This window comes from Pectobacterium sp. S5 (assembly GCF_051707265.1).
GTDB lineage: Bacteria > Pseudomonadota > Gammaproteobacteria > Enterobacterales > Enterobacteriaceae > Pectobacterium > Pectobacterium polare.
The window spans coordinates 806,841-1,037,526 of record NZ_JAULSZ010000001.1; the positions used below are offsets into that span (position 1 = coordinate 806,841).

At 51.8% G+C, this 230,686-nt stretch carries 201 protein-coding genes, 9 tRNA genes and 1 riboswitch (2 of these 211 only partly in view); of the genes, 95 read left to right on the plus strand and 115 right to left on the minus strand.

Annotated features, from left to right (window positions below; all coding sequences use genetic code 11):
• Window positions 1-116 carry the 3' end of a hypothetical protein gene (locus QWJ20_RS03680; protein ID WP_433991885.1) on the plus strand. The gene continues 691 nt to the left of window position 1, outside the view, so the window shows 116 of its 807 coding nt (coding positions 692-807); the start codon falls outside the window, past its left edge; it ends in the stop codon at window positions 114-116.
• A gap of 29 nt (window positions 117-145) precedes the next feature.
• Here QWJ20_RS03680 and QWJ20_RS03685 read toward each other — a convergent pair whose 3' ends face one another.
• Window positions 146-1,210, minus strand: a complete 1,065-nt coding sequence (locus QWJ20_RS03685) for a sensor domain-containing diguanylate cyclase (RefSeq protein WP_433991886.1) — start codon at window positions 1,208-1,210, stop codon at window positions 146-148.
• A 452-nt stretch (window positions 1,211-1,662) separates the two neighbouring features.
• Here QWJ20_RS03685 and QWJ20_RS03690 point away from each other — a divergent pair, with 452 nt between their 5' ends.
• The 6 genes from QWJ20_RS03690 to QWJ20_RS03715 all read left to right on the plus strand — a co-directional run bounded on the left by QWJ20_RS03690 (window position 1,663) and on the right by QWJ20_RS03715 (window position 9,582).
• Window positions 1,663-3,528 carry a beta-glucoside-specific PTS transporter subunit IIABC gene (locus tag QWJ20_RS03690; RefSeq protein ID WP_433991887.1) on the plus strand — a complete coding sequence of 622 codons (1,866 nt, stop codon included), beginning with the start codon at window positions 1,663-1,665 and terminating at the stop codon, window positions 3,526-3,528.
• On the plus strand, window positions 3,528-4,991 hold the full coding sequence (locus QWJ20_RS03695; RefSeq protein ID WP_433991888.1) for a glycoside hydrolase family 1 protein: 1,464 nt from the start codon (window positions 3,528-3,530) through the stop codon (window positions 4,989-4,991). Before QWJ20_RS03690 ends, QWJ20_RS03695 begins: the two co-directional genes overlap by 1 nt.
• Before the next feature lie 84 nt (window positions 4,992-5,075).
• Window positions 5,076-5,915: a PRD domain-containing protein gene (locus tag QWJ20_RS03700; RefSeq protein ID WP_433991889.1), complete on the plus strand. Its 840-nt coding sequence runs from the start codon at window positions 5,076-5,078 to the stop codon at window positions 5,913-5,915.
• 234 nt (window positions 5,916-6,149) lie between these two features.
• A complete protein-coding gene (locus tag QWJ20_RS03705) occupies window positions 6,150-7,199 on the plus strand; it encodes a Fe(3+) ABC transporter substrate-binding protein (protein ID WP_224072215.1) in 1,050 nt (349 codons plus the stop codon).
• Window positions 7,183-8,880: an ABC transporter permease gene (locus QWJ20_RS03710; protein WP_433991890.1), complete on the plus strand. Its 1,698-nt coding sequence runs from the start codon at window positions 7,183-7,185 to the stop codon at window positions 8,878-8,880. The genes QWJ20_RS03705 and QWJ20_RS03710 overlap by 17 nt, the downstream gene beginning before the upstream one ends.
• Before the next feature lie 21 nt (window positions 8,881-8,901).
• Window positions 8,902-9,582, plus strand: a complete 681-nt coding sequence (locus QWJ20_RS03715; protein WP_433991891.1) for an ABC transporter ATP-binding protein — start codon at window positions 8,902-8,904, stop codon at window positions 9,580-9,582.
• Window positions 9,583-9,659: 77 nt separating this feature from the next.
• Here QWJ20_RS03715 and QWJ20_RS03720 read toward each other — a convergent pair whose 3' ends face one another.
• From QWJ20_RS03720 to QWJ20_RS03775, 12 genes are all read right to left on the minus strand, one after another.
• On the minus strand, window positions 9,660-9,995 hold the full coding sequence (locus QWJ20_RS03720; protein WP_433991892.1) for a hypothetical protein: 336 nt from the start codon (window positions 9,993-9,995) through the stop codon (window positions 9,660-9,662).
• 26 nt (window positions 9,996-10,021) lie between these two features.
• Window positions 10,022-10,729 (minus strand): zeta toxin family protein, encoded by a 708-nt coding sequence (locus QWJ20_RS03725; RefSeq protein WP_433991893.1) that lies wholly within the window; start codon window positions 10,727-10,729, stop codon window positions 10,022-10,024.
• A 180-nt stretch (window positions 10,730-10,909) separates the two neighbouring features.
• A complete protein-coding gene (gene iolB, locus QWJ20_RS03730; protein ID WP_433991894.1) occupies window positions 10,910-11,740 on the minus strand; it encodes a 5-deoxy-glucuronate isomerase in 831 nt (276 codons plus the stop codon).
• An 85-nt stretch (window positions 11,741-11,825) separates the two neighbouring features.
• Window positions 11,826-12,716: a myo-inosose-2 dehydratase gene (gene iolE, locus QWJ20_RS03735; protein WP_433991895.1), complete on the minus strand. Its 891-nt coding sequence runs from the start codon at window positions 12,714-12,716 to the stop codon at window positions 11,826-11,828.
• A gap of 32 nt (window positions 12,717-12,748) precedes the next feature.
• Entirely contained in the window at window positions 12,749-14,653 is a 1,905-nt protein-coding gene (locus QWJ20_RS03740; RefSeq protein ID WP_095994098.1) for a bifunctional 5-dehydro-2-deoxygluconokinase/5-dehydro-2-deoxyphosphogluconate aldolase, read from the minus strand.
• Between the two features lie 57 nt (window positions 14,654-14,710).
• Complete coding sequence (locus QWJ20_RS03745) at window positions 14,711-15,844, minus strand: Gfo/Idh/MocA family protein (RefSeq protein ID WP_219678522.1); 1,134 nt, start codon at window positions 15,842-15,844, stop codon at window positions 14,711-14,713.
• 40 nt (window positions 15,845-15,884) lie between these two features.
• A complete protein-coding gene (locus QWJ20_RS03750) occupies window positions 15,885-16,916 on the minus strand; it encodes an ABC transporter permease (protein WP_010281439.1) in 1,032 nt (343 codons plus the stop codon).
• Window positions 16,917-16,928: 12 nt separating this feature from the next.
• Window positions 16,929-18,476, minus strand: a complete 1,548-nt coding sequence (locus QWJ20_RS03755) for a sugar ABC transporter ATP-binding protein (RefSeq protein WP_109413063.1) — start codon at window positions 18,474-18,476, stop codon at window positions 16,929-16,931.
• 72 nt (window positions 18,477-18,548) lie between these two features.
• Window positions 18,549-19,487: a substrate-binding domain-containing protein gene (locus tag QWJ20_RS03760; RefSeq protein ID WP_039487669.1), complete on the minus strand. Its 939-nt coding sequence runs from the start codon at window positions 19,485-19,487 to the stop codon at window positions 18,549-18,551.
• 77 nt (window positions 19,488-19,564) lie between these two features.
• Complete coding sequence (gene iolG / locus QWJ20_RS03765) at window positions 19,565-20,551, minus strand: inositol 2-dehydrogenase (RefSeq protein ID WP_433991896.1); 987 nt, start codon at window positions 20,549-20,551, stop codon at window positions 19,565-19,567.
• A 757-nt stretch (window positions 20,552-21,308) separates the two neighbouring features.
• Window positions 21,309-23,240 (minus strand): 3D-(3,5/4)-trihydroxycyclohexane-1,2-dione acylhydrolase (decyclizing), encoded by a 1,932-nt coding sequence (gene iolD / locus QWJ20_RS03770; protein WP_433991897.1) that lies wholly within the window; start codon window positions 23,238-23,240, stop codon window positions 21,309-21,311.
• A 407-nt stretch (window positions 23,241-23,647) separates the two neighbouring features.
• Entirely contained in the window at window positions 23,648-25,159 is a 1,512-nt protein-coding gene (locus QWJ20_RS03775; protein WP_433991898.1) for a CoA-acylating methylmalonate-semialdehyde dehydrogenase, read from the minus strand.
• Window positions 25,160-25,486: 327 nt separating this feature from the next.
• Here QWJ20_RS03775 and QWJ20_RS03780 point away from each other — a divergent pair, with 327 nt between their 5' ends.
• The 3 genes from QWJ20_RS03780 (at window position 25,487) to QWJ20_RS03790 (ending at window position 28,126) form a co-directional block, all read left to right on the plus strand.
• The gene (locus tag QWJ20_RS03780) at window positions 25,487-26,344 is read left to right on the plus strand and encodes a MurR/RpiR family transcriptional regulator (RefSeq protein ID WP_433991899.1); all 858 of its coding nucleotides are present in this window, start codon (window positions 25,487-25,489) and stop codon (window positions 26,342-26,344) included.
• 47 nt (window positions 26,345-26,391) lie between these two features.
• Complete coding sequence (locus QWJ20_RS03785; RefSeq protein WP_433991900.1) at window positions 26,392-26,697, plus strand: putative quinol monooxygenase; 306 nt, start codon at window positions 26,392-26,394, stop codon at window positions 26,695-26,697.
• A 325-nt stretch (window positions 26,698-27,022) separates the two neighbouring features.
• The gene (locus QWJ20_RS03790) at window positions 27,023-28,126 is read left to right on the plus strand and encodes an ABC transporter substrate-binding protein (RefSeq protein ID WP_433991901.1); all 1,104 of its coding nucleotides are present in this window, start codon (window positions 27,023-27,025) and stop codon (window positions 28,124-28,126) included.
• An 83-nt stretch (window positions 28,127-28,209) separates the two neighbouring features.
• On the opposite strand, the gene QWJ20_RS03795 is transcribed toward QWJ20_RS03790, so the two are convergent.
• The 18 genes from QWJ20_RS03795 to QWJ20_RS03880 form a co-directional block, all read right to left on the minus strand.
• Complete coding sequence (locus QWJ20_RS03795) at window positions 28,210-28,923, minus strand: phage tail protein (RefSeq protein WP_109413059.1); 714 nt, start codon at window positions 28,921-28,923, stop codon at window positions 28,210-28,212.
• 378 nt (window positions 28,924-29,301) lie between these two features.
• Window positions 29,302-31,404 carry an efflux RND transporter periplasmic adaptor subunit gene (locus QWJ20_RS03800; RefSeq protein WP_433991902.1) on the minus strand — a complete coding sequence of 701 codons (2,103 nt, stop codon included), beginning with the start codon at window positions 31,402-31,404 and terminating at the stop codon, window positions 29,302-29,304.
• Entirely contained in the window at window positions 31,404-32,723 is a 1,320-nt protein-coding gene (locus QWJ20_RS03805) for an efflux RND transporter periplasmic adaptor subunit (protein WP_433991903.1), read from the minus strand. Before QWJ20_RS03805 ends, QWJ20_RS03800 begins: the two co-directional genes overlap by 1 nt.
• Window positions 32,720-33,544 (minus strand): efflux RND transporter periplasmic adaptor subunit, encoded by an 825-nt coding sequence (locus QWJ20_RS03810; RefSeq protein WP_433992380.1) that lies wholly within the window; start codon window positions 33,542-33,544, stop codon window positions 32,720-32,722. Before QWJ20_RS03810 ends, QWJ20_RS03805 begins: the two co-directional genes overlap by 4 nt.
• Window positions 33,545-33,658: 114 nt before the next feature.
• Window positions 33,659-35,155, minus strand: coding sequence for a TolC family protein (locus QWJ20_RS03815; protein WP_433991904.1), 1,497 nt, complete (start codon window positions 35,153-35,155; stop codon window positions 33,659-33,661).
• Between the two features lie 56 nt (window positions 35,156-35,211).
• Window positions 35,212-37,161, minus strand: a complete 1,950-nt coding sequence (locus QWJ20_RS03820; RefSeq protein WP_433991905.1) for an Ig-like domain-containing protein — start codon at window positions 37,159-37,161, stop codon at window positions 35,212-35,214.
• On the minus strand, window positions 37,116-42,935 hold the full coding sequence (locus QWJ20_RS03825) for an Ig-like domain-containing protein (protein ID WP_433991906.1): 5,820 nt from the start codon (window positions 42,933-42,935) through the stop codon (window positions 37,116-37,118). The genes QWJ20_RS03820 and QWJ20_RS03825 overlap by 46 nt, the downstream gene beginning before the upstream one ends.
• Before the next feature lie 531 nt (window positions 42,936-43,466).
• Window positions 43,467-44,528: a diguanylate cyclase AdrA gene (adrA, locus tag QWJ20_RS03830; protein ID WP_433991907.1), complete on the minus strand. Its 1,062-nt coding sequence runs from the start codon at window positions 44,526-44,528 to the stop codon at window positions 43,467-43,469.
• 232 nt (window positions 44,529-44,760) lie between these two features.
• Window positions 44,761-45,597, minus strand: a complete 837-nt coding sequence (licT, locus tag QWJ20_RS03835; RefSeq protein ID WP_014914749.1) for a BglG family transcription antiterminator LicT — start codon at window positions 45,595-45,597, stop codon at window positions 44,761-44,763.
• Between the two features lie 90 nt (window positions 45,598-45,687).
• The gene (locus QWJ20_RS03840) at window positions 45,688-47,115 is read right to left on the minus strand and encodes a glycoside hydrolase family 1 protein (protein ID WP_039509309.1); all 1,428 of its coding nucleotides are present in this window, start codon (window positions 47,113-47,115) and stop codon (window positions 45,688-45,690) included.
• A gap of 343 nt (window positions 47,116-47,458) precedes the next feature.
• Window positions 47,459-49,087: a S53 family peptidase gene (locus QWJ20_RS03845; RefSeq protein WP_433991908.1), complete on the minus strand. Its 1,629-nt coding sequence runs from the start codon at window positions 49,085-49,087 to the stop codon at window positions 47,459-47,461.
• An 18-nt stretch (window positions 49,088-49,105) separates the two neighbouring features.
• Window positions 49,106-49,663 (minus strand): chorismate mutase, encoded by a 558-nt coding sequence (locus QWJ20_RS03850; protein ID WP_039287719.1) that lies wholly within the window; start codon window positions 49,661-49,663, stop codon window positions 49,106-49,108.
• Between the two features lie 387 nt (window positions 49,664-50,050).
• Window positions 50,051-52,192, minus strand: coding sequence for a YjbH domain-containing protein (locus tag QWJ20_RS03855; RefSeq protein ID WP_433991909.1), 2,142 nt, complete (start codon window positions 52,190-52,192; stop codon window positions 50,051-50,053).
• Complete coding sequence (locus QWJ20_RS03860; RefSeq protein WP_349913427.1) at window positions 52,189-52,971, minus strand: capsule biosynthesis GfcC D2 domain-containing protein; 783 nt, start codon at window positions 52,969-52,971, stop codon at window positions 52,189-52,191. The genes QWJ20_RS03855 and QWJ20_RS03860 overlap by 4 nt, the downstream gene beginning before the upstream one ends.
• A gap of 9 nt (window positions 52,972-52,980) precedes the next feature.
• Window positions 52,981-53,658 carry a YjbF family lipoprotein gene (locus QWJ20_RS03865; protein WP_433991910.1) on the minus strand — a complete coding sequence of 226 codons (678 nt, stop codon included), beginning with the start codon at window positions 53,656-53,658 and terminating at the stop codon, window positions 52,981-52,983.
• Between the two features lie 75 nt (window positions 53,659-53,733).
• Window positions 53,734-54,012, minus strand: a complete 279-nt coding sequence (locus tag QWJ20_RS03870) for a hypothetical protein (protein WP_039550997.1) — start codon at window positions 54,010-54,012, stop codon at window positions 53,734-53,736.
• Window positions 54,013-54,443: 431 nt separating this feature from the next.
• Window positions 54,444-55,850: an NADP-dependent phosphogluconate dehydrogenase gene (gndA, locus tag QWJ20_RS03875; protein ID WP_010281382.1), complete on the minus strand. Its 1,407-nt coding sequence runs from the start codon at window positions 55,848-55,850 to the stop codon at window positions 54,444-54,446.
• A gap of 230 nt (window positions 55,851-56,080) precedes the next feature.
• On the minus strand, window positions 56,081-56,977 hold the full coding sequence (locus tag QWJ20_RS03880; RefSeq protein WP_010296806.1) for a sugar phosphate nucleotidyltransferase: 897 nt from the start codon (window positions 56,975-56,977) through the stop codon (window positions 56,081-56,083).
• A gap of 244 nt (window positions 56,978-57,221) precedes the next feature.
• Between QWJ20_RS03880 and rfbA (QWJ20_RS03885) the strand changes: the two genes are divergently transcribed.
• From rfbA (QWJ20_RS03885) to rfbD, 3 genes are read left to right on the plus strand one after another with little or no spacing between them, the layout of a single operon-like run.
• Window positions 57,222-58,091: a glucose-1-phosphate thymidylyltransferase RfbA gene (gene rfbA / locus QWJ20_RS03885; protein WP_433991911.1), complete on the plus strand. Its 870-nt coding sequence runs from the start codon at window positions 57,222-57,224 to the stop codon at window positions 58,089-58,091.
• Window position 58,092: 1 nt separating this feature from the next.
• Window positions 58,093-58,629, plus strand: coding sequence for a dTDP-4-dehydrorhamnose 3,5-epimerase (gene rfbC / locus QWJ20_RS03890; RefSeq protein ID WP_104211716.1), 537 nt, complete (start codon window positions 58,093-58,095; stop codon window positions 58,627-58,629).
• Window positions 58,626-59,471, plus strand: a complete 846-nt coding sequence (gene rfbD, locus QWJ20_RS03895) for a dTDP-4-dehydrorhamnose reductase (protein WP_433991912.1) — start codon at window positions 58,626-58,628, stop codon at window positions 59,469-59,471. The genes rfbC and rfbD overlap by 4 nt, the downstream gene beginning before the upstream one ends.
• Before the next feature lie 59 nt (window positions 59,472-59,530).
• Here the strand turns inward: rfbD and QWJ20_RS03900 are convergent, their stop codons facing one another.
• The 15 genes from QWJ20_RS03900 to wecA form a co-directional block, all read right to left on the minus strand.
• Window positions 59,531-60,484 carry an NAD-dependent epimerase/dehydratase family protein gene (locus QWJ20_RS03900; protein ID WP_433992381.1) on the minus strand — a complete coding sequence of 318 codons (954 nt, stop codon included), beginning with the start codon at window positions 60,482-60,484 and terminating at the stop codon, window positions 59,531-59,533.
• A gap of 2 nt (window positions 60,485-60,486) precedes the next feature.
• Window positions 60,487-61,593, minus strand: a complete 1,107-nt coding sequence (locus QWJ20_RS03905; protein WP_205532353.1) for a glycosyltransferase family 4 protein — start codon at window positions 61,591-61,593, stop codon at window positions 60,487-60,489.
• 88 nt (window positions 61,594-61,681) lie between these two features.
• Window positions 61,682-62,458 (minus strand): glycosyltransferase family 2 protein, encoded by a 777-nt coding sequence (locus tag QWJ20_RS03910; RefSeq protein WP_433991913.1) that lies wholly within the window; start codon window positions 62,456-62,458, stop codon window positions 61,682-61,684.
• Window positions 62,459-62,480: 22 nt separating this feature from the next.
• Window positions 62,481-63,473, minus strand: a complete 993-nt coding sequence (locus QWJ20_RS03915) for an EpsG family protein (protein WP_433991914.1) — start codon at window positions 63,471-63,473, stop codon at window positions 62,481-62,483.
• 23 nt (window positions 63,474-63,496) lie between these two features.
• On the minus strand, window positions 63,497-64,585 hold the full coding sequence (locus QWJ20_RS03920) for a glycosyltransferase family 4 protein (RefSeq protein ID WP_433991915.1): 1,089 nt from the start codon (window positions 64,583-64,585) through the stop codon (window positions 63,497-63,499).
• A gap of 18 nt (window positions 64,586-64,603) precedes the next feature.
• Complete coding sequence (locus QWJ20_RS03925; RefSeq protein WP_433991916.1) at window positions 64,604-65,674, minus strand: glycosyltransferase; 1,071 nt, start codon at window positions 65,672-65,674, stop codon at window positions 64,604-64,606.
• 12 nt (window positions 65,675-65,686) lie between these two features.
• Complete coding sequence (locus QWJ20_RS03930; RefSeq protein WP_433991917.1) at window positions 65,687-66,937, minus strand: O-antigen translocase; 1,251 nt, start codon at window positions 66,935-66,937, stop codon at window positions 65,687-65,689.
• A complete protein-coding gene (locus QWJ20_RS03935; protein WP_433991918.1) occupies window positions 66,934-68,046 on the minus strand; it encodes a DegT/DnrJ/EryC1/StrS family aminotransferase in 1,113 nt (370 codons plus the stop codon). Before QWJ20_RS03935 ends, QWJ20_RS03930 begins: the two co-directional genes overlap by 4 nt.
• On the minus strand, window positions 68,039-68,509 hold the full coding sequence (locus tag QWJ20_RS03940) for an acyltransferase (protein ID WP_433991919.1): 471 nt from the start codon (window positions 68,507-68,509) through the stop codon (window positions 68,039-68,041). Before QWJ20_RS03940 ends, QWJ20_RS03935 begins: the two co-directional genes overlap by 8 nt.
• Entirely contained in the window at window positions 68,487-68,906 is a 420-nt protein-coding gene (locus QWJ20_RS03945; protein WP_433991920.1) for a sugar 3,4-ketoisomerase, read from the minus strand. The genes QWJ20_RS03940 and QWJ20_RS03945 overlap by 23 nt, the downstream gene beginning before the upstream one ends.
• A gap of 7 nt (window positions 68,907-68,913) precedes the next feature.
• The gene (gene rfbA, locus QWJ20_RS03950) at window positions 68,914-69,783 is read right to left on the minus strand and encodes a glucose-1-phosphate thymidylyltransferase RfbA (protein WP_433991921.1); all 870 of its coding nucleotides are present in this window, start codon (window positions 69,781-69,783) and stop codon (window positions 68,914-68,916) included.
• Window positions 69,784-69,924: 141 nt separating this feature from the next.
• Window positions 69,925-72,099, minus strand: coding sequence for a tyrosine-protein kinase Wzc (gene wzc, locus QWJ20_RS03955; protein ID WP_110162708.1), 2,175 nt, complete (start codon window positions 72,097-72,099; stop codon window positions 69,925-69,927).
• 16 nt (window positions 72,100-72,115) lie between these two features.
• Complete coding sequence (locus tag QWJ20_RS03960; protein ID WP_052903333.1) at window positions 72,116-72,550, minus strand: protein-tyrosine-phosphatase; 435 nt, start codon at window positions 72,548-72,550, stop codon at window positions 72,116-72,118.
• An 8-nt stretch (window positions 72,551-72,558) separates the two neighbouring features.
• On the minus strand, window positions 72,559-73,695 hold the full coding sequence (locus QWJ20_RS03965; RefSeq protein ID WP_433991922.1) for a polysaccharide export protein: 1,137 nt from the start codon (window positions 73,693-73,695) through the stop codon (window positions 72,559-72,561).
• A gap of 125 nt (window positions 73,696-73,820) precedes the next feature.
• Window positions 73,821-74,900, minus strand: coding sequence for a UDP-N-acetylglucosamine--undecaprenyl-phosphate N-acetylglucosaminephosphotransferase (gene wecA, locus QWJ20_RS03970; protein WP_433991923.1), 1,080 nt, complete (start codon window positions 74,898-74,900; stop codon window positions 73,821-73,823).
• Window positions 74,901-75,548: 648 nt separating this feature from the next.
• Here wecA and QWJ20_RS03975 point away from each other — a divergent pair.
• Window positions 75,549-77,135, plus strand: a complete 1,587-nt coding sequence (locus QWJ20_RS03975) for a TerC family protein (RefSeq protein WP_014914717.1) — start codon at window positions 75,549-75,551, stop codon at window positions 77,133-77,135.
• A gap of 82 nt (window positions 77,136-77,217) precedes the next feature.
• Here the strand turns inward: QWJ20_RS03975 and dcuC are convergent, their stop codons facing one another.
• The 5 genes from dcuC to apbC all read right to left on the minus strand — a co-directional run bounded on the left by dcuC (window position 77,218) and on the right by apbC (window position 83,361).
• Window positions 77,218-78,570 (minus strand): anaerobic C4-dicarboxylate transporter DcuC, encoded by a 1,353-nt coding sequence (dcuC, locus tag QWJ20_RS03980; protein ID WP_433991924.1) that lies wholly within the window; start codon window positions 78,568-78,570, stop codon window positions 77,218-77,220.
• A 263-nt stretch (window positions 78,571-78,833) separates the two neighbouring features.
• Window positions 78,834-80,669, minus strand: coding sequence for an outer membrane assembly protein AsmA (gene asmA / locus QWJ20_RS03985; protein ID WP_433991925.1), 1,836 nt, complete (start codon window positions 80,667-80,669; stop codon window positions 78,834-78,836).
• A 63-nt stretch (window positions 80,670-80,732) separates the two neighbouring features.
• Window positions 80,733-81,314 carry a dCTP deaminase gene (dcd, locus tag QWJ20_RS03990; RefSeq protein ID WP_039482649.1) on the minus strand — a complete coding sequence of 194 codons (582 nt, stop codon included), beginning with the start codon at window positions 81,312-81,314 and terminating at the stop codon, window positions 80,733-80,735.
• Between the two features lie 107 nt (window positions 81,315-81,421).
• Window positions 81,422-82,063 (minus strand): uridine kinase, encoded by a 642-nt coding sequence (udk, locus tag QWJ20_RS03995; protein WP_010281304.1) that lies wholly within the window; start codon window positions 82,061-82,063, stop codon window positions 81,422-81,424.
• Between the two features lie 188 nt (window positions 82,064-82,251).
• Complete coding sequence (apbC, locus tag QWJ20_RS04000) at window positions 82,252-83,361, minus strand: iron-sulfur cluster carrier protein ApbC (RefSeq protein ID WP_039482652.1); 1,110 nt, start codon at window positions 83,359-83,361, stop codon at window positions 82,252-82,254.
• A gap of 222 nt (window positions 83,362-83,583) precedes the next feature.
• Here apbC and metG point away from each other — a divergent pair, with 222 nt between their 5' ends.
• From metG to QWJ20_RS04030, 6 genes are all read left to right on the plus strand, one after another.
• The gene (gene metG / locus QWJ20_RS04005) at window positions 83,584-85,614 is read left to right on the plus strand and encodes a methionine--tRNA ligase (RefSeq protein ID WP_433991926.1); all 2,031 of its coding nucleotides are present in this window, start codon (window positions 83,584-83,586) and stop codon (window positions 85,612-85,614) included.
• 280 nt (window positions 85,615-85,894) lie between these two features.
• Window positions 85,895-88,942: a formate dehydrogenase-N subunit alpha gene (fdnG, locus tag QWJ20_RS04010; RefSeq protein ID WP_249680836.1), complete on the plus strand. Its 3,048-nt coding sequence runs from the start codon at window positions 85,895-85,897 to the stop codon at window positions 88,940-88,942.
• Between the two features lie 12 nt (window positions 88,943-88,954).
• A complete protein-coding gene (gene fdxH, locus QWJ20_RS04015; protein WP_433991927.1) occupies window positions 88,955-89,863 on the plus strand; it encodes a formate dehydrogenase subunit beta in 909 nt (302 codons plus the stop codon).
• Window positions 89,856-90,491 (plus strand): formate dehydrogenase-N subunit gamma, encoded by a 636-nt coding sequence (gene fdnI / locus QWJ20_RS04020; protein ID WP_249680832.1) that lies wholly within the window; start codon window positions 89,856-89,858, stop codon window positions 90,489-90,491. The genes fdxH and fdnI overlap by 8 nt, the downstream gene beginning before the upstream one ends.
• A 312-nt stretch (window positions 90,492-90,803) precedes the next feature.
• On the plus strand, window positions 90,804-91,880 hold the full coding sequence (locus tag QWJ20_RS04025) for a sugar ABC transporter substrate-binding protein (protein WP_095994062.1): 1,077 nt from the start codon (window positions 90,804-90,806) through the stop codon (window positions 91,878-91,880).
• Window positions 91,881-91,894: 14 nt separating this feature from the next.
• Entirely contained in the window at window positions 91,895-93,145 is a 1,251-nt protein-coding gene (locus QWJ20_RS04030) for an LVIVD repeat-containing protein (protein WP_433991928.1), read from the plus strand.
• Window positions 93,146-93,202: 57 nt separating this feature from the next.
• On the opposite strand, the gene pgl is transcribed toward QWJ20_RS04030, so the two are convergent.
• On the minus strand, window positions 93,203-94,201 hold the full coding sequence (gene pgl / locus QWJ20_RS04035) for a 6-phosphogluconolactonase (protein ID WP_433991929.1): 999 nt from the start codon (window positions 94,199-94,201) through the stop codon (window positions 93,203-93,205).
• A 301-nt stretch (window positions 94,202-94,502) separates the two neighbouring features.
• A tRNA-Ser gene (locus tag QWJ20_RS04040) sits at window positions 94,503-94,590 on the minus strand.
• A gap of 273 nt (window positions 94,591-94,863) precedes the next feature.
• On the opposite strand from QWJ20_RS04040, the gene QWJ20_RS04045 reads away from it, so the two are divergent.
• Window positions 94,864-95,685, plus strand: coding sequence for a pyridoxal phosphatase (locus QWJ20_RS04045; protein WP_039504427.1), 822 nt, complete (start codon window positions 94,864-94,866; stop codon window positions 95,683-95,685).
• Between the two features lie 69 nt (window positions 95,686-95,754).
• On the opposite strand, the gene glk is transcribed toward QWJ20_RS04045, so the two are convergent.
• Window positions 95,755-96,720 carry a glucokinase gene (glk, locus tag QWJ20_RS04050; RefSeq protein WP_174871109.1) on the minus strand — a complete coding sequence of 322 codons (966 nt, stop codon included), beginning with the start codon at window positions 96,718-96,720 and terminating at the stop codon, window positions 95,755-95,757.
• A gap of 187 nt (window positions 96,721-96,907) precedes the next feature.
• Between glk and QWJ20_RS04055 the strand changes: the two genes are divergently transcribed.
• The 4 genes from QWJ20_RS04055 to QWJ20_RS04070 all read left to right on the plus strand — a co-directional run bounded on the left by QWJ20_RS04055 (window position 96,908) and on the right by QWJ20_RS04070 (window position 101,606).
• On the plus strand, window positions 96,908-98,152 hold the full coding sequence (locus QWJ20_RS04055; RefSeq protein WP_433991930.1) for an MFS transporter: 1,245 nt from the start codon (window positions 96,908-96,910) through the stop codon (window positions 98,150-98,152).
• 130 nt (window positions 98,153-98,282) lie between these two features.
• Complete coding sequence (locus QWJ20_RS04060) at window positions 98,283-99,353, plus strand: sugar phosphate isomerase/epimerase family protein (protein ID WP_433991931.1); 1,071 nt, start codon at window positions 98,283-98,285, stop codon at window positions 99,351-99,353.
• A complete protein-coding gene (locus QWJ20_RS04065) occupies window positions 99,350-100,501 on the plus strand; it encodes a Gfo/Idh/MocA family protein (protein WP_226307452.1) in 1,152 nt (383 codons plus the stop codon). Before QWJ20_RS04060 ends, QWJ20_RS04065 begins: the two co-directional genes overlap by 4 nt.
• Window positions 100,502-100,625: 124 nt before the next feature.
• On the plus strand, window positions 100,626-101,606 hold the full coding sequence (locus QWJ20_RS04070) for a LacI family DNA-binding transcriptional regulator (RefSeq protein WP_249688064.1): 981 nt from the start codon (window positions 100,626-100,628) through the stop codon (window positions 101,604-101,606).
• Window positions 101,607-101,678: 72 nt separating this feature from the next.
• On the opposite strand, the gene QWJ20_RS04075 is transcribed toward QWJ20_RS04070, so the two are convergent.
• From QWJ20_RS04075 to QWJ20_RS04095, 5 genes are all read right to left on the minus strand, one after another.
• Entirely contained in the window at window positions 101,679-102,542 is an 864-nt protein-coding gene (locus QWJ20_RS04075) for a sugar phosphate isomerase/epimerase family protein (protein ID WP_174868916.1), read from the minus strand.
• A 237-nt stretch (window positions 102,543-102,779) separates the two neighbouring features.
• Complete coding sequence (modC, locus tag QWJ20_RS04080; protein WP_433991932.1) at window positions 102,780-103,838, minus strand: molybdenum ABC transporter ATP-binding protein ModC; 1,059 nt, start codon at window positions 103,836-103,838, stop codon at window positions 102,780-102,782.
• On the minus strand, window positions 103,838-104,527 hold the full coding sequence (gene modB, locus QWJ20_RS04085; RefSeq protein ID WP_039473842.1) for a molybdate ABC transporter permease subunit: 690 nt from the start codon (window positions 104,525-104,527) through the stop codon (window positions 103,838-103,840). The genes modC and modB overlap by 1 nt, the downstream gene beginning before the upstream one ends.
• The gene (gene modA / locus QWJ20_RS04090) at window positions 104,527-105,297 is read right to left on the minus strand and encodes a molybdate ABC transporter substrate-binding protein (protein WP_095698904.1); all 771 of its coding nucleotides are present in this window, start codon (window positions 105,295-105,297) and stop codon (window positions 104,527-104,529) included. The genes modB and modA overlap by 1 nt, the downstream gene beginning before the upstream one ends.
• A 145-nt stretch (window positions 105,298-105,442) precedes the next feature.
• The gene (locus QWJ20_RS04095) at window positions 105,443-105,598 is read right to left on the minus strand and encodes an AcrZ family multidrug efflux pump-associated protein (RefSeq protein WP_039482693.1); all 156 of its coding nucleotides are present in this window, start codon (window positions 105,596-105,598) and stop codon (window positions 105,443-105,445) included.
• Window positions 105,599-105,794: 196 nt separating this feature from the next.
• Between QWJ20_RS04095 and modE the strand changes: the two genes are divergently transcribed.
• The 10 genes from modE to gpmA all read left to right on the plus strand — a co-directional run bounded on the left by modE (window position 105,795) and on the right by gpmA (window position 118,307).
• A complete protein-coding gene (gene modE / locus QWJ20_RS04100) occupies window positions 105,795-106,586 on the plus strand; it encodes a molybdenum-dependent transcriptional regulator (protein WP_433991933.1) in 792 nt (263 codons plus the stop codon).
• 40 nt (window positions 106,587-106,626) lie between these two features.
• Window positions 106,627-108,102, plus strand: a complete 1,476-nt coding sequence (modF, locus tag QWJ20_RS04105) for a molybdate ABC transporter ATP-binding protein ModF (protein WP_433991934.1) — start codon at window positions 106,627-106,629, stop codon at window positions 108,100-108,102.
• Window positions 108,103-108,300: 198 nt separating this feature from the next.
• On the plus strand, window positions 108,301-109,320 hold the full coding sequence (galE, locus tag QWJ20_RS04110; protein WP_433991935.1) for a UDP-glucose 4-epimerase GalE: 1,020 nt from the start codon (window positions 108,301-108,303) through the stop codon (window positions 109,318-109,320).
• Window positions 109,321-109,445: 125 nt separating this feature from the next.
• Window positions 109,446-110,492: a galactose-1-epimerase gene (gene galM, locus QWJ20_RS04115; protein ID WP_095994048.1), complete on the plus strand. Its 1,047-nt coding sequence runs from the start codon at window positions 109,446-109,448 to the stop codon at window positions 110,490-110,492.
• 138 nt (window positions 110,493-110,630) lie between these two features.
• Window positions 110,631-111,083: a hypothetical protein gene (locus QWJ20_RS04120; RefSeq protein ID WP_433991936.1), complete on the plus strand. Its 453-nt coding sequence runs from the start codon at window positions 110,631-110,633 to the stop codon at window positions 111,081-111,083.
• A 75-nt stretch (window positions 111,084-111,158) separates the two neighbouring features.
• Window positions 111,159-111,512, plus strand: a complete 354-nt coding sequence (locus QWJ20_RS04125; RefSeq protein ID WP_226300668.1) for a copper-binding protein — start codon at window positions 111,159-111,161, stop codon at window positions 111,510-111,512.
• A gap of 12 nt (window positions 111,513-111,524) precedes the next feature.
• On the plus strand, window positions 111,525-112,784 hold the full coding sequence (locus QWJ20_RS04130) for a TolC family protein (protein ID WP_349964548.1): 1,260 nt from the start codon (window positions 111,525-111,527) through the stop codon (window positions 112,782-112,784).
• Entirely contained in the window at window positions 112,781-114,283 is a 1,503-nt protein-coding gene (locus QWJ20_RS04135; RefSeq protein ID WP_433991937.1) for an efflux RND transporter periplasmic adaptor subunit, read from the plus strand. The genes QWJ20_RS04130 and QWJ20_RS04135 overlap by 4 nt, the downstream gene beginning before the upstream one ends.
• Window positions 114,280-117,417 (plus strand): efflux RND transporter permease subunit, encoded by a 3,138-nt coding sequence (locus QWJ20_RS04140; RefSeq protein ID WP_433991938.1) that lies wholly within the window; start codon window positions 114,280-114,282, stop codon window positions 117,415-117,417. Before QWJ20_RS04135 ends, QWJ20_RS04140 begins: the two co-directional genes overlap by 4 nt.
• A 137-nt stretch (window positions 117,418-117,554) precedes the next feature.
• Complete coding sequence (gpmA, locus tag QWJ20_RS04145) at window positions 117,555-118,307, plus strand: 2,3-diphosphoglycerate-dependent phosphoglycerate mutase (protein ID WP_039482713.1); 753 nt, start codon at window positions 117,555-117,557, stop codon at window positions 118,305-118,307.
• Between the two features lie 62 nt (window positions 118,308-118,369).
• On the opposite strand, the gene aroG is transcribed toward gpmA, so the two are convergent.
• Entirely contained in the window at window positions 118,370-119,425 is a 1,056-nt protein-coding gene (aroG, locus tag QWJ20_RS04150) for a 3-deoxy-7-phosphoheptulonate synthase AroG (RefSeq protein WP_226300664.1), read from the minus strand.
• 296 nt (window positions 119,426-119,721) lie between these two features.
• Here aroG and zitB point away from each other — a divergent pair, with 296 nt between their 5' ends.
• Window positions 119,722-120,672 carry a CDF family zinc transporter ZitB gene (zitB, locus tag QWJ20_RS04155; protein ID WP_433991939.1) on the plus strand — a complete coding sequence of 317 codons (951 nt, stop codon included), beginning with the start codon at window positions 119,722-119,724 and terminating at the stop codon, window positions 120,670-120,672.
• 7 nt (window positions 120,673-120,679) lie between these two features.
• Here zitB and pnuC read toward each other — a convergent pair whose 3' ends face one another.
• Complete coding sequence (pnuC, locus tag QWJ20_RS04160) at window positions 120,680-121,405, minus strand: nicotinamide riboside transporter PnuC (protein WP_095698892.1); 726 nt, start codon at window positions 121,403-121,405, stop codon at window positions 120,680-120,682.
• Between the two features lie 58 nt (window positions 121,406-121,463).
• On the minus strand, window positions 121,464-122,525 hold the full coding sequence (gene nadA, locus QWJ20_RS04165; protein WP_014914683.1) for a quinolinate synthase NadA: 1,062 nt from the start codon (window positions 122,523-122,525) through the stop codon (window positions 121,464-121,466).
• A 222-nt stretch (window positions 122,526-122,747) separates the two neighbouring features.
• On the opposite strand from nadA, the gene QWJ20_RS04170 reads away from it, so the two are divergent.
• Window positions 122,748-123,146, plus strand: a complete 399-nt coding sequence (locus QWJ20_RS04170) for a YjaA family stress response protein (protein ID WP_109411943.1) — start codon at window positions 122,748-122,750, stop codon at window positions 123,144-123,146.
• Between the two features lie 14 nt (window positions 123,147-123,160).
• Here QWJ20_RS04170 and QWJ20_RS04175 read toward each other — a convergent pair whose 3' ends face one another.
• The 23 genes from QWJ20_RS04175 to sdhC form a co-directional block, all read right to left on the minus strand.
• Window positions 123,161-123,877, minus strand: a complete 717-nt coding sequence (locus QWJ20_RS04175) for a DUF554 domain-containing protein (protein ID WP_433991940.1) — start codon at window positions 123,875-123,877, stop codon at window positions 123,161-123,163.
• A gap of 363 nt (window positions 123,878-124,240) precedes the next feature.
• Window positions 124,241-124,316, minus strand: a tRNA-Lys gene (locus QWJ20_RS04180).
• Window positions 124,317-124,367: 51 nt separating this feature from the next.
• Window positions 124,368-124,443, minus strand: a tRNA-Lys gene (locus QWJ20_RS04185).
• A 175-nt stretch (window positions 124,444-124,618) separates the two neighbouring features.
• Window positions 124,619-125,395, minus strand: a complete 777-nt coding sequence (gene cpoB, locus QWJ20_RS04190; protein WP_433991941.1) for a cell division protein CpoB — start codon at window positions 125,393-125,395, stop codon at window positions 124,619-124,621.
• A 9-nt stretch (window positions 125,396-125,404) separates the two neighbouring features.
• Window positions 125,405-125,914 carry a peptidoglycan-associated lipoprotein Pal gene (gene pal / locus QWJ20_RS04195; RefSeq protein WP_010299226.1) on the minus strand — a complete coding sequence of 170 codons (510 nt, stop codon included), beginning with the start codon at window positions 125,912-125,914 and terminating at the stop codon, window positions 125,405-125,407.
• A 40-nt stretch (window positions 125,915-125,954) separates the two neighbouring features.
• Window positions 125,955-127,247 carry a Tol-Pal system beta propeller repeat protein TolB gene (tolB, locus tag QWJ20_RS04200; protein ID WP_433991942.1) on the minus strand — a complete coding sequence of 431 codons (1,293 nt, stop codon included), beginning with the start codon at window positions 127,245-127,247 and terminating at the stop codon, window positions 125,955-125,957.
• Window positions 127,248-127,385: 138 nt separating this feature from the next.
• Entirely contained in the window at window positions 127,386-128,561 is a 1,176-nt protein-coding gene (tolA, locus tag QWJ20_RS04205) for a cell envelope integrity protein TolA (protein WP_433991943.1), read from the minus strand.
• Window positions 128,562-128,625: 64 nt separating this feature from the next.
• On the minus strand, window positions 128,626-129,051 hold the full coding sequence (gene tolR / locus QWJ20_RS04210; RefSeq protein ID WP_010285025.1) for a colicin uptake protein TolR: 426 nt from the start codon (window positions 129,049-129,051) through the stop codon (window positions 128,626-128,628).
• A gap of 12 nt (window positions 129,052-129,063) precedes the next feature.
• Entirely contained in the window at window positions 129,064-129,750 is a 687-nt protein-coding gene (gene tolQ, locus QWJ20_RS04215; protein ID WP_039482731.1) for a Tol-Pal system protein TolQ, read from the minus strand.
• A complete protein-coding gene (gene ybgC, locus QWJ20_RS04220) occupies window positions 129,747-130,151 on the minus strand; it encodes a tol-pal system-associated acyl-CoA thioesterase (RefSeq protein ID WP_433991944.1) in 405 nt (134 codons plus the stop codon). Before ybgC ends, tolQ begins: the two co-directional genes overlap by 4 nt.
• 133 nt (window positions 130,152-130,284) lie before the next feature.
• Window positions 130,285-130,578, minus strand: coding sequence for a cyd operon protein YbgE (gene ybgE / locus QWJ20_RS04225; RefSeq protein WP_198997133.1), 294 nt, complete (start codon window positions 130,576-130,578; stop codon window positions 130,285-130,287).
• The gene (gene cydX, locus QWJ20_RS04230; protein WP_011092952.1) at window positions 130,575-130,691 is read right to left on the minus strand and encodes a cytochrome bd-I oxidase subunit CydX; all 117 of its coding nucleotides are present in this window, start codon (window positions 130,689-130,691) and stop codon (window positions 130,575-130,577) included. The genes ybgE and cydX overlap by 4 nt, the downstream gene beginning before the upstream one ends.
• A gap of 16 nt (window positions 130,692-130,707) precedes the next feature.
• Complete coding sequence (gene cydB, locus QWJ20_RS04235; protein ID WP_095698887.1) at window positions 130,708-131,847, minus strand: cytochrome d ubiquinol oxidase subunit II; 1,140 nt, start codon at window positions 131,845-131,847, stop codon at window positions 130,708-130,710.
• 13 nt (window positions 131,848-131,860) lie between these two features.
• The gene (gene cydA / locus QWJ20_RS04240) at window positions 131,861-133,429 is read right to left on the minus strand and encodes a cytochrome ubiquinol oxidase subunit I (RefSeq protein WP_095698886.1); all 1,569 of its coding nucleotides are present in this window, start codon (window positions 133,427-133,429) and stop codon (window positions 131,861-131,863) included.
• A 721-nt stretch (window positions 133,430-134,150) separates the two neighbouring features.
• The gene (locus QWJ20_RS04245; protein ID WP_397308606.1) at window positions 134,151-135,320 is read right to left on the minus strand and encodes a YfaP family protein; all 1,170 of its coding nucleotides are present in this window, start codon (window positions 135,318-135,320) and stop codon (window positions 134,151-134,153) included.
• A gap of 228 nt (window positions 135,321-135,548) precedes the next feature.
• On the minus strand, window positions 135,549-136,421 hold the full coding sequence (gene sucD / locus QWJ20_RS04250) for a succinate--CoA ligase subunit alpha (RefSeq protein ID WP_039482739.1): 873 nt from the start codon (window positions 136,419-136,421) through the stop codon (window positions 135,549-135,551).
• Window positions 136,421-137,587 (minus strand): ADP-forming succinate--CoA ligase subunit beta, encoded by a 1,167-nt coding sequence (gene sucC / locus QWJ20_RS04255; RefSeq protein WP_433991945.1) that lies wholly within the window; start codon window positions 137,585-137,587, stop codon window positions 136,421-136,423. Before sucC ends, sucD begins: the two co-directional genes overlap by 1 nt.
• A 202-nt stretch (window positions 137,588-137,789) precedes the next feature.
• On the minus strand, window positions 137,790-139,016 hold the full coding sequence (gene odhB / locus QWJ20_RS04260) for a 2-oxoglutarate dehydrogenase complex dihydrolipoyllysine-residue succinyltransferase (RefSeq protein WP_109411939.1): 1,227 nt from the start codon (window positions 139,014-139,016) through the stop codon (window positions 137,790-137,792).
• 15 nt (window positions 139,017-139,031) lie between these two features.
• Entirely contained in the window at window positions 139,032-141,839 is a 2,808-nt protein-coding gene (gene sucA / locus QWJ20_RS04265) for a 2-oxoglutarate dehydrogenase E1 component (protein WP_095698883.1), read from the minus strand.
• 275 nt (window positions 141,840-142,114) lie between these two features.
• Entirely contained in the window at window positions 142,115-142,831 is a 717-nt protein-coding gene (locus QWJ20_RS04270) for a succinate dehydrogenase iron-sulfur subunit (protein WP_095698882.1), read from the minus strand.
• A 16-nt stretch (window positions 142,832-142,847) separates the two neighbouring features.
• The gene (gene sdhA / locus QWJ20_RS04275; RefSeq protein ID WP_095698881.1) at window positions 142,848-144,614 is read right to left on the minus strand and encodes a succinate dehydrogenase flavoprotein subunit; all 1,767 of its coding nucleotides are present in this window, start codon (window positions 144,612-144,614) and stop codon (window positions 142,848-142,850) included.
• On the minus strand, window positions 144,614-144,961 hold the full coding sequence (gene sdhD / locus QWJ20_RS04280; RefSeq protein ID WP_010284997.1) for a succinate dehydrogenase membrane anchor subunit: 348 nt from the start codon (window positions 144,959-144,961) through the stop codon (window positions 144,614-144,616). Before sdhD ends, sdhA begins: the two co-directional genes overlap by 1 nt.
• The gene (gene sdhC, locus QWJ20_RS04285) at window positions 144,955-145,344 is read right to left on the minus strand and encodes a succinate dehydrogenase cytochrome b556 subunit (protein WP_039275597.1); all 390 of its coding nucleotides are present in this window, start codon (window positions 145,342-145,344) and stop codon (window positions 144,955-144,957) included. Before sdhC ends, sdhD begins: the two co-directional genes overlap by 7 nt.
• Before the next feature lie 652 nt (window positions 145,345-145,996).
• On the opposite strand from sdhC, the gene QWJ20_RS04290 reads away from it, so the two are divergent.
• Window positions 145,997-147,283 carry a citrate synthase gene (locus QWJ20_RS04290; protein WP_039482753.1) on the plus strand — a complete coding sequence of 429 codons (1,287 nt, stop codon included), beginning with the start codon at window positions 145,997-145,999 and terminating at the stop codon, window positions 147,281-147,283.
• A gap of 53 nt (window positions 147,284-147,336) precedes the next feature.
• Here the strand turns inward: QWJ20_RS04290 and QWJ20_RS04295 are convergent, their stop codons facing one another.
• The 9 genes from QWJ20_RS04295 to QWJ20_RS04335 all read right to left on the minus strand — a co-directional run bounded on the left by QWJ20_RS04295 (window position 147,337) and on the right by QWJ20_RS04335 (window position 154,952).
• Window positions 147,337-147,762, minus strand: coding sequence for a bleomycin resistance protein (locus tag QWJ20_RS04295; protein ID WP_349928486.1), 426 nt, complete (start codon window positions 147,760-147,762; stop codon window positions 147,337-147,339).
• A gap of 15 nt (window positions 147,763-147,777) precedes the next feature.
• Window positions 147,778-148,569, minus strand: coding sequence for an endonuclease VIII (gene nei / locus QWJ20_RS04300; protein ID WP_433991946.1), 792 nt, complete (start codon window positions 148,567-148,569; stop codon window positions 147,778-147,780).
• Window positions 148,570-148,612: 43 nt separating this feature from the next.
• Window positions 148,613-149,260, minus strand: coding sequence for a pyroglutamyl-peptidase I (gene pcp, locus QWJ20_RS04305; RefSeq protein ID WP_433991947.1), 648 nt, complete (start codon window positions 149,258-149,260; stop codon window positions 148,613-148,615).
• Window positions 149,261-149,289: 29 nt separating this feature from the next.
• The gene (gene pxpA, locus QWJ20_RS04310; RefSeq protein WP_107332558.1) at window positions 149,290-150,027 is read right to left on the minus strand and encodes a 5-oxoprolinase subunit PxpA; all 738 of its coding nucleotides are present in this window, start codon (window positions 150,025-150,027) and stop codon (window positions 149,290-149,292) included.
• Complete coding sequence (pxpC, locus tag QWJ20_RS04315; protein ID WP_433991948.1) at window positions 150,017-150,961, minus strand: 5-oxoprolinase subunit PxpC; 945 nt, start codon at window positions 150,959-150,961, stop codon at window positions 150,017-150,019. The genes pxpA and pxpC overlap by 11 nt, the downstream gene beginning before the upstream one ends.
• On the minus strand, window positions 150,955-151,611 hold the full coding sequence (pxpB, locus tag QWJ20_RS04320) for a 5-oxoprolinase subunit PxpB (RefSeq protein WP_095994030.1): 657 nt from the start codon (window positions 151,609-151,611) through the stop codon (window positions 150,955-150,957). Before pxpB ends, pxpC begins: the two co-directional genes overlap by 7 nt.
• Window positions 151,612-151,768: 157 nt before the next feature.
• The gene (locus QWJ20_RS04325; RefSeq protein ID WP_010284983.1) at window positions 151,769-152,512 is read right to left on the minus strand and encodes a type 2 GTP cyclohydrolase I; all 744 of its coding nucleotides are present in this window, start codon (window positions 152,510-152,512) and stop codon (window positions 151,769-151,771) included.
• Window positions 152,505-153,971: a deoxyribodipyrimidine photo-lyase gene (phrB, locus tag QWJ20_RS04330; protein ID WP_433991949.1), complete on the minus strand. Its 1,467-nt coding sequence runs from the start codon at window positions 153,969-153,971 to the stop codon at window positions 152,505-152,507. The genes QWJ20_RS04325 and phrB overlap by 8 nt, the downstream gene beginning before the upstream one ends.
• Before the next feature lie 21 nt (window positions 153,972-153,992).
• The gene (locus QWJ20_RS04335; RefSeq protein WP_249688045.1) at window positions 153,993-154,952 is read right to left on the minus strand and encodes a YbgA family protein; all 960 of its coding nucleotides are present in this window, start codon (window positions 154,950-154,952) and stop codon (window positions 153,993-153,995) included.
• Between the two features lie 373 nt (window positions 154,953-155,325).
• On the opposite strand from QWJ20_RS04335, the gene QWJ20_RS04340 reads away from it, so the two are divergent.
• The 3 genes from QWJ20_RS04340 to QWJ20_RS04350 all read left to right on the plus strand — a co-directional run bounded on the left by QWJ20_RS04340 (window position 155,326) and on the right by QWJ20_RS04350 (window position 158,802).
• On the plus strand, window positions 155,326-156,057 hold the full coding sequence (locus tag QWJ20_RS04340) for an ABC transporter ATP-binding protein (protein ID WP_433991950.1): 732 nt from the start codon (window positions 155,326-155,328) through the stop codon (window positions 156,055-156,057).
• A gap of 16 nt (window positions 156,058-156,073) precedes the next feature.
• Window positions 156,074-157,054, plus strand: a complete 981-nt coding sequence (locus tag QWJ20_RS04345) for an ABC transporter substrate-binding protein (RefSeq protein ID WP_433991951.1) — start codon at window positions 156,074-156,076, stop codon at window positions 157,052-157,054.
• Between the two features lie 92 nt (window positions 157,055-157,146).
• Window positions 157,147-158,802 (plus strand): ABC transporter permease, encoded by a 1,656-nt coding sequence (locus QWJ20_RS04350; RefSeq protein WP_433991952.1) that lies wholly within the window; start codon window positions 157,147-157,149, stop codon window positions 158,800-158,802.
• A 154-nt stretch (window positions 158,803-158,956) separates the two neighbouring features.
• Here QWJ20_RS04350 and QWJ20_RS04355 read toward each other — a convergent pair whose 3' ends face one another.
• On the minus strand, window positions 158,957-159,163 hold the full coding sequence (locus QWJ20_RS04355) for a YbfA family protein (protein WP_010299142.1): 207 nt from the start codon (window positions 159,161-159,163) through the stop codon (window positions 158,957-158,959).
• Window positions 159,164-159,584: 421 nt separating this feature from the next.
• On the opposite strand from QWJ20_RS04355, the gene kdpF reads away from it, so the two are divergent.
• The 7 genes from kdpF (at window position 159,585) to QWJ20_RS04390 (ending at window position 168,313) form a co-directional block, all read left to right on the plus strand.
• Complete coding sequence (kdpF, locus tag QWJ20_RS04360; protein ID WP_039290783.1) at window positions 159,585-159,674, plus strand: K(+)-transporting ATPase subunit F; 90 nt, start codon at window positions 159,585-159,587, stop codon at window positions 159,672-159,674.
• Window positions 159,674-161,362, plus strand: coding sequence for a potassium-transporting ATPase subunit KdpA (gene kdpA, locus QWJ20_RS04365; protein WP_433991953.1), 1,689 nt, complete (start codon window positions 159,674-159,676; stop codon window positions 161,360-161,362). Before kdpF ends, kdpA begins: the two co-directional genes overlap by 1 nt.
• Before the next feature lie 15 nt (window positions 161,363-161,377).
• The gene (kdpB, locus tag QWJ20_RS04370; protein WP_433991954.1) at window positions 161,378-163,522 is read left to right on the plus strand and encodes a potassium-transporting ATPase subunit KdpB; all 2,145 of its coding nucleotides are present in this window, start codon (window positions 161,378-161,380) and stop codon (window positions 163,520-163,522) included.
• A 12-nt stretch (window positions 163,523-163,534) separates the two neighbouring features.
• Window positions 163,535-164,110, plus strand: coding sequence for a potassium-transporting ATPase subunit KdpC (kdpC, locus tag QWJ20_RS04375; RefSeq protein ID WP_433991955.1), 576 nt, complete (start codon window positions 163,535-163,537; stop codon window positions 164,108-164,110).
• 243 nt (window positions 164,111-164,353) lie between these two features.
• Window positions 164,354-167,116 carry a two-component system sensor histidine kinase KdpD gene (gene kdpD, locus QWJ20_RS04380; RefSeq protein WP_433991956.1) on the plus strand — a complete coding sequence of 921 codons (2,763 nt, stop codon included), beginning with the start codon at window positions 164,354-164,356 and terminating at the stop codon, window positions 167,114-167,116.
• Window positions 167,117-167,121: 5 nt separating this feature from the next.
• The gene (kdpE, locus tag QWJ20_RS04385) at window positions 167,122-167,802 is read left to right on the plus strand and encodes a two-component system response regulator KdpE (RefSeq protein ID WP_010284964.1); all 681 of its coding nucleotides are present in this window, start codon (window positions 167,122-167,124) and stop codon (window positions 167,800-167,802) included.
• An 82-nt stretch (window positions 167,803-167,884) separates the two neighbouring features.
• Window positions 167,885-168,313, plus strand: a complete 429-nt coding sequence (locus tag QWJ20_RS04390) for an EamA family transporter (RefSeq protein WP_010309405.1) — start codon at window positions 167,885-167,887, stop codon at window positions 168,311-168,313.
• 63 nt (window positions 168,314-168,376) lie between these two features.
• On the opposite strand, the gene pgm is transcribed toward QWJ20_RS04390, so the two are convergent.
• Both pgm and seqA read right to left on the minus strand, forming a co-directional pair.
• On the minus strand, window positions 168,377-170,020 hold the full coding sequence (gene pgm, locus QWJ20_RS04395; RefSeq protein ID WP_039319251.1) for a phosphoglucomutase (alpha-D-glucose-1,6-bisphosphate-dependent): 1,644 nt from the start codon (window positions 170,018-170,020) through the stop codon (window positions 168,377-168,379).
• 47 nt (window positions 170,021-170,067) lie between these two features.
• Window positions 170,068-170,607: a replication initiation negative regulator SeqA gene (seqA, locus tag QWJ20_RS04400; RefSeq protein ID WP_039482782.1), complete on the minus strand. Its 540-nt coding sequence runs from the start codon at window positions 170,605-170,607 to the stop codon at window positions 170,068-170,070.
• A 273-nt stretch (window positions 170,608-170,880) separates the two neighbouring features.
• On the opposite strand from seqA, the gene ybfF reads away from it, so the two are divergent.
• Both ybfF and ybfE read left to right on the plus strand, forming a co-directional pair.
• Window positions 170,881-171,648, plus strand: coding sequence for an esterase (gene ybfF, locus QWJ20_RS04405; protein WP_174866051.1), 768 nt, complete (start codon window positions 170,881-170,883; stop codon window positions 171,646-171,648).
• A gap of 289 nt (window positions 171,649-171,937) precedes the next feature.
• Window positions 171,938-172,219 (plus strand): LexA regulated protein, encoded by a 282-nt coding sequence (gene ybfE / locus QWJ20_RS04410; protein WP_010285457.1) that lies wholly within the window; start codon window positions 171,938-171,940, stop codon window positions 172,217-172,219.
• A gap of 164 nt (window positions 172,220-172,383) precedes the next feature.
• On the opposite strand, the gene QWJ20_RS04415 is transcribed toward ybfE, so the two are convergent.
• On the minus strand, window positions 172,384-174,051 hold the full coding sequence (locus tag QWJ20_RS04415) for a methyl-accepting chemotaxis protein (protein ID WP_174870791.1): 1,668 nt from the start codon (window positions 174,049-174,051) through the stop codon (window positions 172,384-172,386).
• Window positions 174,052-174,938: 887 nt separating this feature from the next.
• On the opposite strand from QWJ20_RS04415, the gene fldA reads away from it, so the two are divergent.
• Together fldA and fur are read left to right on the plus strand one after the other, a co-directional pair.
• Complete coding sequence (fldA, locus tag QWJ20_RS04420) at window positions 174,939-175,466, plus strand: flavodoxin FldA (RefSeq protein ID WP_010285453.1); 528 nt, start codon at window positions 174,939-174,941, stop codon at window positions 175,464-175,466.
• Between the two features lie 329 nt (window positions 175,467-175,795).
• A complete protein-coding gene (fur, locus tag QWJ20_RS04425) occupies window positions 175,796-176,245 on the plus strand; it encodes a ferric iron uptake transcriptional regulator (RefSeq protein WP_010285452.1) in 450 nt (149 codons plus the stop codon).
• Between the two features lie 63 nt (window positions 176,246-176,308).
• On the opposite strand, the gene glnS is transcribed toward fur, so the two are convergent.
• Both glnS and nagE read right to left on the minus strand, forming a co-directional pair.
• A complete protein-coding gene (glnS, locus tag QWJ20_RS04430) occupies window positions 176,309-177,967 on the minus strand; it encodes a glutamine--tRNA ligase (RefSeq protein WP_174877625.1) in 1,659 nt (552 codons plus the stop codon).
• Between the two features lie 190 nt (window positions 177,968-178,157).
• A complete protein-coding gene (nagE, locus tag QWJ20_RS04435; RefSeq protein WP_433991957.1) occupies window positions 178,158-179,654 on the minus strand; it encodes an N-acetylglucosamine-specific PTS transporter subunit IIBC in 1,497 nt (498 codons plus the stop codon).
• 343 nt (window positions 179,655-179,997) lie between these two features.
• On the opposite strand from nagE, the gene nagB reads away from it, so the two are divergent.
• The 11 genes from nagB to QWJ20_RS04490 all read left to right on the plus strand — a co-directional run bounded on the left by nagB (window position 179,998) and on the right by QWJ20_RS04490 (window position 186,756).
• Window positions 179,998-180,798 carry a glucosamine-6-phosphate deaminase gene (gene nagB, locus QWJ20_RS04440; protein WP_433991958.1) on the plus strand — a complete coding sequence of 267 codons (801 nt, stop codon included), beginning with the start codon at window positions 179,998-180,000 and terminating at the stop codon, window positions 180,796-180,798.
• A gap of 18 nt (window positions 180,799-180,816) precedes the next feature.
• Window positions 180,817-181,962 (plus strand): N-acetylglucosamine-6-phosphate deacetylase, encoded by a 1,146-nt coding sequence (nagA, locus tag QWJ20_RS04445; RefSeq protein WP_095994016.1) that lies wholly within the window; start codon window positions 180,817-180,819, stop codon window positions 181,960-181,962.
• Between the two features lie 97 nt (window positions 181,963-182,059).
• Window positions 182,060-183,283 carry a DNA-binding transcriptional regulator NagC gene (nagC, locus tag QWJ20_RS04450; RefSeq protein WP_433991959.1) on the plus strand — a complete coding sequence of 408 codons (1,224 nt, stop codon included), beginning with the start codon at window positions 182,060-182,062 and terminating at the stop codon, window positions 183,281-183,283.
• A gap of 203 nt (window positions 183,284-183,486) precedes the next feature.
• Window positions 183,487-185,151, plus strand: coding sequence for an asparagine synthase B (gene asnB, locus QWJ20_RS04455; RefSeq protein ID WP_095698857.1), 1,665 nt, complete (start codon window positions 183,487-183,489; stop codon window positions 185,149-185,151).
• Window positions 185,152-185,370: 219 nt separating this feature from the next.
• A tRNA-Met gene (locus QWJ20_RS04460) sits at window positions 185,371-185,447 on the plus strand.
• A gap of 8 nt (window positions 185,448-185,455) precedes the next feature.
• Window positions 185,456-185,540 (plus strand) — tRNA-Leu (locus tag QWJ20_RS04465).
• A gap of 56 nt (window positions 185,541-185,596) precedes the next feature.
• Window positions 185,597-185,671, plus strand: a tRNA-Gln gene (locus tag QWJ20_RS04470).
• A 35-nt stretch (window positions 185,672-185,706) separates the two neighbouring features.
• A tRNA-Gln gene (locus QWJ20_RS04475) sits at window positions 185,707-185,781 on the plus strand.
• Between the two features lie 53 nt (window positions 185,782-185,834).
• A tRNA-Met gene (locus tag QWJ20_RS04480) sits at window positions 185,835-185,911 on the plus strand.
• Between the two features lie 6 nt (window positions 185,912-185,917).
• Window positions 185,918-185,992 (plus strand) — tRNA-Gln (locus QWJ20_RS04485).
• A gap of 134 nt (window positions 185,993-186,126) precedes the next feature.
• On the plus strand, window positions 186,127-186,756 hold the full coding sequence (locus QWJ20_RS04490) for a hypothetical protein (protein ID WP_433991960.1): 630 nt from the start codon (window positions 186,127-186,129) through the stop codon (window positions 186,754-186,756).
• A 22-nt stretch (window positions 186,757-186,778) separates the two neighbouring features.
• Here QWJ20_RS04490 and ubiF read toward each other — a convergent pair whose 3' ends face one another.
• Window positions 186,779-187,945 (minus strand): 3-demethoxyubiquinol 3-hydroxylase, encoded by a 1,167-nt coding sequence (gene ubiF, locus QWJ20_RS04495; RefSeq protein WP_433991961.1) that lies wholly within the window; start codon window positions 187,943-187,945, stop codon window positions 186,779-186,781.
• 227 nt (window positions 187,946-188,172) lie between these two features.
• Here ubiF and miaB point away from each other — a divergent pair, with 227 nt between their 5' ends.
• The 9 genes from miaB to QWJ20_RS04540 all read left to right on the plus strand — a co-directional run bounded on the left by miaB (window position 188,173) and on the right by QWJ20_RS04540 (window position 197,595).
• Window positions 188,173-189,597, plus strand: a complete 1,425-nt coding sequence (gene miaB / locus QWJ20_RS04500; protein WP_039482809.1) for a tRNA (N6-isopentenyl adenosine(37)-C2)-methylthiotransferase MiaB — start codon at window positions 188,173-188,175, stop codon at window positions 189,595-189,597.
• Between the two features lie 257 nt (window positions 189,598-189,854).
• On the plus strand, window positions 189,855-190,913 hold the full coding sequence (locus tag QWJ20_RS04505; protein WP_014914633.1) for a PhoH family protein: 1,059 nt from the start codon (window positions 189,855-189,857) through the stop codon (window positions 190,911-190,913).
• Complete coding sequence (gene ybeY, locus QWJ20_RS04510; RefSeq protein ID WP_039275337.1) at window positions 190,910-191,389, plus strand: rRNA maturation RNase YbeY; 480 nt, start codon at window positions 190,910-190,912, stop codon at window positions 191,387-191,389. Before QWJ20_RS04505 ends, ybeY begins: the two co-directional genes overlap by 4 nt.
• A 124-nt stretch (window positions 191,390-191,513) precedes the next feature.
• Window positions 191,514-192,392 carry a CNNM family magnesium/cobalt transport protein CorC gene (gene corC, locus QWJ20_RS04515; protein ID WP_010298789.1) on the plus strand — a complete coding sequence of 293 codons (879 nt, stop codon included), beginning with the start codon at window positions 191,514-191,516 and terminating at the stop codon, window positions 192,390-192,392.
• Window positions 192,393-192,399: 7 nt separating this feature from the next.
• Window positions 192,400-193,929 carry an apolipoprotein N-acyltransferase gene (gene lnt / locus QWJ20_RS04520; protein WP_433991962.1) on the plus strand — a complete coding sequence of 510 codons (1,530 nt, stop codon included), beginning with the start codon at window positions 192,400-192,402 and terminating at the stop codon, window positions 193,927-193,929.
• Between the two features lie 407 nt (window positions 193,930-194,336).
• Window positions 194,337-195,233, plus strand: coding sequence for an amino acid ABC transporter substrate-binding protein (locus QWJ20_RS04525; RefSeq protein WP_039482821.1), 897 nt, complete (start codon window positions 194,337-194,339; stop codon window positions 195,231-195,233).
• A gap of 218 nt (window positions 195,234-195,451) precedes the next feature.
• Window positions 195,452-196,192, plus strand: a complete 741-nt coding sequence (locus QWJ20_RS04530; protein ID WP_010285409.1) for an amino acid ABC transporter permease — start codon at window positions 195,452-195,454, stop codon at window positions 196,190-196,192.
• A 3-nt stretch (window positions 196,193-196,195) separates the two neighbouring features.
• The gene (gltK, locus tag QWJ20_RS04535; protein WP_039482823.1) at window positions 196,196-196,870 is read left to right on the plus strand and encodes a glutamate/aspartate ABC transporter permease GltK; all 675 of its coding nucleotides are present in this window, start codon (window positions 196,196-196,198) and stop codon (window positions 196,868-196,870) included.
• On the plus strand, window positions 196,870-197,595 hold the full coding sequence (locus QWJ20_RS04540) for an amino acid ABC transporter ATP-binding protein (protein WP_039482825.1): 726 nt from the start codon (window positions 196,870-196,872) through the stop codon (window positions 197,593-197,595). The genes gltK and QWJ20_RS04540 overlap by 1 nt, the downstream gene beginning before the upstream one ends.
• A gap of 50 nt (window positions 197,596-197,645) precedes the next feature.
• On the opposite strand, the gene QWJ20_RS04545 is transcribed toward QWJ20_RS04540, so the two are convergent.
• Window positions 197,646-198,128 carry a zinc ribbon-containing protein gene (locus QWJ20_RS04545; RefSeq protein ID WP_010298779.1) on the minus strand — a complete coding sequence of 161 codons (483 nt, stop codon included), beginning with the start codon at window positions 198,126-198,128 and terminating at the stop codon, window positions 197,646-197,648.
• Window positions 198,129-198,437: 309 nt separating this feature from the next.
• On the opposite strand from QWJ20_RS04545, the gene leuS reads away from it, so the two are divergent.
• From leuS to lipA, 13 genes are all read left to right on the plus strand, one after another.
• Complete coding sequence (gene leuS, locus QWJ20_RS04550; RefSeq protein ID WP_433991963.1) at window positions 198,438-201,020, plus strand: leucine--tRNA ligase; 2,583 nt, start codon at window positions 198,438-198,440, stop codon at window positions 201,018-201,020.
• 14 nt (window positions 201,021-201,034) lie between these two features.
• Window positions 201,035-201,589, plus strand: coding sequence for an LPS assembly lipoprotein LptE (gene lptE / locus QWJ20_RS04555; protein ID WP_095698849.1), 555 nt, complete (start codon window positions 201,035-201,037; stop codon window positions 201,587-201,589).
• Window positions 201,586-202,611: a DNA polymerase III subunit delta gene (gene holA, locus QWJ20_RS04560; protein ID WP_433991964.1), complete on the plus strand. Its 1,026-nt coding sequence runs from the start codon at window positions 201,586-201,588 to the stop codon at window positions 202,609-202,611. The genes lptE and holA overlap by 4 nt, the downstream gene beginning before the upstream one ends.
• Complete coding sequence (gene nadD / locus QWJ20_RS04565) at window positions 202,578-203,267, plus strand: nicotinate-nucleotide adenylyltransferase (RefSeq protein ID WP_039482834.1); 690 nt, start codon at window positions 202,578-202,580, stop codon at window positions 203,265-203,267. The genes holA and nadD overlap by 34 nt, the downstream gene beginning before the upstream one ends.
• Window positions 203,268-203,461: 194 nt before the next feature.
• Window positions 203,462-203,779 (plus strand): ribosome silencing factor, encoded by a 318-nt coding sequence (gene rsfS, locus QWJ20_RS04570; RefSeq protein WP_039482837.1) that lies wholly within the window; start codon window positions 203,462-203,464, stop codon window positions 203,777-203,779.
• Between the two features lies 1 nt (window position 203,780).
• The gene (gene rlmH / locus QWJ20_RS04575) at window positions 203,781-204,251 is read left to right on the plus strand and encodes a 23S rRNA (pseudouridine(1915)-N(3))-methyltransferase RlmH (protein WP_005976291.1); all 471 of its coding nucleotides are present in this window, start codon (window positions 203,781-203,783) and stop codon (window positions 204,249-204,251) included.
• A gap of 33 nt (window positions 204,252-204,284) precedes the next feature.
• Complete coding sequence (gene mrdA, locus QWJ20_RS04580; RefSeq protein ID WP_095698846.1) at window positions 204,285-206,189, plus strand: peptidoglycan DD-transpeptidase MrdA; 1,905 nt, start codon at window positions 204,285-204,287, stop codon at window positions 206,187-206,189.
• Between the two features lie 9 nt (window positions 206,190-206,198).
• Window positions 206,199-207,311, plus strand: coding sequence for a peptidoglycan glycosyltransferase MrdB (gene mrdB / locus QWJ20_RS04585; protein ID WP_039482841.1), 1,113 nt, complete (start codon window positions 206,199-206,201; stop codon window positions 207,309-207,311).
• A gap of 13 nt (window positions 207,312-207,324) precedes the next feature.
• Window positions 207,325-208,449, plus strand: coding sequence for an endolytic peptidoglycan transglycosylase RlpA (gene rlpA / locus QWJ20_RS04590; protein ID WP_433991965.1), 1,125 nt, complete (start codon window positions 207,325-207,327; stop codon window positions 208,447-208,449).
• Between the two features lie 166 nt (window positions 208,450-208,615).
• Entirely contained in the window at window positions 208,616-209,827 is a 1,212-nt protein-coding gene (dacA, locus tag QWJ20_RS04595) for a D-alanyl-D-alanine carboxypeptidase DacA (RefSeq protein WP_039482846.1), read from the plus strand.
• Window positions 209,828-209,961: 134 nt separating this feature from the next.
• Window positions 209,962-210,225: a DUF493 family protein YbeD gene (gene ybeD / locus QWJ20_RS04600; RefSeq protein WP_005976281.1), complete on the plus strand. Its 264-nt coding sequence runs from the start codon at window positions 209,962-209,964 to the stop codon at window positions 210,223-210,225.
• A gap of 147 nt (window positions 210,226-210,372) precedes the next feature.
• Window positions 210,373-211,056 (plus strand): lipoyl(octanoyl) transferase LipB, encoded by a 684-nt coding sequence (gene lipB, locus QWJ20_RS04605; protein WP_181892562.1) that lies wholly within the window; start codon window positions 210,373-210,375, stop codon window positions 211,054-211,056.
• Window positions 211,057-211,283: 227 nt separating this feature from the next.
• On the plus strand, window positions 211,284-212,249 hold the full coding sequence (gene lipA, locus QWJ20_RS04610; RefSeq protein WP_095698844.1) for a lipoyl synthase: 966 nt from the start codon (window positions 211,284-211,286) through the stop codon (window positions 212,247-212,249).
• 82 nt (window positions 212,250-212,331) lie between these two features.
• On the opposite strand, the gene tatA is transcribed toward lipA, so the two are convergent.
• Window positions 212,332-212,529, minus strand: coding sequence for a Sec-independent protein translocase subunit TatA (gene tatA, locus QWJ20_RS04615; protein WP_039482851.1), 198 nt, complete (start codon window positions 212,527-212,529; stop codon window positions 212,332-212,334).
• Window positions 212,530-212,775: 246 nt separating this feature from the next.
• Window positions 212,776-212,880, plus strand: a riboswitch (Fluoride riboswitch).
• Between the two features lie 85 nt (window positions 212,881-212,965).
• Here tatA and crcB point away from each other — a divergent pair.
• On the plus strand, window positions 212,966-213,349 hold the full coding sequence (gene crcB, locus QWJ20_RS04620; protein WP_433991966.1) for a fluoride efflux transporter CrcB: 384 nt from the start codon (window positions 212,966-212,968) through the stop codon (window positions 213,347-213,349).
• Window positions 213,350-213,430: 81 nt separating this feature from the next.
• Here the strand turns inward: crcB and cspE are convergent, their stop codons facing one another.
• A complete protein-coding gene (gene cspE / locus QWJ20_RS04625) occupies window positions 213,431-213,640 on the minus strand; it encodes a transcription antiterminator/RNA stability regulator CspE (RefSeq protein WP_005976270.1) in 210 nt (69 codons plus the stop codon).
• A 217-nt stretch (window positions 213,641-213,857) separates the two neighbouring features.
• Here cspE and QWJ20_RS04630 point away from each other — a divergent pair, with 217 nt between their 5' ends.
• Window positions 213,858-214,565 (plus strand): aspartate/glutamate racemase family protein, encoded by a 708-nt coding sequence (locus QWJ20_RS04630; protein ID WP_433991967.1) that lies wholly within the window; start codon window positions 213,858-213,860, stop codon window positions 214,563-214,565.
• Between the two features lie 173 nt (window positions 214,566-214,738).
• Here QWJ20_RS04630 and ypfM read toward each other — a convergent pair whose 3' ends face one another.
• Window positions 214,739-214,798 (minus strand): protein YpfM, encoded by a 60-nt coding sequence (ypfM, locus tag QWJ20_RS04635; protein WP_137739554.1) that lies wholly within the window; start codon window positions 214,796-214,798, stop codon window positions 214,739-214,741.
• 233 nt (window positions 214,799-215,031) lie between these two features.
• On the opposite strand from ypfM, the gene QWJ20_RS04640 reads away from it, so the two are divergent.
• The 4 genes from QWJ20_RS04640 to QWJ20_RS04655 are packed head-to-tail and all read left to right on the plus strand — an operon-like array spanning window position 215,032 to window position 217,406.
• The gene (locus QWJ20_RS04640; protein ID WP_433991968.1) at window positions 215,032-215,409 is read left to right on the plus strand and encodes an ArsC family reductase; all 378 of its coding nucleotides are present in this window, start codon (window positions 215,032-215,034) and stop codon (window positions 215,407-215,409) included.
• Window position 215,410: 1 nt separating this feature from the next.
• Entirely contained in the window at window positions 215,411-216,538 is a 1,128-nt protein-coding gene (gene dapE / locus QWJ20_RS04645; protein WP_095698835.1) for a succinyl-diaminopimelate desuccinylase, read from the plus strand.
• Window positions 216,535-217,209 (plus strand): M15 family metallopeptidase, encoded by a 675-nt coding sequence (locus tag QWJ20_RS04650; RefSeq protein ID WP_226307410.1) that lies wholly within the window; start codon window positions 216,535-216,537, stop codon window positions 217,207-217,209. The genes dapE and QWJ20_RS04650 overlap by 4 nt, the downstream gene beginning before the upstream one ends.
• Before the next feature lie 2 nt (window positions 217,210-217,211).
• Window positions 217,212-217,406, plus strand: a complete 195-nt coding sequence (locus QWJ20_RS04655; protein ID WP_095698833.1) for a YpfN family protein — start codon at window positions 217,212-217,214, stop codon at window positions 217,404-217,406.
• A gap of 110 nt (window positions 217,407-217,516) precedes the next feature.
• On the opposite strand, the gene QWJ20_RS04660 is transcribed toward QWJ20_RS04655, so the two are convergent.
• The 3 genes from QWJ20_RS04660 to QWJ20_RS04670 form a co-directional block, all read right to left on the minus strand.
• Complete coding sequence (locus QWJ20_RS04660; RefSeq protein WP_249688227.1) at window positions 217,517-219,187, minus strand: methyl-accepting chemotaxis protein; 1,671 nt, start codon at window positions 219,185-219,187, stop codon at window positions 217,517-217,519.
• A gap of 365 nt (window positions 219,188-219,552) precedes the next feature.
• Window positions 219,553-220,170 carry an esterase gene (ypfH, locus tag QWJ20_RS04665; RefSeq protein ID WP_226307408.1) on the minus strand — a complete coding sequence of 206 codons (618 nt, stop codon included), beginning with the start codon at window positions 220,168-220,170 and terminating at the stop codon, window positions 219,553-219,555.
• Between the two features lie 165 nt (window positions 220,171-220,335).
• Window positions 220,336-220,563, minus strand: a complete 228-nt coding sequence (locus QWJ20_RS04670) for a DUF1272 domain-containing protein (protein WP_095993998.1) — start codon at window positions 220,561-220,563, stop codon at window positions 220,336-220,338.
• A 196-nt stretch (window positions 220,564-220,759) separates the two neighbouring features.
• Here QWJ20_RS04670 and QWJ20_RS04675 point away from each other — a divergent pair, with 196 nt between their 5' ends.
• Window positions 220,760-221,131, plus strand: a complete 372-nt coding sequence (locus QWJ20_RS04675; RefSeq protein ID WP_433991969.1) for a hypothetical protein — start codon at window positions 220,760-220,762, stop codon at window positions 221,129-221,131.
• Window positions 221,132-221,193: 62 nt separating this feature from the next.
• Here the strand turns inward: QWJ20_RS04675 and QWJ20_RS04680 are convergent, their stop codons facing one another.
• The 7 genes from QWJ20_RS04680 to QWJ20_RS04710 all read right to left on the minus strand — a co-directional run bounded on the left by QWJ20_RS04680 (window position 221,194) and on the right by QWJ20_RS04710 (window position 228,196).
• Window positions 221,194-223,251 (minus strand): tRNA(Met) cytidine acetyltransferase TmcA, encoded by a 2,058-nt coding sequence (locus tag QWJ20_RS04680; RefSeq protein ID WP_433991970.1) that lies wholly within the window; start codon window positions 223,249-223,251, stop codon window positions 221,194-221,196.
• A gap of 17 nt (window positions 223,252-223,268) precedes the next feature.
• Window positions 223,269-223,721 (minus strand): DUF441 domain-containing protein, encoded by a 453-nt coding sequence (locus QWJ20_RS04685; protein WP_039482881.1) that lies wholly within the window; start codon window positions 223,719-223,721, stop codon window positions 223,269-223,271.
• 219 nt (window positions 223,722-223,940) lie between these two features.
• The gene (purC, locus tag QWJ20_RS04690) at window positions 223,941-224,654 is read right to left on the minus strand and encodes a phosphoribosylaminoimidazolesuccinocarboxamide synthase (protein WP_010286515.1); all 714 of its coding nucleotides are present in this window, start codon (window positions 224,652-224,654) and stop codon (window positions 223,941-223,943) included.
• Window positions 224,655-224,797: 143 nt separating this feature from the next.
• On the minus strand, window positions 224,798-225,835 hold the full coding sequence (gene bamC, locus QWJ20_RS04695) for an outer membrane protein assembly factor BamC (RefSeq protein ID WP_433991971.1): 1,038 nt from the start codon (window positions 225,833-225,835) through the stop codon (window positions 224,798-224,800).
• 16 nt (window positions 225,836-225,851) lie between these two features.
• Window positions 225,852-226,730 carry a 4-hydroxy-tetrahydrodipicolinate synthase gene (dapA, locus tag QWJ20_RS04700; protein WP_039482886.1) on the minus strand — a complete coding sequence of 293 codons (879 nt, stop codon included), beginning with the start codon at window positions 226,728-226,730 and terminating at the stop codon, window positions 225,852-225,854.
• A gap of 214 nt (window positions 226,731-226,944) precedes the next feature.
• Window positions 226,945-227,307 carry a cupin domain-containing protein gene (locus tag QWJ20_RS04705; RefSeq protein WP_039482888.1) on the minus strand — a complete coding sequence of 121 codons (363 nt, stop codon included), beginning with the start codon at window positions 227,305-227,307 and terminating at the stop codon, window positions 226,945-226,947.
• A 76-nt stretch (window positions 227,308-227,383) separates the two neighbouring features.
• Entirely contained in the window at window positions 227,384-228,196 is an 813-nt protein-coding gene (locus tag QWJ20_RS04710) for an AraC family ligand binding domain-containing protein (RefSeq protein ID WP_433991972.1), read from the minus strand.
• Window positions 228,197-228,426: 230 nt separating this feature from the next.
• Here QWJ20_RS04710 and QWJ20_RS04715 point away from each other — a divergent pair, with 230 nt between their 5' ends.
• The 3 genes from QWJ20_RS04715 to QWJ20_RS04725 form a co-directional block, all read left to right on the plus strand.
• The gene (locus QWJ20_RS04715) at window positions 228,427-228,978 is read left to right on the plus strand and encodes a glycine cleavage system transcriptional repressor (RefSeq protein WP_174866086.1); all 552 of its coding nucleotides are present in this window, start codon (window positions 228,427-228,429) and stop codon (window positions 228,976-228,978) included.
• A 75-nt stretch (window positions 228,979-229,053) separates the two neighbouring features.
• Window positions 229,054-229,521 carry a thioredoxin-dependent thiol peroxidase gene (gene bcp, locus QWJ20_RS04720; protein ID WP_039356343.1) on the plus strand — a complete coding sequence of 156 codons (468 nt, stop codon included), beginning with the start codon at window positions 229,054-229,056 and terminating at the stop codon, window positions 229,519-229,521.
• Between the two features lie 196 nt (window positions 229,522-229,717).
• Window positions 229,718-230,686, plus strand: the 5' portion of a protein-coding gene (locus tag QWJ20_RS04725) for a beta-barrel assembly-enhancing protease (RefSeq protein ID WP_397309756.1). 468 nt of this gene lie beyond the right edge of the window; only the first 969 of its 1,437 coding nucleotides appear in the window; it begins with the start codon at window positions 229,718-229,720; its stop codon lies off the right edge, out of view.

Consider the following 230,686-nt stretch of genomic DNA (forward strand, 5'->3'; position numbering starts at 1 on the left):
CTGGGGAATCAGGCAAAGACGCCGATCCGTTCAACCGTCTGTTTGAACTCCTTTCCCCCACCAAACTTCACTTAGAAGATGGCAAACTCACTCTGGATGCAACCAAAGATGCCTGATGAGCAGATGATTACACCCGTACAGGTATTTACGGTTGTGCGGTGATGACATCAAAAGCGTGGGTTTGATCTTTTTTTCGCATCACTTTATTGGCGTACATTGCGGCATCGGCTCGACGGATTACGCCATCAGGCTCATCGACCGAAGGGTCTGCCGTGACAATCCCGATGCTTGCGCCCAAATATTCAATATTGACCGTACCGAGCGAACTGGCCTTACCGAGAGAATAATTCCCCTGTAACAAAGGCGTAATGTCGTCTCTGAAGGAAGAAATCACGCGCTCGTTCTCTCCCGGCGCAACGTTGACCATACGGGCAAAGACAAATTCATCACCACCAAGACGCCCGACGACATCCCCCGGATTGCCCCACGCCAGCAAGCGTCGGCCGACCTCTTGCAAGAAGATATCACCCGCTTCGTGGCCGAACTGGTCGTTAATTTTTTTAAAGCCGTCGAGGTCAATGAACACAATCAACACCTGCTGGTGGTCATTCCCGGCCTGAGAAAACATCGCTTCTAGCGAGTAAAACACGCCCCGGCGATTAAGCAGTCCGGTCAGTGAATCGGTGTAAGAGTATTCATGTAATGCGGCATTGGCGGCCGTCAATTGCTGCACCAGCCACTCTTTCTGCACCTGTTGAGCAATAAGCTGCGCGAATAGACTCAGGATCTGTTCACCCTTGGTTGTCAGCGGCTTATGGTCGGAGCTTGCGGCACAGAGGGTGCCATATAACTGCCCGTCTTCCATGCGCACTGGTGTACTGGCATAGGTCATAATGCCCAGCGCTTGCGCCGCCTCAGAATCCCCCCAACACTCGGCCACGTTAGGCGTATAGCTTTGCCCTTCGTCCAGCGCACGCTTGCACAGCGTGTCATGCCACGGAACCGACGCCCCTTCAGGGATGTTGAGCGTTTTCGTGTTGTGAGCAAACAGAATATTTTGGAAACCCGCTTCGGTGTCAACCTGCGTCAGGTACGTCGATTCCAGATCGGTGACCAACTCCAGCATGACCAATAACTGGCGAACCAACCCCTCGAAGGTATCCTCTGAACGTAACGCGCTCGAAAGGTGAGAAAGCAAATCATCAGTCATAACAATAAATTCCAGAGATGAATATTATAAATAAAAACAATCAATTAACGTGACATTTGGCGTATTTAAAACCGCCATCTGTACAAACTACTTCTACCTACTATGACCTCTTCATGTTACAGAAATCATACGTGCTTTTCGCCTCTCACTTACCCATTTGCACTTGGCGAGTTTATCTCGTTCTGTTTTCTATAATCGGTTAAAAAGCGCCATGTTTTATGCAACATGCCTGAGATTCATCAGCGCCGTCAGGCTAATCCCTCCATTCTGCTATTGCCATCACACTTACCCATTAAGGCTGCACGATCTGTTTGACTTTCCCGCGTGCGAGGACTTACAACAGCAGCACAGGCGTGTAACTAGTTTTCTAGGCAAGACCTGAAGCTCTCCCACTCAACATCATGGGAAGTGCTTCAGGTCTTTTTTCGTTTCTGGATCAGGGGAATCGTCGTATGAGCCACACAGCAGCAGATAATAACGCGACAGCCTATGCCACTACCGCTGAAAAAATCATCACGTTAGTCGGTGGAATTGACAACATTGAGCATATTGAACACTGTTCTACACGGCTACGGCTAAGTCTTTATGACAACAGCCAAGTAAACCAGAACGAGCTGGAAAAGGTACCGGGCGTGCTGGGCGTTCGGGTTAACGTGCAGTGCCAGGTGATCATCGGCAGCGAAGTGATGCAGGTGTACGAAGCAGTGCAGAACCTCGCGGCAGGCCGTAAGCAAACAGATCGCGCCGTGCCAGCAAAAACCAATCGCACCGCTTTTGTTATCGATTTTATCATCAGCGTTTTTCAGCCGCTGGTGCCTGCGATTGCCGGTGGCGGCGTGCTCAAATCGCTGTTACTGCTGCTGGACCTTCTCGGCTGGCTCACCAAAGACAGCTCAACGTACAAAGTGCTGGATAATATCGGTTCCGCCCCGCTCTATTTTCTGCCGATTCTGGTGGGCATCACCACCGCGATGAAGCTGAAAGTGAATGTGCTGGTTGCCGTTTCCGCCGTCTCTGTCATGGTGCTGCCGGCCATGTCTAAACAGCTGGCAGAAGGCGCGGAATTTCTCTCCCTCGACTTGAAAAACGTCGCTTACGCGTCGCAGGTTTTCCCGGCGATTCTGTGCGTCATTTTTTATGCGCAAACCGAAAAGCTCTTCAATCGCTACTCGCCGAGCGCGCTGCGTATTTTCCTGTCACCGATGCTGTCGCTGTTGGTCACCGTTCCCGTCACGCTGTTGGTTCTTGGCCCGCTCGGTTATGAACTCGGTGCGGGTCTGGCTAGCGTGATCCTCTGGCTGTACAGCAAGCTGGGCTTTGTGGCAACGGGGTTGCTCGCCGCTGCGCTGCCCTTCATGGTGGCCTCGGGGATGCATAAGCCGATGCTGCCCTATGCCGTTTCCTCCTTGAGCCAGTTTGGCAAGGAAATGCTCTATCTGCCTGCGTCGCTTGCGCACAACATTGCCGAATCAGGTGCCTGTATGGCGATTGCGCTCAAGAGCAAAGACAAAACGCTAAAATCGACGGCAATTTCAGCCGGTATTTCTGCCCTGTTCGGCATCACCGAACCCGCGCTATACGGGATTACGCTGCTGAATAAAAAGGCGCTCTACAGCGTGATCGCGGGTAGCCTGGTCGGCGGTGCGTTTATCGGTTGGATGGCGATTGAAGCCTTTGCGCTGGTTGGCCCCGGTCTGGCTAGCATCTCCATGTTTATCTCACCGGAAAATAGCTGGAACATTGTCTACGCCATCGCCGGTGCCGCGCTCTCTTTTGTCATCGCCTTTCTCTCCGCCCTGTTCCTCTGGCGGGAAGAGAAGCCTGCCGTCGCCGTAGAAGAAAACCATCATGCGATGACCGAGTGCCAGTTCGCCAGCCCGATTGAAGGAAAAGTGATTGCGCTGGACAACGTGAATGATGAGATCTTCTCCAAACGTATTATGGGCGACGGCATCGCCATTATCCCCGAGAAAGGCGTGCTCTACGCGCCGGCAAGCGGCACGATTGAGAACGTGTTTGAAACCGGCCATGCCGTCAGCATGCTCACCGACAGCGGTGCCGAGCTGATTTTCCATATCGGTATCGATACCATCAAACTCAATGGTCAGGGCTTTCAGCCGAAAGTCACGACTGGCCAACAGGTTAATACTGGCGATGTCCTCGTTGAATTTGACCTCGATAGCCTCATCGCGGCGGGTTACGATCCCGTCGTCATGATGGTTATCACCAACAGCGAGCGCTTTCGCGTGATACCGGAAGCCACTGACGTCGTCATCCATCCCCACACCATCATCATGACCTTAAAGGAGTCTGTGTAATGGATAAAAACATCGCATTCCCGGAACACTTTTTATGGGGCGGCGCGATTGCCGCGAATCAGGCCGAAGGCGCATGGAATGAAGACGGCAAGGGGCCGTCAGTCGCGGACGCGATTACCTGGAAGCCGAACCTCGACCTGAAGAATTACCATGCCCACATGGCGCTGACGGATGAAAACATCGCCGATGCGCTCAACGGAAAAAATGACGCGTTCTATCCCAAGCGGCGCGGCATCGATTTTTACCACCGCTACCAAGGCGATCTGGCGCTGTTTGCCGAAATGGGCTTCAAGGTGCTGCGCGTCTCTATCGCCTGGTCGCGTATCTTTCCGACCGGAGAAGACAGCGCGCCGAATGAGGCCGGTTTACAGTTTTACGACGATCTGTTCCGCGAGATGCGCAAGCACGGCATCGAACCGCTGGTGACGCTTTCACACTACGAAATGCCGCTGGCGCTGAGTGAGAAATACAATGGCTGGGTGCACCGCAACGTACTGGATGCCTTCGTACGCTTCAGCAATGTCTGCTTCGATCGCTATAAGGATCTGGTGCGCTACTGGCTGACCTTTAACGAGATCGACAGTATCCATCGTCATCCGTTTACCACTGCCGGTATCCGTGAAGAGAAAAGCGCGCCGGGACAAGCCAAGCAGGATATTTATCAGGGGTTACATCATCAATTTGTTGCCTCGGCTATCGTCACCCGCGACTGCCATGAAAAAATCCCGAGCAGCCAGGTCGGTTGCATGCTGACCAAACTGACGACCTATCCGCACTCCTGCCGCCCGGAAGACGTCGAAGCCGCGCTGAAAAAGAATCTCGAAAACTACTTTTATGCCGATGTGCAGGTGTTCGGTGAATATCCGCCGCTCATCAAGCGCGACCTTGAACGACGCGGCATTCACATCACCATGCAGCCCGACGATCTGGCTGTTCTCAAACAGCACACCGTTGATTTTGTGTCGTTCAGCTATTACATGTCGCTCACCGAATCCACCCAGCCAGACGCCGAAAGAATCCCGGGTAATACCGTTCTGGGCGTGAAAAATCCGTACCTGCCAGCCTCAGACTGGGGATGGCAGATCGACCCCGTCGGGCTGAAAATTTCCCTGCTGGAGCTTTACGATCGCTACCAGAAACCGCTGTTTATTGTCGAAAATGGGCTGGGTGCGAAAGACGTTGTCGAAAACGGCAAAATCCACGATCCTTACCGCGTTGACTACTTCCGTTCACATTTCGAGCAAATGCGTGAAGCGATTGGCGAAGGCGTTGAACTAATGGGGTTCACCAGTTGGGGCGCGATTGACATCATCAGCGCGGGCACGTCACAAATGTCCAAACGCTATGGCTTTATCTATGTCGATCAGGATGATGAGGGCAACGGTTCTCTGGCGCGGCTGAGGAAGGATTCGTTCTACTGGTATCAGAAGGTCATCTCGACCAACGGTGCCGACCTCACCTGACAGACAGCGCTGCCGCAGGCTACGTGCGCAATGACAGTGATTGGAAAAGCGTAATGAGAAAACCAGCATGATTGGAAGAAAAACGTGATTAAAGTGAAAAAAGCGTTAAATAACAGCATGCTGTTAGTCGACCATGAACAGCAGGAGATGATCCTGTTGGGTAAAGGCATCGGATTTGGTGCCAAACCCGGTTCATTGATTGATGTGACGCACGTTAAGCAGGTTTTCATTCCGCTGGAAAACCTGAAATCACGGCATTTTCTTTCATTGACCGACACCATTCCTGCGGCTTTTTTTGACATCACGCATGAGATCGTCACGCTGGCGCAAAGTCAGTACGCCGAAAAACTTAATTCGGTGCTGTTCTTTACGCTGGCGGAACATCTCTATTTTGCCGTTGAACGTAGTAAAACAGGCAACCACTTCATCAATAAGCTCAGTTGGGAAGTGAAACGCTATTACCAAAAAGAGTACGCCCTCGGCGTGCAGGCAAAAGATCGCGTGTCGGCGCGCTTTAACGTTACGCTGCCCGATGACGAAGCCATCAATATCGCGTTCCACCTCATCAATGCCGCCGGCAGCGCCGAAATTGCCGATGCCCACCAGCAAGTTCAGTTGGTGAATCGTCTGGCGGAGATTGTCCGCTATAAGTTAAACAAGAATATTGATGTCAACGCCGTCGATTATCTCCGTTTTATCACCCATCTACGCTATTTCTCCGAACGAGTGATTGCCCGCAAAATCGCGCCGGGACGCACAGACGATTTCTATCAGGAACTGCTGAAACACTATCCTGACGCGATGGCGATTTCCTGGGCCATCAGGGATTACGTGCAGGAAAAATACCAAATGGCCCTGCCGAAAGAAGAACTTACGTGGCTGACCATGCATATCAGCAGGCTGGCCGAAAGCCAGACGCCATAGCACTCACCTCACGCAACCTAATCAATCGCTGCTATGTTTATCAACATGCTGAAAAATAAAGCAGCGGTTCTCTCCCGATGAGTCCGTATGTTGACCCCCATCACGATCGAGGATCGTGTAGCGCAATGAGATTGAAAACAAGAGTGATTATCATATATAGTTTTTGTCACCTGCAGAAAATATCTCCTTATTTTATTAATTTAGCCCCACATTCACTCTGGAGAAGATAATAACATGTCAAAAACGCTGTCTGTTCTGCGCAAAAAAGCGCGCCTGCTGACGCTGGCTTCATCGCTAATGGTTGCCTACGCCCTGCCTGCTGTCGCAGCAGATGACTCTCTGACGCTCTACACCACGCGTGAGCCCGGCCTGATTCAGCCGCTGCTGGATGCGTTCACCAAAGAGACGTCGGTTAAAGTCAATACCGTGTTCATCAAGGACGGCATGCTGGAGCGTGTGAAGGCGGAAGGCCAAAACTCACCGGCTGACCTGCTGATGACCGTTGATGCCGGTAACCTGATCGATCTGGTAGAAGCGGGGGTTACACAGCCTATTCAGTCCAGTGCATTAACCGACGCTATCCCGGCGGCGCTGCGTGACAAAGATAACCAATGGTTTGGTCTGTCAATGCGCTCTCGCGTGCTCTATGCAGAAAAATCACTGCCGCTGACCGGCATCACTTACGAAGATCTGGCCGATCCGAAATGGAAAGGCAAAGTGTGTATCCGTGCGGGTCAACACCCTTACAATACCGCACTGGTTGCTGCGATGATTGCCCACCACGGCGAAGCCAAAACTGAAACCTGGCTGCGCGGTGTGAAAGACAATCTGGCGCGTAAAGCGACTGGCGGCGACCGCGACGTGGCGCGCGATATCCTCGGCGGCATCTGCGATGTAGGTCTGGCGAACTCGTATTATGTCGGCCATATGAAGAACGCCAAAGAAGGCACCGATGCCCGTAAATGGGGCGATGCCATCAAAGTTGTTCAGCCTACCTTTGAAAATGGCGGCACACACGTCAATATCAGCGGTGCAGCGGTTGCACGTCATGCTCCGCATAAAGATCAAGCCGTGAAATTGATGGAATATCTGGTCTCCGCTCCGGCTCAGCAGATCTACGCACAGGCAAACTACGAATACCCAGTTCGCAAAGGCGTCACGCTGGATTCCACCATTGGCAGCACGATTGGTGAAGTTAATGTGGATAGCACTCCGCTGACCGACATCGTTAAATTCCGTAAACAGGCCAGTCAGTTGGTAGATAAAGTTGGATTCGATCAATAAGACCGGTTCGTCAACCATGCGCGGCGCCTTCGGGCGGCCGCGCCTCTTTTTTTCTCCGCTTCGCATCGCTGCCGTCATCATTGCACTCGGCGTACTGGCTCCGCTGGTTTCCCTGCTTTGGCTAGCGGCTGGCGCGGGTGTTGGCCATTGGGATCACCTGATGCGCTACGTGCTGCCCGATGCCGCACTCAACACGCTCATTCTGCTCGTCGGCGTCGGCGCACTCGTCATGGTGATTGGCGCAGGCTGCGCCTGGCTGGTGACCGCGTTTGATTTCCCCGGCAGACAGTTCGTTAGCTGGGCGCTGCTGCTACCGCTGGCGATGCCAACCTACATTGTCGCTTTTGCCTGGCTCGATCTGCTGCATCCTATAGGGCCGATTCAGGAAGCGATCCGCAGTGTGCTGGGCTACGACAGTCCGCGTCAGTTCCGCCTGCCGGATCTGCGCTCCATGACGGGCGCGATTCTGCTACTCGGGCTGGTGCTCTATCCATACGTTTATCTGACTATGCGCGCGATGTTTATCAGCCAGCCTGCACACTTGCTGGAAGCCGCTCGCACGCTGGGTTTGAGCGCCACGGGCACCTTCCTGCACGTCGCCCTGCCGATGGCGCGCCCTGCGTTGGCCGTCGGCACCAGTCTGGCCTTGCTGGAAACGCTGAATGACATTGGTGCCTCCGAGTTTCTTGGGGTCAATACACTCACCGTAACGGTTTACACCACCTGGGTCACCCGTTCGGATTTACCTGCCGCTGCACAGATTGCCTGCACGATGCTGACGGTGGTCATCCTGCTGCTGACACTGGAATATTACGGCCGGAAAAACCAGCGCTACGGCACTAGCCGACAGATGCGCGGCATCATGCCCGCACCGCTGAAAGGTGTACGCGCCTGGTTGGCGACCTGTGCGACCGCGTTACCTATCCTGCTCGGCTTCATCGCCCCTGCCCTCTTTTTGGCATGGGAAAGCGCCAAACGGCTGGGCGATAGCGTGACGATCTCCGCTGGCCTGATACAGTCGTTGCAGAACTCGCTTCTGCTGGCCGTTGGCGTCACGCTGGTCGTCACGTTCGTTAGCTTGATTATTGCGTGGTATGCCCGTCATTCAGCTATCAATGATCGCTCACCGGAACGCCGCCGCACCATACTGAGAATTGCCTCGCTGGGCTATGCCGTGCCCGGTACGGTACTGGCAATTGGCATGCTGACGCCCGGCATGGAGACGGATAATTTCCTCGCTGACTTGATAGGCTATAAGGGATTGCCGCTGCTTTCCGCCGGTGTCCTGCTGGTGGTCTGCTGCGCCATTCGCTTTATGGCGATTGGGATTGGTGCACTTGATGCCGGGCTGACGCGCATTCCCCCCGTGATGGAACAGGCATCGCGTCTGCTGGGCGAAAGTGAATTCGTCACCTTTTTCCGCGTGCACCTTCCCCTGCTGCGCCCCGCGCTGGTGACCAGTGCGCTGCTGGTATTTGCCGACGCGATGAAAGAGCTCCCCGCCACGCTGCTGCTGCGGCCGGTCAATTTCGAAACGCTAGCGACCGTTCTGTATGCCGAAGCTGCCAGAGGCACCTACGAAGAAGGCGCAATTGCCGCACTGCTGATCGTGCTGGCGGGTACGCTGCCCGTTGTGCTGCTGGCTCGCAGTCAGCTAAAAACGTCGGTTGAGAAAGAATGAAAATCATGAGGAAGAGTCAAGGTGTCTGAGGCTACACTCGTTCTGAATAATGTCCACGTCGCCTACGGGCACAAGCATAATGTTCATCACGTGCTGAACGGTTTTTCTATGGAAGTTACCGCTGGTGAATTGGCCTGTCTGCTGGGCGCATCAGGATGCGGTAAAACCACGGCTTTACGCGCGATTGCGGGTTTTGAGCACCTGACTCAGGGAACGATTCACGTCGGCGGACGCTGTGTGGCTGGCCCAAACGTGCATCTGCCACCGGAACAGCGCAACGTCGGGATGGTGTTTCAGGACTACGCGCTGTTTCCCCATCTGACCGCCGAGCAGAATATTGCCTTTGGCCTGAGAAAACAGCCGAAGGATCTTCAGCAGTCCCGCGTCCGCTCCATGCTTGAGCTGGTCGATCTTGTCTCGCTGGCACAACGCTACCCGCATGAGATGTCCGGCGGACAACAGCAGCGTATTGCACTCGCACGGGCGCTGGCTCCGCAGCCTGCTGTTCTGCTGCTCGACGAACCCCTATCCAGCCTCGATCCCGACAGCCGCAAACGACTGGGACAGGAAGTGCGCGACATCCTGCGCGATGCCGGACAAACCGCGCTCTTAGTCACACACAGCGAACAAGAAGCCGAACTGATGGCCAGCCACATTGGCTATTTGAAAGAAGGTACGTTGGAATGGCGGGAACGACGCTAGAAGTAGAGTAACCGATTAAAGAGAATGGTAATGCGGTTCGATGAATTGAAATCGGCTTCTGATGTGAAGCCGATTTATTACTTACTTTTGAATCTGGAAGAGAATACCGGTTTATTCCGTCGACGCCTTGTTTCACTATCCCTGTGCATTTCTGAACTTTCTACCAAAACAATATGTTCCACTAAGGCAGTCTCATCAGTTTTAGCTGCAACGGCACGTTTTTTTCTCAGCGGATCGGTGGAGAGCTCCGTTTTCTCTGCATTAGCGGAAAGTAATGCAGGGAGCATATCATCCATAGAGCGTTCGAAAGCAACCATGTCGGCATCTGCGGCATCAGGGGAAATGTCTTCGCCATAGAGATCGGCAAGAGAAAACGCATTTCTCTCCCGTATGGCTTCGGATTTTGATGACATAATCGCTCCTTAAATCTGGGTATTTATTATACAGCGATGACATTAAGGTGGGCAAGTTTAGTGTAGGGACAGCGATGCGAGTTCAAAAACTCCGCCTCTGTTTTAATATTTCTGATACGAGTAACGTTAAATTTATTGGGCTGCGTAAAGTCTTTTTCACGGTAATACACCGTCACCTGTACCCTTCCTATAAATCGTTCATCCTTCAACACCTTCTTAATCGTCGAGCGACACGTCATGAAGTTATTCTTTAGTACACTCAACGGTACCTTGCGCTTTCGCTGTCTGGCATACGCCCAAGCGAGTGCAGGATCCAAATAGACATAATCAATAGCCGTTAAATAACCACGACCTAGAGCCAGAGAGAGATTGAACTCAGCGTTCTTAAAACTCGCAAAATTTGAATCCATGATGATGTCTAAACCCTCAGCTGTCGCTTTCATGTAGACATATTCAACAAGATTCGATGCCGCACGTTGAAAGAGTAGCGCATTGGTTTCTTCGTAGTAAGGCAATAGCCGACGAAATTCATCAGCATCAATTACCAGAATATTAGAAAAAACGCGGAGCCTTTGGTTAATCAACTCAGACTTACCAGCACCGGGAGATCCTGCCGTAAAAAATACTGCTGGGGTCACCGATTTCATCAGGCCATCAGTTATCGCGTTATAAACAATATCCTTTATCGCCTCAGCAACAGCCTCCGCTAACGCAGAGATTTTTATGTCATCCATGAATCCCTTACCGTCATTCCTTATGATGCTTGCGAGGCAATATAACGAGTAGTCCAAAAGAAACGGTAGGTTTAAATGAGAAAATGCACTGACCAAACGTAAAACTGGCATACGCCCCGCAAAACAGAGAGGTGCTATGCCAGATACGTTCACTATCGCCTTACGGCAATACGATTATTGCTATCCCTTCCTATGCTTATCCGCATATTCGGGGCTGTTGATCCACTGGTGATCGGCTTCCCAGGTGAAACGCCACTGGCGCGTCGGGCCAGCCATTACATTCAGATAGTAGCTGTCATAGCCTGCAATCGTGGCGACCGGATGATAGCCGCGCGGCACCTGCACCACATCCCTATTGTAGACCGCCATGCACTCATCTAATGAACGGTCATCGGTATAGACGCGTTGCAGGCAGAATCCCTGCTCTGGATTCAAACGATGGTAGTAGGTTTCTTCCAGATAGGTTTCCTGCGGCGGACTATCGACATCGTGCTTGTGGCTGGGATAAGAGCTGGTGCAGCCTTCATCGGTGTAGACTTCGACCACCAGCAGGCTGTCGGCCGCTTTGTCCTCCGGCAAAATATTATGCACATAGCGCTGGTTATTGCCGACGCCACGCTGCTCGGCGTCGATATCCTGCGGGGCGATCAGTCGGGTCGGATGCGTGCCGAACCCCGGTGCGGCGCAAACTGCCAGTTCCAGCGCCGTGTGCGCCGTCACCGTAATCGTCTCGCCAGTTGTAACATAAACCGCATAGGGTTTTCTGCGCTCAAACGGGCTCATTCTGTCGCCAATCTGCTCGAAGCGCTCACTCGGCGTGACCACCGTTGCCTTGCCGCTGACCAGCACCAGACAGCGCTCGTTATCGCTGGCAGGCAGCGATAGCACCTGCTCAGGTGCCAATTGATAGACCTCGAACCCCACGTATCGCCAGCCCGCCGTTTCCGGCGTGATGTGCTGCGTACGGCCATGTTCGTCAGGGGCACGATGGCGTGATAACAGTCGGGACATCTTTTGCCTCCTTATCTCCCCCTACTTCAAGCTGCCTGCACGTTGGTCGGCTGGCAGCTTGAATATGCGGGGATATCACCACGAATCAGATCAATTCCGCCTGCTGGGCGAAACGTTGCAAGTTATTGTAGCCTAGCGTCGCGTACGTCAGCGGATGCGCAACGGCCGGATCCTGTTCCGCTTCGACCACCAGCCATCCACTGTAATTATGGGCTTTCAGGATGCTGAACACCGCCGGATAATCGACGCAACCATCGCCCGGTACGGTAAAGACGCCGCTCAGCACCGCGTCCAGAAAACTGGTCTTGCGGTTTTTCACGTCTTTCAGCACATCTGGACGAATGTCTTTGCAGTGAACGTGATTGATGCGGTTAATCCAGCGCTTCGCCACTGCAACCGGATCGGCACCCGCGAACGTAAAGTGTCCTGTATCCAGCAGCAGCCCGACTTCCGGCCCGGTATGTTCCATCAGATTGTCCACGTCCTGCGCGCTTTCAATCACCGTGCCCATATGGTGATGATAGGCAATCTGCACACCCTGGCTTTGCGTATAACGCGCAAACTCGGTCAGTTTTTTGCCGTATTCCGACCAGTGCTCTTCGGGGAAACGCGGGCGCAGATGGACCGGTTTCTGTTGGTCGCCGTGAATCGCGCCCGTCACTTCGGCAAACACCAGCACCGTCGCACCGAGGTCGCGCAGCAACGCCAGATGCCCCTGCACCGCTTCAATCTCTTCTTCTACTGAGCGGGTGAGCAGTTCGCCGGAGTACCAGCCGGAGACTAAGCGCAGATCGTGCGCTTGCAAGATCGGCCCCAGCACGCTGGCCTGACGCGGGAATTTATTACCTAATTCAAAACCGGCGAAACCCGCCTGCCGCCCTTCGCTCAGACAGGTTTCCAGCGGGGTGTCCGCGCCCAGAGAAGGCAGATCGTCATTGGTCCAGGTGAGTGGATTAATACCAAGTTGAACGGTCATGTTATGTCCTTTATTCAAACACATAGAATGGGTTAACCGCGCTGACGCCAGACGGCGATCAGTTGCAGGTAGTTATGTTTAACTTGCTCAATCAATTCGGCGTCATCGATCTCGTTACGCAGCCACTTTTGTGCTGGCTGGGCAAACAGGGTGCGACCGACAGCAAAGCCTTTCACAATCGGGAAGCCTACGGCGGCGCTGAAACCCTGCTGCAACGTTTCCAGCGGCGCATCCAGCCCCAGAATCACCACGCCCCGACAGTAAGGATCGCGCTGCGCCAGCAGCGGCGTAAGCTGTGCCCAACCTTCGGAGGACAGCGGCGGCAGTTTCCACCAGTCTGGCCGCACGCCAAGGTTGTAGAAGCGTTGAATCGCGCGCAGATAAAGCGTATCGCTATGCGGCATCCCCGCAGGCAGAATAACTTCAAGCAGCAGTTCATGGCCGGACTGGCGACAGGCCTGATAGACCTCCATCACCTTCATTTCCTGCTCGCGCCGCAGCGCGTGGGCATCTTCCGGGTGGAAGAACACCAGACATTTCACTACGTGCTCTAGCGGCCAGCTCACCAACTGTGAGCCAATATTGCCGCGCTCCATCATTAACGGGCGCGATCCCGGCAGCTCAATCGGCCGGCCAATCCACCAGCCTTTTCCGGTGATGTCATTCAGCGCATCCTGTCCGAACGTGCCATCGCACAGCAGACCCGCTTTGCCGTCAAGCCCTGCCTGCTGCGCCGCGTCATAGCTGGCACGCAGAATCAGCTTTTTCAGTGCCGGAATACGGCTGATTTCTGTGCCGCAGTTCAGCGCCATGTCTTCCAACTGGCTGCGGTGATCGAACGCGATCACACACAGCTCATGCCACTGTTTACGACGTGTCGTAACACGATGCAGATGGTTAAGTTCTTCGTCCAAATCGGGACGCGGGACGCTTGCCGCGCGGGCTAAATAGTTATCCAGTTCGATCTTACTTGGCATAGCTGGCGCGCAGCCGTGGCGTGACACCACCAGTGCGCCGCAGGCATTGGCGTACGCACAGGCTTTTTCCCAGCCTTCTCCGTTGAGGTAGCCGCGCAGCAGACCGGACATAAACGCATCGCCTGCCCCCAGCACGTTCAGTACATCCACGCGCACGCCTTTGATCGTGATGCCTTTATCCAGATGGTCAGGAATCGCATCGCTAAACACCGAGCAGCCCAGCGCCCCGCGTTTGCACACCAGTTCCGCCTGCGTGTGCTGCCGCACCGTGCGTAGCGCTTGCAAGGTATCCGTACTGCCGCCCGCAATGTGGAACTCCTCCTCAGTGCCGACAATCACATCGAACAGCGACAGCACCTGCTGTAACTGCTCCGTGACCGCCTGCGCTTCAACAAAACGGGTTTCGCCATCGCCCAGCGATGTCAGCCCCCAGAGCACAGGACGGTAGTCGATATCCAACGCCGTCTTCACCCCGTTGCGCCGCGCGTATTGCAGCGCCGTCAGCACCGCTTCGCGCGTGTTAGGGTGAGAGAGATGCGTGCCGGTAATTGCCAGGCAGCGCGACGACGCGATGTAATCCTCGGTGAAATCCTCTGGCGAGATCGCCATATCGGCGCAGTTGTCGCGGTAGAAAATCAGCGGAAAGGTATCGCGATCTTTGATGCCCAACAGCACCAGCGCCGTCAGACGTTCCTTATCGGTAATCAAATGGCTGGTATCGCAGCCGACCTGATTCAGCTCTTCACGCAGGAAGCGCCCCATATGCTCGTCGCCCACCCGCGCCAGCATAGAAGAACGTAGTCCCTGCCGCGCCGTGCCGTAAGCCACGTTGCCGGACGACCCGCCCAGATACTTGGCAAAGCTGCCCATATCTTCCAGACGCGCGCCGATTTGCTGCCCGTACAGATCGACAGCGACGCGCCCCATGCAAATCACATCAAACGTCTTTTCCTTATTCATAGCGGCCAATCCTGTAAAAAATCCTGCAAAAAAGAAGAAATCACGTCAGCTGGCGTATTAGCCCACCTCATCCACATTCACCCAGCGCGCCGTTTCGTGTGACTGCACGATCGCATCCAGAACTCGCGAAACTTTCCAGCCCTCTTCGAAATCCGGCCACATAGGGACGTCAGCCGCAATACCGTCGATCAGGTCGCGCACCTCTACCGTTTTCTGATCGTTAAAGCCAATACCGTGCCCGGCGCTGGCGCAAAAAGCCGCATAGTCAGGATGCTGTGGCCCGGTCAGCAGCGTTTTAAATCCCTGCCGGTTCTCTGGTTCGTCATGCCGATAGAGCTTCAGCTCCGCCATGCGTTCCTGCGTGAAACTCAGCGTGCCTTTCGTACCGGTTACCACGTAGGTCAGACCCATTTTGCGGCCGCAGGCAATACGTGAGGTTTCAATCACGCCGCGAGCACCGTTGGCAAACCGCACCATCGCATGCGCCTGATCTTCATTTTCCACCTGCACGAATTCGCTGCTGCCTAGTGCCGTCGGACGCTGCGCAATCACCGTTTGCAGGTCACCGCAGACGCTGGCGATATCGCCCACCAGATACTGCGCCATGTTGACGATATGCGCCGCCAGATCCCCCAGCGCGCCCAGCCCAGCCGTCTCTTTGAAACAGTGCCAGTCGGCCGGTTTGTTCGGATCGGCCAGATAATCTTCGTTATGCGTGCCGTAAAAATGCACCACGTCGCCAATCTCGCCGCTGGCGATAATCTCTTTGGCCAGCTGTGAGGTCGGGTTCTTCATGTAGTTGAAGCCCACCAGCGTTTTCACACCGGCCTGCTGCGCGGCGTCGACCATTTCTCGGGCATCACGCGCGTTCAGCGCCAGCGGTTTTTCCGAGTAAACATGCTTACCGTGCTGGATGGCCGCCATCGCCATCGTCTTATGCAGAAAATTCGGCGCACAGATATCCACCACGTCAATGTCTGGGTCTGCCACCAGCGTACGCCAGTCCCCTGTTGAGCGCAGGAAACCAAACTCCTGCGCCTTTCGGGCTGCCAGCTCCGGTGACACTTCTGCCAGCATCGCCTTCACCAGATTGCCTTTCAGCGGGAAGACCGTCGGCGCCTGCGCGTAGGCGATGGCATGCGCACGACCGATATAGCCGGTGCCGATTAACCCAATGCGTACATCCTTCATATCCACCTCGGTGCGAAAAGAGAGTCGGTACGGGTGCGGCTCAGATAGCGCCGCGACGGCTCTTGGCGTAGGTGTCGAACGCCACGGCCAGCACGATAATTAATCCGGTGATAATCTGCTGGTAGTAGGCCGATACGTTCATCAACACCAATCCGTTAATCAGGATCCCCATGATAATCGAGCCGATAATCGTGCCGCTGATCCGGCCGTAGCCGCCCATCAGCGAGGTACCGCCGATGACCACCGAGGCGATGACGCGCAGCTCGAAGGTGATCCCCGCGACCGCTTCTGCGCTGCCTAGACGGGCGCTGAGAATGAAGCCCGCCAGCCCAGCCAGACAGCCAATCACGACGTAGACGCTGACTAATACACGCTGCACGTTCACCCCAGCCAGCCGTGCGGCTTCGGTGTTGCCGCCGATGGCGTACACGAAGCGACCCCAGCGGGTTTTATGCAGCGCCAGATAACCCAGCAAGGCGACCAGCGCGAAGATCCAGATCGGCACCGAAATACCCAGGATCTCGCCTCGTCCCCACCAGCGATAGCCGGGGTCAAAGCCGGCAATCGGCGCACCGTCGTTCATTACCAGCGTTAACCCGCGCCAAATTGTCATCCCGCCCAGCGTGACGATGAACGGCGGCAGACGCAGTTTGGTGACACCCAACCCATGCAGGAAACCAATGAAGGTGCCCATCGCCAGACAGACGCCCAATGCAACCAGCCAGCTCAAGCCGTACCAGGCATCCGGATCGACGGTGGTGAAGTTGTCGCCTTTAATCACCGAGGCAGCGGTGATGGCGCACACTGCCAGAATCGAGCCGACGGACAGGTCGATCCCGGCGGTCAGAATGACGAACGTCATCCCCACGGCCATAATGCCGTAGATGGAAACTTCGGTCAGGATGTTGGTGATGTTGCGCTCGGACAGAAAATTGCTGTTCTGCGACTGAAAGAAGATCAGCAGCAGAATCATGAAAATAAACACGCCAAAGCGTTCAAAAAAGGCAATCGGATCAAAACGTCCACGCGGATTGGACGGCGTAATACTCTTAGAAAGCGGCTGCTGGGACATGCGTCACCTCCGTTATGCTGCGTGTAATGCGTCGTGGCAAATGGCCATCATCGTCATCAGTTTTTCTTCTGTGGCGTCATCGCCATGAATTTCCCCGCTAATCCGCCCTTCGCTGAGCGTGATAATGCGGTCGGAAATCGCCATGATTTCCGGCAGGTCGGAGGAAATCACAATCACGGCGACGCCCCGTTTCGCCATATCGAACAGCACCTGATGCACCTCGGACTTGGTGCCGACATCGATGCCGCGCGTGGGCTCATCCACAATCAATACTTTGGGGTTCAGCGCCATACAGCGGGCAAGAATCACCTTTTGCTGGTTACCGCCCGACAGTTTGCGCACCTCCTGATCGCTGTTCACCATCTTGATGTGCAGCGCCTGACGGTAGGCCTCAATCAGGTCGTCCTCCTTACGGGTGTCGACAAACCAGCGCCAGCGCATCAGCGACGAGAGATTGGAAAGCGAGATATTTTCCCTGATCGACAACCCCAGTACCGCGCCCTCTTTCTTGCGGTCTTCCGGCACCAGCGCAATGCCTTGCGACAGCGCATGCAGCGGCGTAGAAGGATGATAGGGAGCGTCATCCAGCACAAATTCACCGGTAGAGAATGCGTCTGCACCAAACAGGCAGCGCGCGATTTCCGTACGTCCTGCGCCCACCAGCCCGGCAATACCGAGCACTTCGCCCGCATGCACCTGGAAGTTGATGTCCTTCAGCGCGATGCCGTGCGCATCCAGCGGTGGTTTTTCCCGGCTTAAGCCCTTCACTGCCAGCCGTACCGGCTTATCCTGATGGTGCGTTTCCGAAGGCGGGCGGCGGTTAAACACCACGTCACGGCCGACCATCAGGCGAATAATCTCCTGCACATTCGTGCTGGCGACGTCGCCAGAACCGGTGTAGCGGCCATCCTGAAACACGGTAAATCGGTCACACAGCTGGAAGACTTCATGCAGCCGATGCGTGACATACACCACGCTCACGCCACGCCCTTTCAGCTCTCGCACCACACGGTGCAGGCTGTCGACTTCACTGTCGCTCAGCGCCGCCGACGGTTCGTCCATCACAATCAGTTTGGCGTTCAGCGTCAGCGCTCTGGCAATCTCCACCATCTGCTGCTGTGCCACGCTCAAACGCGCCACCTGCGTCGTCGGCGCAATGTTCAATTTCAGATAATCCAGTACCGCTTTCGCCTCGCGATTCACCGCCAGCGCGTCCACGAATACACCGCGGCTCTGCGGCTCGCGTCCCAGAAACATGTTCTCCGCCACGCTCATATTGGGCAGCAGATTAAACTCCTGATAAATGGTGATAATCCCCCGCTTTTGGCGCTCAACGGGCGATTCGAGCGGCAACAGCGTCTCACCACCAAACCAGATGTCGCCGCTGGTCTGCGGCTGCGCCCCTGCCAGCGCCTTCAACAGCGTCGATTTACCCGCGCCGTTTTCTCCCAATAGCGCATGAATCTCTCCCGGCTGTACGGTCAGTTGCGCGTTGCTCAACGCCCAAACGCCGGAGAAGCTCTTTGCCAGATTGGTAATGTTCAGTAGGGGTTCCGTCATGTTTACCTTCCTCCCGCAAGGCCGCGCGGACGCGGCCTGCTGAATACCTTTATTGATTACGTAGAAAACGACTTATTTACCCGCTTCGCCAATACGTTCAGCATCGTTCAGGTTATCTTTGGTAATCATGGTCGGTTGGTAGTCTGCCCCGGTGATAGGCGCTTTACTGCGGATGTTATTGGTCAACTGCGTCAATGCGGTGGTCACCGCGTAGCCCGGACGTTGATCGGCAGTCACGGCCAGCCAACCGTCGCGTACGCGAGCCAGCGCTTCCGGCACGGCGTCAAAGCCGGTCACCATCACGTCGCCGGGTTTCAGACCTTGCCCTTGTAACGCTTCAATCGCGCCCAGCGCCATGTCGTCATTCGCAGAGAGGATCACCTGCGGGCGTTTAGGTAGCGAAGGAAAAACGCTTTCCACGATGCGCATCCCTTCGGAACGCATCCAGTTCCCCGTCTGGTCAGCGACGATGTGGTATTTGCTGCCGCCTGCTTTCAGGCTGTCGCGAATCCCCTGCGTACGCTCGATGTTAGAAGACGAACCCGGTTGACCGGTCAGCAGAATGATCGCTGCACCATCTGGGAATTTGGTTTTGACATAGTCGGCAATCGCCTGACCGCCTTTATAGTTATTGGCACCAAAGTGCGGCACCGCTTTTTCCGTTTTTACCGAACGATCCAGCGTCACCACGGGCAGCTTGGCATCCTGAATGTCGGTAACGGCGCTGGACACGGCGTTGACGTCATTCGGCGATACAACAAAGCCCTGTGCCCCACGCGTAATGGCATTTTCCAAGTCGGCGGCCTGCTTCGGTGAGCTACCCTGCCCATCCAGCACCTGCAAATTCACGCCCAGTTCTTTGGCGGCTTTAACGGCGGTGCGCTGCATATGTACTTCAAACGGCATAGCGAGATTCGGCGTACTGAAAACGATTTGTTCATTTTGGGCCTGAGCAAAACCAGACAGACCCAGTGCGATGGCGATTGCGGAAACGCTGATGATCTTTTTCATATGTCTTTTCTCTGCTTCTGTTATGAGTATGGGTGTAGGGTTGAAAGCAGGTAAAACGTGTGCCGATGCCGATACGGTTACACGGCGACCTCCTTGCCTTGAGCCAGTGATTCAAAGGCTTTATCCGCCAGATTCAGCGCACGCTCACCGTCCAGCCCGGAGCATTCCGGCTGCGTGCGGCCATTCAGTACATCGACAAAGTGCTGCCACTCTGCCGCGTAGGCGGCGTGATAGCGTTGCAGGAAGAAGTATTCGGGTTTCGCCGCCAGACAACCGTCGTCAGTCCACTGCTCGACCACGTTTTCGCGGATGTTCCCCGCGCTGAGCACGCCCTTCGCGCCATGTAATTCGAGGCGCTGATCGTAGCCGTAGCCAGAACGGCGGCTGTTGACGATGGTCGCCATCGCGCCAGAGGCGAATTTCAGCACGATAAACGCGGTATCGATGTCGCCCGCCTCACCAATCGCCGGATCGACCAGGTTGCTGCCTTGCGCAAAGACCGACACCGGCTCTTCGCCCATAATGAAGCGCGCCATATCAAAATCATGGATTGTCATGTCGCGGAACATACCGCCGGAAACGCGGACGTACTCAGCAGGCGGCGGCGACGGATCGCGAGAGATAATCAGGAGAGATTCCGGTTTGCCGATGCGGCCTTCACCAGCCAGCGTTTTGACGCGGCGGAATTGCGGGTCGTAACGGCGGTTGAAGCCCACAAACAACGGCACGTTCTGCTGTTTGACGACGGTCAGGCAGTCGCGAACGCGGGCAATATCCAGATGCACCGGTTTTTCACAGAAAATGGCTTTGCCATGTTTAGCGGCCAACTCAATCAGGTCAGCATGCGTGTCGGTCGCGGAGGCAATCAGGACGGCGTGTACCGCCGGATCGTTCATGACCTCATCCACGGTTTGTATTTTGGTGTGGTAGCGTTCGGCCAGCGCCGTAGCATTGGCTGGGCTGGGATCGACCACCGCGTACAGGTTGGTTTCTTTGTGTGCCGCGATGTTCACTGCATGGACCTGACCGATGCGGCCCGCGCCCAGTAAAGCGATGTTAAACATAGGTGCTCCCTTGCTGCCTGAGTGGCGTTTAATGCCAGACTGAAAAAGTGACGGATAACAGCTAGTCGCATTCCCCCCCAGCCCCATCATCACCCGCTCTTTACCGCGAATCCCGATAGATAAAATAAAACATTTATTTCAGTTTTGTATAAATTGAAAATTATATTTTTGCGTGTCAGTTAACATTTTCATGACATCTTCGCTGTTTTCTGCAACCCCAATCACACATCGAATAAGTACGTTTATGGCGGTATACCGGAATGTCAGAGGATCGGTCAGGCGCTGGCACACAACGGGAAGGAAAATGAAACCGTGGTTTGAAAATGAAATGAATGTTTCAATTAGATTCGGGAGTATAGGGAAAGGATTAGGCAGCACTAAAGATCGCAAACCTCATCTGCACAGGCTGTCTCTTCGTCAAATTTTATGCAGATTCAGAGACCGTTTCGTGCGCTACAATACTGCCATTCCATGCCACTTCGTAGCACGCGCCCGACACAGGGCGTCTCAGTCGCCGTCGCCCTGTGAACCCTGGCTTTTGGCTAAATTATGTCGCTACGCGATGCCTTCGTCGGTATCAGGCTTAACGGACCGCTTGCGACACGTTCCATACGTGGCGCAAGCTTTCGCCGCGTCCATGCGGCTCATCCTAAGCCAGCTATCTCCTCAGCATAATTTTTTACGCCGGATTGCAGCTAACCCCACCTGCATCCCTGCGTTATTTGCAGATAAGAGGCAGCGCCAAAGTAGAGATCACCTAATACTGCCGTGCGCGGGAAAGCGCAGCTTTCACACTATTAGCCGCAGACTCAATCTCTGGGTTGTCGGCAACCTGCGCCGTGCCGGTGCGCCACCAGGATTCGTAGCCGTGCGTCATCGTCTTCGGCAGTACCTTGATATCGAGCAGCACGGGCCCAGAATGCTGGCGTGATTCCGTCAGCGCCAGCCTGAGCGAGGCTTCGTCATTCACCCGCCACGCTTTGCAGCCATAGCTTTCCGCGTTCTTGGCGAAATCCACCGGAATCAGTGCGCCGCGCAGCTGCCCCGATTCCGCATCGCGGTAGCGATTTTCCGTACAGAAGCTGCCCATTCCCTGACTCATTTGCAGATTGTTGATACAGCCAAAGCCCGCGTTATCGAATAGAAGCACGGTGATTTTGATGCCCTCTTGCACCGCCGTTTGCAGTTCGGTATGCAGCATCAAATACGAACCGTCACCGACCATCGCGTAGACGGGCTGTTGTGGTGCCGCAAGGCGCGCACCAATCGCCGCCGCAATTTCGTATCCCATGCAGGAATAGCCGTACTCCAGATGATAGCTGTCCGGCGTTTTCACCTGCCACACGCGCTGTAGATCGCCCGGCAACGAGCCCGCCGCGCCCACCACAACCGCGTTGTCTTCCAGCTCTTCATTCAGTATGCCCAGCACGCGCGTTTGCGTCAGATGGGTATTCAACATCTGGCGGTATTCATCCAGCTTGTCTTCCAGACCGTCCACCACTTCCGGTACCAGCTCGCCCTTATCCTGCACGGTAAACAGCCGCTGTAGCTCGAGTTCCCATTCCGCACGAGCCTGTTCGACGGCCTGCTGCCAGCCGCTACGATACGATGCCGTCGCCAGCCGTTCAGACAGCGCTTCCAGCCCGACGCGCGCATCGGCGATCAGGGGTAGCGCATCCAGTTTTAACGCATCGAACTCGGCAACGTTGAGCAGTAAAAATTCGACGTTCGGGTTCTGAAACAGCGATTTGGAGCCAGTGGTAAAGTCGGTTAAACGCGTCCCGATGCCGATAATCAGATCCGCCTCGTGCGCCAGTCGATTCGCCGCTAGCCCGCCCGTCACGCCAATGCCGCCGCAGTTCAGCGGATGTGAGGATACAATCGCGCCTTTGCCCGCCTGCGTTTCGCCAAACGGAATCGCAAACTGCTCGGCAAACTGCGCCAGCGCCTCATGTGCGCCTGAGTAACGTACGCCGCCGCCGCAAATCAGCATCGGACGACGCTTTTTCGCAATCAGCGCTACCGCCTCATCCAGCCGTGCCGCATCCGGCGGACGGCGTTCGAGATGATGGACGCGCTTACGGAAAAACGATGCCGGATAGTCCCAGACTTCCGCCTGCACATCCTGCGGCAAGCACAGCGTCACCGCACCGGTATCTGCCGGATCGGTCAGCACGCGCATCGCATTAATCAGCGCGCTCATCAGCTGTTCAGGGCGATTAATGCGATCCCAATAGCGAGAAACGGGTTTGAAGCAGTCATTGGTGCTGATCGACAGATCGTGATATTGCTCGACCTGCTGCAACACCGGATCTGGCTGTCGGCAGGCGAAGAGGTCACCCGGCAACAGCAGCACCGGAATGCGGTTGGCGGTGGCGGTCGCCGCAGCAGTCACCATATTTGCCGCCCCCGGCCCCACCGACGACGTCACCGCATAGATTTTCCGCCGCTTGTGCTGTTTAGCGAACCCAACGGCGATCTGTGCCATTCCCTGTTCGTTGCACCCCTGATGCACGGTGAGACGATTCGCCTCCTGTTCCAGTGCCTGGCCGATGCCCAGCACATTGCCGTGACCGAAAATGGTCATGACGCCCTGCACAAAGGGGGATTCTTCACCGTCTACGCTGAGGTATTGCTGGTTGAGAAACCTGACCAGCGCCTGCGCCATGGTGATGCGACACGTATCCATTGATCTACTCCTACCTGTTTTATCCAGACGGCTAGCCACCGTGTTGGCCATAGAAACGATTTCTATGTCAGTCGGCATAAAGTTTCGTGCGTGTTACGCAAGTTACTTCTTTTCCACACTGCTGCACACGCCCGACATGGGGCAGCTCAATCGCCGCTGCCCCATGACCCCAGGCTTTTCCACGGGAAATTGCGTCGCTACGCGATACCTTCGGCGTGCGTGCCCGTGGCCGGGCCACCAGTGACGCGCTCCCGACGCGGCACTGGCTTTCGCGACATCCTTGTCGCTCACCCGACGGTCACGCTACCTCAGCGCAATTTTTTACGTGAAAGGAAAAACAATAAAAATCCGCACAACTATTTATCGTAATAAGCCAGCCGGAGGTTTAGTTCTTTCATGACATGTCCTCACTCCAGTGTGGGCATGACGAAGCTGCTGGTGTGGTGTTCCAGACGGACGCTGGCGGGCCAGCGGCTGGTGACAGTTTTCATACGGGTGTAGAAGCGTACGCCGTCGTTGCCGTGGACATTCAGCGGCCCAAAAATGGAGCGCTTCCAGCCGCCGAAGCTGTGGAACGCCATCGGCACCGGAATCGGTACGTTCACGCCGACCATACCGACCTGCACTTCTTCGCAGAACTGACGTGCCGTCTCACCGTCGCGGGTAAAAATAGCGGTGCCGTTACCGTATTCATGGTTGTTAATCAGCGTCACCGCCGTCTGGTAATCCGGAACGCGCACCACGGACAGCACCGGACCAAAAATTTCTTCCTGATAAATCTTCATCTCCGGCGTGACGTTATCGAACAGCGTTGGTCCGATAAAGTAGCCCTGCGGGTGCCCCTGTACGGACAGCGTACGTCCATCGATGCGCAGCGTCGCGCCCTGATCGACACCGCTTTGAATATAGTCGGCAATCTTCGCCCGGTGCGGTGCGCTGATCACCGGTCCCATTTCATTTTCCTGCCCGTCAACCAGACCTGGCCCGACGCGCATTGCTTTGATCTGTGCGCTCAGGCGCTGATGCAGCGCTTCCGCTGTCTCATCACCAACGGCCACCACTACCGACAGCGCCATGCAGCGCTCGCCCGCCGCACCAAACGCCGCGCCCATAATCGCGCTGGCAGCCATGTCCATGTCAGCATCCGGCATCAGGATGCAGTGGTTTTTCGCCCCGCCCAGCGCCTGACAGCGTTTACCGTGTGCCGACGCTGTCTGATAAATGTATTCCGCCACCGGTGTCGATCCCACAAAGCTCACCGCCTGCACGCGCGGATCGGTCAGCAGGATGTCCACCGCTTCTTTGTCGCCCTGCACGACGTTAAACACGCCATCCGGCAGACCCGCATCTTTCAGCAGTTGCGCTAACAGCAGCGAGAACGAAGGATCTTTTTCCGACGGTTTCAACACAAAGGTATTGCCGGTCGCCAGCGCGATCGGGAACATCCACATTGGCACCATCGCCGGAAAGTTGAACGGCGTAATCCCGACACACACGCCGAGCGGCTGCATGAGTGAATGGCTATCCACACCGGTACCGACATTCGCCGAGTGTTCGCCTTTTTGCAAATGGGGAATACCACAGGCAAATTCAACGACTTCCAGACCGCGCGTCACCTCCCCCACGGCATCGGAATAGACCTTGCCATGCTCCTGTGAAATCAGCCGGGCCAGCGTATCCATGCGTTCTTCCAGTAGCGCTTTGAAGCGAAACAACACGCGCGCACGGCGTAGCGGAGAGTGTTTTGACCACGCAGGGAATGCCGCTGCCGCGCTGGCAATAGCCTGCTCGACTTCCGCCTTATCAGACATCACAACCTGGCGAATCTGCTCGCCCGTCGCTGGGTTATACACCGCGGCGTAGCGTTGGCTGTTGCTGGAGGCAATCGCCCCCTGAATGAAGTTAGATACGGTTTCCATGTTTACACCTTTGTGGGTTTTGAGGAGACAAACGGCTGACATCGGATTACAGTATATGAAATGAATATTCCATTTAACGTAAAAATAAAATAAATGTTGATTATTGTGATCCGCTGCGAATTTTTATGTAAACTTGAAGACAGCTGTCCATAAAGACAGGCGAGCAGCCTCTGAAAATAGCGTTATCGATAAAAGGTGTGCCGCCGGAAATGTCGTACAGATAAAACAACCGTATCCAGAAATGAATTTTCTGTTCCGTTTCAGGCGCCAGTCATGAAATCGCCCTAATGGGATAGGTTCTTATACGTCTTTGGGAGATAACCCGATATGCCCATGGCAACCAGCCTGAGAGAATTACAGGAACAGATCCGCGAGCGTTATGATTCGCTCAGCAAGCGGTTACAGCAGGTGGCGCACTATGTGCTGGATAATACCAACAGCATCGCTTTCGATACCGTTGCGGTGATCGCCGAACGCGCGGACGTTCCTCCCTCAACCCTGATTCGCTTCGCCAACGCCTTTGATTTCAGCGGTTTCAACGAAATGAAACAGCTGTTCCGTATGAATCTGGTGGAAGAAACCGCCAGCTATACTGACCGGGCGCGGCTGTTTCGAGCGATGGAGGCGGATGCGGTGCCTGAAACGCCGCTGGATATTCTGCATGAGTTTGCCCGTTCAAACGCGCAGGCGATGCAGCAGCTAGCGGCACGTACTCCGCAAGAGGATCTGCAAAAAGCCGTCGATCTGCTGGCTCAGGCGGAAACAATCTATATCGTCGGGCTGCGGCGCTCGTTCAGCGTCGCCACTTACCTGACCTATGCGCTTAGTCATTTGGAAAGCAGCCCCATTTTGGTCAACGGGTTGGGAGGCATGTTTCGCGAACAGCTCAGCCGTGTCAGCTCACGCGATGTGGTAGTTTCCATCAGCTTCTCGCCCTATTCACAGGAAACTGTGATGGTCAGCGAGATGGCCGCGAAAGCCGGAGCACGGCAAATCGTGATTACCGACAGTCAGATCAGCCCGCTGGCGACGCTCAGCGACGTTTGCTTTGTCGTGAAGGAAGCGCAGGTTGATGCGTTCCGTTCACAGTCCGCCACGCTGTGTCTGGTGCAGTCGCTGATGGTATCGCTGGCCTACCGGCAGGGAAACGGCGCAGCTCAGAGTGAAAAACAGCAGCGCGGCTAGCCGGAACCGTTTAATCAGCAGGATTCACAGAGAGGAAGAGCCGTTTTATGCTTAAAGTGATCGCACAGGATTTTATTAAGCCGGAATACATTGAGGCAGTCATGCCGCTGTACCGCGAATTAGTGGAGAAAACCCGACAGGAGCCGCTGTGCATCTCCTATGAGCTGTTTATCAATCAGAAAGATCCGGGGCATTTCACTTTTATCGAAACCTGGCCGGATAGAGCCGCGCTGGATATTCACTGCCAGACTGAGCACTTCCAGCGGCTGGTTCCGCTGATCAATAGCCACCAGCGCGCCGAGTGTACTTTCCTGTTAATGGATCCGTTCGACAGTACTTTCCCCACCGTTTGAAGTAATCCGACTTTAGGTCGCAGGGCGGCCTAAATATCGCCGTAGTTCCCTGTTATTGTGCTTCCTTTCACGCCAAATTTTAATTCATTTTTTTTGAATTAAAATCTCAATTTTTTCTCATTTAACATTATTCACAACTGGATAACATACACAAACCCGCTGATAGCAGCCAGATTAACCGTTATCTCAGCAGGGTAATGAATATCAAGAAAATTAAATAATTTGATAATCATTCAATGATTCTGCTTATGCACGCTTATCCTGACCAACAGCTACAAGGATAAAAAGTGCGTCGGTAGAAACGGCTCTCATTCAGGAGGAATCGATGTTTAAACTAAAACAGGTGGTCGCATTTACGGCGCTGATGGCGACGGCAGCAGCCAGCTATGCGGCAGTAGAGGCCGATAAACGCCCGATTAACGAGCTTTATCAAAATGCGTTACGGGAAGGCGGTATCGTGACCGTCTATGCCGGCGGTGACACGCCAAGTCAGCAGGATGGTATCAAGCAGGCGTTTGAAAAACGCTTTCCGGGCATGACACTCAACGTCATTGTGGACTACAGCAAATTCCACGATGCTCGTATTGATAACCAGCTGGCGACGAATACGCTGGTGCCGGATGTTGTACAGCTACAAACCTTGCAGGATTACCCGCGCTGGAAAAAAGAAGGCGTGCTGCTGAACTACAAACCTATCGGCTGGGACAAAGTGTATCCTGCATTTAAAGATAAAGACGGCAGTTGGACCGGTGTCTTTGTCGATGCGTTCAGCAACGTGGTCAATACCAAGCTGATTGCCGAAAATGCTTGGCCAACAGAAGCCAATGACTATTTACGTCCCGATCTGAAAGGCAGCATTGTCTTAACCTACCCGAACGATGACGACGCTGTGCTGTTCTGGTTTAAGCAGGTCGTAGATAAATACGGCTGGGAGTATGTCGCTAAATTCAAAGAACAGAACCCAGTTTATGTTCGCGGTACGCAGGCTCCCGCAGACGATGTTGAAAGCGGTAAATCAGCGGCGACATTCTCAACCGACGGCGCGCTTTCTCCCGATCAAAACGCGAATTCCCGTTTCGTTCTGCCTAAAAGCGATCCGTTTGTTTCCTGGGCACAGCGTGCCGCTATTTTCAAGCAGGCTAAACACCCAGAAAGCGCCAAGCTATATCTGAGCTGGCTGCTGGATAAAGAAACGCAGAGCAATGTCTGGTATATGTGGTCGGTGCGTACTGACGTTACGCCACCCGCTGGCTATAAGCCTATCTGGGAATATAAGAACACCAGCCCGCAGGCTTTTGCCGATTTCATGAGCGACCGTGCGGCGGTAGAGTCATTCCGTGCCCAGATCGGTTTGTACCTCGGCGAAGTGAAAGGTGAGCCGTCTCCGGGTCACTTAGGGCTGCATCCTAAAGAAGCCTTGCCTCATTAATACGTTATTCGCGTATTGATTACGTTGAAATAACCCCGTATCAAGACGGGGTTATTTTTTGCATCGCTTTTGCAGAGCAGTAATTATGGGCGAGGCGGGTAGTAACCGTTCGCCACGATACAGGCTCGCAACGCCGTTTGTGGCGGGATGATGCTCACAGGCTGCGAACCGCCGTTGTTGCCCACCGCAACCGTCCCACCGCCACCTGAACTGCCGCCGCTCACACCCGCTAACGGCACCTGCGTGCTGGCGGCGCCCTCTGCCGCATAAATGAGCGCTCCTGGCTTATCAGGCATCGCTAGTTGGTTAGCTGCCGCAGTGGGTGTCGCTGATGTGCCCTTATTCGTCGTCGCATTAACGACCACCGGCCCACCCGAACCCGCCGTTGGCGTGAACGTAGCCAAATGGCTATGCACCGGCATCTGGGCGACCGTCAGCGTCGCCGTTTCTGCCCCACGCAAACTGGAGGCTTGAGGCAATCCCTGAGGAACATTCTGCAGCCCTGGTCCTTGCCCTTGCCCTACCGGGCTTCTTCCGCGCAAGTCGGGTATCCCAAAGGTAGTGCGACCATCGCCACCGTATTGTATGCCCACCACACTGAAGAGCGCCTGATAATCACGAACCTGCAGAGTTTGTCCATTCGCTTCCAAGAAGCCATTAGGACAATAGGTTGCGGCCGTAAAACACACTGAGCCAGTGAAATCTTCAGTTGAACAGGCTTGAGCCACCTGAGAAATGGAGAACAGAGAAAGCCCCGTTGCCGCCATGCATAAATACGTTTTCAGACTTTTTTTCATGTGAATCTTCCTTATCCCATCCCATTGATAATCGCGACAGGGTTTCCCCTCTCACCTAAAAAAGCAGCGGTAATAACATTGCCGTTAAGCTATTTCGGTAACGTTAATCATTAATTAATTAGTCTGATTATTTATGTATAGATGTAAATTTCATTTCGTCAATGCGCACAGAAAGAAATAAAAACCACAGAAAAAACAAAGGAATTAAAGTAATAAATAAAAAAACAAAACACACAAAATGATCGCGATAATTATTTCATTAGCATGAATACCAGTAGCGATCTTAAAATAAAACTCTCATGGGATTATTTTTAAGCAGCATACCGTGATGGTGGCGGAATGCTATCCGCCTTATGACCGAGGGAATACGCTATTTACCTAGAAGCCGCTTTCTCTCACACCTAAAGCCGCAACCTGCCGCCATACCCCGGTGAACAGCGACTCCGCTTCGCCGTTTATCACCACCAGCCCACGCAGTGGCTGTGCGGGTAACGTCAAATCGGCGGCAACATCAAGGTTCACACCATACCAACCCTGGACCGGGCGCAGCTGTTTTTGCTCATCCCGCCTTACTGCTATCGGCCCGCCGTGTTCGGAGGCCAGCATGCTATGCTCAATGAAGGCAATGCCTGTCGGATCAATGTCTTTTAATATTACAGGCACCGCAGCACGTGCCGGGTCATCCGCAATGAACTGACCAGACATCCCCACGGTAATACGATTAAGCTTGTCTTCACGTAGATAGCCACGCAGGCGGCCTCCTTCGCTGTCCACAATGCGCAGCAGCGGCAGATCGGCATCCAGCCACCGTCCCGGCGTTAAATCAACGGCGATGTCCCTCACCACACCGGACTGCGGTGCACGGATCTGCAACCGTTCCTGCTGTGCTTTCAGGCCACGGTATTGTGCCAGCGCTGCCGCCAGTTCCTGTTCCAGAATCAGCGAATCGCCCACCGTGTCACGATTCGCCGCCTGACGACGCATTTGTAATTGCAGGATGCCAATACGCTGACGAATAATCGCCAGCCGGAAATCGAGATCGCCGGAGGTCAGCGTCAACAGCACATCGCCCACCTCAACCCGCTGTCCATCCTTCACCTGTAGCTGTTTCACCTGTGCCGCAACGGGTGAATACAGCGTATTGACGCGAGACGCTTCCAGCACCGCCGGTATTTCAACCTGACTGCGCCAGGGGAAAAACAGCACCATGAGCAGTAGCAATAAACACAGCGCGGTACGCCAGACAGCGCGAAACTGCGAGCGTTTACGCTGATGCCACCACTGTGCGCACTCTTGCACAATAGGCAGAACGATGAACCAGCCAACCTCAACCAGCATCAGGAAGATGCCCAGAACTTTGAAAAAATAGTGATAGACCGCCAGCGCAATACCGAAGAACAGGAAGAAACGCCACACCCAAGAGGCATATCCCCACAGCAGCAGCCTTTTCACCATCGGAGGCGACCAGCGCTCCGGCGGCACGTCTCCATAGCCAAACAGCTTTTCTCGCAGGTGCCAGCGGCACAGAGCATAGGCGCGCCCTTGCAAATTATCGATACGCCAGGCGTCGCTCAGCATAAAGTAGCCATCAAAACGCATCAGCGGGTTAACGTTGATGATCAGCGTGGTAATCCAGGTCGCGCTGGAAAGAAGGAATGCAGCCGAATGCAGCGGCCCCTCCGGCAACAGCGACCAGGCCAGCAGCGCCAGCGTCGCCAAGAGCAACTCCGCCAGAATTCCCCCCGCGCCAATCAGCACACGCGCACGATGATCGCCGACCCGCCAGGCATCGCTAACATCGGTATACAGCATCGGAAACATCACGATGAACGCCACACCCATACTCTGAACCCGGCAGCCCGCCTTTTTTGCCATGTAGGCATGGCCCAGCTCATGAATAAATTTTGCGAAAATCAGGGCGCAGCCAAACGCCATCATCCCTTCAAAGCTGAAGAGATGCGGAAACGAACTGCGATAGCGCGGCCAGTCTCGGCTGACCAGAAATATACCCAGCAGTAAAACCAGCGGAAAAACCACGCGCAGCAGCGTAACGCCATAGCGCTGTAGCCACGGCCACGTTTTATTCAGAAAAGGATCTGGACGCCACAGCGGAATGCGGAAAAATAGATACTGATGTAACACCTGTTTAATCAGGCTACGGCGGCGGCTGGCCGCTTTAGCCTCGTAGCTGCTTCGTTGTTCTTTATCGCTGCCCGCGATCAAATCGTGTGCGCGTAAAAAGCGCAGGAACTGCTCCAGATCGTCATTCCCAAGCGGTATACCGGGCTCTTGATTCACCGCGGCCATCACCTGTTCCGACTCACGTAGGGGCCAGTGACGCAGCAGTCGGATTGCCGTGTTGTTCAGTTTAAAATAGCGGCCAGAAATCGTATCCGCTAACGTCCACTGCGGGGAACCATCTCGCGCAGGCGCTGCCGGGGAAAGGTGTAGATCGTCACGTAGCGGAGGTAAAACAGCCATCAGAATCCAACCGTTTTGCGCAACGCCGCGACAGGACGGCGGAACAGATAGACGCCCATCGGCACATATTCACCATAAATCTTCGCCGTGCCGCGTAAACCGATACGCGGTGCGTCGGCGATAAAACGGGCATCGAGTCGATAAGCCAACGTGCTGCGATCGGTTAGCGCCGCTTCATAGGCGATACGTTGCAGCGTGGCTTCATGACGTTTCAGCGGATCGCTGTCAAGGAAGAGCGCAACATCAGCTTGAACCGGAAACTGGATCGCATCGCCCACATCCAGTTCAATCTTCAGTTCTGCCTGCTGCGGACTGGCCAGCTCCATCAAGCGCTCACCCGTTCTGACGGGCTTCCCGCGCAATCGGTCGCCGTCAGCAAACACGGCAATACCATCGCGCTCCGCCCTCACCTCACTGCGCGACAGCAGATCGTTGGCATACATCAGCTCGGCACGTTTTTGCTCGACCTGTGCCGACAGCAAATCGAGTTTCGATTTGGAATCTGCATCCTGAAAAGCGCGCTGCGACCCCGAACGCCACTCGGCTTCGGCTACGCCCAGCGCCCGCTCTGCCACATCGGCCTGAGCTTTCAGCGTGGTGTTATCAAACCGCACCAGCACGTCATCTTTCTTCACGGCCTGATTCGGCTTCACCGTGATTTCAGCGATCACACCGTCCAGCGGTGCCGTCACAATCCGCCCATCCAGCGGCACAACTTCGGCCGGTGCCAGTACCGACTGACGAACCGGTATCAGCAGCGCCCCAATGAGTACCGCAACGGCAATCAATACCTTGGCTTTCGGAATCCCAGGTCGCCACGCTTTGCGCGGCTCCAGCGCCAACCAGGCATGCGCATAGGCATCAGACAGCTGTTCCATCAGCGTCTGATCGGTTTCCTGCCACGGTAAATCTCGCGCATACCACAATCCGCCAATCAGCTGTTCCTGCCGATCTTTTAACGGTACCCAGAGCGCTTCTTGTGCAGACAGCGTTTGCCAGTCATTCTGCGTTTGCGTATCAAACCAGTCGGCTCGCACCGTTGTAACGTGCTCAGCGGCTTTTTGGGTAACCAGTTGCTTGCCTGCGCGTTCGATAAACGCGACAAACGGCGCATGCGGATCGGGAACGGAAACCCCGGTGACGGCACGTACACGCCCATTGATCACCAGCGCGACGTGACGAAAACCGAACAGCCTCTGGCTGTCATTCACCATCGAGTAGGCAAGCGTCTCGCTATTTTTGGCGCTACGCGCCAGGCGCTCCAGATGAATAAACTCGGCAAATGCCCGCTCAAGCGTGAAGGAATGCGATTCGCTCACGGCTGCCCCGTAAAGCGTGCGCTGCCGCTCATTCCGGCGAGCAAGCTGTTATCGGGTTTGAGCACTCGACCAATCAGCGTCAAGGTCTGGCTGCTTTCATCAATGCGCGCGCCGATGCGCAGCACTTCCGCCTGTAGCGGCACGCCGGTTTCATCGGGAACGAAGGTAAATGTCTGCTTTGGTTTAAGTGAAGCGAGCCAGCGGGACGGCACCAGAACGTTGATCTCCAGATGGCGGTTATCCACGATTTCCAACAGTGGCATCCCCTGACCCACATATTCCGAAACCTGAATTTTACGCGACACAACCTGACCAGAGAACGGGGCAACAACGCGGCAGCGGTTAGTCTGGATCTGATAAACCTGACTTTCCGCCGTGGCCTGCGCCAGACGCGCTTCCGCCACCGCGACCGCATTGCGGCCAACGGATTTCATCTCTGCCAACTGTCTGTTCTGACTCAGTTCCTGCTGTGCCGCTCTCATAGCGGCCTGCGAGGCAGCAAACTGTGCCTGATAAGCCGAGCAGTCAAAACGCACCAGCAAATCACCCTTCTGGAACGCTTCACCGTCGCGAAACGGCATCTCAACCACTTTCGCATTCAGTTCACCGGATAGCGTCGCCTGATCCACCGCCCTTAGAACCCCTCTGGCCTCTCTCGCCGAGGTTTCTGTCACCGCATTGCTTACCGGGGCAAGCTGTAGCTCATCCTCTATCTTTTCTGCCATAGCGGAATAAGGCACACCGGAGAGTAACGCGATTAGCACGAGAGAAAGCGTCGTTTTCTTTGGCAGAATGTTATGCAGCGTCCTGCGATGACACATCATGTTCAGCGGTATCGTTTTCCGAAATAGGGTTTTCTTATTCAACGTCGTCATCCAACACGCAGTGTGTTATGAGGCGGTCTGAAGAGGAATATCCAGACCGCACACCGTTCCTTACAGCGAAAGGTTACCGGTCGCCCAGCGCTTCTCCGTTTGATCGAGCGCTTTCCCTACAGACGGGATATCATTCAAGGTCTGCGTTGCTGGCAGAGGATCCAAGCCCGCGGTAACAAAGACCTGGCCATATGCATTACGTAATTCAGCATAGGCCAAATCATTGCGCAAAGAAGTATTCACCGCGTTCAACTCACCCTGAATCAGCTGTAATTCACCGATGTTGCCAGCCTTGTAGCGGTTATTCAGCTGTTCAAGAATATCCACATCCAGTTTCTGCAACTCTTTACCGGTGCGGTATTGGCGCTGCGCTTCATTGAAATTGGCGCGGGCCACATAAAGCTGCGCCAGTACCGCCATCGACATCGCCTGACGACGCATTTCGGAGACGGTTTCGCCCGCTTTCGCCACATCGATAGCGGCCGGACCAGAGAACAGATTGAACAGGTTCCAGGTCACTTTCACCCCGGCATCAGCCCAATGTTGGTTAACCAGAAACGAGTTACTGTCGTAGTTGCCCCCGACCGACATTTCAATCCCCGGCAGCATACGAAGCAGCGATTTACGCGTTTCTGCCGCGCTGATACGTACCTGATAATCCTGTTCGCGCAGTTCAGGGCGGCTCACTAACGCGGCCTGCTCCAGATCGCTAAAGGCCACTTTCAGCTCTGGCTCGACGAGTTCATTCTCCTCCGGCAACACCAGTTTATAATCTGTCCCCAGCGGCAAATTCATCAGTGTTGCCAGCTCGGTTTTTGCCAGAGAGAGCGCACGACGCTGCTCTTCCAACTGGCGCGTCGCATCCAGCAGCGCACGCTGGTAGCTGTAGGCTTCAATAATGTCACCGACTTTTTGCGCCGACATTTTTTGGCTGTTCTCACGCGCCATGTTAACGCGCTCGATTAAGGCATCAATACGATACAGCAAACGTTCAGCCGCTACCGCACGCCAGTATGCCGACTGCACATCCTGCACGATGGTGTGCGTCACTTTACGGCGACGCTCTTCGGCAATCCAACGTTTATCCGACTGTTGATGCGCCGTAACATAGCTGACGCCAAAGTCGAGGATATTCCACACCATATTCAGATCCGCGACGCGGCGGGTTTGATCCTGCGAGGTCGACGGCTCCAGTGAGGTGACGCCCCTTTCTATACTACGGCTACTGGAAGCACTCACGTTACTGCGCGTCACATAGCCCGCATTCGCTGCCATTCTTGGCAACATATCAAAACGCGCCAGATCTACCTGCTCCTGCGCCAGCGCCTGTTCCATCACTTTTAAACGCGCTTCGAGGTTATATTTCAGCGCCCTTGCCATCGCATCATGTAACGTAATGGGTGCCGTCACAGGTTCTTGATTGCTGAACATCACACGCAGATCGGTATCCGCACGTCGGGTACTTTCTGCTTTATCGATCGGCTGAGTTGATACCGCACATCCACTGACTAACAGCGCCAGCAGTGTGACGCTGAAAATTTTCGGGCATCTTTGCATAGTCGATTCCTTACCCCTGTTTTTTATTGTATTCATCACACCCTGCCACCGCCGTTTCAGGCTGGTTTGCTCATGTTTTGCAATGCGCCTTCGAGAGAGGCGATTTGCAGACGTTCATAGTCATCTAATGCTTTTAGCTGCTGGCTAAATACGGGCGCGCCAAAGACGGAGACGGGCGACATAACGGATGTCGAATTGCCCTCCGACACGGACTGCCAACTGCCGCCGCTGAACACCTCAAGCGCGGTATTACCGGGAATGATATTGTTCGCAAACATCCCTGCCAGAGTGGACTTCCCACCCATTGACTGGTTGAAATCAGAGACGTTGCTTCGTGGTATACCGGGTTCGTAACGGTTTACGCCATTGTTGGCAAAGGCCACGGCCACAGCAGAACCGCCAGCAACACCACTGCCTTGTGCCGCTGCGCTAAACACGCTGGCGGTTCCCGGCGTAGAGCCTTCCGCTGTACCGGCATTGAAGAGTGAAGACGGTGCTCCCAACAGGCCATCGCCACTGGTCGACGCCGCTCCAACTGTCAACAGCGAAAGTTGGCTTTGGACCGCAGCGTTATTACCGACGATCGCCACCGCTGGTCTACCAGCATTCGTTTTGAATTCGGGATCGCCATCCGATTGCGTAGAAGGCAGGACGCGTAAAACAAATGTGGTGCTCACGCTCACGCCCGCTGCATCCGTCGCGGTAACCAGAATTGACAGATCGCCGCTATTCGCGCGCCCCGGCGATCCGCTAAAGGTGCCGGTTGCAGGATCGAAACTCACCCAGGCTGGCAGCGCAGAGCCATCCGCCCGCGTTGCACTGAGGCGCAGCGTATCGCCCACATCAATATCAGAGAAGGTATTAGCAGGAACTTGGAAGCTAAACGCCCCATCGCCATTCACCGTTTGGTTGCTAATACCTGTGGTGGTTGGCGCATCGTTAACGTTATTCACGACAACCGTAAAATCGCTGGACACCGAGACGCTGTTTTTATCGGTTGCGGTAATACGAATCGCTAACGATCCCACATCAGCGTTTTGCGGCGTACCTGAGAAGGTCTGCGTCTGAGGGTTGAACACCAGCCAGGACGGCAGAGCCGAGCCATCGGACAACGAAGCACGGTAAGTCAGACTGTCGCCCGCATCGTTATCGATAAACGCGCTAGCGGGTAGCGTGAAGGTAAACGCACTCCCTTGGCTAGCGGACTGATTGCCAATACCGTTGGCAACCGGTGCAGTATTGCTATGAACGTCGCCGCTGATCCCCTGACCGTTCAGGTCATTGCCAGCCAGATCCGTCACCCCACCGTGATTGCCGGTAAAGACCAACTGAACTGCACCCGCCCCTGTCACATTGGTTAAATCAATTCGATAGGTTGTCGGACTCAGTGCTGTCACCGCACCAATTGTCGCCGTGGTGCCGTTAGCGTTAAGCAGAGAGAAGTCACGAACATCTAATCCTGTCACCGCTTCTGAAAAGACCAGCGTGTAGCTCAGTGCCTGCGAACCTGACGTTTCCGTCAGTGTCAGGCTGACCGGCACAGGGCGAGCGGTATCGATGCTGATATTCCCGGACGTCTCGCTGCCCACGCCCGCGTTACCCGCCGCGTCGGTGACGCCGCTGTAGTTCAGGCCGATTGCCATGCCCGCATTGGTCACGTTAGCATTCGGGGTAAAGGTCGCCATCCACGTCACGCCGCCGTCGCTGCTGGTTACATTGCTCAGCGTGCCGTCTGCCACGGTCAAATCGGCGTTGCTAAATCCGCTCACCGCTTCGGAGAAGGTGATGGTGACTTCAGCACTTTCGCCCGCTTTCAGGGCGTTGTCGCTCACCGCTATCGTCGCTGTCGGCAGCGCCGTATCGATACTGATATTCCCGGAGGTCTCGCTGCCCACGCCCGCGTTACCCGCCGCGTCGGTGACGCCGCTGTAGTTCAGGCCGATTGCCATGCCCGCATTGGTCACGTTAGCATTCGGGGTAAAGGTGGGGTAAAGGTTGCTGTCCACGTTACGCCGCCGTCGCTGCTAGTCACGTTACTCAGCGTACCATCCGCCACTGACAGGTTGGCGTTGCTGAAGCCACTGACCGCTTCGGAGAAGGTGATGGTGACGACGGCGCTTTCACCCGCTTTCAGGGCGTTGTCGCTCACCGCTATCGTCGCCGTCGGCAATGCCGTATCGATGCTGATATTACCGGACGTCTCGCTGCCCACRCCCGCGTTACCCGCCGCATCGGTGACGCCGCTGTAGTTCAGGCCTATTGCCATGCCCGCATTGGTCACGTTGGCATTTGGGGTAAAGGTCGCCGTCCACGTTACGCCGCCGTCGCTGCTGGTCACGTTACTCAGCGTGCCGTCTGCCACCGACAGGTTAGTATTGCTAAATCCGCTCACCGCTTCGGAGAAGGTGATGGTGACCTCAGTAGTTTCGCCCGCTTTCAGGGCGTTGTCGCTCACCGCTATTGTCGCCGTCGGCAATGCCGTATCGATACTGATATTACCGGACGTCTCTGTACCCACGCCCGCGTTGCCCGCCACGTCGGTGACACCGCTGTAGTTCAAGCCGATTGCCATGCCCGCATTGGTCACGTTGGTGTTCGGCGTGAAGGTCACTGTCCACGTCACGCCGCCGTCGGTGCTGGTTACATTGCTCAGCGTGCCGTCCGCCACCGACAGGTTGGCGTTGCTAAAACCGCTCACCGCTTCGGAGAAGGTGATGGTGACGACGGCGCTTTCACCCGCTTTCAGGGCATTGTCGCTGACGGCTATCGTCGCCGTCGGCAGCGCCGTATCGATGCTGATATTCCCGGAGGTCTCACTGCCCACGCCCGCGTTGCCCGCCGCATCGGTGACACCGGTGTAGTTCAGGCCAATCGCCGTGCCCGCATTGGTCACGTTGGCGTTCGGGGTAAAGGTCGCTGTCCACGTCACGCCGCCGTCGGTGCTGGTTACATTGCTCAGCGTGCCGTCGGTCACCGACAGGTTGGCATTGCTGAAACCACTGACCGCTTCCGAGAAGGTGATGGTGACTTCAGCACTTTCACCCGCTTTCAGGGCGCTGTCGCTCACCGCTATCGTCGCTGTCGGCAGCGCCGTATCGATGCTGATATTCCCGGAGGTCTCGCTGCCCACGCCCGCGTTGCCCGCCGCATCGGTGACACCGGTGTAGGTCAGGCCAATCGCCGTGCCCGCATTGGTCACGTTGGTGTCTGGGGTCAGGGTCGCTGTCCACGTCACGCCGCCGTCGCTGCTGGTTACATTGCTCAGCGTGCCGTCGGTCACCGACAGGTTGGCGTTGCTGAAGCCACTGACCGCTTCGGAGAAGGTAATGGTGACGACGGCGCTTTCACCCGCTTTCAGGGCGTTGTCGCTCACCGCTATCGTCGCCGTCGGCAGCGCCGTATCGATGCTGATATTACCGGAAGTCTCGCTGCCCACACCTGCGTTACCCGCCGCATCGGTGATGCCGCTGTAGGTCAAGCCAACCGCCGTACCCGCATTGGTCACGTTGGTATTCGGGGTCAGGGTCGCTGTCCACGTCACGCCGCCGTCGGTGCTGATCACGTTACTTAGCGTGCCGTCCGCCACCGACAGGTTGGCATTGCTAAATCCGCTCACCGCTTCGGAGAAGGTGATGGTGACTTCAGTAGTTTCGCCCGCTTTCAGGGCGTTATCGCTGACGGCTATCGTCGCTGTCGGTAGCACGCCATCAACAACAATGGCTTTCTGTGCCGCCAGTGAATTAAGGCTATTGAGCCCTGGCAGAGTCAGCACCGCCGTGCGATTAGCATTGTCCTGAATCGTCGCGCCATTAAGCGACAGTGCAGACGTGCTGGCGTAGTTCAGATCGGCGCTCAGATCGCCACTTTGCACGATATATTCGAAGGTCAGCGTGTTAGATCCAGAGCCTGCCACATACGTCGCCACGCGATCGATCGCGCCCGTTTCGAGTAATAGGGTTGGCACACCACCAGTGGTATCTACAACGACATTGGAATCAAACGCTACCGTAACCTGAATGGCTTGCCCTATTTTATAGGCTCCATCGGCGCTACTCGCACTGACGCTGGTAATCGTGGGGTTATTCGGATTCACCGTAATCGCGATGGTATCGGTGTCCGTTTGTGCCCCACCGGAGCCTGAGCTGCCTAAATCATTACTGACAATTTGGATCGACGCGCTGCCGTTATAACCGCTGGTTGGGGTAAACGTCAGGCCATTTAACGCATTGTTAATATTGGTCAGGCTGCCCTGGAAGGTCATCGTGCTGTCGTCTGCGCCCGATCCCACGCTGAAAATCAGCCCAGAGAATGGCGACAAGGTCAGTAATCCATTCGACGCAGTTAGCGTCACCTCCATGGTGTTACCACCGATGTCGACGTCACTGACGGAAATCAGGTTGCCGTTAGCAGTATTAAATACCAGCGAGCCATCCTGCTGTACCGCCTGTGCCACAGGTACGCCGTTGACTGGCGCATCGTTAACCGCATCAATGCTCAGTGTCACGGTGCTCGACGCAGTTTTGGCACCGCCACTCCCCGTGTTACCGCCGTCATCAATGCCGACCGTCAGCGTCACATTTCCTGTTGCGTTGCTGGCCGGGTTGAATAGCACATTACCGTCTGCGATATAGGCATTGATATTGGTGATTGAGCCCGTCAACGTCAGGCTACTCGTGCCACTACCCACAACGGTAACGCCAGCATTGCTTGCATTAAGCACGCCGCTGCCTACGGATAACGTCACCGTAACGTCATTACTATTAGCATCGACATCCGCGAAACTGATGCCGGTAATGGCCTTAGCCAGATCTTCCGTTACCGTGATCGAAGTGGGCGCGCTGATAGTCGGTGAGTCGTTCACCGCCACTATAGTTACCGTGGCAGCAATCGACAGCGTTGTGGTTTCTACACCACCATTACTCGTCCCGCCATTATCAGAAATACTCATCAACGTCACAGTACGGGTTGGCCCCGTAGGGTTTTCGCTGGTATTGCGATAGGTGATACCGTCGATCGCCGTGGCCGCCGCTGAGGCGCTGATGCCACCCGCTTTACTCAACGTTAGCGTGGCGGTGCCCGCAGCCACGCTAACGGAATAAGACAAACCGTTTGTGGTCGTAGTACCGCTATTACCGTTGATTAGCACAATGGTGGTTCCATCGACTTGCAGTTGTTCGCTGCTGCCATTCGACACATTGCTAACGACAAGAGAGAACCGGGTAATGCTCTGCCCGGCTTCAACCGTGCTGACTGAGACATTACTGAAGAGATCGACGGCGCTACCGTTTTCGGTATAGGTCACATTATTACCGGTGGCAGACAGCGTAGGCGCGTCGTTCACTCCAGTCACGCCAACGGCCACCATGGCGGAAGCACTCCCGCCGTCGCCATCATTGACGGTAATGCTCACGAAACGCGTCGTGATAGCGGGATCGGCCGTATTGCTGTTTTGATAAGAAAGTGCGCGAACTAATGCCTGAACGGCGGTTGGAGTCGCACTGGCGTTTAAGGACACCACCAGATCGTTCGTACCGGTGCCACCAGTGAAAGTGCCAATCACCACGCCACCATAGGTGACATTCGCGCCAGACACGCCGATTTGCCCGATACCAGTTCCCAGATTGATAATGCCTAACACATCTTCACTACTATTACCGTTAGTGGTGATCGCTACCCGCACGCTGCCGCCGTTGAAATCGGCTGAATCCGCATCCGTAACCGTAGCATTACCGCCCGCGTCTAAACTAATCGGGGATGCCCCCTCGGTAAAGTTAACGCCATCACCGTTCAAATTAGCGATGACTGGCGCAGCATTGACTCCCGTTACCGTAATCCCGTTGCCAGTCAGGTCCGCAATATTCCCGCCCGTAATTGGCCCGTTCCAGTCGTCGGCGGCAGCCAGATTATAGGTTGTACCGCCCAATGAAGACGCACCGTTCTGGTTAATTATCCCGCTGAGCCCGGTTCTATCGCTGGCACTTAATACCACCACAAAGGAGGTCGCGTTGATGATTTCAACATTGCTGGTAGCGCTGAGCGTGTAGGTACTACCGCCTTGGCCGGTGAAGGTGAGCTTAGAGACGTCAATATCGTTATTTAACCCACTCTGCTTAACCAGATTGGTGCCCGTCACCGTTAATGTGCCGGTCGCGTTATCGTAAGTCGAAGAGGTAATGGTTGGCGTTTGCACATTGCTAACGGTGACGCCATTGCCCGTCAAATCGGCAGGCGTTGAGGACTGTGTCGCATTCCATCCCGCAGCAGCAGCCAGATTAAAGGTCGTCCCACTGGCCGCAGAGGTTGTCCCGTTTTTGTTCAGCAGTCCTTCAACATTGAGTTGGTCAATCGTGTTCAGGTTGATGGTAAACGTAGTGCTACTGCTGGCAGTGACATTACTGCTAGTTAACGTATACGCATTGCCGTTTTCACCCACCAACGTCAGTTTGGATACGTCAATGGTGTCACCCGTTGCCAGGTTGACACCCGTTACGGTCAACACGTTAGTGCCGGCGTTGTAGGCGGCAGACGTTATCGCTGGGGAGGGTACATTCAGTTTGATATCGGAAATGACGATATCCTGAAAGGCAGAGTAGTTATCAGAAGAGATGACGACCTGTGTGACATCATTCATTGCCGAGGGAAAACTCGTTATGGTCGAAAAACTGTCAGTAACGGTCACATCGAATGACGAAATACTCCCGTTGCTATCGGTCACAGTAAAGGTCAGTACGCCTGTCGTCGCGCCAGCTCTGATTCCCGTGATATCGAAAGTATAGCCAGAGGGGGGCGTTATCGTGAGTGCGGTGCCAATACTCTCTGCATCAAGCGCATACAGACCACCATTTTGCGGCCCGCCATAGCTAGGATCTACCGCCAACCCGCCATTTCCCTCACCACCTGAAAAGGTTATCAAATGGCCATCAACGGTACGGGTGATAGTTGTCTCGCTATACTGCAAATCAGGATCGTAGTCATTAAACACTACTACTCCCAGCACATCACTATAGGCCTCGATAGCCATGGCTTCGGTGTCAATGCCGCCCGTCGTTTTTTCTAAGATCCAATCCCCACCGATCAGGCTGCTGCCTGTTGCATCCACGGACGCGGCAACATCCGCTCCGGTGGCCTGTGCCAGATTCGCTAAGAACACATCCCCGTTTGCGCCACCGGCAATATCACACCCGTAGAGCAGTAAATCGCCTTCGGTGGTTAATGCTGCGCCTAAGGCCGCAAGCTGTGCCTGCACGTCGCTCGATTTCAGCGATGAATCTGTCAGCACCTGCGTGCCCAGATTCACCTTGCCTTCAGAGCCGTGGGAAAAGACATGAATAGCGTCATAACCGGTATGCGTCGCCGCCCAGTCGGCCATTTGCTGCAAGCCATCCTTCGAGCCGTCGATCAGTACAACCTCAACGCCGGGCTTGATTCCCGCCACCAGCGTTTGGTAATCCTTCACTGACGTGTCGACAAAGGCGACTTCCTTACGTGAAGAAACCGCGCCGTCAGCTACGGCAGCAATATCAATATCCTGCGTCGCGGCAGATTGTGAGTCATAGGCGGTTTGATCTGCCGTGGAGGCATGGGTGCCAGATGCGGTGGTCGGTTCCGATGTGTTTGCCGCCGTGTCATTCACCGTTGCAGCAATCGCACCATCAAAAAGTATACGCGGCTCCAAAACATAAGCCGGTAGTGAAGAAGCCTGCATCGGATTTGTCGCCGCCGGCTTAATGACCGCATTTGCTGACTGAGGATGCCGAGTAAACCAATTACGCCATGCCATAGCGGGACTCCTTTAAGCGGCGCTGTTCCTTGCCCGATGTTTAATTTAAATGATGTTTTTTGGTGACCTGACATCACACATTCACGCCATTCCCGCCGATAGAGGGTATCGGATAAGAAAGGAAAAGACTGGAGAGATAAGACCTTGCTGACATATTTTCATAAAAACACATCTATTAACAATAGCTTTTAAAAAGAAATATCCTCCCAAAAATCTTAACAAAGACTAATGATAGAAATATGTTATAAATATCAAAAAAATAGCGTTTCTTTGCAGTATTTCTCCACTTAAACGTAAATTTTCCCTGCATGAATCCCTACCTGTTTTATGTAAAGATAAAACGGGAATTACGCGTATGATTTCCCCCTATTTCTAAAAAATTAGCAGGGACAGTTCGGTATCGTTTGAGAGTGGTATGGGATTACTGAAAGTATAAAGAAGGCGAAACCCCAATCACCACCTCGATAGCGATAAGGGCTTATTGCTCATTATCAGACAGGATAAAAGAAATCAGGCTGTAGTTTGGTGTATTCAGGCAACTTCGGTTCGGCGACGGCCTTTGTTTTTTGCCCGATAAAGTGCTATATCGGCGGCCTTTAACCAGTCAACATATTGACTCATTTCCGGAGAAATCTCCGCAATGCCGACGCTGACAAACACCGCCAGCTGCGGGGTCTGGTTCAGGAACTTCAGCGACAAACTCTCCCGAATGCGGTTTACAGCATCTAACGCCTCTCCCGCACTGGTCTGCGGTAAAATAACGGCAAACTCATCTCCGCCGAATCGCCCAATGACATCCGTTTCCCGAAAGCCGGATGTCAGTTCACGCGCCAGCAGCAAGATCGCCTGATCGCCGACGTTATGCCCAAAGTTATCGTTAAAGGCTTTAAAATGGTCGATATCAAACAGGACTAACGTCGCCGTACGCTTATAACGCTGGCAAATATCATACTCATGCTTCAGCAGACGTTCCCAGTGGTGACGGTTATAGAGGCTGGTCATGCCGTCATGAATACTGACTTCCATCAGCATACGTTTGTGTTCCGCCAGTTTTAGCGCGGTGGCATAGGTCACGTAGCCCAGAGAAATCGGGTAGATCAGCAACATCGGCAGACAGGCATAAATCTGTATGGGTGTCGTATCCAGCGAAACAGGCACGGCAAACAGCACAAGAGTCAGCGCACAGCTCACACACAACAATACGATACCCTGCACAAACAGCTTTATCCCACCGCCAGCCGTACAGTTCATCCCAACCATCGCGACAATCAGGGTGCTGGGCAGAAGATTCACGCCCATAAATCCTATCCAGATGCCGCCAAATGCCACATCCAGCAATAGATTACGCTTCTCGCACCGCATAGGGTCGCGTGACCGCAGGGATAACAGGTAAGCAATGTGAGGCCAGATGAAGGTGTTAAGAAAGAGCAGCACCCACAGTAGCGTCGGGATAGGCCGGGTCATCAGGACCGAGGATATAAAGAGAGCGCAGAGGATCGTACCGACAATCCGTGGAATATAGACTCGCTGGGAAAAGCGTAGCCCTGAGCGACGTACATCTACCGTCAAAAACGTCGGCGGCGAGGCTGACATAACGACCCCCATGCGGTTCACGAACAAATAGCGAGAAAAAAGAACATTATGGCTGAAAGCCTGTCAGCAACAGTGAGCAATTTTTGAATTTATTTTGTTACATAACGAAACGAACTGATGTCGTAAGGGTTGGAGAGAGTAGCACGGATGTTAATGATAGCTGGTCTTACCCGTGACTTTCGCCCCATTCCGATTATTGCCGTAGGCGTATCCGTCATGATAGCCCATGTTATTAAGCTGGAGAGGGCTGCAATCGGTTAATGTGAATGGTTAAAAACATGATCTCATCGGTGGTGAGATGGCAGGCGTAATTTTTTTCCACATAGTCATACACCTTCATCGCACAGGCATAGGCCCGCGGCATCAATTCAGTAATCCCCTGATAGATAGAGTCATCACCGTGGTTCACCGTTTCTCGATTTAACAAACGCAGAGCAAAAAATTTCAGATGCGTCACCAAACGCTGATAATTGAGAGAGTGCTCGTCAAACGTGATGTGGAGATCGTATTTCAGAATGGTCAAAATATCTTTAATGATACCTGCACTTTGCATCGTGCTCTGCATGTCGCTGTTATTTGTCGCATTCGCCAAATGCAGCGCAATAAACCCCGCTTCATCTTCCGGCAAATCGATATCCAATCTCGCGCGAATCAGTTCCAGCGCCTCTAACCCAACGGCAAATTCACTGCGATAAAACTGGCGAATATCCCACAGCATCAGGTTCTTGATCGTCTGCCCTTTCTTATGGCGTTGAAGCGCAAAGTTGATGTGATCGCTTAAGGCCAGAAACAGCGTGTCCTGCACATCAAGTCGCAGCGTTTTTTGCGCCAGAGTAATGATCTGCTGCGTGACCGCCAGACAGTCAGGCGGAATGTCCGCCAGCAGTTGTGACAGCACATCCGCTATGCCGTCGCTTTTTTTCACGAACTGGCTTTCAATGCGCTGCGGGTCGATAGGATCACCCACTTTCTTGCCAAAGCCGACGCCTTTGCCAATCGCCACAATTTCCCGTTGGTCATCTGCCAGCACCAGAACGGCGTTATTGCTCAGTATTTTTTCAATGATCATCGCATCAGCCGTCCTGTCTGACGGGAAGGCACGCTGGCCTTCCCTACCGTTTAGCGCCTCAACGTGATATCGACGAGGCGTCTTTTTTCATTATTTAGCTTCTGGGCTATCCAGCCCATTGTTTTTAATCACATCAGCATACCAGTATGCGCTTTTTTTACGGATACGCCGCAGATCTTTCAGATCGAACTCTTCACGGTTAACGTAAATAAAGCCATAGCGCTTCGAGCATCCCTGATGGGTGGAAATGAGATCTAACGCCGACCATGGCGTATAGCCGAAGACATCCACACCGTCGGTGATCGCAAGCTGGATTTGCTCAATGTGGCGTTGCAGATAGTCGATACGATAATCATCGTGAATCTCACCGTTTTCATCCAGCGTATCAAACGCACCCAGCCCATTTTCCGTAATGATCAGCGGTAAATGGTAGCGATCGTGCAGCTCACGCAGCGTATTGCGGAAACCTATCGGATCGATCTCCCAGCCAAAGGCATTTTTCTGCAACCACGGATTACTTGCTCCGCGATGTACGCCTTCTTCACCTGATTTCAGGTGCTGGTCGCCGCCGCGCGCCGTTTCATCCTGCCCGTCATTTTTACTGGCTTCCACCGTTTGCGAGGTGTAGTAGTTAAAGGCGATGAAATCGGGCTTGGCCGATGCCAGAATATCCATATCGCCGGGCAGAATCTCCGGCGTATAGCCTTTTTCTTCCATATAGCGCCAGGCCGCAGTGTTGTAGCGCCCGTATACTGCCATATCCAGATACAGCCAGTTGCGGATCGCGTTATAGTTGAACGCCGCCATCACATCTTCAGGCTTCGGTGAGGCCGGATAAATCAACGCAATGTTGGGTGCCGGACCAATTTTCGCACCGGGCACTTTTGCATGCAGCGCATTCATCGCTTTTGCCTGCGCCACCAGCATGTTGTGGTTCTGCTGATAGAGATTCTGCTTCGGATTTTCCAGCGTAGGATCGAGCGTGCCCAATGCAGAACCGTGCAAAATCATCATGTTTTGTTCATTGATGGTCAGCCAGTACTTCACCTTGTCGCCGTATTCATCAAACAGCACGTTGGCAAAACGCTCAAACGCATCCACCGTTTCCCGGTTATACCAACCGCCTTTTTCCTGTAACGCCTGCGGCAGATCGAAATGGTACATCGTAACAATCGGCACAATACCGTAATGCAGCAATTCATCGATAAGATTGTGGTAAAACGCAATGCCCGCGGGGTTTACCTCGCCGCTACCATCGGGAATGATGCGGCTCCAGGCGATGGAAAAACGGTAGGTTTTAAAGCCGATATCAGCAAACAGTGCGACATCTTCCTTGTAACGGTGATAATGGTCGCTGGCGACTTTAAAATCCGTTGTGCCCTCAGGATAGGACGTTCTGGCATCAATCACCGACGGCCCTTTACCGTCTTCATTCCATGCCCCTTCAACCTGATAAGCCGATGTCGCCGCACCCCATAAAAACCCCTCAGGGAAACGTTTCAGATGACGGTATTTCACGGTTTTTCTCCTTTTCTCAACGAGATAATTTCTCAACAAGACAGTTTCTTAACAAGACAATTTATTAACAAGACAATGTCAGCGAGGCATCACTGATGTTATGGATAGCGCGCGATCGGGCTGGATTCAGGCAAAAAAAAACCTGATACGAACATGTCTGAATAACATGCGTCGTATCAGGTTTCGCTCGGGCCTTCGCCCGATCACGTCCTTCTTATCGGGTTATATCTGCTAACCGCCCCAGACTCAAACCGAGGTCGGGCGATCTGTGATGAATATCACCGATAATTTCCTCATCTGAGCAAGGTGTGTCCCCTTCGCCAGCCCTCTCAGGTCTGCAGACTCACCGCTCGTGCCCATCATCGCGGTCGTGCACGCCATTACCATTGAGCCTCACGAGACGTTTCAACAGCCTTAGCAGCTTTATTCCATCCGGCGACCCTAGGCCGGTGCAGGCGTCCCATCCTTCAGAGGCGACAAATGCCCCATTATTTCCCCGCACGATATCCTTGCAGCTATTACGATTACGGTACAACAAGGGAGGGATAAACAGCGATGCCGAGTGGGTCAACGCCAGCATACGCGCCAATAATCCCGCCCACAGCGGTGCGACAGCGCTGGTTCCCCCAACAACCCCTTCCCGTCCGTTAACTTCAACCAGATAGCCGGTTTCAGGATCGGCATTGCCACTGACGTCAGGTACGCCGCGGTGTTGCAAGGGATGATGGCCGCCATATTTGTCGACCAGCGACATCCCTAGCTGCCAACCGGGCAACGCAAAATGCTGGCTAACGCCACCGCCCGTCGCGCCGCCGTCTCGGCTATGCCAGGTGGTTTCTTCCATTGATTTTTGCAAGCGAGTGCCGCCACAGGCTAAAACGTAGGGGCTGGATGCCGGGAAATCGACGTGCAAACCATGGGGTTCACCATCCTGTGATCCATGATCCCCAGACGCCACACACACCGTAATCCCCAGCGCCGCGGCGGTCTGAAAGGCCTGGTTGTACACCTGTAATGATTGCGCGGTCCATTCTGACTCGCTGGCTCCCCAGCTAATCGAAATCACCGACGGTGCATTTTTCTCATCATAAATCGCCGCGTTAATCGCCTCTAAAAACCCGGCATCGGTATTCGGCGCAAAATACACCACCACTTTAGCGGCAGGTGCCAGCGTACCCGCGATCTCGATATCCATCTGCACTTCGATATCAATTGGGTTCACTTCTTTGTCGTCATCTGACGAAGCAAGGGCATTCTTAGCACCACCCACACAAACATCGACGATCTGCGGCGGATTGACGCCCATTCGCTTAAAATAGCGCTCCAACTGCGGTAAGCGATACCCGCCCCCCAGTTCAATAATGCCGATGCACTGCCCCGCACCGTCATGTTCTGGGAAGTGATATTGCTCCGCCAACTCAAGCGGTGTATAGCCCGACAGACGCTTTGCCGTAGCAGAGAACGCGTCATTCATGCGCAGGTAACAGTTCGACGCCAGACGCTCATCAAGGCCTAATACGGCGATAACCACGCCCTGTAGGTATCCCGGCAGATAAATTCCTCCCGCTCTGCCACGAAATGCCCCGTGTTTGTGGTCATACCGGGCTAAGCTCACGCGAAACGCCTGCTCCATTTGCTCCACCGTCCCCGTCAAGAAGACGGTACGGCTGGCCGCATGTTCACGCTCGACAGATAGCTTATAATGCCGCGCAAACGCACGGACATGCTCTATATCGGCCTCATCTGCGCTGAATTTTCTGGCGTAGCTGGCTCTCGATAGCGGCTTATTGGCGCTGATACCGCCAAATTGTGGATCGATGCTATCGTGCAGTTCGGCGTAATACTCATCATCTGGCGTCGTAAAACGCAACACCAGCATGACTCTAACGTTTTCATTAACATCGCAGCGTTCGCGGTACACAGCGTCAGCGATATTTCCGCGTTCACTCCCTTTCAATAATTGGTAAGTCATCGTCTTCTCTCCACTCAGCTATTTGCCGTCTGGTTCAATTTGACTCAATGCCGCATAAATCTGGCGCTTGTCGTTCTGTGACAGATGCTCAACATTAATAGAAGAAAGAAATGTAGCCTCTTGCTGGGGCGCAAAACGCCCGCCATTCGCAAGATAACGTTTAATACTCACCAAGAGCTGGTCATCAATCGTGAGTAGCGTGGGTCTAATGGTGTCGTTCAGCGAAAGCGGCGTCCAGTCGCTCTCTGGTGTCGCAAGCCAGTCAGCCATGTAACGATACTGAATTGCTTTGCTGGCATTCATTAATGAAGTCACGAACAGCTGGGTACTCTGAGGGGATAAACCAACGGCAGCGGATTGCTCCCGCGCCTTGCTCAAAATACGTTCCTCTTGTTTTAGATCCTCAACGGGCAGGTGTTGACGAGCCTTATACCCCGCAACATCTTTCATCAACACCATCCGCTCCTGAATCAGTTGATAGATACCAAGAGGATTATCCTGCGCTGTGGCATAGAGAGGAACAGACCAAACAGCGCTCATCATTAACGAGATAACAGCGGAAATAGGCAAATTCATCGGGTTGCACTCTCCTGTTAGCACTACCATGAAGATCTATGGCTATGTTTTATTTCGCCATTGCGGCAGGAGATAATAGGTTTCGCTATATGAATCTTCCATGACGAAACTATTTCAATCATTACCCTCAGGACACACTTCGTCTTAACAATGCCCCAGCTCGTCACGACGAACGTGGTTAACTCATTAAATTATCATCAATTTATGGCTAAAGACTCAGAAGCATCATCCTCAGTACGACATGATTAAGATACAAACGATAACCAAATGAAATAGTTCATTTTAGTTATCAAACAACTTTGCTCTGCAAAGCCAACACGCACAAAAAAGCCCGTCGTGGCACTTGACCATGACGGGCTTGATTAAGCCTAAACGGATCGGGATCGATTAATGATCGGTGAGACCATACAGCGAGCTACGGCGCTGTAGCATTTGACCACCGTCACGCGTCAGCGGTACCCAACCGACGGCCCCACGTTTCACCGTCGGTTCAGTGAACAGCAGATCAAACGGTATGGAGACGTAGAAGCCTTTGGTGAAACTTCCTTCACCATATTCAGCGGCGCTGACGTTGGTTTTGGTCGCAAAGGCACCCGCAACAATTCCGCTGTCAAAGCGGCGAGACAGATCGAGGGTGACCCCTTTGTCCCCTGCCAGATAACGACCCACACTCACTTTCGCCACCGCACCTTCCACAAACGGCAGTTCCCAGTACGCGGTCAGATGGCCTGTTACCACATCGTAATCAGCCATTCTCATGATGTCGTTCCAGTCACGCTGTTTGACGTAGTTAACATCCATCCCCAGCGCCCAGCTTTTACCAAACGGCCGATACAGCACCTCAGACCCGACACCCGCGTACATCATTTCCAGATAGCCGCCGTAGACCTGGGTATACCAGTCCTGAGCGGGATTATCCCTACGAGTTAATTGCAGATTGGTCAGCAGCAGATCCGAAGAAGTGACGTATTCACGCACCCAGGTTCTGACGCGTGGCAGCGCTGCGCCATCCGCTGGAGGCGTTTTGTAATTGAACTTGTCGTAGTTATCCAACAGGTTCAGCGTCGCGGTTCCCCCTACGCTCCAGTGATCGCTGATCCGATAGTCAACGTTACCTTTCAAGGCGACCTGATACATGTAGAAGGATTCAGGTCCACCGAAAGACTGCGTCAGCGTCGGATCTAATGAATACGTCAGGCGATCGGGTTGCGCAAGCAACACCTGCTGACCACGAACATCGGATACCGGCTCTTTACGATGCGTTTCAGGTTCTGGTTGACCAAGCGGAACAGCGGCCTGCTTAACCTGATGGAAAGCTTTGGCATCCACTTCCGTGCTGGCAATCGGTAAGCGCTGGCTGCGCTGAACAATGTGATATTCATCAATACCGTTCGGTACATGGTTTGCCAATACCGTCGCCGCGCGCTGTGTTGCCTGATCGCTGTCGCGATACTTGGTTTGATCGGCAACAATGGTGACCTGTTTTTGGTCCGCGTAGATATCGGCATCCTTAAAGCCGGCCTTATCATTCAGCTCTTTCGAAACGAGCTGCCAGTTTGTGCCTTTGCCATCCTGCACCGGCGCATAGACGGGTGGTGCATCGTCTAAATAGTTCGGCTTCAGATCGTTGAAATTAGTGCGCAGGGTAAAGCCCCACATCAGGGTATTACCGCGCTGCCACGACAAGGTGGTATCTAACACATCGCCGACGCGATAAACCGCACCGATGTTGAAAGGAGAATCATGTTTGAGCTGCTGTGACCGAGCAGTAGCCGAAGTACGCTCTGCACTGTAATCGTTACCGTCATATTCCAGTTTTAAGCGCAGAGGATCCCAGGGGGTCTGGTACTCAATACCACCAAACAGTGCAGCCGGTCCATGGAAGAAATTACCAACCTCAAACTCTCCACCGGTACCTGAAAAGCCTTCACTACGCTGGCAGAAACTCGCTTTCAACGAGCAGGCGGGGTTTTTAATATTGCCGCTCTGGGCCATATTGCCCCACCCCATACCCAGCGTAAAATCAAATGGCCCCATACGCTTACTCGCCACCAGATATTCGCTATCAAACAGGCCTGTACCAGCAATGTCACGCAATCCTACAGAAACATCCGGCATCCAGTAGCTTTCCTGCCACAAGCGGGCTTTGACATCGAATGACTTATCTTTATAGGTTTGGCTACCGCTGAAAGAGGGATCATTACTATAAGGGCGAGTACGGATGTCGGTATAACGCACCGTGGTTTCCAGCCAGTCAAAGAGCTGGAGCGAGATGGAGTAGCGTCGGTATTCTTCGTTATCACGGTAATTAAGGCTAAACTCGCCCGTTTCCGCCATACGCGCCGTAGGCATCTGTAACAGACCAGTGCCGCCGAAATCAGACTGCGATACCCCCGCAGGCTGAAAGCGCAGATTCGGGTTCGTCGCAGTACGGGAGCTTTCTGTTTCAGCCGCCATCGCCTGTGCACTCAAGATGCTGCCAATCGCCAACGACAGACAGCCTAGTTTAATGTTTCTGTTTTTTGTCATTCGAGTGGGATCCGGTTAGCCAGGTAGTCAGCAAGCTGCTCGTTGAGTGATGACATCTCTTGGGGTAAGACCGCAGGGTTAAAACCGATAAAGAGCGTTTCACCCGCGGCGGGCTCAATATGCTGACGATTCCACAGTGCCAGCGGGACTTTGCGCCACTTGCCATTTCCCGCGATCAGATAACCATAGCTGTTATCCGCCCCCGCAAGGAGTCGCCGTCCAGAGAGATAATTTTCGACCGACCATCCGGCACGCAGCGCCACTTTCCCCGAGGTCTCCAGTTCACCCACGTCAGCGGAGGTATTCACCAGACCGATCAGGGACAGCTTGTCATCATGAGGTGCCACATACAGTGCATATTCCCCCACCAGAGGGCGATTATTTTCTATATAGACACGCACGCGGTCAGGATCCAGATCGGTATGGATACGTCCAGCCACATTAATCGGACTAATGGTCTTTCTCAGCAGCCAAGCGGAGATCGCCAGATCGCCATCGCCTGAATTGCGCCAGCGCGTTTCCAATTCAGCAAGCTTTTGCAGTAAGACATCGCCCTGTACACGAACTTTCTGCGTTGTCGCAAAATCAGAAATAAGCGCGGTTCGCCAGTTGATGTTCTGTGGCCAGGGAACCTGTTCATAAAATTTTTCAAGACGTGTACCGTCATCCTGTTTCACGACGGCGATCGTCTCTTGAGGCGATTTCACCGTCAGTTGCGCAGACGTCGCAACGCCGGAAACCAGCAGCAACAAGGTAGCGATACGATTGAGTGCCAACATTGCAGCCCCTTATTGTGCGTAGGGTTTTAATACGGTGAATGTAACCAATGCCATACCCGGCCCCATATACTGCTGACTTTGAACCACACTTCCGTTAGCCGGATCAAGCCAGTAACTATTGGTGTAAGATTCATTCAAAGCGGGAACAGTCACCTGTTCATCAAAGCGCAGCAGCTCACGTGAGATATCCAGAATTTTTACGGTTTCTTTGCCACGAGCCTGAAAAACGGACCGGGTATCGTAACCACCGCGGAAGACCTTAGCCCATTCAACCCGGCTTTGCCATGCCATTGGCGTTGATGTCTTCAATAGACCTAACGTCAGGGGATCCTGTTGCAGGTTATCCACATAGGTAATGTCTTCGCCGAAGCCCTGCGTTTTCACCAGGCGACCATGTTGGGTCGATACCATATTTTTATCGGCCCCGATCCATTTCAGTTGGTTCTGTTCGGCAAAAGCGAGCACGACAAACGCTTGCGGTGCCTTACCCACTTTCAGATAAGCTGATGCATAGGGCGTATTGGCAACCTGTTTGGCCGTCACATGAGTATCACCCTGCCCGAAAAATGCCAGTTTAAACGTTTTCCCCACCTGCTCCATATTTTGGGAGCAACCGGTTAATAAAATTGAGAAAAGGGGGATAGCAATCAGCGCTTTCATTTCTGCTATTCGCTTTATTCTTGTCATACGATGAAGTTCTCGTTGAACAGCGTAGCCCGGAAAAAGAAAGGCCACCGAAGTGGCCTTGGGATTAGCGAGACATCAGGTCCCTGTGGTCGTTGTCGCAGTATTGCTATCGTCATTGCTGGCAACAGCAACAGCCACACCAACAGCGACAGCGGCAGCAACACCCACTGCAATCAGTGCAGTGGTACCCGCAGCAGCACCGGCACCAGCAGCACCAGCAGCAACACCAACGCTTGCGCTGGTCGTCGTGGTGGTCGTGGTACCCGCAGCCGTTGCGCTGGAGACGCCATCAACAGCAAACGCGTTTGACGACATGGCCAGAACTGCGGCCAGCGTGATTAACGTTTTCTTCATTACGATTTCCTTTTTAACATGAAGTACTTCAGGGTGGGGTACCGTCGAAAAGACCATACCCCGTCCTTCATTCCAGCCAGCACAACGGCAAAACTATCTATTTTTGCGTCGTTACCGACCGTTACTGGGATCCTCCCAGTAATGAGTTACAGTTCAATGGCTATCAAACCACCTCTGATAAGCAACACCAGAAAGCAAAACTACAACTCGATTTTTGCAACACTGTTAAAAATAGCAAGATCCCGATGTAATAAACAGCAATGATCTCGGTAAAAAAGCAGATTTCTTTAATGAAATTTACAGTATTGCAGAAAAAAAGTCATAGATATCTTAACGATATCAATCCACTGATTCAGCAATATAAAAAACGCCAGATATTTCCTAATCTGGCGTTTTATTAACAAACAGCACTATCTAAGCATAAGAAACGATTATTCCAGCCATTCGGTATGGAATACGCCTTCTTTATCTGTACGCTTATAAGTATGTGCACCGAAATAGTCACGCTGAGCCTGAATCAGGTTAGCAGGCAATACGGCTGAACGGTAGCTGTCGTAATAAGCAATGGCCGCGGAGAAGGTTGGCGTCGGGATACCTTGCTGAACAGCGTAAGAGACAACGTCGCGCAGAGCTTGCTGGTATTCGTCAGCCACTTTCTTGAAGTAAGGCGCCAGCAGCAAGTTAGCGATATCTGCTTTCTGCTCATACGCATCGGTGATTTTCTGCAGGAACTGTGCACGGATGATGCAGCCAGCGCGGAAAATCTTGGCGATTTCACCGTAGTTCAGATCCCAGTTGTTCTCGTCTGATGCCGCTTTCAGCTGTGAGAAGCCCTGAGCATAAGAAACGATTTTCCCCAGATACAGTGCACGGCGCACTTTCTCAACAAACTCGGCTTTGTCACCACCGAATGGCTGAGCCGTCGGGCCAGTCAGCACTTTAGAAGCAGCAACACGCTGATCTTTCAGTGAAGACAGGTAACGGGCAAAAACGGACTCCGTGATCAGAGACAGCGGCTCACCCAGATCCAGAGAGCTTTGGCTGGTCCATTTACCCGTGCCTTTGTTAGCGGCTTCATCCAGAATCACGTCAACCAGGTATTTGCCTTCTTCATCTTTTTTCTTGAAGATATCGGCAGTGATTTCAATCAGGTAACTACTTAACTCGCCTTTGTTCCACTCAGAGAACGTCGTAGCAAGCTCGTCGTTGTTCAGATTCAGTGCCTGCTTGAGCAATGCATAGGCTTCAGCAATCAGCTGCATGTCGCCGTATTCAATGCCGTTATGCACCATCTTGACATAGTGGCCTGCGCCATCAGCACCAATGTAGGTCACACAGGCTTCACCATCAGCACGTGCGGCAATCTGTTCCAGAATCGGAGCAACCAGTTCATACGCTTCTTTCTGGCCACCCGGCATGATGGAAGGCCCTTTCAGCGCGCCCTCTTCCCCACCAGATACGCCTGTACCGATGAAGTTAAACCCTTCAGCGGACAGTTCGCGGTTACGGCGAATCGTATCTTTATAGAAGGTGTTACCGCCATCGATCAGAATATCGCCCTTTTCCAGGTAAGGTTTCAGCGATTCAATCGTTTTATCGGTTGCTTCACCGGCCTTCACCATCAGCAGAATACGGCGGGGTTTTTCCAGGGATTCGACAAACTCTTCAACGGTGTAAGAAGGCACCAGTTTTTTACCCGGATTTTCCGCGATAACTTCATCGGTTTTATCGGAAGAACGGTTAAAGATGGAAACGCTATAGCCACGGCTCTCAATGTTCAGCGCCAGATTGCGCCCCATCACCGCCATACCAACAACGCCAATTTGCTGTTTGGACATTAAAGCAACTCCTGTCTGAAGGATAACCTGCCTGCAACGGCGACAACGCCTCGCATTGCGACCTCGCAAGCAATTTAAAAACAGGCCGACATGGTAACTCAGCTTTGCGTGAGTGGGTAGTGATTGGTTTGATAGCGGAAGCTCACCCAATCGGAACGTATGGCGGGAAAAAGAAAAAACCGCAGAACGATTCAACGATCTGCGGTTTTACAGCGAGTTATCACGCAATATTACTTTTTCAGCAGCGCCTTAATACTTTCTTTAAATTCGGCACCAAACTCAGGATTGCGCAATCCATAGGACACAAATGCCTGCGCATAACCCAATTTACGGCCGCAGTTAAAGTTCTTGCCTGACATTTGCACAGCATCAACCTGCTGAGTCGCAATCATATCGGCAATGACATCCGTTAACTGAATACGTCCCCAGGCGCCGGGGAGCGCTTTTTCCAGCAGTGGCCAGGCATCAGCAGTTAATACATAACGCCCGACCGCAGAAAGATCAGACCCCGTTTCAGAGGGTGCCTCAGGCTTTTCAATCATAGACGTAATCGCTGCAGCATCGCCTGGGTTCACCAGCGGTTTATCACAATCGACGACAGAATACTCAGGCAACACCTCATAAGGACGATGCTTCACCAGCACCTGACTACGCCCTGTTTCTTCAAAGCGAGAAATCAGCAGCGCCAGGTTTTCCTTCGTCTGATCGGCCGTGCTTTCATCCAGCACCACATCGGGCAACACCACCACAAATGGACTATCGCCAATGATTGGGCGAGCACAGGAGACCGCATGCCCTAACCCCAGCGTTTCTCCCTGACGAACGTTCATGATCGTCACGCCTTTCGGGCAGATGGACTGTACTTCAGCCAGCAGTTGACGTTTGGCGCGTTCTTCCAGCAGAGATTCAAGCTCAAACGAGGTATCGAAGTGGTTTTCAATTGCGTTTTTCGACGCATGCGTCACCAGAACAATTTCTTTAATCCCCGCCCTCACACACTCGTTGACGATTTTCTCAATCACCGGGCGGTCAACCAACGGCAACATTTCCTTAGGAATGGCCTTGGTCACTGGTAACAAATTCATCCCTAAACCTGCTACAGGGATAATAGCTTTCAATGATGTCATGGATTGACTCTCTTCAATCTGATGGTTTTTATCTGGAGAACGATTGTGTTTTATCGAACACTTTTCACTTAGCAGCGTAATCCCACAACGCCATGCATGACACTAAGATTACACCCAATCTGTGACAAAGCGATCTCAGCTATCTGACTTTTTCTGATACGTCAGACAATTCTGGTGAGGTAGAGTGATATACTAGAACCACTATTTAAAGATAATTTTTAACGAAATAAAGGCGGAGTTATTGATGAAAGGGATCGTGCTTGCAGGGGGAAGTGGTACTCGGCTATATCCGATTACTCGCGGCGTTTCTAAGCAGCTACTGCCGATTTACGATAAACCCATGGTTTATTATCCGATTTCCGTTCTTATGCTCGCCGGTATTTGTGACATCTTGATTATCACCACACCTGAAGATATGCCAGCATTTCAGCGCCTCTTGGGTGATGGTAGTCGTTTTGGTATCAAGCTTAGCTACGCGATTCAACCCAGCCCTGATGGACTTGCCCAAGCTTTTATCATCGGTGAAGAATTTATCAATGGGGAACGCTGTGCGCTGGTACTCGGTGATAATATTTATTTCGGCCAGAGCTTTGGTAAGAAACTTGAATCCGTAGCGGCAAAAGAAGAAGGCGCAACGATCTTCGGCTATCAGGTCACCGATGCCGAACGTTTTGGCGTTGTCGAGTTTGATCAGGATTTCAGAGCGCTGTCGATAGAAGAAAAGCCGGTAAAACCGAAATCGAACTGGGCTGTCACTGGGCTCTATTTCTACGATAAGAATATTGTAGAAATGGCGAAGCAGGTCAAACCGTCACACCGCGGCGAGTTAGAAATCACCACGCTTAATCAGATGTATCTAGAGCAAGGCAATCTAAACGTTGAACTATTAGGACGTGGTTTCGCTTGGTTGGATACAGGCACGCATGACAGCCTGATTGAAGCGTCACAATTTATCCATACCATCGAGAAGCGCCAGGGGTTTAAGGTCGCCTGCCTTGAGGAAATCGCCTTTAAAAAAGGCTGGATAACAGCCCAGCAAGTTGCCGAGGAAGCCGCTGTCATGGCGAAGACTCCTTACGGACTTTATCTCTCACGATTGATTGCAGAAAGATAAGATGCAGATTACCGATTCAAAAATTCATGGGGCAAAAATCATTCAGCCCAAAGTATTTGGCGACGCTCGTGGTTTTTTTCTGGAGACCTTCGAGAAAAAGCGTTATCAGCAGATGCTGAATATTGATGTAGACTTTGTCCAGGATAATCATTCTCGGTCAAGTAAAGGTGTTTTACGTGGCCTGCATTTTCAGAAAGCCAAACCACAAGGGAAGCTGGTACATGTGGTTCGCGGAGAGGTATTTGATGTCGCCGTGGATATTCGTCCGGGCTCCCCAACATACGGAGTATGGGAAGGCGTTATCCTTTCGGAAGAAAACAAAACCCAATTTTGGTTACCACCAGGGCTAGCACACGGCTTTGCAGTGCTTTCTGACATCGCTGATTTTGAATATAAATGCACGGATTATTATGATCCCAGCGATGAGGGCTGCTTGTTGTGGAACGATCCTGAGGTGGGTATTGAATGGCCAATATCAGCCCCGCTGTTATCCGAGAAAGATAAGTTAGGTAAACTATTCAAGGATCTAGCAAAATGAAAATATTACTGACAGGTGCGAATGGGCAATTGGGTCGCTGTTTTCAGGATCGTTTACCTGCAGAATGGGAGATTTTGGCAACCGATTCTAATGAACTGGATATCACAGATTTAGAACGTGTTGCAGAGGTAGTAAAAAGTTTTCAACCAGATGCTATCGTTAATGCCGCGGCCTACACAACCGTGGATAAAGCAGAATCAGAGCCTGAGATTGCAAAAAGCATCAACGTGCACGGCCCCCAGAACCTAGCAATTGTAGCGACTAAATACAATGTGCGGCTCGTTCATGTCTCTACAGACTACGTCTTTGATGGTAGTGCAACAGAACCTTACAACGAAGATAGTGCAACAAATCCGCTAAGCGTTTACGGCAACACCAAGCTGGCAGGTGAACAGGCGGTAACAAAAATCTCCCCCGAAGCAATTATTGTGCGCACCGCATGGGTCTTTAGCGAATACGGCAATAATTTCGTTAAGACAATGCTCCGGTTAGCTAAAGAACGAGACTCGTTGAGTATAGTTAACGACCAGCGCGGCTGCCCAACCTATGCAGGAGATTTAGCACAGGCGATTATTTCTCTGCTTGAAAAAAATGTAGACGGTGGGGTTTATCACTACTGTGGAGATAAGGAAGTAAGTTGGTATGAATTTGCTGAGGGGATTTTTAAGGTTGCCAGTAAAAAAAATGCCATTTCTTGTATACCAACCTTAGCGGCAATAAGCGGCGAGGAATACCCTACGCCAGCGAAGCGACCAAAGTATTCGGTATTGAGCTGTTTGAAAATCAACAGCCTTAATATTCACCAATCAAACTGGTTAAAAAGAATCAACGATATGATTTAAAAACGGCCTGCCTTCGTAATCAAGGCAGGTTTACAGTATAACAATCCAGCTCAGTCAAATCAGTTCGAAAATTCGTTTCGAACTGTTCTTGCAATCCCTTCAGACAAAGGAACTGGCGCAACAAAATCAAAATCATCAATAAAATTAGACTTAAATTGGGTTCTTGCACAAAATTTCTTGATGCGAATACTACTAACAGGAAATTCTTTACCTGTAATTTTACTTAATACATCAAAACAGTAACCACCGAGCAAACCAAAAGAATATGGGACTCTAATATTACTTTCTTTTTTTCCTAAGGCTTTAGTTATTATCCCCGTTAACTCATTCATAGTAAAATCAGGCTTATCAATATAATTAAATACATATTTCCCATCAGATAAACTGGTGACGTAATGAATGAATGCGGCAATATTTTCGACGTATGCCATTGATTTTTGGTTATTACCTGAACCAATCATCAAGAATTTACCAGATGCAATCTGCCGAAATAAGTTATATACATTACCGCGATTGTTTTCACCAAAAACAACGGTTGGCCTTATCGTCACTAATTTTTTATCTGAACTTTCAGCAAACCATGCATCATACACATATTCAGCTTCTAGCTTTGATTTTCCATAGTCATTAAACGGATGATATTCACCATCTTCTCCAGTTTCTTTTTCTACAAAACCATATACAGCAACTGAAGAAGTAAAAATAATATTTTTGATAGAATTTATTTTTGCAGCTTCACAAATATTTTTAGCGCCTGTGACATTTACATCATAATACAGACTTATAGGGTTCACATTATCCTTATGTTCAGCGGCAAGATTAATAATCGTATGAACATTGTTTAACACAGGGATAAGCGTATCAAGATTAGTAACGTCAGCATACTCCCACTTATCGGGAAAACTCTCAGATTTGTTTTTATCGACTATTTTAAATTCAATATTTTTTTCTGTAAAAAACCGTGAAAGTACAGTCCCAATAAATCCAGAACCGCCAATAATTGCAATATTCATCATTACGCCTTAATTACATTTTGATAAACGGAAATTGTTTTTTTATACATAGCGTCGAAAACAAAATTTTTCTCAAACACTTCACGCCCATGCTTCCCCATATCCTCTCTTATTCCTGCATTATCAAGTAACATACAAATTTTTTGGGCAACATCCTCCGTATCGCCTTTTCTCACCAAAAAACCACTTTTACCGTCTGCTACACACTCCTTAACACCACCAACATCAGAAGCTATAGTAGGTAACCCAGAACGCATGGCTTCTAGCAGGCTTAACGGAAGACCTTCCCAATTGGAGATTAGAATAAAAATATCACTTTTCGACAAAAATTCTACAATGTCCCTTCTTTCACCTAAAAATGAAACTTTATCACGCAGACCGTAAGCATCAACCATTTTTTTCATATCTTCGCACAACGGACCCGTGCCCAATAAATCCACATGGTAATCATTTCTATTTATTTTCTTCAGGGCATTAAATAGGGTAATGTGATCTTTCTGATTCGAGAATCTAGCAATTGAAACAAGCCTTATTACATCATTTTTATTAACACAAGAGGAATTATTTTCACATTTTAAATCGGGAATCCCATTATGTATAACTACTTGTTTATCCTCACTCGCAACTTTATACTTTAATGCAAGGGTCTTATCCTGATTCGAAACAGTAATTATTTTATTAGCAAGTCGGGAAAATATTTTCTCTATAATTATATATTTTCTTTTATCTTTTTCATTTACCCCATCAGCAAAAGCCCAACCATGGGCGGTAAATACAACAGGAATTTTAGTCCATAAAAGTGCAAGCCTGCCAACAATGCCGGCTTTAGAAGAATGTAATGCAACCAAATCGGGCTTTATTTTTTTTATCAATCGTCTTAATTCAATAACACATAAAATATCTTTTGCAGGAGATATCTCCCTGACTAAATTTTTAACAATATGGACTTTAGCATTAATATTTAAAAGCTCATCAACTAATATTCCATTCTCGCCAACGATCACCTCAACAGAATGACCATCCTTGATTAATCTTTCAGATAGGTCTTTAACATGAACTTGTGCCCCACCGATTTCAGAAGCCTTGGTTATAATATACACCACCTTCATCTTTCCACCTCAAAAAAATATCAATAGAAATCTCATAATTAAATATTGGGCTCTAAATAAGAATAAATTGACATAACTTAAGAAAACATTAAAAAAGCTTAGATAAATATACTTTAACTACTCTTCGAATAAATTTTAAAAAAGAAAATAAAACAAAAAACACCGTCAAAAAAAAGTTTTTCTTACTTACATTTTTAATGATGGCTTTTATTTCACCCTTTTCCATCTTTATTAAATTAGCACTTAAACCTGAGTATCCATAACTTGGCTTACCTAACATAATCAGAGGCTGAACGACATATCCAATTACTTTATTATCAATAGAAAATCGCAACCACAAATCATAATCCTCAGCGTATTTCATTGATTCATCAAAAATATAACCATTCTTTTTAATTATAACCGAAGGAGTAGGTAAAGAATTTTTCATTAACAACTGTGTTAAATTTAATAAATTCAATTGGTATTCATTCTCATGGTTAAATGGCATATCTCCATCAATCAAGAATGATGAACCAACACAATCCATGTTATATTGCAATATAAATTTCATCTGAACTTCTGTTTTATTAGGCAACCAAAAATCATCAGCATCTAAAAAAGCAATATAGTCACCTGTCGCAGCCATTATACCGGTATTACGAGATAATGAAGGACCAGAATTAACATTATTACATAATACTTTTACTGACAGTTCAGTTTTTTTTATAAAATTTAAAATAACATCATAAGTTTTATCAGAAGAACAGTCATCCACTACGATTATTTCGTGAATCGGATATGTTTGTTCTTTAACAGAGTTAAGAGCCCTTTCTATAGTATCTTCCGAGTTATAACAAGGTATTACAACACTTACTTTTTCCATTTTTTAACGTCCTTCATGGCATCTAGAACATACTAGATATAGTAAACGTCAAGCTATTATTAGATAGAGATGAGCTCAAGATATAAACATTAACAACTATGAAAAATATAAGGTATAAACACTCTATAAGCTTAAGTCTTATTATGGAAGAAAGAAAAATAAAAGGTACAAACGACAAAATAAATCTACCAGAAAACGGCAATGTAAAATACATACTTAAGTAGACAACCAGGCCTAAAATGGCTATATCGTTAACTGGCTCCTCTATTGTGTTTTTGGGCTTACTAAAAAGAATAAGACACAACATCGAAAGCCACATTAAGAATGCAAGTCCACTAACGTCAGTTTGTTCCAAAAGATGTTCTTGAGTTACTTGCCTTAGTCCCAAAAAATTCCCAATAACAATGTATGCGCCAGATATAAAAAAGGTAACAAGGCAAAGAACGGCTAATCTTATTTTTCTTTTAGCTCCCGATAAAAACAAAATATAATTTATAAAAAGGAAAAAAGTAATTAAAAAAAACGAAGAATGAATAAAACCGAGAAAAAAAGAAGTGGCTAATATTTTTTTCTTATCACATGTTAAAATACATACTAGTAATAATATTGCACTACAAATGCCTTGTCTTATCACGACTAACTGCAAGTGGAGAAAAGTAGGAGTTAATAAAAAAAGACACAGAGCAAAAAAACCTTCCAAAAAATTACGACATCTTATAAAAAAACAATAAAAAAAAGTCGCAGATAAAACAAAAATAAAAACATTAGGAACAATTGAAGGAGAAAAGAAAAATGATAATATAGTGTTTAACTTTAAAAAAACAGGTTCGTTCGACAGTAAGGGAAGAATACCCTTGCTTAAATAATCCCCAAATATATCATCAGAGTAGTTCGCATAAAATATATAACTTTCTCTATCCCGAAAATATTCACTAGGAAATGATGATATCATCGCCCCATACACTACTGAAAATATCGCAATAATAACTGAACGATTTATTTTCAATTTACTCATAAATTTCTCATTATAATTTTAAGTTAAATGATCTCTATCCACTTATCAAGTAGTGATTCAATCAGAAATTTTTGAATATTTTTCTCGCTATTGCGAGAAAAACACACTCTTTGTTCTTCATTATTCATCAAAAAATTTAAATATTTAGCCAAATCATTGATATTTCCATTCTCACAAAGAAAACCAGTCTCGTTATGAGATATAATTTCAGCAGGCCCAGTGTCACAATCGAAAGATACAATAGGGAGACGATAAAAAGATGCCTCCAAAAGAACCATTGGCAAACCTTCATAACGAGAACTCATACAATATATATCAGCATTTTTATAAAGAGTGCTGACATTTTTTGTTGTAGGTAAAATTCTTACAGAATCAGCTAATTTTTTCTGTTCAATTAAATCCATAAGTTTTACTCTATCTTCACCATCTCCTACTATTTTTAACTTCCACTCGTCATTACTGTCATTCTTCTTAATTAGTTCCCACGCACATATTAATAAATCAAAACCTTTTTGATAGGTAAGCCTCCCTATAGATAATACTGTCTTAACATTCACAGGATAAGAAGAATGAACAACATCATCTTCTAAAGAAAAAGGGACGATTGGATTGTTTATCGTAACTATTTCTGCTCTACATCTACAGTTTTCAATCCACAAGTTCCTATCGCGCTCAGTTAAGGTGACGACAGTGTCTGAAAAAAATGCTGCAAGTTTTCTAGACATTATTCTTTTAGTATTTTCTATATTGGCTTTATAATTAAAATGTTCCCATGTAATATGCTTAACATCCAGACCACAAAGAGCAGGGACTGATACTAAAGACAGGATAGAGTCAACATCTATAAGAGAGTCTATTTTATTCTTTTTAACAAATGCTCTTAATCTAGCAATAGTGGGTATATATTTTCTTGTTATTACCACTTCACTCTCGTACAAAGAATACAATTTCACCTCATTAGAAAAAGGGAAAAATGCTTCCTTACCTTCAAATACACTTAAAACATTAACATTATATTTTTTATCTACAAGAGAGTTTGCAATAATATTTGTCATCCTCTCTGTACCACCGGAAAATTTCACACTAGCAATAAAAAAACAAATTCTCTTCATCTGAACTCACTTAAATATTTATCTTATACCCCACGTAGAGATATATTGTTCAGCAACATCAATGTAAGAATGGTTCTCTTCCACGAAACGTCGACTATTTACACCTAAACTATAAAAATCTTTTCTCCGAGTTAATAATTCACTTATCCTACTAACAATTGATTGAACAGTTGGTTCAATATTTATAACTGGAGAATCCTTTAATCGAAGAGCATCTAGTGATTCAGGCTCTGCCCCTCCCAAAACAACCTTCCCCATAGCTAACGCATAGATAGCATTCATACCACAAGAATGGGAATAAACTTGATCAATGACAACGTTTGTTCTATTCATTACATCAAGATAATTATCTATTGGCATATTACCTTTTATTAATAACTCCAAGTCATTAGGGTATTTTTTTTGTAATATACTAAAAGCATCCTCAACAATACGAGTTCCCTTAAAACCATATCTATTTAAGCCGTGAAATACAACTAACTTATTCTTTACCACATTATCCTGATATTTTATCTTTTTTATATTCATAGGTATTGGTATACAAGCTCTTAAATTCTCATATCCTTCATAACCTATTTGATACTCATACATTATAGGAATTATATGATCGACTCTTTTTGCTAATCGAGAATTCCACTTCAAGGCTGCTATACTGTCATAGTAAGGGTTTTTGTCTGATTTGTAGTCATATTTTAAATTATCATCAAAAGGACCATACTTTAACTTATAACGTGCCTTCTGCCAAAAAAAAGCATCACAGCCAGCCCCAAGTAGACTAACTCTATCATTATTTTTAATAATGAATTCTAATAATAGATTATTAATCCCTAACTTAGGATTAAAAACTATTGGATTAACTAACTGAACCATATCATAGCCAGTCATTTTTTTTAAATTTGAAAGGTATTTCAGATGTCGTTCAACTTTTCCTGAAAAGCCTTTTCTTTCGCTATCAAAACTAATATCAGCTGGGAATTTTTTAAACCCATCTCCAGATGCCGCTAAAGTCACATCATGACCCAATTCCTGCAATCCACTTTTCAAATTATTATGCAGGCCGCTGTACTCGCCTAACAATAATATTTTCATAATCAATCCATCTTATCGAGAATAGCGACCAAAAAAAACAAAAGTAAAAACAAGGTAGAGGAGATAGTTTATAGCATAAGCAAAATTCGCACCCTGCGTTGAATATAAAGGAACTAGAGTATAGGTTAGAGCAATTAAGGACAGTGAAAAAATGACTTCAGTTGACACAAACCATTTAGTCGCTCCTCGAGACAACATCGGGTATGCATACAACCAACTGGCAATTTTTATTACATCACCAATTAATTGAATTGCAAATAACTCCCTAGCCGAACGGAATGCTTCAGTAAAAAGTAAACTAATTGCAAAGTCTCTAAAGAGGTAGACACCAAGAGCCATAATCGCAGCAATAGGAATTATTATTTTTGCAGTTTGATTAATTTCAGCTCGAATATTTTCAACCCCTTTAAGCGTCGATAGCTTAGGTAGGTAATACGTACTTAAAGCAATGGTGATAACCCCTAAATAAACCTCAGAGATTTTCCAAACTGCCTGCCATTGCCCGGCTTCCTCCCAGCCGACATGGCTAATCAGAACATTTCTAACCCCGATTAATGCGATGGGCGCGGTTAAGGCCGTGGTCGTCGCCATGAGTATATAACCACCAATCCTTTTTTTATTCGATGTGTCTGTTTCCCCCCACCAATAGCTTAATTTAGCCCATGGCTGCCGTAATACGCTAGAAATAAGAATTAATCCAATCAGTCCTGATTGGATAGCCGCAGCTAACAGAGCACCCTTGATACCAAAATTAATGATTAACGTAATCATTAACGTACATGAAAAAGCTGTAGATATTGCTCCCAATATAACAAAACGTCTATATTGCTGGTATCCATTAATTACTGAATTAACCAGCGTACCAAGCGCGGCAACAGGTAATGAAGCAACTGTAATCCAAATGATCCATGCATAATTAGGGTCATTAAGTAAAAAATCTGATAAGGAACGAGCGAAAAAAAAACCGATAGGCATTAAAATGGAAAGTATAATCGCCAACCACCATAGGCTGGCTTTCCACCATGGCGCACACCCTTCCACACCTTCTTTTTCAAACTCGGCAGTATAACGTACGATACCACTACCAACAGGAGCATTTACAATACCATTAAGGCTGGCCACTATGCTTTGAATCTGCCCCAGCATAGCCATACCTGACGGGCCAGTATAAATAGCAACTATCTTGGCAATTACAAACCCACTTCCCATTTTTGCTAATGTCAGTAGCCCGCTAAAAAAGGTCACCGAGAGTAATTTTTTCATCCCCGGTACTCGTTTAGCGCCGTAATAACATCTTGAACCTCTGTATCAGATAACGTTGGTCCCATTGGTAAACTCAATACCTTTTTATGAATAGATTCAGTAACAGGAAAAGAGCCTTCACCAAAGCCTAATTCCTGATAAGCATGCTGAAGGTGTGGAGGAGTCGGATAATGAATTAACGTTTGAATATCTTTTTCCGAGAGGAATCTTTGCAACTTATCTCTGTCATCACACTGTATTACAAACAAATGCCACACATGTTCAAAAATATGTTCAGGAAGATGAGGTAATGAAATCAATTCATTAATGATACCAGAACAATAAGCTTTAGCGATTTCCTGTCTTCTGCGATTTGTCTCATCTAAATATTTTAATTTTACCGCCAGCAACGCAGCCTGAAGTTCATCGAGTCTGCTATTTACGCCTTGATAAAGGTTTTCGTATTTTTTATGTGATCCATAGTTTCTTAGTGCTTTTAATGCATCAGCCAATTCATCATCATTGGTCGTAATGGCACCAGCATCACCTAATGCACCAAGATTCTTCCCTGGATAAAAACTAAACCCAGCGGCATCTCCCCATGCTCCCGCTTTCTTCCCATTAAGTAGTGCACCATGGGACTGAGCACAATCTTCAAGAACTAGGAGTTTATGTGTTTTAGCAATCTCCATAATCTCATTCATGGGACTAATCTGCCCGTAAAGATGGACAGGTAAAATAGCCTTAGTCTTCGAGGTAATTGCGGACTTTATAGATTCAGGTGATAGATTATAAGTTACAGGGTCTGGCTCAACTAATACTGGTGTTAAACCATTTTCGGTTATAGCGAGTACCGAAGCAATATAGGTATTAGCTTGAACAATAATCTCATCACCATTTTTTAATTTCCCGAGAACTTTCCATGCTCGGAGGGTAAGAATCAGAGCGTCCAGTCCATTAGCCACACCAATTGCATGCCTAGTTCCACAATAAATTGAAAATCGTTTTTCGAATTCAGAAAGCTCATTTCCAGCGATATACCAGCCAGATTCTAACACTCTCGAAAAAGCATCTTTTAACTCATTTTTATAACTTGCATTAACTTCTTTAAGATCGAGAAAATCAATCATTTTTATTTCCAATATATTTAATAACTCGCGCCGGATTACCAAAAACAACGGCATTATCAGGAACATCTTTAGTTACAACAGCACCAGCTCCAATCATACTATTTTCACCAATCACAATACCTGGAAGTATCGTTGCATTTGCTCCAATAGAAGCATTGTTTTTTACAGTTGTTCTTAAAAAATTGTCAGGATAAACTTTTGAACGAGGTTTTTTATCATTAGTAAAAGCGACACAGGGGCCTATAAAAACATTATTCCCAATGGTGATACCATCCCATAAATAAACACCAGATTTTATGGTCACATTATCACCAACAATAACATCATTTTCTATTAATGTGTGAGCACATATATTACAATTCCGGCCGATCACTGCATCTTTTAATATTACAACAAATTGCCATATTCGAGTTTCACTTCCAATTTTTTTTGATTGGACATCACTTAACGGATGAATACGCATTAGACTTTACCCTATCCAAGAAAATATCATAGTCGCGAATATAGTCTGACTCATCATAAGGCTGATCGGCTAATACCATTAAAACGCAGTCTTCGGAAAAATCATACATTTCATGCCAAAAATGGGGTTCAATAACAACGCCTTGTGCCGGATTATCTAATACTAATTCAACTTTTTCATTCCCATCATCTAATAAAAATCGACATGAACCACGCACAGCAATAGCGACTTGTTTTAATGTTTTATGAGCATGAAATCCTCTTCGAACGCCCTCTTTAGTTTTAAACAAGTAATACACGCGCTTAATATCAAATGGAATATTTTTTTCTTGTTCTAGTGCAACTAATGCACCACGGTCGTCACCGTGTGTTTGCAGTTGTATAATTTTTACTTGCATAATTTATCTACCGTTCTCTGAGCAGTTGTTTTAGATATTGACCATATTGATTTTTAATCAGTCTATTTGCTGAATCCAGAAACTGTGAATTAGTTAGCCATCCGTTACGCCAGGCAATTTCCTCCAAACACGCGATCTTCATTCCTTGCCTTTTCTCTACCGTTTCAACAAATGTAGAGGCTTCAATTAAGCTATCATGCGTACCTGTATCTAACCAGGCAAAACCACGCCCTAAGAACTCCACTTCCAGTTGCCCACGCTCCAGATACATTTCATTAAGCGTCGTAATCTCCAACTCACCTCTTTTCGAAGGTTTTACCTGTTTGGCTAATTCGACGACTTGCTCATCATAGAAATATAATCCTGTCACAGCCCAATTCGATTTGGCTCTTTTAGGTTTTTCCTCAATGGACAAAACCCTCTTATTCTCATCAAATTCAACGACGCCAAATCGTTCTGGATCCATAACCTGATAGCCAAATACTGTCGCGCCCGTTTTCTTAGCGGCGGCGCGTTTTAACACGGGGCTAAATCCCTGCCCGAAAAAAATATTATCGCCTAATACCAGGCTGCAGCTATCACCAGCCAGGAATTCTTCACCGATAATAAATGCCTGTGCCAATCCCTCAGGTTTAGGTTGGACAGCATAAGAGAGTCGCACACCAAAAGCATCACCAGTGCCCAGCAACCGCTGAAATGCATTCAGATCTTCCGGCGTAGTAATGATTAGAATATCCCGGATTCCAGCCAGCATGAGGACAGATAGCGGATAATAGATCATCGGCTTATCGTAAATAGGCAGCAGCTGTTTGGAAACACCTAGTGTAATAGGATAAAGACGTGTTCCTGAACCGCCAGCGAGGATTATACCTTTCACGGTTGACTCCAATAAAAAATCACTTTTGGGATATAATTTTTGATAGAAAAGTTATGACAGATAATTTATGAGTGAGGTATAAGGAAGGCCGGATGCGAACACCCGGCTATCGCAAGATAAAATTTAATTCAGAGAGACATATTAACTATTTTTTTCTGACTTATAGTCATACGTATAGTAGTTATAATTTCCATATCCATAATAGCTTGCAGCACGTTTTACAATCGCATTCAGAATAACCCCTTTAATTTCGGTACCATTCTGTTCGAAACGGCGAATACTTACTTCAATTTCTTTCAGAGTATTCACCTCAAAACGCGCAACTAAGAGAGAAGTCCCCGCATTACGGCTGATAATCGCGGCATCCGTTACAGCCAAAATTGGTGGAGTATCTAATAGAACAATATCATAATGTTCAGAAGCCCAGTCAATGAACTGAGAAAAACGACTATGCATTAAGAGTTCAGAAGGATTGGGTGGAATTTGTCCACGGGCGATAAAGTCCATATTTTCTATAGCAGTTTTGCGAATACTTTTTTCTGTCGTTATTTGCCCAGACAAAATATCAGAGAGACCATTTATCCCTTGTACTCCCATCAATTCATGCGCATACCCTTTACGCATGTCACAGTCAACAATCAATACACGCTGTCCTGACTGTGCGATAACAGCACCAAGGTTTGCACTGACAAACGTTTTACCAATTGCCGGACTAGCGCCCGAGATCATTAATACATTATTTTTAGCCTCCATCATCGCGAAATGCAGACTAGTGCGCAGGCTTCTAATCGCTTCAATGGCGAGATCAGCAGGATTCCCCACAGCCAGGAGCTCAGTCGAGCGCGTATTACCTTTCTTTCCTTTTCCTAATAGCGCCCTGTCTTTCTTCTGTTGCCACTCTGATAAAGGAACGCTGGCGTACACGTTAATGCCCAGTTCTTCCAGTTGTTCAGGGCTTTCAATCCCTTTATGCAACATAGTTTTTAATACAACAAATGCCGTTGATATCACAGCACCAATGATCAACGCTAGTAACACAACAATGAGTTTTTTAGGTTTTACAGGTTTAAGCTGGAGTGCTGCCGCATCAATAATACGAACATTACCAACCGTACTCGCTTTGTTAATACTCAGTTCCTGCTGCTTATTCAACAGCTGCATGTAGACTTCTTGCCCTACGTTCACATCACGCGTTAAACGTAAAATTTCCTGCTGGGTTTTTGGCATCCCTCCTACCCGTTTGTTGATTTTTTCTCGCTCCTCTTCCAGCGTTTTTCGTTTTTCCATCAACGCACGATAAGCAGGGTGTTCTTTGGTATATAGTTTTGATATTTCAGCTTCTTTAAATGTTAATTCGTTAAGCTGAGATTCCACGGACACCATCGTATCCAAAACCGCTTTAGCCTCTAGTGATAAATCAACCGATTCATTCTTTTGCCGATAGTTGTTTAATTTATTATCCGCTTCATCAAGCGTCAGCCGTACGTTTGGAAGTTGCTCTTTAAGAAACTCTAGGCTTTTCCCAGCTTCTTCAGATTTACGCTCAACGTTTTGCTGAAGATAATTTTGACTGATACTATTGAGTATTTTATTGGTCAACTCAGGATCTTCACCTTCATAGCTCAGCGAAAGTACTCCAGTATCTTTTCCTTTATCTGCAACGGATAAATTTTCTAATACATTATTAATAGCCGTAATAGTATTTAATTTTTTAAGGCGAAAAGCAGTACCCTTTTCGGCTTTAATATCACTAACCAATATAGAAAGACCATTATGCTTTTCTATATTCCCAACTTTTCCATTAAACGTTAGAGCATCACCTGCTTCTATCGCATAGTTTTGTTCATCAATAATTACAAGACTGATGGTCTCATCTTCCCAGGATTTAGGCACTTCCAGTCTTGATACTGCGATTTTTCCAGCCTCTTCGCCCATCAAACGAGCAAAGCCCTTACCAAAGACAGGAAAATATTTTTGCTGCGCGATAATATCTAAAGAGAGATCGTTAACTGTCTTACCGACTACCATACGCGATTTGATCAACTCAATTTCAGCAGCCGATTCTGGTTTAGCATCGGGTAACACGCTGGAAATATCTTTTAGCAAAGAGTTACCGGAACTTTGTTCCACCTGAATGAGTGCATCTGCTTTATAAATCGGCGTGGCAAAGGTCGCATAAAGAATACCAAGAATTGTGAAAACTGCAGTAACACCAATAATTAACCAACGATTATCCAGCAATGTTCCCAACAAACGTCCTAAATCAATCTCATCCGTATTGGTTTCGGATGCTTTTACTGAAATTTTCTCTGCCATGGGTTTCCCTGACTTGTTAACGGCTTAATGCCTGCACCCATTTCTGGGCAGACTGCTCAAGTTGCAAGTAAACGAATTCAAATGCTTCACGACTTTTGCGATATGGATCAGCAATCTCTTGCTGGTTAAGCCAACGGCCAAATAGCATTGTCTTGCCTCGGACTTCTGGCGCAATACGACATACGCCATCAATATGCCCTTTCTCCATAACCAAAATGAGATCATATTGACGACATAGTACTGACGTTAATTGCTGTGCTTCATGGCCATCAAGAGAGAGATTATGCTGGCTCGCCACGTCTGCAGCTGTCGCGTCTGCAGGTTTTCCAACCAAAGCACCTAACCCCGCGGATGAAATTTTTTTGGTAGGCAATGCCTGTTTTAATAACCGCTCCCCCGTAGGGGAACGACAGATGTTACCGACACAAACAACCAATATAGAATCAAACATAATTATCTCTATGGCCAGGTGCGAACTCGCAGGCTACCCTCACTCAAATCATTAAACGCAGAGATCGTCGGTGCAAGCTGTGAAATCAAACGATTCCAACGGGCAACTGGTGCAGTAGTAACATAAACCACATCGTAAGGCTGGAGCTGGAATTCAGCACCCATCACAAGCGAAGTGGCGTCAGCAGCATTCAGTTGATAGATATCAGCCAGTTTCGGTCCCTGTGCTCCTCTTAACGGACGAATGACAAACACGCCTGTTGCATCCGCCAACGTTTGATCCATGCCCTCGGCATTGCCCAACGCCTCGGTCAAGGTCATGCCACTACGATCCATTTTGAGCGTGCTTTGCTTCTTAACTTCGCCCATGACGAAAACTTTCAAGTCGTCATTACGGGGAATGTAGAGAATATCACCAGGATACAGCAGAGTATTTTGGGATAGGTCGCCATTTTGCATTAACGCCTGAAGAGAGATGCGTTTTTCTTGACCATTATGCGTCAACACGATATTACGCCAGTCGGCATCTTCGCTTAACCCACCGGCTTTATTAATCGCATCAAGTATAGTGAGTGGCACGTTGGTAATAGGTTGCTCACCAGAGGTTTTCACCTCACCCGTTACATAGGCCTTTTGAGAGCGGAATGCCGCAATGTTGACATCAACCTGTGGAGATTCGATATACGTAGCTAGCCGGGATGAAATCTCACTGCGCACTTCCATTACCGTTTTACCAGCAACTTTCACCTTACCGATATAGGGATAGAAGATGGTGCCATCAGAATGCACCCAGTTACCCGTATCCGCGGCAGTGCGATATGTACCAGCAGGTGTCGTCAGTTCAGGATGATCCCACACGGTGACCATGATGACATCGCCAATACCAATACGGTATTCATATTGCTGTAGCTCACGTTCTAACGCAGGGTTAGTTTGCGCAATCAACGGCTTCGGCCGCATCTTATCCACTAAATACGGCGTTAATGGATAAACATTTACTAATTTATCAATATTAAAATCAGCATCTTGCTGTTCGATAACTTCTTTGCCACTTGTAGAAAGGTGGCTACCGGGGATTATGGTACAGCCGCTCAGTAAAGCCAGTGACACCACCATCGGCATCAATTTCAATTTATGCTTTATCATCCTGTTTATGCCATCGTATTCTGATTAAAAATCGTGCAAATCCCTACAAAATATCAAATAATTATAGAGGACGTTTAGTGAAATAAACCTACAGTCTGAAGCGTAAAAAACCGTTAATTTGTCTGTTAGCGACGCTGCCCCGCTTTATCCGGAACAACAGCAGCCCCATGATTGGTTCGTCTTATCCATGTCAGCAAGCGCCACACTCGCGTAATTGCCCAAAAATAGCCAACAAAAACAATCAGGAACGCACATAACATAACTGAGTCAGTTATACCACTTAACTCACAAGTAATACCAATAGCAGCCAAAGTCATTGCTGCAGCAACAATCGCTAATAGTGACTGCCTCGGGGTCAGCCCTGCTCGCATCAGGATATGGTGCAAATGCTCACGATCGGGTTTGAATGGACTATCGCCTCGACGAATTCTACGTACCATAATCGTTACCATATCCATCAAGGGAATAGCAATCAACCACAGTGCAGTTACAGGACGAATGACAGCTTCACTACCTTGCGTTGCCAAAATCAATAGCCAGATAACCGTAAAACCAATAAGTGTGCTACCCGCATCCCCCATAAACACTTTAAATTTTGTTCCCCATAGCACACCAAGGTTCAGCAAAATATAAGGTAGCGTCGCAGCCAACAAGCACAAGCTCCACAGTGCAAGTTCGTGTCGCCCATCAAGATAAAAAACTACTGCCAGAGCACCAAATGTCACACAGGAAAGTGTGCCCAGTAAGCCATCAATGCCGTCAACCATATTAAAAGCATTGATAGCTCCCCATACCGCAAACAGCGTAACCGTATAACCGAAAATCCCTAAAAACAGCTCATAACCGAATAACACCTTGCCTAAGGACGAAAGATATAGCCCCGCGTACATCATCAGGCCTGCCACGAACGCCTGTAGGCCAACACGAGGAAGAACGGGAAGATCAAATCGGTCATCCAGCACACCAACTACCAGTAGTGCCGTCGCGCAAACCATATAGAGAGAGAAGTTAGGGAGCCATGTAGGATCAAATGCATACATAACCCAGAGGGCCATATAGATAGAAACACCGCCGACAAGTGGAATATGCCCACGATGTCTCTTGCGTTCGTTAGGTTTATCCACCAGCCCGACCTTTATTGCGACTTTTCTTGCCAGAAACAACGCAATAAAGGCGCTCAGGAAAACCACCATGAATTCTTGCATTTTTGCACCATCATCAACCCGTTATGTGAATGTTTTGCATCAGACACGCTACCGCCCTTGGCTCATAGCTACCAATGCGCTGTCAAACAACGTACGGAACACCATCCTGTGGCTACACCCTGGATCCGTATACCATCTGTTTGTGTGTAAAGATTCCATTTCCTTGCTAGCCAACTGAACCCGCTAACAAAATATGACTAATCAATATATTTATTTATAAAAATATAGCTAAATCGACAAAGCCAAATTGCACCCCATAGTATTGACGATGACGTAAAGAGCACAAGGGTAAGATGGCTTAAAAGGAGCTTTTCAGAATAAGACTACGCGCATCCTTGTCGTAAAAATCTTGTTAAATCGGCACGCTATTCTATGCGTTGTATGCTCGTACTATCAAATACTAACGTGCAATACCTTATGCAGCATTCCTAAAACTTTGCCTATTGTCGATTTTTCAACCGACCTCACCAACAAGCTACACACCGGTCTGTGTCAAAAAAATGACAATGCCTATCAGGGCACCTATCGGCTCAGAATTTGCTTATAGATTGTGCTTCTCATAAAGAATATCCCTGCAAATTCTGGTTCATCTGTGCATGCCCTGATACGCTATCGAGGTTATGTTCATTTAAAGGTGAAAAAAGAGATATGGAGTGGATCGCTGATCCAACGATATGGGCCGGGTTGACCACGCTGGTTGTCCTGGAACTGGTTCTGGGCATTGATAATCTTATCTTCATTGCCATTCTGGCTGAGAAACTCCCAAAAGAACAACGCGATAAAGCCAGAGTCGTCGGTTTGTTACTTGCCCTGATTATGCGCCTGGGTCTGCTGGCGTCCATTTCATGGCTGGTGTCTTTGACTACCCCCCTCTTCACATTCCTTGGGCACACATTCAGCGCTCGCGATGTCATCATGCTGGTTGGAGGACTGTTTCTACTCTTTAAAGCCACCATGGAACTCAACGAACGTCTCGAAGGAAAAGATGAGGAGCAGCAAGCCCAGCGTAAAGGTGCACGTTTCTGGCCGGTAGTGGCACAGATCGTGGTACTGGACGCCATATTCTCGCTGGACTCCGTGATTACCGCCGTCGGCATGACCGATCACTTGCTGGTCATGATGTCCGCCGTGACCATCGCTATTTTCCTCATGCTGCTGGCCAGCAAGCCGCTGACCCGTTTTGTCGCTGAACACCCAACCATCGTTATCCTGTGTCTCAGTTTCCTGCTGATGATTGGTTTCAGTCTGGTCGCAGACGCCTTTGGTTATCACATCCCTAAAGGTTATCTCTACGCCGCGATAGGTTTCTCGGTGATGATTGAGATGTTGAATCAGGTCTCCTTGTTCAACCGCCGGCGCTTTCTTTCTTCCTCGGTTCCACTACGCCAGCGCACCGCGGAAGTGGTTTTGCGTATCTTGCGTGGTAATCATGAAGAAGCTGAACTGGACAATCAAACTTCATCGATGATTGCAGACAACACCCGGGCAGGTCAGGAAGTCTTCAATATTCAGGAACGCCGGATGATAAAGCGGGTATTGGGGCTGGCGCAGCGAACCATCAGCAGCATTATGACGTCGCGGCATGATATCGACTCGGTTGAGCTGGATATTACACAGGATGCGCTCGCTAAACTGTTAACGACCAACCAGCATTCCCGACTGGTGGTAACCGACAGCAATACCTCCGACGAACCGTTGGGTATCGTACATGTTGCCGATTTACTCCAGCAGCAGCTAAACCGCGAGCCGTTCAATCCACGTATTCTGATTCGTCAGCCGCTGGTCTTTCCTGAACAGCTTTCACTGTTACAGGCTTTGGAACAGTTTAGAGAAGCGCGAACGCACTTTGCGTTTGTCGTTGATGAATTTGGTTCGATGGAAGGGATAGTCACATTAAGCGACGTGATGGAAACCATTGCCGGCAACCTGCCGCGCGAAGGCGAAGATCGTGATGCGCGCCATAGCATTCAGCAGAATGACGACGGCAGTTGGACCGTAAATGGCTATATTCCGCTGGAAGACTTAACGATGTATGTTCCGCTGACGCTGGATGAAAAGCGCGAATACTACACGTTAGCAGGGCTATTGATGGAGCACGCGCAGCGGGTTCCGCAGGTGGGCGATACACTGTCAATCGATAGCTATCAGTTCACTATTCTGGCGGTGGAAAGCCACCGTATCATTGAGGTCCGCATCACACCAAACGACGAACCACAGACTGATTTTGAAGTGTGATAGCGGCGCTGTCGCTATGCTCAACGCCGCATTTATCTCTACAGCCCCTTTCCGTTCAATAGGGGCTGTTTCCTGTGATCTATCAGGCAGGCACCATAATTTCGGTAGCAACCACCACCACAATCAGCCCAACCAGAACCGGAACTGATGTGCGTTTCACCACCTCGAACGGCGATATTTTCGCCATCCCGGCAACGGCAACCACGACGCCGGATACTGGAGAAATGGTACGGCCCAAGTTGGAAGCCTGAAGCATAGGAATAGCCAGATAGGCAGGGTTGATACCCATTTGCGACGCCAGCTTTGGAATCAGCTCAACAAACGCATAGAACGGCGCATTGCCCGAGCCCGTTGTCATCGCAGCCAACATCGTGATCGCGACCAGTACCAGCATAATCACCAACCCGCCGCTGCCGAATGACTGCGCAAGACCAATCAGGCCGCTGATAAAGCCAATAGTGCCAAGACCCTGGGCAAAGACACCGGCTGCAACCAACAGGATGACGACGCTAGAGAAGGCATCGGCCATCCCACGGTAAGCCACATCCAACCCATCAAACACTTTTTTCGCACTGAACGAACGGACAAATTCCAGCACTGCGGCCAGCACCATACAGATAACCAGTACGGTGATAATGTGGAGTTCCGGCCCCCATTTACCATCAAACACGAGTACACCCATGATCGGCGTAAACGGCAGAATGGCATAAAAACGCGGGGCATCCGTCGTGATCTCGCTGACGTCCAGCATCTCATGGCTGACATTCGCTTTGTTATCCAGATAGCGCTGCCAGAAGAAATGCGCGACGGCCATGCACACGATCGCCATGATAGAAATAGGCAGCGTGGCTTTAAAGGCAAAATCCACTAATTTCATCTGCGATGCCTGTGCAGCAAGCACCACGTCGCCTGAGGTCGGCGACAGGATCAGCGCTACAGGGGAGGCGCAGATTGCAGCAGCGGCACCGCGACTAATACCAACATTCACCATGACGGGGAACAGCGTTGCCATCAACAGCACACCTAATCCCGTAGCCGATGATACCGCCAACGACATCAGACAGGCGACAAAATAGGCCGCGATCATCAGTAAGTAAGGCGAGTTAATCATTTTCAGCGGGCGAGAAACCAGCTTCACGACGACATCATTGGCACCGATATGCGTCATATAAGCCGCAAATCCACACAGCACCATAATCATCATGCCGAGATCGCCACCACGGCTCATCAGCAAAATTTTTACGTATTCAACAATATCCGTTGCGCTCCAGCCCGTCGCCTTCGCGCTGGCTGGTAATACGTTTTTCCCCAGCATGGCACTGACTGCCAAAAGTAAGAGGCCTCCTACCAGCAACACGCCCGTTGCGGAGTACCCTTTTATAATGTAACGACCAACCAGAATCGTTACAGCAACACCAATCAAAAGTTCGAGCATAGTGGGTTTCGATACCTGAGTAATAAATTATCTGACAGAAATTCCCCGGCAGCGGAATAGTCCCGCCCCGAAAACAGGGAGCGAAGTTTACTGCTTTAGAAAATAAAAAAAGAGAAAAATATTAACATTCGGCGTTAAAAAAGAGACACCGAGCACATAGCCAGCCTAGAGAATGATGACAAACAGAGGAAAATGTTAGCGAGAAGCTGCCGGTTTGCTGACAGGAATCAGCAAACCGGCTAAAAGCGCAGTATTTTAGAAAATTAAAGGCGATCGAGGAGTTGCTTCAGGTCCTTACCCTTCTGACTTTGCTGATTTTGGCTGGCCCAGTCATTCAGGCGTTTCTTCAGCTCGTCCTGCAGGCGTTTACGCAGCAGTTGATCCACCTGTAATTGGTAATTCAATTTATCCCACTCGCCATAGACGCGTAACGGGATTGCCGTGTTTTTCAACACGCTGACCAGTTGCTCATCCCCCTGCCACCCTTGCGTGATAGAGACATTCAAATTGACGTCACACGTCTGGGCTGGCAAATCGAATTGTCCAACACCACTTAGCGACAGCAGCTCTGAGCGGCCAGTGAGATCGGTAAGACGTAACTTACCCGCATTCAGTTGTACTTTCCCGGTCAGCTGTTGCAGCTCAGTGTAACGCTCGTAGTGCTCTTGTCCTCGCACGTTTCCATTGCTACGCGCCACGGCCATCTGAACCATTTGCTGGATATTCAAACCCTGCACGCGGACATTATTGGCTTGCAGCGTCGCCGTTCCCTGCCACTGCTGGAGCAACGCAGGTAGCGCAAAGCTATTGCCGCTGAACTGTCCTGCCATCGACAATTTCCCACTGACCGTCTCGGCGGGCAGCGCAAATGCGGACATCAACTGAGATAACTCAACATCCTTGAGGTCTGGTCGTAATGTGATGTTGGTTGATGACTTCGTCACAACTTTACCGGGCAATGAGAAATGTCCACCACCCAGTTCACCACTCAAGGTCGCCACATCCAGCAGCCCTGGCTGATTGTCTGCCCGTAGCATAAATTGGCGGACATCAAGCCCACGGTAGATCAGCGTCGCGGCCTGTAGCGACAGACGCGCAGTGAATGTCTGTAAGCTGTCTTCTGGCTTGGCTAACCCGCTTTCATTTGAAATCACAGGGGCTGATGATTTAGCTGGCACGACAGCGGCATTGTTCTCTTTTACCGACGCGATCCCCAGTAGGGAATCCAAATCCAACTTCTCAGATAACAGATCCAATTCGTAATGGGGGATATCCCCCAGCGTGACACTACCGGCACCCGACAGTTGGCTGTTATTGGTATTGAGTGAAAGCTGGCTAAACGTGATTTTTTCAGGCTGCTGTTGATAACTTGCCTGGACACTCCCCGTTCCACTGATACCGTTTGCCGGTATTCCTGCCCCCTGAAGCTGGTAATCCAGTTTGGTAATATTGGCATTGACCTGCTGTGGGAAATGCAGCAAATCGACATCTGCAGCAAGAGAGAAGGCAATATCGCGCTGATCGCGATTGATGCGGCTTGATAATTCGATGCTAACCTGACGGTCGCCGTTCTGCTCCATCGCAAGATTAATATCGCGCACATTAATCTGTTCATTATTGCTGCGTTGCAGAATCAACAGGCTATCGGCGACTTTTATCTTATCAATATCCAGCCGCCAGTGCCGTTCTTCAGATGGGGCTTGCGATCCCGTCGGGGCGATGGGCGCATTGTTGGCCTGTTTGGCTTCACTTTCCGGCGTCAGTCGAATAATGGCACCTTTCAGCATCACCTGTTTGACCGCCAGTTTGTGAGACAGCAGCGGCCACAGTTGCACATCAAGACGCATGTTCTCAGCGCTGACGATAGGCGCGCTGGAACCCGGTGCGCTTAACGACATCCCACCGGATAATATGCTCAGCTGCGGCCACACATGCCAGCGCAGATCGCCATCCAATTGAAGGCGATAGCCGCTGCGTTCCTCAACCTGCTTCACCATGTAGGCGCGGAAGTCATTGGGATTAACCAGGACGACCAAGGCCGTCATTCCTGCCACAACCACCACAAGCAGAATTGCCAGCGTCGTCAGAAATCTTCTCATGCCATCCTCATTGCGAAACGCACGGCCACCTGCTTTTTACCTTACAGGCCTGTCGCCAGGCGCTTAGTCTTTATCGATCCGGCTCGCGACCGCACCCTGTTGGTCTTTATATTTGGCATCCTGACGGCGGTTGTAAGGACGAGCAGCCGGCCCGGAAAGCGGTTCAAAACTCAGAGCGCCAATCATCATGCCGGGGCGTAACGCCAACGGCAACTTACCTGAATTATAGAACTCCAGCACAATTCTTCCTTGCCAACCTGGATCGATGCGGTGTGCGGTGACGTGAACCATCAATCCTAGACGCGCGAGCGAAGAACGGCCATCCAACCAGCCAACTAAATTATCCGGTAGCGTGACTGACTCCAGCGTCACTGCCAACGCTAATTCTCCCGGATGCAGGAAAAATGCCTCTCCTTCCGGCAAATTGATTTCATCACTCATGACGCGATCCAACGCCGCGCTGACTTCATCTTTCGGGCCGCTTAAGTCAATGAAAGCCGCAGTGTGTCCGCGGAAGACGCGAAACTGATTTCCCAAACGAACATCAACAGTCGCACCACTGATTCTCTCAGTAGGCGGACGGGGCGTAATCACCAGTCGGCCATCATCCAGCCAGGCTTCAATGTCACGGTCACACAGTCTCATCTTATTCTCCATTCGACGCCGGTATCTATCAGATAAACCTCATCTACCCGTCATGCTGCACGTTGCCTCCGCGTTAGCTCTGCAACGCGAATTATTTAGAGTATCGACTACTCAAAAAACTGGCTTATCTTGGCTTTCAAAATATCAATCGCAATACGGTTTTTCCCGCCGCGCGGCACAATAATGTCGGCATACTGCTTAGAGGGCTCGATAAATTGCAGGAACATCGGGCGCACGGTCTTCTGATACTGTTCCATCACGGAATCCATTGAACGCCCGCGCTCATTAACGTCACGGCGCATACGGCGCAGCAGGCAAATATCCAGCGGTGTATCGACAAAGATAGAGAAATTCATCTCACTGCGCAGGCGCGCATCCGTCAGCAGCAGGATGCCTTCCAGGATAATGACCTTTTTCAGCTCGATATGCACGGTTTCCTGCTTGCGGGTGTGCTCGACATAGCTGTACTGCGGGACTTCGATCGCCTGACCGGCTTTCAGCATCTGCAAATGCTTGAGCAGCAGACTATGATCCATCGAGCTCGGGTGGTCGTAGTTAGTTTTTACCCGCTCTTCCATTGTCAGGTGGCTTTGATCTTTATAATAACTGTCTTCAGATATCACCCCGATATGCTGATCACCAACCTGATCGCGCAATTCTCGATACAAGGTGCTGGAAATAAGACTTTTACCCGAAGCGGATGCTCCTGAGATCCCGATGATGACGCACTGGTGAGACTGATCAGTCATGGTATTAACGACCTGATTAACATAAATAAAAGAGAGGGGAATGCGCCAACGGGCGCTTTGACGCGGCAATTATAGGGAGTTACCCCCCTTCACGCCACCCTTTCCGCGTATTGCGCACGAGGGAAATCGCATGCTGGCGTAGGATTAAGCCGGGAAAGAGCCCGGCTTATTACTCTCTGGCGGAAGCGTTACAGCGCTCGGAAAGAAATTTCGCTGGGAATCGTGTCACCCTGCCAGTAGAGCTGAGCGGCAACCTGCCCCGCCAGTTCGCGGTACAGAGAAGTGAATTCGCTGTCCGGCTGGCTGACTACCGTCGGTTCGCCACGGTCAAGGTCTTCACGCAGGGAGATGTGCAGTGGAAGCTGACCTAATAGGGAACAGTGGTACTTTTCCGCCAGCTTCTGCGCACCACCCGTGCCGAAAATCGGCTCCAGATGACCACAGTTGCTACAGATGTGTACGCTCATATTCTCTACGATGCCCAGTACTGGCACGCTGACTTTTTCAAACATCGCAATGCCCTTCATGGCATCCATTAGCGCGATATCCTGTGGTGTCGTCACGACGACCGCACCAGTGACAGGAATACTCTGCGCAAGCGTCAGTTGAATATCACCCGTACCCGGCGGCATATCTAATACCAGATAGTCCAGATCCGGCCAGAGTGTATCCTGCAGCAGCTGCAATAACGCTTTGCTGGCCATCGGCCCACGCCACACCATGGCGTTATCGTCCGTCACCAGATAACCAATCGAGTTGGTTGCCAGGCCGTGCGCGATAATCGGTGCCATATGTTGACCGTCCGGCGAGGTTGGACGCTCACTGGCCGAGCCCAGCATGGTCGGAATGGAAGGACCGTAGATGTCGGCATCCAGAATGCCCACATTCGCACCTTCAGCCGCCAGCGCTAGCGCCATATTGACTGCCGTACTGGATTTGCCGACTCCGCCTTTGCCGGAACTGACGGCAATGATGTTTTTCACGCCCTTCACGCCGGCCTGATCGTTAACCCGACGCAGCGTCGCGATATCGTGCGTTAAACGCCACTCGACCGCCTTTGCGCCTGATAAACGTAATAACTCATCGCTAACCGTTTCCTTTAATACAGCCAAACCGCTCAGCCAGACAAACGGCATCGTCAGGTCGATATGCAACACGTTGTCCAGCAGCGCACAGTGGCGCAGCGCATTCAATGTCGTCAGGTTATTTTTCAGTGTCGGGTGCTGAAAAGTAGATAAAACCCCGGTGACCATCGCACGCAGTGCTTCAGGACGTTGTTCGGGGACTGTCGCGTTCATTCCGGCTCCTTGAAATTCTCATATTTGACCGTTGAGACCGTGTACAGCATACCAGAGCCATAACCGTCTGACGCCCTTCGGCGTCAAAAACGTGGAAACGCCACGCAAATTAAAATCTACCATGTGGTTTCCTGCCGTTTTACTCACGCCAGCGGTTTACGCAGCAAGGCGCTATCGGTTAACATCGATTTCCCTCTATTCACAAAAGAAAGCAAGTTCCTCATGACTCAAGTCGCAAAGAAAATCCTGGTAACGTGCGCGCTGCCTTACGCTAATGGTTCGATCCACCTCGGTCATATGCTTGAACACGTTCAGGCCGATATTTGGGTTCGTTACCAGCGAATGCGCGGCAACCAGGTTCACTTTATCTGTGCGGACGACGCCCACGGCACGCCAATCATGCTGAAAGCACAGCAGATGGGGATTGCGCCAGAACAGATGATTGCGGCAATGAGTCAGGAACATCAGCAGGACTTTGCCGGTTTCAATATCAGCTATGACAACTACCACTCCACGCATAGCGAAGAGAACCGCGAGCTGTCAGGCCTGATTTATGGTCGTCTGAAAGAGAACGGTTTTATTAAAAATCGCACCATTTCTCAGCTGTACGACCCAGAGAAAGGCATGTTCCTGCCGGACCGTTTCGTCAAAGGCACCTGCCCGAAATGTAAGGCTGCCGATCAATACGGCGATAACTGCGAAGTCTGTGGCGCGACCTACAGCCCAACAGAGCTGATCGAACCCAAATCAGTGGTGTCAGGTGCCACGCCAGAAATGCGTGAAACAGAACACTTCTTCTTCGATCTGCCTGCGTTCAGCGAGATGCTGCAAGCCTGGACGCGTTCCGGCGCATTGCAGGAGCAAGTCGCTAACAAGATGCAGGAGTGGTTCGATTCTGGCCTGCAACAGTGGGACATTACCCGCGACGCACCGTATTTCGGTTTTGAAATCCCCGATGCGCCGGGCAAATATTTTTACGTCTGGCTGGATGCGCCAATCGGCTACATGGGTTCGTTCAAGAATCTGTGCGACAAGCGTGGCGATCTGAATTTTGATGATTTCTGGAAGAAAGACTCCGACGCGGATTTGTACCACTTCATCGGTAAAGACATCGTTTATTTCCACAGCCTGTTCTGGCCAGCCATGCTGGAAGGCAGCGGTTTCCGTAAACCGACAAACCTGTTCGTGCACGGCTATGTCACGGTCAACGGCGCCAAGATGTCTAAATCACGCGGCACCTTCATTAAAGCGGGCACGTACCTGCAACATCTGGATGCCGATTGCCTGCGTTATTACTACGCGGCAAAACTGTCTTCTCGCATTGATGACATCGACCTCAATCTGGAAGATTTCGTTCAGCGCGTGAATGCTGACATCGTTAACAAAGTCGTGAATCTGGCATCACGTAACGCCGGTTTCATTAACAAGCGCTTTGACGGCAAGCTGGCGGACAAGCTGGCCGACGCCGAGCTGTACAAAACCTTCACCGATGCCGCCACCAGCATTGCCGAAGCCTATAGCAGCCGTGAATCCGGGCGTGCCATTCGTGAGATCATGGCGCTGGCAGATATCGCCAACCGCTATGTTGACGAACAAGCACCGTGGGTTGTGGCGAAAGCAGAAGGTCGGGATGAAGATCTGCAAGCCATTTGCTCAATGGGCATCAACCTGTTCCGCGTACTGATGACATACCTGAAACCGGTTCTGCCTTCGCTGTCCCAGCGCACAGAAGCGTTTTTGAACACGGAACTGAGCTGGGATGCGATTGCCACGCCGCTGCTGAGCCATCAGGTTAATCCATTCAAAGCGCTGTTCAACCGCATCGATCTGGATAAAGTTAACGCAATGGTTGACGCATCGAAAGAAGACATGGTCGCCGCACAAAAAGTCGTGTCTGGCCCGTTGGCAGACAACCCGGTGCAGGACACCATTAACTTTGACGATTTTGCCAAAGTCGATATGCGTATCGCACTGATTAAGCAGGCTGAACTGGTTGACGGTTCTGACAAGCTCTTACGTCTGACGCTGGATCTGGGCGGCGAAACCCGTCAGGTCTTCTCCGGCATTCGTGAAGCTTATCCCGACCCGGCTACGCTGGAAGGCCGTTTAACCGTGATGGTTGCCAATCTGGCACCGCGTAAAATGCGCTTCGGCATATCAGAAGGTATGGTGATGGCAGCCGGTCCCGGCGGGAAAGATATCTTCCTGCTGAGCCCAGACAGCGGCGCCCAGCCGGGTATGCAGGTCAAATAATCATCAAACCAAGCCGGATTTTTATCCGGCTTTTTTTTGCAACAATTCCTCCACAAACTCCCGCTTATTCCACTTTGACTGACTCGTCACGTCACATTATTTGTAACCATGAAATAACAAAATCGTTATGCATTACAATATACAACGAATAAAAAATATACCTCTTTATAGGTGTTATGGGGGTTTAAATACTTAAATTTTGATTTTGCGCAAAGCCCACAACTTGTGTGTTGTTAAATTGCTCGCAACAAAAATGACACATAATTACACAGGGAAACTAATGCAACTGAATAGAAGAGGTTTCTTTAAAGTTTGCGCGGGGGGGATGGCTGGAACCACTCTCGCGGTATTGGGCTTTACACCCACGGAAGCAATGGCATCAGTACGTCAATATAAGCTGTTACGGGCAAAAGAGACGCGTAACAACTGCACCTACTGTTCAGTTGGTTGTGGTGTGCTCATGTATAGCCTGGGCGATGGAGCCAAAAATGCGAAGCCTTCTGTTTTTCATATCGAAGGTGATGCGGATCACCCAGTCAGCCGCGGCTCCCTTTGCCCGAAAGGTGCGGGCCTGGTTGACTACATCCACAGCGAAAACCGCCTGCTCTACCCTGAATACCGCGCACCTGGCTCAGACAAATGGCAACGAATCAGCTGGGACGACGCGATTGAACGCATCGCGCGCCTGATGAAAGCTGACCGTGATGCCAACTTCGAACGCACCAACGCCAAAGGCGAAACCGTCAACCGCTGGCTGACTACCGGTATGCTGTGCTCTTCAGCCGCCAGCAACGAAACCGGTATTCTCGATCAGAAATTTGCCCGCGCACTCGGCATGGTTGCCATCGACTGTCAGGCGCGTTTGTGTCACGGGCCAACCGTTGCCGCGCTGGCACCGACATTCGGCCGTGGCGCGATGACTAACAACTGGGTTGATATCAAAAACGCCAACGTCATCATCGTGATGGGCGGAAACCCAGCAGAAGCGCACCCGGTCGGTTTCAAATGGGCCGTTGAAGCGAAAACGCACAACAAGGCGAAGCTGATTGTTGTCGATCCGCGTTTTAACCGCTCCGCGGCCGTTGCCGATCTCTACGCACCTATTCGCGCAGGTTCAGATGCCGCCTTCCTGTTAGGTATCGTTAACTACCTTATTACGAACGATAAAATTCATCGCGAGTACGTGGTGTCTTACACCAATGCCAGCCTGATCGTACGTGATGACTTTAGCTTCGACGAAGGCTTATTCAGCGGCTACGACGAACAAAAACGCCAATATGACAAATCCAGCTGGCAATATGAGTTAGATGAGTCCGGTTTCGCCAAACGCGATAACACGCTGTCCCACCCGCGCTGCGTCTGGAATCTGCTGAAAAAACACGTCTCCCGCTATACGCTGGAAATGGTGACATCCCTGTGCGGCACCTCAGCCAAAGATTATGAAGAGATTTGCCGTACGCTGGCTGAAACCTGTGTACCGAATAAAACCGCAACCTTCATGTATGCACTGGGTTGGACGCACCACACCAACGGCGCGCAAATTATCCGCTCCGCTGGCATGATCCAGCTTCTGCTGGGGAATATTGGTATGGCAGGCGGCGGCATCAACGCCCTGCGCGGTCACTCCAACATTCAGGGGTATACCGACCTAGGTCTGCTGTCGTTAAATCTGCCGGGCTATATGCCACTGCCGTCAGAAAAACAGCCGGATCTGAATACCTATCTGGGCCAAATCACACCAACCGCCGTGTTGCCCGATCAGGTTAACTATTGGAAAAATACGCCAAAATTCTTTATCAGCATGATGAAAAGCTTCTACGGCGATCACGCACAGGCCGCGAATAACTGGGGTTATGACTGGTTGCCGAAGTGGGATCGTAGCTACGACGTTATGGTGCAAACCGAGCTGATGGTGGAAGGCAAAATGAACGGCTACATCGTTCAGGGCTTTAACCCTGTTGCGGCATTCTCCAACAAGAATAAAGCGACCGAAGCGCTCTCCAAACTCAAGTACATGGTCATCATCGATCCGCTGGTCACAGAAACCTCCACGTTCTGGCAGAACTACGGTGAATTCAACGACGTGGATACGAAGTCCATTCAGACTGAAGTCTTCCGTCTGCCGTCTTCCTGCTTTGCCGAAGAGAATGGCTCTATCGCCAACTCTGGTCGCTGGTTGCAATGGCACTGGGCGGCGGCCGAGCCACCAGGAGAAGCCCGTCACGACGGTAAAATCCTCGGTAAGCTACTGATGCGTCTGCGTGAGTTGTATAACGAAGAAGGCGGTACTTATCCTGATCCAGTGATGAATATCAACTGGAACTACAAAGACCCAGAAGATCCGCATCCAGAAGAAATCGCCCGCGAAGCCAACGGCATGGCGCTGGTTGATATCTACGACGACAGCGGCAAACTGATTCTGAAGAAAGGCCAGCAGCTCGCCGATTTCTCACAGTTGCGTGATGACGGTACCACGTCCAGTTTCTGCTGGATTTACGCCGGGAGCTGGACAGAAGCCGGTAACCAGATGGATAAACGCGACAACGCCGATGCTGGTCTGGGCTGTACGCCGAACTGGTCATGGTGCTGGCCGCAAAACCGCCGCATTCTCTACAACCGCGCCTCCGCCGACCTGCAAGGGAAACCGTGGGACAGCAAGCGTAAATTGCTGGAATGGACCGGCCAGAAGTGGCAAGGCATTGATGTGCCCGACTTCGCCGCAACCGTACCACCAGGCAAAGACACCGGGCCGTTCATCATGCTGCCGGAAGGTCTGGCACGTCTGTTCTCCGTGGACAAACTGGTAGACGGACCGTTCCCTGAACACTACGAACCGATCGAATCGCCTATTGGCACTAACCCACTGCACCCGTCGGTGATTTCCAGCCCGGTCGTGCGTTTGTTTGCGCGTGATGCGAAAACCATGGGCACCGCGAAAGATTTCCCTTACGTGGCAACGACATACTCGATTACCGAATTGTTCCGTCACTGGACAAAACACGCGCGTCTGAACGCGATTGTGCAGCCAGAACAGTTTGTTGAGATCGGTGAAAATCTGGCGAAGAGCAAAGGCATTAAGGCGGGCGATGAAGTCAAAGTCTCCTGCCAACGTGGCTACATCAAAGCCAAAGCGGTGGTCACCAAGCGAATCAAAACGCTGGAAATTGCCGGACGCAGCGTGGAAACCATTGGTATCCCCTGCCACTGGGGCTTTGAGGGAACCACGCGTAAAGGGTTCCTGGCTAATACACTCACCCCGAGCGTCGGCGACGCTAATTCACAAACGCCTGAGTACAAAGCGTTTTTGGTTAATGTAGAGAAGGTGTAAGGGTAGCCAACTATGTCAATGCAATCACAAGATATTATTAAACGTTCGGCCACCAACGGCTTTACACCGCCTCCGCATGTGCGTAACGACAAAAGCGAAGTGGCAAAACTGATCGATGTCACCACCTGTATCGGCTGTAAAGGCTGTCAGGTGGCTTGTTCAGAGTGGAACGACATTCGTGACGACGTCGGCCATAACCTCGGGGTTTATGATAACCCGGCGGATCTGAGCGCCAAATCCTGGACGCTGATGCGCTTTTCCGAAGTGGAAGAGAACGATCGTCTGGAATGGCTGATCCGTAAAGATGGCTGCATGCACTGTAGCGATCCGGGTTGTCTGAAAGCCTGTCCTTCCGCTGGTGCGGTTATTCAGTATGCCAACGGTATCGTCGATTTTCAGTCTGAGCATTGTATCGGTTGCGGCTATTGCATCGCCGGCTGCCCGTTCAATATTCCACGACTGAATAAAGAAGATAACCGCGTCTATAAATGTACGCTGTGCGTCGACAGAGTCAGCGTTGGGCAAGAACCTGCCTGCGTGAAAACCTGTCCGACGGGTGCCATTCGTTTCGGTACGAAAGAAGAGATGAAGCATCTGGCAGAAGAACGTATCGCCGATCTGAAAAGCCGTGGTTACGAGAACGCAGGCCTCTACGATCCGCAGGGCGTAGGCGGCACACACGTGATGTATGTTCTGCACCACGCAGACAGACCATCGCTCTATAACAATCTGCCGAATGACCCGCAGATTTCTACGCCGGTCAACCTGTGGAAGGGCATTCTGAAGCCACTATCTGCGTTAGGGTTTGTCGCCACGTTCGCTGGGTTAATGTTCCACTACATCGGTGTGGGTCCAAACACAGAAGAAACGGACCATGACCACGAGGGAGAAGACAAAGAAGGGGGAGACAAACATGAGTAAGCCACAAATGATTTTGCGCACCAAGTTTATCGATCGCATCTGTCACTGGATTGTGGTGATTAGCTTTTTCCTGGTCGCGCTCTCAGGTATTGCTTTGTTTTTCCCAACCCTGCAATGGCTGACGCAGACGTTTGGTACGCCACAGATGGGGCGTATTCTGCACCCGTTTTTTGGCGTGCTGATCGTCATCTGTCTGATCCCGATGTTCTTCCGCTTTGTTAGCCATAACATTCCGAAGAAGCGCGATCTACCGTGGTTCCTCAACATTATTGAAGTGTTGAAAGGCAATGAGCATGAAGTCGCTGAAGTGGGTAAATACAACCCAGGCCAGAAAATGATGTTCTGGAGCATCATGGGGCTGACGCTGGTACTACTGATCACTGGGGTAATCATGTGGCGTCCTTATTTTGCCCACCTGTTCCCGATTGATGTCGTGCGCTACGCCATTCTGATTCATGCCGTTGCGGCTATCGTCCTCATCCATGCCATCCTGATCCATATGTACATGGCGTTCTGGGTTAAAGGCTCGATCAAGGGCATGATTGAAGGCAAAGTCTCCAAGCGCTGGGCACGTAAACACCACCCACGGTGGGCGCGTGAAATGGAAGAGAAAGAAACGAAGAAATAATTCGCTCTCTTTTCATCTCACCGTCTTCATTCGACAAATAAGTTTGTCAACGGCCTTAAATGCCCGCCTCGCGGGCATTTTTCTTTTTATCCGCAGTCAGCACAAATCGTTATAACTTAAACCCAAAAGTCATAATGTTCCCCTCTTCCTCGTCTATCGCTCAACGGCTATGATGCAGTATCATTTTTAAATAGACATCCAGACATAAAGACAGCTATAAAGTAGTGACGCAGAAAACATAACAATACTGCCATCGACACGACACACTTTCATCAACACAAGATCCCTTTATAAAACGCCATGGAGCTGATAATGAAGAAATTTACGCCCGCCCTGCTTGCACTGAGCTTACTGACTGCATTACCGGCACTGGCTAATCAGAATGCCACCATTGCTCCCGTTCCGGCCGCTATCGCCAACCATGACGGTCCGGTTCGCATCGCCGTTATCCGCAATCTGGGTTCGGACGACAACACCACGCAGTTTGTTTCCGGCGTGCTTGAAGAAGGTAAAAAGCTGGGCTTTAAGGTCAGTACCTTTCTGAGCAACGGCGATGATGCCCGTTTTCAGGACTTTGTGAATCAGGCGATTAGCCAGAAATATGATGGCATCATCCTGTCACAGGGCCGCGATCCCTACTCTACCGATTTAATTAAACGCATTGTCGACAGCGGCATTGCCGTTTCCGTGTTTGACACCGCCGTGAATGGCGAGATTCCGGGCGTGACTGTCACCCAGCAGGATGACGCCTCCCTGACTAACGAATCACTCGGCCAACTGGTGAAGGATTTCAACGGTAAAGCCAACATCATCAAACTGTGGGTTGCCGGCTTCCCGCCGATGGAACGTCGCCAGCTCGCTTATCAACAGATCCTGAAAGCTAACCCCGGCATCAAGGAACTCGAATCGATTGGTGCCGTGTCCTCTGACGTTCAGGGCGATACCGCTAACAAAGTCGGCGCGGTGCTGGCGAAATACCCGAAAGGCAAAATCGATGCGATCTGGGGATCGTGGGATGCCTTCAGTCAGGGCGCTTATAAGGCGTTGAAAGAAAACGGCCGGACCGAAATCAAACTGTACAGCATCGACATCTCCAATCAGGATTTACAACTGATGCGCGAAGCGAGCAGCCCGTGGAAAGTCAGCGTAGCTGTTGATCCTAAACTAATCGGTAAAGTTAACCTGCGTCTGGTTGCCAACAAGATTGCCGGTGAACCAACGCCTGCAACCTATGAGTTCCGCGCTGCCGCGATTCCACAGGCGCTGTTAGCCAGCCAGCCGGGTGCAGTCAACGTCGCCGGATTGGCGAAAATCATCCCAGGCTGGGGCCACACAGATGATTTTATCGCACCGTGGTTTGCTACACTGGAAGCCAAACAGGCGAAATAACACGGAGATAACTCATGGCATCGACTCCTCTGCCCACCCCCGATTACAGCCGTAACATGCGGCTGATTGGGCACAGCGATCAGGGTGGCAGACCCGACGGCGTGCAGGTGATGGTTCATCGCGGCTACGCTTATATCGGGCATATGGTTTCACAAGGCGTGTCGATTGTGGATGTGCGCGATGCCAAGAATCCAAAACCGGCGGGGTTTATTGCTGCCCCGCCCGGCACCTGGAATATCCACCTGCAAACGCACGATGACCTGCTGCTTGTCGTCAACGCGCGCGATTTGTTTGCCGACGCCAACTTCGCCGAGGAAAAGGTCTATTACACCCGCTCCGTCGCCGACACGGTCAGTACCAAGCAGCAGGGTAAAAGCTGGAGCGCTGGATTACGGATTTTCGATATCTCAACGCCGGATAAACCGCGCGAAATCAGCTTCCTGCCGCTGGACGGCATTGGTATTCACCGCATCTGGTACGTGGGCGGGCGTTGGGCTTATGTCTCCGCGCTACTCGATGGCTACAGCGACTATATCTTTCTGACTATCGATCTGGCCGATCCGCAGCGCCCGGAAGTTGCTGGCCGCTACTGGCTACCCGGCATGCATACCGCTGGCGGAGAAACTGCAAGCTGGCCGGAAGGCAAGCGTTACGCCCTGCACCATGCCATCATCAGCGGCGACACCGCCTATGGCAGCTGGCGCGATGGCGGATTGACGCTGCTGGACGTGAGCGATCGCACCAATCCACAGCTCATTAGCCACCGTAACTGGAGCCCACCGTTTGGCGGCGGTACACACACGGCGCTGCCGTTGCCGGATCGCGATCTGCTGATCGTGTTGGATGAGGCGGTATTGGATAATCAGGAAGATGGCGAGAAATTGATTTGGGTGTTCGATATTCGTGAGCCGAGCAATCCGGTGAGCATCGCCACCTTTCCGCAGCCGAAAGAGGCGGACTATGTGAAGAAAGGCGCACACTTTGGCCCACATAATCTGCATGAAAACCGGCCCGGCAGCTTCATCAGTTCGTCACTGATTTTCGCCACGTATCAAAACGCAGGGGTACGAGCTTACGACATCAGTAACCCGTATCAGCCGAAGGAAACCGGTGCGCTGGTGCCTGCCGCGCCAGACCGAATGGTCGACAAACGCCCCGGCAGACCGCAGATTATTCAGTCTTGCGATGTGTTTGTTGATGCCGACGGCATCATCTACAGCACGGATTACAACGCGGGTTTATCGATTATCGAATACCGCGGTTAATCAAAAAAAAAGCCCTGCGGATAATAAACGCAGGGCTTAATGTTGTGCTTAGCTAACTTAGTCCAGCGCCAGCACCGACACCCACATTGGCCCCTGGCCGACGGCGTAACGCGCCAGCGGTTGCAGATCGCCCGTGTTCTGGTCGATGTGATACACCTCAATGTGCTGCGATTTCTGCCCTGCTGAAATCAGGAACTCACCGGTGTTGTCGATATTGAAACCGCGCGGCTGCGTTTCGGTCGGCTGATGTCCGGTCAGCGTTAACGTGCTGCCGTCTTCAGACACCTGAAAAACACTCAGCAGGCTGGCGGTACGATCGCTGATGTACAGGAAGCGGCCATTCGGCGTAATGTGAATATCTGCCGCCCAGCACGTGTCGCTAAAGCCAGCTGGCATAGCACCCAACGTTTGCACTTTCTGCAATTCCCCGCTGGCGGCATCCAACTGATACACATCCACCGAGCTGTCCAATTCATTCACGCAATAGGCAAAGCGTTGATTCGGGTGGAAAGCCATATGGCGTGGACCCGCACCCGCTACCGTCGTCATTTCGGCCTGACGGTGTACGCTCAATTCGCCAGCCGCACCCAGATCGTACAGGCGGATGCGGTCTTCTTTCAGGCATGGTGCCCATACGACAGAATTGGTTGGATCGATATTGGTAGAGTGACACCCTTCCAGCCCGTCCAGTTGCTGGATCGGCTCGCCGACGATGCCATCAGCACCAATCGGGCTAACGCTAACGCAGGCACCGCTGTAAGACGCGCTGAACAGGAAACGTCCGTCGTTATCGGTCGACAGGTGCGTCGGGCTGCCCGGTAAAGACGCGACACCCGCTTCCGTCAATTTACCCTGTTCATCAATACGATAGCTCAGAACCCTGAAATCAGGACGAACCCCGACATACAGGTGACGCTTGTTCGGTGCGATCACCATCGGCTGAACCTGTCCTGGAACGTCAACGGTTTGCAATAATGTCAGATTTCCCTGAGCACCGAGTTGCCAAACATGAATCTGCTGGCTTTCTGGGCTGGCGACATAAACCACTTGCTGCATCGTATTCTCCTTATTTTTCACGCGAATGTGGCGGCACAGGAAGGCTCAAAAGAAGTTCATCCGAAGGATAACGAACCAGCTCAACCTGACACACGGCATACCATAAATGACCAATCACTCTATTCTACAGAGACATCGCAAGGCTACTATTGATTTAAGTAATGGATGATTAAAGTAATGAGTGATGTAGCTAACAGGCGCTGATGGGGGACAATAACGAATAGGCGATAAAAAGTGATGGTTCAGACTATCAGGGGAAGATAAGAGAGTAATAACAAGGTACACAGGGGAAGACTTGAAGTGGCGGAGGAGTAGAGATTCGAACTCTAGAACGCTTTCGCGTCGCCGGTTTTCAAGACCGGTGCCTTCAACCACTCGGCCACTCCTCCGCAATGACGCGCACTATAAACAGTACGCCGCACATTGTAAAGCAGCGTTGTGGTCAACTGCTTAAAAAATAGATGATAAACCGTTGAAAGCATAGAAAATCAGCAATGGTGCTGTAAAACCGTCCGTTTAGCCTTATTTCCCACCGCCGCGCTGAATCCTTCGTCATCAAATGAACCCCAGACAATTTTATCTCGCTGTTGTCTGTCTATTTTTCGCCGCGTCCTTTATCGTAAGACGCATTGGATACCCACATTTTTATTTGCGAGATAACGATGACCTACCGAGTAATTGCACTTGATCTTGATGGTACGCTACTGAATCAACAGAAAAAAATCCTGCCCGAATCCCTTAGTGCACTCGCGCTAGCCCGTCAGCAAGGCATCAAAGTGATGATCGTCACCGGACGTCACCACTCGGCAATCCACCCTTTTTATCAGGGGTTGCAGTTGGATACGCCTGCCATCTGCTGTAACGGTACCTACGTCTATGATTACCAGCAGGGCCAAGCGTCGCACACCAATCCGCTCTCTGTCGAACAGGCAAAAAACGTCATCACGCTGCTAGAGGAATTTGATATTCATGGGCTGATGTATGCCGATGACGACATGTATTACCAGTATCCTACCGGGCACGTAGTCCGCACGCTGGCATGGGCTGCTAACCTGCCGGAACAGCAGCGTCCTCGTTTCGCTCAGGTGGAAAATCTGGTGCGTCAGACGGAAGCGTCCCACGCTATCTGGAAATTCGCGACCACGCACGCCGATGTTCCCACGCTGAACCATTTCGCCGCAGAAGTGGAAAAGCAACTCGGACTGGCCTGCGAGTGGTCATGGCAGGATCAGGTTGATATCGCCCAAACCGGCAACAGCAAAGGCAAGCTGCTCCAGCAATGGCTTGGCGAACAGGGTATCAGCATGAAAGACGTCGTGGCATTCGGCGATAATTTTAACGATATCAGTATGCTGGAAGGCGTAGGATTGGGTGTCGCGATGGGCAACAGCGCCGATGAGATCAAAGCGAGAGCTGATCTGGTGATTGGCAGCAATGAAGAACCCAGCATCGCCGATGTCATCCGCACCCGCATTCTGGCATAACCGACGATGACGCAATCAGGAAAAGCGACCGTTCTCGCTTGCCTGATTGCGTTCAACGAGCAAACAGACTTATAACGCGCTACCCAGCACCTGCCGCAAGTACGCCCCCGCCCCCATTAATCCCGGCTGCTCATGGGTAATCAGGTACACAGGGATATCCTGCATATAGCCTTTAAACCGCCCTTTGTCTTCAAAAGCCGCCCGAAAACCGGAGGCTTTAAAGAACTCAAGAAAGCGCGGAACGATGCCGCCAGCAATATACACACCACCAAATGTGCCTAAATTTAATGCCAGATTGCCGCCGAAGCGTCCCATAATGACGCAGAAGAGCGACAGTGCGCGACGACAGTCCACATCCGTGTTGTTGACAGCACGTTCGGTAATATCTTTCGGCTCCAGCGCCTCCGGCGTGCGGTCATCAGACAGCACTACGGCACGGTAGATATTTACCAGCCCCTGCCCGGAGAGTATGCGTTCAGCAGAAACATGCCCAAGCGACTGGCGCAAAACAGAGAGAATTTTGTCTTCCTCATCGCTATTCGGTGCGAAATCCACATGCCCGCCCTCACCCGGCAGGCTAATCCATTGATTGGCGGCATGCACCAGATGAGCGACGCCTAACCCCGTGCCAGCACCATACACCGCGATCGGTTTACCTGGCACAGGCTCCCCGCCGCCAAATTGGAGTAAATCCGTGTTAGTCATCACCGGCACCGCCATGGAAACGGCGGTAAAATCGTTGATGACCTCAAAATGGCGCAGACCCAGACTCGCTTTCATTTCTGCGATGGAAAACGCCCAGGTGTGGTTCGTCATTGCCACCCAGTCACCGGTAATCGGGCAGGCAATCGCGATACAGGCATCCTGTACCGTGACCTGTCGCGAATCGAGATAATCACGAATGGCCGCTTCCAGAGAAGGGAAATCCAGCCCGGAATAGGTTTCGATTTGCGACAATTCGCCCGTTGTAGCATCACATAGCGCCAAACGCGTATTGGTGCCACCGACATCGCCCACTAAAACAAAGTGCGTCATTCTTCTTTTCCCCTCAAGCAAAGCAGATACCCGATCATTGCGCGAAAATAGCCAGCTACGCTATGGCTATATAACTTTCTAGTGATAAGGATCTCATTTATGGCTAAAAGCTGCGGTTAAGTTAAAAGTAATCGATTACATTTAGAAAACACAAATTGTAATCGATTACTTTTAAGAGGGATACCACATGGTTTCTTCATCTGAAAACACAGCTACCAAATCGTTACAGCCGGCCTTCGTGGTTCCCAGACTGTCACTCATGATGTTTTTAGAATTCTTCATCTGGGGTTCATGGTCTGTCACCCTTGGCCTGGTTATGACACAGCACAATTTGGCCGCCATGATTGGCGACGCCTTCTCTGCCGGGCCAATCGCCTCAATCCTATCGCCGTTCGTACTGGGGATGGTGGTTGACCGCTTCTTCCCATCACAAAAAGTCATGGCGCTACTGCACCTGCTCGGCGCGGTCATCCTGTGGTTTGTGCCTACCGCGTTAATCAACGAAGACGGTTCACAGCTGCTGATCCTGCTGTTCGCCTACACGCTGTGCTTTATGCCAACGCTGGCGTTAACCAACAACATCGCGTTCCATAACCTGAGCAACAGCGAGAAGAGCTTCCCGGTTGTGCGCGTCTTCGGCACCATCGGTTGGATCGTCGCCGGTGTCTGCATCGGGACGGCGGGCATCTCCGCAAGCGTCAATATCTTCTACGTCGCTGCCGCTTGCTCTGCCATTCTGGCTGCCTACAGCCTGACGCTGCCGCATACTCCAGCCCCGGCAAAAGGCTTGCCGCTGGCAGTGCGCGATCTGTTCTGTGCTGATGCGTTTGCGCTGCTGAAGAAAGGCCACTTTCTGGTCTTTGCCATCTGCGCCATGCTGATCTCTATTCCACTGGGCACCTACTACGCTTACACCGCATCCTTCCTGAGCAACGCAGGTATCAGCGACGTCAGCACCGCCATGTCGTTTGGTCAGATGTCCGAAATCGTCTTCATGCTGATCATTCCGCTGCTGTTTAGAAAGCTGGGTGTGAAATACATGCTGTTCATCGGCATGCTGGCGTGGTTCGTACGCTATGCCCTCTTCGCGATGGGCGTGAATGAAGAAACACGCTGGTTGCTCTACATCGGTATCCTGCTGCACGGTATCTGCTATGACTTCTTCTTCGTCATTGGCTTCATCTATACCGACCGCATCGCGGGAGAGAAAATCAAAGGTCAGGCACAAAGTATGGTGGTCCTGTTCACCTACGGTATCGGTATGCTGCTGGGCTCGCAGGTTTCCGGTGCACTCTATAACCGTCTCTTCAACAACGGTACGTTAAACGCGCCTGAAATCTGGGCGACCTTCTGGTGGATCCCTGCGGTTGCCGCAGCCATCATCGCCGTCATTTTCCTCTTCTCCTTCAAATATAAAGAAGAGCGGGCTTAAGCATCTGAGACGGATTAGTTAACGAGAAAATGGGATGAGGTCGCCTATGGCACCTCATCCCACTGCATTCTCCGCTATCGCAATCGTGCAACGGTATTCATGACCACACCCGTTGCCAAAGGAGGTAATAATGAAGACGTTAAAAGGACCGGGTATTTTTCTCGCCCAGTATATTGGCGATCAGGCTCCCTTTAACACGCTGGAAAATCTGGCGCAATGGGCAGCCGGATTAGGCTTTAAAGCGCTACAAATCCCCTGCAATCACCCGCACATTTTCGATCTGGCCACGGCCGCCGACAGCCAAACTTACTGTGATGATGTGAAAGGTCTGTTAGCGCAGCATGGGCTGACCATCAGCGAACTGTCGACCCATCTGGAAGGCCAACTCGTTGCCGTCCACCCTGCCTATGACGATGCTTTTGACGATTTTGCACCACCAGCTTACCGCCGCAATCCGCAGGCTCGTCAAGAGTGGGCGATTGCGGCAATCAAGCAGGCAGCAAAGGCCTCTTCACGCTTAGGACTAAACGCCCACGCTACGTTTTCCGGTGCGCTGGCCTGGCCCTATTTTTACCCCTGGCCACCGCGTAAAGAAGTCCTGATTCAGGAAGCTTTTAAAGAACTCGGTCGCCTGTGGACGCCGATCCTCGACTGTTTTGACGAGCACGGCGTGGATGTGTGCTACGAGCTGCATCCGGGAGAAGATTTACACGACGGCGTGACCTTCGAACGCTTCCTTGATGTCGTCAATCATCACCCGCGCGCCAACATTCTTTACGATCCTAGCCATATGCATTTGCAGCAGATGGACTATCTCGGCTTTATCGATCGCTACCATGCACGAATCAAAGCGTTCCATGTGAAAGATGCAGAATTTAACACGTCGAGCACAAGCGGCGTCTACGGCGGCTATCAGTCATGGGCTGAACGTGCCGGGCGCTTCCGTTCACCAGGAGATGGTCAGATCGATTTTGGCGGCATCTTCAGCAAGCTGGCCCAATACAACTATGACGGCTGGGCAGTGCTGGAGTGGGAATGCTGTCTGAAAGACAGCAACTGCGGTGCGAAAGAAGGGGCGGCGTTCATCAACCGCCACATTATCCCCGTTGCGGGACGCGCTTTTGACGACTTCGCTGCGACCAGCGACGATCGTCCGTTAGTCAGAAAAATGTTGGGATTAAAAGAGGAGAACGCAGAATGATTCGCGTTGGCATTATTGGTTCCGGTTTTATTGGCCCAGCACATATTGAGGCAATTCGTCGCCTTGGCTTCGTTGAGGTGGTGGCGCTGGCGGAAAATTCACTCGATCTGGCGCAGCAGAAAGCTCGTCAGCTCAACATTCCCCATGCCTACGGCAGCGTCGCTGATTTACTCAATCATCCCGGTATCGATGCGATCCATAACTGCACGCCGAACCATCTCCATGCGGCGATCAATAAGCAGATTATTCAGGCAGGCAAGCACGTCTTTTCGGAAAAGCCGCTGTGTATGACCAGCGAGGAAGCACGTGAGCTGGTGGCGCTGGCGGAAGAAAAAGGCGTCGTCCACGGCGTCAGCTTTGTCTATCGCCAGTTTGGCATGGTGCAGCAGGCTGCCAGCATGATTAAGCGTCAGGAAATCGGGCGTGTCTTTGCCGTACACGGCGGTTACCTGCAAGACTGGATGCTGCGCGACACCGACTATAACTGGCGTGTGGAACCGGAGTTCGGCGGCGTTTCCCGCGCGGTGGCCGACATCGGTTCGCACTGGTGCGACACGGTGCAATTTATTTCCGGCCGAAAAATTGTCGAAGTCTTTGCCGATTTAGCCATCGTCCATCCGATCCGCAAATCCAATCGGAATGGCACGGCCACATTCTCATCATCTGATGCTCCACCAGAGTACGACGACAAACCGGTCAAAACCGAAGACTACGCGACCGTTTTACTGCGCTTTGAAGACGGTAGCCGCGGATCCTTTACCGTTTCTCAGGTCAGCGCTGGCCGGAAAAATCGCCTGACGTTTGAAGTGAATGGCAGTGAACAGTCGCTGGCGTGGGATCAGGAAACCCCGCAGCAGCTCTGGATCGGTCATCGCGATAAAGCGAATCAGGTGTTGTCGGACGATCCTGGACTGCTGAACCCAGAAGCCGCCGCCGCCGTCCACTTCCCCGGTGGACATATCGAAGGCTGGCCGGATGCGTTCAAGAACATGATGGCGAACTTTTATACCTATCTGCGCGACGGCAAACAGCCGGGCGTCGATCCGTTCAACTTCGCCACCTTCTACGACGGTGCGAACATCATGTTCATCATTGACGCCATCGTGCAAAGCCATCAGCAACAAACGTGGGTGAAGGTCGCCAATTAAGGCATCGGACCGTTCATTCTCTCACGGTATTCATCCCGCAGGTGCGACGCCTGCGGGATGCAGCCAGAGATATTTATGGTAATCTGCTCAGCCAAGCATAAGTAGCGTGAGTGCCTTCTGAATTATGTCGATTCAAAAAATAGCACGGATAGCTGGAGTCTCGGTTGCCACCGTTTCGCGGGTGTTGAACAACATTGATACCGTGAAGCCGCAAAACCGGGAACGTGTTCTCAATGCGATAAAAAGCAGCAATTATCAGCCGAACTTACTGGCCCGGCAGCTACGCACCGCGCGCAGCCAGATGCTATTGGTCATGGTTTCCAACATTGCCAACCCCTTCTGCGCCGATGTCGTGAAAGGCATTGAGGCGGAAGCGGAGGAAAACGGCTATCGCATTCTTCTGTGCAATTCCGGTGCCGATATCGTTCGCGCCCACTCCAGCCTGCAACTGCTATCCGGTAAAATGGTCGATGGCGTGATCACCATGGACGCCATTTCAACGCTGTCTGCACTTCAGGACATGATTGGTACGGCACCTTGGGTGCAGTGCGCCGAGCATGACGATACATCTGCCATTTCATCCGTGGGTATTGATAACGCCGAAGCATCCCGCTTCGTGATTAATCACTTTATTGGCAAAGGCCATCGCCGTATCGCCATGATTAACCACGACATGAATTACCTCTACGCCCAGCAGCGAGAGAAAGGCTATCGCGACGTTATCGCGGAGAATGGGTTTGATTACGGCAAAGTCGAATACGCCAGCACGCTGAGCTACGCAGGCGGAAAGGCCGCAATGAACGCGCTGCTTAACGATCCAGAGCGGCCAGATGCCGTCTTTGTGGTGTCCGATACGTTGGCCGCAGGCGCGCTATCGGCAATCTGTGAGGCGGGATTGAGTGCGCCGCAGGATATTGCGGTGATCGGTTTCGACGGCTCGGAGCTGGGTTACATCACGTCACCTCAGCTCAGCACGATTCAGCAGCCGTCCGCACATATCGGCAGAGAGGCCGTGAAGTTGCTATTACAGCAGATCGACCAGCCTGCCAGCGAAACAGAAAAGCGCTTACTGGAATGGACGTTTGTCGAACGGGCATCCAGCTAACCCAGATACAATAAAACCAATCCTTTTTCATCTCTGACAACCTGCGGTCCGCTGACCGCAGGTTGATAGCTATTACTTACTTTTTATCTTACTCAGTTTTTCATACAGCGATTGGTAAGCCGCAGAAACAATGGCCTGTGGATCTTTCGGCAAGTCATGTTCAGCAACAAACCACTGCGCACCCGCCTTAGACGCAGCAGGAAGAATCTCTTCCCACGCCAAAATGCCCTCACCCGGTGGGGCAAAGTTCATTTCATCATCGCGGATGCCGATTGATGTATTGTCTTTCGCATGAATTGAGTAAATACGCCCTTTGTACTGGCGCAGGAGACGCACAGGATCCTGACCTCCGCGAGATACCCAGGCAACATCCATTTCCAGCATCAGATTCTCTGGCTCTGCAGCATCCATCATGATTTCCAACGCTGTTTTACCGCGATACTTCTTCATCTCGAAATTATGGTTGTGATAAGCCAGCTTCATGCCCTGCTTCTTCAACTCACGGCCAAGATCGTTCATTTCCACACCAAAGCGCTTCCAACCTTCTGCGCTATCAGGCCGGTCTTCAACATTTAGCCACGGCACGATAATCATGCTGTTGCCGATGGCTTTGTTAAAGGCTACAACCTCAGCCATATTGCTTTTCAGTTCACCAAACTGGACATGCGCAGCAATGGCTTTCAACTGATACTTTCCTAATAACCCCTTCATTTCTGACGCACTAATGTCATGCGTCCCTACCAGCTCAACCGCCTTAAATCCGGCGTCTCGCGCCATGGAAAATTGCTCGTCGAGCGTATTCAGGCTGCGCAGCGTATACATCTGCAACGCTATTTTTTGGTTTTCTGCTGGACGCTCGGCAAGCGCCAAACCCGATGAAACCATCAACAATAGCGGTATAGCAAACGCACGGCGCAATAACGTCATACAAGGCATGTCCTTCTCCTATTTTTATCCCGTTGCACAGGTGAAAACAAAAAGTAATCGATTACTTTTTATGATGAAAAAATAATAACGCGGGGATAATTTATCTGACTACGTTGCTCACGCGGTAGAAAAAACGAATTGAAAATCACTCTCAATACTCGTTTTGTTATCTTAGTCACAGAATATCGACTGATTCACGAGATAGACCGAGCGATATGAACGGCTGTTCCATCGCTCGGTCTGTGCTTACGCCGTAATCGACACGCTCTTAATCTGCGCGTAGATCGTTTGACCGGGATGAAGCGCGAGATCGTCCCGAGCCCACGGCGTGATACGGGACCACAGTGTCTGCTGGCCGACCGCAAGCTTCACTTCAACCTGTTCGTCGACATCAATGCACTCCTCCACGCTGGCACGCAGCACATTACGGATGCTGCTTTTTTCCGGTGGCTGTAGCACCAGAGAGACATCGGCAGCATTCACGCGAATGCGTAACGCGGCGTCCGGCGGGAGTTCGACTTTTCCGACCCACACCTGCTGGTCGCCTAATGCCAGTGCCGTCATCGCGTAATGCTCATGCTGAGCCAACACGCGCGCACTCAGAATACTGCTCTGTTCGTCTTTCGGTAACCACGGGCGTAGCGCGCTGCTGGCCCACACCTCTTCCAGCAACCCCTGCGCTTTCACTTTGCCTTTATCGAGCACCACGACATGATCGGCTAACCGGACAATCTCTTCCAGGCTGTGGCTGACATACAGGATCGGAATATTGACCTCTTTCGCCAAACGTTCCAAATACGGCAACAGCTCGCGCTTTCTGGGTAAATCCAGCGACGCCAGCGGTTCATCCATAAGCAGCAGTTCCGGTGCGGTCAGCAATGCCCGACCAATCGCAACACGCTGTTTTTCGCCACCGGACAGCGTCCGTGGATAGCGATTTAGCAACGGCTCAATGCCCAGTAATTGGACTATGTCATCGAACTGCGATTCCATTGTCTCCGCCATGCCATAGCGCAGATTACCGAGTACGCGATAGTGCGGAAACAGGCGAGCATCCTGAAACACATAGCCGATTCGCCGCTTTTCCGGTGGAAGAAAAACACGCTGCTGCGTATCCACCAGTACATGATCATTGAGCACAATCCGCCCGCCATCTGGGCGCGTCAGGCCAACAACGGCGTTGATCAGCGAGGTTTTCCCGGCTCCGGATACGCCGAAAATCGCGGTAATGCCGTTCGCAGGCAGTTCAGACTGAACGCGAAGTTCGAGACTACCCAGCTGTTGATGAAAATCGAGTTGCAGCATTATCCCCCCAACCGCTTGCGGCTCCAGTTTGTTAGCCATTCCGATGCTAACAGCGCAGCCAGCGACAAGACGATGGCAATAATACACAGCCTTGCTGCATCAGCCTCCGCGCCGGGCGTTTCAATCAGGGTATACATCGCCAGTGGAATGGTTCGGGTTTCGCCAGGGATATTAGAAACAAACGTAATGGTCGCGCCAAATTCGCCAAGCGAACGGGCAAACGCCAATACGGTTCCAACAACAATCCCAGGAAAAGAGAGAGGTAATGTGATGGTGAAAAACACGCGCCACGGCGAGGCACCCAGTGTTCGAGCAGCCTGTTCCAGATGCTTGTCGACAGCATCCAGCGACAGCCGGATCGCCCGAACCATTAGTGGAAATGCGACAATCGCCGACGCTAATGCGGCACCGCGCCAGCTAAAACTAAAGCTGAAGCCGAACCAGTCATAGAGCCAGGAACCGATTACGCCGCGTCTTCCCATTGCCACCAGCAGCAGATAACCAATAACCACTGGTGGCAACACCAGTGGTAAATGGATAATGCTATCCAGCAGTGATTTGCCGGGGAACCGACAGCGCACTAAAATCCACGCCATCAGTATCCCAAACGGCAAGCTGCACGCCACAGCCACAACGGAAACTTTGAGGCTCAGCTCAACCGCCTGCCATTCGTAATCACTCAGCATCATTAACGCGGCGCGAAGCCATAGCGTTTAAATACGGCTGCTGCTTCTGGCGTTTTCAGGTAGTCATAAAAACCGGTAACCGCCGCGTTTTTATGCTCTTTAACTATCGCCATCGGATATTCGACAGGCTTGTGGCTCGTCGCTGGGAATGTACCGATGACCTTAACTTTGTCGCTGGCAACCGCGTCAGAACCGTAAACGATACCCAACGGGGCTTCTTCACGTTCCACCAGCGCCATGGCTGCACGTACGTTGTTGGCGCGCGCCATCAGTGGAGAGAGTTCATCCCAGGCTTTCAGATTCTGTAAGGCTTCTTTGGCATAGATCCCAGCAGGCACGTGATCCGGGTCGCCAACGGCCAGACGTCCGCCTTTCAGCAGGCTTTTCCAGTCGGTTTTATCGTCAATCTTAATTTCTTTCTGCGCACTCGCCTTCGGCGCAATCACTACCAATTCATTGCCCAGCAGCGTGTGACGCGTAGCGGTATCCATCAGGTTTTTATCCTGCGCGTAGTCCATCCACTGTTGGTCAGCGGAAATGAACAAATCGGCAGGCGCACCTTGCTCAATCTGGCGCGCCAGCGTTGAGGATGATGCGTAAGACGCCACGACAGCAACATTTTTCTCTTTCTGATATTGCGTAGCGATTTCCTGCAACGCATTCGTCAGTGATGCCGCGGCGAACACGGTAACTTTATCTTCTGCCACTGCGGGCAACGCCATTCCTGCACTGAGGGTCAGTGCGGCAAACCATTTTAACCATTGCTGCTTCATTCTTGTCTCCTGACAATTATCGTTGTGTAAATAATAATATAACGAATTATGAAGCAGTGTCATGCGCTTTAAAGAGGTAGATGTGGGAGGTAGAAAAGAAATGTCCGGCCAGAAGCCGGACATCAAAATAGGAAAGGATCGTGAATCAGTGCTGATTCTTTGCGCGCTGGCCGTCGGAATGACCGATGCGGGACAACACGTTAAACACTTCGCCAAGGCAATAAATCGAACCCATGATAACCACCATCATCACAGGAACCATGGCAACTGCAAACAGCAGGCTCTTCAACAACTCCAACATGCTTACCTCACTTATTGCAACGGCTACCGCTACTTTAGCCCGTCTACTGCGCTATTTCACTGTAAGCCGAGATCGTCATAATTGCCACGTAGTCTACCGCAGTAATAGAAATTAGTGCGTCTATTTGTGCGATTTGCCCCTGATGAAGAAAATAGCGACAATACAGAGAATTAAACTCACCGACGGTGCCCTCACTATGCAGGCTGAAATTCTTCTCACCCTGAAACTCCAACAGCGTTTATTCGCCGATCCGCGGCGCATTGAATTGCTCAAGCAAATTCGTCATACCGGTTCAATCAGTCAGGGAGCCAAGCTGGCGGGGATTAGCTATAAAAGCGCATGGGATGCCATCAATGAGATGAACCAGTTGGCCGAGCAGACCATTGTCGAACGCATGACCGGCGGCAAAGGCGGTGGTGGTGCTCAGCTCACCCGCTACGGCGAACGCCTTCTCCAACTGTACGATTTGCTCGCGCAGATTCAGCAAAAAGCCTTTGATGTCTTGCAGGAAGACGGTCTGCCGTTGGATAGCCTGCTGGCAGCCATCGCGCGTTTCTCGCTGCAAACCAGCGCCCGTAATCAGTTTTTTGGAACCGTACTCGCACGCAGCGAAGAACAGGTGCAACAACATCTGGATATTTTACTCGCCGATGGTAAAACAACGATCAGCGCCCTGATTACGCAACAAAGCGCCGAGCGCCTGCAATTACAAAAAGGGAAAGAGGTGTTGGCACTGATTAAAGCACCGTGGATCGATGTGTACGCCGCCACGTCCAACGCACCCGCCGTCGATAACGTCCTGCCTGGGCAAATTCAGGCCATTCAGCACGGTGTAGAAAACAGCGAAATTCTGATTACGCTGACCGGGGGAGAAACCCTGTGTGCCATGGTGCCGAATACCTTGCTTGAGCAGCAAAAGCTGCAACAGGGATCGGATGTAAAGGCCTGCTTCAATGCCGACCGGGTTATCATCGCCACGCTTTGTTAATGTTGATTTAGCGCTATCGCCGTTTGACGAAGGATAGAAAATGTCATTGTTAAAAATCACTCAGGGGTTGTTTCGTCTCAGCGACACCCGCATGCTGCGTCTGGACGAACTGACGCTCGAACACAACCAGTGCTGGGCCTTTGTCGGGGCCAACGGAAGTGGTAAATCTGCACTGGCGCGGGCGCTATCCGGCGAACTGCCAATATTGAGTGGCGAACGAACAACAGGATTTCAACGCCCCGTCCGACTGTCGTTTGAACAATTACAAAAACTGGTTTCCGACGAATGGCAGCGCAATAACACCGATCTACTCAGTGAAGGTGAAGACGACACTGGCCGCACCACGGCAGAAGTGATTCAGGATAGCCTCAACGATCCTGCACGTTGCCAACAGCTGGCACATCAGTTTGGTATTGCGCATTTGCTGGAGCGTCGCTTCAAGTACCTCTCTACGGGGGAAACCCGTAAGGCGATGCTGTGTCAGGCGCTGATGTCTCAGCCCGACCTGCTGATTCTTGATGAACCTTTCGATGGGTTGGACGTTGCCTCCCGCCAGCAGCTTGCCGATGAGCTGAGGAAACTGGCAGGCACCGGTTATACGCTGGTGCTTATTTTGAATCGCTTTGATGACATCCCTGACTTTATCAACCATGTCGGTGTGCTGGCAGACTGTACGCTGACCCGCGTCGGCGAACGTGAAACGATCCTCTCTGAAGCGCTGGTGGCTCAGCTCGCGTTTAGCGAAAAACTGTCGGGAAGTTCGCTGCCAGAACCGGAAGATCCGCAGCGGTATATGACGCTCCCCGTTGACGAGGCGCGCATTCGGCTGCGTAACGGCGTGGTGCAATACAACGATCGCCCTATTCTGCATGAGCTGACGTGGGAAGTGTTGCCGAGTCAGCATTGGCAGATTGTCGGGCCAAATGGCGCGGGGAAATCGACACTACTCAGCCTGATTACGGGCGATCATCCGCAAGGCTACAGTAACGACCTCACGCTGTTTGGCCGTAAACGCGGCAGCGGTGAAACCATCTGGGACATCAAGCGCCACATCGGCTATGTCAGCAGCAGCTTCCATCTGGATTACCGCGTCAGCACCAGCGTGCGCAACGTCATCCTGTCAGGCTTTTTTGACTCGATCGGGATTTATCAGGCCGTTTCCGACCGTCAGCGTCACCTGACCGAACAATGGCTCACTCTGCTTGGGCTCAATGGCGCTATCGCCGACACCCCGTTTCAGTCGCTCTCCTGGGGCCAGCAGCGTCTAACGCTGATTGCCCGCGCGTTAGTCAAACACCCCGCCCTACTCATTCTTGATGAACCGCTACAGGGGCTTGATCCGCTCAATCGCCAACTGGTACGCCGCTGGCTGGATATCCTGATTGGCGAGGGCGAAACACAGCTGCTCTTTGTCTCGCATCACGCGGAAGATGCGCCCGAGTGCATTACACATCGGCTCACTTTCGTCCCGCACAACGACATCTACCGCTACCAGATTGACGCGTTATGTAGATAACGCCTAAAAACAGGGATGATAACGCTACCACAAAATAAAATGTAGGGTAGAAAGCCAGGCTCATTTACACTGTAGCCTATGCTTCACTCAGTTTACTCGTAAAGAAACCATCGATAACAGAGGCAGATTCTCGCTGTAGATCACCTTTTTCAGCATCTAGCCATGTTATTTTGCAGTATTGCGATAATAGAGGTCATTATGAACGTTCTTGTTACAGGTGGTAGCGGTTACATAGGAAGTCATACTTGCGTACAATTGCTGGCTGCCGGGCACACTCCCATCATTCTCGATAACTTGTGCAACAGCAAGGCTAGCGTCGTTAAAACCATTACACGCTTAACCGATAAAACACCCGTTTTTTATCAGGGCGATATCCGCGACAGCGCGCTGCTGGACGATATTTTCGCTAAGCATTCCATTGATTCCGTCATCCACTTTGCCGGCTTAAAAGCCGTGGGCGAATCAGTACGTGAACCGCTGAGCTACTATGACAATAACGTCTACGGTACGCTCGTGCTGGTAGAGGCGATGAAGAAAGCAGGTGTGAAAAACCTGATTTTTAGCTCCTCCGCCACCGTCTATGGCGATCAGCCGCGCACACCCTATCAGGAAAATTTCCCCACAGGGCACCCTGCCAGCCCTTATGGCCGTAGCAAGCTGATGGTCGAGCAAATCCTGCAAGACTTACAGCACGCAGAACCAGAATGGAGTATTACGCTGTTGCGGTATTTCAACCCAGTTGGCGCCCATCCATCGGGTGAGATGGGTGAAGACCCGCAAGGTGTGCCCAATAACCTGATGCCTTACATTGCTCAGGTTGCTGTCGGGCGTCGCGATTCGCTGGCGATTTTCGGTAATGACTACCCTACCGCTGACGGCACTGGCGTGCGAGATTACATCCACGTCGTCGATCTGGCTGACGGTCATATCGCCGCAATGAACACCCTGCAAAATCGCGCTGGCGTGCATATTTATAATCTGGGCGCAGGTGTAGGCTACAGTGTATTGCAGGTCGTCGAAGCCTTTAGTCAGGCCTGTGGCAAACCGCTGGCTTACCATTTTGCCCCGCGTCGTCAGGGCGATCTGCCTGCTTATTGGGCCGATGCCGAGCGTGCAGCGAAAGATCTTAACTGGCGAGTCACACGTTCGCTGCAAGAAATGGCGCAGGACACCTGGCGCTGGCAGTCCAACCACCCCAATGGGTTCGACGAAGAATGACGGCGCTTTTTCACGCCGAGTGACAAATTAGGGGAAGAAAGCAGAGCTGATTTCTGCAACCTTCCCCAACATTGTAACCATCGGCCAACCCTCTCGATCTTCTCGGGCCTCTACAGGAGCAAGTCATGTTGAATGAAAGTCTTAGCACGCTGGCACCAGATGGTCAGCCGTTTCAATTAACGACCTTGCAGAATCAGGCAGGCATGCGCGTGTGCCTGATGGACTGGGGTGCAACCTGGCTTTCCTGTGAGCTGCCGCTACCAGAGGGTGAGGTGAGAGAAGTCTTATTGGGCTGTGCCTCGCCCGAGCAGTATCCACGACAAAGCGCTTATCTCGGTGCATCGATTGGCCGTTATGCCAACCGCATAGCCAAGGCCACATTCAGTCGAGAAACCGAAACGTTCCATCTGGTTCCAAACCAAAACGAGCACCAGTTGCACGGTGGCCCGGAAGGCTTTCATGCCCGCCGCTGGCGAATTGCCAGTCAGGACGCAACGCAGGTGACGTACCAGTTGCACTCACCGGATGGCGACCAAGGATATCCAGGACATCTCAACGTACAGGTGACATACGCGTTGACCGAACATAACTCGCTGGAAATCTCGTATCAGGCGACCGTAGAGAAAGCCTGTCCCGTTTGTCTGACTAACCACGCGTATTTCAACCTTGATGGCGATCTGACTGACGTCCGTAAGCACCAGTTGCAGCTGTTTGCCGACTATTATTTGCCGGTTAATAGCTCGGGTATTCCCAACGCCGATCTGACACCGGTAAACGCGACTGGAATGGATTTCCGCCAGCCAAAAACGCTGGAAGAAGATTTCCTGCGCGACAGCGATCAAATGGCCGTCGGCGGCTACGATCACGCATATTTATTGCATCGCACCTGCGGTTCCAGCGAAAGTCCGGCTGCCAATTTATGGTCATCCGATGGCCGCGTGCTGATGAGCGTTTTCACCAGCGCTCCCGCCTTACAGCTCTACAGCGGCAACTTTCTGGCCGGAACGCCCTCGCGAGACGGCGGCCAATATGAAAACTATGCCGGTGTCGCACTGGAAAGTGAATTCCTGCCAGACAGCCCGAATCACCCCGACTGGCCGCAGCCCGACTGCTGGCTAAAACCGGGAAAAGTCTATCGCTCGGATACCACGTACCAGTTTCTCGTACAGTAACCGAACGGTAAAACATAATTAACTCATTGATAACATTGGCAGATAACTTTCTGCCAATTTACAAAACTATGCTATTCCCCGCTTGCCCCCTTCCTGTTCAGACGCATACACTGCCAAAACGTCCAAAAAGGAAACGCCATGTCCGCATCATCACGGTCTCCATTATTCATTCATCATCTGCGCCATAAAGGCAGGTGGGGATGGCTATTGGCGCTGTGCTGGTTTTTCCTGAATGCACAACTGGCTATCGCAGGTCATCAATGCGATATGACGATCAGCCAGACATCCCCCGCACTCCAGCATCAAGCACATCTGCAACAGGCTGACGTTCAGTCGTTATCGTCTCATGCTCAGCATGCAGCTAAAGCGTCTTACGTTGCCGATCAGCAAACGCCGCTGTGCGAAAAACACTGCGTGCCGGATAGCGTGAAACAGGATAATGGCTCGCTGGCATTATTAGCGTTGCCGGTCAGCGGTGAGCTGGTCTTAGCGGATAATCCTGTCCCCCTTAGCCCGGCATCTGATGTCTGGCTCTCGCCTCCTGCGGTCGGCCCTCCGGCTGAAATCCGCTTCTGCCGATTCAGAGAATAACCCAAGCGATTGATAACCCCTGCGCCAGTGGGCGCAACGTCTTGTTTATCAATTATTTTTATTGGGATTATTTTTATGCGTATCACTTATATCGCTATGATCAGCGGCCTGATTTTTTCTGTTTCTTCCTTCATCTTCCCCGTGTGGGCAAACGACCACCAGCATCACGCGATGCCGCCGACCACGCCCCCAGCGGCCACGACAGCCGTTTATCAGACTACCGGGATTGTTAAGCAGTGGAATGCCGATAGCGTCACGCTCTCTCACGCGCCGATTGCCGACCTCAAATGGCCTGCCATGACGATGGCCTTCACGCTACCATCCAGCAGCGAAATAGCGCCATTGCCGGCCAACACCCCGGTCACGTTCAGCTTTATCCAGAACGATAGCGGCTACATCCTGACCGCGATTACACCACAGCAGCCTTAACCGGAGCACAACATGAACTTATCCAAACACGACGCCGCGCGCGCGTGTCTGGCGATGTTGCTGTGGCTGCCTGCCGCCGTCTTTGCGGCAGATCTGAGTCTTGAACAGGCTTTACAGGCGGCGGAGCGTTACTCCGCTGACCTGTCAGCCAATCAACACCAGATTAACGCGCTCCAGAACATGGCCGACTCTGCCACGCAGCTTCCCGATCCAAAGTTGAAATTTGGCGTCGAAAATTTGCCATTGGGCGGCAACAACGGTAGCCGACTCACGCGCGAAGGGATGACGATGCAGCGTATCGGCGTCATGCAAACCTACGTCAGCAGCCGTAAGCGCGATAGCAAGGCTCAGGCCATTCGAGTTGAAGCCGATGCGTTGCAAAGTAATAGCGAAAGTATTCGTGCTCGCCTGCAACGGGAAACGGCACAGGCATGGCTGGATCTGGCACTCTCGCAGAAAGCATTGGCCGAAGTGACCGCGCTGGTCAACGAAAGCCAACGGCAGATTGCATCGCAAAAAGCGAGTGTGGCAGCAGGCAGTGAAGCCAGTAGTGTTCTGGATGCCCGTCTGACGCTGGCAGCCATGCAAGACAGACTGGCTGATGCCGAGCGGGATACCCGTATCGCGCACGCCCGACTGGTGCAACTTACCGGCATGGCGGATATCAATGTGAACGGCGAACTGCCTCGCTTTGAACGACTGCCCGCCTCACCGGAGGTGCTGGGTAATGCCATTCATCAGCATCCAGAAATGCAACAGGCGCAGCGTGAAGCCGAGCTGGCTCAGGCTCGCTCCGCACAGTCAGCCGTTGCCGCCATCCCCAATGTCGATGTTGAAGTCTATTACGCGAAGCGCGGAGATGACTACGACGACATGGCGGGCATGATGGTAACGGTCGACCTGCCGCTGTTCACATCCAAACGTCAGGATAAGGACTACGCCGCAGACGTCTCACGCAGCATGGAAGCACGCGACAGAGTCTTGCTCACCGAACGAGAACATCAGGCGCAGCTCGATACGCTGATTGCTCAATATCAAGCTGCACAGTCACGTTGGCAGCGTCAGAGCAACGAGGTTCTTCCGCTGCAACAACAGCGCATCAAACTGATTCAGGCTCAGTACCAATCCGGCAGCAGTAACCTCTCTGCCGTACTGGATGCCCGCCGAGCGCTGCTCGAAAGCCGGATCGCCGTTCAGGATACGGCACGGGAGATGGCTCAATATTGGGCCGCCATCCGCTATCTGACGCCACAAGGAAGCCCTACGCGATGAGCAAACTAGCCACAAAAAAATCACTAATGCTTAGCCTGATGACGCTGGCTATCCTCAGTGCGGGCGGTGTGGGCTATCTGGCGGGTAAACAGCAAACGCCGCTTTCCCCCTCTGCCGCAGAGCCAGAACGTACCGTTCTCTATTGGTATGACCCGATGGTGCCGGATAAACGCTTCGATAAACCGGGGAAATCGCCCTTTATGGATATGGAGCTGGTGCCCCGCTACGCCGATGAAGCGCAGGATGACGGCGGTATTACGGTCAGTGCTCGCCAGCAGCAAAACCTCGGCGTTCGCACGGCACGCGCGGAAATGCGCGAACTTGCCGACCGCAGCACGAGTTATGGCACCGTCACGCTCAACGAACGCGGATTACACACGCTGGTGGCACCCAGCGGCGGCATTGTCGAGAAACTCACGGTCAGTGCACTGCAACAGCAGGTGAAGAAAGGCGAAACGCTGGCGACGTTGTGGAACCCGACCTGGGCAGCGGCGCAGCGCGAATATCTGGCGGTACGGCAGTTGGGCGACGACATGCTGACGCAATCGGCTCGCCAGCGGCTGGCGCTGCTCTTCATGCCGGAAGTGATTATTCGGCAGGTCGAGCGTAGCGGAAAACCGCAGGACAGAATCACGATTACCGCACCGGAAGACGGCTACGTGAATAAGCTTGAAGTACGGCAAGGCATGCAGTTAAGCCCTGCTCAACCGTTATTCGAGCTTGCCAGTCTGAATCCGGTTTGGGTAGATGTGGATTATCCCGAAGCGCAGGCGGCGCAGCTAACGATTGGCAGCAACATCAGCGCCGCCAGCAGCGCCTGGCCGGGTAAAACGTTCCACGGCAAAGTCAGCGAACTGCTGCCCGTGCTGGATAGCACTACGCGCACGCTAAAAGCACGCGTGGTACTGGATAACCCACAACAGCAGCTTAAACCCGGTATGTACCTGACCGTGCAGCTTTCGCACTCTCAGGCACAGCCGCGTCTGGCGATCCCACAAGAAGCATTATTGGTCAGCGGTAGCCAAAACCGGGTCTTACTGAGCGATGGCAGCGGTCATTTTACCCCACGTAATGTCACGGCAGGCGCGTCGCTGGGTGACTGGGTCGAAATCATCGATGGGCTGAAGGCAGGTGACAACGTGGTCACTTCCGGTCAGTTCCTGATCGATTCCGAAGCCAGCCTGCGCAGCGCCCTACCGCAGTTTGATGCAGAAACATTGGCAATCCCAGCAACGTCGGCTGCGCCCGTTGGCTATCACACTCAGGGAGTCATCAGAGCGATAAACGGCAATCAGGCCACCATCGAACACGAAGCGGTTCCGGCACTCAACTGGTCACCGATGACGATGGACTTCACGCTGCCATCATCAGGGCTACCTCAGGGCGTGGGAATTGGCAGTACTGTGCGTTTCCAGTTCAACATGGACGACAGCGGGATTCACGTCCTGAATTTTTCCACCACTGACGATCCGCATGCCGGGCACGGAGGCCATCCATGATTGCCTACGTGATTCGCTGGTCGCTCAAAAATCGCCTGCTGGTTTTACTGGCGGCGCTGTTCATGGCGGCGTGGGGCCTGCTGTCGCTACAAAAAACGCCGCTGGATGCACTCCCCGATTTGTCGGACGTACAGGTCATCATTCGCGTCAGCTATCCGGGGAAAGCGCCACAGGTGGTGGAAAATCAGGTGACCTATCCGCTGACGACCACCATGCTTTCCGTTCCGGGTGCCAAAACGGTACGGGGCTTTTCCATGTTCGGCGATGCCTACGTTTATGTGCTGTTTGAAGACGGAACCGATCCTTACTGGGCGCGTTCTCGCGTGCTGGAGTACCTCAGTCAGGTGCAATCCAGCCTGCCAGCGGACGCCAAAACCTCGCTTGGCCCGGATGCCACCGGCGTCGGCTGGATTTACGAATACGCGCTGGTCGATCGTAGCGGCAAATACAGTCTGGCCGAGCTGCGCGGCTTTCAGGACTGGCTGCTGAAATATGAGTTGAAAACGGTTCCTGATGTGGCGGAAGTCGCCAGCGTGGGCGGCATGGTCAAACAGTATCAAATCGTCGTCGATCCAGAACGTATGCGGACGCAGGGCATCACCCACCAGCAGATCGTGAGTGCCGTGCAGGCAGCCAATCAGGAAAACGGCGGTTCCGTGCTGGAACTGGGCGAAGCAGAGTACATGGTGCGCACCACGGGTTACCTGAAAAGCACGCAGGATTTTAACCACGTGGTGATTACCACCCGCAACGGCATTCCGGTGCTGTTGCAGGATGTGGCTACGCTCAGAGAAGGGCCGGAGATGCGGCGCGGCATCGCCGAGTTGAATGGCGAAGGCGAAGTGGCGGGCGGCATCATCGTCCTGCGCTATGGCAAGAATGCGCTGAATACGCTGCATGCCGTTAAAGCGCGGTTACAGGAAATACAGAAAAGCCTGCCCGCAGGTGTAGAAATTGTCCCAACCTACGATCGTTCGCAGTTGATTGAGCATGCTATCGATACACTCAGCTTCAAGCTGCTGGAAGAGTTTGTCGTCGTCGCGATCATCTGCGCCCTGTTTCTGTTTCACTTCCGCTCGGCGCTGGTGGCGATCATCAGCCTGCCGCTGGGGATTCTGGGCGCGTTTATCATCATGCGTTATCAGGGGGTAAACGCCAATATCATGTCGCTAGGCGGCATTGCGATTGCCATCGGCGCGATGGTGGATGCCGCGATTGTGATGATAGAAAACATGCATAAAGTCATTGAGCAGTGGCGGCATGAGAATCCCGGAAAACAGCCGCAGAATAACGAGTGGTGGCAGTTAGCGGAACGGGCTGCGGTGGAGGTAGGGCCCGCGCTGTTTTGCAGCCTGCTGATCATTACGCTGTCGTTTGTCCCCGTATTCTCACTGGAAGCACAGGAAGGCCGCATGTTTTCACCGCTGGCCTTCACCAAAACCTATGCCATGGCCGTCGCCGCCGGATTAGGGATTACGCTGGTGCCGGTATTAATGGGGTATTTCGTTCGCGGCAAGATACCGGACGAGCAGGCGAACCCGATTAACCGCTGGCTGATTGCAGCCTATCACCCGGTGCTGCAAAAGGTGTTGAGCTACCCGAAAACCACGCTGCTGATCTCCGGCCTGCTGTTGCTACTGACGCTCTTTCCGCTCAGCCGTCTGGGAAGCGAATTCATGCCGCCACTGGATGAAGGCGATCTGCTGTATATGCCTTCCACCCTGCCCGGTATCTCCGCACGAGAAGCGGGTCGTCTGCTGCAACAAACGGACCGGCTGATTAAAACCGTGCCCGAAGTCGAATCGGTTTTCGGCAAAGCAGGCCGTGCCGAAACGGCGACTGACCCCGCTCCGCTCACTATGCTGGAAAGCACAATCAGGCTGAAACCGCGCGACCAGTGGCGCGAGGGTATGACCATGGACAAACTGGTGGCCGAGTTGGACAGCACCGTCAGCCTGCCGGGTATCGCCAACGTGTGGGTGCCGCCGATTCGCAACCGGCTGGACATGCTGGCCACCGGTATCAAAAGCCCGGTGGGCATCAAGGTTAACGGCAATAATCTGGCTGACATCGAACGTACCGCCGCACAAATCGAGCAGGTGGTGAAGCAAGTTCCGGGCGTGACATCGGCACTGGCGGAACGACTGGCGGGTGGGCGCTATATCGATATTGATATCGACCGTCAACGCGCTGCGCGCTACGGCGTGTCCGTCGAGGAACTTCAGTCGGTGGTTTCCACACTCATCGGCGGGCAAAACATCGGCGAAACCATTGAAGGTCGCCAACGTTATCCCATCAATATCCGCTACCCGCGTGAATTACGCGATTCGCTGCAAAAGTTGCGTGACCTGCCTATCGTGACGGCCAATGGCAGCAGAGTGATGCTGGCAGAGCTGGCTGATATTCGCGTCAATGAAGGGCCACCGATGCTGAAAAGTGAAAACAGCCGCCTGTCGGACTGGATTTATGTCGATCTGCGCGGCCGCGATCTGAAGTCTGCCGTTGAAGACATGCAGCAGGCCGTTGCCCAACAGGTCACGCTGCCGGAAGGTGTTTCACTGAGCTGGTCCGGTCAGTTTGAGTATCTGGAACGCGCCACGGAGAAAATGAAAGTCGTCGTGCCCTTTACGCTGCTGATCATTTTTGTGCTGCTGTATATCACCTTCAACCGCATCAAAGATGCATTGCTGATCATGGCAACCTTACCTTTCGCGATGATTGGCGGCGTCTGGTTGCTTTATATCCTTGGCTATAATCTTTCTGTAGCCGGTGCGGTGGGCTTTATTGCACTGGCGGGCGTGTCGGCGGAATTCGGCGTCATCATGCTGCTCTACCTCAATCATGCGGTGGAGAAACACCGCGTGGCAGGTCAGGTTCTGTCACGCCAGCAGTTGATGGATGCCATCCACGAAGGGGCGGTTCTGCGCGTACGGCCAAAAATGATGACCGTCGCGACGATTATGGCAGGGCTGCTTCCTATTATGTGGGGGGGCGGCAGCGGATCCGAAATCATGCAGCGAATTGCCGCGCCGATGATCGGCGGGATGGTGAGTGCCCCTCTGCTGTCGATGCTGGTGATCCCTGCGGTCTATCTGTTATTGCACAAGGGGGATTCCGGTTTGCTGAAACGGTAAAGCCAGAGCGTGATTTTACGCAAATAACCTGCGGATAAATCACGCTTGCCATCGACTATCGATTGCCGATAACCGTTCTCCACCCCTATAATGAAATCAGTTATCACAGAAATCTTAGGATAGGAAGGAGTTTAGCTATGGCTGTAACTAAGCTGGTACTGGTAAGACACGGTGAGAGCCAGTGGAACAACGAAAACCGCTTCACAGGCTGGTACGATGTCGATCTATCCGACAAAGGCCGTTCAGAAGCTAAAGCCGCAGGTCAGCTGCTGAAAGACGAAGGTTTTGCCTTTGATTTCGCTTATACCTCCGTGCTGAAACGTGCCATTCACACACTGTGGAATATACTGGACGAGCTGGATCAAGCCTGGTTGCCAGTTGAAAAATGCTGGAAACTGAATGAGCGTCACTACGGTGCGTTGCAGGGCCTGAACAAAGCCGAAACCGCTGAGAAATACGGTGACGAGCAAGTTAAACAATGGCGTCGTGGTTTTGCGATTACGCCTCCAGAGTTAACGCGTGATGACGAACGTTTCCCGGGCAAAGATCCGCGTTACGCTTCTCTGAGCGAGAAAGAGCTGCCACTGACTGAAAGCCTGGCGCTGACCATCGACCGTGTTGTGCCTTACTGGAACGAAACTATCCTGCCACGCGTCAAAAGCGGTGAGCGTGTGATCGTTGCGGCTCACGGTAACTCACTGCGTGCGCTGGTGAAATACCTGGACAACCTGGGCGAAGACGAAATTCTGGAACTGAATATCCCAACTGGCGTGCCGTTGGTTTATGAGTTCGACGAGAACTTCAAGCCTATCAAACGTTACTACCTGGGCAACGCAGACGAAATCGCTGCAAAAGCTGCCGCAGTAGCGAATCAGGGTAAAGCGAAGTAATTTACCCCTGAATGAGAAAAACCCGGCCTGTGCCGGGTTTTTTTATAGCACGCTATTCGATATTACTTGCTACGGCGTTCACGTACAGCTGATGCTAGCTGGCGCAGCAGGGATTCAGTGTCTTCCCAGCCAATGCAGGCATCGGTCACACTGCGACCATAAACCAGCGGTTCACCGCTTTCCAGATTCTGGTTGCCTTCGACCAGATGGCTTTCCACCATCACGCCCATAATCGCTTTTTCGCCCTGTGTGATCTGCCCACAGACATCAGTACAGACATCCATCTGCTTTTTGAACTGCTTGCTGCTGTTCGCGTGGCTAAAATCGATCATGACCTGCGGTGTCAGACCTGCTTTTTCCAGACCGATCTTCACGTCTTTCACATGCTCAGCGCTGTAGTTCGGCGTTTTACCGCCACGCAGAATGATGTGGCAATCGTTGTTACCGCTGGTGTTCACGATAGCCGAATGGCCCCATTTGGTCACAGACAGGAAGCAGTGTGGCGCGCTGGCGGCGTTGATCGCATCAATCGCGACCTTGATCGTACCGTCGGTGCCGTTTTTAAAGCCGACAGGGCATGACAGGCCGGATGCCAGTTCACGGTGTACCTGAGATTCCGTTGTACGTGCGCCGATAGCGCCCCAGCTCATCAAATCCGCCATGTATTGCGGCGTGATCATGTCCAGAAACTCACCCGCAGCCGGTAAACCGATGTCGTTAATTTCCAGCAGCAGCTGGCGTGCAATGCGCAAGCCGTCATTGATCTGGAAGCTGTTGTCCATGTGCGGATCGTTGATCAGCCCTTTCCAGCCAATCGTAGTACGGGGTTTTTCAAAATAAACCCGCATCACCACTTCCAGATCGTCGCTCAGCTCGTTACGCAGCGTCAGCAGACGCGCGGCATACTCTTTTGCTGCTTTCGTGTCGTGGATCGAGCAAGGACCAATCACCACCAGCAGGCGATCGTCATTGCCGTTAAGAATTTTATGGATGGCAGTACGCGCGAACGATACCGTTTCCGCTGCCTTCTCCGTGGCTGGAAACTTTTCTAGCAAAGCAACCGGCGGCAAAAGTTCATTAATCTCTTTAATTCTTAAATCATCATTTTGGTAATTCATAAATAAATCCATCGGTTCCGAAACGGTATGTTAGCCCCATCCAATACGCGCCATCCCGTCTATACGGGTCGCCTGAGAAACGGGATGTTTCATATTGAAGATTGATTATTATATGTCAAGCTGGTGTTGTCAGGGCGCTGAAATCAGCGGGATTTACGCGATCAAATGCTCTCAGATCCCGTATCCGTCCTATTTTCATCAGAAAATAGCTCAGCCGACAGATCGGGTGAATCACAGAATAGGTTTTCTCTGTGGGTTTCAGTAAAGTGGGATAAAACCGCAACTCAGGGTGATCTATGGCACATAACCACAGCCACACGGAATCCGGCAACAGTAAACGTCTGCTGGCCGCGTTTATCATTACCGCCACGTTTATGGTGGCAGAAGTCATTGGCGGCCTGCTGTCCGGCTCCCTCGCCCTGCTTGCGGATGCAGGCCATATGTTGACGGACGCCGCCGCGCTGTTCGTCGCGCTTGTCGCCGTACGTTTCGCACAGCGTAAACCCAATGCGCGCCATACCTTTGGCTATTTGCGGCTCACGACCCTCGCCGCCTTTGTGAACGCACTGACGCTGATGCTGATTACCGCCTTCATCTTCTGGGAAGCCATCCAACGCTTCTATGATCCCCAGCCTGTTGCTGGCGTGGCTATGCTGCTTGTCGCCGTTGCCGGGTTGCTAGCAAATATCGTGGCATTTTGGCTGCTACATCATGGCAGCGAAGAGAAAAATATTAACGTCCGCGCGGCGGCTCTGCATGTGCTGGGCGATCTACTCGGCTCCGTTGGCGCGATTGCTGCTGCCATTATCATTCTTTATACCAACTGGACACCCATAGACCCGATTCTCTCTATTTTGGTGTCGTGTCTGGTACTACGTAGTGCGTGGGCGCTATTGAAAGAGAGTCTTCACGAGTTGCTGGAAGGTACGCCCGGACAGCTTAGCGTTGAGGTTCTACAGAAAGATCTGACGCTGAATATTCCCGAAGTCAGGAACATTCACCATGTTCATTTATGGCAGGTGGGCGAAAAACCGATGATGACGCTGCATGCGCAGGTGATTCCCCCTCACGATCACGATGCGTTGTTAAGACGTATTCAGGAATATTTATTGAAGCATTACCAGATTGAACACGCGACGGTGCAAATGGAATATCAACGCTGTGATGATGACCACTGCACTTTCCACTATCAGGAAAGTCATCATCATGAAAGCCATGATGCAGAAGGCCACCACCACAAGCATTAAGTTTGGATTACACGCCGTGTGAAACCGTGCTGACGCGATTTTCCTGCGCGCTCTTAATCCACAGCCAAGAGCCGTTCAGGGCAATCAGCGTCAGGATGGCGTACTCTACCGCCATCGCATACACGCCCTGATAAGCAAAAATCACTACGCTTATCACATCAATCACCACCCACAGCAACCAGTTCTCGACGTATTTACGCGTCATCAGAATCATCGCCACGATCGACAATACCATCATGGTGGAATCCCAGAATGGGAACGCATCTGGCTGAAGATTCGGCATCTGCACCGACAACCCTAGTCCCTGCATACCGGAAACGGCAATGCGCGTCAGCACAGCAAACACCGCGTCAATGTAGAACGTCATCAAGCCAATCGCGACAATACTCGCCACCGACCAGCCAATCAGTTTCTGCACGGGCAGCCAGCGGATACGCAATTCCACTTCCTGCGAATCCGTCTTGCGCGTCCAGGCATACCAGCCATAAATATTGGCGGCAAAGAAGAAAATTTGCAGCAACAGGCTGGCGTAAAGCTGAATCTGGAAAAAGATCACGGCAAACAACGTGACGTTAATCAACCCAAACAGATAGTTGATGGTTTTTTCCTGACTCGCGAACCAGATACACAGCAGGCCAAACAGCGTGCCAATCGCCTCAATCCAGGAAAGATCGTATCCCCCATCCCCCAAAGGAATATGAATTAAAATATTGCTGGTACTAAAAAAATCCATCTCACCACCCTGTCTCAATTATTGTAAAAAATACCTATCAAGATGCCCAAGATCTCCGTCAAGCATTCCCTTTCACACGCAATTTTAGCGAAGCCGCAAAATCCAGCATGCGATTCAGCGGGATTAATGCGCCTTCTCGCAGGGCTGCATCAACATGAATCTCATGTGCGTCGCCACCTTGTTCCAGGCCGTTAGCAATCGCCTCCAGCCCATTCATCGCCATCCATGGGCAGTGGGCGCAGCTACGGCAGGTCGCGCCTTCACCCGCGGTCGGCGCTTCCAGCAATGTCTTCTCTGGGCAAGCCTGCTGCATCTTGTAGAAAATGCCGCGATCGGTCGCCACAATCAGTTCGCGCTGTGGCAGCGTTTTAGCCGCCTGAATCAGTTGGCTGGTTGACCCAACGGCGTCAGCCATCTCTACCACACTCTGTGGCGATTCGGGATGGACCAAAATTGCCGCGTCGGGGTACAGAATCTTCATGCGCTGCAGCGCCTGCGTTTTAAATTCGTCGTGCACAATGCACGCGCCCTGCCAACACAGTACATCCGCCCCTGTCTGCTTTTGTACATAGCTGCCCAGGTGACGGTCCGGTGCCCAGATAATCTTTTCTCCCAAGCTATCCAGATGCTCGATCAACTCCACCGCAATGCTGGATGTCACCACCCAATCCGCACGTGCTTTCACTGCCGCGGAGGTATTGGCATACACCACCACCGTTCGGTCCGGGTGCGCATCGCAAAAACGGCTGAACTCATCGACGGGGCAACCAAGATCGAGCGAGCATTCTGCTTCCAGCGTGGGCATCAGAATCGTCTTTTCCGGGTTGAGTATCTTGGCGGTCTCTCCCATAAAGCGGACACCCGCCACCAGCAGCGTTGATGCCGAATGGGTGCTGCCGAAGCGCGCCATTTCCAGCGAGTCCGCTACACAGCCGCCAGTTTCTTCCGCCAGCGCCTGAATTTCAGGATCGGTATAATAGTGCGCGACCATGACAGCATTTCTTTCCCGCAGCAGCGTTTTTATCCTGCTACGATAGTGCTGTTTTGCATCAGCCGATAAGGGTCTGGGCTTCGGCGGAAAGGGATAGATGGTCTCATTGCTATCAAAAAGGATACTCATTATAAATTTCCACGATGACAACTCGGGTTGTAACACCAGATACTAATTCATCACTAGCACCGACGTTTTTTATCCTAAACAAAATACCGAAAATCCGCCCTAAAGTCGCGGTGTATTTTCCATAATACCGGCCATTTTGTTTAATATGCTTAAAATCGTGAGATGGAATGCGTAAGTGGCATGACTCGTAGAAAGTAGAAAAGAGACAAGGAGAGAAACGGCATGGCCAGCCTCTATATCAGAATCTATCGCGATACCCTGATCGTCAGAAACGTGGACACGAAACAAGAGGTGACAGAGCAATCAGACGCGCCTTTTACCACCACGCGTTTACTACTCGGGCAGATGATCCCGGCGATGAAGTTATTGGCTCGACTCACACGTAAAGTGGCGTCCAAACGATTAATCGATCTGTTCGCCTCGCACAAGGTCATCATCCATGCCATGGAGATGAATGAAGGCGGGCACAGCCAGGTCGAGTTTGCCAGCTACATAGAGCTAGCCAAGAGCATCAGCCCGCAAGGAAAGCAGATTTATGTTTGTAGCAAAAGCGTGCCGCTTACCGATCAGGAAGTGACACAAATCTTTAGCGGCGACATGCCTTCGATCGTCAGCCGCTAATCAGATGCTGCGCTTTAGGCGAAGAAGCGATGCCAGTACAGAGAGATAGGAATAACCAGAACCAATGCAGGCAGGAAATTAACCACCGCAAATGATTTGATCTGCGCGATCCTCAGCCCTACTGCAATCATGATAATCCCGCCACAGGCAGAAAAATCGCCCATCGTGATGTCTGTCATAAAGGGCATAATCAATTTGGCGGAGAAGAACAACAGTGTCTGGACAAGAATCTGCGGTATCGCAATCGACATCACGGCAAGGCCAAGCGTGATGGAGAAAATCAGCGCGGTGAAAATATCCAAAGCAGATTTGATGATCAGCAGTTGATAATCGCCGGTTAGCCCTTCCGTTAACGCCCCAACCACACCGGTCCCGCTGGCACAAAACAGGACGATTAACGCGGTAAAGTTCTGAGTGTAGACATCCTGCGGCAAGCGGTGCTCCTGTGCAGGCAGCACGCGGTTTAATCCTTTCTGAATCATCATGCCAGCCCACTGCACGCCGGACTCCATGCGTAGCAGCTCGCCTAACGCCACGCCAATCACAATAGCCAGCGCCACCGCAGGCAACTGCTGGACTTTAACAACCAGTGTGATCCCCATTGCAATCGACACCATCGCAAATGCCGGCGGAAGACCATCTTGCAAACGCTGAGGGATAAAACGACGTAAAGCAATGCCCAGACCACTACCAATCAAGATAGCGGCACCATTAATCAACGGACCAATCATATATCTTCCTAAACAGGGCTACACGCGCTTCCCTGTGGCAATGACTCCATCCCTGCTCGATAGGATTAGAAAACAGTTCCTGACGGGTTATATAGTCCATAGAGAGGGGTAAAAACCTAATATACCGCAAAGCCTTAACGAGTAGGGAGTGATGATGGGTTTTATCTCATTGATACGGTGTACACGATCGTTGTCTTAACGTCGATTTATGCAAGGAAGGAATGCTACTGCTGAAGTGGTGGATAGTGCAGGATGAATCGGCCTTTTGGGTCAACGCTAACGCGTTGCTGTCTCGCTTCGTTCGGCTCGTGCGATATGTAATTTAATATGAATTTATTCGAGGAAGGAAATTTACTACCGAAGTGGTGGGTCGTGCAGGATTCGAACCTGCGACCAATTGATTAAAAGTCAACTGCTCTACCGACTGAGCTAACGACCCGCAATGCGGAACTACTTTGATACTGACTAAAACTACAACTGCATTTGAAATTGGTGGGTCGTGCAGGATTCGAACCTGCGACCAATTGATTAAAAGTCAACTGCTCTACCGACTGAGCTAACGACCCAATTTCATGCTGCTTTAGCGTTTTGCTATTTGCCTTGGCAACGGCGGCACATATTACTGATTTAAATTTTCGGCGCAACCTATTTTCTTAAAAAACTGTTTGATTGCTTACTCTTAAGACGTTTAGGCACAAAAACCGCTCATGATGCGCAATTTTTGTGCCAATTAAGACGGGATTACGATGCAGATAAACGTTTTTGAGCCTGCTTTGCACTTTCCGTATTGGGGTACATTTTTACAACTTGCTGGTAAACGGCCTTGGCTTTATCAGCCTGACCTTTTTCCTGCATGATCACCCCAACCTTCAGCAACGCCTCGGCACTTTTTGGTGACTTGGGATAATTTTTGACTACATTGGCGAAATAGTACGCCGCATCGTCCTTTTTCCCCTTGTTGTAATTCAACTGACCAAGCCAATAGTTAGCATTAGGTTGATACGTTGAATCTGGGTACTTCTTGACGAATGCCTGAAATGCGGTAATAGCCTGATCGTACTGTTTTTTCTCCAGCACGAGCGCGACTGCGGCATTGTAATCAGTATTCGCATCACCCGTACTGGCTGGTGCCGCCGTATTGGCAGCACCAGTATCAGTCCCCGCCGCAGCGGCAGGTGTGCCCTCTGTCGTCGGTGTAGAGGATGATTGCGAACTTAATCCATCAATCTGCTGATAGATCTGTTTCTGCCGTTCAACAACCTGATTCAACTGATACTGACTTTCCTGAATCTGCCCACGGAGGCTGTCAATATCGCGCTGATTATCAGAGAGCTGCTGTTGAAGTTGAGTTAAAAGCTGACTGTGAGCGTTAGAAATACGCTCCAATTGAGTGACACGGTCTTCGACCGAGCCTGAGCCGACATTACTGATTGGCGCTTGGGCAGTAGCGGCCCAAGGGACCGCTACGCCAACCAGTAACGACAGACCCAACAGGTGACGTCTGAAGTTACTGCTCATGCGATTCTCTTAATATACCAGAACGGCACGACGGTTTTTGGCATAAGCCGCTTCGTCATGACCGAGAACAGCTGGTTTCTCTTTACCGTAAGAAACGATAGAGATCTGATCGGAAGAAACGCCTTTACCTTGCAGGTACATTTGTACCGCGTTGGCACGACGCTCACCCAGAGCGATGTTGTATTCTGGCGTACCGCGTTCGTCCGCGTGACCTTCGATAGTCACTTTGTAAGACGGGTTGCTACGCAGGAATGCAGCGTGTGCGTCCAGCATCTGAGCGAATTCAGAGCTCACATCGTACTTGTCCAGACCGAAGTAAACGATGTTGTTGCGCTGTAATTCTTGCATCTGCAAACGAGCTTGCTCAGAAGAAGACATGTTGCCGCCGTCCATCATGCCGTTGTTGCCAGCACCCATGGAAGATTGGTCATTGTCCGCGTTCTTGTTGGAGCTACAAGCGGCCACTGCCAGTACCGGCAGAGCCAACATCAGGCCTTTCAGCACTTTATTGAATTGCATTTCTTATGTCCTTTGACGAGTTTATTGTACATATCTGTACTTATAGATACGGCGACCAGGCAGGGAATTTAACCTGTCCATCAGTAGCCGGAAGACGCGCTTTGAAACGCCCATCTGTCGAAACCAACTGTAGCACTGAACCCAGCCCTTGTTTGGAACTGTAGATCACCATCGTGCCATTCGGTGCGATACTTGGCGTTTCGTCCAGGAACGTGTCCGTCAATACTTGTACGGCACCCGTTACCAGATCCAGTTTGGAAATATGCTGAGCTCCACCATTCGAGCTCACCGTTACCAAAAATTTCCCGTCGGCGCTCACATCGGAGTCCTGATTCTGAGAACCTTCCCAAGTCAGACGCTGTGGCGCGCCGCCGTTAGCATTCACTTTATAAACCTGCGGACGACCAGCCTGGTCTGAAGTATAGGCCAAGGTCTGGCTGTCTGGGAACCAGGTTGGCTCCGTGTTATTGCTGCGACCATCAGTCACCTGGCTGATTTGCCCGGATCCCAGATTCATCACATACAGATTCAGGCTACCGCTCTTAGACAGTGCGAACGCCAACTTGCTGCCATCAGGAGAGAAAGAAGGCGCACCGTTGTGACGCGGGAAGGAAGCAACCTGACGGATTGCACCATTTGCCAGCGTCTGAATAACCAACGCAGAACGGCCGCTTTCAAACGTTACATAGGCGAGTTTGCTGCCGTCTGCGGACCAGGCCGGAGACATCAGCGGCTGTGGTGAGCGGTGAACCACAAATTGGTTGTAACCGTCATAGTCGGCAACGCGCAGTTCATAAGGGAACTGACCACCGTTGGTCTGAACAACGTAAGCGATACGGGTACGGAACGCACCTTTAATACCACTCAGTTTTTCAAACACTTCGTCACTGGCGGTGTGTGCAGCGTAGCGCAACCACTGTTTGGTCACTTTGAACTGGTTCTGCGCCAATACGCTGCCTGGGTTACCGGAGGTATCAACGAGCTGGTAAGAAACCAGATAGCTGCCATCAGCACTCGGTTGAACCTGACCAACAACAACCGCATCGATGCCCAACGCCGTCCATGCAGCAGGCGTCACTTCAGAGGCCGTTGCAGGTTGCTGAGGCATACGGTTTGCGTCGATCGGGTTGAATTTGCCACTGTTACGCAAGTCAGCACCGACGATGCCGCCGACGTCTTCAGGCGCAGCGCCCGGACCTGCCCATTTGAACGGAACCACGCCGATAGGACGTGCAGAGTCTACCCCTTGGGTAATCTCTATACGTACTTCCGCGTGAACAACCGCAGTCCACAGCATTAAAAAGCTTAATGCAACTCTCAGTACTTGCTTCATCTCATCTCCCTTATCCAGACGCGAAGTCTGCGATAAATTAGCAGAATTTTAACAAAAACAAACCAATGTCAACAAAACAACATAACCTGGTTTATTTACCATCGTAATAATCTTAAATCTATTGGGTAAACAGCCCGGTTACTGCGGTTTAAAGTCTATCGGCGCATTTTTGAAAGCCTCATAAACTTCTGAACTTGGTGGCTTCGGCATTCTTGCCTGTTTGGCAGCCGCAATGGCCGCCTGGCATAACGCCGGATCGCCGCCTTCAGCAGTGACGTCAATCAGCAGACCATCTGGCGCCAGCTTAATTCGTAACGTACAGGTACGCCCTTTATAGAGCTGCCAGTCATAAAATTTGCTCTGAATGGCTGAGCGCACCTGACTACCATAGCTATCAAGCGCCGCACCTGATGCACCGCTCTTTTTATTGTTACCTGTGCCCGCAGGCGCGCCACCGCCAGACTTCGGCGCATTTTTTGATGAGGCCAACCCGCCCAGTAAGTCATCGACGGCGTTTTCCTGCTTAGCGGCCTCTGCTGCTGCTTTCTTTTTATCATCAGCGGCTTTCTTAGCCGCTGCAGCTGCTTCTGCTTTCTTCGTTGCTTCAGCTTCAGCCTTTTGTTTCGCTGCCTCAGCGGCTGCTTTTTGTTTAGCTTGCTCAGCGTCTGCGGCTGCCTTTGCGGCTTCTGCTTTAGCCGTTTCTGCTGCCTTCTGCTTAGCGGCTTCAGCGGCTTTTTCTTTAGCCTCTTCTTCCGCCTGTTTCTTAGCAGCAGCGGCCGCAGCAGCTTGTTTCTTCGCTTCGTCTTCTGCTTTCTTCTTAGCGTCTGCCGCCGCTTTCGCCTGTTGTTCAGCTTCAGCTTTCGCTTTTGCCGCTGCAGCTTCGGCCTGCTTCTGCTGTTCTTTTGCCTGCTGAGCCGCCGCTTCAGACTGCTTACGCTGTTCAGCCTGTTCCTGAGCCTGCTTTTTCGCTTCTTCTTGCGCTCGCAGACGCTCTTTTTCCAGCTCTTTCAGCCGCTGCTGTTCAGCCGCTTGCTTCTGCTGAAGCTCTTCGGCCTGCTGTTCAGCCTGCTTTTGACGCAATTGTTCAGAACGTTTCGCATCGGTCTGCTGCTGCTGTTGCCGGTTATACTGCTCCACCACCGCGCTCGGATCGACCATTACAGCATCAATTGACGAGCCTCCGCCGCCCCCGCTGGCATCCATCGTTTGCGTCGACGAACTCCAAAGCAGCAAAGCAATCAGTATGATGTGCAAAACAGCCGAAATAATAACGGCGCGTTTTAGCTTATCGTTTTGTTCGTTTGCCTTTAGCACAAGCGATTCCCAAAAACAGTGTTGCCAGAAATAGGCTTAACGATCATTACCGTGATGCGCTCATTTAAATCGGTTGTGTCATCAAACCAACGGATTTTACGCCAGCCTGATGCAACAAATTCAACGCTTTAATGATCTCATCATAAGGAACATCCTTCGCGCCACCAATCAAAAAGACCGTCTTGGGATTGGTTGACAGCCGTGATTGCGCTTCAGCAACCACCTGCTCTGCCGGAAGCTGCTCCATACGGTTTTGTTCAACAACCAGGCTATATTGCCCTATGCCTGAAACCTCGACGATCACAGGCGGATTGTCATTGCTGGAGACCGTTTTTGAATCGGTCGCATCAGGCAAGTCCACCTCAACGCTCTGCGTAATAATCGGGGCTGTCGCCATAAAAATCAGCAACAGCACCAGCAACACGTCCAGTAACGGGACAATGTTGATCTCGGATTTCAGCTCACGACGGCCTCTGCGTACTCGTGCCATGATGCCCCCTGATTACTTGCTGTTGTCGCTGGAGAACGCCTGACGGTGCAGGATAGCGATGAACTCTTCCGTAAAGTTGTCGTAGTTCTGCTCCAGTTTGCCGACCCGCTGGCTAAGACGGTTATACGCCATGACCGCAGGGATCGCCGCAAACAGGCCGATTGCCGTTGCAATCAAGGCTTCGGCAATACCAGGGGCAACCATTTGTAAGGTCGCCTGCTTCACTGCGCCCAGCGCGATGAAGGCATGCATGATTCCCCAAACGGTACCGAACAGGCCGATATACGGGCTGATAGAACCCACGGTTCCCAAAAAGGGAATGTGCGTTTCCAGCGTTTCCAACTCACGATTCATTGAAATACGCATTGCACGGGACGCCCCTTCCACTACAGCTTCCGGCGCATGGCTGTTGACACGATGCAACCGTGCAAATTCTTTGAAACCTGAATGGAAGATTTGTTCAGTGCCCGTCAGGCTATCGCGACGAGTCTGACTTTCCTGATAGAGGCGCGACAGTTCGATGCCTGACCAAAATTTGTCCTCGAACGCCTCAGCCTCACGCGTCGCCGAGTTCAGAATTCGGGTACGTTGAATAATGATCGCCCAGGAAGCGATAGAAAAACAGATTAAAATCAGCATGATTAGTTTGACCAGAAGGCTTGCCTTCAGGAACAAATCAAAAACGTTCATGTCAGTCACTGCTTGAACTCCGCGACAATAGACTTAGGAAGCGCAATTGGCTTCATTTGATGTGGATCGATGCATGCGATCAAAACTTCAGCATGGCTTAGCAGGGTGCCATGAGCATTGAGAATACGCTGTGCGAAAGTCATAGAAGCACCACGCAGCAAGATAACCTCGCTTTGCACTTCCAGCATGTCGTCGAGGCGCGCAGGAGCAAGATACTCCACCGTCATCCGACGAACAGCAAACGCGACATGCTCACTTAGCAAGGCTTGCTGATGAAAGTTGCGCTCACGTAACGCCTCGGTTCTTGCCCTTTCATAAAAGGCAATATAGCGAGCGTGATAGACAACGCCACCTGCATCAGTGTCTTCAAAGTAGACTCGAACTGGCCAGCGAAACAACGAATTACTCACTCTACATCCCAGTAATGCATTAAACCTCGCTACTATACGCAAGAGAAATGAGGTTTGGAATGGATTGTGACAACGGAAAGAAAATAATTATGGGCTGCAAGCAACCCATAACTAAATGGAATAGGAGGCTATTTTAGCCGAAGAAATAGTACAATCCTGCGCACAGGATCACAAAGGCGGGAAGTGGTGCGAAAAACGCGCGCCAGAGCAGGCGATATGGACGAAAACCAACGCCATGAACAACGCCAGCGCAAACGGCCCAAATCAACAGCAGCCCCTGCCAAACCGCGAGTTCACTGGTCCGCGCCGCAAAGCGTGTTGGATCCCAGAACACACAACCAGCCAGCAGCAACGCCATGATAAGGGAAAGAGCCCTTAACGGGCTCTTATCCATCAGGCGATAGAGTTTATCGACCAGATCACTCATTGCTTATCTTCTTCAGCCGCTTTGCTTGCCTCACTCTGCTCAATAGCCAGGGCCGTAATGATCCCCAGTGAGCAAGCAAGAAGCGTTCCGAGTATCCAGGCAAAATACCACATAAATTAAGCTCCTTACTTAGTACATAGAGTGAGTGTTTTGCTCAATCTGCTCTTTGGTAATGCGACCGAACATCTTGTAGTAACACCATGCGGTATAAGACAGCACGATAGGAACGAAAATCATCGCAACCACTGTCATGACTTTCAACGTCAGCAGGCTTGATGTCGCGTCCCATACCGTCAAGCTGACGTTAGGCACAGTCACTGATGGCATGATGAACGGGAACATCGCGATCCCTGCGGTCAGAATCACACAAGCGATAGTCAGAGAGGAGAACAGGAATGCCCATGCTCCTTTCTCTGCGCGCGCCATAAGGGTAGTCAGCACTGGCAGCACTACGCCCAGAGCAGGGATAGCCCACAATACCGGATGGTTATTGAAGTTGATCAGCCAGGCACCTGCCTGTTGAACGACTTCTTTACGCAGCGGGTTAGATTCAGCCGCGGTGTTAATCGCAGACGTCACCACGTAGCCATCAATACCGTAAACGACCCATACGCCAGCCAGAGCAAACGTCACCATCATCACCAGCGCGGCAATCTGCGCAGCGGATTTGGAACGCACGTGCAGGTCGCCCGTGGTCCGCATCATCAGGTAGGTTGCACCCTGAGTCAGGATCATCGTCAGACTAACCACACCAGCCAACAAGCCAAACGGGTTCAGCAGTTGGAAGAAGTTTCCGGTGTAGTACAGACGCAGATATTCATCGACGTGGAACGGTACACCCTGCAACAGGTTGCCAAACGCCACACCAATCACTACCGGTGGAACAAAGCTACCGATGAAGATGCCCCAGTCCCACATGCCACGCCAGCGCGGATCTTCGATTTTTGAACGGTAATCGAAGCCGACAGGACGGAAGAACAGTGAGGCCAGCACCAGAATCATGGCAATGTAGAAACCGGAGAACGCGGCAGCGTAAACCATCGGCCAGGCAGCAAACAGCGCACCACCGGCGGTGATCAGCCAAACCTGGTTACCGTCCCAGTGCGGCGCAATACTGTTAATCATGACGCGACGCTCGGTATCGCCACGTCCCATCAGACGCACCAGAATGCCCACGCCCATGTCAAAACCATCAGTGATAGCGAAGCCAATCAGCAAAATACCGATCAACAGCCACCAGATAAAACGTAAGACTTCATATTCAAACATAGTGGACTCCTGTTTACCGTGCTTCCTGCGCAGCCGCTATAGGTTGTTCAAAATGGTAGCGCCCTGTTCTCAGGCTGCTTGGCCCCAGACGTGCGAATTTGAACATCAGATACATTTCTGCAACCAGGAAGAGCGTATACAGACCACAGATCAGCCCCATGGAGAACAGAATATCCCCTGCAGTCAGTGATGACGTCGCAACGGCTGTCGGCAGAATCTCACCGATAGCCCAAGGCTGACGGCCGTATTCAGCCACAAACCAGCCGGCTTCGATAGCAATCCACGGCAGCGGAATACCGTACAACGCCGTACGGAGCAGCCAACGTTTTTGACCAATTTTGTTGCGCAGAACGGTCCAGAAAGACAGGCCGATGATCAACAGCATCAGAATACCGCAGCCCACCATGATACGGAAAGAGAAGTACAGCGGCGCAACACGTGGGATAGAATCTTTAACCGCCTGTTGAATCTGCGTTTCTGTCGCATCAGAGACTTTCGGCGTATAGCGTTTCAGCAACATGCCATAGCCCAGATCTTGCTTAGACTTTTCGAACGCTTCTTTTACCGCCGGGTCAGTATTGCCCGCGCGTAATTCTTCCAGCAACTGGTAAGCCTTCATACCATTGCGGATACGCACTTCATGCATCACCAGCAATTCTTTCAGACCGGTAACTTCTTTGTCTGTAGAACGCGTGGCAATTAACCCCAGAGCATAAGGAATCTTGATGGCATAGTTATTTTCCATCGTATCCTGGTTCGGGATGCCGATCAGCGTAAAGGATGCTGGAGCAGGCTGTGTTTCCCATTCGGCTTCAATCGCTGCCAGCTTGGTTTTCTGTACGTCACCCATTTCATAACCAGATTCATCACCCAGTACAATAACGGACAGGACAGCAGCCATACCGAAACTTGCTGCGATAGCGAATGAACGCTTGGCAAACGCAATGTCGCGGCCTTTCAGCAGATAGTAAGAACTGACACCCAGAATGAACATCGCGCCCGTACAGTAACCTGCCGCTACCGTGTGAACGAATTTCACCTGAGCAACCGGGTTCAGTACCAGATCGGCGAAGCTCACCATTTCCATACGCATGGTTTCGAAGTTGAAATCCGATGCGATGGGGTTCTGCATCCAGCCATTGGCAACCAGAATCCACAGTGCGGAGAAGTTAGAGCCCAGCGCGACCAGCCAGGTCACGGCCATATGCTGCACTTTTCCTAAACGGTCCCAGCCGAAGAAGAACAAGCCAACAAAGGTCGATTCCAGGAAGAATGCCATCAGGCCTTCAATCGCTAGCGGCGCGCCGAAAATATCCCCGACGTAGTGAGAGAAGTATGACCAGTTGGTCCCGAATTGAAACTCCATGGTCAATCCGGTCGCGACCCCCAGAGCGAAGTTAATTGCAAATAACTTGCCCCAGAACTTGGTCATATCTTTATAGATTTGTTTGCCAGACAGCACATATACCGTTTCCATAATCGCCAGCAAAAACGCCATCCCCAGCGTTAATGGTACGAATAGAAAATGGTACATTGCGGTTAAGGCAAACTGTAAACGTGACAGTTCGACTACATCAAACATTTTGACTCCTTGCTCCTCGCAGGAAGGGATTAGCTTGCAAACGCTGACAAGCTGCCAAAAATCCGGCCATTACACCCAAAAGAACACAACAAGAATTGCTTTAATACACGCTGTAATGAACGCTAGAAATACCGTTCATCAGGGCAGTCACACCGCAATACCCCGACAGCAAGTTCAAGATAAATCACAAGTATTACAAATTGCGTACCCCATAGGGAGGTAGCCGTATATTACGCCTGTAATCCCCTACAATAAATAGGTTTTTACGTGACCCAGACTAGGTTTTTGGCTTCAAATCAACTTTTCCACTAAACGGCGTGAAAGACGATAATTGACCTCGCGCAATTTAAGCCTATTTCAGAAATTATATCCAGAGGCGTTTTTTGATCTAAAACAATTTAACGCTTTTCTCGTGATTATCGCGTTGCATTAATTTCCTCATTACACTTATTGTTAATGCAATGTGACTTTTAGGTTTAATTAAAATTAATTCAGCAATATAATTTTTACTTTCCGTTATCGATTATTCACATGCATTTTTTATCTTCTATTTTATGTCAAATTTCTATTTTTTCTTGCTGACAACCGCGCTGTATTTTCGCCATGAATTCCCCTGCCCTTCCCCCATGTACCACCTGTTTGTAACGCGCCATGCCACTACGGAAACCAAAAGGTCTCCGTAGTGGTTACTGGTTAGGTGATACGTAGCAAAATTCTGCGATTACCTCTTCGCTTTCATCCGTTCAATGGCTTTATCGTAAACCGTGTTACTTTTCTCGCTTCTTGCCAGCTCATAATGCTGGAGTGCATCGCTGAACTGACCCGCGTTCTCGTAGATTTTTGCAATATTGTAGTACGAGCTGGCACGTGTGGTTGCCGCGTTGCTACCATTTGCCAGCGCAATCGCTTTACGGTTAGCCCAAATGGCTTCGGCAATGTTGCCCCGCTTTTGATAAGTCAAGCCCAGGTTGCTATATGCCTGACCAAACGCGCTATCCTGATCGATCGCAGCCAGGAACAGTGTCGTGGCCTGCTCTAACTCACCGCGTCCGTAGGCGGCTTCACCGTCACGATTGAGGTTTTTGGCCAGCGCAGCATTTCCAGTAACGGAAACTGTCGTCTGCGCAGGGTTAAGCACCATTGGCAGCACATCGCTGTCCTTCACTTTTGAGAAATCTGCCTCACCAACGGCATTAATATCTTCAAAATCACCGTTAGGGTTAAGACGGAAAACCGTCCAGATATTCCCAGTCTTATTCAGTGGGACAGAATATGACCGTACCTGCGAGCTTCCAACATAGACAAATACTTTTGCACTACTTGCGGAAAGCGCCAATGAATTAGCCTTATCACCATTTGAATAATCATGGACGGCATAAATATAACTTTCGCCTAAACGCTTTTTATCAATCGTGATCGTTTCTGGGCCGAAGCTATCGGTATCATCTACATCAAGATTAGCATCGCGTCCCTTTTTGTGGCTAAAATAAATATGATTACCCGGATAAATAAGGTGGGAATCTAAATCGGCAGGTTTTTCGCCCCAGGTTAATACAATTCGCATGCCATCCAGGCTTTTCATTACCGGACTCACTGCATAGGTCATACCGTCACACGGACATTTAACCACCAAATCTGAATAGCCCGCTTTTTTAATGATCAGCAGACTGTCTTGATCGACGTCGAATGGCGCGTTGAGCGCCGCACGGCCTGCGACATCAGAGCGTGCGGTCACTGACTGCGCACCATTCTTCTGTAGAATAACCGTTGCATCATCAATCTTTTTATCTTTAATCGTCGCGCTTAGCACTTCAATATTAATAGACTGTGCGTTGGCCACACAGGTAAATGCGGATAATGCAAAAATCAGTGCTTTTATATTTCCTTTCACACAACATCCCCTTAAGGAAAATTAATTAACCATTCCCTGCTTATACGGAACCAATGAAATCATCATCATTTCTGTTCATCGCTAACCATGCCTTTTCAGGCGCGCGAATTATCCAATAAAATTTCGAAGAAGTCATGCGTAATTCAATTACGTCAATTAACCTCGGAAGCCAAATTGGAATAAAAAAAGCCACCCGAAGGTGGCTAGAATATTTAATCGAATAATCGATTAACGCGATAAGATCGCTTTTACTGCATCGCCGATATCCGCCAGGCTGCGAACGGTTTTAACACCCGCCGCTTCTAACGCTGCGAATTTATCGTCAGCGGTACCTTTACCGCCTGCGATGATGGCGCCAGCGTGGCCCATGCGCTTACCTTTCGGTGCCGTCACACCCGCGATGTAGCCGACAACCGGCTTCGTCACGTGCTCTTTAATGTACGCCGCCGCTTCTTCTTCTGCCGTACCGCCGATTTCACCGATCATCACGATGGCTTCCGTCTGCGGATCCTGCTCAAACAGCTTCAGGATATCGATGAAGTTAGAACCTGGGATCGGGTCGCCGCCGATACCTACACAGCTGGATTGACCCAGACCAGCATCGGTCGTTTGCTTCACGGCTTCATACGTCAGGGTTCCAGAACGAGAAACGATACCCACTTTACCCGGCAGGTGAATATGGCCCGGCATAATACCGATCTTACATTCGCCCGGCGTGATCACACCTGGGCAGTTCGGACCGATCATCCGCGCGCCGCTCTGGTCGAGTTTCACTTTCACTGTCAGCATATCCAGCGTCGGGATACCTTCGGTGATACAAATGATTAGCTCGATACCTGCGTCAATCGCTTCCAGAATGGAGTCTTTACAGAACGGAGCGGGAACGTAGATAACGGATGCCGTTGCGCCCGTCGCGTCTACCGCTTCACGTACTGTATTAAATACGGGCAGACCCAGATGTTCCGTGCCGCCTTTACCTGGCGTCACACCGCCAACCATTTGCGTACCGTAAGCAAGTGCTTGCTCAGAGTGGAATGTCCCCTGACTACCGGTAAAACCCTGACAGATAACTTTGGTATTTTTATTAATCAGAATGGACATTATTTATCCCCCACTGCTGCAACAACCTGCAGAGCTGCACCCGTCAGGCTGGTCGCGGCAATAATATTCAGGCCGCTATCCGCCAGTTTCTTGGCACCCAGTTCCGCATTGTTCCCTTCAAGACGTACAACAACCGGTACGTTAACGCCCACTTCGGCTACGGCACCGATGATACCGTCAGCGATCAAATCGCAACGTACGATGCCACCAAAGATGTTAACAAAGACGGCTTTTACCTTGTCGTCAGACAGGATGATTTTGAACGCTTCAGTCACACGTTCTTTCGTCGCGCCACCGCCTACATCGAGGAAGTTAGCAGGAGCACCGCCGTGCAGCTTCACGATGTCCATCGTGCCCATCGCCAGACCAGCACCGTTGACCATACAGCCAATGTTGCCATCCAGCGCGACATAGTTCAGTTCCCACTGTGCTGCATGCGCTTCACGGGAATCTTCCTGGCTTGGGTCGCGCATTTCACGCAGCTCAGGCTGACGGAACAGGGCATTGCCGTCCGCACCCAGCTTGCCATCCAGACAGATCAGATCGCCCTGCTTGGTGATAACCAGCGGGTTGATTTCTACCAGAGCCAGATCGCGCTCCAGGAACAGCGTCGCCAGACCCATAAAGATTTTGGTGAACTGAGCAACTTGCTTACCGCTTAAGCCCAGTTTGAAGGCCAATTCACGACCTTGATAAGGCTGTGGGCCTACCAGTGGATCGATCGCCGCTTTATGAATCAGCTCTGGCGTTTCTTCCGCCACTTTTTCAATTTCTACGCCACCTTCGGTGGACGCCATGAACACCACGCGACGCGTGCCACGGTCAACCACCGCGCCCAGATAAAGCTCTTTGTCGATATCTGTTGCAGCTTCAACCAGAATCTGATGAACCGGCTGACCCTGTGCGTCAGTTTGATACGTAACGAGTTTTTTACCCAGCCAGTTTTCAGCAAAGGCGCGGATATCTTCTTTATTGCTGACGACTTTAACGCCGCCCGCTTTACCGCGACCGCCAGCGTGAACCTGACATTTTACGACCCACGGACCCGCACCAATTTTAGACGCGGCTTCTTCCGCTTCACGCGGTGTGGTACAGGCATAGCCGGTCGGTGCCGGTAAACCATATCGAGCAAAGAGTTGTTTTGCCTGATACTCGTGTAAATTCATGATGTTCTATCCATTTAGGTTTGGAGATAAGTCGGCAGACGGTTTTTCATCACCGAGTCTTTCGGTAGAGAAAATCGCCATTAACTCTCTGATATATTTGGATAACGCCGTTGAGAAAAAACGGCCTGCATAGCACATAATCTGGTATATCGTTTCGGGCGGAAACCGTCAGGGTTACCCGCCCGAGAGCCTATCTGTCGGACTAAACGTCTAACAGCAGACGCGCTGGATCTTCCAGCATCTCTTTCACTGTCACCAGGAAGCCAACGGACTCACGGCCGTCGACCAAACGGTGATCGTAAGACAGCGCCAGATACATCATCGGCAGAATAACGACCTGACCATCAACCGCCATCGGGCGATCTTTAATGGCGTGCATGCCCAGAATCGCACTCTGCGGTGGGTTGATGATCGGGGTAGACATCAGAGAACCAAAGACACCTCCGTTGGTAATCGTGAAGTTACCGCCCAGCAGTTCTTCAACCGTCAGTTTGCCGTCACGGCCTTTCACAGCCAGTTCTTTGATTCGCTTCTCGATGTCGGCCATGCCCAGCGCATCCACATCACGCAGCACTGGCGTAACCAGACCACGCGGGGTAGACACCGCGATGCTGACATCGAAATAGTTGTGGTAAACCACATCTTCGCCATCAATAGACGCATTCACTTCTGGATAACGCTTCAGCGCTTCGACCACGGCTTTGATGTAGAAGGACATGAAGCCCAGACGCACACCGTGACGCTTCTCAAATGCATCGCCGTACTGCTTGCGCAGATCCATGATTGGCTGCATGTTGATTTCGTTGAACGTCGTCAGCATTGCCGTACTGTTTTTCGCTTCCAGCAGACGTTCTGCAACACGCTTACGCAGACGCGTCATCGGTACGCGTTTTTCGCTGCGCGCGCCCAGAGCAGGTGCCGGAGCAGCAGCAGGCGCTTCGGACTTAGGCGCTTTACCCGACTCTTTCTTCTGGGCAGCCAAATGCTTATCCACGTCTTCACGGGTAATTCGACCGCCTACGCCGCTGCCTTTGATAGCAGAGGCATCGAGATCGTGCTCTGCAATCAGACGACGAATCGCCGGGCTGAGCGCATCACTGTTCTCTTCTTCCAGACCAGCCGTATGGCGCTGTGACGGTGTTGATTCTTTGCTCTGTGACTTCTCGCTGGTTTCTTTACCAGAGCTGTCGCCACGACGAATGCGGCCAAGCAGTTGGCGAGACGTTACCGTAGCACCTTCCTCTTCCAGTATGGCATCCAGGATGCCCGCTTCAGTGGCAGGAACTTCCAGCACAACTTTGTCAGTTTCAATTTCAACCAGTACTTCATCGCGCTGAACGCTATCGCCTGGTTTTTTATGCCAGGTAGCAACAGTGGCGTCAGCGACGGATTCAGGCAGGTCGGGTACATGAATATCTACGCTACTCATTATCTATCCTTTTATTTAATTAACGTTCAGCGCGTCATCGACCAGATCTTGCTGTTGTTTCTGGTGTACGGACATATAGCCAACGGCGGGTGATGCAGACGCCGGGCGTCCTGCGTAACGTAAAGAAGCCCCAAACGGAATCACTTCACGGAAATGGTGCTGACTGCAATACCAGGCTCCCTGATTCAGCGGCTCTTCCTGACACCACACGAAATCGTGAACATGGGCAAACGATTCCAGTGCAGCTTGAACGGCCTGATGCGGGAACGGATAAAGCTGTTCGATACGGACGATCGCGACATCTTTTTGCTCGTTCTTGCGACGCTTTTCCAGCAAATCATAGTAGACCTTACCGGAACAAAGCACGACACGCTTCACGGCTGCCGGATCTAATTCCTCTACTTCACCAATCGCCGGCTGGAAGGAACCATTTGCCAGTTCATCCAGTGAAGATATCGCCAGCGGATGGCGCAGCAGAGATTTTGGTGACATGACCACCAGCGGACGGCGCATACCGCGCAGCGCCTGACGGCGAAGCATGTGATAAACCTGTGCTGGCGTTGACGGAATACAAACCTGCATATTTTGCTCAGCGCACAATTGCAGATAACGCTCCAGTCTAGCAGACGAGTGCTCTGGGCCCTGGCCTTCGTAACCGTGCGGCAGCAGCATGACCAGACCACACATACGGCCCCACTTCTGCTCACCGGAGCTGATGAACTGGTCGATAACGACCTGCGCACCGTTGGCGAAGTCACCAAACTGCGCTTCCCAGATGGTCAGGGTGCGCGGTTCTGCGGTCGCATAGCCGTATTCAAACGCCAGAATCGCCTCTTCAGACAATACGGAGTCCCAAACATTGAACTCGCCCTGCCCGTTATGCACATGGTTCAGCGGCGTATAGCTGGAACCATTTATCTGGTTATGCACCACAGCATGGCGATGGAAGAACGTACCGCGACCGCTGTCTTCACCAGACAGGCGAATCGGAATACCCTCATCGACCAACGTGGCGTAAGCCAGCGTTTCTGCCCCACCCCAGTCAAATGGTTTGTTGCCCGCAGCCATTTCGGCACGGTCGGTATAGACTTTGGCAACACGAGGATGGATTTCAATCCCTTCTGGCACTTCGCTGATACGCTTCGCCAGTTCCTGCAAACGTTTCATTTCCGTTGCATGCGGATAAGGCTCATCCCACTCATGGTTCAGATACGGCGTCCAGGTAAAGGACTGCATATCCATCTGACGCCATTCTTCCACCACGCATTCACCGGCATCCAGCGCATCGCGGTACAGGTTGACCATTTCGGTGGCATCTTCCAGCGTAATGGATTTTTCCTGCTCCAGACGATCGGCATAGACCTTACGCGGCGTCGGGTGTTTCTTGATCTTCTGATACATCATCGGCTGCGTTGCACTTGGCTCGTCAGCTTCGTTATGACCATGACGGCGATAACAAATCAGATCGATGAACACATCACGTTTGAAGGTATTACGGAAATCCAGCGCCAGACGCGTAACAAACGCCACCGCTTCCGGGTCGTCTGCGTTAACGTGGAAAATCGGTGCCTGTACCATTTTACCGATATCGGTACAGTACTCGGTGGAACGGATATCCAGCGGGTTAGACGTGGTGAAGCCAATACGGTTGTTGATAACAATACGCAGCGTGCCGCCAACTTCGTAGCCACGCACCGTCGACATATTCAACAGTTCCTGAACCACACCCTGACCACTGACTGCCGCATCGCCGTGAATGGTGATTGGCAGAACACGTGGACCACTCTGGCTATTCAGACGATCGAGACGCGCACGTACCGAGCCCGTCACTACCGGACTGACAATCTCCAGATGCGATGGGTTGAACGCCAGCGCCAAATGCACCAGACCGCCAGCAGTCTCGAATTCAGACGAGAAGCCCTGGTGATATTTCACGTCACCGGTGCCCAAGTGTTCTTTATGCTTACCGGCAAACTCGTCGAACAGATCCTGAGATTTTTTGCCCAATACGTTGATCAGCACGTTGAGGCGGCCACGGTGTGCCATCCCCAATACCACTTCGCGAGTATCGTTTGCACCCGCATGGCGAATCAGCTCTTTCAGCATCGGAACCAGTGCATCACCGCCTTCCAGCGAGAAACGCTTGGCGCCAGGATATTTAGCACCCAGATACCGCTCCAGCCCTTCAGCTGCGGTTAACTCTTTCAGGAAACGACGTTTCTCTTCCAGAGAGAAAGACGGCTGCCCCATGACGGATTCGATACGCTGCTGGATCCAACGTTTCTCTTCCGTACTGGTCATATGCATATATTCCGCACCGATAGAACCGCAATAGGTGCGTTTCAGCGCGTCATACAGATCTTCCAGCTTCATGGTGTCTTTGCCGATGGCAAAAGACCCCACGTTGAAGGATTCCTGTAGGTCATCCTGCGTCAGATTGTGGTAATCCAGATCCAATTCTGCAACGGGTTCCTGCGGACGCAGGAAGATCGGGTCCAGGTTAGCTTGCTGATGTCCACGGAAGCGGAACGCATTGATCAGCTGCAACACCTTGACCTGCTTAGCATCAATATCGGGATCGGTGACTGACGAGGTAAAGCGCGAAGAGTCTTTCGCCAGACGGCGGAAATATTCACGCGTTTTGGAATGGAGTTGATCCGGTTTGACCCCACTCGTAGGCAATTGCTGGAAGATCGAGCGCCAGCTATGTTCGATCGAGTCAGGATCGGTTAAAAAATCTTCATAGAGTTGCTCTATGTAGGACTGATTCGCACCCGCCAAATAGGAGGAATCCAGCCAGGCCTTCATCGCGCCGTTCTGCATCATGATCCCTTAAGCTAATAAGCTTCAGTTTTCGCCGTGGTTAACATGTAATTAGTATCCGTATATCGTTCGCCGTACAAACGGTTCACTTGTCGTACTTCGGTACGCGCTTAGGGTATCCATCCCCCCTAAGGAACCTTTAAAAACCGGTTCGGGCGCGTAAGCCGGTTTTTAAAGGTTTCCTGCGCTCCCTCTGAAGAATAGCAACTTCAGAGGGAGATACATGTTTTACTACTTAATCTTTATGCAATAACACGTTACGTACTGATTATCCGTTACGCGCTGCGGTGCAACAGCATCGACTTAATATGACCAATGGCCTTGGTCGGGTTCAGCCCTTTCGGACACACGTTGACGCAGTTCATGATGCCGTGGCAGCGGAAGACGCTGAATGCATCGTCCAGATCGTCCAGTCGTGGCTGACTTTCCGTATCACGACTGTCAATCAGGAAACGATACGCCGCCAGCAGCCCCGCAGGCCCAACAAACTTGTCTGGGTTCCACCAGAACGATGGGCAAGACGTTGAACAGCAGGCACACATGATGCATTCATACAACCCATCCAGTTTGGCACGTTGTTCTGGCGATTGCAGATGTTCGCGCGCCGGCGGATTTTTCCCATTATTCAACAGGTAAGGCTTTATTTTCTCATATTGAGCATAGAACTGCCCCATGTCCACTACCAAATCACGCACAACCGGTAATCCCGGTAAAGGACGGATAACAATTTTGCTTTTTCCACGCTGTAACGCGGAAACAGGCGTAATACAGGCCAGCCCGTTTTTACCGTTCATGTTAACGCCGTCAGAACCACAGACGCCTTCACGGCAGGAACGACGAAATGAGAGCGTCGGATCCTGTTCTTTCAGCAGCATCAGCGCATCCAGCAGCATCATGTCGCGGCCTTCTTCTGCCTCCAACTGATAATCCTGCATCCGCGGAGCATCATCAACATCCGGGTTGTAACGATAAATAGAAAATTCGAGTTTCATCGTTTGATCTCCGCAATTAATAAGTACGTATTTTCGGCGGGAACGCCGGACGCAGTTTAGGCTGCATGTTCACCTCACGGCGCGTCATGCTGTCGGTTTGCGGCAGATACAACGAATGGCACAGCCAATTTTCATCGTCGCGTTCTGGGTAGTCGAAGCGACTGTGTGCGCCACGGCTTTCGGTACGGAAGTTAGCCGATACCGCTGTCGCGTACGCAGTTTCCATCAGGTTATCCAGCTCCAGACACTCGATACGCTGGGTGTTGAACTCGCTGGATGTGTCATCCAAACGCGCATTTTTCAGGCGTTCACGAATCACTTTCAGCTCTTCCAACCCTTTCGCCATCGCATCGCCTTCGCGGAAGACCGAGAAGTTGTTCTGCATGCAGGATTGCAGCGCCTTGCGGATTTCAACCGGATCTTCTCCTGAACGGGTATTGTTCCAGCGGTTCATACGGTCAAGCGAGGCTTCAATATCGGATTCGCTGGCATCACGGCTTTCGCCCTGCTCTTCCAACGATTCTTGCAAATGAATACCCGCTGAGCGACCGAATACCACCAGATCGAGCAGCGAGTTACCGCCCAGACGGTTGGCACCATGAACCGAGACGCAGGCAATTTCACCCACGGCAAACAGTCCTGGAATCACCACATCTTCGCCTTTCTCATTCACCGTCAACGCCTGACCGCTCACTTTGGTCGGAATACCGCCCATCATGTAGTGGCAGGTTGGGATAACAGGAATCGGCTCTTTCACCGGATCAACGTGAGCAAATGTGCGAGACAGCTCCAGAATGCCCGGCAGACGGGATTCCAGAACATCTTTACCCAGATGGTCCAGTTTCAGCTTGGCGTGTGGTCCCCACGGACCTTCACAGCCGCGGCCTTCACGAATTTCGATCATGATGGAACGGGCAACAACGTCACGGCCAGCCAGATCTTTCGCGTTTGGCGCATAACGTTCCATGAAGCGTTCACCGTGCTTGTTCAGCAAGTAACCGCCTTCACCACGGCAGCCTTCTGTCACTAGAACACCCGCGCCTGCAATACCAGTTGGGTGGAACTGCCACATTTCCATGTCCTGCAACGGAACGCCCGCACGCAGTGCCATGCCCACGCCGTCACCCGTATTAATGTGTGCGTTGGTCGTGGACTGGTAAATACGGCCTGCGCCGCCAGTTGCCAGCACGGTCGCTTTCGCTTTGAAATAGACGACTTCACCGGTTTCGATACAGATCGCCGTACAGCCGACAACCGCACCATCCTGATTCTTCACCAGATCGAGGGCGTACCATTCGGAGAAGATAGTGGTGTGATTTTTCAGGTTCTGCTGATACAGCGTATGCAACAGTGCATGACCGGTACGGTCAGCCGCAGCTGCGGTACGCGCAGCCTGCTCGCCGCCAAAATTCTTGGATTGACCACCGAACGGACGCTGATAAATGCTGCCATCATCCAGACGGGAGAACGGTAACCCCATGTGTTCCAGTTCCAGAATCGCTTCCGGGCCGGTTTTACACATATATTCAATCGCGTCCTGATCGCCAATGTAGTCCGACCCTTTTACGGTGTCGTACATGTGCCATTCCCAGTTGTCCTCATGGGTGTTGCCCAGCGCAACGGTAATACCGCCCTGCGCAGACACAGTATGGGAACGGGTTGGGAACACTTTCGATAACAGGGCACAGGACAGGCCCATTTGGGAAATTTGCAGCGCGGCGCGCATACCTGCGCCACCCGCACCAACAACAACTGCATCAAATTCTCTGACTGGCAAATTCATCACGCACCCCACACCACAATAGTTCCATAAATGACGTACACCAACAGCGCTACGACAATCGCCAACTGTAAAGTCAGGCGTAAGGCCAGCGGTTTAATGTAGTCGGTCAGCACTTGCCACATCCCTATCCAGGCATGAACCAGAATGGAAAATAACGTTAGCAGTGTGAATACTTTGGTGAGAGCCATCGCGAAGAAACCACGCCAGATTTCATACGTGATGTCGCCAGCCGTAGCAATAAAACCAATAATATAAATTACATACAGAACAATGACGATGGCGGAAGCGCGAATCAGTAACCAATCGTGTACGCCATTGCGTCCTAACGCAGAAGCATTGCTTACCATACGAGGACTCCAGCCAGAATTGAAAGCACGACAGTAATAATAAAGGAGATATTTGCAGAACGCTTACCTGCGGCAAGGTCTTCTTCTATATAACCAAAATCCATCAACAGGTGACGTATACCACCAACAATGTGATAAGCCAACGCGACGAGGATGCCCCAAACGATAAACTTGACGATGAAGCTATCCATAATTTCCGCAGCGCGCAGGAACCCTTCCTCTGAAGAAAGAGAAGTGCCTAACAGCCACAGTAAAATACCGACAGCGACAAAGGTGATAACGCCGGAGACGCGGTGAAGAATAGATGCTATCGCAGTAACGGGAAACTGGATCGTCTGCAATTCCAGATTGACAGGTCTTTGTTTTTTCACGGATTTGCCCACACAGCTTTTATTATTGTTTCTTCCTCCGGGCCTGATGTGAGGTCAGACAGCATGAAAGTTACAGCCCTGGAAAGTGGGTTTATGATACGCGCTCAAACATCGACATTCCGGTGTCTAAACAGCGCATGATCCTTTCATACTGGGTGCTCCTACTGCAGGGTGATTCCGGAGACCTGTCGGCAGTATAGGTACTTCACATTCCCATTACAATTCCCATACAAACTGTTTGGTGACATTTGCCCCGAACAGTGATTTAGATCACGAATTTCACAATTTATATAAAATTAATTATCTGATTTGACAAAACTTCAACATTTCAATTACAACTAGGGGATTGAATTCCTTATGATGTGTTAAAGCACGACGGCGACACTTCCACACTGGCGTAACTTATGTAACAGTGAAGAGAGTCCACGTAAAAGTCATAGGTAATGACTACAATCTATTCAGAGCACCACTCATTTATCTGAATATCGTTAATTACCTGGAGAACGAATTTTTCATCCTGAATGCGGCTATCCGCCTTACTCTGTATCCTATTTGACGACTGTGTCACGACAGAGTTTCACCGGTCATTATCTGCCCGGTGCACAGGCATGACGGTATTTCTTCAGTGAAAATATTTAAAATTAAAGCGCTAAGGAGACTGTAAATGGCTGATAAGAAAGCAACTCTTACTCTAGAGGGTAAAGATCCAATTGAGCTAAATGTCCTATCAGGTACATTGGGGTATGATGAGATTGATATTCGTCCCCTCGGTTCTAAAGGTTACTTCACATTTGACCCCGGCTTTACCTCTACCGCATCTTGCGAATCCAAGATTACCTATATCGACGGCGACGAAGGCATCTTGCTACACCGTGGCTTCCCGATTGCCCAACTGGCTGAAAAATCGAATTATCTTGAAGTTTGTTACATCCTGCTGTTCGGTGAAGTCCCGACGGTAGAACAGTATGAAACCTTCAAGACCACCGTGACGCGTCATACCATGATCCACGAGCAGATTACTCGTCTGTTCCACGGCTTCCGTCGCGATTCACATCCAATGGCCGTATTGTGCGGCGTCACCGGTGCACTGGCGGCGTTCTATCACGATTCACTGGACATTAACATTGAGCGCCACCGCGAAATCGCGGCTTACCGCCTGCTGTCCAAAATGCCGACCGTTGCAGCGATGTGCTACAAATACTCACTGGGCCAGCCGTTTGTTTATCCGAAAAACAACCTGTCCTACGCGGGTAACTTCCTGCACATGATGTTCTCTACGCCTTGCGAAGAATACGTCGTGAATCCAGTGCTGGAACGTGCCATGGACCGTATTCTGATCCTGCATGCCGATCACGAACAAAACGCCTCGACGTCTACCGTGCGTACTGCTGGTTCGTCTGGTGCGAATCCATTTGCCTGTATCGCCGCGGGGATCGCCTCGCTGTGGGGACCGGCACACGGCGGCGCGAACGAAGCCTGCCTGCGTATGCTGGAAGAAATCAGCAGCGTGGAGCATATTCCTGCGTTTATCGAACGTGCAAAAGACAAGAACGACTCCTTCCGCCTGATGGGCTTCGGTCACCGTGTGTACAAAAACCACGACCCGCGCGCTACCGTCATGCGTGAAACCTGCCATGAAGTGCTGAAAGAATTGGGCAGAAAAGACGACCTGCTGGAAGTGGCGATGGAGCTGGAACATATCGCGCTGAACGACCCGTACTTCATTGAGAAGAAACTGTACCCGAACGTGGACTTCTACTCAGGCATCATCCTGAAAGCGATGGGTATTCCGTCTTCCATGTTTACCGTTATCTTTGCGATGGCGCGTACCGTGGGCTGGATTGCGCATTGGAGCGAAATGCACGCCGACGGCATCAAGATTGCCCGTCCACGTCAGCTGTATACCGGCTACGACAAACGTGACTTTGCATCCAATCTGAAACACGATTAATCCATTCAGCACGCATCAAAAAGGCCGGGATTCCGGCCTTTGTTATAACTGCACTAAAGGGATGACTTACAGCCTAAACTTTGCGTGAATCGCAATAAATAGCCATCCGGATCCTGTACCAGAAAATTACTTTCCCCGTGATACACCTCATGATCGCGATACCAGCACGTTTCCACCGGTCTGCGTAGCGTATAGCCCGCATGTTCAATCGCCGCCGCCAGCGCCTGAGCATCCGGGCACTCAATCGATAAATTCATACCGCGGCCAAACGGCAGTTCTAACGGTTCCACACGCCAGGGCGATTCGGTTAAGTAATCCTGTTCCAGCATCAGTTGGCTCCCATGAAATGAAAGGAATGCGAACTTATCTTCAGGCCTGTCGTACTCAATCTGAAATCCCAAAACGTGGCAATAAAACGCCAGACTCTTTTGTAAGTCAGAGACAATCATTTCTGGAATTAACGTATTCATCTTGCGCATAAATTACTCACATTATTACTTCTGACAGTCCGGACACCAATAGAACGGGCGTGATGACAGCATCGTTCTTTCGATGATCCCGCCGCAGCGCTCGCAGCGTTCCCCTTCTCGATGGAAAACCTTGAACGAGAAAATTGCCCCGTGATGTCGATTCTCATCAACGGTGCCGCGCGTGTTGTAGGACAAACGGGGAATCTCCAGCAGCGCTCGACTTAACGTCTGCAACTGTTCCTCGTTCAACTGTGCTGCCGTGTGTTGCGGCGCCAACTGTGCCTGCCAGAGAATCTCGACGCGCAGGTAATTCCCTAGCCCGGCGAGAAAAGCCTGATCCAGCAGCAGCCCACTGAACTGGCGACGGCGAAAGCGCGGTAATAACAGACGCTCACACACCTGTTCCGGCGTCAGTGAAAGATCCAAGACATCAGGGCCAATACGTTGCAGGAAAGGATGCGTCGAGAGCGTCTCTGGCGTCAGCATTTCAATATCGGACGCGCTGTAAAGCAGAATGGCTCGCTCCTGCGTTTCCAGCCGGACGCGCAAATCCCGCTTCGTTTCCGGCGATTCGCCGGCATTCACCACTCGCCACACGCCATACAGTTGGTTGTGGCTATACAACACCCGATCGTTGCTAAAATAGGTCAGCAGCGCCTTTCCGCGCGTTTCGATCTGCCTGACCTGCTGCCCGACTAATTCTGCCTCGTATGGCTTCAGTTCTGGAAACGCAAACCAGACACGCGTCAGCGTTTTTCCCACAACGGCTTCAACCAACTTATCGGCCGCCCGGCGAATTTCCGGTCCTTCCGGCATACCTTACTCCCTGAAAATCAGACGTATTGCGCGATTAATTCAACTAGTGCAGCGCGCCGCCAGTCACCGCCACATCAACCTGCTGCACCAGCGACTGCTTAATCATCACTTCCAGCGCCGCCGTGACTAACGGCGTGGGCATGCTCGGCTCACCGGGGTGTCGTGCGGCCTGTTCAGGCGAATAAGGAATATGAACAAATCCGCCGCGCACCACATCGCCCTGTTGATGTAACTGGTGTAACAGCCCGTACATCACGTGGTTGCAGACAAACGTCCCTGCGGTTTGCGATACCGAGGCAGGAATGCCCGCTGCACGCAATGCCTGCACCAGCGCTTTCACTGGCAGCGTCGAGAAATACGCCACCGGTCCCTTTTCCACCACTGGCGTATCAATCGGCTGGTTGCCTCGGTTATCCGCAATGCGGGCGTCATTAATATTAATCGCCACGCGTTCGACAGAAATATCAGCACGGCCGCCCGCCTGCCCTACCGCGATCACCACTTCCGGCTGCCATTCGGCTATCGCGCGGTAAAGCTGTTCCAGTGACAGATCGAAGACGCAAGATAAACGGCAGGCCACCACGCGCGCACCGCCAATTTCTCGCTGATGAAGTCCTTTTACCGCTTCCCATGAGGGATTAATCGCTTCACCCTCAAAAGGTTCAAACGCCGTGATCAAAACGGTTTTCATCGGTTATCTCCGTCATACAAAAATAATGATTATGCCGCAGCAACAGCGATCTGATGCTGGCTAAAACAGTTACGCAATTTGCGGGCAAACAACAGCGCGTGTTGTCCATCACCGTGAATACACACGGTATCCGCCTGCACATTCACCCAGGAACCGTCAATCGCTCTGACCCGCTGACGTTGAATCATCTCCAGCGTCTGCGCCAGCGCCAGTTCATCGCTGTTAATCAAGGCCCCCGCCTGAGTACGCGGCACCAGCGATCCGTCAGGCAGATAGCAGCGGTCGGCGAACACTTCCTGACGCGTCTCCAGTCCCAGCCGCTGCCCGGCGCGAATTAACTCGCTTCCCGCCAGACCGACCAAGCGCAACGCCGGATTCACCACCTTCACCGCCTTGGCTATCGCATCGGCCAGCGCCGGTTCGCATGCCGCCTGATTGTAAAGCATACCGTGAGGCTTAACGTGCGACAGCGTGCCCCCTTCAGCAGCGACAATCGCACTGAGCGCGCCAAGCTGATACACCATCTGGGCAAAGACAATTTCCGCAGGCACATTCATTGCCTTGCGGCCAAAATTTTCACGATCGGGAAAGCTCGGGTGTGCGCCAAGCGCGACCCTATAACCGATTCCCCAACGCACTGACTGACGCATGGTTTGCGCATCACCGGCATGAAACCCGCAGGCAATATTGGCTGACGTCACCAGCTTCAGCAGCGCTTCGTCATGCTCGCCCCCCTCACCCAGATCGGCATTCAGATCAATAATCATGCAGCCTCCACGCCAGTTGTTCGAGGTAGCGCCGCTGTTCTTCAGCCGCTTTTTGCGCCTGTGCCTGCGTACAGTGAATAAAATGTATCGGTTCACCGAGCCGGATTTGCGCTAAATGGAATAAATCGGCTTCGATCACCGTCGCAATACGCGGGTAACCGCCGGTTGTCTGGGCATCCGCCAGCAGTACGATAGGGTGACCATTGTGCGGAACCTGCACGACGCCCGGCAGCAGCCCATGCGATGGCAGCTCGCGCGGTTTGCTACCCGGCAATGCGGCGCGCTGTAGTTCAGCACCCAGCAAACGGTAACCCATGCGGTTACTTTGCGGGCTCAGTTGCCAGGAAGTTCGCCAGAACAGCTCCTGCATCTCTTCGCTGAATTCCTGATACTCCGGCCCCGGCAAGGCCCGCACGCGGTTGCCGAACAACAGCTGCTTGATACCGACTTCTCGCGTCAGTTCACGAGTCGGCGTTCCCAGCGGGAGTTCATCGCCATCCATCAGCAAGCGTCCGTCAAAACCCCCAAAACCGGCTTTCAAATCGGTACTGCGCGACCCGAGCGTTTCCGGCACATCCACACCGCCGGACAGGGCCAGATAGCTGCGCATTCCATTACGCGGCATGCGCATTTTCAACGTTTGTCCCGGCTTCACGGCGAAACGCCAGCCTGTCCAGAGCGGTTTGCCATCCAAGTCGGCATGGCAGTCCGCACCGGTCAGCGCCACCCAGCAAGCGGTGGTGAATGTTGCGGTAAACTTGCCCAGCGTAATTTCCAGCGCGGCAGCATTCTCCGCGTTGCCAACCAGCAGGTTCGCCATTGTCAGAGCAGGCAGATCGAGCGCGCCTGACTGGCTGATACCCAAACGACGAAAGCCGACGCGACCGCCGTCCTGCACCGAAGTATACAATCCAGCATGGATAACCTTCAGCATACGCCCTCCTTCTGCGGCAGAAACCGAACGTTATCGCCAGGACGCAATAGCGTTGGCGGCATCGTTTTTGGATTAAACAGCTTCAGCGAGGTGTGACCAATCAGCTGCCAGCCACCCGGCGTCGCCAGCGGATAAATCCCTGTCTGCGCGCCACCAATCCCGACCGATCCCGCCGGCACGCGCAGGCGTGGTTCGGCGCGACGCGGCATATGCAGTTTCTCGTTTAATCCGCCAAGGTAGGCAAAGCCCGGCTGGAAGCCCAAAAAGTAGACAACATACTGTGCGGCCGCATGTGCTTCCACAACCTGACTCACTGTCAGGCCACTGTGAGCGGCAACTTCCGCCAGATCTGGCCCCGCCTCACCGCCATATACAACGGGAATATCGATATCGCGTGGGTCAAACACCAGCGATTCACTCTCTTCCCACCAGCGCTGCAAGCGTTCAATCGCATCCAGCGCCACCTGCTGCGGATGCGCCAACAGCACCGTTAGATTGTTCATGCCCGGAATCGCTTCCAGCACTTCTTCATGATGATTCAGGCGCTCAGCAAGCCCCCATATCCGCTGCTGGCTCTCCAGCGACATTGGCGGTTCCAGTTCCAGAACAACAGCCCTCTCGCCCAGAAGATAACACCGTGCTCGTTGCAATCTTTCCTCCTGAATCGCGTTTTATCCGTTATGGTGAACATGGCTAAATGATTAGCGTTACTTACCGATATATTTTCTTCTCAGCAACGAAGCAACAACGATGCCAATATCCAAAATGTGACATCATTCCTGTGCGATAAAGGGACTTTCAGCCCCCTCACGCAGGGTTAGGAATATCAATAAATGTCACATCAAAACCATGCTGTGCCGCCAGCCATTCGCCCAACGCTTTGATGCCGCCGCGTTCGGTGGCATGGTGCCCGGCAGCAAAGAAGTGCAGCCCCATTTCGCGTGCGATATGAATCGTTTGCTCAGACACTTCACCGGTAATAAACGCATCGACCCCGAAGCGGGCCGCTTGTTCAATAAAGCCCTGACCGCCGCCGGTACACCAGGCCACGCGCTGTATCTGTTGCGGTGCATTATCCCCACAATGCAGCACGCTACGCCCCAGCCGTTTTTCTACACGGCGGCAAAAAGCGTCTGCCGTCATAGGCTGCGCCAGTTCGCCATACGGCACCAGCGGCTCGATCGCGCCCTGAACCTGAATCTCCAGCAGCGCCGCCAGTTGGGCGTTATTCCCCAGTTCCGGGTGTGCATCCAACGGCAAGTGATAGCCGTACAGGTTGATATCATTGAGCAACAGCGTTTTCAGTCGATTACGCTTCATACCACAGACAATCTGCGGTTCGTTTTTCCAGAAGTAGCCGTGATGAACCAGAATCGCATCGGCCTGCTTTTCTACCGCCGCATCCAGCAGCGCCTGTGAGGCCGTTACGCCCGTCACAATGCGTTTTACGTCCGCACGCCCCTCAACCTGTAAACCGTTCGGTGCATAGTCCTGAAACGTCGCCGTGCTCAATTTCTCGTTAATGATTCTTTCCAATTCCACATTACGCATACTTACTGTTCTCTTTTCGATCGTTATCCGCCATACCGATATTTTTAGCCGCCTCAAACGCCGCCAGCGTATTCTGACGCGCGGTTTTATGGTCGACGATTGGCAGCGGATAGTTCAGCTGATGGTGGTGTTTGTCAGCCCAGCGATGGGGCTGATGAATATCTTTATCCGGCACGGCGGCCAGTTCGGGCAGCCAGTGACGAATAAACCGACCTTCAGGGTCGAAGCGCTCGCCCTGCGTTGTCGGATTGAAAATACGAAAATAAGGTGCCGCATCGGTGCCGGTCGACGCCGCCCACTGCCAGCCGCCGTTATTCGCCGCCAGATCGCCATCCAGCAGTTGCGACATAAAGTAGCGTTCGCCTTCGCGCCAGTCGATCAGTAAATCTTTGACGAGAAAACTGGCGCAAATCATACGCAGGCGATTGTGCATCCATCCCGTTTCATTCAGTTGGCGCATCGCTGCATCCACGATCGGGTAGCCCGTTTTCCCCTGCTGCCAGGCGGCTAGATCCTCCGGTGATTCCCGCCATTTCACCCACTGCGTCCACGCGGTGAACGGTCGGTGTTTACACAGCTGCGGCCAGGACACAATCAGGTGGCGGTAAAACTCACGCCAGACCAGCTCGTTAAACCAGGTAAACGCTCCGCCTTCACGCCGTTCCAGCATCTCCGGGCATTCGGCACGCAGACGGTTAAAGCATTGGCGCGGCGATACGATCCCAAGCGCCAGATACGGAGACAGTTTGCTGGTGCCGGGCAGCGACGGAAAATCCCGCTGCTGGTCATAATCCTGCACCTGCTCGCGGCAAAAACGGCGCAGTTGCTGTAATGCCGCACGTTCGCCGCTGGGGAAATCGTCGCTATCCACCTCGCGCTGCGGGTAGCTAAACGGTGCCAGTTCCACCGTGTTATTGATCGGCTCACCGCGCGCGTCTGGTGCCGGTACGCAGGTCGTATCCGACTCCAGCAGGCGTTTGATAAAGGCCTGACGAAAGGGCGTAAACACTTTGTACATCTCACCATTACCCGTCAATACGCTACCCGGCGGGAGCAACAGGCTGTCATGATAACCGTGACAAACCACGCTATCGGCCAGCCGATCTTTCACCTGCTTATCACGCAGGCGCTCGTTGATTTCATACTGATAATGGTAGAAAAGATCGGTAGCCTGCTGCTGCGCACAAAACTGTACCAGCCAGTCAACCGACGCCGCAAAGTCAGCACATTCGTGGTAATGCAGTGGGATGCCTTTCTCGGCCAGCGCATGCTGCACCAGCGTCAGGTTCTCCAGCAGAAAGGCCGCCTGACGCGGTGCCATATCGTGCTTTTCCCACTGCGCAGGCGTGGCAATAAAGACGGCCAGCACGGTGGCGTTCGGATCCTGACAGGCCGCGTACAGCGCCAGATTATCGGTAACGCGCAGGTCGTTGCGTAGCCAGACTACATGGGTGCTCATAACATTCCTCGGGCGGTCAAACTAGTGTCCGTAACGCAGGCGTAATGCTTCCGGGTACGGCTCAAAATAACGCTGCTGAGCCAGATACGCATCGGGGTATTCCGCCATGTAATGTTTTAGCAACGTGATAGGTGCCAGTAGCGGCTGCAAGCCCTGTCGATAGCGATCGATGAGCTGCGCCAGTTCCTGTCGCTGCTGAGAATTGAGCTGGCGTCGGAAGTAGCCCTGTACGTGCATCAGCACATTGGTGTGATTGCGACGCGTCGCAGGCTTCGACAACAGCTTCATTAGCCGCTTCCGGTATTCAACGATGTAGTCTTCCAGCGATTCCCACTTATCGATCCCCGCAACAAACGGCCCCAGCTCGCGGTATTCCGGCTGAGAATGCGCCAGCAGCAGGAGTTTATAGCGGCTATGAAAGGCAATCAGCGCGCCACGGCTCAGCCCGTTTTGCCATAGCTGATTCAGCTCGTGTAACGCATAAACGCGCTCAATGAAATTCTCCCGCAAGCCGGGATCTTGCAGGCGTCCGTCTTCCTCAACCGGTAGCCAGGGCATTTGCCGCATCAGCTCCTGCGTAAACAGGCCGATACCACTTTTACGCGCATCCTTTTGCGCTTCATCGTAAACCTTCACGCGTTCCATACCGCAGCTCGGCGATTTGGCACAAACGATATAACCGCATAAGTGCTGAAGCTGGCTGACTTTGTCAGCGGAAAACATCGTCATCTGCTGGGTAACATCCAGCGGCGAACCATTGCTGGCACGCATCGTGATATGGCTTTCCCCTTCTCGCACCAGCCTGAGTGCCGGACGCGGCACCGGTAAACCAATCGCCATTTCCGGGCAGACCGGTTCAAAACGAAAATAGGGAGCCAGTTGTTCAGCGGCAAACGTCAAACGCTTGTGTCCGCCATCAAATCGCACGGGATTACCGAGCAAACAGGCGCTGATACCAACAGGGATGAGTTCGAGCGTCATGATTTATCCTTACGCTTGTCATATATGGTTTGCCTTGATGGCATTCTGCAAACCCTCTGACCAGCATAGCGGATTTCACCACGATTCTGTGCAGTCGCAGCGAAGAATCAAGTAATAAATCATGAGATTGATGGATTATGTCGATCAAATAAGACGGTTTTCTCTGAGAGCGGTATTGATATCCAAAACGTGCATCGCGGATATCGTTTCGTCTGTCATCAAATAGCCTTATTCCCCCACTACAATCCCCATTCCGATATAGAGTCCCAAAGAGGATACCCCATGTTTTTTCCCCTGCTTTACTGGCGGGACGCTTTGCTATGGCCTTTAACCAGGCAACCCCAAAGCGCTCGCCCGCTCCACCGATATCAAAATGGATATCGCCTCCCGTTATGGCACGGAGGTGATGATGACCACCACGGCTGAACTCACTACGCCTGCCGCGATTGCGATCGACAAATTGTCCCACGCTTTTGCAGGCAAAACGGTTCTCGATTCCATCAGCCTCGATGTGCCAAAAGGCACCATTCTGGCCCTGCTGGGGCCTTCCGGCTGCGGCAAAAGCACGTTGCTAAAGCTGCTGGCCGGTTTGTTACAGCCGGACGCGGGCACCATTCATTTTGGCGATCGTCAGGTTGCCGGCCACCAGCTATCCCTGCCGCCAGAGCAGCGCAATCTGGGCATGGTCTTTCAAGACTACGCGCTTTGGCCACATATGACCGTTGCACAAAACGTCGGGTTCCCGCTGCTGATGAGAAAGGTTCCGCGCGATCTCTGCCGCCAACGCGTTGACGTCACGCTAGCGCGCGTCGGTCTGGCTGAGTTTGCCGATCGCAAACCGGCCGATTTATCCGGCGGTCAGCAGCAGCGAGTCGCACTGGCGCGCGCCATTATCGCGGAGCCGAACATCCTGCTCTTCGATGAACCGCTATCCAATCTTGACCGGGATCTACGTGAATCGCTTTGTCAGGAGATGGCATCGCTCTTGCGCCATCTTGGTACCACCGCCGTGTATGTCACCCACGACAGAGGCGAAGCCAACATACTGGCGCACCGTATTGTTCACATGTCGCAAGGCCACATTACTGATATCACCACTCTTTAACTTTGGGGAAAATGCAATGAAAAACACACTGTTTACCATGAATCAACGAGGCATCATTATGGGTATAGCTCTCTCATTAGCAGCGGTAACAGGCAGCGCACAGGCCCTGACGCTGTACACCGCCGGACCGGGAGCACTGGCAAAGAAACTGGCAGCAGGTTATGAAAAGCAGACTGGCGTGAAAGTCGATGTTTTTCAGGCAACAACCGGTAAAGTCATGGCCAGACTGGAAGCCGAGCAGGCCAACCCACGTGCCGATGTCCTGATTTCTGCCTCCTGGGATACGGCGACAGATTTGCAGCAACGCGGCTGGCTGCTGGAATTTGATAGCCCGAATGCGGCCACCGTGCCTGCACAGTTCAAAACGCCTTTCTATGTGGCACAAGGCATTTCCGCGTTGGGCATTGTGTGGAACAGCAAGAGCGGCACGCCAGAACCCAAAGACTGGAACGACCTCACCAAGCCTGAATTTAAAGATAAAGTCACCACGCCAGATCCCGCGCTGTCCGGTGCCTCACTCGATCTGCTGATTGGTTTGCAAAATGCGGAGAAAGATAAAGCCTGGGAAATGTTCGATCGCCTAAAAGCCAACGGTATGATCATCGCCGGCCCGAACGCCCAGGCATTAACGCCGGTGCTGCAAGGCGCGAAAGCCGCCGTTTTTGGTGCCGTGGATTACGTTTCTTACGGCAGCATGGAGTCTGGCGAATCCATTAAAGTCATTTTCCCTTCCAGCGGCACCGTCATTGCTCCTCGCCCGATGATGATCCTGAAAAGCAGCAAAAACCAACAGCAGGCAAAAGACTTCATCAACTACATGTTGTCGCCTGAAGGCCAAAAAGCAGTAGCTGAAGCCTGGTTGATGCCCGCGCGTCAGGATATTGATGCCAAGCGCCCTCTGTTTAAGAGCCTGACATTGCTGCCAGAAGGCGATAGCGCGTCAGCGTCCCGTGCAGCAATTCTCGATCGCTTTGCCACCTTATTTGGTCAGCGCTAAGCCTGTTCAGTCATGACAGCCCTCGGATAGTTCGAGTGGTATGACACTAGATAATGCCTTGCTGACGACCGTCAGCAAGGCTGGAGTATCAGATGAACAAGTTTGCTTTACTGCCACTGTTTACGGTGGCGGTACTTTTTACGCTGGTTGGCATTCCCGTATTGTTCGTTGCGCTACAGGCGATCTTCCCGAATTTGGGTTCAGGTTCCTTTGCGAACCCGTTCTCGGCCTTCGCGGACGTCTTCGCGCAGGCGCGCTTGTTCGCGCTGTTGAAAAATACGCTGCTGCTTGGGCTGGGTGTTGCTCTGTGCTGTGCGGTCATTGCTATTCCACTCGGTGCGTTACGCGGGCTCTTTGCGCTCCCGCTGGCAAGATTTTGGGATTTACTGTTTCTCATCCCCTTCCTGATCCCGCCTTATATCGCCGGGCTGTCGTGGATGCTGGCGCTACAGCCTCGAGGCTATGCGGAACAGCTATTGCCCATTCAACTCGGTGAGGTTCTGTTTTCACTGCCCGGCATGATTGGCGTTATGACGCTGAATATTTTCCCAGTCGTCTACTTCGCCGTTTCACGCAGTATGGCCGCGAGCGGAAACCGTCTGGCGGATGTCGCTCGCGTTCACGGTGCCAGCGGCTGGCAGGCATTTCTGCGGGTCACGCTGCCATTGTCGCTACCTGCGACAGCGGCCAGTCTGCTGCTCGCCTTTACGCTGGCGATCGAAGAATACGGCATACCCGCCGCACTGGGATCGCGTGCCGGTGTTCAGGTCCTGACGACAAATATCGAGCAACGTCTGGCAGACTGGCCTATCGACCTTTCCGGTTCAGCAGTGCTGTCTTTGCTATTAGTTGCAATCGCGCTCTGCGCATTTACCCTACAGCGAGCGATTGTCGCCGGTAGCAATGTGGAAACGACCACCGGCAAACCCGCCGCCATTGTCACTCGTCCCTTAGGAATATGGCGCTGGCCGGTATTAGTGCTGTTTAGCACCGTCGGGCTGCTGGCCGTCGGGATTCCACTGGCGTCCATGCTGATTACGGCGTTTTCTGCCACCATCTCCAGCGCGATTTCCTGGCAAAATTTAACCTGGCAGCACTTCACCATGTTGGTTGATTACGAAAACGAAGCGTTACCCGCCTTGACGACCAGTCTGGGACTGGCTGTCGGCAGCGCGTTGCTGACGGGTACGGTCGGCTTTTTGGCATCGTGGTTTGTGGTCGCCAAGCGTATTCGGGGAGCGGCCGTGTTGGATGGGCTATCGATGCTACCCGCCGCGCTGCCGGGCATTGTTGTCGGAGTAGGGTTGATACTCGCCTGGAACCAAAGCTTTTGGCCGATCACGCCCTATAACACCTGGGTGATTTTGCTGCTGTCATACAGTTGCCTGCTGCTGCCCTACCCTGTCCGCTATAGCAGTGCGGCATTGGCGCAAATCGGTAGTAATCTAGAATCCGCGGCGCGCGTTCACGGCGCTAGCGCAATGGCGGCATTACGGCTGATTGTGTTCCCGCTGGTCTTCCCCAGCCTGCTGGCAGCGATGATGCTGGTTTTTGCTGTCGCGTCGCGCGAGCTGGTGACGTCACTCTTGCTATCACCTGCGGGCGTGCAAACGGTGTCCATTTTCGTTTGGCGTCAGTTCGAGCAAGGTTCCGTCGGGGATGGTATGGCGATGGCAAGCGTTGCGGTGTTTATCAGTCTATCGGTGATGTTGCTGGCGTTACGATTTCATGCGCTGAAAACAAAATAAGCGCCAGATCCGCTAGTGGAAATGACGCTTAATCAGTGCCGTTGAATGTTTCAAACTCGTGGCGTCAGTATGCACAACGTACTGGCGTCACTATTCACTACTACATTCACTACTACTCGCGCAGAGCAGTCAACGGTAACCTAGCGCGGTACTCTTAATAAAAATCGCAGGCGGCGGCTTCAGACTGCGCCATCCAGACCGGCTTATCGCTGGTTTTCAGCCAGACGCGGTGTAAATAGCTGTAAAAACGCGCCCGATCGCGGCGGAACAGCATCACCGGTAACGCCAGCACGCCGATGGCAACCACGGCAGCGCGACGCAGGAGAATACGGTGCAAGGGATAAGTAGTATAAAGCGACATAACGATCCTCCTCTGGGATAAGCACCCTTGTTCAGCGGCGCTTTTCATAACGATAAAATAAGAACTGTGACATTGGTTAAAATTTTACCGCCTTTTCTGAAAGTTTACTACTCATCTGACCAGTAAAAGATGAAATAATCGCCAACTTTTTCGCCATCACGTCATTAAGTTACAAAAACGTTAAAAATAAACTTACCATTAGTTAATTTATGGTTTTAGATTGGATCACTTTATTCCCTTTCCTCAGAACCCGCTTCGCGCCACCTACCGCTTTACTGACGCCATAACGCCCTCATCGCTTCCACCGCCTATTTTTCATCCCATTTTTATACTTTTTTTACGCCCGCAGACGGGAAATTTGCACCTTCTTTTCCTGCGTTTTCCTACTCTGACGCTGTCTATTTTGTTCTGGAGGTGTGTTGTGACGCTTAGCATCGTCTTAGGCGGCCTACTTGTGCTGCTGTTACTGGCCTATCTGGTTTATGCCTTGTTGAAGGCGGAGGAATTCTGATGGCCGCTGACGCTTTTTTACTGATCTTTGGTCTGCTGCTTACCGTGCTGATCGTCGCTCAGCCGCTGGGCAGCGGACTGGCCCGTCTGATTGAGGGCGAAACGGGTGCGTTCCTGCAAAAGTTTGAAGCGGGAACGGCGCGCCTTTTCGCTTTCGATACGACGGAGATGCGCTGGCAGCAGTATGCGGCGGCTATTCTGACGCTTAACCTGATCGGCATTGTCGTCTTGTTTATCCTGTTAATGGCGCAGGGGGTTCTGCCGCTTAACCCAGAAAATATGCCGGGGCTGTCGTGGCATTTGGCGTTGAACACGGCAATCAGCTTTGTCACCAACACCAACTGGCAGGCTTACAGCGGTGAAAACACGCTGAGCTACCTGAGCCAGATGGTTGGCCTAACGGTACAAAACTTCCTGTCCGCCGCCAGCGGCATTGCGGTGGCTTTCGCGTTAATCCGCGCCTTCTCCCGTCGCTGCGTCGACACGCTGGGCAACGCGTGGCTCGATCTGTTTCGTATCACGCTGTATGTGCTGCTGCCGCTGTCTCTGCTGCTGGCGCTGTTTTTTGTCAGTCAGGGCGTGTTGCAGAACCTGCTGCCTTACCAACATCTGACCACGCTGGACGGCGTAGCCCAAACGCTGCCGATGGGGCCGGTTGCCTCACAGGAAGCGATTAAGCTGCTGGGCACCAACGGTGGCGGCTTCTTTGGTGCCAACTCGGCACACCCGTTTGAAAACCCGACCGCGCTGAGCAACATCGTGCAAATGCTGGCGATTCTGTTGATCCCTATCGCGCTGTGCTTCGCCTTTGGTAAAGCCGTCAGCGACAAGCGTCAGGGCCACGCGCTGCTGTGGGCGATGGCGCTGATCTTTATCGTCGCCGCTGCCGTGGTGATGAAAATGGAGGTCAACGGTAACCCGCATCTGCTGGCATTAGGCGCGGACAGCGCCGCAAACCTGGAAGGTAAAGAGACGCGTTTTGGCGTTCTGACGTCCAGCCTGTATGCGGTTGTCACCACGGCCACCTCGACGGGCGCGGTAAACGCGATGCACGACTCCTTCACCGCCCTCGGCGGCATGGTTCCCATGTGGTTGATGCAGATTGGCGAAGTGGTGTTCGGCGGTGTCGGTTCTGGCCTGTACGGCATGCTGCTGTTCGTCCTTCTGACCGTCTTTATTGCTGGCCTGATGATTGGTCGCTCGCCGGAATATCTGGGCAAAAAGATCGAAGTCTATGAGATGAAGATGACGGCGCTGGCGATTCTGATTCCGCCCACACTGGTGCTGCTCGGCACGGCGCTGGCACTGAGTACGGAAGCCGGACGCAGCGGCATTCTGAATCCCGGCGCACACGGCTTTAGCGAAGTGCTCTATGCCTTGTCCTCCGCCGCGAACAACAACGGCAGCGCGTTTGCTGGCCTGAGCGTCAACACGCCGTTCTATAACGTCCTGCTCGCTGTCGCCATGCTGCTGGGCCGCTTTGCCGTCATGATCCCCGTGCTGGCTATCGCCGGTTCGCTGGTCGTGAAAAAGCGCCAGCCGGAAAGCAAAGGCTCACTGTCTACCCGCAGTCCGCTGTTTATCGGCATGCTCATCGCCATTGTTCTGCTGATTGGCGCACTGACGTTTATCCCTGCACTGGCGTTAGGGCCAGTCGCTGAACATTTACAGTTCGGCCTGACTCACTAAGGCTGGAGACTTTTTATGACTCGTCACACGATGAATCATCAGGCAACACAGGAACCGACCTCTGCCCAGCAGAACGAGGCTTCCCGCCACGTTGGCAAACGTAAACAGCAAGCGCTGTTTGATAGAACGTTAATCCGCTCGGCGCTGAAAGATGCGCTGAAGAAACTCGACCCGCGCATACAGTGGCGTAATCCGGTCATGTTCGTGGTGTATCTCGGCAGTATGCTGACCACCCTCGTCTGGCTGGCTATTCTGGCGGGTAAGACGGAAGGGAACGCCATGTTTACCGGGCTGGTATCACTCTGGCTGTGGTTTACCGTCCTGTTCGCCAACATGGCCGAAGCGCTGGCGGAAGGTCGCAGCAAAGCGCAGGCAAACGCGCTGAAAGGCGTCAAAAAAACCAGTTGGGCTAACAAGCTCGCTGCGCCGCATCACGATGCCAGCTCGGAATCAGTGCCAGCCGACAGCCTGCGCAAGGGCGATATCGTGCTGGTGAGCGCGGGTGAGACCATTCCGTGCGACGGTGAGGTGCTGGAAGGCGGCGCGTCCGTCGATGAAAGCGCCATCACCGGGGAATCCGCACCGGTGATCCGCGAGTCCGGCGGCGATTTCGCCTCCGTCACCGGCGGCACACGCGTGTTGTCCGACTGGCTGGTGATTCAGTGCAGCGTCAATCCCGGCGAAACCTTCCTCGACCGGATGATTGCCATGGTCGAAGGCGCACAGCGTCGGAAAACGCCGAACGAAATCGCGCTGACCATTCTGCTGATCGAGCTGACACTTATCTTCCTGCTGGTAACGGCCACGCTCTACCCGTTCTCCTGGTTCGGCGTACAGGCAAATAACAGCGGCGATGTTGTCGGCGTGACCGTACTTGTCGCCCTGCTGGTCTGCCTGATCCCCACCACCATCGGCGGCCTGCTGTCGGCTATCGGCGTGGCTGGGATGAGCCGGATGCTGGGGGCTAACGTGATTGCCACCAGCGGACGCGCCGTCGAAGCGGCGGGCGATATTGACGTTCTGCTGCTGGATAAAACCGGCACCATTACGCTGGGCAACCGCCAGGCTTCCGCTTTCCTGCCCGCGCCGGGTGTGACCGAACAGGCACTGGCTGACGCCGCGCGTCTCGCGTCTCTGGCGGATGAAACGCCCGAAGGCCGCAGTATCGTGGTGCTGGCGAAGCAGCGCTTTAATCTGGCAGATCAGGATCTCAGCTCGCTGGACGCCACCTTTGTTCCTTTTACTGCTCAGACACGCATGAGCGGCGTCAATTTTGGTCAGCGTACCATTCGTAAAGGTGCCGTCGATGCCCTACGCCGCTACATTGAAGCGAACAACGGTGACTTCCCGCATCAGGTTGAAGAAGCGGTCTCCAACGTCGCACGCAGCGGAGGAACGCCGCTGGTCGTCGCAGAAGGCAAGCGCGTGCTTGGCGTGGTGGAACTGAAAGATATCGTGAAAAGCGGTATCAAAGAACGCTTTGCCGAGCTGCGCAGTATGGGGATCAAAACCGTGATGATTACAGGCGACAACCCGCTCACGGCAGCGGCAATTGCCGCAGAAGCCGGCGTCGATGATTTTCTGGCGGAAGCAACGCCGGAAACCAAGCTGGCGCTGATCCGCCAGTATCAGGCCGAAGGTCGACTGGTAGCGATGACGGGCGACGGCACGAACGATGCTCCCGCGCTGGCGCAGGCCGATGTCGCGGTTGCAATGAACTCCGGTACGCAGGCAGCAAAAGAAGCGGGCAACATGGTTGATTTGGACTCCAATCCAACCAAGCTGATCGAAGTCGTTCACATCGGTAAGCAGATGCTGATGACGCGCGGCTCGCTGACGACGTTCAGTATCGCCAACGACGTGGCGAAGTATTTCGCCATTATCCCGGCCGCTTTTGCTGCCACCTATCCGCAGCTCAATGCGCTCAACGTGATGCAGTTGCATTCCCCCACCTCAGCCATGCTGTCGGCGGTGATCTTCAATGCGCTGATTATCGTGTTTCTGATCCCGCTGGCGCTTAAAGGGATTCGCTATCAACCCATGAGCGCGGCGGCGCAGTTAAGCCGCAATCTGTGGATTTATGGTCTTGGCGGGCTGCTGGTGCCGTTCCTCGGTATCAAGCTGATTGATATGTTGCTGACTGGGCTGAATCTGGCTTAAGGACTAACGGGTATGCGCTATTTACGTTCTTCATTGTTTTTATTCTTGTTATTGCTGCTGTTGACCGGTCTGGCCTACCCGCTGCTGACAACGGTGCTGGCACAGTGGCTGTTCCCGGCACAGGCAAACGGCTCGCTGATTTATCGCGAGAATACCGCCGTGGGGTCGTCCCTGATCGGGCAGGCGTTCAGTCGGGCGGGCTATTTTCAGGGGCGTCCGTCCGCCACGTCAGATGCGCCTTATAACGCATTGGCGTCCGGCGGTAGCAATCTGGCCGCCAGCAACCCAGCGTTGGACAAACAGATCGGTGAACGCGCCGCTCGCTGGCATCAGCTAGTTGGCAATCAGCAGCCGGTGCCTGCTGAACTGTTGACGGCATCCGGCAGCGGGCTGGATCCGCAGATTTCCCCAGAAGCCGCACGCTATCAGGCGCTCTACATCGCGCAGGCCAGAGGGATGTCGCTCCAACAGGTACAGCAACTGATCGATCGCTTTACTGAGACGAGTAAGCCTGCGTTCATTGGGCAGCCAGCGGTCAATGTCCTGCTGCTGAATCTGGCGCTGGATAAGGAAAAACCGCTGCCTTAACCAACAGTGCGTTACTATTAATTATCATACGGAATAATCATCATACGGAACCCCGCTGAGGCTGCAGAACGGTGGTAATGGGATAGAAGAGTAAAGCGTTTGCGCCAGGGATGGCGCAAGCCGAGCGTACAGGGACGTATTCACAGCGTCTTTACGATCTACCCATTACCACCGCTTTCGTTCCACAAATCGCTTTATCTGCGGTCTGATCACGGTTCAGGCCGCGCCAATAAGGGATAGAACATGATTGACGGTGAAGATCGTCGCCCGGATCCCGATAGCCTGCTGGCTCAGGTCGGTGCGCCACTGCGCGGCAAGCTGAAAATCTTTTTTGGTGCCTGCGCGGGCGTCGGGAAAACCTATGCCATGTTGCAGGAAGCCCAACGGCTGCGGGCGCAGGGGCTGGATATTCTTGTCGGTGTGGTCGAAACCCACGGCCGTAGCGAAACCGCCGCCCTGCTGGAGGGTTTGCCGCTGCTGCCGCTCAAGCATTTTCGCCATCATGGTCGCCATACTGTCGAATTCGATTTGGATGCGGCGCTGGCGCGCTGTCCGGCGCTGATTCTGATCGACGAACTGGCGCACAGTAACGTAAATGGCTCTCGCCACCCAAAACGCTGGCAGGACGTGCAGGAACTGCTCGATGCCGGTATCGATGTCTTTACCACGGTAAACGTTCAGCATCTGGAAAGCCTGAATGACGTGGTCGGCGGCGTCACCGGGATTCGGGTACGGGAAACCGTACCGGACCCGATATTCGATCAAGCCAGCGAAGTTATTCTGGTGGACCTGCCGCCGGACGATCTGCGCCAGCGCCTGAATGAAGGCAAAGTGTATCTGCCGCTTCAGGCCGAGCGTGCCGTCGAGAATTTTTTCCGTAAAGGCAATTTGATCGCCCTGCGCGAGCTGGCGCTGCGGCGCATGGCGGATCGGGTTGACGATCAAATGCGCGCTATGCGTGCAGGAAAAGGACGTGAACAGGTCTGGCATACGCGCGATGCCATTCTGTTATGCATCGGCCACGGCACGGGCAATGAAAAGCTGGTGCGAACGGCGGCACGACTGGCGGCACGGTTGGGCAGCGCCTGGCACGCCGTTTATGTCGAAACGCCGCGTCTGCACCGCTTGCCCGAACCGCAGCGGCGCGCCATCTTACGGGCGCTCAAGCTGGCACAGGATTTAGGGGCAGAAACGGTTACGCTATCTGAACCCGACGAAGAGCTTGCCGTCCTGCGCTATGCGCGTGAGCATAACCTCGGCAAAATCGTTATTGGTCGCCATGTGGAACAGCGCTTCGGTTGGTGGTGGCGCACGCGTTTTGCCGAACGGCTCGGCAGGCTGGGGCCGGATCTCGATCTGGTCGTCGTGGCCGTGCAGGATGATGCGCCAGCCGCACCGATTAAAACGCCTGATGCCCGTGGGCTGGTAGAGAAATGGCGTATGCAGCTGTTTGGCTGCGGGCTCGCCACGCTGCTGTGTGCCTTCATCACCCTGCTCGCCTCGTGGTCGCCGTTTGCCATGCTGGAGCCGGTCAATCTGGTGATGATTTATCTGCTGGCCGTGGTGATCGTCGCGCTCTTCTTTGGCCGCTGGCCGTCGGTGTTCGCCGCCGTCATCAACGTCGCCAGTTTCGATCTCTTCTTTATTCTGCCGCGCGGCACGTTTGCCGTATCGGATGCCCAATATCTAGTCACGTTTGCCGTGATGCTCGGCGTCGGCCTGCTGGTCGGTAATCTAACCGCAGGCGTGCGCTATCAGGCCAGAGTTGCCCGCTATCGCGAGCAGCGCGTCCGCCATCTGTATGAGATGTCCAAGGCGCTGAACCGCAGCCTGTCCAGCGCCGATATTGTCGAAGCCAGCCAGCATTTTCTCAGCACAACGTTTCAGGCCAGAATCGCGGTTCTACTCGCCGATAGCCTGCATCATACGTCGCCCGAACTTGCGCAGCCTGCACGAGACAGCCAGCAGCTGATTGTCGATCATGCTATTGCCCGTTGGAGTTTCGATCATCGCGCACCGGCCGGAGCGGGAACATCCACCCTGCCCGGCGTGTCGTATCAGATCCTGCCGCTCGCCACCACGCAGCAAATCTTCGGTGTGTTGGCGATCGAACCCAATAACGCTCGGCAGTTGATGATCCCCGAACAGCAGCGCCTGCTGGAAACCTTTACCGTGCTGATCGCCAACGCGCTGGAGCGTCTGCATCTGATGCAAAGTACGGAAAATGCCCGACTGGATGCCGAGCGCGAACAGTTGCGTAACTCGCTGCTTGCCGCGCTTTCACACGATCTCCGCACGCCGCTGACCGTCCTTTTTGGTCAGGCCGAGATTCTGACGTTAAATCTGGCAAGCGAGGGGTCGCCTTATGCTCAGCAGGCCAACCAGATTCGCCAACACATTTTAAACACCACGCGGCTGGTGAATAACCTGCTCGATATGGCGCGCATTCAGTCGGACGGCTTTAACCTGCGCAAAGAGTGGCAAACGCCGGAGGAACTCATCGGCAGTGCTCTGCAACAGTTGGAAAGCGCACTGGCGAAAAACACCATTCAGGTTAATCTACCTGATGAGATGGTTCTGGTTTATTGTGATGCGGGGCTGATGGAACGCGTGTTCATTAACCTGCTGGAGAATGCGCTGAAGTACGCCGGAGAGCACGCCACCATTGAGATTTCGGCGAGCGTGATTCCCACAAGCCTTATTGCAGAGAACACAACCTCTCAGCCCGCTACGCAGGAAAATGCTTTGGAAATCATCGTGCAGGACAATGGTCCGGGGATTGGGCACGGCCAGGAAAGCATGATTTTTGATAAATTTTCCCGTGGTCACAAAGAGTCATCCATTCCCGGCGTAGGTCTGGGGCTGGCGATCTGTCGAGCAATTGTGGAAATTCACAGCGGCCGTATCTGGGCAACGAATGCGGAAAGCGGCGGTGCAGCTTTCCACTTCACGCTACCGCTGTCAGCACCGCCAGATCTCGAACCGGAAGATATTGAGGAGCACTGAATCCATTGCAGGCCACTATTTTAATCGTTGAAGATGAAAAAGAGATCCGTCGTTTTGTTCGTCAGGCGCTGGAAGGCGAAGGCTGTCGCGTGTTTGACGCCGAAACGATGCAGCGCGGCTTGCTGGAAGCAGCCACGCGTAAACCCGATCTGATTATTCTCGATTTAGGCCTGCCGGACGGCAACGGTATCGACTACATCCGCGATTTACGTCAATGGAGCAGCCTGCCCGTGATTGTGCTGTCTGCCCGCACCGACGAGCAGGATAAAATAGACGCACTGGATGCCGGTGCCGATGATTACCTGACGAAACCGTTCGGCATCGGCGAGCTGCTGGCACGGTTACGTGTCGCGTTGCGTCGCCACAGCAATACACAGCAGGAAACGCCGCTGGTGAGCTTCGGTAACATTACTGTCGATTTACTTAATCGGCAGGTGAATCGCGACGGTCAGGAACTGCACCTGACACCCATCGAATTTCGTCTGTTAGCCACACTCCTAGCCAACCCCGGCAAAGTGCTGACGCAACGTCAACTCCTGACACAGGTATGGGGACCAAACGCCGTCGAGCACAGCCACTATCTGCGCATTTATATGGGCCACCTGCGCCAGAAGCTGGAAAGCGATCCAGCAAGACCGCGCCATCTCTTGACTGAAACCGCTATCGGCTACCGTTTTATGCCGTAAAATCATCTTCCTGTATCAGGCAATATCCGTGGAGAATCTCTCCCGCGGTACGCACCTGTCTTTTCTTCAGGAATACGCCGTCATGAGTAGTTGGTTAATTTACGCCTTGCTGTCTGCCGTGTGCGCCGCGATGGTCGCAATATTTGGCAAGATCGGTCTGCAAAATTTGGACGCCAATACGGCGACCGCGATTCGTGCCGTCATCATGGCACTTTTTCTGGTGGGAGTGGTGGTCGCACAGGGCAAGCTGGCACTGGTCGGTGAGGTTGTCGCCAATAAGAAAGCGCTGTTATTCATTGTGCTCAGCGGCGTCGCAGGTGCGCTGTCGTGGCTATTTTACTTTGTGGCGTTGAAGAACGGTAACGTCGCACAGGTCGCGCCGATCGATAAGCTCAGCGTGGTCTTCGCTGTCGTGCTGGCAGTCATACTGCTGGGAGAAAAAATTTCACTAATGGCGGGAGCTGGCGTGGCGCTGATTTCCGTCGGAGCGCTGCTGGTCGCATTGGGATAAAGGCGTTCTGCGTTTTCTGTCCGTACAAGATTAAAAAAGGCGCTGCAAGCAGCGCCTTTTCACTTATTTAGCCGTTGCGAGTACCGCACTGACAATTTCTACCGCTTCTTTCTCGATTCGCTCGCGGTGTTCCGCCCCGAGGAAACTTTCACAGTAGATCTTGTAGGCTTCTTCCGTGCCGGAAGGACGCGCAGCAAACCAGCCGTTCTCCGTCATCACTTTCAGGCCACCAATCGATGCCCCATTGCCCGGTGCAGCGGTCAGGCGTGCCGTAATCGGATCGCCTGCCAGCGTGCTGGCTGATACCTGCTCAGGCGACAGCTTAGACAGCACGGCTTTTTGCGCATGCGTCGCGGAAGCCTGAATACGGTTGTAGCTCGGCGCGCCAAAGCGCTGTGCCAGCTCATCATAGTGCTGCTGCGGGTTTTTACCCGTTACGGCCGTAATTTCTGCCGCCAGCAGACACAGAATGATGCCGTCTTTGTCCGTCGACCACGGCGTGCCGTCAAAGCGCAGGAAAGACGCCCCCGCGCTCTCTTCACCGCCGAAGCCAAAGCTGCCGTCATACAGACCGTCAACGAACCATTTGAAGCCAACCGGTACTTCTACCAGCTTACGACCCAAATCGGCTACCACACGGTCGATCATCGCACTGGATACCAGCGTTTTTCCGACAGCAACAGACTGTCCCCACTGTGGACGATGTTGGAACAGGTAGTTGATCGCCACCGCCAGATAGTGATTCGGGTTCATCAGCCCAGAAGGCGTGACAATACCGTGGCGGTCGTAGTCAGGATCGTTGGCAAACGCCAGATCGAATTTGTCACGCAGCGCCAGCAACCCAGCCATCGCGAATTCTGACGAGCAGTCCATACGGATCACACCATCGTGATCCAGCGACATAAAGCGGAATGTCTGATCGACGGCATCGTTCACCAGCGTCAGATCCAGCTTGTAGTGCTCTGCGATACGCTGCCAGTAGGCAATACCGGAACCACCCAGCGGGTCAACGCCCAGCTTCAGACCAGCGCGTTGGATCGCTGCCATGTCCACCACGCTAGCCAGCCCTTCGACATAGGCCTGAACCAGATCCTGTTCATGGACGTGTCCGCTGTTCAACGCCTGATCCAGCGTAATGCGCTTCACGTCACGCAGTTCATCTGCCAGCAACGCGTTCGCACGCGTCTCAATGACGCTAGTGAGGTTGGTATCTGCCGGGCCACCGTTCGGCGGATTATATTTGATCCCGCCATCTTCCGGCGGGTTGTGGGACGGCGTAATCACAATGCCGTCCGCCAGCGCACCGCCCTGACGATTGTGAACCAGAATCGCGTTAGACACCGCAGGCGTTGGCGTAAAACCATTATCCAACTGAACGATCACATCCACGCCGTTGGCAGCCAACACTTCCAGCACAGAGATAAACGCCGGCTCGGAGAGCGCGTGCGTATCTTTACCGACATAGCACGGGCCGCTGATGCCTTGCTTTTTACGCTCTTCAGCAATCGCCTGCGCAATCGCCAGAATGTGCGGTTCATTAAAGCTATGACGCCCCGCGCTACCGCGATGGCCAGACGTACCAAATTTCACCGCGTGCGCTGTGTTGCCGACTTCCGGACGCAGCACATAATATTGTGACGTTAACTGTGCCACATTAATCAAATCGCTCTGCTGGGCAGGCTGTCCGGCCCTTGGGTGATTAGCCATTGGCGCTTCTCCCTAACGCTGTGGTTAGATAGATGGTTGATAAATAGTTAGATAGTGCCGCACACTTTTTCTGTCAATTCTGCGGGGAACTGCATTGCCAGCATGATGTGTTCAACCATGCTGCGTTTACGACCAGTATTCGTGTTGGTGATCACCCAGTATGGCGTGCCCGGAATATGTTTGGGCTTGGTGTGTGTGCCATGCTGAAGCAATGTTTGCTGGTCGCCCGCAAAATAGACGCGTGTGCGGCCATGAAGAGATTCTGTCGCGGCAGCAAATTCCTGCGGCGATAAGGTATACAGCGTGGACAAAACCAGCATAAAGCGATTAATGGCTTTATTCTGTTCAGCGTATTCATCCGACAGCAGCAGCTCACGCAGGGTTCGTACCCGATCGCGCGGGCTCGGTGCAGCGGCAGGCTGAGACGTCGTCGTTGTTGCGGCAGCCGCTACCGCAGGCGTTGCGACAGGCTGCCCAGCGGTAAATTTCAGCATGCGCCGTAAAATATCTGATGCGCTCTCACCAATATGCTGTGTGTGGCTGGCAATATAACGATAAAGCTCTTCGTCGACTTCAATAGTTTTCATCTTTATCCAGTGCTGTTTTTACCCATTATCATGCAAATTACAGAGACGTTCCCCTTCTGTAACCCGACATCTATGGGTAGATGACTCAAATCAAAAGGATTATACAGGCGTTCAAACATTATCGAACAGCGGCATAGTGGGACAATAGCAAAAGTCAGACTATGCCCCAATGCCTTTCACATCTCTTCGAGTGGCTATACTGTTCCTTCAGCGACAACATTGATTCTAAAGTCATGATACCCTAACCCCATGTCTCTCTGAATGAACTTCACCATGAAATTGAATCATCGCTGGCAAAATGCGCACCAACCCACAGATAAACTTCCTGTCATCCTGATTCATGGCCTGTTTGGCACATTAGATAACCTTGGCGTATTGGGCCGGGATTTGCAAAACACGCATGACATCCTGCAAATCGATTTACGCAATCACGGTTTGTCGCCACGTTCATCGCAGATGAATTACCCCGCGATGGCGCAGGATGTGCTGGCATTACTGGATGAACTCAACATCGAACGCGCTATTGTTATTGGGCATTCGATGGGCGGAAAAGTCGCCATGGCACTCAGCGCGCTCATTCCCGAACGGCTGGACAAGTTGGTCGCCATTGATATCGCGCCGGTGGATTATCAGGTGCGCCGCCACGACACTATCTTTGCCGCACTGCGTGCCGTAACGGAAGCGGGCGTGACATCACGCGCAGAAGCAACAGCACTCATGCGCCAGCACATAAAGGAAGACGGCGTGATTCAGTTTTTGCTGAAATCCTTCCAACAGGGAGAGTGGCGTTTTAACGTTCCGGTGCTGTGGGATGAATACGAAAACATCGTTGGCTGGCAAGAAGTTCCGGCCTGGCAAGGGCCAATTCTGTTCATTCGCGGCGGCGATTCTCCCTATCTGGACGATTCCTACCGCGATTCACTGCTTCGCCAGTTCCCAGCGGCGCGTGCGCATGTGATCAGCGGCGCAGGTCACTGGGTTCACTCAGAAAAACCCGATGCGGTTTTGCGCGCTATCCACCGTTTTCTGGACACGAATTAACCAGACGATACTGACACTGGCGGATTCATGATAACGGCGGCAGTTAACCGTTGTCGCCGCCAGTGCGGCTAGGGTATGATGGCGCCCGCAGTAGAGGGACGGCTGATTCAGCCACAAGCATTGTAACCACTTCATCAAAATGCACGCATCACTTCCCAACGTGTTTCACAGATAGAAAACCGCCACCTGACAATCCTGTAGCAGGATGAGAATAGGCATCGATTTTATCTGTAGAACAAGACGGACAGCGCCGTGTATTTTGGTCCGAATACCTTGCAGTATATTACTTATGGCAAAAGAACAAACGGATCGCACCACACTGGATCTGTTCGCAGATGAGCGTCGTCCGGGCCGCCCCAAGACCAACCCGCTCACGCGTGACGAACAACTAAGAATTAACAAGCGTAATCAACTACGTCGCGATAAAGTTCGTGGGTTGCGCCGTGTTGAATTAAAGATTAACAGCGACGCCGTCGATATCCTGAACAGCCTTGCTGAAGAGCGGAACATTAGCCGCAGTGAATTGATTGAAGAGATGCTGCTGGCGCAGTTGGCCGAACAGCAATCCTGATCGACGTAACCTGATATTTATATAACGTAGTATTTAAATAATGTAGTATTTAAATAACCTTGTATTTGAATAACTTAGGTACTCACATCTTGTGCGGCGCCATTTCTGACGCCGCCTGAACATTCACCCAAGATTACACACGCTCTCTCAGATTAAAACGACGCTTAGAATTTTTCCCAATTGTCGTTACTGGGCGGTAGCGCTTTGCCCGCACGCGGGGCAATCACCGGCGTTTTCAGCACCGGTTTTGTCGCCACTTGTAGTCCTGACTGCGTATCGGACAGTTGGAACAGCGACACGGTCTGGTTCAACAACGCCGCCTGCTCTTCCAGCGACAAGGCTGCTGACGAGGCCTGTTCAACCAATGCGGCGTTTTGCTGCGTTACGCTGTCCATTTCCGCCACGGCCTGACCAACCTGCGCAATCCCTTTGCTTTGTTCTTCCGATGCCGACGCAATTTCACCCATGATATCCGTCACGTTAGTCACCGCACGGACGATATCCTGCATGGTGTCACCCGCGTCGCTAACCAGATTGGAACCAGTATCCACACAGCGAACAGACTCAGAAATCAGCCCTTCAATCTCTTTCGCCGCCTGCGCACTACGCTGCGCCAGACTACGTACTTCGCCCGCCACTACGGCAAATCCGCGGCCTTGTTCACCCGCACGTGCCGCTTCTACTGCCGCGTTCAGCGCCAGAATGTTGGTCTGGAACGCGATGCCGTTAATCACGGTGGTGATCTCTGCGATTTTTCTCGAGCTACCGGAGATTTCCGCCATGGTTTTCACCACGTTCTCAACGATTTCACCGCCCTTCTTCGCTGTTGTCGAGGCTTGTAACGCCAGTTGGCTAGCGTGGTTGGCGTTTTCAGCGTTCTGTTTCACCGTTGCCGTCAGTTGCTCCATGCTCGCCGCAGTTTCTTCCAGCGCGGAAGCCTGCTCTTCGGTACGTGAAGACAGATCGTTGTTGCCTGCGGCAATCTCAGAAGCACCCTGATAGATAGAATCCGTGCTGTTTCTGATCGTGCTAACCGTGCTGGCCAAACTCCCCTGCATTTCACGCAGCAGTGGGAACAGGCGACCGACACAGTTATTACCAAAGTCCAGAATCGGTTTGCCCAAGTGGCCGGAAGCAATCACGCTAAAGTGATAGCGCAGATCGTTTAACGGACGAACCAGACACACCACCAGATAGCGGTCAGTCAGGAACAGCATGATCAGGCCGATAATCAACCCGCTCAGCAAAATGTTCTGTCCAATTGTGGTGATTTGTTCAAAACGAACACCGGCGGCATCGAATTTCTCTGCGCTGGCGTTACTGAATGCGGAGAGAGAGGCGCCAAACTGACGGCTCAATGGTGGCACAACGTTCTTGGCCTGATTTTGGTAGTCATCCAACGCGTTGGCAACGGCCTTCTGGTAAAGTGGTTCAACGCCCTGAGTCACCAGATTATTCCAGTCACGGCTAACGGCCTGTACCAGCGCAGCATCCAGACCCGCATGATCGATAGCATTAAACGCCACCAAATCAGATTTCAGTTTATCCAGCGCGACAAGTGCAGAAGCCTGCTCTTTATCTGCGGTGGCATTATCACCGCTGCGACGAGCGTCAACCGCACGCGCCAGACGGGTTACCATACGGAAATATTGATCGTTGCCCTGGTTGATAAAATTCATGTTCTGAACCAGCAAGGTGCTGGTTTTCGAGGTCGCCGTCATCTCTTTAAAAGAGAACATGGTATATATCGATACGCCACCCCAAAGAACACAAAAAATGCCCAGAACCCATAGCATCGCGGTTCTGATGGCAATATTTTTTATAAGTTTCATAGCTCACTCCAAATCAGGAAAATGGTTAAAAAGATTTTTATCGCTAATCAACCGATATGAATCAGAAAATTCACACCATGAAACAAGTCACTTCTCCCTAGCGTTCACATTTCACCGAGTTGAAAACTCAAAAACCACGCTAACTCATCGGCTAAATACAGAGAATATTTAGCGTTCTCGCTATATTTATTAATATAATTTTTCATACTGAGAATAAGCCTATCTATTTTTATAGATATAAGTCTTCTAATCATAGGTTTGCAAGAGAATGCGCCGCCCGCCCGCGCCCTGCGTGCGTTAGCATGGACAGGCTACCAGGCGACAAAGTAGTTTGAATGACATTTCATTTTATTCTTTAACATCAAAAGAATAAAACCCCCTTTTATAGATTTGCATCGTTTCAGCTGCAAATGGTTATAATTCTTATTTCCATTCCCTAAGAATATTCCCGCGAAATGTTACAGATTTTCAATTCTATAAAAACATTATCTTTTGTACGTATTTTAATTCCCACGAATAACAACGTACCGTTACGTGATTTTTATTCTTCACAAACAGAAGTCTGCTTTTAATTACAATAGAAACAAACCATAAAATAAAAAGCACATTCATAAAAAATGAAACGCTGTTATAAATAAATAGCCGCAACGCTATTAAGGGAATGTGTACTGAGTCTCAGACAATAACATAACCCCTATTCATTATGGGGAATTTAGCATCACGCAGAGATACGTTTCGTTTTCTTACTTACCTCGCATTTCACACACTCTTGATTTACGCATCCTTACCGATACGAGTTTCTCCCGATGTGAGTGTCTGTTATTATTAACAGATAAGTGGGTGAAATATTACACCATACCATTAGGAATCAAGAGGTTATTCAATTCATGGCACTCATCGGAATATTCTTTGGCAGTGATACTGGCAACACTGAAAACATCGCCAAAACGATTCAACAGCAGTTAGGCACCAACGTCGCTGATGTTCATGACATCGCCAAAAGCAGCAAAGAAGACCTCGAAGGTTTCGATATTCTGCTGCTGGGTATTCCAACCTGGTATTACGGTGAAGCTCAGTGTGACTGGGATGACTTTTTCCCGTCACTGGAGGAAGTGGATTTCACAGGAAAATTGGTTGCCCTGTTTGGCTGCGGCGATCAGGAAGACTATGCAGAATACTTCTGTGATGCCATGGGCACCATCCGTGACATTATTGAGCCGCGCGGCGCGACGATTGTCGGTCACTGGCCAACAGAGGGCTATTACTTTGAAGCCTCTAAAGGACTCGCCGACGACAATCACTTCATCGGCTTGGCTATCGATGAAGACCGTCAGCCTGAACTGACCAGCGAACGCGTAACAACGTGGGTGAAACAGATCAGCGATGAGCTGAACCTGAAAGAACTGGTTGGTTAAGCCATTTTGGCTCTGATAATCCCTATCAGAGCCAAAACAGCATTGATAGGTAAAACCTTTCATAATAATTGATACATTTTTTTAACTTCTATCAGTAAACCTGTACAATAATCCCATCGGCTTTGTATGTGCATCATCATTTCCTCATTCATCAACAACGAATTGCGTTGTATACCAATAGTGTGAATGGGGACAATATTGTTAACATTCGCTTGTTTTCATTTTGTATGCGCGGTTCTATAATTGAGACGCTTTTGCATTTTTTGAGCCGACCGATGTCATAGGCTAGGCAGCCTCCATTGATAAGTAAGCAACAGGATTAAACCCGCATGACTGACAACAATACCGCATTAAAGAAGGCCGGCCTGAAAGTCACTCTTCCAAGACTGAAAATACTGGAAGTGTTACAGGACCCTGTCTGCCATCACGTCAGTGCGGAAGATTTATATAAGAAACTGATTGATATGGGCGAAGAGATTGGTCTTGCTACCGTCTATCGCGTACTCAACCAGTTTGATGATGCGGGTATCGTAACCCGTCATAACTTCGAAGGTGGTAAATCCGTCTTTGAATTGACGCAGCAGCATCATCACGATCACTTAATTTGCCTCGACTGTGGCAAAGTCATTGAATTCCGCGATGAATATATCGAAGCACGTCAGCGCGAGATCGCAGAAAGACACGGCATCAAACTGTCCAACCACAGTCTGTATCTTTACGGGCATTGCAGTGAAGGGGATTGCCGAGAGGATGAAACCCTGCACGATTCCACACGATAAATCGACCGCATAAAAAAATAAAACCGCCTAGGCGGTTTTATTTTTGTCTTCTTACTGGTGGCCTTAGCCTACCCAGGTATCGCGTAGCCCAACCGTACGGTTAAACACCAGATGTTCTGCACTGGAGTAAACACGGTCAGCACAGAAATAGCCTTCGCGCTCAAACTGATACGCTTTCTCTACTTCTACCTGCGCTAGGCTCGCTTCCACAAAACCTTGCGTAATTTTCAGTGAGTCTGGATTAATCGTCGACAGGAAGTCTTCTGCCGCACCCGGATTAGCCACACTGAACAGGCGATCGTACAAGCGGAATTCAGCTGGTACCGCGTGTGCCGCAGAAACCCAGTGGATAACGCCTTTCACTTTACGGCCGTCAGCCGGATCTTTGCTCAGCGTTTCCGCATCATAGCTACAGTAAATCGTGGTGATAACGCCCTGCTCGTCTTTCTCAATGCGCTCTGCTTTGATCACATAGGCATTACGCAGACGTACTTCTTTACCCAGCACCAGACGCTTGTACTGTTTGTTGGCTTCTTCACGGAAGTCAGCACGATCGATGTAAACTTCGCGGCTGAATGCGACCTGACGTGAACCCATTTCCGGCTTGTTCGGATGGTTTGGCATCGCGACAAACTCTTCGTGCTCGGCTGACAGATTCTCGATCACGACTTTGACTGGGTCCAGTACCGCCATGGCGCGCGGAGCGTTCTCATTCAGATCGTCACGGATACAAGACTCAAGCGCGGCCATTTCCACGTTGTTATCCTGCTTCGTTACGCCGATGCGCACACAGAATTCACGGATAGAGGCTGCGCTGTAACCACGACGACGCAGACCAGAGATGGTCGGCATACGCGGATCGTCCCATCCTTCAACGACGTTTTCCACCACCAGCTGATTCAGCTTACGCTTGGACATAATCGCGTATTCGAGATTCAGACGGGAGAACTCGTACTGACGCGGATGGCAAGGAATGGTGATGTTATCCAGCACCCAGTCGTACAGACGGCGGTTATCCTGGAATTCCAGCGTACACAGCGAATGCGTGATCCCTTCCAGCGCATCGGAAATGCAGTGGGTGAAGTCATACATCGGGTAGATGCACCACTTGTTGCCCGTCTGGTGATGATCGGCAAATTTAATGCGATACAACACCGGATCGCGCATCACGATAAAGGACGATGCCATATCGATTTTTGCACGCAGGCAAGCTGTACCTTCCGCAAACCCACCGTTACGCATTTTTTCAAACAGCGCCAGGTTTTCCTGCACGGTGCGATCGCGGTAAGGGCTGTTTTTGCCCGGTGCCGTCAGCGTACCGCGGTATTCGCGAATCTGCTCAGGCGTCAGTTCATCAACGTAAGCCAGCCCTTTACCGATCAGCTCAACCGCATAAGCGTGCAGTTGATCGAAATAATCAGAAGAATAGCGAACGTCGCCGCTCCATGAAAACCCCAGCCACTCGACGTCACGTTTGATCGACTCAACGTATTCGATGTCTTCTTTTACCGGATTAGTATCGTCAAAACGCAGGTTGCATTGCCCCTGATAGTCACGCGCGATACCAAAATTCAGGCAAATAGACTTTGCATGCCCAATATGCAGATAGCCGTTCGGCTCTGGCGGGAAACGCGTCTGAATATGGTCATGCTTACCGGACGCCAGATCTTCATCGATAATCTGACGGATAAAGTTGGTTGGGCGGGCTTCAGCCTCACTCATTCTTCATTCCTCAATGCTAAAACGACGTATAACCGACAATGATCCAACAAGCTACGCTGGGAAACAACCGTTAGTTTCATTTAATTATTCATAACGAAAAAAAAGGGCGAGATTGCTATCTCGCCCCATTCATTTCATCGATATAACACAGCGTTAAACGATCAACACCGCCATATTACGTCTTGCCATACTATATCTTGTCATACTCCGCTTTCAGTGCGGTCGCTATCAATTCAGCCTGCGTACCCACAACAATCTGTACACTCTGCTTATTCAGACGAATAACGCCCGCCGCACCAAGACGTTTTGCCTGTGCATCATCAACCAGTGAGGAATCAGCCACGTTCAAACGCAGACGTGTGATACAGGCATCAATACCCGTCAGATTGGCTTTTCCACCAAGCGCCTGCAAATAGCCCCGCGCCAACGCTGCTGTATCGCTTGATTTATCGCCCGCAGACGCAGTACTCACGTCATAGCCATCGGCTTCGCTGCCGCTCACAGCCAGCTCACGCCCTGGCGTTAACAGATTGAAGCGAGTGATGGTAAAGCGGAACACCAAATAGTAAATGACGAAGAATACCAGTCCCTGAGCAAGCAGCATGTACCACTGAGTGGCCAGCGGGTTACGTGAGGACAGCACCATATCTACCAGACCCGCACTGAAACCAAAACCGGCGATCCAATGCATGCTGGCCGCGATAAACACGGAAAAACCAGTCAGCAACGCATGTAGGAAATACAGCACCGGCGCAACAAACATGAAGGAGAATTCCAGCGGTTCGGTGATCCCGGTAAAGAAGGAGGCAAATGCCGCCGCCAGCATAATCCCCGCCACTTTGCTTTTGTTCTCAGGGCGCGCGCAGTGATAAATCGCCAGCGCGGCACCCGGCAGGCCGAACATCATAATCGGGAAGAAGCCTGCCTGATAACGTCCGGTGATCCCCACGACAGCTTTGCCAGAGTCGATAGACTGTTGGCCGGCCAGGAAGTTAGGAATATCGTTGATACCCGCGACATCAAACCAGAACACGGAATTCAGTGCATGGTGCAATCCAACAGGAATCAGCAAACGGTTAAAGAAGGCATAAACCCCAGCACCAACCGAACCCAGCTGTTGAATGTATTCACCGAACGACACCAGCGCATTGTAAATCACCGGCCAGACGTACATTAAAATGAACGCCACCAGAATCATCAGGAAAGAAACCAGAATCGGGACCAAACGACGCCCGCTGAAGAACGACAGCGCCTTAGGCAATTCAACCTGACTGAAGCGGTTATACAGCTCAGCGGACATGACACCAACCAGAATCCCGATGAACTGGTTTTCAATCTTGCCAAACGCAGCGGGTACCTGTTCAACAGGGATCCGTTGGATCATGGCAACAACGGCCGGTGAACACAGCGTGGTCAGCACCAGATAACCGACAAAGCCGGTCAATGCTGCCGCACCATCTTTATCTTTCGACATACCGTACGCGACACCAACGGCAAACAGCACGGCCATATGCCCGATAATCGCCTCACCCGATTTGATGAGGAGAGCCGCCAACGCGTTCTCGCTTCCCCAGCCAACCGGATCAATCCAGTAACCTATCCCCATCAGGATAGCGGCAGCAGGCAGCGTCGCGACAGGCACCATCAATGCCCGACCGACTTTTTGTAAATAGCTCAGAGTACTCACTTTTCCCTCTCTTACCTTTGCGAGGTAATGAAATGTTGTGGGGCAAACAAACCTGCCAATAAATTTCACTGCCGAAGAACGCCGCTGTCGAAAAAACGTGGCAGCGGTGGTTCTTAGGGGGAGTGTAAGAAAAATAATTCGCTACACAAATTAAACCCCGTAATTATGTGATAAAAATCACCAAAAAACTGCATACAAAAAGTTTATACCTGAATAAAACCCCAACTTATTTCAAGATTAAAAAAAACGGAGTAGACTAATTTTAATGCATAGACAAAACGCGCAACTGGCGCGATTTGCGCAATAACGTATTTAATTCCACTAAAAAATCAGGAGAGCGCTGATGAGACTCATTCCTTTAACCACCGCCGCCGACGTCGGAAAATGGGCTGCCCGCCACATCGTTGAGAAGATTAACGCTTTCAAGCCCAGTGCAGAGCGCCCTTTTATTCTGGGATTGCCGACAGGCAGCTCACCGCTGGAGGCTTACAAATCGCTGATCGCCATGCACAAAGCGGGACTGGTGAGTTTCAAACACGTCATCACCTTCAATATGGATGAATATGTTGGCCTGCCAACCGATCATCCAGAAAGCTATCATACCTTCATGCACCAGAATTTCTTCAATCACGTTGATATTCCGCGTGAAAACATTAACCTGTTGAACGGCAACGCAGAAGACACCACAGCAGAATGTCGCCGTTATGAAGAGAAAATAAAGTCCTACGGGAAAATTCACCTTTTCATGGGCGGCGTGGGTAATGATGGACATATCGCCTTCAATGAACCCGCTTCCTCTCTGGCCTCCCGCACCCGCATCAAAACGTTGACAGAAGAAACCCGTATCGCCAATTCCCGTTTCTTCGGCGGGGACGTCAGTCTGGTGCCTAAATTTGCCCTGACTGTAGGCGTCGGTACGTTGCTGGATGCCGAAGAAGTGATGATTCTGGTGACCGGTCGTAACAAGGCGCAGGCGCTACAGGCTGCGGTAGAAGGCAATGTTAACCATATGTGGACCATCAGCTGTCTGCAACTTCACGCCAAAGCCATCATGGTCTGTGACGAGCCTTCAACAATGGAGCTGAAGGTAAAAACCGTTAAATATTTCCGTGAGTTAGAAACGGAAAGTATGAAAAACCTCTAACCGATGCGGGAGTCGATGATGTACGCGTTAACCCATAGCCGGATTTTCACTGGCCACCAGATTCTGGATAATCACGCCGTCGTGATTGCCGATGGGCTGATCGAGCGAGTCTGCCCACTTGCCGAGCTTCCTGCCGGTATTGAACAACACGACCTGAGCGGTGCGTTCCTCGCCCCAGGGTTTATCGATCTCCAGTTGAACGGCTGCGGCGGCGTGCAGTTCAACGACTCGCTGGACACAATCTCCGTCAAGACGCTGGAGATCATGCAGCAGGCGAACGAGCGTTCAGGCTGTACCAGTTTTTTACCTACGCTGATTACCTCCAGCGATGCATTTATGAAGCACAGCATCGATGTGATGAGAGACTGGCTGGCGCAGAATAAGCATCAGGCGCTTGGGTTACATCTCGAAGGTCCGTGGCTGAATGTACTCAAGAAAGGCACGCATGACCCTGCCTTTATTCGCAAACCCACGCAGGAGCTCGTCGACTTCCTGTGCGCCAACGCGGATGCCATTACGAAAGTCACGCTGGCGCCGGAAGAAGTCGAACCGTCGGTTATCCGTCAGCTAACGGCTGCGGGCATTATCGTGTCTGCCGGGCATTCCAACGCCACCTGGGAACAGGCTAAGCTGGGTTTTGCTGCGGGTATTCGTTTCGCTACCCACCTGTTCAACGCCATGCCGTACCTGACTGGCCGCGAACCCGGATTGGTCGGTGCGATTTACGACGCCCCGGAAGTCTATTGCGGTATTATCGCGGATGGACGACACGTTGACTGGGCCAATATTCGCAACAGTAAACGTATCAAGGGCGATAAGCTGGTGCTGGTTACCGACGCCACGGCACCGGCCGGCGCGGATATTGACCAGTTCATTTTTGCTGGTAAAACCATATACTACCGTGATGGCATTTGTGTCGATGAACACGGCACCCTGAGCGGTTCGGCACTGACCATGATTGAAGCCGTGCGTAATAGCGTCGAACACGCGGGCATCGCGCTGGATGAAGCGATTCGGATGGCAACACTCTATCCCGCCCGTGCCATCGGCGTGGATAAGCAGTTAGGCAGTATTGAAAGCGGTAAAGTGGCCAACCTGACCGTCTTTGACCGTGACTATCACATTCTCAAGACGTTTGTTAACGGTAATCCTGTTTGGGGATAAAACGAGAAACGCCTTGGGGTAACGCGGAAATGCGTAGGGGTAAACTGAGATAAAGTTTACCCCTACGTTGAGTTAAACCTAAGCGAGTAACTTCTTAATGACCACAGGCGGACAAGCGCAGATAGGGAATGTCGATCTGGTTAAGCAATTAAACAGCGCGGTGGTTTACCGTCTGATTGACCAGCAGGGTCCGATCTCACGAATTCAGATAGCAGAACAGAGCCAGCTTGCCCCCGCCAGCGTTACCAAAATCACCCGCCAGCTTCTAGAGCGCGGGCTCATCAAAGAAGTCGATCAACAAGCCTCCACCGGCGGCAGACGCGCCATTTCGATTATCACCGAAAACCGCCCTTTCCATACCATAGCAGTACGCCTTGGTCGCTATGACGTCACCATTGCGCTGTACGATTTGCAGGGAAAAGCGCTGGAAGAAGCGCACTACGATCTGCAAGAAAAAACGCAGGAGTCGCTAGAAGCCGCGCTCTTTCACGTTATCAGCGGCTTTATCGCCAGCCATCAGCGCCGTATTCGCGAGCTCATTGCTATCTCGGTTGTGCTGCCGGGGCTCGTTGATCCGGTTGCGGGCATCGTCCGCTATATGCCACACATCTGCGTGAATAACTGGCAACTGGTCGAAAATCTGCAACGACACTTCAACGTTACCAGCTTTGTCGGACACGACATCCGCAGCTTGGCGCTAGCGGAACACTATTTTGGTGCCACCCACGACTCACTGGATTCTATCCTGGTACGCGTCCATCGCGGCACTGGCGCGGGTATTCTCGTCAACGGGCAAATTTTTCTCGGCAGTAACGGCAACGTGGGCGAGATCGGCCATATTCAGATCGATCCACTCGGCGATCGCTGCCACTGCGGCAATTTCGGCTGTCTGGAAACTGTCGTCGCCAACGCCGCCATTGAACAGCGCGTACAACACCTGCTGGGTCAGGGCTACCCCAGCAAGCTTTCTACCGATAACTGTACGATTTCTGCGATTTGCAAAGCAGCAAACCGCGGTGATGCCCTCGCCCGTGAAGTCATCGAACAGGCCGGACTCAATCTTGGCAAAGCGCTGTCCATCGCGATCAACCTATTCAACCCGCAGAAAGTCGTGATTGCTGGTGAAATCACCGAAGCAGAAAAAACGCTGCTTCCTGCGATCCAACGCTGCATCAACGCGCAGGTGTTGAAAGAATTTCGTCACAACCTGCCGATTGAGATCTCCAGCCTCAACCATCTTTCCGCTATCAGCGCGTTCGCCTTGGTAAAACGGGCGATGCTAAACGGCGTGCTGCTACAGCAATTGCTCGAAAACGCCTGATTCCCTTTCTGGCCGGATTATGTAATCTCTAAAAATCCGGCCTTTCCCTTCTATGAATTTGACGAATCAACACCAAAAAACCGAATAAATTAACGAAACACCACGTCGATGGCTTTTTTCATTAAATAATATTGAATTCCTATGGCACTTTGATGCTAAATCAATGGCACTGAGTTCGAATCTGTCATTACTGGGAGTCATGTATGTGTTCTATTTTTGGTGTGCTTGATCTGAAAAGCGATCCTATTGAACTGCGTAAGAAAGCGCTGGAGTTATCCCGTTTAATGCGTCACCGCGGACCAGACTGGTCCGGCGTTTATGCCAGCGACAAAGCGATTCTGGCTCACGAACGTCTGTCTATCGTTGACGTCAACACGGGCGCACAGCCGCTTTACAACGCCGAGCGCACCCACATTCTGGCCGTTAACGGTGAAATTTATAACCATCAGGCATTGCGTCAGCAATACGGTGACCGTTACGCGTTCCAGACTGGCTCTGACTGCGAAGTGATTCTGGCGCTGTATCAGGAAAAAGGCCCGGAATTCCTGGATGAACTGCGCGGCATGTTCGCCTTTGCCCTGTATGACAGCGAAAAAGACGCCTACCTCATTGGCCGTGACCACCTCGGCATCATCCCGCTGTATATGGGTTACGATGAGCACGGCAACCTCTACGTCGCTTCTGAAATGAAAGCGCTGGTGCCAGTTTGCCGCACCATCAAAGAATTCCCGGCTGGCAGCTACCTGTGGAGCAAAGACGGCGAAATTCGCGAGTATTACCAGCGTGACTGGTTTGATTACGATGCAGTAAAAGACAACGAAACGGATAAAGAAGCGCTGCACGATGCGCTGGAAGAAGCCGTGAAAAGCCACCTGATGTCTGACGTGCCTTACGGCGTGTTGCTCTCTGGCGGCCTGGATTCCTCCGTTATCTCTGCGATCACCAAAAAATATGCGGCACGTCGTGTAGAAGATGACGCGCGCAGTGAAGCCTGGTGGCCTCAGTTGCACTCTTTCGCCGTCGGTTTGGAAGGTGCACCGGATTTGAAAGCCGCGCAGGAAGTCGCTAACCATTTAGGTACCGTGCACCACGAAATTCACTTCACCGTGCAGGAAGGGCTGGATGCGATTCGTGATGTGATTTATCACATCGAAACCTATGACGTCACCACGATTCGCGCTTCAACGCCGATGTACCTGATGTCGCGTAAAATCAAAGCGATGGGCATCAAGATGGTGCTGTCAGGAGAAGGTTCTGACGAAGTGTTCGGCGGCTACCTCTATTTCCATAAAGCGCCAAACGCCAAAGAATTGCATGAAGAAACTGTGCGTAAGCTGCTGGCACTGCACCAGTACGACTGCGCCCGCGCTAACAAAGCGATGTCAGCCTGGGGCGTGGAAGCTCGCGTACCGTTCCTGGACAAAAACTTCCTCGATGTCGCGATGCGCATCAACCCGCGCGACAAAATGTGTGGCAACGGCAAGATGGAAAAACACATCCTGCGCGAGTGCTTTGAATCCTACCTGCCGCACAGCGTTGCATGGCGTCAGAAAGAGCAGTTCTCTGATGGCGTGGGCTACAGCTGGATCGACACGCTGAAAGAAGTGGCGGCTCAGCAGGTTACCGATCAACAGTTAGAAACAGCACGCTTCCGCTTCCCGTACAACACACCGGGCTCCAAAGAAGGCTACCTGTACCGTGAAATCTTCGAAGAGCTGTTCCCGGTTCCAAGCGCAGCAGAATGCGTACCGGGTGGCCCATCAGTCGCCTGTTCGTCTGCTAAAGCGATTGAGTGGGATGAATCTTTCAAGAAACTGGATGATCCATCAGGCCGTGCGGTTGGCGTACACCAGTCGGCCTACAAATAATTCGATTTAACTTCTTCAGTCAACGGGCCTTTCATGGCCCGTTTTTGTACGCTTAATTGCTTGGGAATGTGTGCTTTTTGGCGTTTTTCTCACCATACTGTTCACAACCCAAACAAACGATACATTGAGGGCACTTTTCGGGAAAAAACTAGTTGACGCAATTAGGCCAACTACGCATAATGCGCCCCGCAACGCCGATGAAGGTGACGCGGAAAAGATGGCTACGTAGCTCAGCTGGTTAGAGCACAGCACTCATAATGCTGGGGTCACAGGTTCGATTCCCGTCGTAGCCACCATCTTTTTTGCGGGAGTGGCGAAATTGGTAGACGCACCAGATTTAGGTTCTGGCGCCGCAAGGTGTGCGAGTTCAAGTCTCGCCTCCCGCACCATATCATCTTCTCGGTCTGACATCGCTTTTCGAAGCCTGTTAGTGTTTTGTAGTGATTGGGGTATCGCCAAGCGGTAAGGCACCGGTTTTTGATACCGGCATTCCCTGGTTCGAATCCAGGTACCCCAGCCATTTCAAAACATATGCTGAAAAATTCGTTGTCCTGTTGGGGTATCGCCAAGCGGTAAGGCACTGGTTTTTGATACCAGCATTCCCTGGTTCGAATCCAGGTACCCCAGCCATCTACTTGATAGTAGAAGATTTGTTGAAGTGAAGTAAGATTAGCAGTACATTTGGCTACGTAGCTCAGCTGGTTAGAGCACAGCACTCATAATGCTGGGGTCACAGGTTCGATTCCCGTCGTAGCCACCATATTTTTGGGGTATCGCCAAGCGGTAAGGCACCGGATTCTGATTCCGGCATTCCGAGGTTCGAATCCTCGTACCCCAGCCAAATAAAGCTGGTAAAACAGCAAAGAAACGGGGCGACAATCGAAAGATGTCGACCCGTTTTGTTGTGTCTGGTATTAACATAGTCTGGTGTTAATATATCCAAACCAATCATTCGATTTTCCCCAAAGGGCAGGCATGAAGGTTTTATCTACATCCTCTGTTATTCATGATTTCAGCCACGTTGTGCTGCCACAGCAGAATAACATTGGCCAATCGCAATGGTCTGTCATACGTCAGCAGTTAACCACGCTGTTACTCTGCGTGGCGTTGCTGCTTTGCTTCATTACACCGACTTATGCTGCTGGCGTTCCTTCTTTTAAGATGTCTTCGCAAACGTTCGCCGACCGGATGAATGCTAATCTGACGAAACTCAATATCCCTCTCGCATTGACCGTTAAGTTGGAAAAGGGAAGCTCCGTCGATGACTTTCAGCACGTCTTTAACGAGCATGTTGGATTAATTGGGTCGGTAGAGAGTAAAAGCCAACAGCTTAATGGGATCTTGCTGCTCAACGCCGCGTCAGAATCCGCCGAAGCAACAAGACAGAATCTGCAAATCGTCACAGCCGCGTTTTCTGCGCTATTGGGCGGGGCGTCTTCAGGTGAAAACAGTCTCGAAAGCCCTGAGATGACTGAGATGATGTTCGGACTGCTTCAAGATAGCCAGACCTCAGGTAAAGGCGTTAGGCAGATAGGACATGTTCGCTTTACAGCAACAACTAATGAGGACACCGATATTATCTTTACCGCCGAGCCTGTGCTGTAGCGGGCGGCGTCCTCATTATTCATCAAACACCAATGGCATATTTCAATGCGCGCTGTTTTAACCCGCCAGCGCGCTGTGCAACCATCAGCGCCATATTGCGAGCAAAGCTCAGCGGTGGTAACGCATTACTGAACGCGTTATAGAAGAGATCCATCCCACTTTGCATCATCAGATTATCCGGCATACGGCGGCACTGATAGCGGCGTAACACGCGCTCAGAAGCCCATTCTTCTCCTGCATTACGCGCATTAATTAACACATCCAGCAGCGCCTCAACGTCGCGATACCCCAGATTAACCCCCTGCCCCGCCAGCGGATTGATGGTATGCGCGGCATCACCCAGCAGCACCAAACCTGGCTTGATATAGGTTTGCGCATGGCGTCTAACCAGCGGGAACGATCCGGCGGAGAGCGCCTTGACCTTGCCCAATCGCTCAGGAAACGCAGCCGCAATTTCTTTATCCAACTGCGCAAGCGGCATCGCCTGAAGTTGACGAATACGCTGCGGACTGTCATACCACACCAGCGATCCCCACTGGTCAAACAGCGGCAAAAACGCACGTGGGCCGCTCGGCGTGAACTGCTGCCAGGTCACATCCTGCTGGGGCTGCGAGGTCTCTACGCCGATCAACATACAAGACTGACGATACTGCCAGCCGCTGATACCAATCCCCGCCCACTGGCGAACCTGAGAATTTGCGCCATCGGCACCAATCACCAGCGAAGCTGTCAGTTTCTGCCCGTCAGCAAGCTGTAAGCACCAACCATCATCGGTGCGTTGCAGGCTCTGCGGCGTAGCTGGGCAATAGCATTGGCAGCGTTCCTCTTCCTGCAAACTTTCCCAGAGCGCCAGTTGCAGCACCCGGTTTTCCACCATAAAACCCAGTTCAGGCAGGTGAATATCGGCAGCATCGAAAACGACTCTGGCATTCGCCCATTCCCAGGTTTCCAGCCGACGGTAAGGCGCGCTGCGCATCTGCTGCACTCGCTGCCATGCGCCCAGTTCTTTCAATAGCGCAACCGACGCGTAGCCAATCGCCGAGATCCGTAAGTCTGGCGGACTAGCGGCATCAAACGGCGTCGGCATGTCCTGCTCAACCACTGCAACCTGAAATCCTTGCTGTGCCAGCCCAAGCGCCGCGGCCGCGCCGACCATGCCACCGCCAACCACAATCGCATCGTAATGCATATTGGCTTTATCCTCTCTGGTTCTGGTTTATTCACACCAGTAAAAATGCATGAAAATAGTGTACTGGATTTGCGGGTAACTTTTCAGAAAAGCCGCATTTTTATAGAAAGTAAGGGGTTATCAAACCAGCGAGGTTTCCGGCGCTGGTCACAACGCCAGCGAGCGATTACAATACCCACCCCAAATGAGGGGAATCTTTCTTATCCGCACTGAGTAATGGTAAGTCGATGATAAAAAAACTGCATATTAAAACCTGGGGCTGTCAGATGAATGAGTACGATTCATCAAAGATGGCTGATTTACTGGGAAGTACGCACGGCTATGAGCTAACTGAAATCGCTGAAGAAGCCGATGTCCTGCTGCTCAATACCTGCTCGATCCGTGAAAAGGCGCAGGAAAAGGTCTTCCATCAACTTGGCCGTTGGAAAACGCTGAAAGATCTCAATCCGAACCTGATTATTGGTGTTGGTGGCTGTGTCGCCTCACAGGAAGGCGCGCATATTCGTGAACGCGCACACTACGTTGACGTTATTTTTGGCCCGCAAACCTTACACCGCCTGCCGGAAATGATTAATCACGTTCAGGGCACTCGTAGCCCCATCGTGGATATCAGTTTCCCTGAAATCGAAAAATTCGACCGCCTGCCAGAACCACGCGCCGATGGGCCGACGGCCTTCGTCTCCATCATGGAAGGCTGTAATAAATATTGCACATTCTGCGTTGTGCCTTATACCCGCGGCGAAGAAGTCAGCCGCCCATGCGATGATGTGTTGTTCGAAATCGCTCAACTGGCCGCGCAAGGCGTGCGTGAAGTTAACCTGTTAGGACAGAACGTCAACGCCTACCGCGGCGAAACCTATGACGGTGAAATCTGCTCCTTTGCTGAGCTGCTGCGTCTGGTTGCCGCTATTGACGGGATCGACCGTGTTCGCTTCACCACCAGCCATCCGATTGAATTCACAGACGATATTATCAGCGTCTATGAAGATACGCCGGAACTGGTTAGCTTCCTACATTTGCCAGTGCAAAGCGGCTCTGACCGCGTGCTGACGATGATGAAACGCCGCCATACCGCGCTGGAATACAAAGCCATCATCCGTAAGCTGCACAACGCACGTCCGGGCATCCTGATCAGTTCTGACTTTATCGTCGGTTTCCCTGGCGAAACGCAGGCTGACTTTGAACAAACGATGAAGCTGATTACCGATGTGAATTTCGATATGAGCTACAGCTTCGTCTACTCCGCCCGTCCGGGAACACCGGCTGCGGACATGGTCGATGACGTGCCAGAAGAAGAGAAAAAACAGCGTCTGTATCTTCTGCAAGAGCGCATCACCCAGCAGGCAATGCGGTTTAGCCGCCTTATGTTGGGCACCGTCCAACGTATTCTGGTGGAAGGCACCTCGCGTAAGAGCGTAATGGAACTGTCTGGCCGCACGGAAAATAACCGCGTCGTCAACTTCGAAGGCACGCCGGATATGATCGGTAAATTCGTCGATGTGGAAATCGTTGATGTTTATACCAACTCGCTGCGCGGCATCGTGGTGCGTACCGAAGATCAAATGGATCTGCGCGTACATGAATCACCGTCTTCCGTGATTGCGCGTACCCGCAAAGAGAATGAGATCGGTGTCGGGTTCTATCAGCCGTAACTGACACTTATTCCAGTCTCTGCGCGATGATGGGTGGCTTTGCCACCCATTTTTTATGGCAGACTATCCACTTCAGTTTCATGCCGCTTACATTTGCTTTTGCGAGGCAGCATCCCAATATCATGATTGTGACTTGCACCATCGGGCATTCACGATGAATAATTCATTCATATGGCGGATACATCAGGCCGTCTGACAACTGTTCATTTTGTGCGGGCAGAAATAGCGCCAGCACAGTAACGCTCAAGAGGAATAATTTGAACGTAACGACAAAAGAAATTGCCCTTGAACCTGCGGATAACCAGCGTCTGCTCAGCCTTTGCGGTCCGTTTGATGACAATATTAAACAGTTAGAGCGTCGTTTAGGTATCGAGATCAATCGCCGGGATAATCAATTCAAACTGGTTGGAAAAAACCTGCTGACGCAAGCTGCCGCCGATATCCTGCAACGTCTGTATGTCGATACGGCCCCAGTACGTGGCGTCATTGGTGATATCGATCCTGAGCAAATTCACTTAGCGATTAAAGAATCTCGCGTGCTGGAACAGTCTGCGGAACACGTTCCTGACTATGGTAAAGTGGTCAATATCCGCACCAAACGCGGCGTAATCAAACCGCGCACGCCAAATCAGGCGCAGTATGTTGCCAATATCCTCGATCACGACATCACGTTCGGCGTTGGCCCTGCAGGAACGGGGAAAACCTACTTAGCCGTCGCTGCCGCCGTGGATGCACTGGAGCGTCAGGATATTCGCCGTATTCTGTTAACGCGCCCAGCGGTCGAAGCCGGTGAGAAGCTGGGCTTCCTGCCTGGCGATCTGAGCCAGAAAGTCGATCCTTATCTGCGCCCGCTTTATGATGCCCTGTTTGAAATGCTGGGCTTTGAGCGCGTCGAGAAGCTCATCGAACGCAACGTGATTGAAGTTGCGCCACTGGCTTACATGCGTGGCCGAACGCTGAACGATGCCTTTATCATTCTGGATGAAAGCCAGAACACCACCATTGAACAGATGAAAATGTTCCTGACACGTATCGGGTTCAACTCAAAAGCGGTCATTACCGGTGATGTCACGCAGATCGACCTGCCGAAGAATCTGAAATCCGGCTTACGCCACGCAATAGAAGTGCTGGCCGATGTGGAAGAGATCAGCTTTAACTTTTTCCACAGCGAAGACGTGGTGCGCCATCCGGTGGTCGCGCGGATTGTGAATGCCTATGAAGCGTGGGAAAATGCCGAACAGAAACGTAAAGACGCCTTAGCAGAACAGCGTAAGCGTGAAGCACAGGCTGCGGCATCAGATCAGGAGCAAAAATGAGTCAGGTGATTCTGGATTTACAAATCGCCAGCGAGCAAGCACAAGGGTTACCGGAAGAAAAAGACTTTCAGCGCTGGCTGGAAGGCGTTCTGCCGCAGTTTCAGGAAGTCTCTGAAGTCACGATCCGTATCGTGGATGAAGCCGAAAGCCGAGACCTGAATAACACCTATCGCGGGAAAGACAAACCGACCAACGTGCTGTCGTTTCCTTTCGAGGCACCGCCTGAGGTTGAGCTTCCTTTGCTTGGCGATTTAATCATCTGCCGTCAGGTTGTCGAGCGTGAAGCCGCAGAGCAGGAAAAAACCGTAGAAGAGCACTGGGCGCACATGGTTGTCCATGGTAGCCTGCATCTGCTAGGGTATGACCATATAGAAGACAGCGAAGCCGAAGAAATGGAAGCGCTGGAAACCGAGATTATGCAAAGTATGGGCTATGCCGATCCTTACCTTGCAGAAAAAGATGGCCTCACCGAATAAATAGAAATACATTTTGTATAACCCGAGATCGGGAAGATATCGGGTACTAATCCTAATCTGGCCGCTGTGTCGATTCCAACGGCTGGCAACAATCCCTTAACAAGAGTGATGTTAATTAAAACGCATGAGCGACGACCATTCTCAAAACAGCGATGCACCCAGTCCCAAAAAGGGCTTCTTTTCTCTTATTCTTAATCAGCTTTTTCACGGCGAGCCAAAAGATCGTAACGGTTTACTCACTCTGATTCGTGATTCCGAACAGAATGACCTGATCGATCCTGAAACACGAGATATGCTCGAAGGCGTCATGGATATCGCCGACCAGCGTGTACGCGACATCATGATCCCTCGCTCGCAGATGATTACGCTCAAGCGCGATCAAACGCTGGAAGAGTGTCTGGACGTGATTATCGAATCCGCCCACTCTCGTTTCCCCGTGATTAGCGAAGATAAAGACCACATTGAAGGCATCCTGATGGCGAAGGATTTGCTGCCGTTTATGCGCAGCGATTCCGAACCATTCAGTATGGATAAAGTTCTGCGTTCCGCCGTGGTTGTGCCGGAAAGTAAACGCGTTGATAGAATGCTGAACGAGTTCCGCTCGCTGCGTTATCACATGGCGATTGTCATCGATGAATTTGGTGGCGTATCCGGCCTGGTCACGATTGAAGATATTCTTGAGCTGATTGTCGGCGAAATTGAAGACGAGTATGACGATGAAGAAGACAGAGATATTCGTCAACTTAATCGCCAGACCTACACCGTTCGTGCTTTAACCGATATCGAAGATTTTAACGAGGCTTTCGGTACACGGTTCAGTGATGACGAGGTCGATACCATTGGCGGCTTAGTTATGCAGTCTTTCGGCCATCTTCCTGCCCGTGGTGAAACCATCGACATAGAAGGTTACCTGTTTAAAGTTGCGATGGCGGACAGCCGCCGTATTATTCAGGTTCATGTCAGAATCCCTGACAATGCCCCTCAACCAAAATTGGAAGAATAATTTGGCAATGGTTGTCGCTTCTTTTCTACAACGCCAGCAGGTTAAAGCCCTGCTGGCGCTCTTATTTGGTGCCTGTGGCACGCTGGCGTTTTCTCCCTTTGATTTCTGGCCTGCGGCGATTATCTCGCTCATGGGTTTACAGGCACTGACGCTCAACCGTACGAGTCGTCAGTCAGCCTGGATAGGATTTTGCTGGGGATTGGGTCTGTTCGGCAGCGGTGTTAACTGGGTTTACGTCAGCATCGCGCAATTTGGCGGAATGCCGGGCCCTGTCAATGTCGCGCTGGTCATTCTGCTCGCCGCCTATTTGTCGCTCTATCCACTGCTGTTTGCTGCCCTGCTCTCACGCCTGTGGCCGAAAACAACGCTGTGGCGTCTGGCGCTTGCCGCCCCTATGCTCTGGCAGTTAACCGAATTTCTACGCGGCTGGGTGCTCACCGGTTTTCCGTGGTTGCAATTCGGCTACAGCCAAATTGACGGCCCGCTCAAAGGTATCGCGCCTATTCTGGGTATCGACACCATAACCTTCCTATTGATGAGCCTCAGCGGGCTACTCGTTTATGCCATCAACCAACGAAAAATCGCGCCGGCAGCCATTGCGATCGGCGTTTTCGTTTTATCATGGCCGCTGCGCAACGTGCAGTGGTATACCCTGCAACCTGAACGTGCCGTCAATGTCGCACTGGTACAGGGCAATATCCCGCAGGCCATGAAATGGGAACAAGATGAGCTGTTGAACACGCTGAAGATCTATCTGGATAACAGCCTGCCCTATATGGACAAAGCCCCCATCGTTATCTGGCCAGAAACGGCGATTCCCGATATTGAAAGTCGTCAGGGTGCCTATCTGAAGCAGATTGACGATATCCTGCGTAGCCGTAATAGCAGCCTGATTACAGGTATCGTCGATATCCGGCGTGAAGATAATAAAACCGATTTTTATAACTCGGTGATCGTTTTGGGCGACAAAGATCCGTATCACTACCCCACAACGAACCGTTACAACAAAAACCATCTGGTACCTTTTGGCGAGTTTGTCCCGTTGGAAACGTTGTTACGCCCACTCGCGCCGTTCTTCGATCTCCCGATGTCGTCATTTAGCCGGGGAGACTACGTTCAGCCACAGCTTTCTGTGCACGGCTTCAAGCTCAACGCCGCTATTTGTTATGAAATTATCTTAGGCCAACAGCTGCGTGATAACTTCCGGCCAGACACCGATATGCTGCTGACCATCTCGAACGATGCCTGGTTCGGTCATTCAATCGGTCCGTGGCAACACTTCCAGATGGCACGCATGCGCGCGCTGGAATTAGGGCGTCCGCTGGTTCGTAGCACTAATAACGGCGTCACTGCGGTGATTACGCCTGATGGCAATGTCAGCGCCAGTCTGCCGCAGTTTACGCGTGCGGTGCTGGACACGCAGGTTGTGCCGACAACCGGGATAACGCCTTATGCGCGCTTCGGTTCCTGGCCGCTCTGGATCATTACGCTACTGGGCGGCATTGTTGCCGTTTTCTTCGGCTTGCGTCGCCGATAACTGGCCCCTCCTCACTTCCCTAAGGGCATGCTTTTGCATGCCTTTTTTTATTTATGGCACGGTATTTGCCTCTTATTACCCTGTAAAGGGTTGTTTCTGTATTTTTTTGGATATTACGTCGGCGTAAAGCGCTCTATTGGGGCAAGTAACGCACCAAATTGGTGCCCCCCTCTGACATTGCTGTTATTTGGTGCGGCGGATATCGCAAAAAACAAACATTTCTATTTCAATCTATTTACAATCAGCTACTTTTTAACTGTATAGACAGTAACTTCGCGCTTTAACGGTGCAGCGTTATCACAGAGAAGTCGCAAAGCATTATGAGTGATACAGCAATACGATGTTAGCTTGAAGACAATGTTAACTTGAAGATGACGGGTATATAACGACAGCAAAGGAGTTAGAACATGCAAATGCGTAAACTGGCATTATCACTGCTTCTGCTTGGCACCGCCGCCAGCGTAGCTCAGGCTGAAGATCTGGCCGGTACATTGAAAAAGGTCAAAGATAATGGCGTGATCGTCATTGGACACCGCGAATCGTCCGTGCCTTTTTCTTACTATGACAACACGCAAAAAGTGGTCGGCTACTCTCAAGCCTACTCTGACAAAATTGTCGAAGCGATTAAGAAAAAACTGGATGCGCCTAACCTGCAGGTCAAGTTACTCCCTATCACCTCTCAGAATCGCATCCCGCTGTTGCAGAACGGTACCTTTGATCTTGAATGTGGTTCAACGACTAACAACCTGGAACGTCAGAAACAAGCCGCGTTCTCTAACACCATTTTCGTGGTCGGTACGCGTCTGTTAACCAAAAAAGATTCCGGCGTAAAAGACTTCCCAGATCTGGCGGGTAAAACCGTCGTCGTGACTTCCGGCACCACCTCTGAAGTTCTGCTGAACAAGCTGAATGAAGAAAAACAGCTGAAGATGCGTATTATCAGTGCGAAAGACCACGGTGACTCCTTCCGTACGCTGGAAAGCGGCCGTGCTGTCGCCTTTATGATGGATGATGCACTGCTGGCGGGCGAACGTGCGAAAGCGAAAAACGCCGATCAGTGGGATATCGTCGGCAAAGCACAGTCTGAAGAAGCCTACGGCTGTATGCTGCGTAAAGACGATCCGCAATTCAAGAAACTGGTTGATGACACCATTGCTGAAGTTCAAACCTCCGGTGAAGCTGAAAAATGGTTTGATCGCTGGTTCAAGCAACCGATCCCACCAAAAGATCTTAACCTGAACTTTGCACTGTCAGACGAAATGAAAGCGCTGTTCAAAGCGCCAAATGACAAAGCACTAAACTAATTAATAATGAGAATAAGGGCAGAGCTATCTGCCCTCTGATTGCTGATTCGTGGCAGGACAGACAGGCATGTGATGGTCGTTCCCCATCACATGTTGCCCGAGAAATTTCGATAAACAGGAAAATAAACAATACGCCTGTAGTTTGAAACAGAACGGGAATATGGCCGCTCATCAATCTTCAGGGTAGCTTCGCTACCCTTTTTTTACCGGAGTTCGTTATGTCAATAGATTGGAACTGGGGCATATTTCTACAAGCCGCCCCCTTCGGCAACACAACCTACCTCGGGTGGATTTTGTCCGGTCTGCAAGTCACCGTCACATTATCTATCTGTGCCTGGATTATCGCTTTTCTTATTGGTTCTTTATTTGGAATCCTGCGTACCGTCCCAAATCGTTTTCTTGCGGGTATTGGCACCTGCTACGTCGAACTATTTCGCAACGTCCCACTGATTGTCCAGTTCTTTACCTGGTATCTGGTGGTTCCTGAACTGCTTCCCGTCAACATCGGAATGTGGTTTAAAGCCGAGTTAGACCCGAATATTCAATTCTTCCTGTCATCGATGATTTGTCTGGGGCTCTTCACCGCAGCGCGTGTTTGTGAGCAGGTTCGTGCGGGGATTCAATCGCTACCACGCGGGCAGAAAGCCGCCGGGCTGGCGATGGGCCTGACGCTGCCACAAACCTACCGCTATGTATTACTGCCGAATGCGTATCGCGTGATTGTTCCGCCGCTGACGTCAGAGATGCTGAATCTGGTAAAAAACTCAGCTATCGCTTCCACGATTGGTCTGGTGGATATGGCGGCACAAGCAGGGAAACTGCTGGACTACTCCGCCCATGCGTATGAATCCTTTACCGCTATCACGCTAGCGTACGTTGGTATCAATGCCATCATTATGTTGATTATGCAGGTCGTTGAGCGAAAAACCCGTTTGCCGGGCAATATGGGGAGCAAATAAATCATGCATGAATTTGACTGGAGCTCAATTGGGCCAAGCATGCCGTACCTGATTCAGGGGATGGTCGTCACACTCAAAATTACGCTGACAGCAGTGGTATTCGGGATTGTCTGGGGCACGATTCTGGCGGTGATGCGCCTGTCACCGATAAAGGCCGTTAGTTGGTTTGCCAAACTGTATGTGAACCTGTTCCGCTCCGTTCCACTTGTCATGGTGCTACTGTGGTTCTATCTGGTGGTTCCTAGCTTATTACAAAATGTGCTTGGGCTATCGCCGAAAACCGATATTCGACTGATTTCAGCTATGGTAGCCTTCTCGCTGTTCGAAGCAGCCTATTATTCGGAAATCATTCGTGCAGGTATTCTCAGCGTGTCACGCGGTCAATCCTCCGCGGCGCTAGCATTAGGCATGACGCACTGGCAATCCATGAAGCTGATTATTCTGCCGCAGGCATTCCGCGCCATGGTGCCATTGCTGCTGACGCAGGGGATTGTTCTGTTCCAGGATACCTCACTGGTTTACGTGCTCAGCCTCGCTGATTTCTTCCGTACCGCCTCAACCATCGGCGAGCGTGACGGAACACAAGTTGAAATGATCCTGTTTGCTGGGTTCATTTATTTTCTCTTCAGCATTACTGCCTCAATGCTGGTCAGTTACCTGAAAAAAAGGACGGTTTGATGATTTCCCTGAAAAATGTTTCTAAATGGTACGGCCAATTTCAGGTGCTAGCCGACTGCTCCACAGAAGTAAAAAAAGGTGAAGTTGTGGTCGTCTGCGGGCCTTCTGGCTCTGGCAAATCAACCCTGATCAAAACCGTAAACGGTCTGGAACCGATTCAAAAAGGTGAAATTACCGTCAATGGCACCGCCGTTAACGATAAAAAAACCAATCTGGCTCAGTTGCGTTCCAAAGTCGGGATGGTGTTCCAGCACTTTGAACTGTTCCCACACCTGTCGATTATCGAGAACCTGACGCTGGCGCAGGTGAAAGTGCTGAAACGTAAGCGTGAAGACGCCAAAGCCAAAGCACAGAAGCTTCTGGAGCGCGTTGGGCTGTCAGCACACGCCAACAAATTCCCAGGGCAGCTTTCTGGCGGTCAGCAACAGCGTGTCGCCATCGCCCGCGCGCTGTGCATGGATCCTATCGCGATGTTATTTGACGAACCGACATCCGCGCTTGATCCAGAGATGATCAACGAAGTGCTGGACGTTATGGTTGAATTAGCGCAGGAAGGCATGACCATGATGGTCGTCACGCATGAAATGGGCTTTGCCCGTAAAGTGGCGCACCGTGTGATCTTTATGGATGAGGGCAAAATCGTTGAAGACACCCGCAAGGATGATTTCTTCAATAACCCACAGTCCGAACGCGCGAAAGACTTCCTGGCGAAAATCCTGCATTAATACTCAGATAAAGCGTGCCGCAAGGCACGCTTATTTAGCGCCCCAGCAGACTACGGCTGAAACGGCTGGCGGTGGAACAGGTCATGTGAGCATTTCGGGCAGAGTGGCAAAACCTCCGGCGTGTAGAACGCAATATGGTGATGGCAGTTCTCACACACCAGATTACCGAGGCCCACCACTTCACCGCTGTGGTACACCCCGTGATGATTCACATCCTTAAAGATCTCACGCCACTCTAGCTGCGTTTTATCCGTAATATCCGCCAGTTCCTGCCACAGGCTTTCCTTGATGACTCGCATAAACACGCTGTCGGTAAACTCATCCTGACTTTCGTTATAGCTGCGGGCAAACTCTTCCAGATCGCGCTGAACGGCCTGAATCACCTGCTCTATTTCTTTCTGCGTCAGCTCCGAGCTTTCCTGCAAAGTTTTGCGGGCGCTCAGCACCAGACTGTCGAGATCGCGTTCACCATTGTTCAGCCGAGCCGTCACTGAAGCCATTAACTCGCGATAATAGCGGGCTAGTTTATTCATGCTTCCTCCTGAATTAAGCGGGTTGAAGGGTGATAAAGAACGCCTATTCGCTGTCTGGCACATCTGGCCAAAACCGATACGTTACCTATCTGTCTCTATTTTAGATTATTTTTTCGGTACGCCTGATAAATTGTCGCCAATTTGCGCAACGCCTCGCAGTATGTCGTTCCTAGATCAGAAATATTCCTCAGTCGGGCGCTGGGTGTTGTTGCACGCGCCGCTTACGGCTATGCTATGCGGATCTTTTGTTATGAATCAGAAGAGGCTACTCACGTAGCAATTCTTCACTAAACAGGACCCCTGGCAGCCATGCAAGAGCAATACCGCCCAGAAGAGATAGAAGCGGACGTCCAGCTTCACTGGCAAGAGAAGCAGACCTTTAAAGTCACCGAACAGCCCGGCAAGGAAAAATACTATTGCCTTTCCATGCTGCCTTACCCTTCTGGCCGACTACATATGGGGCACGTCCGTAACTACACCATCGGCGACGTGATCTCCCGTTATCAGCGCATGCTGGGCAAAAACGTTCTGCAACCGATCGGTTGGGATGCCTTTGGTCTGCCAGCAGAAGGGGCTGCGGTCAAAAACAACACCGCGCCAGCACCTTGGACCTACGCCAACATCGATTACATGAAAAACCAGCTCAAACTGCTGGGCTTTGGCTATGACTGGGATCGTGAAGTCGCGACCTGCAAACCAGACTACTACCGCTGGGAACAGTGGTTCTTCACCAAGCTGTACGAAAAAGGTCTGGTTTATAAAAAAACCTCCGCCGTTAACTGGTGTCCGAACGACCAGACCGTACTGGCGAACGAACAGGTTATCGATGGCTGCTGCTGGCGTTGCGACACTAAAGTCGAACGCAAAGAAATTCCACAGTGGTTTATCAAAATCACCGCTTACGCAGACCAACTGCTGAACGATCTGGATACGCTGGAAAGCTGGCCTGAGCAGGTCAAAACCATGCAACGTAACTGGATTGGCCGTTCTGAAGGTGTGGAAATCACTTTTGATGTGGCGGACAGCGAAGAGAAACTGAGCGTTTACACCACGCGCCCGGATACGTTCATGGGCGTGACCTACGTTGCTGTTGCCGCTGGTCACCCTCTTGCAGCACAAGCTGCTGCAACCAACTCGGCGCTGGCCGATTTCATTGCAGAATGCCGTAATACCAAAGTCGCCGAAGCCGATATGGCGACGATGGAGAAAAAAGGCATGGCCACTGGCCTGTATGCGATTCACCCGCTGAACGGTGAGAAAGTCGCTATCTGGGTCGCCAACTTCGTCCTGATGGAATACGGTACAGGCGCAGTGATGGCCGTTCCGGGCCACGACCAGCGCGACTGGGAATTTGCCACCAAATACGATCTGTCCATCAAGCCGGTTATTCTGAACGCCGATGGCAGCGAGCCCGATCTGTCCGCTCAGGCGATGACAGAAAAAGGCAGCCTGTTCAACTCTGGTGAGTTTGACGGTCTGGGTTTCGAGGCAGGGTTCAACGCCATTGCCGATAAGCTGGTAGAAAAAGGCATCGGCGAGCGTAAAGTCAACTATCGCCTGCGCGATTGGGGTGTCTCCCGTCAGCGCTACTGGGGCGCACCAATCCCAATGGTGACGCTGGAAGACGGCACCGTCGTCCCAACGCCAGAAGATCAACTGCCGGTAATCCTGCCGGAAGATGTCGTGATGGACGGCATCACCAGCCCGCTGAAATCGAACCCGGAATGGGCGAAGACGACCGTTAATGGTCAGCCAGCGCTGCGTGAAACCGACACATTCGACACCTTTATGGAATCCTCCTGGTACTACGCGCGCTACACCTGCCCGCAGTACGATCAGGGAATGCTGGATCCGGCTGCCGCCAACTACTGGCTGCCTGTTGACCAATACGTTGGCGGTATCGAACACGCCATCATGCACCTGATGTATTTCCGCTTCTTCCACAAACTGATGCGCGACGCGGGTCTGGTGACCTCTGATGAGCCCGCCAAACGCCTGCTGTGTCAGGGCATGGTGCTGGCCGATGCCTTCTACTATCTGGGTAATAACGGCGAACGTATCTGGGTGTCTCCGACCGACGTGACCGTTGATCGTGATGAGAAAGGACGCATCGTCAAAGCCGTCGATAACGAAGGCCGTGACGTGGTTTACGCGGGCATGAGCAAAATGTCGAAGTCTAAAAACAACGGCATCGACCCGCAGGTTATGGTAGAGAAATACGGTGCAGATACCGTGCGTCTGTTCATGATGTTTGCTTCTCCGGCAGAAATGACGCTGGAATGGCAGGAATCCGGCGTAGAAGGCGCAAACCGCTTCCTGAAACGCGTCTGGAGACAAGCCTTCGAGCATACTGAGAAAGGTGCGGTAACGACTCTGGATATCGCTACACTGACGGAAGATCAGAAATCACTGCGCCGCGATCTGCACAAAACGATCGCTAAAGTGACCGATGATATCGGCCGTCGCCAGACCTTCAACACCGCGATCGCCGCCATCATGGAATTGATGAACAAGCTGGCGAAAGCGCCGCAGGATAGCGATCAGGATCGCGCGCTGACGCAGGAAACGCTGCTGGCCGTCGTTCGTATGCTGTATCCGTTCACGCCGCACGTCTGCTTCACGCTATGGCAGGCGCTGCAAGGTGAAGGCGACGTTGATACTGCGCCGTGGCCGATTGCAGATGAAAGCGCAATGGTTGAAGATTCCAAGCTGGTCGTTGTTCAGGTTAACGGTAAAGTACGTGGTAAAATCACCGTTGCCGCTGACGCAAGCGAAGAACAGGTTCGCGAACGCGCTGCACAGGAACCGCTGGTCGCGAAATATCTGGACGGCGTCACGATTCGTAAAGTGATTTATGTCCCTGGCAAACTGCTTAACCTGGTTGTGGGTTAAGGCAAGGAGGAACTGTGCGACATCGTCTATTCACGTTGTTGCTGGGGCTGGCGGTGTTAATCACCGCTGGCTGCGGTTTTCATCTGCGCGGCACGACACAAGTGCCTGCGCAGTTACAAACACTGGTGCTCGACAGCAGCGATCCTTATGGTCCGCTAACGCGTGCGGTACGTGAGCAGCTCCGTCTCAGCGATGTGAAAATCGTTGATGATGCGGCGCGTCAGGATATCCCGTCTCTGCGGGTACTGGGCTCAAGCGAAACGCGCGATACCGTCTCTATTTTTCAGGACGGTAAAACAGCGGAGTACCAGATGGTACTGACGTTGCAGGCGCAGGTGCTGATGCCGGGTGAAGATATTTATCCGCTCAGCGTGACGGTGTTCCGCACGTTCTTTGATAACCCGCTGGCTGCTCTGGCGAAAGATGCCGAACAGGACATCGTCCGTCAGGAAATGCGTGAGCAGGCTGCCCAGCAGTTGGTGCGTAAGTTGCTGACCATCAACGGTAGCCAAGAAGTCAAAAATCGGCTGCAGTCCACCGATTCAACGACTGCCGCCACGCGTTCATGATTCGGCTTTACCCCGAACAACTCACCGCGCAGCTCCATGAGGGGCTGCGCGGTTGTTATTTGGTCTTTGGTTCAGACCCGCTCTTGCTGCAGGAAAGTCTCGACAGCATCAAACGGGTCGCTCAACAGCACGAATTCAGCGAGCATTTCAGCTTCATCCTGGATCTTCATACCGACTGGGATGCGATTTTCAGCACCTGTCAGGCGCTCAGCCTGTTCGCCTCGCGCCAATCGCTCTTACTGGTTTTGCCGGAAAACGGCCCAAACGCCGCGATGGGTGAAAATCTGGTTAAGCTCTCTGGATTATTGCACCCCGATATTTTGCTGATTCTGCGCGGTCATAAGCTGACCAAAGCGCAGGAAAACAGCGTCTGGTTTAAAGCGCTGGCGCAAGACAGCGTCTATATCAATTGTCTGACGCCAGAACAGGCACAGCTCCCTCGCTGGGTTGCTCAGCGTGCGAAAGCCATGAAGTTGACGCTGGATGAACAGGCCACGCAGCTCATTTGCTATTGCTATGAAGGTAACCTTCTCGCACTGTCTCAGGCGTTAGAACGGTTAGCGCTGCTTTATCCCGATGGCAAGCTGACTCTGCCGCGAGTGGAAAGCGCAGTCAATGATGCCGCTCACTTCACACCGTTCCATTGGCTTGATGCGCTGCTGGCAGGAAAAGGCAAACGCGCCTGGCACATTTTGCAGCAGCTAAAACAGGAAGATTGTGAACCTGTCATTTTGCTGCGCACGCTACAGCGTGAACTGCTACAGCTTCTGACGCTGAAACGGCGCATGTCAGACACGCCGCTGCGTACGCTATTCGATCAGCAAAAAGTGTGGCAAAACCGACGTGATCTGCTCACTCAGGCATTACAGCGGCTCTCTCTTCAGCAGCTACAGCAGGCCGTACGATTGCTGACGCAGGTAGAAATAACCTTAAAGCAAGACTATGGTCAGTCCGTTTGGTCTGAACTGGAATCGCTTGCCATGCTTCTGTGCGGCAAAGCCTTGCCGGAGGCATTCATCTGAATACGTCACCCGCAGCGCCATCGCTGACCGCGTTTTTTGGCGGCACGTTTGACCCGATTCATTACGGTCACCTTCAGCCAGTAACGGCACTGGCAAAGCTCGTGGGGCTGACTCAGGTCGTCCTGATGCCCAATAATGTTCCGCCACATCGGCAGCAGCCCGAAGCCAGTTCCCGGCAGCGTTTCCATATGGCTGAGCTGGCCATCGAAGGCAACCCGCTATTTACCGTGGACGATCGTGAGCTACAACGGCAAACGCCCTCCTACACCATTGATACATTGGAGGCATTTCGGGCTGAAAAAGGCGGTGATGCGCCGCTGGGCTTTATCATCGGGCAGGACTCGTTGCTAACGCTACACCATTGGCACCGCTGGCAGGACCTACTCAACGTTTGTCATTTGCTGGTATGCGCTCGGCCCGGCTATCGCTCAACGCTGGAAACGCCCGAATTACAACAGTGGCTGGACGATCATCTGACGCACACACCGAACGATCTGCATCAGCAACCGCATGGGCGGATTTTTTTAGCAGACACGCCGCTGGTCACCATTTCCGCAACGGACATTCGCCAACGTCGACAGCAAGGTCTGGACTGTCACGATTTATTACCTCCCGCCGTACTCCGTTACATCAACGAACACGGCCTGTACCAATAGCGCAGGTTTTCCCGTCCATCAGCCACGGGCTTTGTACCACTCGACAAAAGTGCGTGATATACTCCGCGGCTGGTTTCAATCACCGGGAAAAGCGAAAATTTTCGACAATGACTCGGTGATTCACGTTTTTCCTAAACAATTCAGCGCCGCACGCGTTCGTCAGTTCCTGACAAAACGCCATTGAGGGGGAACCTTTGCAAGGCCAAGCACTCCAAGACTTCGTTATTGATAAGGTCGATGACTTAAAAGCTCAGGATATCGTTGCACTCAACGTCCAGGGTAAGTCCAGCATCACCGATTACATGGTTATCTGTACGGGTACTTCTACACGTCATGTCGCCTCCATTGCCGATCACGTCGTACAATCCTCACGCGCCGCGGGTTTGATCCCACTCGGTGTCGAAGGTGAAAACGCCTCAGATTGGGTTGTGGTCGATTTGGGTGACGTGATGGTTCATGTCATGCAAGAAGAAAGCCGCCAGTTGTACGAACTGGAAAAACTGTGGGGCTAGCATGAAACTGCAACTGGTCGCCGTTGGCACCAAAATGCCTGACTGGGTGCAGACTGGTTTCACCGATTATTTGCGCCGTTTCCCAAAGGACATGCCTTTCGAATTACTCGAAATTCCGGCGGGGAAACGGGGTAAAAATGCGGACATCAAACGCATTCTGGAGCGCGAAGGCGAACAGATGCTAGCAGCGGTGGGCAAAGGCAACCGCATTGTGACGCTGGATATTCCAGGGACTCGCTGGGAGACGCCGCAGTTGGCACAACAGCTGGAGCGCTGGAAACAGGACGGGCGCGACGTCAGCCTGCTGATTGGTGGGCCTGAAGGACTTTCTCCAGAATGCAAAGCCGCAGCGGAACAAAGCTGGTCACTCTCGCCATTAACGCTGCCGCACCCGCTCGTTCGTGTACTGGTGGCGGAGAGCCTGTACCGTGCATGGAGCATTACGACTAATCACCCTTACCATCGGGAGTAAGGCGATACGATGAAACTTGTGAAATAACGCTGGATGAAAGTAGAACGTAAACCCTTTCGTGATTATACGGCTGAGTCCGCCCTGTTTGTGCGTCGTGCTTTGGTCGCATTTCTGGGCATTTTGCTGCTTTCCGGTGTATTAGTCGCTAATCTTTATCATCTGCAAATTGTGCGCGTTGATGACTACCGCACACGCTCTAATGAGAACCGCATCAAGCTGGTTCCTATCGCGCCGAGTCGCGGCATCATCTATGACCGTAACGGCACTCCGCTGGCGCTGAATCGCACTATCTATCAGTTAGAACTGGTGCCCGACAAAGTCGACAACCTTAAAGATACGCTCGAAGCCCTGCGCCCCGTCGTCGACCTGACCGATAGCGATCTGGAAAACTTTGAAAAAGAGCGTAAGCGTTCACGCCGTTTTACTTCCATCCCCGTAAAAAGCGGGCTGGATGAGATTCAGGTTGCCCGTTTTGCCGTCAATCAATATCGCTTCCCCGGCGTTGAAGTTAAAGGCTACCAGCGCCGCTATTATCCTTACGGCTCTGCCCTGACGCACGTCACGGGTTATGTTTCCAAAATCACCGATAAAGAAGTGGAGCGGCTGACCAAAGAAGAAAAGATTGCCGATTACGCCGCCACGCGTGACATCGGTAAGCTAGGTATTGAACGTCATTACGAAGATCTGCTACACGGCAAGCCCGGCTATGAAGAAGTTGAAGTTAACAACCGTGGCCGCGTGATCCGCCAGCTCCACGAACAGCCACCGCAGGCTGGGCGTGATATTTATCTGACGCTGGATCTGAGCCTGCAAATATACATCGAGAAACTGCTGGAAGGCAGCCGTGCCGCCGTGATTGTCACCGATCCACGCGACGGCGGTATTCTGGCGATGGTTTCCACCCCCAGTTACGATCCCAACCTCTTCGTCGACGGGATTTCCACCAAAAATTATGCAAAACTACAAAGCGACCCCGATCGTCCGCTGATCAATCGCGCAACACAGGGGATTTATCCCCCCGCCTCCACCGTTAAACCTTACATCGCGGTTTCCGCCCTGACGGCGGGCGTGATCACAACTAATACCAGCCTGTTCGATCCCGGCTGGTGGCAATTACCCGGTTCCGAGAAACGCTTCCGCGACTGGAAAAAATGGGGACATGGCCGCCTTAATCTCACCAAGTCACTGGAAGAGTCCGCGGATACCTTCTTCTATCAGGTCGCTTATGACATGGGCATCGATCGCCTGTCCGAATGGATGACCAAATTTGGCTACGGCGAGAGAACTGGTATCGATATTTCGGAAGAAAGCAAAGGCAATATGCCAACGCGCGAGTGGAAATTAGGCCGGTTCAAAAAGCCTTGGTATCAAGGGGATACGATTCCGGTCGGGATTGGTCAAGGTTATTGGACCGCTACGCCTATCCAAATGAACAAGGCGCTGGTCACGCTGATCAACGACGGTCAGGTCAAAACACCGCACCTGCTTTATAGCTCGCGGGAAAATGGCAAGATTGTGCCTTTCCGCCAGACCGAGAATCAGCAAATTGGCAACATCCACTCTGGCTATTGGGAAGTGGCGAAGGACGGTATGTATGGCGTGGCTAACCGGCCTAACGGTACCGCCCACAAAAGCTTTGAAGATGCGCCTTATAAAATTGCGGCAAAATCCGGTACGGCACAGGTTTTCGGCCTGAAAGAAAACGAAACCTATAATGCGCACAAGATCGCAGAACATCTGCGTGACCATAAATTAATGGTTGCGTTTGCCCCGTATAAAGACCCTAAAGTAGCGATGTCGATTATTCTGGAAAACGGTGGCGCAGGCCCGACCGTTGGCACCATCACCCGTCAGATCCTTGATCATATTCTGCTAGGTGATAACAATACCGATTTACCCAGTGCGCCTCCTGCGCCACCGGGTAGCGAGAGTGAGTAACAGACAGTCATGACCGATAGCCAACAAAAGGGATCGTTCTGGGCGAAAATCCACATCGATCTCCCGTTTCTTCTCTGCATCCTGGCACTGCTGGGCTATAGCCTATTTGTCTTATGGAGCGCCAGCGGGCAAGACGTCGGCATGATGGAGCGAAAAGTCGTTCAAATCGTGCTGGGGTTTACGGTAATGATCGTAATGGCGCAAATTCCCCCGCGCGTGTATGAAGGCTGGGCTCCCTACCTCTACATCGTCTGCGTGATTTTACTGCTCATCGTGGATATTTTTGGGCAAATCAGTAAAGGCGCGCAGCGCTGGCTGGATCTGGGTTTTATCCGTTTTCAGCCGTCAGAAATTGCCAAAATCGCCGTACCGCTGATGGTTGCGCGTTTTATCAACCGTGATATGTGCCCACCGTCGCTAAAAAATACGGCAATCGCGCTGGTGCTGATTTTTGTCCCTACGCTGCTGGTTGCCGCACAGCCCGACTTAGGCACCTCGATTCTGGTCGCGCTATCAGGGCTATTTGTGCTTTTCCTCGCGGGTATGAGCTGGCGCTTAATTGGCATCGCCGTCCTGCTACTCGCCGCTTTTATTCCTATACTCTGGTTTTTCCTGATGCATGACTATCAGCGCGCCAGGGTCATGATGCTGCTCGATCCAGAAAGCGATCCGCTCGGGGCCGGGTACCATATTATTCAGTCGAAAATTGCGATAGGCTCAGGCGGTCTGTCTGGAAAAGGCTGGCTGCATGGCACACAGTCTCAGTTAGAGTTTCTGCCAGAGCGCCACACCGACTTTATCTTTGCCGTACTGTCAGAAGAGCTTGGGTTAATCGGCGTGTTGATTTTGCTCGCCATGTATCTGTTCATGATCATGCGCGGTCTGGTCATTGCCGCGAATGCGCAAACCTCGTTCGGCCGGGTGATGGTCGGCGGGCTGATGTTGATTTTGTTTTTCTATGTGTTCGTCAATATCGGGATGGTCAGCGGTATACTTCCCGTCGTTGGCGTGCCGCTGCCGTTAGTCAGCTATGGTGGGTCGGCGCTGGTCGTCTTAATGGCGGGGTTCGGTATCGTCATGTCGATACATACTCACCGCAAACTGCTATCTAAGAATTTATAACACGAGGTGAGCAATGCGTAAGGATTGGCTTTGGGTCGGCGTAGCAACTCTGGCGCTTGCGGCCTGTACCACAACGGAACAGCGGCAGCCTGCGCCGCCCGTGACTCAGGTTTACAGCGGACCGACGGAAGAAATCGGTGGCGCAGAACCGCGTTATGAACCCTACAATCAGAGCACGCTGCAAGACTACAGCATCAAAGGTAAGAGCTACAAAATTGTCAAAAACCCGCAAAATTTTAGCGAGACAGGCTTAGCCACGTGGTACGGCGAAGAAGCCAGCGGCAACCGCACGTCAATCGGCGAGACGTTTGATCCTAATGCGATAACAGCCGCCCACCCAACGCTGCCGCTGCCAAGCTATGTCCGCGTGACCAACCTGAGTAACGGTCGCCGTCTGGTTGTACGCGTGAACGATCGCGGGCCGTATACGCCGGGCAGAATTATCGATCTGTCGAAGGCCGCAGGCGATCGGCTGAACATTTCGAACAATACCAAAGTAAAAGTAGATTTCATCAACGTCGCGCCAGATGGCACGCTCTCCGGTCCCGGAACCGTGGGCACCACCGTCGCCAAGCAAAGCTTCTCCCTACCGGAACGCCCGAGCTTCGGCGCCAGCGGGCTGGGCACACCGATGATGGAAACAACGTCGCCAACGCCCAACAGCGCCGTACGCCCAATCAGCAATAGCAACCTGAGCACGCCAACAGATAGCACGCAGCCACAGAGCAGCGCGCCGTCGCACAGCGGTGGTTTTCTGGGAGCACCATCCGCGCTGCGCACTGGCGTGGTTGAGCCCACTGTGACGCCAACGGCGGCGGCAACACCATCATCATCCGCTGCGCCAATGAATGTCGCGCCAGCGGCAGCGGTTACCGCTCCTGCTGCTGCAACGCCATCTGCCACAGGTCGCTATGTGGTTCAGGTCGGTGCATTGAGCGATCAGCAGCGCGCGCAAACCTGGCAGCGCAGCCTGAGCGAACGCTTCCGCGTGGCCGGAAAAGTCACCGCGAGCGGCGGCCTGTATCGCATCCAACTGGGGCCATTCCAGAATCGTCAGCAAGCCGCTGAACTTCAACAACGTTTGTCAGTCGAAGCTCAGCAGCAGTCGTTTATTACCGCCGCACCCAGCACACTCTAGTAACGGATAATCGGCAGACTCACTCAGCGAAAACGGCGGCTATGGCATTGAACATACCGCCCTTTTGCAAAATCACGTAACGTAATGTCTGATGCCTGCCTATTTCCCATCTGCTATAGTGTGGCTCGTTTTTTAACTCATACCCACGGATGTTGTTGTTCCAATCATGAATACTGTAAACACGTCTCGTTTTACTAAACGTACTGCGCTTGGCGCACTGCTCGCCATTAGTGCCTCTTCCTTTGCCTATGCCGAAGATATCAATCTTAAAACGATGATCCCTGGCGTCCCGCAAATCGATGCTGAATCCTACATCCTGATTGATTACAACTCTGGGAAAGTGTTGGCGGAAATGAATGCCGACACGCGCCGCGATCCGGCCAGCTTAACGAAAATGATGACCAGCTACGTGATTGGTCAGTCCATTAAATCAGGAAAAATCAGCCCGAACGACATCGTTACCGTCGGTAAAGATGCCTGGGCAACCGGCAACCCAACCTTCCAGGGCTCTTCCCTGATGTTCCTGAAGCCGGGCGACCGCGTTCCTGTCTCCCAGTTAAACCGCGGCATTATCCTGCAATCCGGTAACGATGCCTGCGTCGCCATGGCTGACTACGTTGCTGGCAGTCAGGATGCCTTCGTTAACCTGATGAACGGTTACGTGAAAGCGCTGGGGCTGAAAAATACCAATTTTGAAACCGTGCACGGTCTTGATGCGCCCGGCCAGTTCAGTTCGGCACGCGATATGGCCTTGATCGGCCAGGCGCTGATTCGCGATGTGCCAGAAGAGTACGCGACCTACAAAGAGAAAGAGTTCACGTTCAACAATATTCGCCAGCCTAACCGTAACGGTTTGCTGTGGGATTCCAGCCTGAATGTTGACGGTATCAAAACGGGCCATACGTCATCAGCTGGCTTTAATCTGGTCGCCTCGGCAACAGAAGGCCAGATGCGCCTGATTTCAGCGGTACTGGGTGGACGTAACGCCAAAGGGCGCGAGTCAGAAAGTAAGAAACTGCTGACCTGGGGCTTCCGCTTCTTTGAAACCGTCGCGCCATTGAAAGCAGGCAAAGAGTTCGCTTCTGAGCCCGTCTGGTTTGGCGACAGCGACCGCGTTGCGTTGGGCGTTGAGAAAGATGCCTACCTGACCATTCCGCGCGGCCGTATGAAAGATCTGAAAGCCAGCTATGTTCTGGACAACACGGAACTGCATGCGCCGTTAGCCAAAAATCAGGTTGTGGGTTCCATCAACTTCCAACTGGATGGCAAAACCATCGATCAGCGCCCGCTGGTGGTGATGAACGAAGTGAAAGAAGGCGGAATCTTTGGCCGCATGATCGACTACATCAAACTGATGTTCCATCACTGGTTCGGCTAATCCCCTTGTGTGGGGCCAAAACGCCCCCATATCGATACCATCCATAACTCCCGCACAACGCGGGAGTTATATTTTTTAGTATACTGTACTGATGTCAGTGCTAATGTCGGCGTATTACCCTCTCTGGAGCGCAAATGAAAACCAAATTAAACGAACTGCTTGAATTCCCGTGTGTTTTTACCTACAAAGTCATGGGTGAGGCAAAACCAGAGTTGGTCGATCTGGTCGTTGAAGTGGTACAGCGTCATGCGCCAGGCGACTACACGCCGCAGATAAAACCCAGCAGCAAAGGGAATTATCACTCGGTTTCCATCACCATCACTGCGACACACATTGAGCAGGTGGAAACGCTGTACGAAGAACTGGGCAATATCGACATCGTGCGCATGGTTCTGTAAGGCATAGGATTCTATAAGACATAGAGTTCTGTGTAATAAAAACGAGCGGGAAAACTGGCGAGTGCGGCAGGGTTTTGTGATGTTGCAAAGTGCTGTTCGCTGAGGCTTCCCGCCGTTATAATCCCCCCACCTTTCCTTAACCTGAAGATGACACACTTGCTACAGGATAAGATCATCGTACGCCAATTTGACGTACAGCCGTATGAACCCGTCTCTCTGGCGATGCATAATTTCACCGACCGACGTGATGATAAAACGCCAGATGAAATCTGGCTGGTTCAGCATCCTCGTGTATTTACGCAGGGTCAGGCAGGCAAAGCCGAACATGTCCTCATGCCCGGTGATATTCCCGTGATTCAGAGTGACAGAGGCGGTCAGGTGACCTACCACGGCCCCGGTCAGCAGGTCATGTACGTGTTGATTGACCTGAAGCGTCGCAAGCTCGGCGTTCGTCAGCTCGTCACTGCCATCGAAAACACCGTGATTGGCACACTGGCACATTTTCAGATTGAAGCCCATGCGCGCCCTGATGCGCCCGGCGTCTATGTAGGCGAGCGTAAAATCTGTTCGCTAGGACTGCGTATTCGCAAAGGCTGCTCTTTCCACGGGCTGGCGCTCAATATTGCCATGGATCTCTCCCCTTTCCTGCGTATCAACCCGTGTGGTTACGCCGGAATGGAGATGACGCAACTCAGCGATCTGGTGCTGGGCGTCACGCTGGATGACACCGCTCCCGTGCTGGTGAACACCTTTTTGCAGTTAGTCGGCTATTCCGCACCCGAATTTGTTTCGTGGAATCTGGACGTTCAGGGTGAGCCGCTTCCTGGCTAATGCATTTTGTCCTGTTAATAAAAATCAGTCAGTTAGACGATCGTTTTTTGATAAATTACATTTTATTCACATAATTTCTTCATTTTGATCGTGCAAAGGCTGATTGTGGTTAGGCAAGATGATATAATTTTTATAGTTTTTTAAAAAAAAGTTTAACTAAAAACATAATCCTTTGAATTTGAATTACAAATTTAAAGAAACGATTCAGAACTGGAACTTACGCAAACATGAGTAAACCGATTCAGATCGAACGCGGCGTTAAATACCGCGATGCCGATAAGATGGCGCTAATCCCGGTACGTACCGTCGTCACCGAACGCCAAGAGCTTCTGCGCAAACCTGAATGGATGAAGATTAAACTTCCGGCGGATTCAAGCCGTATTCAGGGAATCAAAGCAGCCATGCGCAAAAACGGGTTGCACTCAGTTTGCGAAGAAGCGTCCTGTCCGAATCTGGCAGAGTGTTTCAACCACGGCACCGCCACCTTCATGATTCTGGGCGCGATTTGTACGCGTCGCTGCCCGTTCTGTGACGTTGCCCACGGCCGCCCGCTTACGCCGGATGCCAATGAGCCTGAGAAACTGGCACAGACCATCCATGACATGGGCTTACGCTATGTCGTGATCACCTCCGTTGACCGTGATGATCTGCGCGACGGCGGTGCCCAGCACTTTGCAGACTGTATTAGCGCTATTCGCCGCAAAAACCCGACTATTCGCATCGAAACGCTGGTGCCAGACTTCCGTGGACGTATGGATCGCGCGTTAGAGATCCTGACCGCCACGCCGCCAGATGTGTTCAACCACAACCTGGAAAACGTACCGCGCGTTTACCGTCAGGTCCGTCCTGGTGCGAACTATGAGTGGTCACTGAAGCTGCTGGAAAACTTCAAGAGCGCACATCCAGATATCCCAACCAAATCTGGCCTGATGGTTGGATTGGGGGAAACCAATGCTGAAATCGTGGAAGTGATGCGTGACCTGCGTCGCCACGGTGTGACGATGCTGACGCTGGGACAATATTTACAGCCGAGCCGCCATCACCTGCCAGTACAGCGCTACGTCAGCCCAGATGAGTTCGATGAGATGAAAGCCGAAGCGATGGCGATGGGCTTTACCCACGCTGCCTGCGGTCCATTTGTTCGCTCGTCCTACCATGCCGACCTACAGGCAAAAGGCATCGAAGTAAAATAAGCGCTCATACATATTTACACATTTTTTGTGTGGAATAAAAAACGGACGGCTATTGCCGTCCGTTTTGCTGTGTAAGGTGCGATCAGAGTTCTTTACGAGATGAATCATTCAGCGCTGTCGTTTCATCTGTCTTTGCCGGCTGATCGTCATTCATCGCCTTCTTGAAGCCTTTAATCGCCGCGCCCAAGTCACCGCCGAGGCTACGAAGTTTATTCGTACCGAACAACAGAATGATTAACGCGCCAATCACCAACAGCTTGGCAATACTGATACCTTCCATACAAACCTACCTGATTTAGATGCTGGAGACGCCAGCGGACGAGAACGATTTTTATTGAAAATAATTCTTTTACCCTATGTCCTCTATCTAAAACCTTATGCAGCGCGACACAATTAGCATCTGTAACAAATTGCATCTATAAAAACGTAAGACGCGGCAAAAGCGCTTTCTCGCGCATTCAGATTGCTTTACAACTTTCACCTCGGCACCACTACAAAAATGCCTTCTGACGGCGTAAACTTTCCATACTAAAGCGGAGATGACATTCCTCCCTACCCTCGCGCAGCCAAAACGCTGACAGCCTTAAAAACAGGGTACAACCGCCACTCGGCTAATGATGTCTACGTCCACCTCGCAGAGAGGGCGTAGCGTCCTGCCCAACACTCTCCGAGATCGCAAAAACAATTCAGGCAAAATAGCCCAAAGAAAGGTTTCTATGTTTAGTACATTACTTGCGGTATTTATTGGCGGCGGAGTTGGTAGCGTGGCGCGCTGGCAGCTTGGCGTGAAGTTTAACAATCTGTATCCAACGCTGCCGCTGGGTACTCTGCTTGCCAACTTGATCGGGGCTTTTGTTATTGGCGGCGCACTCGCTTTCTTCCTGCGCCATCCTCATCTCGATCAGGACTGGAAAATATTGATTACCACTGGGCTGTGCGGCGGTTTAACGACGTTTTCGACCTTTTCCGCAGAAGTCGTCATGTTCCTGCAAAGCGGGCAGCTTGCGGCGGCGGGGTTGCACCTACTGTTGAATCTGGTGGGTTCGTTGCTCATGACCGCGCTGGCGTTTGCTCTGGTCACGTGGGTGACAACACACTGATGTCACGTGGAAATTGCTAGCGCGTGGAAAATGAAGCAAAAAAAACCCGCCATCGGCGGGTTTTTCACGAAATCGGTATAATTAAATAGCGTTAACGTTAGCAGCTGAAGGACCTTTGGCACCGTCAGTGATTTCGAACTCTACACGCTGACCTTCAGCCAGAGTTTTGAAACCATTGCTCTGGATGGCAGAGAAGTGTACGAACACGTCTTTGCTACCATCTTCAGGAGTGATGAAACCGAAGCCTTTAGACTCATTGAACCACTTAACACTACCTTTAATCTTAGACATCAAACTTACCTTTACATGAATGAAAGACACAAAATCTGTGTCAGGTACAGTACAACAATAGATTGGCCTTTTGTCCAGTTGAAGTTGGATAAAAAGTGATAAAAGTCGCTAAAAATGTATACCACGTAACTCCGCTGTCCTATTTTAACCCGATGCAGAACGCAGAGAGTTCAGTTCTGGTCGATTCATCACTTTTTACGATATGAAGGAAGGCACCATGGTAAGCAAAACGCTGGGTCTGATCGGAGGCATGAGTTGGGAATCCACCATCCCGTATTACCGCATTATCAACGAGTACGTGAAAAGCCAACTTGGTGGTCTGCACTCCGCCAAAATCATCCTGCACAGCGTCGATTTCCACGAGATCGAACGGTTGCAGTCACAAGGTGATTGGGCGCAGTCAGCCGCTGTACTCAGCAATATCGCAGTAGGACTACGTCAGGCGGGAGCAGAGGCGATCGTCATCTGTACCAACACGATGCATAAAGTGGCCGATGACGTTGAACGCGCCTGTCAGCTTCCTCTTTTGCATATTGCCGATGCCACCGGTGCCAGCCTGAAACAGCACGGATTGAAGAAAGTCGGTTTGCTTGGAACCCGCTACACAATGGAGCAGGATTTCTATCGCCAGCGCATTCAGGAACGATTTGGCGTGGAGGTGATAGTTCCTAACCATGAGGGAAAAGAGGCCGTCAATCGCATCATTTACGATGAGCTGTGTCTGGGAAATATCAACGAGGCATCGCGGCAGGTCTATCGGGACATTATCCAGCAGCTTGAACAACAAGGCGCGGAAGGCATCATTCTGGGTTGTACGGAGATCCCGCTGTTAATCAGTGCCCAAGATGCGAAGGTTCCTCTTTTTGATACCAGCAGGCTCCACGCGATTGCCGCTGCAAAATTTGCGCTTAACCAGCCATCATGATGAATTAATTCGATAAAATAAAATCTATACGCAAACTAATAATAGCCTCTTTTATTTACTCAAGTTTCCTCTTTTTCCAAAGAAAAAAAGCAGTATTGAGAGACTCAATACTGCTTTATTCGTATGATTTTATTCCTGGTATGGTATGCAATGACTAACAGTACTTCTCGTTATTATTTACGTAACATTGCTTCAATAAAATCTTTCCAAGTACTTACTTCTACTTCTACCATGCGAACCTCTTGGTGATTAACGGCGACGCATTATATGCACACTTTTTAATCAGGAAAAAGTGTTATGAAAGTATAAAAACTATACTTCTTCACATTTCTGCTACACAGTTCACAGTAGATCTCCCCGCCTTTTTTCGGCATGCTGGGCTATCGCACGATTAAGCTCAGTCAGGCCGTGCTGTCCTGAACAGCAATCGTCATGCAACCTAATAAGTAGAAAGGATTTTATCCCTATGGCGCTGACCATGTACGGCATCAAAAACTGTGACACTATAAAGAAAGCGCGCCGCTGGCTGGACGCTCAACAGGTGGCGTATCGCTTCCATGATTACCGTGCCGACGGTCTGGATGAACAGCTGCTACAGCGCTTTATCGACCAACTGGGGTTTCAGGCCTTACTCAACACACGCGGAACGACCTGGCGTAAGCTCAGCGAAGAATTGCGTGAACAGATCAACAGCGATACCAGCGACAGCGCAGAGGCCGCCAAAAACCTGATGTTGGAACAGCCTGCGGTGATTAAACGACCGTTGCTGATAACCGATGACGGCCACGCGCTGCTTGGTTTCAGTATTGACAGTTACCAGAAATTTATTGCGGAGAACAAATAACGTGTCTTGCCCAGTCATAGAACTCGCTCAACAGTTAATTAAACGCCCTTCCCTCAGCCCGAATGACGAGGGTTGTCAGGCGCTCATGATTGAACGCCTGACGGCGATTGGCTTTACCGTCGAAGCGATGGATTTTGGCGATACCCAGAATTTCTGGGCATGGCGTGGCACAGGGAAAACGCTGGCCTTCGCCGGACATACCGATGTGGTTCCCAGCGGCGATGAAAGCCACTGGCAGCATCCACCGTTTGAACCCATCATTCGTGACGGCATGCTGTACGGTCGCGGCGCGGCGGACATGAAAGGCTCACTGGCTGCGATGGTGATTGCCGCCGAGCGCTTTGTCGCTGCCCATCCTAATCATCAGGGGCGTCTGGCGTTCCTGATTACCTCGGACGAAGAAGCCAGCGCCGTTAACGGCACCGTAAAAGTGGTTGAAGCGCTGATGGCACGCAACGAGCGATTGGACTACTGTCTGGTCGGCGAGCCGTCCAGTACGCATGTTGTGGGTGATGTGGTCAAAAATGGCCGCCGTGGTTCTATCACCGCGAATCTGCGCGTACACGGCGTGCAAGGGCACGTTGCCTATCCTCATCTGGCGGACAACCCCGTTCACCGCGCAGCACCGGCGCTTAACGAACTGATCGCAACCGAGTGGGATCAGGGCAACGCCTTCTTCCCGCCGACCACGATGCAAATCGCCAATATTCAGGCAGGCACCGGCAGCAATAACGTCATCCCCGGCGAGCTATCTGTGCAGTTCAATTTCCGCTTCAGCACCGAATTGACGGATGTGTTAATCCAGCAGCGCGTGGCTGAATTACTGGATCGCCACCAGCTTAAGTACACCATCGACTGGAAGCTCTCCGGTCAGCCATTCCTGACCGCACGCGGTGAGCTGGTCGATGCCGTGGTGAATGCCGTCAAGCATTACAACGAGGTTACGCCAGAGCTGCTGACCACCGGCGGCACCTCCGATGGCCGTTTCATTGCACGCATGGGCGCGCAGGTCGTTGAACTGGGCCCCGTAAACGCGACGATCCACAAAGTCGATGAATGCGTCAGCGCGGCAGACCTGCAACTGCTGAGCCGCATGTATCAGCGCATTATGGAGCAGCTCATCGCATGATGACGCCAGCTACGTTAACCGGTAAAAGCGACCAGCATCTGGTCGCTTTACAGGGGCGTCATCGTCTTCAGCCGGAGGCAGTAACCGCATTTCTGGCGCTACAGCAGGCGGCAAAAACGGCGGGATTTAACCTACAGCCCGCCAGTACGTTTCGTGATTTCGAGCGCCAGCGTCAGATCTGGAATGACAAATTTCGCGGCGAGCGTCCCGTCATGGATGCCAACAGCCAGCCACTGGACGTGTTATCTCTGGACGAAGGCGAGCGCTGTGAAGCCATTCTGCGCTGGTCCGCTATGCCCGGCTCTAGCCGCCACCATTGGGGCAGCGATCTCGATATCTACGATCCCGATTTATTACCCGCAGGCAGTTCGCTCCAGCTGGAGCCGTGGGAATATGAAGAAGGCGGTTACTTTGCCGCACTGAACGCGTGGCTGAGTGCGTACATGCATGAATACGGTTTTTATCGACCTTATGCGCACGATCTCGGCGGTGTCGCAGCCGAACTCTGGCATATCAGCTATTATCCACTAGCACAGTATGCGGAAGAACAGCTTACACCCGACCTCATTCTTGCCGCCTGGCAAGATGAAGACATTGCAGGCTACCACTGGCTTTGCCAGAACTTGCCGCAGCTGTTTACCCGTTATATTCATAATGTTGATGAGGCGTAACCATGGCATGGCTGGCTGATTACTGGTGGATAATTCTGATTGTCCTGATAGGCATGCTGATTAACGGCATCAAAGAATTGCGCAACGTTGACCATACGCGTTTTCTGCTCAACAAACCGAAATTGCCCCCACACCGTGACAACAACGACAAGTGGGACAATGAAGAAGACGACGACTGGCCGAAGAAAAAACCCTGATACCTATCCTCGTCAAACCGCCCGCAGCGCGAGGCTTAGCTCGCGTGCAGGCGGTTTGAATGCTTACTCTTCCGTTAAACACTCACTTCCGTTAAAAACGTTCACGTCAGCTAAAACGTTTCCCAATTAGCATTCGATGACCCGGCATGAGCAGGTTTAGGTAACAGCGATTTCGGTAATGCAGCAAGTGAAGACGCGCTCTCGGCACGATGTTCCTGCGCGGCTGCCTGATTAATCTTGAACACCGCCACCGCATTCTGTAAATATCTGGCCTGCTCTTCCAATGCCGCAGCGGCAGACGCGGACTCTTCCACCAGCGAGGCGTTTTGCTGAGTGACGCGGTCCATTTCATTGACCGCCTGCCCAACCTGATCGATTCCCCGGCTTTGCTCATCGGATGCCGAGGAGATCTCCCCCATGATATCCGTTACCCGGCTCACCGCACCGACGATTTCTTTCATCGTGTCACCCGCGTCTTTCACCTGCAAAGAGCCGGTATTAGCACGACTAACCGAATCATCAATCAGCGATTTGATCTCTTTGGCTGCCTGAGCACTGCGCTGCGCCAGCGTTCGCACTTCACCCGCCACCACGGCAAAACCTCGCCCTTGCTCCCCGGCTCGCGCCGCTTCTACCGCCGCATTCAGCGCCAGGATATTGGTTTGGAAGGCGATGCTATCAATCACGCTGGTAATGTGAGCGATTTTTTGTGAACTGTCGGCTATCTCATTCATCGTTTTCACGACATTATCGACGACAGTGCCGCCTTTATTGGCCGTTTCCGACGCATTTTTTGCCAGCAGCGTAGCCTGACGTGCGTTGTCTGAGTTCTGCTTCACCGTTGAGGTCAGTTGCTCCATGCTGGCCGCCGTTTCCTGTAGTGATGCCGCCTGCTGCTCCGTACGCGAAGACAAATCGTTGCTGCCCACCGAGATTTCACTGGCCCCAGAGTGGATGGAGTGGGAACTGTCGCGCACCAGACTGACGGTACGGATTAATGACTGCTGCATATGATGTAGCCCCGCCGCAAGCTGGCTCATTTCATTGCGCCCAGTCGCATCAATAGGATGCGTCAGATTGCCCTCGGCAATCGCGCTGATATGCCGCATGAGCGTACGCAGCGGATGCAAAAGAATACGCTGTAACCCGATCCAACTGAGGATAATCACCAGCACGACGACGACGGAAAGTGCGCCTAGAAGCCACAGCATCGTTTCAAATGCAGCGTGGTTTTCCTTTAGGCCATCATCTGACAGCTGGTTTTGCGCCGCTCGCCACGTAATATAGGCATCCTGCATGGCCACGTTAAGCGGCGTCGCACCGCTACTCAATTTCATCGCCGCCCCCGCTAACCCACCGGAAAGCGAATCAACAATATCATTCAGTAGCTTGTCGTAAGCGGTATAGCTCGCCTCAAGTTTTTTGGATAATGCTTCATCCAACCCAGGCGTATTCGGTAAAGACAAATAGTGTTTATAACTACTCTCTGAGGCGGCCAATTGCGATTTGGCTTGTTGTAAAAGAGCCTGCATCGCCTCTTTATCCGCATTCCCCATCATCATGTTTTGTATAATAGAACCGATAGCGATGCGCGTCTGATTCATCATAATCCATGCATCAGTAAATGCGGCCACATTCTGGTTAGAGCGTTGGGAAACAAGGAATCCCTCTCTGTCGTTAATCAGCGCACGAACGGATAGCGCACCGGTTAAAAATTGAGATATCCCCAACACAAACAATAAGATAACAAGGATGGTAATGACTTTAATACGTTTAAACATGGCACACCCTCTTTTTCCATAAGGATGCGATATTTATATCTGAAAAAATAAGATAAATATTGAACACTCAACACAAATAAAAACATTGCCTATATTATTTAACATTCAAATATGGATTATATTCTTTTTAATATGGATAAATTCTTGTCCCTAAAAATAGAGTCTCTACTTTGAATAGAGAAATTAAGAAATTAGCAATAAGATAATCTGATGGAATAACAAAATAATTTGAGCGGCGTGATAAAACGTGAGCAGATTGAACAGCGCAAGGCATTGGTCCTTTAAAGCCAGCCTATAAAGAACTGGGCATTTAAGGGAACAACACACATGCAGCTTGAAGTATGACGGGTATAGCGGGATAGATTTTATTTGAGGTAAGACAACGCCTGTTTCAACATCCGTTCATCAATACCGTGCCCGACAGCGGGGGCAACATCCAGCGTAAACGACGTCCCCAGTTCCTGAAAGCGCTGAGCGGCAGCATGCGCATGTCCAACCACAATCACGCCGTCCGCTTCGCCATGAATCAGGTGCACCGTAACCTCAGCAAAGGCTTTTTCTGGCAGCACAGCAAAGCGACCGCTGAACGCGATAATGTGCCCAGCCAGCGAGGATTCAGATTTCAACGCTTCCAGCGACATAATGCTGCCCTGCGAGAAGCCCACCAGCACGGTTTGTTCCGCACTCATACCGCTTTGCTCTTGCCAGTGGCGCACCATCTCAATAAAACGCGGCAGATTCGCCTCAATGCGAGAGAAACGATTCTCTTCCGTGACTCCCTGAACAGAGAACCACTGCCGCCCGTCGCCATAGCCGCTGCTGAACGGCCCGGCAATACTGATCACCATCGCCTGCGGCAAAGCGGCGGCAAAATAACGCCCAATCTGTGCCATGCCCGCGGCGGTATCACCCACGCCATGAAACAGCAGGATTAACCGATTCGCTTCCGAAGGCTGCTGAACAACAACATAATCTTGATTCACATCTCTCTCCTGAAGGCATGCGCCGAACGCGTCACCTGCCGATATTCGTCATAAAGTACGGTTAGCTCTCACTATACGCCGCGCAATAACAGGAGAAATCGGGAATTACTCAATGAGATGTTCCATTTTTTGCAACGACAAAGGGGATATCCCGCCCTCGCCTTGTCAGTGCGGTTTGATAATACGGATTGTTGAAGCCGGATCGTTCGCCAGACAGCGTGCCGGACGCACCGGCCGTTTAACCAGTTCGCCGCCACAGTTCGGGCAGGCGTGGTGAAACACGGTATCCGCGCAGTCAGGACAGAACGTACATTCGTAGGAGCAGATATACGTTTCGGCATCCGGCAGCAAATCACAATCGCAGTGTTCACAGTTGGGGCGTAATTCCAGCATCGGCTTATCCTGACTCAGCAAAAGTAATGAAATTCTCGCTGTCACTTTCCTGTGGTCAGTGCACAACGATCGGTGAAGGGGAATGAAGTTCTTTTCTACCAGAAACCTTGGCAATAGCAAATGTGCGGCAAAAATTCGCAGGCCGTCGCTGATGATGTAGAGTGGGACGGTTTCGTTCAAGGCAAGGAAGTGAGTGATGGCAGGTGACAGAGAAGAAATGTATCGGCTTGCAGGCGATCTATTGAAGAGCATCCAACATGGCGATCCCGCGACTTTATTGGATTTTGGTGTGAGCCCTGCGATTTACGAAGAGATTCTGGAGGAGCTGGATAGCGCAGGGGAAAACCTGGCAGATTTGGCGATTCCACCTTATGACGTTGCCTTTACCCCCGACAAAACAGGCCGGATTCCTCTGTGCAGCTACGCGACAGACGCCGAACCTCAGCGCAAGCGAGTGGAATGTCAGCTCTGGTCTGGCGAGCGGAAAACCGATCTCACATTAATTGCTGACTATTCTGACAAACAGGGGAAAACTCCGCTGATTTTCCGACTGTTAGAGACGCAATAAATCCGCCCATACTCAACGTGCCGATTGAGTATCCCTATGACCGTCTTGGCACATCGAACACATCATCCGGTGGTGTTAACCATTACAGCGTCCTTCCAGCGCTCACACCGCTGTGCATCGAGATCGACCAGTGCGCTGGCGGCCTCTTCACGCCAGCGTTTCAGGAGCGCTTTCCTGCCGGTCAGCCCCAGCGTTATGGCTATCTGCTCGCTTTCACCCGGCGTCTCTGCCAGCAGGCGTAGCGCAGGCAGCGGCAATGTGGTGTGAATCAACAGGCGGCAAAGTGCGGCGAAGCTGGCCTCCATCGGCCGATGCGCAAACGCAAAACCCGCCAGCTCACGCCAGTCGTCTTCATCCAGCTCGGCATTTCCTGTCTGCGGCAGTGCGAGGTTCAGCGGAATCAAGCGCTGTAACCAGTGCCAGTCACGCGCCAATTGCTGACTTCCCTGCTCCGCCAACCTATGCCCCGCTTCGCTCAGCGGCAGCACCGCCATCGCGCTGTAACAGCCGCTGCTGGCTTCAAGATGGCTACCGATACGCACCAGTTGAAACCCACACGACTGCCAGAATGCCCACAGGTCTGGCTGATAGCCAAAACTAACCGACAGGTAATCCAATGCCTGTCGATGTGCCTCGCGCACCTGTTCTGCAATGAGCGCCCGGCCAATCCCTTGTCGGCGACATGACGATGCAACTGCAATACGGCTCACGCGGCGCGCACGCAGCGTCGGCGCATGCCATAAACCCGCGTGTGCCGCCAGCGACTGCGCCACCAGATTACCGCGCGGGCGTCGTCGTCCTGCCCACACCTCATGAGCCAGTGAAGCTGACAGTCCGCCTTCCTCCACCAGCCACAGCACACCACACATCTCGCCCGCCACCTGTGCGCTGGCAATATGCATGCCCGGCGCGTCCATCAGGCGACGCAAATCCAGCGGCGAAGTGCGGTAATGTGCACTGCACAAAAGCGCGTAGCACCATGCCAGACGCTCAGGGTACGTCAGCCAGTCGTCGGCACGTTCGATTCGACTTTCCAGTGCAGAAGAGGGAATAGATAGATCGGGCTGTTGCGGGGAATGAAACGCGTCGGGTTCGTTAAATAACAGCGCCTGATCCAACACCCGTTCCAGTGGATCGTTCGCGGCCCAGCGCAGAGGCTCGTTCAGCGTGAATGCCCGCCACTGCGGCAGCGTCGCACAAAATTTCAGTAGAAATCCCCGCCCGGTGCCTTCATACCCTTGCACCGTCGTGGTCATCAGAATACGGGGAAAATACGGCAACAGCGCGGAAAGCACGGAAGACGGAACCGCCGCTGCTTCATCAATTAACAACCAGTCGACATTGGGAGCGCCATGCAGGCGGCAGTGTGCCAGCAGCGCATCCGGTGCCCAGAACTGCGCATCGGTACGTGCGTGCTGTTGCAGAATCTCCGCCGCAGCACGAGACGGTGCGGTAATCCAGCAGGTTCCGCGACTGCGCTGCGTCAGCATTCCCGCCAGTGCTGATTTCCCCCGTCCGCGCGGTGCGGTAATCACAAACACACCAGATTCTGCGGCATTCAGCTCATGCAGAATATGCTGCTGTTGCGCTGTCGGTTCACCATTCGCAGGCTGCCAGTCAGTGCGTTCGCCCAGTGGACGAATCACGACTTCCTGATCTTGCTGCCAGAGAACCACGTCCTCATCGGCCAACAGCTGGCGCTGAAAATGTTGAATAAAGTGCGGGGTGTCAATCGGCTGTGCTTGTTCGCTCCAGCGCAGGCTGTCTTGATCCGGCAGCGTCGGCCATTGCTGCCACGACGGCACCAGCATGATCAGCCAGCTACCGACCTGTAGCGTGCCTGACAGCATCGCCAGCGCCTCGACATCCACGCCTTTGCGCGCATCAAACACCGCATGGAGAAACTCTCGCCCTAGCAGCGTCCGCACTCGGCTGGCTGGCAGCGAAGTGACGGAATCAGGTGCAGATTCGCCGATCCACAGCCAGTCGCCAGACAATTGGCGGCTGAGCGCCAGCGCCTGTTCTTCACACCAGTCCGCTTCACCGCTCAGCAGCAGCAATCGCCGGACGCCATAGCGCTGCTGCTGGCGTTGGCTGTGGAGAAAATCACGCAACATCATCACACGCGTCGGATCAGTCAGGTCTTGCCAATCAACAGGGAAAGCAGCCCAGCGGCGATCAGCGGCCCAACGGGAACGCCGCGAAACAGCGCCACGCCCATGACCGTGCCCACCAGCAACCCCGCCACCACGGAGGGCTGGTTGCTCATCAGCGACACGCCGCGTCCGCCAAGCCAGGACACGGCAACGCCAATAAGGATCGCCAACAGAGATTTCCAGTGCAGGAAGGAATGCATGACTTCACTGGCGGTAATTTTTCCGCTGGCAATCGGTGCCATCACGCCAATCGTCAGAATGACGATACCGATGCTCAGGCCATATTTTTCCACCCACGGGAAATAACTGTTCAACGGCGTGATACGTATCGCCAGCAGAACCAAAATCGCCAGCGTGACAGTCATGTTGTGACTGATGATACCCAGCCCCGCCAGGACGAGCAGAATTAACAATGTCGGATCGAGATAGGTCATGGATGTGAGTCTGTCGAAAGTAGTCGGATTGTGCGTTAAGCAAACCGCGATGATAGCATTAATCGGGGTCAGGGGCAGGAATCGAAGTAAAGGCCAACTGAGCAAATCATTCGGGCAGGGACGAGAATAGAAAGGCAGCTTTTCGAGAGGAAAATCGGCAAAACATTCAGGCCGTCAGCCTATCGCCGACTGGCGACCCGAACGTAAACGATTGCGCAATTAGTCTAATTTTACGCCGATACGGTGCGCAACTTCTTCATACGCTTCAATCAAGCCACCGAGGCTTTGACGGAAACGGTCTTTATCCATTTTGTTCAGCGTTTCTTTGTCCCACAGGCGGCTACCGTCTGGTGAGAACTCATCACCCAGCACGACTTCACCTTTGAACAGACCGAACTCCAGCTTGAAATCGACCAGAATCAGCCCGGCGTCGCCAAACAGTTTGCTCAGCACGTCGTTCGCCTTGTAGCTCAGCTCTTTCATGCGAGCCAGATTCTCTTCATTCACCCAGCCGAACGTCTTGCAGTAAGATTCGTTCACCATCGGGTCATGCATCTCATCGTTTTTCAGGAACAGATCGAACAACGGCGGGTTCAGCTCGATGCCTTCTTCGATACCCAGACGTTTTACCAGCGATCCCGCCGCGCGGTTGCGCACGACACACTCGACCGGCACCATGTCCAGTTTCTTAACCAGCACTTCATTGTCAGACAGCAGGCTCACCATTTGAGTTGGGATTCCAGCTTCTTCCAGTTTGCTCATGATGAAATGGTTGAACTTGTTATTCACCATTCCTTTACGGTCAAACTGCTCAATGCGTGCACCGTCTCCTGCTGATGTATCATTGCGGAACTCCAGCACCAGTAGATCGGGATCTTCGGTGGTGTAGACGGTTTTCGCCTTTCCACGATACAGCTCAGCTAGCTTTTGCATCTTTAATTACTCCACACAGTGAGGGTCAACAAGTACGACCCGATATTTAACGCTTCCCCGAACGGTTGCCGATAGCGCCCGTCAATTCGGGTAGAGATTGTTGAATGAAGAAGGGCCGGATAATCCGACCCTTGGTTTATGCGTTATTTACTGAACGCCGCCTGGAATACGGCCACCAGTGCATCATTCTGAGACTGGGTTAGCGTATGCCCTTTGGAGTCGATAAATTGCAGACTGCTGCGGTTATCTAAATCGCCGACCTGCAATTTGTAATCGCCGTTAGGCAGTTCAGGATTTTTCGCACCCAGGTCATCCCAGGTTCCGCCGCTCGGTGCACGATACGTCACGGAGACAGAACCCTGCGGACGGCTGCGATCGTTAACCTTCATGCCGATTTTGTCCAACGCGACAGGCAGACGATCCCACACCACAGTATACGGGCCACGCACAATCAGCAGTGGCAGGCCAGTGTCATCCGCCCCACTCTGCACATCCAGCGAACCAATAGTGCGGTTTGCCAGCGCGTTTTCACGTGCGGTTGCCTGAGAGTCCAGACCATTGCTAAGCACATTCAGCATCAAGCCGGTGTAGCGCTGAGCCTGATCGCCCGCCGTCACCGGCTGACCGTTCAGCTGTAATCCGAGCAATTTCACGACCAGTGCGACCTGATAACCCTGCTGCTGCACGGAAATCTGATAACGCCCTTGATACGGGACGTCTTCATCTTCACGCGGCCATGAGATCCAGTCGGTCGTCAGCGTTTGGCTGGCATCCTGACGGCTGGCAATGGTGAATGCCTTGTCTTGCAACACGCGGATAACCTGAGACCAGAGCTGGCTGTTTTGCGCGCTGTTTTCTAACAACAGCGTTGCCGTATCTCCTGAGATCTGGGTACGGGAACCATTCAACAAAGCCAATGGTTGCACTGGAGGACGAATATCCAGTTCCTTGCCGACCGCACCATTCAGGGTCACTGGCGGTATATCATAATCCCCGTTCTGTACCGGTAAAATCATCCCGGCAGGCGTATTCAGCGCGTGCAGCGCCGATGCCTTCAGATAGGATTCATCGCCACTGACCTGACGCTTATAGCGCTGATCGCTGGAACAAGCCGCCAGCAACATCACGAGTGATATGCCAACAACTTTCGCCACCATCGACTTTTGTAATGAATAACTCATTAAATCTCCCTAACGATTACAGCAAACCCGCTTGCTTAAGTGCTTGCCCCATCACCGTACGACCGGAATCGGTCAGCGGTGTCATCGGCAGGCGCAGCGTATCGGTCGCCATGAGTCCCAATTCCTTACAGGCCCACTTCACCGGAATAGGATTGGGTTCAACAAATAATTTCTGATGCAGTGGCATCAGGCGCTGATTCAAACGACGCGCTTCAACAAAATTGCCCTGCGCTGCCAGCCTGCAAAGTTCCGCCATTTCACGCGCAGCAATGTTCGCCGTTACGGAAATCACACCGTTACCGCCGAGTTGCATAAAGTCCAGACCGCTAGCGTCATCGCCGCTCAGCAAAATGAAGTCTTCACTAACCAGCTCTTGGATCTGGCTTACCCGACTTAAGTTCCCCGTCGCTTCTTTAATTGCGACAATATTTTTCACTTCGGACAAACGGGCAACGGTTTCCGGCAGCATGTCGCAGCCAGTGCGGGAAGGTACGTTATACAGGATTTGCGGCAGATCGGTATGCTCGGCAATCGCTTTGAAGTGCTGGTACAGGCCTTCCTGCGTCGGTTTATTGTAGTACGGCGTGACCGTCAGGCAGCCAACAACACCGGTGCCATGAAAGCGTTTGGTCAGTGAAACGCCTTCAGCGGTAGCATTCGCACCGGTTCCAGCGATGACAGGAATACGTCCGTCACTCAGTTCCAGCGTCAGCAGCACGACATCGCCATGTTCGTCGTGGCTCAGCGTGGCAGATTCCCCCGTCGTGCCGACAGAGACAATCGCCGATGTACCGCTAGCGACATGATAATCAATCAGTTTTTTCAAGCTCGCCCGATCGACGGCGCCTTTGGCGTCCATCGGCGTAACTAGCGCAACAATACTTCCCGTAAACATTGGCCATCCCCTCCACAAACAAGTGCTTCATGGTACTTTTGACTTCTATGCAAAAGCAAGCGGACAAGGGCGTTGTAGGTGCCTGACGCAGGTTTTTTTATGACGCAGTAAACGAAATTAAAAATGCTTCTGATGTTTTGGTACAAAAGCAGCCCGTTTACTGCGACTTATCCGTCACTCGCGGGACGTCTTCGGTTGTTTTTCACTCAACCGATCAAATCCAAATATCATTTTCAGCCGTCCGTCCGCCGCCTTCATGTCCCGTATTCAGAACACCTTTCGGTTCAATGAGCAGCAGCTTTACTTCGTGTTCTGCATAAGGCTTATGCTCAACGCCGCTCGGAACGACATACATTTCTCCGGCATTGATGCGCACATCACCGTCACGAAAATCGATTCTCAATTGGCCTTCCAGCACGATGAACGTTTCGTCCGTTTCGGGATGGGAATGCCAGATAAAATCGCCCTGAATCTTAACGATTTTGAATTGATAGTCATTCATCTCAGCGATCACTTTCGGCTGCCAGCGATCGTCGAATAACGCTAACTTTTGGGCAAAATTAATGGATTTATACATATCGTCTCTCCTTATGATGACGTCCTCAGACTAACTAAGCAGAGTACCGACTGTATTGAACGATTGTGCAAGCAGGCTAAGGCGCAGTAAACATGCGCTGCCAGTGACCGGGGGAAAGCCCAAATGCCTTCACAAAATGGCGCGTCATATGGCTTTGATCTGCGAAACCCGTCTGGGCAGCAATATCGACGAGACTGTCACCGGCCAGCATGAGCCGCCGACAGTGTTCGAGACGGCGCATGGTGACGTAGCGGTACGGCGTCGTACCAAAGAGCGCGCGGAAATCACGCGTCAGGCTCCAGCGATCCCGACCGCTCACCTGAGCCAGTTCATCAAGCGTAATCGTTTTATCAAAGGCATCATGAATGTATTCACGCGCCCGCTCAGCAGCGTGATAGTCGAATAAACGCCGCTGATACCGCTGCCCACCCACGGCCGACAGCGCCTGCGCCAGATCGTAGAGCACATCGTCTTCTTCCAACTCATCGAAAGCCTCTTCCATCGCTCTGAGCAACGGCTCCGTTGCAGCAAACAAACGCGGATCGTTGGATATACCGCCGTTAACGAAGGGTAAGGGTTTGCCGCCGAGTATTTTTTGAATCAGCGCGGGTTCAACGTAAATCATGCGGTACTGAAAACCGTCGACAGAACCGGCTTCGCCATCATGAATCTCATCCGGATGAAGCACCAGCGTTCCCCCCGGCACGCTATTGCACTGGCTGCCGCGATAGTGGAAGCGCTGCACGCCGGAGAGCGTCCGCCCAATCGCATAGGTATCGTGCCGATGGGGGTCGTAGCCATGCCCACGGAAGAAAGCCTCAATTCGCTCGAACGAGGCAGGATGCTGAGCCTGTTTTACCCAGTCGTTATTCACTTGATGGCGTCGCATGATGAAAGGCGCTTTATCTCTGGTTACCAATGCTTACCTTAGCGCGGAATGCCCACAATCACGAAATATTGTCTGATATACCGCAAGCGGCGTTAAAAATTGCTCCAGTTTTTTACGGCGGGCTATCCCTGCCCGCCGCCCTTCGGGCCGCCGCAAGCGGCGTTAAAAATTGCTCCGGGCAATTTTTTATGTTTACCATGTGATTAATGGGAAAAAAGACAGGAAGCACGATGTTGCCAAGCTCACAAGAACACTATCTGGTTATTACCGCGCTGGGGGTTGATCGCCCCGGTATTGTCAATGCGATTACCCGCCACGTCAGTAGCTGTGGCTGCAACATCGAAGATAGCCGTCTTGCTATGCTGGGCAAAGAGTTCACTTTCATTATGCTGCTGTCCGGCAGTTGGAACGCGATAACGCTGATTGAATCAACCCTGCCGCTGAAAGGCGCGGAGATGGATTTGCTGATCGTGATGAAGCGGACAGAGTCGCAGGCCAGCCAGCCAACACCTTCTACCGTCTGGGTGAAGGTTGACGTTGCCGACTCTCCTCACATCATCGAGCGTTTTACCGATTTGTTCGATTCTCACCAGTTAAACATTGCTGAGCTGGTTTCAAAAACCCAGCCCGCCGAAGGTGACAAGCCGCCGCAGCTGTATATTCAGATTGCCGCACACAGTTCGACCACGCTTGATAGCTCAATTATTGAGCCAGCCTTTCATCAGCTATGTACAGAATTGCACGCACAAGGCAGTATTAGCGTCGTTAACTATGCCCAATAGCATAACGTTGCCATTATTATTGCAAATAGCATGGGTATATCCACAGCATGAAGAGAAACAAGACGGAGAGTCGTGATGAACACACTGAAAGCCGGTGATATCGCACCGAAATTTAGCTTGCCCGACCAAGATGGCGAACAAGTAAATTTAACCGACTTCCAGGGACAGAAAGTGTTGGTGTATTTCTACCCTAAAGCGATGACGCCAGGATGCACCGTTCAGGCTTGCGGCCTGCGCGATAATATGGACGATTTGAAAAAACATGGCGTTGAAGTTCTCGGTATTAGCACGGACAAATCAGAAAAACTGTCCCGCTTTGTCGAGAAAGAAGTCTTAAATTTCACGCTGCTTTCTGATGAGGATCATCAGGTTTCAGAAGGATTTGGCGTTTGGGGAGAAAAAACCTTCATGGGGAAAACCTATGACGGTATTCATCGCATCAGTTTCCTGATCGATGAAAATGGCAAGGTGGAGAAGGTGTTTGACGACTTCAAAACCAGCAACCACCATGACATCGTTCTCGATTATCTGAAAAGCGCCTGATTCGCGGTTTTCAGTTCGTCCACCGGCACCGTCATACGTGCCGGTTTTTCCTGCCTTTCTCTCTCTTCTCCACGTTTTTCCCGCTCGGGCATTTCTTTGTCTGCCATCGCTGGCTAAGATAGTCAGCAGAATGTTTTCACGTTAGCTGTTGATAAGGTTATCTTCCGTTATGTCTATTCGGTTAAGAAAAACGGTCATGTCCGTCCTGTTTGGGGCATTACTGGCTGGCAACCTGCTTCCTGCTCAGGCCGACACGCAGGATCGGCTGCCGGATATCGGCACCACTGCGGGCGGTACACTCAGTATCAATCAGGAACTGGCGATGGGCGATTTTTACGTCCGCCAGCTGCGGGCGGGTGCGCCGCTTATCAACGATCCGCTGTTATCCAATTATATTAATCAGCTCGGCAACAGATTGGTCAAACAGGCTGATTCGGTGCGGACACCGTTCCATTTTTATCTGATCCGCAATGACGACATCAACGCCTTCGCCTTCTTCGGCGGCAACGTGGTGCTACATTCCGCGCTGTTCCGCTATGCCGACAGCGAAAGCGAGCTGGCCTCGGTGCTGGCACATGAAATCTCCCACGTTACTCAGCGCCATCTGGCGCGCAGCATGGAATCACAGCAGCGTAGCGCCCCGCTCACCTGGGTCGGCGCGCTCGGTTCTATTCTGCTGGCAATGGCCAATCCACAGTTAGGGATGGCGGCGCTCAGCGGTACGCTGGCGGGCGCGCAGCAGGGCATGATTACGTTCACGCAGTCAAATGAACAGGAAGCAGACCGTATCGGCATTCAGGTGTTGCAGCGCGCAGGCTTTGATCCGCAGGCTATGCCGAATTTCCTGCAAAAGCTGGCGGATCAATCTCGCTATGCCTCCAGACCGCCGGAAATGTTACTGACTCACCCATTGCCGGAAAGCCGCCTGTCCGATGCCCGCAACCGCGCCAACCAGATGCGCTCCACACCGGTACAATCTTCTCAGGATTTCCTGCTCGCCAAAATACGCACCTTTGGTATGTATGGCTCACCGGAGCGTCCGCTGAGCAACGATCTGCTGGAGCAATGGGAAAAAGGCAACGTGCGGGAGCAGCTGGCCGCGAAATATGGCCGCGCGATCCAGCTTTATCAGGCGAAGAAGTACGATGAGGCGCGTAATGTGCTG

What these genes read in the sequence shown, in the direction of transcription:
- QWJ20_RS03870 (WP_039550997.1), bottom strand. Translation starts at nt 54,012, where the DNA reads ATGAAGAAAACGTTAATCACGCTGGCCGCAGTTCTGGCCATGTCGTCA.
- QWJ20_RS03965 (WP_433991922.1), bottom strand. Translation starts at nt 73,695, where the DNA reads ATGATAAAGCATAAATTGAAATTGATGCCGATGGTGGTGTCACTGGCT.
- galE (WP_433991935.1), top strand. Translation starts at nt 108,301, where the DNA reads ATGAACGTTCTTGTTACAGGTGGTAGCGGTTACATAGGAAGTCATACT.
- fur (WP_010285452.1), top strand. Translation starts at nt 175,796, where the DNA reads ATGACTGACAACAATACCGCATTAAAGAAGGCCGGCCTGAAAGTCACT.
- zitB (WP_433991939.1), top strand. Translation starts at nt 119,722, where the DNA reads ATGGCACATAACCACAGCCACACGGAATCCGGCAACAGTAAACGTCTG.
- QWJ20_RS03685 (WP_433991886.1), bottom strand. Translation starts at nt 1,210, where the DNA reads ATGACTGATGATTTGCTTTCTCACCTTTCGAGCGCGTTACGTTCAGAG.
- rlpA (WP_433991965.1), top strand. Translation starts at nt 207,325, where the DNA reads ATGCGTAAGGATTGGCTTTGGGTCGGCGTAGCAACTCTGGCGCTTGCG.
- QWJ20_RS03910 (WP_433991913.1), bottom strand. Translation starts at nt 62,458, where the DNA reads ATGGAAAAAGTAAGTGTTGTAATACCTTGTTATAACTCGGAAGATACT.
- apbC (WP_039482652.1), bottom strand. Translation starts at nt 83,361, where the DNA reads ATGAACGCGACAGTCCCCGAACAACGTCCTGAAGCACTGCGTGCGATG.
- QWJ20_RS04070 (WP_249688064.1), top strand. Translation starts at nt 100,626, where the DNA reads ATGTCGATTCAAAAAATAGCACGGATAGCTGGAGTCTCGGTTGCCACC.
- rfbC (WP_104211716.1), top strand. Translation starts at nt 58,093, where the DNA reads ATGCAGATTACCGATTCAAAAATTCATGGGGCAAAAATCATTCAGCCC.
- tolB (WP_433991942.1), bottom strand. Translation starts at nt 127,247, where the DNA reads ATGAAGCAAGTACTGAGAGTTGCATTAAGCTTTTTAATGCTGTGGACT.
- QWJ20_RS04715 (WP_174866086.1), top strand. Translation starts at nt 228,427, where the DNA reads ATGTTGCCAAGCTCACAAGAACACTATCTGGTTATTACCGCGCTGGGG.
- modF (WP_433991934.1), top strand. Translation starts at nt 106,627, where the DNA reads ATGTCATTGTTAAAAATCACTCAGGGGTTGTTTCGTCTCAGCGACACC.
- ybgE (WP_198997133.1), bottom strand. Translation starts at nt 130,578, where the DNA reads ATGAGTGATCTGGTCGATAAACTCTATCGCCTGATGGATAAGAGCCCG.
- QWJ20_RS03935 (WP_433991918.1), bottom strand. Translation starts at nt 68,046, where the DNA reads ATGATTGATTTTCTCGATCTTAAAGAAGTTAATGCAAGTTATAAAAAT.
- glnS (WP_174877625.1), bottom strand. Translation starts at nt 177,967, where the DNA reads ATGAGTGAGGCTGAAGCCCGCCCAACCAACTTTATCCGTCAGATTATC.
- QWJ20_RS03930 (WP_433991917.1), bottom strand. Translation starts at nt 66,937, where the DNA reads ATGAAAAAATTACTCTCGGTGACCTTTTTTAGCGGGCTACTGACATTA.
- modE (WP_433991933.1), top strand. Translation starts at nt 105,795, where the DNA reads ATGCAGGCTGAAATTCTTCTCACCCTGAAACTCCAACAGCGTTTATTC.
- leuS (WP_433991963.1), top strand. Translation starts at nt 198,438, where the DNA reads ATGCAAGAGCAATACCGCCCAGAAGAGATAGAAGCGGACGTCCAGCTT.
- QWJ20_RS03780 (WP_433991899.1), top strand. Translation starts at nt 25,487, where the DNA reads ATGCCCATGGCAACCAGCCTGAGAGAATTACAGGAACAGATCCGCGAG.
- pxpC (WP_433991948.1), bottom strand. Translation starts at nt 150,961, where the DNA reads ATGCTGAAGGTTATCCATGCTGGATTGTATACTTCGGTGCAGGACGGC.
- kdpC (WP_433991955.1), top strand. Translation starts at nt 163,535, where the DNA reads ATGCGCTATTTACGTTCTTCATTGTTTTTATTCTTGTTATTGCTGCTG.
- QWJ20_RS03790 (WP_433991901.1), top strand. Translation starts at nt 27,023, where the DNA reads ATGTTTAAACTAAAACAGGTGGTCGCATTTACGGCGCTGATGGCGACG.
- QWJ20_RS04325 (WP_010284983.1), bottom strand. Translation starts at nt 152,512, where the DNA reads ATGCGTAATGTGGAATTGGAAAGAATCATTAACGAGAAATTGAGCACG.
- QWJ20_RS04630 (WP_433991967.1), top strand. Translation starts at nt 213,858, where the DNA reads ATGGTAAGCAAAACGCTGGGTCTGATCGGAGGCATGAGTTGGGAATCC.
- fdnG (WP_249680836.1), top strand. Translation starts at nt 85,895, where the DNA reads ATGCAACTGAATAGAAGAGGTTTCTTTAAAGTTTGCGCGGGGGGGATG.
- QWJ20_RS04175 (WP_433991940.1), bottom strand. Translation starts at nt 123,877, where the DNA reads ATGATTGGTCCGTTGATTAATGGTGCCGCTATCTTGATTGGTAGTGGT.
- licT (WP_014914749.1), bottom strand. Translation starts at nt 45,597, where the DNA reads ATGATCATTGAAAAAATACTGAGCAATAACGCCGTTCTGGTGCTGGCA.
- QWJ20_RS03810 (WP_433992380.1), bottom strand. Translation starts at nt 33,544, where the DNA reads ATGTGTCATCGCAGGACGCTGCATAACATTCTGCCAAAGAAAACGACG.
- QWJ20_RS03795 (WP_109413059.1), bottom strand. Translation starts at nt 28,923, where the DNA reads ATGAAAAAAAGTCTGAAAACGTATTTATGCATGGCGGCAACGGGGCTT.
- wecA (WP_433991923.1), bottom strand. Translation starts at nt 74,900, where the DNA reads ATGCAAGAATTCATGGTGGTTTTCCTGAGCGCCTTTATTGCGTTGTTT.
- QWJ20_RS04055 (WP_433991930.1), top strand. Translation starts at nt 96,908, where the DNA reads ATGGTTTCTTCATCTGAAAACACAGCTACCAAATCGTTACAGCCGGCC.
- QWJ20_RS03785 (WP_433991900.1), top strand. Translation starts at nt 26,392, where the DNA reads ATGCTTAAAGTGATCGCACAGGATTTTATTAAGCCGGAATACATTGAG.
- QWJ20_RS04345 (WP_433991951.1), top strand. Translation starts at nt 156,074, where the DNA reads ATGAAAAACACACTGTTTACCATGAATCAACGAGGCATCATTATGGGT.
- QWJ20_RS04170 (WP_109411943.1), top strand. Translation starts at nt 122,748, where the DNA reads ATGGCCAGCCTCTATATCAGAATCTATCGCGATACCCTGATCGTCAGA.
- phrB (WP_433991949.1), bottom strand. Translation starts at nt 153,971, where the DNA reads ATGAGCACCCATGTAGTCTGGCTACGCAACGACCTGCGCGTTACCGAT.
- modC (WP_433991932.1), bottom strand. Translation starts at nt 103,838, where the DNA reads ATGCTGCAACTCGATTTTCATCAACAGCTGGGTAGTCTCGAACTTCGC.
- QWJ20_RS04670 (WP_095993998.1), bottom strand. Translation starts at nt 220,563, where the DNA reads ATGCTGGAATTACGCCCCAACTGTGAACACTGCGATTGTGATTTGCTG.
- fdxH (WP_433991927.1), top strand. Translation starts at nt 88,955, where the DNA reads ATGTCAATGCAATCACAAGATATTATTAAACGTTCGGCCACCAACGGC.
- cspE (WP_005976270.1), bottom strand. Translation starts at nt 213,640, where the DNA reads ATGTCTAAGATTAAAGGTAGTGTTAAGTGGTTCAATGAGTCTAAAGGC.
- ybeY (WP_039275337.1), top strand. Translation starts at nt 190,910, where the DNA reads ATGAGTCAGGTGATTCTGGATTTACAAATCGCCAGCGAGCAAGCACAA.
- kdpB (WP_433991954.1), top strand. Translation starts at nt 161,378, where the DNA reads ATGACTCGTCACACGATGAATCATCAGGCAACACAGGAACCGACCTCT.
- QWJ20_RS03705 (WP_224072215.1), top strand. Translation starts at nt 6,150, where the DNA reads ATGTCAAAAACGCTGTCTGTTCTGCGCAAAAAAGCGCGCCTGCTGACG.
- miaB (WP_039482809.1), top strand. Translation starts at nt 188,173, where the DNA reads ATGATAAAAAAACTGCATATTAAAACCTGGGGCTGTCAGATGAATGAG.
- iolD (WP_433991897.1), bottom strand. Translation starts at nt 23,240, where the DNA reads ATGGATACGTGTCGCATCACCATGGCGCAGGCGCTGGTCAGGTTTCTC.
- iolG (WP_433991896.1), bottom strand. Translation starts at nt 20,551, where the DNA reads ATGTTTAACATCGCTTTACTGGGCGCGGGCCGCATCGGTCAGGTCCAT.
- QWJ20_RS04540 (WP_039482825.1), top strand. Translation starts at nt 196,870, where the DNA reads ATGATTTCCCTGAAAAATGTTTCTAAATGGTACGGCCAATTTCAGGTG.
- QWJ20_RS04120 (WP_433991936.1), top strand. Translation starts at nt 110,631, where the DNA reads ATGTCCGCATCATCACGGTCTCCATTATTCATTCATCATCTGCGCCAT.
- corC (WP_010298789.1), top strand. Translation starts at nt 191,514, where the DNA reads ATGAGCGACGACCATTCTCAAAACAGCGATGCACCCAGTCCCAAAAAG.
- tolR (WP_010285025.1), bottom strand. Translation starts at nt 129,051, where the DNA reads ATGGCACGAGTACGCAGAGGCCGTCGTGAGCTGAAATCCGAGATCAAC.
- gltK (WP_039482823.1), top strand. Translation starts at nt 196,196, where the DNA reads ATGCATGAATTTGACTGGAGCTCAATTGGGCCAAGCATGCCGTACCTG.
- dacA (WP_039482846.1), top strand. Translation starts at nt 208,616, where the DNA reads ATGAATACTGTAAACACGTCTCGTTTTACTAAACGTACTGCGCTTGGC.
- QWJ20_RS03815 (WP_433991904.1), bottom strand. Translation starts at nt 35,155, where the DNA reads ATGCAAAGATGCCCGAAAATTTTCAGCGTCACACTGCTGGCGCTGTTA.
- sdhD (WP_010284997.1), bottom strand. Translation starts at nt 144,961, where the DNA reads ATGGTAAGCAATGCTTCTGCGTTAGGACGCAATGGCGTACACGATTGG.
- QWJ20_RS03690 (WP_433991887.1), top strand. Translation starts at nt 1,663, where the DNA reads ATGAGCCACACAGCAGCAGATAATAACGCGACAGCCTATGCCACTACC.
- adrA (WP_433991907.1), bottom strand. Translation starts at nt 44,528, where the DNA reads ATGTCAGCCTCGCCGCCGACGTTTTTGACGGTAGATGTACGTCGCTCA.
- bcp (WP_039356343.1), top strand. Translation starts at nt 229,054, where the DNA reads ATGAACACACTGAAAGCCGGTGATATCGCACCGAAATTTAGCTTGCCC.
- udk (WP_010281304.1), bottom strand. Translation starts at nt 82,063, where the DNA reads ATGACTGATCAGTCTCACCAGTGCGTCATCATCGGGATCTCAGGAGCA.
- lipA (WP_095698844.1), top strand. Translation starts at nt 211,284, where the DNA reads ATGAGTAAACCGATTCAGATCGAACGCGGCGTTAAATACCGCGATGCC.
- QWJ20_RS03975 (WP_014914717.1), top strand. Translation starts at nt 75,549, where the DNA reads ATGGAGTGGATCGCTGATCCAACGATATGGGCCGGGTTGACCACGCTG.
- holA (WP_433991964.1), top strand. Translation starts at nt 201,586, where the DNA reads ATGATTCGGCTTTACCCCGAACAACTCACCGCGCAGCTCCATGAGGGG.
- QWJ20_RS03745 (WP_219678522.1), bottom strand. Translation starts at nt 15,844, where the DNA reads ATGAAGGATGTACGCATTGGGTTAATCGGCACCGGCTATATCGGTCGT.
- QWJ20_RS04415 (WP_174870791.1), bottom strand. Translation starts at nt 174,051, where the DNA reads ATGAAACTTATAAAAAATATTGCCATCAGAACCGCGATGCTATGGGTT.
- QWJ20_RS03750 (WP_010281439.1), bottom strand. Translation starts at nt 16,916, where the DNA reads ATGTCCCAGCAGCCGCTTTCTAAGAGTATTACGCCGTCCAATCCGCGT.
- QWJ20_RS03725 (WP_433991893.1), bottom strand. Translation starts at nt 10,729, where the DNA reads ATGGATGACATAAAAATCTCTGCGTTAGCGGAGGCTGTTGCTGAGGCG.
- sucD (WP_039482739.1), bottom strand. Translation starts at nt 136,421, where the DNA reads ATGTCCATTCTGATTAATAAAAATACCAAAGTTATCTGTCAGGGTTTT.
- ybfE (WP_010285457.1), top strand. Translation starts at nt 171,938, where the DNA reads ATGGCAAAAGAACAAACGGATCGCACCACACTGGATCTGTTCGCAGAT.
- mrdA (WP_095698846.1), top strand. Translation starts at nt 204,285, where the DNA reads ATGAAAGTAGAACGTAAACCCTTTCGTGATTATACGGCTGAGTCCGCC.
- QWJ20_RS04075 (WP_174868916.1), bottom strand. Translation starts at nt 102,542, where the DNA reads ATGCCTTGTATGACGTTATTGCGCCGTGCGTTTGCTATACCGCTATTG.
- QWJ20_RS03775 (WP_433991898.1), bottom strand. Translation starts at nt 25,159, where the DNA reads ATGGAAACCGTATCTAACTTCATTCAGGGGGCGATTGCCTCCAGCAAC.
- metG (WP_433991926.1), top strand. Translation starts at nt 83,584, where the DNA reads ATGACTCAAGTCGCAAAGAAAATCCTGGTAACGTGCGCGCTGCCTTAC.
- odhB (WP_109411939.1), bottom strand. Translation starts at nt 139,016, where the DNA reads ATGAGTAGCGTAGATATTCATGTACCCGACCTGCCTGAATCCGTCGCT.
- QWJ20_RS04710 (WP_433991972.1), bottom strand. Translation starts at nt 228,196, where the DNA reads ATGCGACGCCATCAAGTGAATAACGACTGGGTAAAACAGGCTCAGCAT.
- QWJ20_RS04130 (WP_349964548.1), top strand. Translation starts at nt 111,525, where the DNA reads ATGAACTTATCCAAACACGACGCCGCGCGCGCGTGTCTGGCGATGTTG.
- QWJ20_RS04640 (WP_433991968.1), top strand. Translation starts at nt 215,032, where the DNA reads ATGGCGCTGACCATGTACGGCATCAAAAACTGTGACACTATAAAGAAA.
- cydA (WP_095698886.1), bottom strand. Translation starts at nt 133,429, where the DNA reads ATGTTTGATGTAGTCGAACTGTCACGTTTACAGTTTGCCTTAACCGCA.
- QWJ20_RS03905 (WP_205532353.1), bottom strand. Translation starts at nt 61,593, where the DNA reads ATGAAGGTGGTGTATATTATAACCAAGGCTTCTGAAATCGGTGGGGCA.
- QWJ20_RS03720 (WP_433991892.1), bottom strand. Translation starts at nt 9,995, where the DNA reads ATGTCATCAAAATCCGAAGCCATACGGGAGAGAAATGCGTTTTCTCTT.
- QWJ20_RS03940 (WP_433991919.1), bottom strand. Translation starts at nt 68,509, where the DNA reads ATGCGTATTCATCCGTTAAGTGATGTCCAATCAAAAAAAATTGGAAGT.
- cydB (WP_095698887.1), bottom strand. Translation starts at nt 131,847, where the DNA reads ATGTTTGAATATGAAGTCTTACGTTTTATCTGGTGGCTGTTGATCGGT.
- lnt (WP_433991962.1), top strand. Translation starts at nt 192,400, where the DNA reads ATGGTTGTCGCTTCTTTTCTACAACGCCAGCAGGTTAAAGCCCTGCTG.
- QWJ20_RS04705 (WP_039482888.1), bottom strand. Translation starts at nt 227,307, where the DNA reads ATGTATAAATCCATTAATTTTGCCCAAAAGTTAGCGTTATTCGACGAT.
- mrdB (WP_039482841.1), top strand. Translation starts at nt 206,199, where the DNA reads ATGACCGATAGCCAACAAAAGGGATCGTTCTGGGCGAAAATCCACATC.
- QWJ20_RS03855 (WP_433991909.1), bottom strand. Translation starts at nt 52,192, where the DNA reads ATGACAAAAAACAGAAACATTAAACTAGGCTGTCTGTCGTTGGCGATT.
- bamC (WP_433991971.1), bottom strand. Translation starts at nt 225,835, where the DNA reads ATGAGTTATTCATTACAAAAGTCGATGGTGGCGAAAGTTGTTGGCATA.
- QWJ20_RS03900 (WP_433992381.1), bottom strand. Translation starts at nt 60,484, where the DNA reads ATGAATATTGCAATTATTGGCGGTTCTGGATTTATTGGGACTGTACTT.
- QWJ20_RS04125 (WP_226300668.1), top strand. Translation starts at nt 111,159, where the DNA reads ATGCGTATCACTTATATCGCTATGATCAGCGGCCTGATTTTTTCTGTT.
- lipB (WP_181892562.1), top strand. Translation starts at nt 210,373, where the DNA reads ATGACACACTTGCTACAGGATAAGATCATCGTACGCCAATTTGACGTA.
- QWJ20_RS04295 (WP_349928486.1), bottom strand. Translation starts at nt 147,762, where the DNA reads ATGCGCAAGATGAATACGTTAATTCCAGAAATGATTGTCTCTGACTTA.
- QWJ20_RS03695 (WP_433991888.1), top strand. Translation starts at nt 3,528, where the DNA reads ATGGATAAAAACATCGCATTCCCGGAACACTTTTTATGGGGCGGCGCG.
- dcuC (WP_433991924.1), bottom strand. Translation starts at nt 78,570, where the DNA reads ATGCTCGAACTTTTGATTGGTGTTGCTGTAACGATTCTGGTTGGTCGT.
- kdpD (WP_433991956.1), top strand. Translation starts at nt 164,354, where the DNA reads ATGATTGACGGTGAAGATCGTCGCCCGGATCCCGATAGCCTGCTGGCT.
- QWJ20_RS04390 (WP_010309405.1), top strand. Translation starts at nt 167,885, where the DNA reads ATGAGTAGTTGGTTAATTTACGCCTTGCTGTCTGCCGTGTGCGCCGCG.
- nagB (WP_433991958.1), top strand. Translation starts at nt 179,998, where the DNA reads ATGAGACTCATTCCTTTAACCACCGCCGCCGACGTCGGAAAATGGGCT.
- pcp (WP_433991947.1), bottom strand. Translation starts at nt 149,260, where the DNA reads ATGAAAACCGTTTTGATCACGGCGTTTGAACCTTTTGAGGGTGAAGCG.
- QWJ20_RS04140 (WP_433991938.1), top strand. Translation starts at nt 114,280, where the DNA reads ATGATTGCCTACGTGATTCGCTGGTCGCTCAAAAATCGCCTGCTGGTT.
- QWJ20_RS04135 (WP_433991937.1), top strand. Translation starts at nt 112,781, where the DNA reads ATGAGCAAACTAGCCACAAAAAAATCACTAATGCTTAGCCTGATGACG.
- QWJ20_RS04270 (WP_095698882.1), bottom strand. Translation starts at nt 142,831, where the DNA reads ATGAAACTCGAATTTTCTATTTATCGTTACAACCCGGATGTTGATGAT.
- QWJ20_RS04525 (WP_039482821.1), top strand. Translation starts at nt 194,337, where the DNA reads ATGCAAATGCGTAAACTGGCATTATCACTGCTTCTGCTTGGCACCGCC.
- dapA (WP_039482886.1), bottom strand. Translation starts at nt 226,730, where the DNA reads ATGTTTACGGGAAGTATTGTTGCGCTAGTTACGCCGATGGACGCCAAA.
- dcd (WP_039482649.1), bottom strand. Translation starts at nt 81,314, where the DNA reads ATGAGACTGTGTGACCGTGACATTGAAGCCTGGCTGGATGATGGCCGA.
- QWJ20_RS03845 (WP_433991908.1), bottom strand. Translation starts at nt 49,087, where the DNA reads ATGACTTACCAATTATTGAAAGGGAGTGAACGCGGAAATATCGCTGAC.
- QWJ20_RS03925 (WP_433991916.1), bottom strand. Translation starts at nt 65,674, where the DNA reads ATGAAAATATTATTGTTAGGCGAGTACAGCGGCCTGCATAATAATTTG.
- QWJ20_RS04545 (WP_010298779.1), bottom strand. Translation starts at nt 198,128, where the DNA reads ATGAATAAACTAGCCCGCTATTATCGCGAGTTAATGGCTTCAGTGACG.
- modB (WP_039473842.1), bottom strand. Translation starts at nt 104,527, where the DNA reads ATGATGCTGAGTGATTACGAATGGCAGGCGGTTGAGCTGAGCCTCAAA.
- iolE (WP_433991895.1), bottom strand. Translation starts at nt 12,716, where the DNA reads ATGACCGTTCAACTTGGTATTAATCCACTCACCTGGACCAATGACGAT.
- iolB (WP_433991894.1), bottom strand. Translation starts at nt 11,740, where the DNA reads ATGTCCCGACTGTTATCACGCCATCGTGCCCCTGACGAACATGGCCGT.
- QWJ20_RS04095 (WP_039482693.1), bottom strand. Translation starts at nt 105,598, where the DNA reads ATGTTGGAGTTGTTGAAGAGCCTGCTGTTTGCAGTTGCCATGGTTCCT.
- cydX (WP_011092952.1), bottom strand. Translation starts at nt 130,691, where the DNA reads ATGTGGTATTTTGCCTGGATACTCGGAACGCTTCTTGCTTGCTCACTG.
- nei (WP_433991946.1), bottom strand. Translation starts at nt 148,569, where the DNA reads ATGCCGGAAGGACCGGAAATTCGCCGGGCGGCCGATAAGTTGGTTGAA.
- rfbA (WP_433991911.1), top strand. Translation starts at nt 57,222, where the DNA reads ATGAAAGGGATCGTGCTTGCAGGGGGAAGTGGTACTCGGCTATATCCG.
- QWJ20_RS03860 (WP_349913427.1), bottom strand. Translation starts at nt 52,971, where the DNA reads ATGTTGGCACTCAATCGTATCGCTACCTTGTTGCTGCTGGTTTCCGGC.
- QWJ20_RS04335 (WP_249688045.1), bottom strand. Translation starts at nt 154,952, where the DNA reads ATGACGCTCGAACTCATCCCTGTTGGTATCAGCGCCTGTTTGCTCGGT.
- QWJ20_RS04675 (WP_433991969.1), top strand. Translation starts at nt 220,760, where the DNA reads ATGGCAGGTGACAGAGAAGAAATGTATCGGCTTGCAGGCGATCTATTG.
- sucA (WP_095698883.1), bottom strand. Translation starts at nt 141,839, where the DNA reads ATGCAGAACGGCGCGATGAAGGCCTGGCTGGATTCCTCCTATTTGGCG.
- QWJ20_RS04060 (WP_433991931.1), top strand. Translation starts at nt 98,283, where the DNA reads ATGAAGACGTTAAAAGGACCGGGTATTTTTCTCGCCCAGTATATTGGC.
- aroG (WP_226300664.1), bottom strand. Translation starts at nt 119,425, where the DNA reads ATGAATTACCAAAATGATGATTTAAGAATTAAAGAGATTAATGAACTT.
- QWJ20_RS04685 (WP_039482881.1), bottom strand. Translation starts at nt 223,721, where the DNA reads ATGACCTATCTCGATCCGACATTGTTAATTCTGCTCGTCCTGGCGGGG.
- QWJ20_RS03960 (WP_052903333.1), bottom strand. Translation starts at nt 72,550, where the DNA reads ATGTTTGATTCTATATTGGTTGTTTGTGTCGGTAACATCTGTCGTTCC.
- QWJ20_RS04045 (WP_039504427.1), top strand. Translation starts at nt 94,864, where the DNA reads ATGACCTACCGAGTAATTGCACTTGATCTTGATGGTACGCTACTGAAT.
- QWJ20_RS03945 (WP_433991920.1), bottom strand. Translation starts at nt 68,906, where the DNA reads ATGCAAGTAAAAATTATACAACTGCAAACACACGGTGACGACCGTGGT.
- sdhA (WP_095698881.1), bottom strand. Translation starts at nt 144,614, where the DNA reads ATGAATTTGCCAGTCAGAGAATTTGATGCAGTTGTTGTTGGTGCGGGT.
- modA (WP_095698904.1), bottom strand. Translation starts at nt 105,297, where the DNA reads ATGAAGCAGCAATGGTTAAAATGGTTTGCCGCACTGACCCTCAGTGCA.
- pgm (WP_039319251.1), bottom strand. Translation starts at nt 170,020, where the DNA reads ATGGCTAATCACCCAAGGGCCGGACAGCCTGCCCAGCAGAGCGATTTG.
- QWJ20_RS04680 (WP_433991970.1), bottom strand. Translation starts at nt 223,251, where the DNA reads ATGATGTTGCGTGATTTTCTCCACAGCCAACGCCAGCAGCAGCGCTAT.
- ybeD (WP_005976281.1), top strand. Translation starts at nt 209,962, where the DNA reads ATGAAAACCAAATTAAACGAACTGCTTGAATTCCCGTGTGTTTTTACC.
- ubiF (WP_433991961.1), bottom strand. Translation starts at nt 187,945, where the DNA reads ATGCATTACGATGCGATTGTGGTTGGCGGTGGCATGGTCGGCGCGGCC.
- sucC (WP_433991945.1), bottom strand. Translation starts at nt 137,587, where the DNA reads ATGAATTTACACGAGTATCAGGCAAAACAACTCTTTGCTCGATATGGT.
- QWJ20_RS04030 (WP_433991928.1), top strand. Translation starts at nt 91,895, where the DNA reads ATGGCATCGACTCCTCTGCCCACCCCCGATTACAGCCGTAACATGCGG.
- rlmH (WP_005976291.1), top strand. Translation starts at nt 203,781, where the DNA reads ATGAAACTGCAACTGGTCGCCGTTGGCACCAAAATGCCTGACTGGGTG.
- asmA (WP_433991925.1), bottom strand. Translation starts at nt 80,669, where the DNA reads ATGAGAAGATTTCTGACGACGCTGGCAATTCTGCTTGTGGTGGTTGTG.
- gpmA (WP_039482713.1), top strand. Translation starts at nt 117,555, where the DNA reads ATGGCTGTAACTAAGCTGGTACTGGTAAGACACGGTGAGAGCCAGTGG.
- QWJ20_RS04355 (WP_010299142.1), bottom strand. Translation starts at nt 159,163, where the DNA reads ATGTCGCTTTATACTACTTATCCCTTGCACCGTATTCTCCTGCGTCGC.
- QWJ20_RS04290 (WP_039482753.1), top strand. Translation starts at nt 145,997, where the DNA reads ATGGCTGATAAGAAAGCAACTCTTACTCTAGAGGGTAAAGATCCAATT.
- kdpA (WP_433991953.1), top strand. Translation starts at nt 159,674, where the DNA reads ATGGCCGCTGACGCTTTTTTACTGATCTTTGGTCTGCTGCTTACCGTG.
- pxpA (WP_107332558.1), bottom strand. Translation starts at nt 150,027, where the DNA reads ATGATTATTGATCTGAATGCCGATCTGGGTGAGGGGGGCGAGCATGAC.
- nagA (WP_095994016.1), top strand. Translation starts at nt 180,817, where the DNA reads ATGTACGCGTTAACCCATAGCCGGATTTTCACTGGCCACCAGATTCTG.
- ybfF (WP_174866051.1), top strand. Translation starts at nt 170,881, where the DNA reads ATGAAATTGAATCATCGCTGGCAAAATGCGCACCAACCCACAGATAAA.
- QWJ20_RS03850 (WP_039287719.1), bottom strand. Translation starts at nt 49,663, where the DNA reads ATGAATTTGCCTATTTCCGCTGTTATCTCGTTAATGATGAGCGCTGTT.
- QWJ20_RS04340 (WP_433991950.1), top strand. Translation starts at nt 155,326, where the DNA reads ATGGATATCGCCTCCCGTTATGGCACGGAGGTGATGATGACCACCACG.
- QWJ20_RS03755 (WP_109413063.1), bottom strand. Translation starts at nt 18,476, where the DNA reads ATGACGGAACCCCTACTGAACATTACCAATCTGGCAAAGAGCTTCTCC.
- nadA (WP_014914683.1), bottom strand. Translation starts at nt 122,525, where the DNA reads ATGAGTATCCTTTTTGATAGCAATGAGACCATCTATCCCTTTCCGCCG.
- pnuC (WP_095698892.1), bottom strand. Translation starts at nt 121,405, where the DNA reads ATGGATTTTTTTAGTACCAGCAATATTTTAATTCATATTCCTTTGGGG.
- fdnI (WP_249680832.1), top strand. Translation starts at nt 89,856, where the DNA reads ATGAGTAAGCCACAAATGATTTTGCGCACCAAGTTTATCGATCGCATC.
- nagC (WP_433991959.1), top strand. Translation starts at nt 182,060, where the DNA reads ATGACCACAGGCGGACAAGCGCAGATAGGGAATGTCGATCTGGTTAAG.
- QWJ20_RS03760 (WP_039487669.1), bottom strand. Translation starts at nt 19,487, where the DNA reads ATGAAAAAGATCATCAGCGTTTCCGCAATCGCCATCGCACTGGGTCTG.
- QWJ20_RS03740 (WP_095994098.1), bottom strand. Translation starts at nt 14,653, where the DNA reads ATGAATAAGGAAAAGACGTTTGATGTGATTTGCATGGGGCGCGTCGCT.
- QWJ20_RS03865 (WP_433991910.1), bottom strand. Translation starts at nt 53,658, where the DNA reads ATGACAAGAATAAAGCGAATAGCAGAAATGAAAGCGCTGATTGCTATC.
- QWJ20_RS03915 (WP_433991914.1), bottom strand. Translation starts at nt 63,473, where the DNA reads ATGAGTAAATTGAAAATAAATCGTTCAGTTATTATTGCGATATTTTCA.
- QWJ20_RS04660 (WP_249688227.1), bottom strand. Translation starts at nt 219,187, where the DNA reads ATGTTTAAACGTATTAAAGTCATTACCATCCTTGTTATCTTATTGTTT.
- asnB (WP_095698857.1), top strand. Translation starts at nt 183,487, where the DNA reads ATGTGTTCTATTTTTGGTGTGCTTGATCTGAAAAGCGATCCTATTGAA.
- pal (WP_010299226.1), bottom strand. Translation starts at nt 125,914, where the DNA reads ATGCAATTCAATAAAGTGCTGAAAGGCCTGATGTTGGCTCTGCCGGTA.
- glk (WP_174871109.1), bottom strand. Translation starts at nt 96,720, where the DNA reads ATGACGCACTTTGTTTTAGTGGGCGATGTCGGTGGCACCAATACGCGT.
- QWJ20_RS04025 (WP_095994062.1), top strand. Translation starts at nt 90,804, where the DNA reads ATGAAGAAATTTACGCCCGCCCTGCTTGCACTGAGCTTACTGACTGCA.
- tatA (WP_039482851.1), bottom strand. Translation starts at nt 212,529, where the DNA reads ATGGAAGGTATCAGTATTGCCAAGCTGTTGGTGATTGGCGCGTTAATC.
- QWJ20_RS04655 (WP_095698833.1), top strand. Translation starts at nt 217,212, where the DNA reads ATGGCATGGCTGGCTGATTACTGGTGGATAATTCTGATTGTCCTGATA.
- fldA (WP_010285453.1), top strand. Translation starts at nt 174,939, where the DNA reads ATGGCACTCATCGGAATATTCTTTGGCAGTGATACTGGCAACACTGAA.
- galM (WP_095994048.1), top strand. Translation starts at nt 109,446, where the DNA reads ATGTTGAATGAAAGTCTTAGCACGCTGGCACCAGATGGTCAGCCGTTT.
- gndA (WP_010281382.1), bottom strand. Translation starts at nt 55,850, where the DNA reads ATGTCCAAACAGCAAATTGGCGTTGTTGGTATGGCGGTGATGGGGCGC.
- QWJ20_RS03880 (WP_010296806.1), bottom strand. Translation starts at nt 56,977, where the DNA reads ATGACATCATTGAAAGCTATTATCCCTGTAGCAGGTTTAGGGATGAAT.
- QWJ20_RS03800 (WP_433991902.1), bottom strand. Translation starts at nt 31,404, where the DNA reads ATGGCTGTTTTACCTCCGCTACGTGACGATCTACACCTTTCCCCGGCA.
- seqA (WP_039482782.1), bottom strand. Translation starts at nt 170,607, where the DNA reads ATGAAAACTATTGAAGTCGACGAAGAGCTTTATCGTTATATTGCCAGC.
- QWJ20_RS04530 (WP_010285409.1), top strand. Translation starts at nt 195,452, where the DNA reads ATGTCAATAGATTGGAACTGGGGCATATTTCTACAAGCCGCCCCCTTC.
- QWJ20_RS03920 (WP_433991915.1), bottom strand. Translation starts at nt 64,585, where the DNA reads ATGAAGAGAATTTGTTTTTTTATTGCTAGTGTGAAATTTTCCGGTGGT.
- rfbD (WP_433991912.1), top strand. Translation starts at nt 58,626, where the DNA reads ATGAAAATATTACTGACAGGTGCGAATGGGCAATTGGGTCGCTGTTTT.
- QWJ20_RS04350 (WP_433991952.1), top strand. Translation starts at nt 157,147, where the DNA reads ATGAACAAGTTTGCTTTACTGCCACTGTTTACGGTGGCGGTACTTTTT.
- QWJ20_RS04650 (WP_226307410.1), top strand. Translation starts at nt 216,535, where the DNA reads ATGATGACGCCAGCTACGTTAACCGGTAAAAGCGACCAGCATCTGGTC.
- wzc (WP_110162708.1), bottom strand. Translation starts at nt 72,099, where the DNA reads ATGGCAGAGAAAATTTCAGTAAAAGCATCCGAAACCAATACGGATGAG.
- crcB (WP_433991966.1), top strand. Translation starts at nt 212,966, where the DNA reads ATGTTTAGTACATTACTTGCGGTATTTATTGGCGGCGGAGTTGGTAGC.
- QWJ20_RS04490 (WP_433991960.1), top strand. Translation starts at nt 186,127, where the DNA reads ATGAAGGTTTTATCTACATCCTCTGTTATTCATGATTTCAGCCACGTT.
- pgl (WP_433991929.1), bottom strand. Translation starts at nt 94,201, where the DNA reads ATGCAGCAAGTGGTTTATGTCGCCAGCCCAGAAAGCCAGCAGATTCAT.
- QWJ20_RS04065 (WP_226307452.1), top strand. Translation starts at nt 99,350, where the DNA reads ATGATTCGCGTTGGCATTATTGGTTCCGGTTTTATTGGCCCAGCACAT.
- cpoB (WP_433991941.1), bottom strand. Translation starts at nt 125,395, where the DNA reads ATGAGCAGTAACTTCAGACGTCACCTGTTGGGTCTGTCGTTACTGGTT.
- purC (WP_010286515.1), bottom strand. Translation starts at nt 224,654, where the DNA reads ATGCAAAAGCTAGCTGAGCTGTATCGTGGAAAGGCGAAAACCGTCTAC.